General features: G+C 66.1%; 212 protein-coding genes and 2 pseudogenes (2 of these 214 cut by a window edge). 105 read left to right on the top strand and 109 right to left on the bottom strand.

The genetic code is table 11. The features are described 5' to 3' along the window. Window positions 1–338: the 5' portion of an alpha/beta fold hydrolase gene (locus FOB72_RS22680; protein ID WP_150374944.1), read on the bottom strand. The gene continues 721 nt to the left of window position 1, outside the view; only the first 338 of its 1,059 coding nucleotides appear in the window; the start codon lies at window positions 336–338; its stop codon lies beyond the left edge, outside the window. Window positions 339–618: 280 nt separating this feature from the next. Here FOB72_RS22680 and FOB72_RS32275 point away from each other — a divergent pair, with 280 nt between their 5' ends. From FOB72_RS32275 to FOB72_RS22670, 3 genes are all read left to right on the top strand, one after another. Continuing rightward, entirely contained in the window at window positions 619–762 is a 144-nt protein-coding gene (locus FOB72_RS32275; RefSeq protein WP_191002384.1) for a hypothetical protein, read from the top strand. A 97-nt stretch (window positions 763–859) separates the two neighbouring features. After that, entirely contained in the window at window positions 860–1,459 is a 600-nt protein-coding gene (locus tag FOB72_RS22675; protein ID WP_150374943.1) for a sigma-70 family RNA polymerase sigma factor, read from the top strand. A gap of 10 nt (window positions 1,460–1,469) precedes the next feature. Beyond that, window positions 1,470–1,712, top strand: coding sequence for a zf-HC2 domain-containing protein (locus tag FOB72_RS22670; RefSeq protein ID WP_150374942.1), 243 nt, complete (start codon window positions 1,470–1,472; stop codon window positions 1,710–1,712). Window positions 1,713–1,729: 17 nt separating this feature from the next. On the opposite strand, the gene FOB72_RS22665 is transcribed toward FOB72_RS22670, so the two are convergent. Genes FOB72_RS22665 through FOB72_RS22650 form a run of 4 tightly spaced genes read right to left on the bottom strand, consistent with a single transcriptional unit; the run spans window position 1,730 to window position 4,246 of the window. Beyond that, window positions 1,730–2,218, bottom strand: coding sequence for a DoxX family protein (locus FOB72_RS22665; protein WP_223851756.1), 489 nt, complete (start codon window positions 2,216–2,218; stop codon window positions 1,730–1,732). 12 nt (window positions 2,219–2,230) lie between these two features. After that, window positions 2,231–3,022: a DNA-binding domain-containing protein gene (locus FOB72_RS22660; protein WP_191002383.1), complete on the bottom strand. Its 792-nt coding sequence runs from the start codon at window positions 3,020–3,022 to the stop codon at window positions 2,231–2,233. After that, entirely contained in the window at window positions 3,009–3,962 is a 954-nt protein-coding gene (locus FOB72_RS22655) for a DUF692 domain-containing protein (RefSeq protein ID WP_150374940.1), read from the bottom strand. The genes FOB72_RS22660 and FOB72_RS22655 overlap by 14 nt, the downstream gene beginning before the upstream one ends. A gap of 26 nt (window positions 3,963–3,988) precedes the next feature. Beyond that, window positions 3,989–4,246, bottom strand: coding sequence for a DUF2282 domain-containing protein (locus tag FOB72_RS22650; protein WP_150374939.1), 258 nt, complete (start codon window positions 4,244–4,246; stop codon window positions 3,989–3,991). Between the two features lie 359 nt (window positions 4,247–4,605). On the opposite strand from FOB72_RS22650, the gene FOB72_RS22645 reads away from it, so the two are divergent. From FOB72_RS22645 to FOB72_RS22620, 6 genes are all read left to right on the top strand, one after another. After that, window positions 4,606–4,971, top strand: a complete 366-nt coding sequence (locus FOB72_RS22645) for a glyoxalase superfamily protein (protein ID WP_150374938.1) — start codon at window positions 4,606–4,608, stop codon at window positions 4,969–4,971. Window positions 4,972–5,292: 321 nt separating this feature from the next. Next, window positions 5,293–6,615, top strand: a complete 1,323-nt coding sequence (locus FOB72_RS22640) for an MFS transporter (protein WP_223851755.1) — start codon at window positions 5,293–5,295, stop codon at window positions 6,613–6,615. Between the two features lie 95 nt (window positions 6,616–6,710). Continuing rightward, window positions 6,711–7,103, top strand: a complete 393-nt coding sequence (locus tag FOB72_RS22635) for a RidA family protein (RefSeq protein ID WP_150374937.1) — start codon at window positions 6,711–6,713, stop codon at window positions 7,101–7,103. 3 nt (window positions 7,104–7,106) lie between these two features. Beyond that, a complete protein-coding gene (locus FOB72_RS22630) occupies window positions 7,107–7,598 on the top strand; it encodes an MOSC domain-containing protein (RefSeq protein WP_150374936.1) in 492 nt (163 codons plus the stop codon). Between the two features lie 27 nt (window positions 7,599–7,625). Next, window positions 7,626–8,576, top strand: coding sequence for a PDR/VanB family oxidoreductase (locus FOB72_RS22625; RefSeq protein WP_150374935.1), 951 nt, complete (start codon window positions 7,626–7,628; stop codon window positions 8,574–8,576). A gap of 94 nt (window positions 8,577–8,670) precedes the next feature. Continuing rightward, window positions 8,671–9,417, top strand: coding sequence for a helix-turn-helix domain-containing protein (locus FOB72_RS22620; RefSeq protein ID WP_150374934.1), 747 nt, complete (start codon window positions 8,671–8,673; stop codon window positions 9,415–9,417). A gap of 12 nt (window positions 9,418–9,429) precedes the next feature. Here FOB72_RS22620 and FOB72_RS22615 read toward each other — a convergent pair whose 3' ends face one another. The 8 genes from FOB72_RS22615 to FOB72_RS22580 all read right to left on the bottom strand — a co-directional run bounded on the left by FOB72_RS22615 (window position 9,430) and on the right by FOB72_RS22580 (window position 19,375). Then, window positions 9,430–11,484 (bottom strand): pyridoxamine 5'-phosphate oxidase family protein, encoded by a 2,055-nt coding sequence (locus FOB72_RS22615; protein WP_317889559.1) that lies wholly within the window; start codon window positions 11,482–11,484, stop codon window positions 9,430–9,432. Between the two features lie 32 nt (window positions 11,485–11,516). Next, window positions 11,517–12,128: a glutathione S-transferase family protein gene (locus tag FOB72_RS22610; protein WP_150374932.1), complete on the bottom strand. Its 612-nt coding sequence runs from the start codon at window positions 12,126–12,128 to the stop codon at window positions 11,517–11,519. 123 nt (window positions 12,129–12,251) lie between these two features. After that, window positions 12,252–13,151 (bottom strand): LysR family transcriptional regulator, encoded by a 900-nt coding sequence (locus FOB72_RS22605; protein WP_150374931.1) that lies wholly within the window; start codon window positions 13,149–13,151, stop codon window positions 12,252–12,254. Between the two features lie 57 nt (window positions 13,152–13,208). After that, window positions 13,209–14,861 (bottom strand): dipeptide ABC transporter ATP-binding protein, encoded by a 1,653-nt coding sequence (locus FOB72_RS22600; RefSeq protein WP_150374930.1) that lies wholly within the window; start codon window positions 14,859–14,861, stop codon window positions 13,209–13,211. Next, window positions 14,858–15,670: an ABC transporter permease gene (locus FOB72_RS22595; RefSeq protein ID WP_150374929.1), complete on the bottom strand. Its 813-nt coding sequence runs from the start codon at window positions 15,668–15,670 to the stop codon at window positions 14,858–14,860. Before FOB72_RS22595 ends, FOB72_RS22600 begins: the two co-directional genes overlap by 4 nt. After that, entirely contained in the window at window positions 15,667–16,623 is a 957-nt protein-coding gene (locus FOB72_RS22590; protein ID WP_150374928.1) for an ABC transporter permease, read from the bottom strand. The genes FOB72_RS22595 and FOB72_RS22590 overlap by 4 nt, the downstream gene beginning before the upstream one ends. Window positions 16,624–16,637: 14 nt before the next feature. Beyond that, complete coding sequence (locus FOB72_RS22585) at window positions 16,638–18,200, bottom strand: ABC transporter substrate-binding protein (RefSeq protein WP_150374927.1); 1,563 nt, start codon at window positions 18,198–18,200, stop codon at window positions 16,638–16,640. A gap of 20 nt (window positions 18,201–18,220) precedes the next feature. Next, window positions 18,221–19,375 carry a C45 family autoproteolytic acyltransferase/hydolase gene (locus FOB72_RS22580; RefSeq protein ID WP_150374926.1) on the bottom strand — a complete coding sequence of 385 codons (1,155 nt, stop codon included), beginning with the start codon at window positions 19,373–19,375 and terminating at the stop codon, window positions 18,221–18,223. A gap of 87 nt (window positions 19,376–19,462) precedes the next feature. Here FOB72_RS22580 and FOB72_RS22575 point away from each other — a divergent pair, with 87 nt between their 5' ends. Next, a complete protein-coding gene (locus FOB72_RS22575; protein ID WP_150374925.1) occupies window positions 19,463–20,419 on the top strand; it encodes a GntR family transcriptional regulator in 957 nt (318 codons plus the stop codon). Here the strand turns inward: FOB72_RS22575 and FOB72_RS22570 are convergent. Then, entirely contained in the window at window positions 20,404–20,829 is a 426-nt protein-coding gene (locus FOB72_RS22570; protein ID WP_150377336.1) for an Lrp/AsnC family transcriptional regulator, read from the bottom strand. The genes FOB72_RS22575 and FOB72_RS22570 overlap by 16 nt on opposite strands. Before the next feature lie 93 nt (window positions 20,830–20,922). On the opposite strand from FOB72_RS22570, the gene FOB72_RS22565 reads away from it, so the two are divergent. Beyond that, window positions 20,923–22,041 (top strand): succinylglutamate desuccinylase/aspartoacylase family protein, encoded by a 1,119-nt coding sequence (locus tag FOB72_RS22565; protein WP_150374924.1) that lies wholly within the window; start codon window positions 20,923–20,925, stop codon window positions 22,039–22,041. Between the two features lie 15 nt (window positions 22,042–22,056). Here the strand turns inward: FOB72_RS22565 and FOB72_RS22560 are convergent, their stop codons facing one another. The 4 genes from FOB72_RS22560 to FOB72_RS22545 all read right to left on the bottom strand — a co-directional run bounded on the left by FOB72_RS22560 (window position 22,057) and on the right by FOB72_RS22545 (window position 25,383). Then, complete coding sequence (locus FOB72_RS22560; protein ID WP_223851754.1) at window positions 22,057–22,878, bottom strand: c-type cytochrome; 822 nt, start codon at window positions 22,876–22,878, stop codon at window positions 22,057–22,059. Window positions 22,879–22,888: 10 nt separating this feature from the next. Next, window positions 22,889–23,680 (bottom strand): SDR family NAD(P)-dependent oxidoreductase, encoded by a 792-nt coding sequence (locus FOB72_RS22555; protein WP_150374922.1) that lies wholly within the window; start codon window positions 23,678–23,680, stop codon window positions 22,889–22,891. A gap of 121 nt (window positions 23,681–23,801) precedes the next feature. After that, window positions 23,802–23,924: an oxalate:formate antiporter gene (locus FOB72_RS22550; protein ID WP_150374921.1), complete on the bottom strand. Its 123-nt coding sequence runs from the start codon at window positions 23,922–23,924 to the stop codon at window positions 23,802–23,804. Window positions 23,925–23,955: 31 nt separating this feature from the next. Continuing rightward, window positions 23,956–25,383 carry an OFA family MFS transporter gene (locus tag FOB72_RS22545; protein WP_150374920.1) on the bottom strand — a complete coding sequence of 476 codons (1,428 nt, stop codon included), beginning with the start codon at window positions 25,381–25,383 and terminating at the stop codon, window positions 23,956–23,958. Between the two features lie 622 nt (window positions 25,384–26,005). Here FOB72_RS22545 and FOB72_RS22540 point away from each other — a divergent pair. Beyond that, on the top strand, window positions 26,006–26,467 hold the full coding sequence (locus FOB72_RS22540; RefSeq protein ID WP_150374919.1) for an Lrp/AsnC family transcriptional regulator: 462 nt from the start codon (window positions 26,006–26,008) through the stop codon (window positions 26,465–26,467). A gap of 127 nt (window positions 26,468–26,594) precedes the next feature. Here FOB72_RS22540 and FOB72_RS22535 read toward each other — a convergent pair whose 3' ends face one another. Beyond that, entirely contained in the window at window positions 26,595–27,383 is a 789-nt protein-coding gene (locus tag FOB72_RS22535) for an alpha/beta fold hydrolase (protein ID WP_150374918.1), read from the bottom strand. A gap of 137 nt (window positions 27,384–27,520) precedes the next feature. On the opposite strand from FOB72_RS22535, the gene FOB72_RS22530 reads away from it, so the two are divergent. The 3 genes from FOB72_RS22530 (at window position 27,521) to FOB72_RS22520 (ending at window position 32,392) form a co-directional block, all read left to right on the top strand. Then, the gene (locus tag FOB72_RS22530) at window positions 27,521–28,015 is read left to right on the top strand and encodes a MarR family winged helix-turn-helix transcriptional regulator (protein ID WP_150374917.1); all 495 of its coding nucleotides are present in this window, start codon (window positions 27,521–27,523) and stop codon (window positions 28,013–28,015) included. 106 nt (window positions 28,016–28,121) lie between these two features. Beyond that, window positions 28,122–30,002: a PhoX family protein gene (locus FOB72_RS22525; RefSeq protein WP_150374916.1), complete on the top strand. Its 1,881-nt coding sequence runs from the start codon at window positions 28,122–28,124 to the stop codon at window positions 30,000–30,002. Window positions 30,003–30,391: 389 nt separating this feature from the next. Next, window positions 30,392–32,392: a PhoX family protein gene (locus tag FOB72_RS22520; RefSeq protein ID WP_150374915.1), complete on the top strand. Its 2,001-nt coding sequence runs from the start codon at window positions 30,392–30,394 to the stop codon at window positions 32,390–32,392. 66 nt (window positions 32,393–32,458) lie between these two features. Here FOB72_RS22520 and FOB72_RS22515 read toward each other — a convergent pair whose 3' ends face one another. Continuing rightward, window positions 32,459–33,301: an oxidoreductase gene (locus FOB72_RS22515; RefSeq protein ID WP_150374914.1), complete on the bottom strand. Its 843-nt coding sequence runs from the start codon at window positions 33,299–33,301 to the stop codon at window positions 32,459–32,461. 94 nt (window positions 33,302–33,395) lie between these two features. Between FOB72_RS22515 and FOB72_RS22510 the strand changes: the two genes are divergently transcribed. From FOB72_RS22510 to FOB72_RS22495, 4 genes are all read left to right on the top strand, one after another. Then, window positions 33,396–34,346: an AraC family transcriptional regulator gene (locus tag FOB72_RS22510; RefSeq protein ID WP_150374913.1), complete on the top strand. Its 951-nt coding sequence runs from the start codon at window positions 33,396–33,398 to the stop codon at window positions 34,344–34,346. Between the two features lie 147 nt (window positions 34,347–34,493). After that, on the top strand, window positions 34,494–39,428 hold the full coding sequence (locus FOB72_RS22505) for a tetratricopeptide repeat protein (protein WP_150374912.1): 4,935 nt from the start codon (window positions 34,494–34,496) through the stop codon (window positions 39,426–39,428). Window positions 39,429–39,659: 231 nt separating this feature from the next. Next, complete coding sequence (locus FOB72_RS22500) at window positions 39,660–40,826, top strand: hypothetical protein (RefSeq protein WP_150374911.1); 1,167 nt, start codon at window positions 39,660–39,662, stop codon at window positions 40,824–40,826. A 122-nt stretch (window positions 40,827–40,948) separates the two neighbouring features. Continuing rightward, window positions 40,949–41,806, top strand: a complete 858-nt coding sequence (locus FOB72_RS22495) for a c-type cytochrome (protein ID WP_150374910.1) — start codon at window positions 40,949–40,951, stop codon at window positions 41,804–41,806. A 1-nt stretch (window position 41,807) separates the two neighbouring features. Here FOB72_RS22495 and FOB72_RS22490 read toward each other — a convergent pair whose 3' ends face one another. The 6 genes from FOB72_RS22490 to FOB72_RS22465 all read right to left on the bottom strand — a co-directional run bounded on the left by FOB72_RS22490 (window position 41,808) and on the right by FOB72_RS22465 (window position 46,787). Continuing rightward, complete coding sequence (locus FOB72_RS22490; RefSeq protein ID WP_150374909.1) at window positions 41,808–42,950, bottom strand: 3-deoxy-7-phosphoheptulonate synthase; 1,143 nt, start codon at window positions 42,948–42,950, stop codon at window positions 41,808–41,810. Between the two features lie 26 nt (window positions 42,951–42,976). Further along, window positions 42,977–43,465 (bottom strand): hypothetical protein, encoded by a 489-nt coding sequence (locus FOB72_RS22485; RefSeq protein WP_150374908.1) that lies wholly within the window; start codon window positions 43,463–43,465, stop codon window positions 42,977–42,979. Between the two features lie 91 nt (window positions 43,466–43,556). After that, the gene (locus tag FOB72_RS22480; protein ID WP_223851753.1) at window positions 43,557–45,071 is read right to left on the bottom strand and encodes an MFS transporter; all 1,515 of its coding nucleotides are present in this window, start codon (window positions 45,069–45,071) and stop codon (window positions 43,557–43,559) included. A gap of 18 nt (window positions 45,072–45,089) precedes the next feature. Beyond that, window positions 45,090–45,653 (bottom strand): J domain-containing protein, encoded by a 564-nt coding sequence (locus FOB72_RS22475; RefSeq protein WP_150374907.1) that lies wholly within the window; start codon window positions 45,651–45,653, stop codon window positions 45,090–45,092. Window positions 45,654–45,735: 82 nt separating this feature from the next. Continuing rightward, the gene (locus FOB72_RS22470; RefSeq protein WP_223851752.1) at window positions 45,736–46,179 is read right to left on the bottom strand and encodes a hypothetical protein; all 444 of its coding nucleotides are present in this window, start codon (window positions 46,177–46,179) and stop codon (window positions 45,736–45,738) included. Next, window positions 46,176–46,787, bottom strand: a complete 612-nt coding sequence (locus tag FOB72_RS22465) for a TetR/AcrR family transcriptional regulator (RefSeq protein WP_150374906.1) — start codon at window positions 46,785–46,787, stop codon at window positions 46,176–46,178. Before FOB72_RS22465 ends, FOB72_RS22470 begins: the two co-directional genes overlap by 4 nt. A gap of 99 nt (window positions 46,788–46,886) precedes the next feature. Here FOB72_RS22465 and FOB72_RS22460 point away from each other — a divergent pair, with 99 nt between their 5' ends. Both FOB72_RS22460 and FOB72_RS22455 read left to right on the top strand, forming a co-directional pair. After that, window positions 46,887–47,627 carry an SDR family NAD(P)-dependent oxidoreductase gene (locus FOB72_RS22460; protein WP_150374905.1) on the top strand — a complete coding sequence of 247 codons (741 nt, stop codon included), beginning with the start codon at window positions 46,887–46,889 and terminating at the stop codon, window positions 47,625–47,627. Next, window positions 47,624–48,814 carry an MFS transporter gene (locus FOB72_RS22455; RefSeq protein WP_150374904.1) on the top strand — a complete coding sequence of 397 codons (1,191 nt, stop codon included), beginning with the start codon at window positions 47,624–47,626 and terminating at the stop codon, window positions 48,812–48,814. The genes FOB72_RS22460 and FOB72_RS22455 overlap by 4 nt, the downstream gene beginning before the upstream one ends. 23 nt (window positions 48,815–48,837) lie before the next feature. On the opposite strand, the gene FOB72_RS22450 is transcribed toward FOB72_RS22455, so the two are convergent. The 8 genes from FOB72_RS22450 to FOB72_RS22415 form a co-directional block, all read right to left on the bottom strand. Then, a complete protein-coding gene (locus FOB72_RS22450; RefSeq protein WP_150374903.1) occupies window positions 48,838–49,611 on the bottom strand; it encodes a hypothetical protein in 774 nt (257 codons plus the stop codon). A gap of 130 nt (window positions 49,612–49,741) precedes the next feature. Beyond that, on the bottom strand, window positions 49,742–50,428 hold the full coding sequence (locus FOB72_RS22445) for a glutathione S-transferase family protein (RefSeq protein WP_150374902.1): 687 nt from the start codon (window positions 50,426–50,428) through the stop codon (window positions 49,742–49,744). A 1-nt stretch (window position 50,429) separates the two neighbouring features. Beyond that, a complete protein-coding gene (locus FOB72_RS22440; protein ID WP_150374901.1) occupies window positions 50,430–51,395 on the bottom strand; it encodes a Bug family tripartite tricarboxylate transporter substrate binding protein in 966 nt (321 codons plus the stop codon). Between the two features lie 34 nt (window positions 51,396–51,429). Continuing rightward, on the bottom strand, window positions 51,430–52,383 hold the full coding sequence (locus FOB72_RS22435; RefSeq protein ID WP_150374900.1) for an SMP-30/gluconolactonase/LRE family protein: 954 nt from the start codon (window positions 52,381–52,383) through the stop codon (window positions 51,430–51,432). Window positions 52,384–52,399: 16 nt separating this feature from the next. Beyond that, window positions 52,400–53,227 (bottom strand): amidohydrolase family protein, encoded by an 828-nt coding sequence (locus FOB72_RS22430; protein WP_150374899.1) that lies wholly within the window; start codon window positions 53,225–53,227, stop codon window positions 52,400–52,402. Window positions 53,228–53,259: 32 nt separating this feature from the next. Next, window positions 53,260–54,267 (bottom strand): Bug family tripartite tricarboxylate transporter substrate binding protein, encoded by a 1,008-nt coding sequence (locus FOB72_RS22425; protein WP_223851751.1) that lies wholly within the window; start codon window positions 54,265–54,267, stop codon window positions 53,260–53,262. Window positions 54,268–54,319: 52 nt separating this feature from the next. Beyond that, entirely contained in the window at window positions 54,320–55,135 is an 816-nt protein-coding gene (locus tag FOB72_RS22420; protein ID WP_150374898.1) for an SDR family NAD(P)-dependent oxidoreductase, read from the bottom strand. A 24-nt stretch (window positions 55,136–55,159) separates the two neighbouring features. Then, the gene (locus FOB72_RS22415) at window positions 55,160–55,723 is read right to left on the bottom strand and encodes a carboxymuconolactone decarboxylase family protein (protein ID WP_150374897.1); all 564 of its coding nucleotides are present in this window, start codon (window positions 55,721–55,723) and stop codon (window positions 55,160–55,162) included. Window positions 55,724–55,871: 148 nt separating this feature from the next. Here FOB72_RS22415 and FOB72_RS22410 point away from each other — a divergent pair, with 148 nt between their 5' ends. Then, complete coding sequence (locus tag FOB72_RS22410) at window positions 55,872–56,756, top strand: LysR family transcriptional regulator (RefSeq protein ID WP_150374896.1); 885 nt, start codon at window positions 55,872–55,874, stop codon at window positions 56,754–56,756. A gap of 34 nt (window positions 56,757–56,790) precedes the next feature. On the opposite strand, the gene FOB72_RS22405 is transcribed toward FOB72_RS22410, so the two are convergent. From FOB72_RS22405 to FOB72_RS22380, 6 genes are read right to left on the bottom strand one after another with little or no spacing between them, the layout of a single operon-like run. Beyond that, window positions 56,791–57,774: a tripartite tricarboxylate transporter substrate binding protein gene (locus FOB72_RS22405; RefSeq protein WP_150374895.1), complete on the bottom strand. Its 984-nt coding sequence runs from the start codon at window positions 57,772–57,774 to the stop codon at window positions 56,791–56,793. Between the two features lie 30 nt (window positions 57,775–57,804). Then, window positions 57,805–58,956, bottom strand: a complete 1,152-nt coding sequence (locus tag FOB72_RS22400) for a mandelate racemase/muconate lactonizing enzyme family protein (RefSeq protein WP_150374894.1) — start codon at window positions 58,954–58,956, stop codon at window positions 57,805–57,807. 44 nt (window positions 58,957–59,000) lie between these two features. After that, window positions 59,001–60,077, bottom strand: a complete 1,077-nt coding sequence (locus FOB72_RS22395; RefSeq protein WP_150374893.1) for a tartrate dehydrogenase — start codon at window positions 60,075–60,077, stop codon at window positions 59,001–59,003. 14 nt (window positions 60,078–60,091) lie between these two features. Beyond that, window positions 60,092–60,973, bottom strand: coding sequence for an NAD(P)-dependent oxidoreductase (locus tag FOB72_RS22390; RefSeq protein ID WP_263364832.1), 882 nt, complete (start codon window positions 60,971–60,973; stop codon window positions 60,092–60,094). Between the two features lie 29 nt (window positions 60,974–61,002). Further along, window positions 61,003–62,463: an NAD-dependent succinate-semialdehyde dehydrogenase gene (locus FOB72_RS22385; protein WP_150374891.1), complete on the bottom strand. Its 1,461-nt coding sequence runs from the start codon at window positions 62,461–62,463 to the stop codon at window positions 61,003–61,005. Between the two features lie 43 nt (window positions 62,464–62,506). After that, window positions 62,507–63,436: a 2-hydroxyacid dehydrogenase gene (locus FOB72_RS22380; RefSeq protein ID WP_223851750.1), complete on the bottom strand. Its 930-nt coding sequence runs from the start codon at window positions 63,434–63,436 to the stop codon at window positions 62,507–62,509. A 183-nt stretch (window positions 63,437–63,619) separates the two neighbouring features. On the opposite strand from FOB72_RS22380, the gene FOB72_RS22375 reads away from it, so the two are divergent. Next, the gene (locus FOB72_RS22375) at window positions 63,620–64,423 is read left to right on the top strand and encodes a FadR/GntR family transcriptional regulator (RefSeq protein WP_150374889.1); all 804 of its coding nucleotides are present in this window, start codon (window positions 63,620–63,622) and stop codon (window positions 64,421–64,423) included. A 12-nt stretch (window positions 64,424–64,435) separates the two neighbouring features. Here FOB72_RS22375 and FOB72_RS22370 read toward each other — a convergent pair whose 3' ends face one another. Together FOB72_RS22370 and FOB72_RS22365 are read right to left on the bottom strand one after the other, a co-directional pair. Beyond that, a complete protein-coding gene (locus tag FOB72_RS22370) occupies window positions 64,436–65,407 on the bottom strand; it encodes a LysR substrate-binding domain-containing protein (protein WP_150374888.1) in 972 nt (323 codons plus the stop codon). Window positions 65,408–65,476: 69 nt separating this feature from the next. Then, window positions 65,477–67,324 (bottom strand): CocE/NonD family hydrolase, encoded by a 1,848-nt coding sequence (locus FOB72_RS22365; RefSeq protein ID WP_150374887.1) that lies wholly within the window; start codon window positions 67,322–67,324, stop codon window positions 65,477–65,479. 261 nt (window positions 67,325–67,585) lie between these two features. On the opposite strand from FOB72_RS22365, the gene FOB72_RS22360 reads away from it, so the two are divergent. After that, complete coding sequence (locus tag FOB72_RS22360) at window positions 67,586–68,596, top strand: Bug family tripartite tricarboxylate transporter substrate binding protein (protein ID WP_223851749.1); 1,011 nt, start codon at window positions 67,586–67,588, stop codon at window positions 68,594–68,596. A 2-nt stretch (window positions 68,597–68,598) separates the two neighbouring features. Here FOB72_RS22360 and FOB72_RS22355 read toward each other — a convergent pair whose 3' ends face one another. From FOB72_RS22355 to FOB72_RS22345, 3 genes are all read right to left on the bottom strand, one after another. Further along, a complete protein-coding gene (locus FOB72_RS22355; protein ID WP_150374886.1) occupies window positions 68,599–68,787 on the bottom strand; it encodes a hypothetical protein in 189 nt (62 codons plus the stop codon). A gap of 28 nt (window positions 68,788–68,815) precedes the next feature. After that, on the bottom strand, window positions 68,816–69,871 hold the full coding sequence (locus FOB72_RS22350; protein WP_150374885.1) for a PDR/VanB family oxidoreductase: 1,056 nt from the start codon (window positions 69,869–69,871) through the stop codon (window positions 68,816–68,818). Between the two features lie 80 nt (window positions 69,872–69,951). Beyond that, on the bottom strand, window positions 69,952–71,502 hold the full coding sequence (locus FOB72_RS22345) for a Rieske 2Fe-2S domain-containing protein (RefSeq protein WP_150374884.1): 1,551 nt from the start codon (window positions 71,500–71,502) through the stop codon (window positions 69,952–69,954). A gap of 178 nt (window positions 71,503–71,680) precedes the next feature. Between FOB72_RS22345 and FOB72_RS22340 the strand changes: the two genes are divergently transcribed. Next, window positions 71,681–72,364, top strand: a complete 684-nt coding sequence (locus FOB72_RS22340) for a GntR family transcriptional regulator (RefSeq protein ID WP_150374883.1) — start codon at window positions 71,681–71,683, stop codon at window positions 72,362–72,364. Between the two features lie 11 nt (window positions 72,365–72,375). On the opposite strand, the gene FOB72_RS22335 is transcribed toward FOB72_RS22340, so the two are convergent. Both FOB72_RS22335 and FOB72_RS22330 read right to left on the bottom strand, forming a co-directional pair. Next, complete coding sequence (locus FOB72_RS22335) at window positions 72,376–73,695, bottom strand: MFS transporter (RefSeq protein WP_150374882.1); 1,320 nt, start codon at window positions 73,693–73,695, stop codon at window positions 72,376–72,378. A gap of 54 nt (window positions 73,696–73,749) precedes the next feature. Beyond that, window positions 73,750–74,592 carry a class II aldolase/adducin family protein gene (locus FOB72_RS22330; RefSeq protein ID WP_150374881.1) on the bottom strand — a complete coding sequence of 281 codons (843 nt, stop codon included), beginning with the start codon at window positions 74,590–74,592 and terminating at the stop codon, window positions 73,750–73,752. Window positions 74,593–74,730: 138 nt separating this feature from the next. On the opposite strand from FOB72_RS22330, the gene FOB72_RS22325 reads away from it, so the two are divergent. Together FOB72_RS22325 and FOB72_RS22320 are read left to right on the top strand one after the other, a co-directional pair. Next, window positions 74,731–75,621, top strand: a complete 891-nt coding sequence (locus FOB72_RS22325; protein ID WP_150374880.1) for a LysR substrate-binding domain-containing protein — start codon at window positions 74,731–74,733, stop codon at window positions 75,619–75,621. 207 nt (window positions 75,622–75,828) lie between these two features. Continuing rightward, complete coding sequence (locus FOB72_RS22320; protein ID WP_150374879.1) at window positions 75,829–76,353, top strand: metal-dependent hydrolase; 525 nt, start codon at window positions 75,829–75,831, stop codon at window positions 76,351–76,353. Between the two features lie 17 nt (window positions 76,354–76,370). Here the strand turns inward: FOB72_RS22320 and FOB72_RS22315 are convergent, their stop codons facing one another. After that, on the bottom strand, window positions 76,371–77,255 hold the full coding sequence (locus FOB72_RS22315; protein WP_150374878.1) for a LysR family transcriptional regulator: 885 nt from the start codon (window positions 77,253–77,255) through the stop codon (window positions 76,371–76,373). Window positions 77,256–77,377: 122 nt separating this feature from the next. On the opposite strand from FOB72_RS22315, the gene argC reads away from it, so the two are divergent. Then, a complete protein-coding gene (gene argC, locus FOB72_RS22310; RefSeq protein ID WP_150374877.1) occupies window positions 77,378–78,307 on the top strand; it encodes an N-acetyl-gamma-glutamyl-phosphate reductase in 930 nt (309 codons plus the stop codon). A gap of 20 nt (window positions 78,308–78,327) precedes the next feature. On the opposite strand, the gene FOB72_RS22305 is transcribed toward argC, so the two are convergent. Beyond that, a complete protein-coding gene (locus FOB72_RS22305) occupies window positions 78,328–78,657 on the bottom strand; it encodes a hypothetical protein (protein WP_150374876.1) in 330 nt (109 codons plus the stop codon). A gap of 220 nt (window positions 78,658–78,877) precedes the next feature. On the opposite strand from FOB72_RS22305, the gene FOB72_RS22300 reads away from it, so the two are divergent. The 4 genes from FOB72_RS22300 to FOB72_RS32895 all read left to right on the top strand — a co-directional run bounded on the left by FOB72_RS22300 (window position 78,878) and on the right by FOB72_RS32895 (window position 86,363). Then, on the top strand, window positions 78,878–81,799 hold the full coding sequence (locus tag FOB72_RS22300) for an autotransporter outer membrane beta-barrel domain-containing protein (RefSeq protein ID WP_191002381.1): 2,922 nt from the start codon (window positions 78,878–78,880) through the stop codon (window positions 81,797–81,799). A 211-nt stretch (window positions 81,800–82,010) separates the two neighbouring features. After that, a complete protein-coding gene (locus FOB72_RS22295; RefSeq protein ID WP_150377331.1) occupies window positions 82,011–82,943 on the top strand; it encodes an alpha/beta fold hydrolase in 933 nt (310 codons plus the stop codon). 108 nt (window positions 82,944–83,051) lie between these two features. Next, a complete protein-coding gene (locus FOB72_RS22290; protein WP_150374874.1) occupies window positions 83,052–84,551 on the top strand; it encodes a lytic transglycosylase F in 1,500 nt (499 codons plus the stop codon). A 159-nt stretch (window positions 84,552–84,710) separates the two neighbouring features. Further along, window positions 84,711–86,363 (top strand): methyl-accepting chemotaxis protein, encoded by a 1,653-nt coding sequence (locus tag FOB72_RS32895; RefSeq protein WP_150374873.1) that lies wholly within the window; start codon window positions 84,711–84,713, stop codon window positions 86,361–86,363. On the opposite strand, the gene FOB72_RS22280 is transcribed toward FOB72_RS32895, so the two are convergent. The 3 genes from FOB72_RS22280 to FOB72_RS22270 all read right to left on the bottom strand — a co-directional run bounded on the left by FOB72_RS22280 (window position 86,343) and on the right by FOB72_RS22270 (window position 88,916). Next, a complete protein-coding gene (locus tag FOB72_RS22280) occupies window positions 86,343–87,119 on the bottom strand; it encodes an amidohydrolase family protein (RefSeq protein WP_191002380.1) in 777 nt (258 codons plus the stop codon). The genes FOB72_RS32895 and FOB72_RS22280 overlap by 21 nt on opposite strands. Before the next feature lie 107 nt (window positions 87,120–87,226). After that, entirely contained in the window at window positions 87,227–88,186 is a 960-nt protein-coding gene (locus tag FOB72_RS22275) for a Bug family tripartite tricarboxylate transporter substrate binding protein (RefSeq protein ID WP_223851748.1), read from the bottom strand. 88 nt (window positions 88,187–88,274) lie between these two features. Beyond that, window positions 88,275–88,916 carry a 4-carboxy-4-hydroxy-2-oxoadipate aldolase/oxaloacetate decarboxylase gene (locus FOB72_RS22270; RefSeq protein ID WP_150374871.1) on the bottom strand — a complete coding sequence of 214 codons (642 nt, stop codon included), beginning with the start codon at window positions 88,914–88,916 and terminating at the stop codon, window positions 88,275–88,277. Window positions 88,917–89,214: 298 nt separating this feature from the next. Here FOB72_RS22270 and FOB72_RS22265 point away from each other — a divergent pair, with 298 nt between their 5' ends. From FOB72_RS22265 to FOB72_RS22210, 12 genes are all read left to right on the top strand, one after another. Then, a complete protein-coding gene (locus FOB72_RS22265) occupies window positions 89,215–89,898 on the top strand; it encodes a GntR family transcriptional regulator (protein WP_150377329.1) in 684 nt (227 codons plus the stop codon). 139 nt (window positions 89,899–90,037) lie between these two features. Then, window positions 90,038–90,898: an NAD(P)-dependent oxidoreductase gene (locus tag FOB72_RS22260; RefSeq protein WP_150374870.1), complete on the top strand. Its 861-nt coding sequence runs from the start codon at window positions 90,038–90,040 to the stop codon at window positions 90,896–90,898. Between the two features lie 44 nt (window positions 90,899–90,942). Then, entirely contained in the window at window positions 90,943–91,920 is a 978-nt protein-coding gene (locus FOB72_RS22255) for a Bug family tripartite tricarboxylate transporter substrate binding protein (RefSeq protein WP_150374869.1), read from the top strand. Window positions 91,921–92,120: 200 nt separating this feature from the next. Beyond that, window positions 92,121–92,738, top strand: a complete 618-nt coding sequence (locus FOB72_RS22250) for a glutathione S-transferase family protein (protein ID WP_150374868.1) — start codon at window positions 92,121–92,123, stop codon at window positions 92,736–92,738. A gap of 25 nt (window positions 92,739–92,763) precedes the next feature. Further along, the gene (locus tag FOB72_RS22245) at window positions 92,764–94,866 is read left to right on the top strand and encodes a pyridoxamine 5'-phosphate oxidase family protein (RefSeq protein WP_223851747.1); all 2,103 of its coding nucleotides are present in this window, start codon (window positions 92,764–92,766) and stop codon (window positions 94,864–94,866) included. A 32-nt stretch (window positions 94,867–94,898) separates the two neighbouring features. Continuing rightward, window positions 94,899–95,846: a LysR substrate-binding domain-containing protein gene (locus FOB72_RS22240; protein WP_223851746.1), complete on the top strand. Its 948-nt coding sequence runs from the start codon at window positions 94,899–94,901 to the stop codon at window positions 95,844–95,846. 254 nt (window positions 95,847–96,100) lie between these two features. Beyond that, the gene (locus FOB72_RS22235) at window positions 96,101–96,889 is read left to right on the top strand and encodes a helix-turn-helix domain-containing protein (protein ID WP_223851745.1); all 789 of its coding nucleotides are present in this window, start codon (window positions 96,101–96,103) and stop codon (window positions 96,887–96,889) included. Window positions 96,890–97,043: 154 nt separating this feature from the next. Beyond that, window positions 97,044–98,339 (top strand): 3-isopropylmalate dehydratase large subunit, encoded by a 1,296-nt coding sequence (locus FOB72_RS22230; protein ID WP_191002379.1) that lies wholly within the window; start codon window positions 97,044–97,046, stop codon window positions 98,337–98,339. Continuing rightward, window positions 98,332–98,868 carry a hypothetical protein gene (locus tag FOB72_RS22225; RefSeq protein ID WP_150374866.1) on the top strand — a complete coding sequence of 179 codons (537 nt, stop codon included), beginning with the start codon at window positions 98,332–98,334 and terminating at the stop codon, window positions 98,866–98,868. The genes FOB72_RS22230 and FOB72_RS22225 overlap by 8 nt, the downstream gene beginning before the upstream one ends. An 86-nt stretch (window positions 98,869–98,954) precedes the next feature. Continuing rightward, window positions 98,955–99,914, top strand: coding sequence for a tripartite tricarboxylate transporter substrate-binding protein (locus tag FOB72_RS22220; protein WP_150374865.1), 960 nt, complete (start codon window positions 98,955–98,957; stop codon window positions 99,912–99,914). A gap of 58 nt (window positions 99,915–99,972) precedes the next feature. Beyond that, on the top strand, window positions 99,973–100,956 hold the full coding sequence (locus FOB72_RS22215) for an alpha/beta hydrolase (protein WP_223851744.1): 984 nt from the start codon (window positions 99,973–99,975) through the stop codon (window positions 100,954–100,956). A gap of 1 nt (window position 100,957) precedes the next feature. Then, complete coding sequence (locus tag FOB72_RS22210) at window positions 100,958–101,845, top strand: fumarylacetoacetate hydrolase family protein (protein WP_150374864.1); 888 nt, start codon at window positions 100,958–100,960, stop codon at window positions 101,843–101,845. On the opposite strand, the gene FOB72_RS22205 is transcribed toward FOB72_RS22210, so the two are convergent. Together FOB72_RS22205 and FOB72_RS22200 are read right to left on the bottom strand one after the other, a co-directional pair. Next, window positions 101,842–102,774 (bottom strand): LysR family transcriptional regulator, encoded by a 933-nt coding sequence (locus FOB72_RS22205; protein ID WP_191002378.1) that lies wholly within the window; start codon window positions 102,772–102,774, stop codon window positions 101,842–101,844. The two genes, FOB72_RS22210 and FOB72_RS22205, sit on opposite strands and share 4 nt — an antisense overlap. 10 nt (window positions 102,775–102,784) lie before the next feature. After that, on the bottom strand, window positions 102,785–103,915 hold the full coding sequence (locus tag FOB72_RS22200; protein WP_150374862.1) for an FAD-dependent monooxygenase: 1,131 nt from the start codon (window positions 103,913–103,915) through the stop codon (window positions 102,785–102,787). 179 nt (window positions 103,916–104,094) lie between these two features. Between FOB72_RS22200 and FOB72_RS22195 the strand changes: the two genes are divergently transcribed. The 12 genes from FOB72_RS22195 (at window position 104,095) to FOB72_RS22130 (ending at window position 119,223) form a co-directional block, all read left to right on the top strand. Then, complete coding sequence (locus FOB72_RS22195) at window positions 104,095–104,718, top strand: DUF6988 family protein (protein ID WP_150374861.1); 624 nt, start codon at window positions 104,095–104,097, stop codon at window positions 104,716–104,718. Window positions 104,719–104,819: 101 nt separating this feature from the next. Further along, entirely contained in the window at window positions 104,820–105,284 is a 465-nt protein-coding gene (locus tag FOB72_RS22190) for a hypothetical protein (protein WP_191002377.1), read from the top strand. Between the two features lie 81 nt (window positions 105,285–105,365). Next, on the top strand, window positions 105,366–105,890 hold the full coding sequence (locus tag FOB72_RS22185) for a DUF4381 domain-containing protein (protein WP_150374860.1): 525 nt from the start codon (window positions 105,366–105,368) through the stop codon (window positions 105,888–105,890). Beyond that, the gene (locus tag FOB72_RS22180; RefSeq protein WP_150374859.1) at window positions 105,887–106,900 is read left to right on the top strand and encodes a vWA domain-containing protein; all 1,014 of its coding nucleotides are present in this window, start codon (window positions 105,887–105,889) and stop codon (window positions 106,898–106,900) included. Before FOB72_RS22185 ends, FOB72_RS22180 begins: the two co-directional genes overlap by 4 nt. A 232-nt stretch (window positions 106,901–107,132) precedes the next feature. Continuing rightward, window positions 107,133–108,716 carry a vWA domain-containing protein gene (locus FOB72_RS22175; RefSeq protein ID WP_150374858.1) on the top strand — a complete coding sequence of 528 codons (1,584 nt, stop codon included), beginning with the start codon at window positions 107,133–107,135 and terminating at the stop codon, window positions 108,714–108,716. Next, on the top strand, window positions 108,713–109,819 hold the full coding sequence (locus FOB72_RS22170) for a BatD family protein (RefSeq protein WP_150374857.1): 1,107 nt from the start codon (window positions 108,713–108,715) through the stop codon (window positions 109,817–109,819). The genes FOB72_RS22175 and FOB72_RS22170 overlap by 4 nt, the downstream gene beginning before the upstream one ends. A 106-nt stretch (window positions 109,820–109,925) precedes the next feature. Beyond that, window positions 109,926–111,146 (top strand): formylglycine-generating enzyme family protein, encoded by a 1,221-nt coding sequence (locus FOB72_RS22165; RefSeq protein ID WP_150374856.1) that lies wholly within the window; start codon window positions 109,926–109,928, stop codon window positions 111,144–111,146. Next, window positions 111,143–112,243 carry an HAD family hydrolase gene (locus tag FOB72_RS22160; protein ID WP_411859871.1) on the top strand — a complete coding sequence of 367 codons (1,101 nt, stop codon included), beginning with the start codon at window positions 111,143–111,145 and terminating at the stop codon, window positions 112,241–112,243. The genes FOB72_RS22165 and FOB72_RS22160 overlap by 4 nt, the downstream gene beginning before the upstream one ends. Window positions 112,244–112,263: 20 nt before the next feature. Further along, on the top strand, window positions 112,264–114,087 hold the full coding sequence (locus FOB72_RS22155) for an arylsulfatase (protein ID WP_411859870.1): 1,824 nt from the start codon (window positions 112,264–112,266) through the stop codon (window positions 114,085–114,087). A 3-nt stretch (window positions 114,088–114,090) separates the two neighbouring features. Continuing rightward, window positions 114,091–117,210: a fused MFS/spermidine synthase gene (locus tag FOB72_RS22140; protein ID WP_411859869.1), complete on the top strand. Its 3,120-nt coding sequence runs from the start codon at window positions 114,091–114,093 to the stop codon at window positions 117,208–117,210. Continuing rightward, window positions 117,207–118,193, top strand: a complete 987-nt coding sequence (locus FOB72_RS22135) for an AAA family ATPase (RefSeq protein ID WP_150374855.1) — start codon at window positions 117,207–117,209, stop codon at window positions 118,191–118,193. The genes FOB72_RS22140 and FOB72_RS22135 overlap by 4 nt, the downstream gene beginning before the upstream one ends. A 7-nt stretch (window positions 118,194–118,200) precedes the next feature. Continuing rightward, window positions 118,201–119,223 (top strand): DUF58 domain-containing protein, encoded by a 1,023-nt coding sequence (locus tag FOB72_RS22130; RefSeq protein WP_150374854.1) that lies wholly within the window; start codon window positions 118,201–118,203, stop codon window positions 119,221–119,223. A gap of 2 nt (window positions 119,224–119,225) precedes the next feature. Here FOB72_RS22130 and FOB72_RS22125 read toward each other — a convergent pair whose 3' ends face one another. Beyond that, on the bottom strand, window positions 119,226–120,179 hold the full coding sequence (locus FOB72_RS22125) for a transporter (protein WP_150374853.1): 954 nt from the start codon (window positions 120,177–120,179) through the stop codon (window positions 119,226–119,228). A 237-nt stretch (window positions 120,180–120,416) separates the two neighbouring features. Between FOB72_RS22125 and FOB72_RS22120 the strand changes: the two genes are divergently transcribed. Genes FOB72_RS22120 through FOB72_RS22100 form a run of 5 tightly spaced genes read left to right on the top strand, consistent with a single transcriptional unit; the run spans window position 120,417 to window position 125,052 of the window. After that, window positions 120,417–121,664 (top strand): ABC transporter substrate-binding protein, encoded by a 1,248-nt coding sequence (locus FOB72_RS22120; protein WP_150374852.1) that lies wholly within the window; start codon window positions 120,417–120,419, stop codon window positions 121,662–121,664. A 25-nt stretch (window positions 121,665–121,689) separates the two neighbouring features. Further along, window positions 121,690–122,571, top strand: a complete 882-nt coding sequence (locus tag FOB72_RS22115; protein ID WP_150374851.1) for a branched-chain amino acid ABC transporter permease — start codon at window positions 121,690–121,692, stop codon at window positions 122,569–122,571. A gap of 2 nt (window positions 122,572–122,573) precedes the next feature. Beyond that, the gene (locus tag FOB72_RS22110) at window positions 122,574–123,578 is read left to right on the top strand and encodes a branched-chain amino acid ABC transporter permease (protein WP_150374850.1); all 1,005 of its coding nucleotides are present in this window, start codon (window positions 122,574–122,576) and stop codon (window positions 123,576–123,578) included. Further along, window positions 123,575–124,327 carry an ABC transporter ATP-binding protein gene (locus tag FOB72_RS22105; protein ID WP_150374849.1) on the top strand — a complete coding sequence of 251 codons (753 nt, stop codon included), beginning with the start codon at window positions 123,575–123,577 and terminating at the stop codon, window positions 124,325–124,327. Before FOB72_RS22110 ends, FOB72_RS22105 begins: the two co-directional genes overlap by 4 nt. Then, window positions 124,327–125,052 (top strand): ABC transporter ATP-binding protein, encoded by a 726-nt coding sequence (locus FOB72_RS22100; protein WP_150374848.1) that lies wholly within the window; start codon window positions 124,327–124,329, stop codon window positions 125,050–125,052. The genes FOB72_RS22105 and FOB72_RS22100 overlap by 1 nt, the downstream gene beginning before the upstream one ends. A gap of 18 nt (window positions 125,053–125,070) precedes the next feature. Here FOB72_RS22100 and FOB72_RS22095 read toward each other — a convergent pair whose 3' ends face one another. From FOB72_RS22095 to FOB72_RS22080, 4 genes are read right to left on the bottom strand one after another with little or no spacing between them, the layout of a single operon-like run. Continuing rightward, a complete protein-coding gene (locus FOB72_RS22095) occupies window positions 125,071–127,464 on the bottom strand; it encodes a xanthine dehydrogenase family protein molybdopterin-binding subunit (protein WP_150374847.1) in 2,394 nt (797 codons plus the stop codon). Continuing rightward, on the bottom strand, window positions 127,461–127,976 hold the full coding sequence (locus tag FOB72_RS22090; RefSeq protein WP_150374846.1) for a (2Fe-2S)-binding protein: 516 nt from the start codon (window positions 127,974–127,976) through the stop codon (window positions 127,461–127,463). Before FOB72_RS22090 ends, FOB72_RS22095 begins: the two co-directional genes overlap by 4 nt. Continuing rightward, entirely contained in the window at window positions 127,973–128,866 is an 894-nt protein-coding gene (locus FOB72_RS22085; RefSeq protein ID WP_150374845.1) for an FAD binding domain-containing protein, read from the bottom strand. The genes FOB72_RS22090 and FOB72_RS22085 overlap by 4 nt, the downstream gene beginning before the upstream one ends. Window positions 128,867–128,881: 15 nt before the next feature. Beyond that, window positions 128,882–129,529 carry a CoxG family protein gene (locus FOB72_RS22080; RefSeq protein ID WP_150374844.1) on the bottom strand — a complete coding sequence of 216 codons (648 nt, stop codon included), beginning with the start codon at window positions 129,527–129,529 and terminating at the stop codon, window positions 128,882–128,884. Between the two features lie 181 nt (window positions 129,530–129,710). Here FOB72_RS22080 and FOB72_RS22075 point away from each other — a divergent pair, with 181 nt between their 5' ends. Then, window positions 129,711–130,346, top strand: coding sequence for a TetR/AcrR family transcriptional regulator (locus FOB72_RS22075; protein ID WP_150374843.1), 636 nt, complete (start codon window positions 129,711–129,713; stop codon window positions 130,344–130,346). A 149-nt stretch (window positions 130,347–130,495) separates the two neighbouring features. Beyond that, on the top strand, window positions 130,496–130,783 hold the full coding sequence (locus FOB72_RS22070; protein WP_150374842.1) for a hypothetical protein: 288 nt from the start codon (window positions 130,496–130,498) through the stop codon (window positions 130,781–130,783). Window positions 130,784–130,816: 33 nt separating this feature from the next. Here the strand turns inward: FOB72_RS22070 and FOB72_RS22065 are convergent, their stop codons facing one another. Next, window positions 130,817–131,269: a YaiI/YqxD family protein gene (locus FOB72_RS22065; protein ID WP_150374841.1), complete on the bottom strand. Its 453-nt coding sequence runs from the start codon at window positions 131,267–131,269 to the stop codon at window positions 130,817–130,819. Window positions 131,270–131,391: 122 nt separating this feature from the next. Here FOB72_RS22065 and FOB72_RS22060 point away from each other — a divergent pair, with 122 nt between their 5' ends. Together FOB72_RS22060 and FOB72_RS22055 are read left to right on the top strand one after the other, a co-directional pair. After that, window positions 131,392–131,652, top strand: coding sequence for a GTP cyclohydrolase (locus FOB72_RS22060; protein ID WP_150374840.1), 261 nt, complete (start codon window positions 131,392–131,394; stop codon window positions 131,650–131,652). An 11-nt stretch (window positions 131,653–131,663) separates the two neighbouring features. Continuing rightward, window positions 131,664–131,924 (top strand): hypothetical protein, encoded by a 261-nt coding sequence (locus FOB72_RS22055; protein WP_223851853.1) that lies wholly within the window; start codon window positions 131,664–131,666, stop codon window positions 131,922–131,924. A gap of 16 nt (window positions 131,925–131,940) precedes the next feature. Here the strand turns inward: FOB72_RS22055 and FOB72_RS22050 are convergent, their stop codons facing one another. After that, the gene (locus tag FOB72_RS22050; protein ID WP_223851743.1) at window positions 131,941–132,054 is read right to left on the bottom strand and encodes a limonene-1,2-epoxide hydrolase family protein; all 114 of its coding nucleotides are present in this window, start codon (window positions 132,052–132,054) and stop codon (window positions 131,941–131,943) included. A 114-nt stretch (window positions 132,055–132,168) separates the two neighbouring features. Further along, on the bottom strand, window positions 132,169–132,390 hold the full coding sequence (locus FOB72_RS22045) for a DUF3820 family protein (protein WP_150374838.1): 222 nt from the start codon (window positions 132,388–132,390) through the stop codon (window positions 132,169–132,171). 174 nt (window positions 132,391–132,564) lie between these two features. Between FOB72_RS22045 and FOB72_RS32270 the strand changes: the two genes are divergently transcribed. The 3 genes from FOB72_RS32270 to FOB72_RS22035 all read left to right on the top strand — a co-directional run bounded on the left by FOB72_RS32270 (window position 132,565) and on the right by FOB72_RS22035 (window position 135,171). Beyond that, a complete protein-coding gene (locus FOB72_RS32270) occupies window positions 132,565–132,732 on the top strand; it encodes a hypothetical protein (RefSeq protein ID WP_191002376.1) in 168 nt (55 codons plus the stop codon). 117 nt (window positions 132,733–132,849) lie between these two features. After that, window positions 132,850–133,524, top strand: a complete 675-nt coding sequence (locus tag FOB72_RS22040; RefSeq protein ID WP_150374837.1) for an alpha/beta hydrolase — start codon at window positions 132,850–132,852, stop codon at window positions 133,522–133,524. A gap of 15 nt (window positions 133,525–133,539) precedes the next feature. After that, window positions 133,540–135,171 (top strand): ATP-binding protein, encoded by a 1,632-nt coding sequence (locus FOB72_RS22035; RefSeq protein ID WP_150374836.1) that lies wholly within the window; start codon window positions 133,540–133,542, stop codon window positions 135,169–135,171. Here FOB72_RS22035 and FOB72_RS22030 read toward each other — a convergent pair. After that, the gene (locus FOB72_RS22030) at window positions 135,160–136,110 is read right to left on the bottom strand and encodes a histone deacetylase family protein (protein WP_150374835.1); all 951 of its coding nucleotides are present in this window, start codon (window positions 136,108–136,110) and stop codon (window positions 135,160–135,162) included. The two genes, FOB72_RS22035 and FOB72_RS22030, sit on opposite strands and share 12 nt — an antisense overlap. Before the next feature lie 152 nt (window positions 136,111–136,262). Between FOB72_RS22030 and FOB72_RS22025 the strand changes: the two genes are divergently transcribed. Both FOB72_RS22025 and FOB72_RS22020 read left to right on the top strand, forming a co-directional pair. Then, the gene (locus tag FOB72_RS22025; protein ID WP_150374834.1) at window positions 136,263–137,075 is read left to right on the top strand and encodes a hypothetical protein; all 813 of its coding nucleotides are present in this window, start codon (window positions 136,263–136,265) and stop codon (window positions 137,073–137,075) included. A 154-nt stretch (window positions 137,076–137,229) separates the two neighbouring features. Beyond that, window positions 137,230–138,042, top strand: coding sequence for a class I SAM-dependent methyltransferase (locus tag FOB72_RS22020; protein ID WP_150374833.1), 813 nt, complete (start codon window positions 137,230–137,232; stop codon window positions 138,040–138,042). 118 nt (window positions 138,043–138,160) lie between these two features. Here FOB72_RS22020 and FOB72_RS22015 read toward each other — a convergent pair. From FOB72_RS22015 to FOB72_RS22005, 3 genes and pseudogenes are all read right to left on the bottom strand, one after another. Further along, window positions 138,161–138,733: pseudogene (locus FOB72_RS22015) on the bottom strand (PIN domain-containing protein). A gap of 2 nt (window positions 138,734–138,735) precedes the next feature. Next, window positions 138,736–139,197 carry a helix-turn-helix domain-containing protein gene (locus FOB72_RS22010; protein WP_150374832.1) on the bottom strand — a complete coding sequence of 154 codons (462 nt, stop codon included), beginning with the start codon at window positions 139,195–139,197 and terminating at the stop codon, window positions 138,736–138,738. Between the two features lie 117 nt (window positions 139,198–139,314). Next, the gene (locus tag FOB72_RS22005) at window positions 139,315–139,968 is read right to left on the bottom strand and encodes a helix-turn-helix domain-containing protein (RefSeq protein WP_150374831.1); all 654 of its coding nucleotides are present in this window, start codon (window positions 139,966–139,968) and stop codon (window positions 139,315–139,317) included. A gap of 80 nt (window positions 139,969–140,048) precedes the next feature. Between FOB72_RS22005 and FOB72_RS22000 the strand changes: the two genes are divergently transcribed. Then, window positions 140,049–141,374 carry an FAD-dependent oxidoreductase gene (locus tag FOB72_RS22000; RefSeq protein ID WP_191002375.1) on the top strand — a complete coding sequence of 442 codons (1,326 nt, stop codon included), beginning with the start codon at window positions 140,049–140,051 and terminating at the stop codon, window positions 141,372–141,374. 34 nt (window positions 141,375–141,408) lie between these two features. Here the strand turns inward: FOB72_RS22000 and FOB72_RS21995 are convergent, their stop codons facing one another. After that, window positions 141,409–142,194, bottom strand: coding sequence for a class I SAM-dependent methyltransferase (locus tag FOB72_RS21995; protein WP_150374829.1), 786 nt, complete (start codon window positions 142,192–142,194; stop codon window positions 141,409–141,411). 78 nt (window positions 142,195–142,272) lie between these two features. Further along, window positions 142,273–144,588 carry an FdhF/YdeP family oxidoreductase gene (locus tag FOB72_RS21990; protein WP_150374828.1) on the bottom strand — a complete coding sequence of 772 codons (2,316 nt, stop codon included), beginning with the start codon at window positions 144,586–144,588 and terminating at the stop codon, window positions 142,273–142,275. 252 nt (window positions 144,589–144,840) lie between these two features. Here FOB72_RS21990 and FOB72_RS21985 point away from each other — a divergent pair, with 252 nt between their 5' ends. Next, complete coding sequence (locus tag FOB72_RS21985) at window positions 144,841–146,010, top strand: zinc-dependent alcohol dehydrogenase (protein ID WP_150374827.1); 1,170 nt, start codon at window positions 144,841–144,843, stop codon at window positions 146,008–146,010. A 31-nt stretch (window positions 146,011–146,041) separates the two neighbouring features. Here FOB72_RS21985 and FOB72_RS21980 read toward each other — a convergent pair whose 3' ends face one another. Genes FOB72_RS21980 through FOB72_RS21960 form a run of 5 tightly spaced genes read right to left on the bottom strand, consistent with a single transcriptional unit; the run spans window position 146,042 to window position 151,493 of the window. Further along, complete coding sequence (locus tag FOB72_RS21980) at window positions 146,042–146,794, bottom strand: aspartate/glutamate racemase family protein (protein ID WP_150374826.1); 753 nt, start codon at window positions 146,792–146,794, stop codon at window positions 146,042–146,044. 3 nt (window positions 146,795–146,797) lie between these two features. Continuing rightward, complete coding sequence (hydA, locus tag FOB72_RS21975) at window positions 146,798–148,216, bottom strand: dihydropyrimidinase (RefSeq protein WP_150374825.1); 1,419 nt, start codon at window positions 148,214–148,216, stop codon at window positions 146,798–146,800. An 18-nt stretch (window positions 148,217–148,234) separates the two neighbouring features. After that, window positions 148,235–148,963, bottom strand: a complete 729-nt coding sequence (locus FOB72_RS21970; protein ID WP_150374824.1) for an aspartate/glutamate racemase family protein — start codon at window positions 148,961–148,963, stop codon at window positions 148,235–148,237. 29 nt (window positions 148,964–148,992) lie between these two features. Then, window positions 148,993–150,177, bottom strand: a complete 1,185-nt coding sequence (locus FOB72_RS21965; RefSeq protein ID WP_150374823.1) for a serine hydrolase domain-containing protein — start codon at window positions 150,175–150,177, stop codon at window positions 148,993–148,995. 17 nt (window positions 150,178–150,194) lie between these two features. Then, window positions 150,195–151,493 (bottom strand): MFS transporter, encoded by a 1,299-nt coding sequence (locus tag FOB72_RS21960; protein ID WP_150374822.1) that lies wholly within the window; start codon window positions 151,491–151,493, stop codon window positions 150,195–150,197. A gap of 255 nt (window positions 151,494–151,748) precedes the next feature. On the opposite strand from FOB72_RS21960, the gene FOB72_RS21955 reads away from it, so the two are divergent. Beyond that, entirely contained in the window at window positions 151,749–152,414 is a 666-nt protein-coding gene (locus FOB72_RS21955; RefSeq protein ID WP_223851742.1) for a GntR family transcriptional regulator, read from the top strand. Window positions 152,415–152,419: 5 nt separating this feature from the next. On the opposite strand, the gene FOB72_RS21950 is transcribed toward FOB72_RS21955, so the two are convergent. The 4 genes from FOB72_RS21950 to FOB72_RS21935 all read right to left on the bottom strand — a co-directional run bounded on the left by FOB72_RS21950 (window position 152,420) and on the right by FOB72_RS21935 (window position 158,590). After that, window positions 152,420–153,715 (bottom strand): MFS transporter, encoded by a 1,296-nt coding sequence (locus FOB72_RS21950; protein WP_223851852.1) that lies wholly within the window; start codon window positions 153,713–153,715, stop codon window positions 152,420–152,422. Between the two features lie 271 nt (window positions 153,716–153,986). Beyond that, complete coding sequence (locus tag FOB72_RS21945) at window positions 153,987–156,914, bottom strand: c-type cytochrome (RefSeq protein ID WP_150374819.1); 2,928 nt, start codon at window positions 156,912–156,914, stop codon at window positions 153,987–153,989. Next, a complete protein-coding gene (locus FOB72_RS21940) occupies window positions 156,911–157,420 on the bottom strand; it encodes a (2Fe-2S)-binding protein (RefSeq protein ID WP_150374818.1) in 510 nt (169 codons plus the stop codon). Before FOB72_RS21940 ends, FOB72_RS21945 begins: the two co-directional genes overlap by 4 nt. Window positions 157,421–157,429: 9 nt before the next feature. Continuing rightward, window positions 157,430–158,590, bottom strand: coding sequence for an FAD-dependent monooxygenase (locus tag FOB72_RS21935; protein WP_150374817.1), 1,161 nt, complete (start codon window positions 158,588–158,590; stop codon window positions 157,430–157,432). A gap of 328 nt (window positions 158,591–158,918) precedes the next feature. Between FOB72_RS21935 and FOB72_RS21930 the strand changes: the two genes are divergently transcribed. The 4 genes from FOB72_RS21930 to FOB72_RS21915 are packed head-to-tail and all read left to right on the top strand — an operon-like array spanning window position 158,919 to window position 162,271. After that, a complete protein-coding gene (locus FOB72_RS21930) occupies window positions 158,919–159,671 on the top strand; it encodes an Asp/Glu racemase (RefSeq protein WP_150374816.1) in 753 nt (250 codons plus the stop codon). Window positions 159,672–159,685: 14 nt separating this feature from the next. Then, complete coding sequence (locus FOB72_RS21925) at window positions 159,686–160,513, top strand: alpha/beta fold hydrolase (RefSeq protein WP_150374815.1); 828 nt, start codon at window positions 159,686–159,688, stop codon at window positions 160,511–160,513. 23 nt (window positions 160,514–160,536) lie between these two features. Further along, on the top strand, window positions 160,537–161,616 hold the full coding sequence (locus tag FOB72_RS21920) for a 2,5-dihydroxypyridine 5,6-dioxygenase (RefSeq protein WP_150374814.1): 1,080 nt from the start codon (window positions 160,537–160,539) through the stop codon (window positions 161,614–161,616). Next, complete coding sequence (locus FOB72_RS21915) at window positions 161,609–162,271, top strand: N-carbamoylsarcosine amidohydrolase (protein ID WP_150374813.1); 663 nt, start codon at window positions 161,609–161,611, stop codon at window positions 162,269–162,271. The genes FOB72_RS21920 and FOB72_RS21915 overlap by 8 nt, the downstream gene beginning before the upstream one ends. 1 nt (window position 162,272) lies before the next feature. Here FOB72_RS21915 and FOB72_RS21910 read toward each other — a convergent pair whose 3' ends face one another. Continuing rightward, window positions 162,273–163,028, bottom strand: coding sequence for a TetR/AcrR family transcriptional regulator (locus FOB72_RS21910; protein ID WP_150374812.1), 756 nt, complete (start codon window positions 163,026–163,028; stop codon window positions 162,273–162,275). Between the two features lie 59 nt (window positions 163,029–163,087). On the opposite strand from FOB72_RS21910, the gene FOB72_RS21905 reads away from it, so the two are divergent. Continuing rightward, window positions 163,088–165,274, top strand: a complete 2,187-nt coding sequence (locus FOB72_RS21905) for a xanthine dehydrogenase family protein molybdopterin-binding subunit (protein WP_150374811.1) — start codon at window positions 163,088–163,090, stop codon at window positions 165,272–165,274. A 51-nt stretch (window positions 165,275–165,325) separates the two neighbouring features. Here the strand turns inward: FOB72_RS21905 and FOB72_RS21900 are convergent, their stop codons facing one another. The 3 genes from FOB72_RS21900 to phnN all read right to left on the bottom strand — a co-directional run bounded on the left by FOB72_RS21900 (window position 165,326) and on the right by phnN (window position 169,503). After that, window positions 165,326–166,441 carry a porin gene (locus tag FOB72_RS21900; protein ID WP_150374810.1) on the bottom strand — a complete coding sequence of 372 codons (1,116 nt, stop codon included), beginning with the start codon at window positions 166,439–166,441 and terminating at the stop codon, window positions 165,326–165,328. Window positions 166,442–166,637: 196 nt separating this feature from the next. Continuing rightward, entirely contained in the window at window positions 166,638–167,630 is a 993-nt protein-coding gene (locus FOB72_RS21895; protein ID WP_150374809.1) for a tripartite tricarboxylate transporter substrate binding protein, read from the bottom strand. 43 nt (window positions 167,631–167,673) lie between these two features. After that, a complete protein-coding gene (phnN, locus tag FOB72_RS21890) occupies window positions 167,674–169,503 on the bottom strand; it encodes a phosphonate metabolism protein/1,5-bisphosphokinase (PRPP-forming) PhnN (RefSeq protein WP_150374808.1) in 1,830 nt (609 codons plus the stop codon). Between the two features lie 302 nt (window positions 169,504–169,805). Between phnN and FOB72_RS21885 the strand changes: the two genes are divergently transcribed. Next, window positions 169,806–170,351, top strand: a complete 546-nt coding sequence (locus FOB72_RS21885; protein ID WP_150374807.1) for a MarR family winged helix-turn-helix transcriptional regulator — start codon at window positions 169,806–169,808, stop codon at window positions 170,349–170,351. A gap of 131 nt (window positions 170,352–170,482) precedes the next feature. Here FOB72_RS21885 and nadC read toward each other — a convergent pair whose 3' ends face one another. The 6 genes from nadC to FOB72_RS21855 form a co-directional block, all read right to left on the bottom strand. Further along, the gene (gene nadC / locus FOB72_RS21880) at window positions 170,483–171,316 is read right to left on the bottom strand and encodes a carboxylating nicotinate-nucleotide diphosphorylase (protein ID WP_150374806.1); all 834 of its coding nucleotides are present in this window, start codon (window positions 171,314–171,316) and stop codon (window positions 170,483–170,485) included. Window positions 171,317–171,509: 193 nt separating this feature from the next. Further along, window positions 171,510–172,016 (bottom strand): MarR family winged helix-turn-helix transcriptional regulator, encoded by a 507-nt coding sequence (locus FOB72_RS21875; RefSeq protein ID WP_150374805.1) that lies wholly within the window; start codon window positions 172,014–172,016, stop codon window positions 171,510–171,512. A gap of 59 nt (window positions 172,017–172,075) precedes the next feature. After that, complete coding sequence (locus tag FOB72_RS21870; RefSeq protein WP_150374804.1) at window positions 172,076–172,870, bottom strand: enoyl-CoA hydratase/isomerase family protein; 795 nt, start codon at window positions 172,868–172,870, stop codon at window positions 172,076–172,078. A gap of 13 nt (window positions 172,871–172,883) precedes the next feature. Then, window positions 172,884–174,119 (bottom strand): CaiB/BaiF CoA transferase family protein, encoded by a 1,236-nt coding sequence (locus tag FOB72_RS21865; protein WP_150374803.1) that lies wholly within the window; start codon window positions 174,117–174,119, stop codon window positions 172,884–172,886. A gap of 58 nt (window positions 174,120–174,177) precedes the next feature. Beyond that, window positions 174,178–175,161, bottom strand: a complete 984-nt coding sequence (locus FOB72_RS21860) for a Bug family tripartite tricarboxylate transporter substrate binding protein (protein WP_150374802.1) — start codon at window positions 175,159–175,161, stop codon at window positions 174,178–174,180. A 57-nt stretch (window positions 175,162–175,218) separates the two neighbouring features. Next, a complete protein-coding gene (locus tag FOB72_RS21855) occupies window positions 175,219–176,160 on the bottom strand; it encodes a LysR family transcriptional regulator (RefSeq protein WP_150374801.1) in 942 nt (313 codons plus the stop codon). Between the two features lie 170 nt (window positions 176,161–176,330). Here FOB72_RS21855 and FOB72_RS21850 point away from each other — a divergent pair, with 170 nt between their 5' ends. Continuing rightward, entirely contained in the window at window positions 176,331–177,533 is a 1,203-nt protein-coding gene (locus FOB72_RS21850; protein ID WP_150374800.1) for an MFS transporter, read from the top strand. A gap of 8 nt (window positions 177,534–177,541) precedes the next feature. Here the strand turns inward: FOB72_RS21850 and FOB72_RS21845 are convergent, their stop codons facing one another. Continuing rightward, window positions 177,542–179,212, bottom strand: a complete 1,671-nt coding sequence (locus FOB72_RS21845) for an ABC-F family ATP-binding cassette domain-containing protein (RefSeq protein ID WP_150374799.1) — start codon at window positions 179,210–179,212, stop codon at window positions 177,542–177,544. Window positions 179,213–179,358: 146 nt separating this feature from the next. On the opposite strand from FOB72_RS21845, the gene FOB72_RS21840 reads away from it, so the two are divergent. Continuing rightward, window positions 179,359–181,089 (top strand): M30 family zinc metallopeptidase, encoded by a 1,731-nt coding sequence (locus tag FOB72_RS21840; protein WP_150374798.1) that lies wholly within the window; start codon window positions 179,359–179,361, stop codon window positions 181,087–181,089. Window positions 181,090–181,136: 47 nt separating this feature from the next. Further along, window positions 181,137–181,442, top strand: coding sequence for a hypothetical protein (locus tag FOB72_RS21835; RefSeq protein WP_223851741.1), 306 nt, complete (start codon window positions 181,137–181,139; stop codon window positions 181,440–181,442). Between the two features lie 36 nt (window positions 181,443–181,478). Here the strand turns inward: FOB72_RS21835 and FOB72_RS21830 are convergent, their stop codons facing one another. Together FOB72_RS21830 and FOB72_RS21825 are read right to left on the bottom strand one after the other, a co-directional pair. Continuing rightward, on the bottom strand, window positions 181,479–181,853 hold the full coding sequence (locus FOB72_RS21830; RefSeq protein ID WP_150374797.1) for a cupredoxin domain-containing protein: 375 nt from the start codon (window positions 181,851–181,853) through the stop codon (window positions 181,479–181,481). Beyond that, on the bottom strand, window positions 181,850–182,749 hold the full coding sequence (locus tag FOB72_RS21825) for a metallophosphoesterase family protein (RefSeq protein ID WP_150374796.1): 900 nt from the start codon (window positions 182,747–182,749) through the stop codon (window positions 181,850–181,852). The genes FOB72_RS21830 and FOB72_RS21825 overlap by 4 nt, the downstream gene beginning before the upstream one ends. Window positions 182,750–182,955: 206 nt before the next feature. Here FOB72_RS21825 and FOB72_RS21820 point away from each other — a divergent pair, with 206 nt between their 5' ends. From FOB72_RS21820 to FOB72_RS21810, 3 genes are all read left to right on the top strand, one after another. Then, window positions 182,956–183,537 (top strand): RNA polymerase sigma factor, encoded by a 582-nt coding sequence (locus FOB72_RS21820; RefSeq protein WP_150374795.1) that lies wholly within the window; start codon window positions 182,956–182,958, stop codon window positions 183,535–183,537. Further along, window positions 183,534–184,406 carry an anti-sigma factor family protein gene (locus tag FOB72_RS21815; protein WP_150374794.1) on the top strand — a complete coding sequence of 291 codons (873 nt, stop codon included), beginning with the start codon at window positions 183,534–183,536 and terminating at the stop codon, window positions 184,404–184,406. The genes FOB72_RS21820 and FOB72_RS21815 overlap by 4 nt, the downstream gene beginning before the upstream one ends. A 68-nt stretch (window positions 184,407–184,474) precedes the next feature. After that, window positions 184,475–185,353, top strand: coding sequence for a DUF817 domain-containing protein (locus tag FOB72_RS21810; RefSeq protein WP_150377318.1), 879 nt, complete (start codon window positions 184,475–184,477; stop codon window positions 185,351–185,353). Here FOB72_RS21810 and glmS read toward each other — a convergent pair. Beyond that, window positions 185,336–187,165, bottom strand: coding sequence for a glutamine--fructose-6-phosphate transaminase (isomerizing) (glmS, locus tag FOB72_RS21805; RefSeq protein WP_150374793.1), 1,830 nt, complete (start codon window positions 187,163–187,165; stop codon window positions 185,336–185,338). The two genes, FOB72_RS21810 and glmS, sit on opposite strands and share 18 nt — an antisense overlap. Window positions 187,166–187,329: 164 nt before the next feature. On the opposite strand from glmS, the gene FOB72_RS21800 reads away from it, so the two are divergent. Then, the gene (locus FOB72_RS21800) at window positions 187,330–187,794 is read left to right on the top strand and encodes an Lrp/AsnC family transcriptional regulator (protein WP_150374792.1); all 465 of its coding nucleotides are present in this window, start codon (window positions 187,330–187,332) and stop codon (window positions 187,792–187,794) included. Window positions 187,795–187,820: 26 nt separating this feature from the next. On the opposite strand, the gene FOB72_RS21795 is transcribed toward FOB72_RS21800, so the two are convergent. The 5 genes from FOB72_RS21795 to FOB72_RS21775 all read right to left on the bottom strand — a co-directional run bounded on the left by FOB72_RS21795 (window position 187,821) and on the right by FOB72_RS21775 (window position 193,226). Then, window positions 187,821–188,585, bottom strand: coding sequence for a hypothetical protein (locus FOB72_RS21795; RefSeq protein ID WP_150374791.1), 765 nt, complete (start codon window positions 188,583–188,585; stop codon window positions 187,821–187,823). 22 nt (window positions 188,586–188,607) lie between these two features. Further along, on the bottom strand, window positions 188,608–190,128 hold the full coding sequence (locus tag FOB72_RS21790; RefSeq protein ID WP_150374790.1) for a DUF1254 domain-containing protein: 1,521 nt from the start codon (window positions 190,126–190,128) through the stop codon (window positions 188,608–188,610). Beyond that, window positions 190,125–191,645 (bottom strand): DUF1254 domain-containing protein, encoded by a 1,521-nt coding sequence (locus FOB72_RS21785; protein ID WP_150374789.1) that lies wholly within the window; start codon window positions 191,643–191,645, stop codon window positions 190,125–190,127. Before FOB72_RS21785 ends, FOB72_RS21790 begins: the two co-directional genes overlap by 4 nt. Before the next feature lie 164 nt (window positions 191,646–191,809). Further along, the gene (locus FOB72_RS21780; protein WP_150374788.1) at window positions 191,810–192,106 is read right to left on the bottom strand and encodes a hypothetical protein; all 297 of its coding nucleotides are present in this window, start codon (window positions 192,104–192,106) and stop codon (window positions 191,810–191,812) included. 205 nt (window positions 192,107–192,311) lie between these two features. Then, window positions 192,312–193,226, bottom strand: a complete 915-nt coding sequence (locus tag FOB72_RS21775; RefSeq protein ID WP_150374787.1) for a manganese catalase family protein — start codon at window positions 193,224–193,226, stop codon at window positions 192,312–192,314. Between the two features lie 300 nt (window positions 193,227–193,526). On the opposite strand from FOB72_RS21775, the gene FOB72_RS21770 reads away from it, so the two are divergent. Continuing rightward, window positions 193,527–193,751 (top strand): hypothetical protein, encoded by a 225-nt coding sequence (locus FOB72_RS21770; RefSeq protein WP_150374786.1) that lies wholly within the window; start codon window positions 193,527–193,529, stop codon window positions 193,749–193,751. A 100-nt stretch (window positions 193,752–193,851) separates the two neighbouring features. On the opposite strand, the gene FOB72_RS21765 is transcribed toward FOB72_RS21770, so the two are convergent. The 3 genes from FOB72_RS21765 to FOB72_RS21755 all read right to left on the bottom strand — a co-directional run bounded on the left by FOB72_RS21765 (window position 193,852) and on the right by FOB72_RS21755 (window position 197,125). After that, window positions 193,852–194,937, bottom strand: a complete 1,086-nt coding sequence (locus tag FOB72_RS21765) for a porin (RefSeq protein ID WP_223851851.1) — start codon at window positions 194,935–194,937, stop codon at window positions 193,852–193,854. Between the two features lie 236 nt (window positions 194,938–195,173). Next, entirely contained in the window at window positions 195,174–196,106 is a 933-nt protein-coding gene (locus FOB72_RS21760) for an MBL fold metallo-hydrolase (RefSeq protein ID WP_150374784.1), read from the bottom strand. 143 nt (window positions 196,107–196,249) lie between these two features. Further along, entirely contained in the window at window positions 196,250–197,125 is an 876-nt protein-coding gene (locus FOB72_RS21755) for a LysR family transcriptional regulator (RefSeq protein WP_150374783.1), read from the bottom strand. Window positions 197,126–197,226: 101 nt separating this feature from the next. Here FOB72_RS21755 and FOB72_RS21750 point away from each other — a divergent pair, with 101 nt between their 5' ends. From FOB72_RS21750 to FOB72_RS21705, 10 genes are all read left to right on the top strand, one after another. Beyond that, window positions 197,227–198,105 carry an HpcH/HpaI aldolase/citrate lyase family protein gene (locus tag FOB72_RS21750; RefSeq protein ID WP_150374782.1) on the top strand — a complete coding sequence of 293 codons (879 nt, stop codon included), beginning with the start codon at window positions 197,227–197,229 and terminating at the stop codon, window positions 198,103–198,105. Window positions 198,106–198,162: 57 nt separating this feature from the next. Beyond that, entirely contained in the window at window positions 198,163–199,170 is a 1,008-nt protein-coding gene (locus tag FOB72_RS21745) for a tripartite tricarboxylate transporter substrate binding protein (protein WP_150374781.1), read from the top strand. A gap of 38 nt (window positions 199,171–199,208) precedes the next feature. Then, the gene (locus tag FOB72_RS21740) at window positions 199,209–200,405 is read left to right on the top strand and encodes a CaiB/BaiF CoA transferase family protein (protein WP_150374780.1); all 1,197 of its coding nucleotides are present in this window, start codon (window positions 199,209–199,211) and stop codon (window positions 200,403–200,405) included. Further along, entirely contained in the window at window positions 200,398–201,285 is an 888-nt protein-coding gene (locus FOB72_RS21735) for an amidohydrolase family protein (RefSeq protein WP_150374779.1), read from the top strand. The genes FOB72_RS21740 and FOB72_RS21735 overlap by 8 nt, the downstream gene beginning before the upstream one ends. Before the next feature lie 56 nt (window positions 201,286–201,341). Next, entirely contained in the window at window positions 201,342–202,310 is a 969-nt protein-coding gene (locus tag FOB72_RS21730) for a tripartite tricarboxylate transporter substrate binding protein (protein WP_150374778.1), read from the top strand. Between the two features lie 94 nt (window positions 202,311–202,404). Next, window positions 202,405–203,889, top strand: a complete 1,485-nt coding sequence (locus FOB72_RS21725) for an HD domain-containing phosphohydrolase (protein ID WP_150374777.1) — start codon at window positions 202,405–202,407, stop codon at window positions 203,887–203,889. Window positions 203,890–203,891: 2 nt separating this feature from the next. Beyond that, the gene (locus tag FOB72_RS21720; RefSeq protein ID WP_150374776.1) at window positions 203,892–205,319 is read left to right on the top strand and encodes a pyridoxal phosphate-dependent decarboxylase family protein; all 1,428 of its coding nucleotides are present in this window, start codon (window positions 203,892–203,894) and stop codon (window positions 205,317–205,319) included. A 110-nt stretch (window positions 205,320–205,429) separates the two neighbouring features. Continuing rightward, window positions 205,430–206,068, top strand: a complete 639-nt coding sequence (locus FOB72_RS21715; protein ID WP_150374775.1) for a hypothetical protein — start codon at window positions 205,430–205,432, stop codon at window positions 206,066–206,068. A 76-nt stretch (window positions 206,069–206,144) separates the two neighbouring features. Further along, window positions 206,145–206,858, top strand: coding sequence for a cytochrome b/b6 domain-containing protein (locus tag FOB72_RS21710; RefSeq protein WP_150374774.1), 714 nt, complete (start codon window positions 206,145–206,147; stop codon window positions 206,856–206,858). Further along, the gene (locus FOB72_RS21705) at window positions 206,855–207,631 is read left to right on the top strand and encodes a molybdopterin-binding protein (protein ID WP_150374773.1); all 777 of its coding nucleotides are present in this window, start codon (window positions 206,855–206,857) and stop codon (window positions 207,629–207,631) included. Before FOB72_RS21710 ends, FOB72_RS21705 begins: the two co-directional genes overlap by 4 nt. A 28-nt stretch (window positions 207,632–207,659) precedes the next feature. On the opposite strand, the gene FOB72_RS21700 is transcribed toward FOB72_RS21705, so the two are convergent. Beyond that, complete coding sequence (locus FOB72_RS21700) at window positions 207,660–208,508, bottom strand: NAD(P)-dependent oxidoreductase (protein ID WP_150377317.1); 849 nt, start codon at window positions 208,506–208,508, stop codon at window positions 207,660–207,662. Between the two features lie 85 nt (window positions 208,509–208,593). On the opposite strand from FOB72_RS21700, the gene FOB72_RS21695 reads away from it, so the two are divergent. After that, window positions 208,594–209,190: a TetR/AcrR family transcriptional regulator gene (locus FOB72_RS21695; protein ID WP_150374772.1), complete on the top strand. Its 597-nt coding sequence runs from the start codon at window positions 208,594–208,596 to the stop codon at window positions 209,188–209,190. Here the strand turns inward: FOB72_RS21695 and FOB72_RS21690 are convergent. Next, complete coding sequence (locus tag FOB72_RS21690; RefSeq protein ID WP_150374771.1) at window positions 209,171–210,073, bottom strand: NAD(P)H-binding protein; 903 nt, start codon at window positions 210,071–210,073, stop codon at window positions 209,171–209,173. The two genes, FOB72_RS21695 and FOB72_RS21690, sit on opposite strands and share 20 nt — an antisense overlap. Before the next feature lie 240 nt (window positions 210,074–210,313). Between FOB72_RS21690 and FOB72_RS21685 the strand changes: the two genes are divergently transcribed. Continuing rightward, the gene (locus tag FOB72_RS21685; RefSeq protein ID WP_150374770.1) at window positions 210,314–210,697 is read left to right on the top strand and encodes a YkvA family protein; all 384 of its coding nucleotides are present in this window, start codon (window positions 210,314–210,316) and stop codon (window positions 210,695–210,697) included. 93 nt (window positions 210,698–210,790) lie between these two features. Next, entirely contained in the window at window positions 210,791–212,422 is a 1,632-nt protein-coding gene (locus FOB72_RS21680; RefSeq protein ID WP_150374769.1) for a DUF2957 domain-containing protein, read from the top strand. A gap of 232 nt (window positions 212,423–212,654) precedes the next feature. On the opposite strand, the gene FOB72_RS21675 is transcribed toward FOB72_RS21680, so the two are convergent. After that, window positions 212,655–213,536 (bottom strand): LysR family transcriptional regulator, encoded by an 882-nt coding sequence (locus tag FOB72_RS21675; RefSeq protein ID WP_150374768.1) that lies wholly within the window; start codon window positions 213,534–213,536, stop codon window positions 212,655–212,657. 90 nt (window positions 213,537–213,626) lie between these two features. On the opposite strand from FOB72_RS21675, the gene FOB72_RS21670 reads away from it, so the two are divergent. The 4 genes from FOB72_RS21670 (at window position 213,627) to FOB72_RS21655 (ending at window position 217,481) form a co-directional block, all read left to right on the top strand. Next, window positions 213,627–214,391, top strand: coding sequence for a sulfite exporter TauE/SafE family protein (locus FOB72_RS21670; RefSeq protein ID WP_150374767.1), 765 nt, complete (start codon window positions 213,627–213,629; stop codon window positions 214,389–214,391). A 469-nt stretch (window positions 214,392–214,860) separates the two neighbouring features. Continuing rightward, a complete protein-coding gene (locus tag FOB72_RS21665) occupies window positions 214,861–215,733 on the top strand; it encodes a LysR family transcriptional regulator (RefSeq protein WP_150374766.1) in 873 nt (290 codons plus the stop codon). Between the two features lie 126 nt (window positions 215,734–215,859). Then, window positions 215,860–216,855: an NAD(P)H-quinone oxidoreductase gene (locus FOB72_RS21660; RefSeq protein ID WP_150374765.1), complete on the top strand. Its 996-nt coding sequence runs from the start codon at window positions 215,860–215,862 to the stop codon at window positions 216,853–216,855. An 80-nt stretch (window positions 216,856–216,935) separates the two neighbouring features. Next, window positions 216,936–217,481 (top strand): hypothetical protein, encoded by a 546-nt coding sequence (locus FOB72_RS21655; RefSeq protein WP_150374764.1) that lies wholly within the window; start codon window positions 216,936–216,938, stop codon window positions 217,479–217,481. Window positions 217,482–217,485: 4 nt separating this feature from the next. On the opposite strand, the pseudogene FOB72_RS21650 reads toward FOB72_RS21655, so the two are convergent. The 5 genes and pseudogenes from FOB72_RS21650 to catA all read right to left on the bottom strand — a co-directional run. Beyond that, window positions 217,486–218,262 (bottom strand): annotated as a pseudogene (locus tag FOB72_RS21650) (1,6-dihydroxycyclohexa-2,4-diene-1-carboxylate dehydrogenase); the annotation flags it as partial. Window positions 218,263–218,330: 68 nt separating this feature from the next. Further along, complete coding sequence (gene benC / locus FOB72_RS21645; RefSeq protein WP_150374763.1) at window positions 218,331–219,350, bottom strand: benzoate 1,2-dioxygenase electron transfer component BenC; 1,020 nt, start codon at window positions 219,348–219,350, stop codon at window positions 218,331–218,333. Window positions 219,351–219,370: 20 nt separating this feature from the next. Continuing rightward, complete coding sequence (gene benB / locus FOB72_RS21640) at window positions 219,371–219,868, bottom strand: benzoate 1,2-dioxygenase small subunit (protein ID WP_150374762.1); 498 nt, start codon at window positions 219,866–219,868, stop codon at window positions 219,371–219,373. Continuing rightward, on the bottom strand, window positions 219,865–221,253 hold the full coding sequence (gene benA / locus FOB72_RS21635) for a benzoate 1,2-dioxygenase large subunit (protein WP_150374761.1): 1,389 nt from the start codon (window positions 221,251–221,253) through the stop codon (window positions 219,865–219,867). The genes benB and benA overlap by 4 nt, the downstream gene beginning before the upstream one ends. A gap of 47 nt (window positions 221,254–221,300) precedes the next feature. Further along, window positions 221,301–222,224, bottom strand: coding sequence for a catechol 1,2-dioxygenase (gene catA / locus FOB72_RS21630; protein WP_150374760.1), 924 nt, complete (start codon window positions 222,222–222,224; stop codon window positions 221,301–221,303). A 172-nt stretch (window positions 222,225–222,396) separates the two neighbouring features. Between catA and FOB72_RS21625 the strand changes: the two genes are divergently transcribed. Continuing rightward, entirely contained in the window at window positions 222,397–223,314 is a 918-nt protein-coding gene (locus FOB72_RS21625; protein WP_150374759.1) for a LysR family transcriptional regulator, read from the top strand. Window positions 223,315–223,323: 9 nt separating this feature from the next. Here FOB72_RS21625 and FOB72_RS21620 read toward each other — a convergent pair whose 3' ends face one another. Further along, window positions 223,324–224,724: an FAD-binding oxidoreductase gene (locus FOB72_RS21620; protein WP_191002374.1), complete on the bottom strand. Its 1,401-nt coding sequence runs from the start codon at window positions 224,722–224,724 to the stop codon at window positions 223,324–223,326. Between the two features lie 123 nt (window positions 224,725–224,847). Then, window positions 224,848–225,681, bottom strand: the 3' portion of a protein-coding gene (locus FOB72_RS21615; RefSeq protein WP_150374757.1) for a LysR family transcriptional regulator. It continues 48 nt past the right edge of the window; the window shows 834 of its 882 coding nt (coding positions 49–882); its start codon lies off the right edge, out of view; it ends in the stop codon at window positions 224,848–224,850.

Genomic DNA, 225,681 nt, shown 5'->3' with positions numbered 1-225,681 from the left:
CGCAGGAACGGCATGATCACGCGATACCCGCGCGCGGCCAGCAGCGGGGCGACGTCGGCAAAGCTGTAGATGTCGTACGGCCAGCCATGCAGCAGCAGCGCCACCGGACCGTCGGCCGGACCGGCTTCGGCATAGCCGACGTTGAGGGCACCCGCCTGGATCTGCTTGATCGGCCCCAGCGACGTATGCGTGCCCGGCGTGGTCGGCGCCACGGGCGCGGCCTTCGGGAGCGCGCTCTGCGCCTGGGCGGCCTGCATCAGGCCAAACTGCGCGGCCGCCAGCGACAGCGCCGCGGTACCCAGAAAGCCTCGGCGAGGCAGGTCGATCTTGTCCGTCATGTTTTTCTCCAGTTGTGCCTGATGGGGTGTGCCGCAGTGGGCGATCGCATGAAACTGAACTGGAGTCTGGCGGCCGATCGCAAGCGGCATGTGTCAAATCCCGGCCGATTTGTATCGCCGTGTATTAGCCGATTCGCCACACATATGACGATACACACGCCCCCCGAACTCCGTACGGGAGGCGGGCGCGCGGGCTTTGGCCTGAAAGTTGCTTGAAAGAAATCACGCCGCGCGGGGGGCCGCCCGGCGCACCAACTTTGCGCTTTCACTGGGGTCAGCCATGAAGCCACATATCCAGCATTCCGCCCGCAACTATCGCGGGCCATGTCATGAGCACGGCGTTCGCTACAAGGCAGCGCTGCTGACGGTCGTCTGTGCGACCGGCGTCCTGTACGCCGCGTTGTCGTGGTGGACGGCCGTGTAGCCTAGCGCCGACAGCGAGTGGCACCGCGCGATCGCTAACGGGTATCATGGCGATCGTCGCGGCATGGGTGGATCGTGCCGAATCAGAAGAAGAGCAAATGGCACCGTCTATCGCGGGTATCGACCCCAACGAACTCGAGTCTGTCCGGCCGTACCTGCTGCGTTTTGCGCGGCTGCAGCTGCGTGACGACACGCTGGCAGAGGACACGGTGTCGGAGACCATCCTCGCCGCGCTCGAGCATCCCGAGCGGTTCGCCGGCCAGTCCGCGCTGCGGACATACCTGGTCGGCATTCTCAAGCACAAGATCGTGGACCTGCTGCGCAGCGGCAAGCGCGAGGTGCGCATTGCGCTGGCGTCCGGCGAGGACGGCGAGTCCCAGTCCGAAGACGATGCGTTCGATGCGTTGTTCTCGCGCAATGGCCACTACCAGCATCCGCCGTCGGACTGGGGCGATCCGGACCGGACGTTCGAGCGGCGCGAGTTTTTCGAGATCCTGCAGGTCTGCGTGGACAAGCTGCCCGCCAAGGCCGGCCGCATTTTCATGATGCGGGAGTGGCTGGAACTCGAAACCGAAGAAATCTGTCAGGATTTGAAGATCAGCGCGACCAACGCATGGGTGATGCTGTATCGCGCCCGCATGCGTCTGCGTGAATGCCTCGAACTGAACTGGTTCGGGGAGCGCGGCGCGTCACGCTGACAGGACTCACATGCCAGATTCGCCGGACTTTCCGCACGGCCCCCGCAAACGCCTGCTCCCGAAATGCGAGGAGGTGCACTTCCTGACCATGAAGGGGATGGACCAGCCGCTCTCGTGGGTGGAGCGTGCCCGCGTGCGCATGCATCTGGCCATCTGCGATGCCTGCACGAACTTCAACGGGCAGATGCGGCTGATGCGCAGGGCCATGCGCAAGCTCGGCCAGCAGGAGCCGGCCGAGCGCGACGGCGATTGAAGGCCGCCGTCCGGGACTCAGCGCCGGCGGCGCAGCGCGTCGAGGCTCAGGCGCCCGCCACCGGCCGTCAGCGGCACCAGCAGGAGCATGCCCCAGTAGAGGTGGCTCTGGATCGCCGCGGGACATTCGAACGTCCACAACTCCGGATACGAGATCACCGCCATCAGGTTCACCGCGAAGAGGCCCAGCGCGGCCGGACGCGAGAACAATCCCACGAATAGCAGCAGCGGAAACGCGAGTTCGCCGAACGTCCCGAACACCGCCGCGACATCGGGCGGCAGCAGCGGCACGTGGTACTCGTCGTGGAAGAGGGCGAGCGTCGAGCCCCAGTCCATGAGCTTGAGCTTGCCCGAGGCAAAGAACTGCCAGCCGACGTACACGCGAATGCCAAGCAGCAGCAGGGACAGTCCCCAGTCGCCGAGCCATTGCTCCACATACTGGCGGGTGCGCTGCAGGGTGCCGGCCTGCGAACCGTCGTTCGGGGAGGGTTGGGTCATCGTGTTCATGTCTGGATCCTTTCAGGACGCGCGGCGCAGCATGCCGGCATGAAGCCAGCGCGAAAGTGCTGCCGCGGGATGGAATTGACGGTCGAGGCTGGCGGCACGCTGCAATAGCGCGCCGAGCGGCATGGGGCTGTCGACGTGGGTCGATATCAGCGAGGCCAGTGCAACCGCCTCTGCCGCGGAAGCGGGCAGCACGTTCACGCGCCAGTCCGGGCGCACGACGATGCCCGCGCTTGCGACGTGCGGGTCTTCGGGCAATGCGGGGCCGTCGGGCTGATGGGCGCGCCAGATCGAGACCGCATCCCATGGCGAGGTGAACGGCCGCGTGCATGACGTGAGTGCAACGGGCATGGCCGCGACGGTGTCCGGCGACAGCGACGCGATGTCGTCGACGGTCAGCGGCGTTTCGTCCGGCGCGTAATACGCGGCGTGGCACTGCCATTCGAGCCGCGCGACGTCCGGTATGTACGGATATGGCGCGACGGGATCGAACGTTCGCAGGAAGTCGCCGAACGCGCCGCCATAGCGATGCAGATCCGGATCCTGCGACGGATGGGCTTGCCGGTACACGTCGCTCAGCGCTTCGAAGAACTCGTCGCCGAGCAGCGCGCGTACGACCGGGTACGCATTGCCGAGCACGGACAGCGCGGTGGCCTGCTGGTTGCCGCGGTAGTAGCGCATCCGGCTGCGTACCGCATCCGCGTCGCCATCGAAGATCGCGAGGCAGGCGGACGCGGTTTCCGTGTCGAGCCGGGGCGCGACGATCGCCTGCGCGAACATCTGCTGCAAGGCGTCAGGCGATGGCATGGCCAGTCTCCTTTGCGATGCGCGGGCCGACAGCATGGGGACGCATCGCATGCCAGGCGTGATCGATCGCACGGCGCCGCTCTTCCAGCAGGACGTCGAGCGGCGGCACGTCGGTGTCCCATTCGATGAGCGTCGGAATGGCCACGCCTTCGCCGCAGCAGAGCTTGCGCAGGGCGGCTTCGTACAGCGCCCAGACCGGTTCCGCCACGGGCGCGCCATGGTGGTCGATGAGCACGCGTCCGGTAGCGTCGTCGCCGGCGGCAAGATGCCCCGCCACATGGATCTCGCCGATCGTGCCGGCGGGCAGTTCCGCAAGATCGTCGAGCGCGCATTGGGCGTCCTCCGCGTGATTGAACTGATTCACGTAGAGGTTGTTGATATCGAGCAGGATGCCGCAGCCCGTACGCCGCGCCAGCGCTGCCAGAAATTCGGTTTCGCGCATCTGGTCGTCGCGATAACGCAGGAACGTGGAGACGTTCTCGACGAGAATCCGCCGCCGCAGCCGCGACTGCATGCGGTCCACGCGGTCGGCCATCAGCGCGAGCGCGTCTTCCGTCAGCGGCAATGGCAGCAGGTCGTTGAACTGATGTCGTGCGACACGGTTCCAGCACAGGTGCTCGGAAACGAGCGCCGGTTCCACGCGCTCGACGAGCGCGGCAATGCGTTCCAGATGCGGCGTGAAGTGATCGTCGCCGGCGGAGCCGAGCCCCAGTCCCACGCCATGGAGGCTCAGCGGATAGTCGGACCGCAGGGTTTCCAGGACGCGGATGTCCCGTCCGCCCGCGCCAAGATAGTTCTCGGTATGTACCTCGAACCAGTCGACGCGATCGGCATCGTGGCGCCGGGCCAGCACTTCGGCATAGAGCGAAGTGCGCAGCCCGATACCGAAGCCAAGATCGCCGGGCGCGGCGGGAAGGTGCGATAGGACGCGCGAGGTCATGATGAGGCTCCGCCAGGCGACGCGTCTTACTTGGCGGCGCTCAGCTTGCCACCCATCTGTGCGCAGGTGCCCTTGGCGACGAACTTCCAGTCCTTGGGGTCCTTGTCGGCCTTCGACTGGCCCGCGCACGAGTGGCTGCCCGAGCTGCTCGCGCAGTCGTTCTGCCCGGCCATGGCGACGCCGTAGCACTTTTCCTTGTCGGCATTGGCGTCGGCGGCATGCGCGACACCCGCCGAGAACAGACCGACGAGGGCGGCGGCAACGAGTGCGGATTGCTTGTTCATGGTGAAGACTCCTTGGTGTGTGTCATTGCCGCGCGGCAACACGAATGGAAGTCCGTCGCGGCGACCGTCGGCGACGATCTGGACGGTAGTCGGAGCCTTCTATGCTTTCCTTACACGCGTCGCGAATATTTTTTTCGCGGTTGCACGATGCGCGCTCGGATCCGCGTGGCGGCGTAGACGAGTACGCCCGAGATGGGCGATGAAAGGGAAGTGTAAGGCGAGCGCAAGCGCGACGATAGCACCCCCCCGCTGCAGCATGTCTCCCATCGAAGTGGGGTGTTGCATGGCTCGGACGTTTGTCCGTGGCCTCCTTGTCTCGGTACTATCGGGCTCTTGCCAAACCTTTCCCTTGTGATGCCATGCAACTGTCCGCCGCGGTGCCGATCCTCCGGATCTTCTCGGTCGAGAAGGCCAGGGAGTTCTACCTCGATTTCCTCGGCTTCACGCTCGACTGGGAGCACCGGTTCGAGCCGGAGCTGCCCATCTATATGCAGGTGCGCCGCTCGGGTTTGACGCTGCACCTGAGCGAACACTACGGCGACGCCACGCCGGGCTCGACGGTGTTCGTGCCGATGGAAGACATCGACGCATTCCATCGGGAGCTGATCGCAAAACAGTACGGCTACGCGCGCCCCGGCATCGAGTCGCTGGGCTGGGGCCGGCAGATGCAGATCGCCGATCCGTTCGGAAACCGGCTGCGGTTCTGCGAGTTGTCCGGGGATTGAGGGCCCGCGTCCGGGGTTCGCTGACCTGGCGGACGCAAGACTGCCGACCGGACGCTACGGGAGTTTCCCAATAGGGAAAACTCTCGTCGAAGGCAGGACCGGGGTTCCGGCACCGCGATCGTGGTGCCAGCCCGCACTTCTCTAGTGCTCTCCGCACTCAAATTGCGCTTTTTCTCCGCTGTTTCCCGCGTTTTCAAGTGACGCGCCATAGGTCCGCGGGGCCTCATGTTCCCGGTTTCCCATATAGAACGTCGGGTGGCACAGGTTGTGCATATGGGAAACATCGGGAAACTTTTTGGGAAACCCTAGGGGAGTGCCACCGTGACCTATCCAGCAGCCATGTCGACGCCGGTCCAGCCGGCCGCTACCGACGAATCCAACCTCACCCGCGTGCTGTTCGCCAGTTCCGTCGGGACCATCATCGAATGGTATGACTTCCTGATCTACGGCACCGCGGCCGCGCTGATCTTCAACAAGCTGTTCTTTCCCGCCGCCGATCCGATGCTGGGCACGCTGGCGGCGCTCGGCAGCGCGGCCGTCGGCTTCCTCGCGCGTCCGTTCGGCGGCGCGGTGTTCGGGTTCATGGGCGACCGGCTCGGCCGCAAGTCGATGCTGCTGATGTCGCTGCTGCTGATGGGCGTCGGCACGTTTGCCATCGGCCTGCTGCCGACGTACCAGCAGATCGGCGTCTGGGCCCCCGTGCTGCTCGTGCTGCTGCGCATCGTGCAGGGCATCGGGCTCGGCGGCGAGTGGGGCGGGGCCGCATTGATGGTGCTCGAGCACTCGCCGAAGCACCGGCGCGGGTTGTACGGCAGCCTCGTGCAGGTCGGCTTTCCGCTTGGCCTGATTCTCTCCACCGCCGTGTTCTGGGCCGTGTCCTCGCTGCCCGAGGAAGCGCTGATGAGCTGGGGCTGGCGCGTGCCGTTCCTGCTGAGCATCGTGCTGGTGGGCCTCGGCAGCTTCGTGCGCATGCGCATCACGGAATCGCCGGTGTTCGAGGAAATGAAGGCGAAGAACGAGCTTGCGGCCAATCCGCTCAAGGAAGTCTTCACGCGCCACCGCAAGTCGTTCCTCGTGGCCATCGGCCTCAAGCTGTGCGAGGTGTCGTGGGTCTACCTGCTGACCGTATTCCTGGTTGTCTATGCCACGACGCACCTCGGCTTGCCCAAGAAGATGCTGCTCAACGCGATCTTTATCGCGGCCGTGATCGAGGTGTTCATCATGCCGCTGTTCGGGCTGCTGGCGGACCGCATCGGACGCCGTCCGCTGTTCTTCATCGGCACGGCCTTCACGATCCTGTTTGCCTACCCGATGTTCTGGATGGTCGATACCCGCGATCCGACGCTGATCGTCGCGGCAATCTCGATGGGCCTGATTCTTGGCCAGGGGATGATGTTCAGTATCGAGGCAACGTACTTCCCCGAGCTGTTCGGCGCGCGGGCACGTTACACCGGCGCTTCGTTCGGCTTTCAGGTGGCGGCAGCGATCGGGGGCGGCCTCACGCCGATCTTCGCGACCGTGCTCGTGGAGAAGCTCGGCGGTACCGCGGGGGTCTCGATGCTGCTGATCGGGGTGGCGATCGTCACGCTGGTCGCGGCCCTGTTTGCCCGGGAGACGCGCAACGATTCGATCCGCGAGGCGTGACATCGCCTGCAGGCTGCGCTAGACTAAAGTTTCCCATGGGGAAACCATGGGGAAACCACCGACATTCCGACAGTCATCGACAACCGATCTTCATCATGCCGCAACCCACCCCCCTCAAGACGGAGCGCGCACCCGCGGCCGTCGGCCCTTACGCGCAAGGCGTCCGTCTGGGCGACCTCGTGTTCTGCTCGGGCCAGTTGCCCATCGACCCGGCCACGGGCGAGATTCCCGCCGACGTCGAGGGACAGACGCGCCAGTCGCTGGCCAACGTGGCCGCCGTGCTCGAGGCCGGCGGCGCGAGCCTGGCAAGCGTGGTCAAGACCACCGTGTTCCTGAAGGACATGAACCAGTTCGCGCTGATGAACGCCGTGTATCAGTCGTTCTTCGGCACCAGCGTGCCCGCGCGCTCGACGATCGAAGTCGCGCGCCTGCCGCGCGACGTGCTCGTGGAGATCGAGGCGATCGCGGGCGTGCAGACCGGGGAGTAAGCCATGATCCAGTGGACCGGTGGGCGTCTGCACCACATCCATATCGCGCCGTCGGCGTCGTACGAGATGGAAGAACTCGACCGCGCCGAACTGATTGCCGGCAAGGGCATCGTCGGCGACCGCTATTTCCTCGGCACGGGCACGTATTCGCCCAAGCCCGACGTACGCGAGGTTACGCTGTTCGCGGCCGAAGTGCTCGACGCGCTGGCGCGCAACGACCCGCCGCTGCAACAGGGGCCCATCCACCTCAAGCCCGAGGAACATCGCCGCAACCTGACGGTGTCCGGCGTGCCGCTCGACTACCTCGTCGGCAAGCGTTTTCGCGTCGGCAACGTGGTGCTCAAGGGCGGGCGGCTCAATTTCCCGTGCAAGTACCTCGAGGAGTTGCTCGGCATGCCGCTCTATCTGCCGCTCTACAACCGCTCGGGCCTCAACTGTTCGATTGTCGAGGGCGGATGGATCGAGAAGGGCGACCCGATCGAGCCGCTGGAATAAAACCGCTGATCTAACGTTTCCTGTCTCATGTCCGCACGCATCATCATGAAGCTCGTCGTCGATGAGGTCATCGACGACACCGCCGACGTCCGCGTCGTCACGTTCCGCCATCCGCGCCGGCCCACGCTGCCCGACGCCGAGCCCGGCGCGCACGTGGACGTGCATATCCCGGGCGGCAAGATCCGCCAGTACTCGCTGTGCAACGATCCGGCCGAGCCGGGCCGCTACCGCATCGCGGTCAAGCGCGAGGCCGACGGCCGCGGGGGTTCGCGCTGGCTGCACGAGCATCTGGCGCCGGGCATGGAGATTCCGGTCACGGTGCCGCGCAACAACTTCGGGCTGTCGCGCGACGCCGCGCGCCATGTCCTTATCGCGGGCGGCATCGGCATTACGCCGTTCGTCTCGATGGCGCGGCACCTCTCCGCGGCGCACGGGGACTTTACGCTCCACTATTGCGCGCGCACGGCCGCCGAGGCGCCGCTGCATGCCGAGCTGGCGCGGATCTGCACGCCCGAACAGCTGCGGACATGGTTCAGCCGCGACCCGGAGGGCCAGCGTTTCGACGCGGCGATGCTGGCCACGCCCGTGCCGGGCACGCATATCTACTGCTGCGGTCCGGCGAGCCTCGTCGATGCGGTGCGCGAAGCGACGGCGGCATGGCCCGCGGAGCAGGTGCACTTCGAAGTCTTTGCGCCCACGCTCGACGAAAACTTCAAGCCGGAGCCGTTCGATATCCGCCTGGCGTCCACTGGCGAGACGATTCGCGTGCCGGCCGACACCTCGGCGCTGGCCGTGCTGCGGGAGCGGGGGTTCCCGCTGGCATCGTCGTGCGAGATGGGCGTGTGCGGATCGTGCGTCTGCGATTACACCGACGGCGTGGTCATCCATCGGGATTCCTTTCTCGACGCGTCGAAGCGTCAGGAGAAGCTCGCGCTGTGCGTGTCGCGCGCGCGTGTGGGGGTGACGCTCGATCTCTGATGCGAGGCCGCCGGTCGTCCGCCCCCTCGATTTTTGGCAGGCGGCGCACAAGGCGGTAAACTTGCGCGCAGATCAGGCAACTCGTATCGCACGCATGAAACCGAGCCGCATCTCAGGGAGCAAGAGAAAACCGTCGCAGGCGGAGCCGACCCCGGTCGCCGCCAACGAGCCGCCGGCCGCGGACGTGGCCGTGGGATCGTCGCAGGGAACGGCCCTGGACGCGGCGCCGGACGCGGCCGCCGGCTCCGCGCATGGCGCGCTGGGGCAGCGGCTGCGCCGCCATCGGCTCGATGCGCGCATGACGCTGGCCGAGGTGGCCGAGCGCTCGGGCTTCGGCAAGGCGTATCTGTCGCGGATCGAGAACGGCAAGAAGGTGCCTCCGATCGCCACGCTCGCGCGCATTGCCGCGGTGCTCGGCGTGGAACCGGGCGCGCTGCTGGCGGAGAGCGCGGGACCGGGCAACGCGGCGCCCGCGTGGCGCGGCGTCAGCGTCGTCAAGCGTGATGATCGCCGGCCCACGGTGCTGGGCGGCACGGCGTTCGGCTACAACTATCTGTCCGTCAGCAATGCCGCGCATGGCCAGGCCCTGCAGGCGTTCCTGTTCAGCTTTCCCGAAGAGATCGACAAGTACGTGTTCTTCGAGCACGACGGCGAGGAACTGATCCACGTGCTCGAGGGCAAGCTCGAGTGGCAGATCGGCATGGACAAGTACGTGCTCGAGCCTGGCGATACCATCCACTTCGACTCCCGCATCCCGCATCGCGGCCGCAGCCTCTCCGGTTCCACCAAGGCGCTGATGGTCATGTACGCGCCGACCACCGACAAGGAAACGCTGGCCTAGGGTTGCCGCGGGTTACAGCGCCAGGTGAATCGGCTGGCTGCCCGCGGCGGGCATTGCGCAGCAGATCAGCGCTTCGCCTTCCGGCACCGGGAACGACGGCGGCTGGGCATAGGTGACCTCGCCCTGCACCACGCGCGTGCGGCAGCTGCCGCAACTGCCGCCGCGGCAGCTGAACGCCGGTGACAGCCCGCGTTCCTCGGCGAGTTCGAGCAGCGAGCCGTCGCCGGGACTCCAGCGGGCCTCTTTGGCCGAATCGGTGAACATCACCGGCACCGTGGTCGTCGCCACCGGTGCAAGCACGGGCGCGTCGTCGCGTACGACCGAAGAGGTGCCGAATGCCTCGGCGTGGATGCGGTCGTTCGGTACGTTGAGCGCGCGCAGACCGTCGTACAGCGACTGCATGAACGGCGCCGGTCCGCACAGATAGAAATCGAAATCGTCGAAGGGCAGATGCGCGCGCAGCACGTCGATCGTGATGCGACCGGACTCGTCGTAATCCTTGCCGATGGTAGCGCCGGCCGGATCGCTGAGCAGGCGCACGACCTCCACCGCGCCGTTGCCGCGCAACGCCAGCGCATCGAGTTCCGCGCTGAACGCGCGCTCGGTCAGCGAACGCGCCGAATGGAAGAACCATGTCGGCCGCATGCGCTGCTTGCGCGTGCCTTCGTAGATCAGGTGGCGCAGCATCGCCAGCATCGGCGTGACCCCGATGCCCGCCGCCAGCAGCACGGCCGGCCGGCGCACGAACGGATCGATCGTGAAGGCGCCGGCGGGCGCGCGCGTCTCGATGATGTCGCCCACCTTCACATGGTCGTGCAGGTAGCCCGATACCTGGCCGTCGCGCTTGACGCTGATGCGGTAGCCGGTATCGGACGGTGCCACGGACAACGTGTAGGTCCGCAGGACCGGCGCATCGTGGCCCGGCAGCGTCAGGCGGATCGGCAGATGCTGGCCGGCATGATGCGCGATGATGCCGGCGTCGTCGGCCGGTGCCAGATGGAACGACCGCACCACGCTGCTTTCGTCGACGATCCGCGTGACGCGGAACGGCCGCCACTGGTCGGCCACGCTGGCGGCACGCAGGCGGTCGGCCGCTTCGTTCCAGTTGCCCGTCAGCAGCGAGCTCGGGGCGGCGCCATCGGTCTTCGTGATCCAGCGCAGCGGCAGCGCGCCGTCGCGCCGCACGATCTGCTCGGGAATAAAGCGCCAGAGGCGTTCGGAGCCCTGGAATGCGGCAATCTCGGGCGAATCGACGATGACCTCGGCGCGCCCATGCATCTGCAGCAGTTCGCCCGTGGAGAAGTCGGCAAACGTCACGCCGGCCATGGGGTTGACCATGAAGTTGCCCAGCGTGTTGAAGAACAGGTTGCCCGCGAAGTCGGGAATCGTCATGCCGCCATCGGCGTCCAGGCGGACGAAGCCGGCCTTGCCGCCGCGGTGCGACACATCGACCTGGCGCGGTTCGCCGGGCACGTCGGCATACGACGCCACGAAGAATGCGCTGGCGGCCCCAATCAGCGCCCGCGCACGATCGTCGAGCGCATCGAGCCATTGCGGAACCGGACCGGTCAAGGCGGCGCCCGCAGCATCGCCCACCGTCGCGTCCACCGGCGTCAGCGTGCGTTCGTGGATATAGCGCGGGCAGTTGCCAAAGCTGTGTCCCACATCGATATGCGCGACACCGGGGGCATCGTGGCGCAGCACGCCGTTCATGCGATTGCGGCGGCGCGTGGCCAGGTCGATGCCGAGCAGGCCGATCGCATCGCCATCCTCGAAGCCCGCGTCGGCAGGATCGGCCGCATCGCGGACGATGGCGATATCGAGCACACGCGGGTCCGGCGAATGCAGGAAACCCGGCTGCCCCGTGCGCAACGTGGCCCAGACGCGGCCATCCGGCGCCACGGCGCCCAGCACGACAAACGGCAATTGCTCGAAGAACTCCCGATGCTGGTCGGGCATGTAGTCGCGCACCACGCGACGGCCGAGCTCGTCCATTCTGGCGGCAACGCCTACCCGCGTCTGCATCGCGAGTTCACCGGCATGCCATGGCGCACGGGTCGTGGACATGATCTTTACCTCCTGCATCGGGGATGGGTTTGTCAGGCGGCGAGGCCGACGGGCGTCTTCTGGAACTCGACGAAGCCGGGCAGGGCTTCCACGCGTTGCAGCCACTGGCGCACGTTGGCGTAGTCCTTCAGATCGACGAAGCCTTCCGGGGCGCGCGCCGTGTAGCTGTACAGCGCGACGTCCGCGATGGTCGGATGATCGGCGGCGAACCACTCGCGGCCGGCCAGCGCGTCGTCCATGCGCTTGAGTACGACGTGGGCGCGGGTGATGACCTGCTTGCTGTCCAGTGGCGCGGCAAACACGGTGATAAGGCGGGCGGCGGCGGGGCCGAAGGCGATATCGCCGGCGGCGACCGATAGCCAGCGTTGCACGGCCGCCGATTCGGCGGGCGTTTCCGGCAGCCAGTCGGTCTTGCCGAACTTCTTGCTCAGGTAGATCAGGATCGCATTCGAGTCCGGTACCACCGTGTCGCCGTCCACCAGCACGGGCACCTGGCCAAACGGGTTGATCGCCAGGAACTCGGGCTTCTTGTGGGCGCCGGTGCCCAGATCGACATTGATCAGCTCGAACGGGGTGCCGATCAGCGACAGGAACAGGCGGGCACGGTGGGAGTGGCCGGAGAGCGGGTGGTAGTAGAGCTTCATGGTGTGTCCTCGGTTGTTGGTTTCGCACGTAATGTCGTGCTGGAAACCATCATAGGACCACTCGAAGTGCGGAAAAACAGGCGAATCGCGAAGGTATTCTTCTTGAAACAAGAAGAATCGAGGCTAGTTCAGCGATTTGTCGGCCCGAAGCCGCTCGATGGCCAGATCGAGGAACGCGCGGACCTTCTGCATGGCGTGCCGGCCCTCGCGGTGGATCACATGGATGGGCTGCGGGGTCGTCTCGAACTCCGCGAGCACGACGCGTAATGTGCCGGACCATAACTCGGCCGCCACCTGATAAGACAGCGCCCGCGCGATACCGAGGCCGCTCACCGCCGCGCGGATGGCGGAATCGTTCGTCGTGGTGGTCAGCCGCGGCTGAAACCGCAGCGGGTAGGGCGCGTCATCGACCACGAAGCGCCATTCGGGCGTCAGCGCGACGGCCGTGGTGTGGATCAGGCTGTGCTGCAAGAGCTCGTCGGGCGTGCGCGGTGTGCCGTGCTGCTCGAGGTAGGACGGCGCCGCGCACAGGACCCGGCGGACCCGCCCGACCTGCACCGCCTGCAGCGAGGAACTCGACAGCTCGCCGATGCGGACGGCCACATCGACGCCCTCATCGACGAAGTTGACGTTGCGGTCGAGCAGCAGCGTGCTGACATCGACTTCGGGATAGCGCTGGAGATACTCGACGACGATGGGCATGACATGCCGCGCGCCGAACAGCGTCGACGCCGTCACGACCAGATGGCCGCGTGGCGTGCCATGGGTGCCGGCCGCGCCGAGTTCGGCCTCCTCGATCTCGCCGAGGATGCGGCGGCAGTTCTCGAAATAGGCCGAGCCGGTCTCGGTCGGCCGCACGAGCCGCGTGGTCCGCGTAAGCAGCCGCACGCCGAGGTGCGCCTCGAGCTCGGTCACGACGCGGCTGACCACCGACAGCGAGACGTCGAGCTTGCGCGCGGCCGCGGTGAACCCGCCCGACTCGACGACCGCGACGAACGTCTTCATGGCCTGCAGTCGATCCACGCGTGCTCCCCAGGATGGTTGATGGCACGGAGTATATCGACTGCGCGCGCGGAGACGCTAGGCCGCCGCCTCCATCTTCATCGTCAGCGGGGTGCGCTGGCCCGGTGCCACGTAGGCCGCCTCCAGCAGCGCGCGCGTGTACGCGTGCTGCGGCCGATCGAGGATGTCATCGACGCTGCCTTCCTCGACGATGCGCCCCTGGTGCATGACCACGATGCGATCGGCGACCTCGGAGACGGCCGCGAGGTTGTGCGATACGAAGAAGCAGGCAAAGCCATGCGTGCGCTGCAATTCGCGGAACAGCGTCAGCACTTGCTTCTGGATCGTCATGTCGAGCGCGGACACGGGCTCGTCGGCCACGACCAGCGCGGGATTGCGGATGAGCGCGCGCGCAATCGCCACGCGCTGGCGCTGCCCGCCCGACAACGCATGCGGAAAGCGCTCGGCGAGTCCATCGAGCCCCACCTCGGCGAGCATGCGATCGACACGCAGCCGGCGCTCGCCCGCGGTCATGGGCCCGGCATGGTCGAGCGGCTCCGCCACGATCTCGCCGATGCGCTGGCGCGGGTCGAGCGAGGAGTAGGGATCCTGGAACACCATCTGGCACGCCAGGCGGAACTCGCGCTGCGCCTGGCGGCCGCCGCTGCCCACGGGCTGGCCGCGGAACTGCAGCGTGCCGCCCGCCAGCGGCAGCAGGCCGATCATCGCGCGGCCCAGTGTGGTCTTGCCCGAGCCGGAACCGCCCACCACCGCCACGACTTCACCGGCGCGGATGGCCAGCGATACGCGATCGACGGCCAGCTTGTCCGTGCCGCGCGAGAACATGCGGTGCGCGCCAGGATAGGCCACCGAGACATCGCGCGCCTCGATCACGGGCGGTGCGTCGGCCACGGCCGGTCGCCCGACCGCGCGCCGCGGCAGCGCGTCGATGAGGCTGCGCGTATAGGCCGTGTTCGGCTCGCACAGGACGGTGCGCGCGCTGCCGTACTCCACCTGGTCGCCGCGGCGCAGCACGAGCACGGAGTCCGCGTAGTGCGCGACCAGTTGCAGGTCGTGCGTGACCAGCAGCACGGCGGTGCCGCTGTTGCGCGTGAGGTCCGCCATGATTTCCATGACCTCCCGCTGGCTCAGCGCGTCGAGCGCGGTGGTCGGCTCGTCGGCAATCAGCAGGCGCGGCTTGAGCAGCATGACCGAGGCCAGCATGATGCGCTGGCGCATGCCGCCCGAGAACGCATGGGGGAACGAGGCCATGCAGGTCTCGGGATCGGCGATCTGCACGCGGCGCAGCATCTCGATGGCGCGCTCGCGCGCGACTTTGGGAGCCAGCTTTTCGTGCAGCAGCAGTCCTTCGCACAACTGCGCGCCCACGGTCATGGCCGGGTTCAGCGAGACCATCGGTTCCTGAAAGACCATGCCCGCCACCTGTCCGCGCAGGCCGCGCATCGCGCGGTCGGACAGCACGGCCACGTCCTTGCCGTCGAGGGTGATGGTGCCGCCGGTCTGCTTCACCTGCGCCGGCAGCAGCCGCATGATGGCGCGGCCGGCCATGGTCTTGCCGCTGCCCGACTCCCCGACCAGCGCGAGCACTTCGCCGGGCGCCATCTCGAACGAGATGCCCTTGAGAATCGCGGTGCCGCCGTTGCTGTGGAGGGTCAGGTTGCGCACCGACAGCAGCGGCGCGGGGGTGGGGGCATTGTTGGCGATCGTCATGCCTGCTCCATGCGGGGGTCGAGCCAGTCGCGCAGTGCGTCGCCCAGCAGATTGATGCCCAGCAGCGTGAGGGCGATGCACAGGCCAGGCGCGATGCCGAGCCATGCTGCGGATTCGATATAGGGACGGCCCGACGAGAGCATGTTGCCCCACGTCGGCGCGGGCGGTGGGACACCGAGCCCGAGGAAGCTCAGCGCGCTTTCCGCAAGGACCACCCAGCCGAACATCGACGTGCCCAGCACCATCAGCGGCGCGGCGCAGTTCGGCAGGATATGGCGCAGCATCGTCGTGAGTTCGCTATTGCCGATGACGCGGGAGGCCTCGACGAATTCCTTCTCGCGCAGCGACAGCACGGTGCCGCGGACCAGGCGCACGACCGTCGGCGTATAGGCGAGCCCCAGCGCCAGCACGATGCCGTACTTGTTGGCACCCGTGATGACCATGATGCCGAGCGCGAGCAGGATGCCCGGAAACGCCAGCAGCGCATCGTTGACGACCATCATCACGCGATCGGTGCGGCCGCGGAAGTAGCCGGCGACGAGGCCGAACAGCGTGCCGAGCAGCAGCGCGAGCACCACGGTCAGCGCCGCGACGAGCAGGCTTGCGCCCGCGCCGGCAATCAGGCGAGAAAGAATGTCGCGGCCGAACTCGTCGGTGCCGAGCCAGTGCAGGTCCGTGGGTGGCTTGAGCCGCATGCGCAGGTTGAGCTTGAGCGGATCGAACGGCGTCCACACCATCGACAGCAGCGCCATCGTGACCACGGTACCGACCAGGGTGCCGCCGATGGCCGCATTGAGACGAAGTTTCATGACGTTGCCACTCGCGGGTCGAAGAGGGGATAGAACAGGTCGACCACAAGGTTGACCACGACGTAGATGACCGCGGTGAACAGCAGGCAGCCCTGCACCACGGGATAGTCGCGCGCGAAGATCGCATCGACGAGTAGCCGGCCGAGGCCCGGCAGCGTGAACACGGTTTCCAGCACCGCGATGCCGCCCAGCAGGTTGCCGAGCACGAGGCCGATCATCGTCCATGTGGGCGCGAACGCATTGGGCAGCACGTGGCGCAGCAGCACGCGGCGTTCGGACAGGCCCTTGGCGCGCGCGTGGGTCACGTACTCGAGGCGCAGGGTCTCGATGGCGCTGGCCCGCGCCATGCGCGTCAGCACGCCCATCTCGATCAGCGTCAGCGTGACGATCGGCAGCAGCAGGTAGCTCAGTGCCGCGCGCCAGTCCTCGCTGAATGCCACGTAGCCGACCACGGGCACCCAGCCGAGCTTCAGGCCGACCAGCAACAGCAACAGCAACCCCAGCCAGAAGCTCGGGATCGACAGGAAGAACGTGGCGCCCGCGACGATCACGGTATCGGTGAGCGAGTTCTGCTTCCACGCCGCGAACAGTCCGGCGGGCACCGCGATCGCGGCGGCGGCCGCCACGGCGACGAGCACGATGGTCGCGCTGACCTGGAACCGCTCGATCAGCAGCGGCAGCACCGCTTCATTGGTGGTGATGGAGTGGCCGAGGTCGCCACGGACCATATGCGAGAGCCAGACGCCGAACTGCACGACGATCGGCTGGTCGAGGCCCAGTTGCGAACGCAGGTCGGCCAGCTGCTCCGCCGTGCCGCTGTCGCCGAGGATCAGCTGCGCGGGGTCGCCCGGAATCAGGCGCATGAGCACGAACACGAGCAGCGCCACCAGCAGCAGCGTCGGCAGTGTCCACAGCGCGCGCCGCAGCAGATAAAGAAGGAACGAGGATGACACGGGGTGGGCTCCGGTTACTTGTTGCTGGCGAACGCGACGCGCCACGCGCGCGGCTGTCCCAGCGGCCAGCCGTGGAAGTTGCTCACATAGTTGCGGGCCGCGCTCGTACGCGTTTCCGAGTAGACGAAGATGGCCGGCACGTCTTCCCGCATGCGGGCCTCGAGCGCGTCGAATGCGGCCTGACGCCGCGCGGGATCGCTCTCGTTCATGCTCTCGTTGAGCAGGCGGATCGCCTCGGGGTTCTCCCACACCTTGCGTGGCTGCTTGTCCTTCGGCCCGACGATCATCTCGTACGACAGCGACGGATCCAGACGGGCCGAGTAGCTGAAGGCCATGGCCTGATAGTCGCCGCGCGTGTAGCGGTCCAGCAGCGTGGCCCAGTCGAGCACTTCCACGTCCACGCGCAGGCCCGCTTCCGCCGCCATGGCCTGCGTCAGCACCGCGATATCGAACAGCGCGTTGTAGCGCTTGGTCGTCAGGATCTTGATGGTCTGGCCACGGTAGCCGGCATCGTTCAGCAGCTTGCGCGCCGCGGCGATATCGCGGCCCGGCATCACGGCCTGCGGCTTCCCGTAGAACGGGCTCGGCCGCGGAATCACGGACCGGCTCGCCTTCGAGTTGCCGCCCGTCACCGCATCGACGAGCTCGGGCACGTCGAGCGTCAGCGCGATCGCACGGCGGATGCGCGCATCCTTGAGCACGGGGTCGCGCGTCTGGAACAGCAGGCCGGCCTGGCTCATCGTCGGCGTGCTGTCCAGCAGGATGTCCTTGCGCTCGCGGTAGTCGGGCAGGTCGTTGTCCTCGACGTCGGGAATCACATCGATATTGCCTGACAGCAGCGCGGCCTTGGCCGCCGACGGATCGGGCACGACCATGAAGCGGACCCTGGCGATCTCGGGCGTCTTGTTGCCCGTGTTGCCGTCGCGCTTGCCCGGCAGCGGCTGGTAGTACGGGTTGCGCTGGAGCTCCAGATACTGGCCGCGCTTCCAGTCCGCGAGCTTGTAGGGGCCCGACCCGACGAGCTCGCGCCACTTGCCGTCATGGCCGATGGAACTGCGGTGATAGATGCCGGTGCCGCCGCAGTCGGGCCGCGCCAGCGTCTTCAGGAACAGCGCCGACGGCTTGTCGAGCGTATAGACCACTGTTAGCGGATCCTTCGCCGCCACGTTGACCACCTTCGCGTAGCCGCGGCCATCGAACTCCGAGAGGCAGCGCCAGTTGTTCGCGGGGGTCATGTAACGGTGCCATGCAAAGACGACGTCGTCCGAGGTGATCGGCGCGCCGTTCTGGAATTTGAGGCCCGGACGCAACGTGAACGTGTACGTGAGTCCGTCCGCGGACACATCGACCTTCTGCGCGAGCAGGGGGCCGACCGAGGTGTCTTCGCGGAACGCGACGAGGCCCTCGACCAGATGGGCCACCACGGCGTCGGTATTGACGTCGCGGTTGATGCCCGGGTCGGTCGAGCGGATATCGGCATTGAGCCGCACGCGCAGCGTGTCCTGTGCCGGCTGCGCGAACGCAGTCAGCGTGAACAGGCCCGCAGCGGCCAATATCAACTTCGTCGCGTGTGCCATGCTGTCTCCTCCCGCGACCGTCATCGACCGGTGGCTTGCTGAATGTCCATCTCCAGATGGAACCTGGTGAAACTCGGGTACAGCGCGGGCAGCATCGACACCTCCATGGAACCCAGCTCCGGCTCCATCACGATCATCGCAACGGTGGCGGAGAGGTTGTTGCTGGTATTGGGACGCGGCGGACGGCAGACCGACCACGGCGTCTCGAAATCGTCGAACAATGCGTTCTTGATCGTATCGACGGTGATCTTGCCGATATGCGGCGTCACGAGCTGGCGCACACGTTCGTCACGATAGAGCGAATCGGGCATCTTCTGGATGCCGAGGTCGCGCAGCTTGGTCAGCGCGACGGGACTGAGCCAGTGGTTCGCATGCACGACGACGCCACGCTCGGGCTGGACCTGGAAGGTTTCGTCGGGCGCGCACTCGAAGTTGATGGCCACGCCCCCGGCGTGCGCCACCATGATGTTGTTCGCCGCGGACTTGGCCGTTACGTACACGGCCTGCATGGCGAGCGCGAGGCGCTTCTGCTCCAGCACCTTGCGGCGGATCAGTGCCAGCGGTACCGCGAGTGTGCGATAGTCGCGTTCGCATTCGAGGTAGTTCGCGGTGATGGAGATGCCCGCCGCGTTCATGCCGGAGCGCGCGAGCGCGCCGGCTTCGGTGAACGTCAGGTAGTCGGGCCCGTCTTCGCGATGCACCTTCAGCACGACCGACGACTCGGCGCACTCGGCCTTCCAGTCCCAGTTCTGGGCATGGATCACGCGGCCGTGCGCGGTGGCTTCCGGCAGGGCGATCACGCCCGTGCAGCCGTCCGGATCGATCGGCACCGGCTGCTTGTTGCGCATGCGGTCGGCCAGCTTCAGGACTTCCGTGCGGGCGTTCAGCATGACCACGGCGGCGTATTCCACGCCGGCACCCTCGGCGATGCCGTGCATCTCGTCGATATAGCTCGCGTCGAATGCGGCGATGGTCGGCTCGAACGTGGCCACGATCTTCTGGAGCTCCGGCCAGCCGAGCTTGTTGTTCTCCAGTTGGCGGGAGTAATGTTCAATGCCACGCTTGATGCGCGTTGCGGCTTGCTCGCCATATTGGCGGCCACGCTCGCGCGGCGGCCCGCTGACTTCGATCAGCGGGCATTCGGGAGCGGGTGCGACTTGTCGGTTTTCGGTCATGGTCGGAGGGTACGGCGGGAGAGGTCAGGAGTCGCGTTATGGTTGTGTGTAGGATTCAAAGTGTATTTTGGTAACACAAAAAAATCAATGGAATATCCGAACAGCGTTCCAAACGAAACGCCCGCGGAGGGTTCTGGCCGCACGCGCCTGGCATTGCAGGACCGCATCGCACAATGGATCCGCGACGAGTCGCTGGAGGCCGGGGATCGTCTGAACGAACAGAAACTGGCGGAGTCGCTGGGGGTCTCGCGCACGCCGATCCGTGCGGCGCTGGACCAGCTGGAGGCGCAGGGCTTTGTCGAACGGCGCCGCAACAAGGGCGTGGCGCTGCTGGCGCCGCCGCCGGTGGCGGAGGCGGAGACGCCCGTGCCGGCGGACGAGGACGAGCTGCTCGCGCGCATCGCGCATGACCGCCAGCGCAAGTCGCTGCCGGACGAGGTCTCCGAGCGCGACCTGATGGAGCGCTACAACGAGACGCGCGTGACCATCAAGCAGGCGCTGGTGCGGCTCGCGGACCTCGGTATCGTCGAGCGGCGGCTCGGCTACCGGTGGAAGTTCCAGGACGCGGTCTGGTACAGCGAGGCGCGGCTGGAGAGTTACCGGTTCCGGCTCGTGATCGAGCCTGCGGCGATCCTGGAGCCGTCGTTCGTGCTGCCGCCGGACTGGGCCGCGCGTATGCGCATCCAGCATTCGGCGTTCCTCACGCAGCCGTGGACGGAGGCGTCACCGATCGCGTTCTTCGAGACCAACGCGGCGTTCCATGAAGGGCTGGCCATTGCCTCGGGCAACCGGTTCTATGTGGATGCGATCCGGCGCCTGAACCGCATCCGCCGGCTATCGAACTACGACTGGAAGCACGGCAGCGGGCGTGTGGAGATCAGTTGCCACGAGCATCTGGGCATTCTGGCGGCGCTCGAGTCCGGCAATCGAGAGGGGGCGGCCGAGCTGATGCGCAAGCATCTGGAAGTGGCGAGCAAGCTCAAGGCGTCGCCCGCGGCGCAGCCGCAGTCCGCGCAGGCGGCGTCCGTTCAGGACGCCTTGTAACTCGTCAGGTGGATGCTGGTCTCCGTGGCGCTGATGCCACGGATCAGCCGCACGCGCTCGAGCACGGACGCCAGCCCGTCGAGCGACGGCGCCCGGACTTCCGCCAGCAGGTCCCATCGCCCATTGGTGTCGTGCAGCGCCGAGACGCCGGGCTCCCCCAGCAGGCGCGCGATGACCTCGCGCGCCTGGTTTCCTTCCACGGCAATGCTCATCCACGCGGCAATCGCGTCGCGCTGGGCTTCCGGCCGGACCTGCACCGTATAACCGACGATGATGCCCGCCTTTTCCAGCCGGGCGATACGGTTGGCGATCGTGGTGCGCGCCACGCCGAGCCGATGGGCAAGCAGGGCGGCACTGGCCCGCGCATTGGCCCGGAGCAGGCCCAGCAGCTGGTGGTCGAAGTCGTCCATGACTGGAAAGGCGGTTGTCGGCATGAAGGCGCGGTGATACGATGCTTAAAGTATTTTGTGAATACAATAAGCAATACGATACCCAAATCCGCGATGAAACGCCAGACCCATCCCCTCTTGTCGCCGTCGCCCGGCGTGTCCCTCGAACTCGTGAGCCACCACTTTGGCGAGCCGGGGGGCGGCCGCAAGGTCTATCTGCAGGCCGGCCTGCATGCGGACGAGATTCCCGCAATGCTCACGGCGACGGTGCTCAAGGAGAAATTCGCGGCGCTCGAGCAGGCGGGGCGCGTGCGCGGAGAGGTCGTGCTCGTCTCGGCCGCGAATCCGATCGGGCTCGCGCAGGGCGTCCTCGGCAACTTTATCGGCCGCTTCGAGGTGACGAGCGGCAAGAATTTCAATCGCGACTTTCCGATGGTAGCCACCGAGGTCAGCGCCGCGATTGCCGAGCAGCTGACGCAGAATGGCCAGGAAAACCTGCGCATCGTGCGCGCCGCGTGGCGCGAGGCGCTGCTCGCGCGCAAGCCGGTATCGGCGTTCGCGTCGCTGCAGCAGACGCTGATGCTGCTCGCGCATGACGCCGACTATGTGCTGGATCTGCATTGCTCGCGCGAGGCGGGCATGCACGTCTACACCGGCGATGCGATCTGGCGCGAAGTGGAACCGCTGGCGCGCTATCTGGGCGCGACCGCGAGCCTGCTTGCGCTGGACTCGGGCGCGTACTCGTTCGACGAGGCGCACAGCTACACGTGGTATCAGATCCAGCAGGCGTTCGGGGAGCGTTATCCGATTCCGCATGGCAGCGTGGCGGTGACCGTGGAACACCGCGGCCAGCGGGACGTGACGGACGCGCTGGCGCGGCAGGATGCCGATGCGCTGATCGCATATCTGACGTATGTCGGCATCATCGACGGCGAGGCGCCGCCGCTGCCGCCACTGCTGCAGCCGGCCACGCCGCTGGCGGGCAGCGAACAGCTGGTGGCGCCGGTGGCGGGCATCCTCGTGTATCGCACCGCGGTGGGTTCGACGGTCCGGCCCGGGCAGGCGCTGTTCGATATCGTCGACCCGGTCGATGGCACGCGTACGACCATGGAGAGCCACACGGGAGGCGTGTTCTACATGGGGCGCGAGGTGCGCTTTGTGAAGCCGGGCGACCAGATCGGGCGTGTCTCGGGCTCGCGTGCCTACCGGACGGGCAAGCTGCTGAGCCCCTGAGACGCTAATCCCGGGTTACTTGCGCCGCTGCGCCATATAAGACAGATAGGCAATCGCGGCATCGAGGTCCGCGTCGCTCAGGTTCGACGGCGGAAAGCTCGGCATCTGCATACCCGGCCATGCACGAATCGCGCGCGGATTGCGGATGAACTCGCGCAGTACGCCCGGCTGGAAATACTCGGTCGGGCTGCGCGGCACATTGAGGTCGGGGCCCAGCGTGGCGTCCCCCGCGCCGTTGAGCTTGTGGCACACCATGCATTGCGTGGCCACGACAGACTGTCCGACCCGGATGACCGAGTCGGCCGGCACTTCGCTGCCGACCGCGATCTGCGGCCACTTGCCCGCGCGCGCGGACACCGTGCGGATCGACCCGATCTGGAACGGCCACTGTTCGCTCTTGACGCCCGAAGCCTCGGGATGCAGCCACACCAGATAGAACGGCCCGGTCGCCTTGCCATCGGTTGCGCGCGGCCACGGCTTGTCCGGCGGTTCGATGGCGAGCCACGGCTCGGCGCCCTTGCCGCGCCTGTTGGCGGAGACCCCGGCCACCAGCGCATGGGGCAGGTTGGTCACGTATCCATCGGTCGCGGCAATCTGCAGGTCTTCCTCTTTGCCAAGCCTGTCGATACCGGGCAACGCGCGCAGCGGCACCGCGCGATAGGTCATCGTGCGGTGGTACGACACATCGCCGGGCACCGTGATGGTCTTCGCGTCCTGGCGTGCAAGCAGTTGCTGCGTGGTCAGCGTGACCGCATTGATCTTCAGTTCCGCGGCGCTGGCGACACCGACGAAAGTCAGTGCGGCCAGCGCAAGCGCGGGCAGGCGTACGTATTTCAAGTTGAACCGCTCACAAGAGATCCACGACACCGCCATCGACGCGCAGCGATGCGCCCGTCGTGGCCGACGCCTGCGGCGAACTCGCATACACGACCATGTTCGCCACCTCGTCCACATTCGCGGCACGCTGGATCAGCGACGTGCTGCGGTGCTCCATCACGAAGTCGCGCCCGGCTTCCTCGAGGCTCTTGCCGGTGCGGGCGATATCGTCCTTGAGCATCGCCGCCACGCCTTCGGTCAGCGTCGGCCCCGGCAGCACCGAGTTGACCGTCACGCCGGTACCCGCCAGACGCTTGGCCAGCCCGCGCGCGATGGCAATCTGGGCGGTCTTGGTAAAACCGTAGTGGACCATGTCCACGGGAATATTGAAACCGGACTCCGACGCGATAAAGACGATGCGGCCCCACTTGCGTGCGGCCATGCCCTGCGCGTACGCGCGCGACAGCCGCACACCGCTCATCACGTTCACCTGGAAGAAGCGTTCCCAGTCGCTGTCCGGAATGTCGAAGAAGTCTTTCAACTCGAAGATCCCGAGATTGTTGATCAGCACATCGACGTCGGGGTGCGCGGCCACGATCTTCTCGCATTGCGCCGGCTCCGACAAATCGCCGACAAAGCCGACCACCTGCGCGCCGGGCACGGCCGCGGCGATGGTCTGGTGTGCCTTTTCCACGCCGGCCGCGCTGCGGCCGTTGATGATGACGCGCGCGCCAGCGGCCGCAAGGCCCTTGGCGGAGGCAAGGCCGATGCCCGCGGTGGAACCCGTGACGAGGGCCGTCTTGCCGGAGAGATCGATTTTCATGCGAACTCCATAAAGTGGGTCATTCGAGCAACGGATGATCGCACAGTGCGGAATTCAACGTCCGTGCAAAAACAAAACAGCCGGCGCGAGGCCGGCTGTTCGTCAAAGACGGGGAAGCGTGTTACTGGAACAGCTTCGTCGCTTGCAGGATCGTGTTGTACACGCCCCAGCACAGCGGGATCGTGACATACAGCCAGAACGCCGCCAGCAGGCCCTTGTTGGTTTCGACAGTCTTGTTTTCCATGTCGATTCGCTCCTGATAGGGTGGTTGCGGATTAGTGGGCAGGACCGGCGGCGCCGCCCATGCGTGCCACGTCCGCGTCGCTCATGTGGTGCTTTTCGTTGACGCGCGACACCAGCAGGTTGCACAGGAAGCCGACCACCAGCACGCCGGCCATGATGTGCACGGTCATCGTGTACGCCTGCGCGGCGGCCACGCCTTGCGACACCTGGTACTCGCGCACGTAGTTCACGATCACCGGGCCGGCGATACCGGCGGCGGCCCAGGCGGTCAGCAGACGGCCGTGGATGCCACCGACGTAGGCGGTGCCGAACATGTCGGCCAGATAGGCCGGGATGGTCGCGAAGCCGCCGCCGTACATCGACATGATCACGCAGTAGGCCAGCACGAACAGCACGATGTTGCCCGAGGCGCCCAGCTCGGGCACCAGCCAGTACAGGATCGCGCCCAGCACGAAGAACACGAAGTACGTGTTCTTGCGGCCCAGGAAGTCCGACGACGAGGCCCAGACGAAACGGCCGCCCATGTTGAACAGCGACAGCAGGCCGACGAAGCCGGCGGCGGAAGCCGCATTCACGGTGCTCTTGAAGCTTTCCTGAATCATCAGCGAAGCCTGGCCCAGAATGCCGATACCGGCGGTCACATTCAGGAACAGCACGAGCCACAGCAGATAGAACTGGGGCGTCTTGAGGGCCTGATCGATATGCACGTGGTTCTTCGAGACCATCTTGCTGGTGGTCTGCGGCGGGGTCCAGCCTTCCGGCTTCCAGCCGGGGGGCGGAACGCGGATGGCCAGCGAGCCGATGGTCATCGAGATGAAGTACGCCACGCCCAGTACCAGGAAGGTCTGCGCCACGCCGACCGAAGTCGCGCTCTTGAAGTAGTTCATCAGCGCCACGGACAACGGTGCGGCGATCATCGCGCCGCCGCCGAAGCCCATGATGGCCATGCCGGTCGCCATGCCGCGGCGGTCCGGGAACCAGCGGATGAGCGTCGACACCGGCGACACGTAGCCGAGGCCCAGGCCGATACCGCCGAGGACCCCGTAGCCAAGGTACAGCAGCCAGATCTGGTGCAGGTACACGCCCAGCGAGGAGACCAGGAAGCCGCTGCCGAAGCAGCATGCCGCCGTGAACATGGTCATGCGCGGACCGACGCGCTCGAGCCATTTGCCGGCGAATGCGGCCGAAATACCGAGGAAGAAAATCGCGAGGGAGAAAATCCAGCCCAGCGTGGTCAGCTTCCAGTCATCGGGCGCTGCCTCGGTAATGCCGATGGCCTTGGACAGCGGGCCATTGAACACCGAAAACGCATAGGCCTGACCAATGCACAGGTGCACGGCGAGGGCGGCAGGCGGCACCATCCACCGGGAAAAACCCGGTTTGGCGTAAGTCGCCTCTTTTGAAAAAAACGGTGCGTGGCCGTAAGCCACGCTGCCGCCATCATTCATGACACTGCTCATGACGTAAATCTCCAGACAGGGATCCGGGACAGCACGACCAAGGACCTGGCGTGTCCGGCCGGGTAGTCTGAGGCACCCTTGCCGGATTGACCCCGTCACGCCGTGGCCGCACTGCCCAACGATGCCGCACTGGCAGCCGCGCGCGAGCGCGCCTGCCGATGCGGCGTTTTGCTACAGGAACGGGTAGGGCTATGGACGGTTGCGACGCGCGAAAACAGGCGAGGCGGGGCAGGGCACGTGGGCCGCGATGCGGATGGTGTCGGTGTCTGCGGTCATGGCGGGGGCGCGTTGACCTGTTTTGCTGGTTTTCATTGTCTTCCCGTGACGGGCGTGGTGGATATATGCTTTGTTTTGCATATATCTGCCGGAAAAATATTTTGGTCGAACCTTAGCGCTAGGCATTGACGACTTCAATAGGAAAAGAATGACATATTCCCGTTTCAACTCAATGTCCGCGGTTCATCACGGATAAACCGCAATTAAATGGTCCCCAGTCGTCTGCTTTCCGCAACAGACCGGTGCCAAACGTATTGGAAAGAAGTGGGGACCATTGATTTATGGCATGGCCTCAGGCGACCGATGCGCTACCCTTTCGGCAAAACATACGGGGGGTAATGCCAAGATGGACCTTGACCGCATCGATCGGGAGATCCTGCAGGCCGTGCAGGCGGACGGCCGTATCACCAACGCGAGTCTGGCGGACTCGGTGGGTCTCAGTGAAACGCCATGCGCGCGCCGGCTCCGGCGCCTGGAAGCCGACGGTTTCATCGAAGGCTATCGCGCCACGCTCTCGCGGAAGGCGCTCGACCTCGGCCTGATGGCCTTTACGCAGATCCGCTTCGGGGTGCACGACCGCGAGCTGTCGGATCGCTTCGAGCGCGAGGTGCAGGCCATTCCGCGCATCGTCGCCTGCCATAACGTCACGGGTACCGCCGACTACGTGCTGACCGTGGTCGCACGCGATCTGGACGACTATGGCGTGTTCGTACGCGATGTCATCCGGACGCTGCCCGGGGTGACATCGGTGGAGTCGATTCTGAGTCTGCGCGAGGTGAAGCGCCATAGCGGGTTGCCGCTCCTCTAACGGCGGGGTTTCTTGGAGGATTCCTCCAACTGAAACCGGAAGCGCGCAGAATTTTACCGGAAATCACGGGGCAGCCGGTACCAGTTGCTGGTACCGGCTGCTGGTGCCGATTGCTGGTGCCGGCGACTTATTTGGCGGCCGCGAGGATCGCGTCGGCCACGGCCTTCGGCTGCGAGACCATCGGCACGTGGCTCGCGTTGACCTTGACCACGGTGGCGTGGATCTTCTGCGCGTCATCGGCCTGCTGCTGCGGCGGAATCATCTGGTCCTTCTGCGCCAGCACGAACCACGACGGCTTGTTCTTCCACGCGGCGCTGTCGCCGATCTTCTCGCCGAACACCTTCGACTGCACGGGGCCCTGCGTCGCGGCCATCAGCTTGACCTCGGCGGACGACACGTCGGGCGCGAAGTACGTCTTGAAGTCGGCGTCGGTCAACGTCAGGAAGCCGCCGCTGTCGGCCACGAGGTTCTTCAGGCCCGGTGCCGGCGCGTAGGACTTGGAGGCGTCGGCCACCGACTGGCCCGCTTCCGGCGCGAACGCGGCCACGTACACGAGCGACTTCACCTTCGGATTGTTGCCGGCTTCGGTAATCACCACGCCGCCCCACGAGTGGCCCACCAGCACGACGTCACCCTTCTGCGCATCGATCACGCGATTGGTTGCGGCCACGTCGTCGGCCAGCGAGGTCAGCGGGTTCTGGACGGCCACGACCTTGTAGCCGCGCTGCTGCAGCGTCGGGATGACCTTGTTCCAGCTGGAGCCATCGGCAAACGCGCCGTGCACGAGCACGATGGTCTTGCCGTTGGCCGGCTCCGCGGCTTCCGCCGGGCGGGCGGCCAGCGAGAACGCGGTGGCTGCGACGGCGCCCGCGAGGGCGATGGTGGTGGTGCGATAGAAGCGGGCGACACGGTCCATGATTGCGAATCCTTTTTGACGGGTTGGAGAAAGGAACTGACGGACGAAGATTAGTGCACTAACAATTAGCGCGTCAATAGTTATTGCGCAAAATATTTGTGTGCACTATGCTTTGGGAACATTCCCGCATTCCGCCCATGACCCCCGACAAGCCCCGCTCTAACCCCGCCAACAAGCCCGCCAACAACCCCGCCTCCAAGGCCGCGCCCAGGCTGCGCCCCGTCGATCAGCGCCTCTGCTTCCTGATCTACTCGACCTCGCTGGCGATGACGCAGACCTATAAGCCGCTACTCGAGGAAACCGGCCTCACGTACCCGCAGTACCTCGCCATGGTGGTGCTCTGGGAGCAGGACGGTATCGCCGTGAAAGACCTTGCCGCGCGCCTGGGGCAGGACTCGGGCTCGATGACGCCGCTGCTCAAGCGCCTCGAGTCCGCGGGGCTCGTCACGCGCCAGCGCACGCCCGGCGACGAACGCAGCCTGTCGCTGCGCCTGACCCCGGCGGGGCAGGCCATGCGCGAGAAGGCGCGCAAGGTCGATGCCGCATTCGAACGCGCCTGCGATCTGACCGATGCGCAGGTTGGCGAATTGCTCGAGGGCATGGAGATCTTGCGCAGCCATCTGCAGCGTTGAATCCGCAGATGACTGGTATTGCAGTCATGCTGTAACGAAACCGACATGTGATGTCCCTAGTATCGGGGCCGGTAAATCGCACCGACCCCACAAGGAGAAGACATTCATGTCGTACATCACGGACAAGCTTCGCGCCCCGCGCCGCGAAGCGCAAGGCGTTGTCACGGTCCCGGGCCAGAGCCTCGAGGAAATCGTTGCCGCCAATCCCGAACGCCGCAAGGTGCTGCGCGGCAGCCTCGGACTTTCGCTGCTGACCGCATTCGGCAGCGGCGGGTTGCTCGCCGCATGCGGTGGCGATGACGATCCCGCGCCCGCACCGAGCCCCGCACCGGCCCCCGTGCCCGCGCCGGGCCCGGCGCCCGTGCAGCCGCTCGACTACAGCGTCAACTTCCAGCCGCTTGCGTCCAAGCTCACGCCGAACACCGTGCAGGTGCCTGACACGTACTCGGTGGAAGTCCTGTTCTCGGCCGGCGATCCGGTGACGGCAGGTGCCGCGGGCTACAAGGGCGCGTTCCAGACCTCGATGGAAACCGAGCAGCAGGCCGGCGGCAATCACGACGGCATGCACTACTTCACGCTGCCTGGCGTCGATCCGCAGAAGGGTGGCCTGCTCGTGATGAACCACGAGGCGATGGACAACCTGATCCTGTTCCCGGGCGGCACCTACAACGCGGCCACCGCCACGCCGGAGCAGAAGCGCATTGCGCTGTCGTCGGTGGGCGTGTCGGTCATCGAGATCGAACTCGTGGCCGGCAAATGGCAGGTCAAGCGCAACTCGCTCTACAACAAGCGCTACTCGGGCAACACGATCTATCGCGTGTCCGGTCCCGCGGCGAGCGTGGTGGGCGCGACGGTCGTCGGCACGCTCAACAACTGCTCGAGCGGTCATACGCCGTGGGGCACGTACCTGACGTGCGAGGAAACCACGGACAACTACCTCGACCCGACGCAGCCCGACAACGGCTACGGCTGGGTGGTCGAGATCGATCCGCAGCAGGAACTGCCGGGCGTGCCCGTCAAGCGCACGGCAATGGGCCGCTTCGACCACGAGAACACCGCGTTCATGACCGATGCGTCGAACCGCGTGGCGTTCTACATGGGCGACGACGGCACGCCGGGCTGCATCTACAAGTTCATTCCGAGCGCCGCGTTCGATGCGACCAACCGCCTGAACAACGCGAACCTGCTCGACACCGGCAAGCTCTACGTGGCGCGCTTCAATGCCAACGGCACGGGCAACTGGATCGAGCTCACGCAGGGCATGAACGGCCTGGTGGCGGGCGCGGTCGACCCGGGCAACACCACGCAGGGTCCGCAGACGCCGGCCAACATCGATTTCAACACGCAGGCCGACGTGCTGATCAACACCAAGGCGGCGGCGCGCGTTGCGGGCGGCACGCTGATGGATCGCCCGGAATGGATCACGGTGGGCATCGACCGCACGATCTACTGCACGCTGACCAACAACGGCGGCCGCCAGGTGACCGATGCCGCGAACCCGCGCGTCAACAACTCGCATGGCCATATCGTGCGCTGGCACGAGCAGGGCGATTCGCCGCTGGCCACGACATTCACGTGGGAGTTGCTGCTGCTCGCGGGCGATCCGTCGATTGCGGCCGCGAACCTCAAGGGCGATATGAAGGGCGCGACGTTCTCCAGCCCCGATGGCATTCGCGTGGATCCGAAGGGCCGCCTGTGGGTGCAGACCGATGCGGGTACGGGCACGAGCGTGACGAACATCTTCGGCGCCAACTCGATGCACTACATCGATCAGGCCACGCGCGAGGTCAAGCGCTTTCTGGTCGGTCCGGTCGGTTGCGAGATCACGGGCATCGCCTACACGCCGGACCTCACGACGTTCTTCATCAACATCCAGCACCCGACGGGAACGGGCCAGCCGAATGGCAACTGGCCGGATCCGGTGCTGCCGTCGCGCTCCTCGACCGTGGTCATCCGCCACAAGCAAGGCAAGCCGATCGGGGCCTGAGTCTCGTCCATATGGGCGATATTGAGGTGATGCGTTGTCATGACACGATGTCATGGGACCGTCATTAATACGCCGTAATATTTGGGCCTGGCAAGAACCTCTGCCAACCCGCCGAGCGCCCCAGGCAAGGGCTGGCGGACGACATGTGGGTGTCGCCCGTCTCGGCAAGTTCACCACCGCGGCCCATGCGTCGCGGTTTTTTTTTTGCGTGTCTCGAATGTGTGGGGAGCGGGGCGCCAGCGTTCGGATGTCTTGAAATCCACTCAGGTTCAACGTCCTGTCACAAAAGCTTCTTAGCATCCGCGTCGGCCTGATGGATGTTTTGGTCGTCCACACTTCCCCGCGACGCGGTGCAACGCTGCGTGCGTACAACATACGAGAAAGAAAGCATGTCCGATAAGCCAGATGCTTCCCGCCGCAAGGCACTCAAGGTCCTCGCCGGCGCGCCGATGCTGCCGCTCGGTTTCGTTTCCACCTCGCTGCTGGCCGGTTGCGGCGGTGACGGCGACGATGCGGCGACCGCGCCCACCACGCCCAACAACCCGACGAATCCGGTAACGCCGGCGTTCGACAAGGCCGAGTTCACCGCGATGCCCGCGCCGACGCTGGCGAACCCGGCCTCGATGGCCACCACGACGGTGGGGTCGAGCCTCAAGGTGTCCTTCACCGACGGTTCGAGCCAGACCTTCAAGCTCGCCTACCAGCCGTTCTTCGTCACGGGCGACATGGTGCCCAACGGCAATGGCGGCCAGATCCTGTCGGGCGGCTACTTCGACATCAACAACCAGCCGATCATCGACGCATCGGTGGCCGGCAAGGAACGCCAGTTCTTCTCGGACTCTCCGGACGGCACGTCGCTGCTCAAGATCGACGGCGCGAAGGTTGCCGGCGTGACGGGCAACACCGTGTTCGCGGTGGTGCAGTTCGAATACACGACGCGTGACCAGGCCCTGGTCAGCACGTACGGCTGCCTGCCGTCGCCGATCGCCGTGCTTACGCTCGACCAGAACCCGACCACCGGCAAGCTGACGCTCGTGAAGTACCACAACGTGGATACGTCGAGCGCCAACGGCCTGTGGATCACGTGCGGCGCGAGCCTGTCGCCGTGGAACACGCACCTGTCGAGCGAAGAGTACGAGCCGGACGCGTTCACGACCGTTGCCGCCAACCTCACGCAGTACGCCGCGTTCGCCAAGAACCTGTACGGCAACGCGTCGATTCCGCTGAACCCGTACCTGTACGGGCATCTGCCGGAAGTCACGGTAAACCCGGACGGTACGGGCTCCATCAAGAAGCACTACTGCCTGGGCCGTATCTCGCACGAGCTCGTGCAGGTGATGCCAGACCAGCGCACGGTGCTGATGGGCGACGACGCGACCAACTCCGGCATGTTCATGTTCGTGGCCGACAAGGAGAAGGATCTCTCCGCCGGTACGCTTTACGTGGCCAAGGTCGTTTCGGGCTTCTCGATCGACCCGGCCGCCACGCCGGCGCCGCTGAAGTGGATCAAGCTGGGTCACGCGACCAGCGCGGAAGTGGAGGCGATGGCCAAGTCGCACCGCCCGACCGACATCATGGACGTCAAGTGGGCCGACCCCGGCGACACCAGCTACACCAAGATCTTCTCGGGTGGCGTGGCGCAGTGGGTCAAGATCGTCCCGGGCAAGGAGCGCGTGGCCGCGTTCCTGGAGACGCACCGTTATGCGTACCTGGCCGGTGGCAGCATGGGCTTCACCAAGATGGAAGGCACCACGGTCAACATCCGGGACAAGATCGCTTACTCGGCGCTGCAGAACATCGTCGATTCGATGGTGATCAACAATGCCAAGGGCTGGAACGCGCAGAGCAATATCGGCGTGCCCGCTGCATTGAACGCCGGTGGCGTGATGCAGCACAAGCTGGCTGGCGGCCAGGTCGACACGAGCGGCGCGGCCATCAACAGCGAATGGGTGCCGATGCAGACCAGCGCGCTGATCGTCGGCAAGGATATCGCCGCCGATGCACTGGGCAATACGGCCGATCCGGAAACCATCGGCAATCCCGACAACCTCAAGTTCTCGGAGAAGCTGCGCACGCTGTTCATCGGCGAAGACAGCGGCCAGCACGTCAACAACTTCCTGTGGGCGTACAACGTCGACACGAAGAAGCTGTCGCGCCTGCTCTCCACGCCGGCCGGCGCGGAAGCCACGGGCCTGCACGCTGTTGACGAGATCAACGGCTGGACCTACATCATGAGCAACTTCCAGCACGCCGGTGACTGGAGCGGCCTGCATGCCAAGGTGCAAGCCACGCTGGACCCGCTGATCCGCGCGAACTACAAGGATCGCTTCGGTGCCGCCGTGGGTTACCTGACGGCCGATGCCACGAGCGTGAAGACGACCAAGGTCTGATCCTGGGTCGGCTACGCTCGCCGATGTGACGGAAGCCGCGACCGCGAGGTCGCGGCTTTTTTATTGTCAGCCGTCGGTCGATGCGGACACAGCCTCCCACGCGCGGATCTCCTCGTCGAGCGCCGATTGTGCCTTGCGCACGAGGGCCAGGGCATCGCTGCCGAGCAGCAGATGCGCGGGCGGGCGGTCCGACGCGATGACCGCGAGCATGGCGCGCGCGGCCTTCTTCGGGTCGCCGAGCTGCTTGCCGCTCTTTTCCTCGCGCGCCTTGCGCACGGGATCGAAAATGGCATCGTAATCGGGCAGCGAACGCGGCGCGCGGACCATCGAACGTCCGGCCCAGTCGGTGCGGAACGAGCCCGGGGCCACGGCCGTCACGTGGATGCCCAGCGCCTGCACCTCCTTGCCGAGCGCGCCAGAGATGCCTTCGAGCGCGAACTTGCTGCCGCAGTAGTAGGTGATGCCGGGCAGCGTGATATGGCCGCCCATCGACGTGATGTTGAGGATATGTCCGCGCCGGCGTTGCCGCATGAATGGCAGCACGGCCTTCATCATGGCTACCGCGCCGAACACATTTACGTCGAACTGTCTGCGCATGTCGGACAGCGGCGACTCCTCCATGATGCCTTCATGCCCGTAGCCGGCGTTGTTGACGAGCACGTCGATCGGGCCGACGCTGGCCTCGATCTCCGCCACGACGCCGTCGATGGCGTCGAAGTCCGTGACGTCGAGCACGCGGGCGAAGGCTTTGCCGCGGGTGCCGGCGCCCTGTGCTTCGAAGTCCTGCCGGGCCGGCTCGCTGCGCACCGTGCCCACGACCGTATGCCCATCGGCCAGCGCCTCTTTCGCGAGTGCGAGACCGAACCCGCTACTGACGCCCGTGATCAACAGAATCTTGCTGGAAGCCATCGACGTTTCTCCTGTGCATTGGGGATGGAGTGCATGGTAGTCTAGTGATCGAGGCCGAATAAGCCAAATTCCGCTAACGTTCTTGCATAAAACTATGAGTGTGCCGGATCGCTCTCCCGAGATACGCCAACGTACGGTTGCGCTGCTGCGCGGGCTGGCGCCCGACGAGGGCTATAACCTGACGGCGCTGCCGAGCGTCCGCATCCTGCGCTCGAACCGCGCGTTGTCGCGCACGCCGGTGCTCTACGATCCGGGCATCGTGATCGTGTGCCAGGGCCGCAAGCGGGGATACTTCGGCGGCCAGCTGTATCTCTACGATCAGGACCACTATCTCGCCGTCTCGGTGCCCGTGCCGTTCAGCATGGAAACCGACGCCACGCCGCAGCGGCCGCTGCTGGCGCTGTACCTGCATCTGGATTTCGCAATGGCCGCCGAACTGGCGACGCAGATCGACCGCGAAGGCGCGACCGCGCGCGATCAATCGCCGCAGAGCATGATGTCGACGCCGATGGACGGCGCGATGCAGGCGTCGGTGCTGCGCTTCCTCGAAGCGATGGCCGATCCGCTGGAGGCGGCGATACTGGGTCCGGGCCTCCTGCGCGAACTCTATTTCCGCGTGCTGACGGGCGCGCAGGGCGGCGCGATGCGGCAGGCGCTGGCGATGAAAGGCCAGTTCGGCCGCATCGGCAAATCGTTGCGGCGCATCCACGCCGACTACGCGCAACAGCTGGACGTGTCGCAGCTGGCGGAGGAGGCGGGCATGAGCGTCCCGAGCTTCCATAGCCACTTCAAGACCATCACGCAGGTCTCGCCGATGCAGTACGTCAAGTCCACGCGGCTGCATCAGGCGCGACTGCTGATGGTCAGGCAGGACCTGACCGCGGAGGCCGCGAGCGTCGCGGTGGGCTACACGAGCCCATCCCAATTCAGCCGGGAGTTCAAGCGGCTATTCGGCCTGACGCCGGCCGCCGAAGCGAAGCGCATGCGCGAGGGGTTTGCGGTACCGGAGGCGTTCGAGGACGCGATGTACGTGTCGTCGCATTGACGGGGCCATCATTTAGAGGGGTATTGCGCGAATCCAACCATTTTCGTGGCGGCTTACGGTAGATTCAGGGCCAACATAAAAAGAATACCGAGGGGCCTGGGTCATGTTGGGGGTTAGGCTGCGGCCTTCGGTCGATACCTGCGCCGCATGACACAAGCTGCCCCGCTCGACCTTTACGATCATATTCTTCACCTTGCCGACCATGGCAACAGCTTCGACGCGTTACCGCTGCTCGAAGGGCTGAAGGACAATCCGACTCCTTCGGCATGCGTGCTCGCCGCGCGCGTTTTGCGTCATTGTGGCGGCCGGCGACGGGGCGATGCGTTGATCGAGCTCCTGTGGCGGCGGCATCCGTCCGATCCCGACGCGATGGTGGCGTATCTGCGTACGATCACCGATCGCTACGGCCACTATCGCGGCTGGGAATGGAGCGAGCGCAATGCGCTGCCCGACCATGCCACTGCGCCGCAGCGCGCCGAATGGCTCGCCCATCGGGCCAATCTGGCGGCGTTGCAGCGCGACTGGGCGCGCGCGGGCGCGTTGATCGAAGAGGCGCACCGGCTCTGGCCAGATTCTCCGTGGATCCATGTGGAGCACGCGTCCGTGCTGGAGCGCGAGGATCGCTATGCCGAGGCCATCGGCATGGCCGAGCGCGGATGCGCGCTGAACCCGAACTTCCGCTCCGCCATCCAGTCCGCCGCGCACCTTTACACGCTGACCGGCCGCGACAGGGAAGCGCTGCGTTTGCTCGATGACGCATCGGCGCGCATGCAAAGCTCGGACGTCGAAGCGCAACGCTATCTTGTCGCGACCGAACTCGAAGACCACGAGGCAGCGCTCGCCGCGTTGCACCGAAGCAGGGCCTTCGCACCGCGGGCGGTGCGCGCTCACCGGGCGTGGTTCGATGCCAACGAAGCCGATACGCTGCTGCGGCTGGGCCGGTACGAGGAGGCGGCGTCCGTCAGCCGGCGACTCGCCGATCAGCCGTTCCATGCCCGTCTGATCGAGAAGCTCGACGCCGTTGCCGCCGGGGGCGAGGCGCCGCGCCGGGTGCAATTGCACGTGGGCTTTGTCCGCCAGCACCATCAGACCTGTGCGCCCGCGACATTGAGTGCCATCGCGGGCTACTGGGGGCGGAGTGCCGAACACGTCGAGATTGCCGAAGAGATCTGCTACGACGGTACCCCCGCGCCCAGCGAACGCGCCTGGGCCGAGCGTCATGGCTTCGTGACGCGCGAGTTCACCGTCAACTGGGAGGTCGCCACGCGGCTGATCGACGCGGGCATCCCGTTCACGCTCACCACCCAGTTCGTGAGTTCGGGACACCTCCAGGCCGTGATCGGCTACGACGCCTTGCGTGGCACGCTGCTGATCCGCGATCCGTTCCAGCGCGTGTTCGGCGAGTTCGATCCGGAGCCGCTGTTCGAGCAGAACCGGTTCAGCGGCCCGCGCGGCATGGTACTGATTCCACAGGAGGCCGTGTATCGCCTCGATGGCATCGTGTTGCCCGATGCGGAGAGCTGGGACAGCTATTACGCGACGATGCGCGCGCTGGAGGTCCATGATCGCGAGACGGCGGCGTCGGTGACAGAGGCCCAGAACGCGCGGGCGCCCGACCATTGGCTGACCGACTGGTGCTATCGCGGCCTCGCGCATTACGACGGCAGCACCGACGCGTTGCTTGCGCGGACCGATGCCCTTATTGCCCGCTTCGGCGAAGTGCCGTCGCTCGTGTTCTACAAGTCGCGGCTGCTCGAATCGCTCGGCGAGGGAATGGCCGCCATGCGGCTGATCGAGTCCGGCGTCGCCAGGCAGCCATGGAATGCCGAACTATTGACGCGTCTGGCGCAATTGCAGACGTCGGATGCGCGCCTGCTGCCGCAGGCGGAGCGGAATGTCCGGCGTGCGCTGCGTGTGCAGCCCTCCGACGCGGAAGCGTGGCGAACGCGCGCCACGACGCTTTGGGTCGCGGGCGACAAGCATGCCGCGCTCGCTCACTATCGCGCGGCGGCGTGCCTTGGCGAGTTCAACGAAGATCATGCCGTGGCCTACTTCCAGGCCTGCGTCGGTCTGGGCCGCGCCAGCGATGGTTTCGAGTTTCTCGCACAACGGGTGGAACGCCTTGGCGCGCGATCGTCGGCACCCGCCATCAACTACTTCAATCAGCTCGACAGCCTCGAGCGCGGGCCGGAAGGATTCGCCGTGCTGGAACGCGCGATGGCGCGACGGCCCGACGACGCGTTGCTGCGGCATGCCTATGCCGAGCGATTGCTGACCTATGGCGAGGTCGAGCGCGCGCGTACGTTGCTGGCCGAGGCCGGCGGGTACGCGAGCCAGATCAGCCGGCTGCGTGTGGTGGCGCGGCTGGCGCGGCATGACAACCGGCTCGACGAGGCATGGGATGCCATCTCGCTTGCCTGCGAGCAGGATCCGCTAAATATCGGCTTGCGGCATATCGCCGTCGATATCCTCGGCGCGCGTTCCGGCGAAGCCGAAGTGCTTCGGTATCTGCGTGCATTGTGCGAGCGTCATCCCGCATCGGTCGGCCTGCACGAATTGTTGCTGCAGCGCCTGCCGGCGGACGTCCTGCTGGAGCGTCACGATGTGCTGCGGCACATGCTGTCGCTGCATCCCGGTCATGCGATGTTCCAGCGGGAACTCACGTTGAATCTGGCGGCCCAGCAGCGCATGGAAGATGCCACGAGCGCCGCGCGGCTCGCGCGCGAGCTGGCGCCCAATCATTCGCGCTCGTATGCCTTGCTGGGGTACCTGCATCAGTTGCAGGGCGACATGGAACAGGCGCACGCACAGTACCGCGAAGCGCTGCGCCGCTCGGTGGACGACATCGGTGCGCTTGTCGATTTCGTTCGGACGCAGCCCGGGCTCGAGGGCCGGCGCGAGGCCTTGCGTTTCGCGGGCGACCAGCTGCGCGAACAGGCTACGCAGGGCATGACCGTCCTGACGTATCAGGAACTCGGCACGCGCGTCTTCACCGACGAGGCGCTGACCGGCGAGCTCGAGACATTCCGCGAATGGCGGCCCGACCTCTGGACCACGTGGGTCGCGCTTGCCTTGCAGCACGCCGACAAGCAGCGATTCGACGATGCGGCCGCGATCCTCGACGCGGCGATCGAGCGCTTTCCGCTCACGCCGCGAGTCCATTACGAGAAGGCGCGTGTCGATGCCAACCGGCGTCGCTTCGATGGCGCCATGGCGGGCCTTCGGCGTACCCTGCAGATCGCCCCCGCGTGGGACTGGCCGATTCGGCTGTTCGTCGAGATTGCCCTGCGAGAGAACGGCGATCCGGATGCCGCGCTGGTGCTGCTCGATGCGCCGCAGTCGCGTAGCGACGAGAGTGCCGAATGTCAGGTGCTGCGCGCACGCGTACTGTGGAAAATGGCGCGGCAGGACGAGGCGCTCGACAGGCTCGAAGCAATGCTGCAGCGCTGGCCCGGTCATGCGCAGGCCTGGACGATGCTTGCGGATTGGTCGGCCGAGCGTGGTCAGACCGATCGGGCCTTGCATGTGGCACAGGCGCTGGCCGCGGCGCGGCCGGACAATATCGACGTGTGGCTTCGCGTGGCGGGGTACACGAGCACGCCGGAAGCTGCGCTGGCCGCGCTCGAGCGCGCGGATGCCCTCGATCCGCGCAATCAGCAAGCCTATGTCTGCCGCATCGACGCGCTGATCCGCTTCGGGCGGCTGGATGACGCGCTCGCGGCGATCGATAGCAGTCCCTGGGGCGCCTATACGCCGCTGGCCGTACGCCGGCGTCGCCCCGACGTGCTGTGGCGGCAGGGCAACCGGGAGGGCGCGGTCACGGAACTGCGCGCCTTGCTGGAGAAGGAGCCCAACGACGTGCTGCTATGGCAGGACCTTGCCGACGCGTCGCTCAAGCTCGACCGGATTGATCAGAGCGGCGCGGCGGGTCGCGAGATGGTCCGGATCAACCCGGGCTATGCCGTCGGTTACGGCTACGTCGGCAATGCCGCGCGCAGGCAGTCGCAGTGGCAGGCGGCCATCGATGCCTATCGCACGGCTTTCGAGATCGATCCCGAGTATGAGTTCGCGGCATTCGGACTTGCCGATCTGTTGCTCGACAGCGCGGAGTGGGACGACGCGTGGCGGGTCGTCGCGACGCTGCGCACACGCTATCCGGGGCCGTCGTCCGCGTATCGCGAGGTTCGCCTGGCCATGCTCGCGGAAGAGCCGAGCCGGGTGCCGGTGCCGCTGAACGAGCTCGTCCGCGCGCCCGAGGCGCAGGCGGGATTGTTCGAGGACATCGCCAAGCGGATGACCCAGGGGATCTGGCAGCAGTTGTTGCGCGACGCACTGATCGATGGGTGCAAGGCCGGAGAGGCGTCGATTGCCGCTTGCCGGCATTGGCTCGGCATGGAGTACGACATTCCGCATGCCGCGCTGATCGAGCGGCTGGCGCCGTACCTGGAGGCCGACCGCAAGAATCATCTGAAGATCGCCGTCGTGGAAGCCGCCGGCGCCGCAAAGCAGCTGCGGCACGTCACCACGCTGATGAGTCAGTACGACACCGCGCTGCGTGGCGATGCGCAATGCTGGGGGGCGGTGTCCTTTGCCCTGATCAATGGCGAGCGCCATGCCGCGATGATCGGCTGGATGCACGACTGGATGCGCGACGATGCACCGTACTGGGCGCTCGACAACCTTGCCATCGCCTTGCGTTATCAGGGCGACCTTCGGCTCGCGCACGACGTGGCGGCCCGGTCGCATCGGCTGGAGCCAAGGGGCGGCAGCGCGGGCGTCTGGCTCGCCGCCGACGCCGCGCGGGACAACGATATCGAAGCATTGGGCCAGTGGCTCGACAAGCTCGGTCAGGTGGACGTGCACGGGTGGCTGCGGCCGCTGGTCGAGCTGCTGACCGCGTTTCACAAGTCGGCGTCCGTCGGCAAGGCCACGTTGTTCGTCCTGCAACTGCGCCGAACCGCGAAGGTTCGCGAATCCCACCAGCTATTGGGGGCGCTGGCAAAGGACCTTCGGCGCTGCTGGATCATGCGCGGCGGTTCCGTGGGACGGCGTTTCTGGCGATTGCTGACGCTGCCGTCGTGACGGTTTGCAACGTTAACAGGGGGCGATGTCATGGGCGCGAGTGCCTGGGTTGGTGGCATGCGGCTGTTGAATGCGGTGGTATTCGGGGTTGCGGTCTTTTCTTCCATCTGGGTCCCCACGTTGTGGGGCGGTGATCTGCTCACACGGTCGAGCGCGGCGATTGCCGCCTGTGCCTTTCTATTGCCGCCGTTTCTGACGAGCGAGGCGCTTGGGCGATGGGGGACGCTTCGCATGGTGCGAACGGCGAAGGTCACCAATATCGTGCTTTCGGCGTTCTGCGGCCTCGTGCTCGGGTATGTCGCCCTGAGGGGGATGCCTGCCGCACAGGCGAGCCTGCCCGTGATGTTGCTCGTCATCGCGGCACTGAATATCCGCGTGCTTTCGCGGCATGTCTCCGAAGCGGGAAAGGTGGGCCCGCCACCGCCGCCCGACTCGCGCTATGCGATGCCGATGCCCGCGTTCGCGGTGGCGCTGTCTTCCGAGGACCCGGCAGTGGCGGCCGAACCGGCGCTCTCCAGGTCTTACCTCATGCGCCATTGGCGCGGCGATTTTTCATTACCCGTTTCGTATTGGGTCAATGGCGCGCTGGCCTGGGTGGCATGGGCCATCGTGCTGGAAGCGTTCGGTTGGGTCTACTATTCGATCGACTCGCTTCGGCTGTATTCGATGCTCTATGTCGTGATCTTCTGCGCGGTGCCCGTGTGGTCCATGTGGCTATACATGGGCGTCTGGCGCGCGGCGGACAGGCACGATGGCCGCGGTGGCGCACCGCTCTGGAGCAGCCTTGCGCGCTTCACGGTGATCGTCTGCGCCACGATGACGGCGATCCAGGCAGCCCGCCACGCCGGGTGGCTGCAGGAGTATGCCGCGATCGCCGTGGGCAACGATCCCATCGGCAAGATCTACGTCAGGCCGACCGACGATGGCGAAGCGATCGTCGTCACTGGCACCCTGCGCGAGGGCGCGGCGCAGCGCGTACTCAGGATGGTGGACCAGTCCCCGGACGCCAGGACACTGATCCTGAACTCGACGGGTGGCAGGCTCGGCGAAGCCAGAATGCTCGCAGACGGGATCCGCCGTCGCGCGCTGGATACCTACGTGTCGAAAGAATGCAGCAGCGCCTGCACCTACGTCCTGATGGCGGGACGCAAACGCATGGCCGGACCGAAGGCAAAGATCGGCTTCCATCGCGCGACCTCGTTCAACGGCAACGGAGTGGAGGAAGATCCCGCCGCGGTGGCATCGATGCTCAGGTATTACCGCGCGGCCGGGTTGCCGGAGGATTTCATTGCCCGGGTAGGCAAGACGCCGGCGACCACGTTCTGGTATCCGAGTCGGGACGAATTGATCGGAGCAGGGGTGCTATCGCGGCCGAAGGCGGGAGCGGACGAAGGGTAGAAGCTCCCGATCGGTCGATCGACCGATGTTCGCAATGGCAACATCCGTTCATTACCTGCCGCAGACAAACGGCATAGCCGCTATCGTGCGGCCCATCGTTGACGAATGGGCGGGGTCTTCCAATGCAGGCACGACGCGTATTGCTGCTCCTTTTTCTGATTGCACGATGCGGCTTTGCGTCCGCCGATGACGGCACGCGTCTCGCGCGGGGCAAGTATCTGATGGAGAGCGTCGTGGCCTGCGCGAATTGTCATGCCACGCGCGATCCGCGGGACGAGGGGAAGTTTTCGCGGAGTCTTGCCGGTGGGCGCGTGATCGACGAGCCGCCGTTTCGGGCGGTGGCGCCCAATATCACCCCGGACCTCGAGACGGGCATCGGCAAGTGGACCGACGAGCAGATCGGCAAGGCGATTCGCGAAGGGGTTCGGCCCGATGGGACGATCATTGGCCCGCCCATGCCGATTGGCTTCTATCGCAACCTGTCGGATGACGACCTCGCGGCGATCGTCGCGTATCTGCGCGCGCAGCCGCCGGTGAAGCACGCGGTCGAGAAATCGACCTATCGCATTCCGCTCCCGCCGAACTACGGCGAACCCGTCGGACACGTCCGTGCGCCATCGCCGAAGGAGACGATCCGCTATGGCAAATATCTGGCCGATATCGGGCACTGCATGGAGTGCCATACGCCGCGCGGCAAGGACGGGCAACTCGTGAACCGATATGTCGGCGCGGGCGGCCAGGTGTTCAATGGCGCCTGGGGCATGAGCGTCTCGCGCAATCTCACGCCGGATGCATCCGGCCTCAAAGGATGGACGGACGCGCAGATTGCCGCCGCCATTCGTGGCACCGATCGCCATGGCGGCCATTACAAGCCGCCGATGGCGTACACCTGGTACGAGAACATCAGCAGCGCCGATATGCGCGCGTTGATTGCGTATCTGCGCTCGCTGGAACCGCAGCCGTTCGCGGGAGAGCGCTGATCTATCGGTTCGCCTTCAGCTGCCGGCGTGCCGCCACGGCGCCGCTCAGCACCTCGAGCACCGCCGCCGAGTCGTCCCATCCGATACAGGCGTCGGTAATGCTTTGCCCGTAGGTGAGCCCGCGCGGATCGTGCTGGCCCGGCGTGAACTTCTGCGCGCCGGCAAGCAGATGGCTTTCGACCATGATGCCGAAAATGGAGTCACTGCCGCCGCCCACCTGCCGCGCCACGTCCTTCGCGACGTCGATCTGCCGCTGGTGCTGCTTGCTGCTGTTGGCATGGCTGCAATCGACCATCAGCGTATGGCCGAGCCCCGCGGCCTCCAGTTCCCTGCAGGCGTTCGCCACGGAATCCGCATCGTAGTTCGGTGCCTTGCCGCCGCGCAGGATCACATGGCAATCGGGATTGCCCTTGGTATGCACGGTGGCGACCTGGCCGTTCTTGTGCACGCCCAGGAAATGGTGAGGACGCGACGCGGCCTGAATGGCGTCGATGGCGATCTTGATATTGCCGTCCGTGCCGTTCTTGAACCCGATGGGCGCGGAAATACCCGATGCCAGTTCGCGGTGGATCTGGCTCTCGGTGGTCCGCGCGCCAATCGCTCCCCACGAGATCAGGTCGCCGATGTACTGCGGCGAAATCACGTCGAGGAACTCGCCGGCAGCCGGCAGACCGAGGCGATTGATATCGAGCAGCAGGCTGCGGGCAATACGCAGGCCCTCGTCGATCCGATAGCTTTCGTCCAGATACGGATCGTTGATCAGTCCCTTCCAGCCCGTGGTGGTGCGCGGCTTCTCGAAATACACGCGCATCACGATCTCGAGCGAGTCGGCATACTGCTCGCGCAGCGCCAGCAGCCGCCGCGCATACTCGAGCGCCGCGGCCGGATCGTGGATGGAGCAGGGACCCATGATCACCAGCAGCCGATCGTCCTCGCCGTGGAGGATGCGCGCGATGCGCTGACGCGTCTGCGTGACCAGCGATTCCACGGGCGTGCCGCGAATCGGAAAGAAGCGGATCAGATGTTCAGGCGGCGGCAGTGGAATGATGTCTTCCACGTGCGCGTCGTCTGTCACGCTGGTGCGGTCCGATGGGACCTTGCGATCCTCGTCGATTGGGGCTTGCGAATGTTGTGGGTGGTTCATGGGAGACTCTTGATCTTGTTGACGTGTCATCCGGACGATTGTTCGATCTCGTCCAGCCCACGTCGCAACGCTTCCAGCTTCGCCTTGAAGTCCGGATTCTTGCGCCATTTCTTCGCGTGCGCGAGCAGGTCATCGACGGTCGTCTGCTTCATCGCTTCGATTTCCCGCGCCATGGCGAGGAATTCCCTGACGGCCTGCCCGTCTTTGCCGTCCCGGAAGTCGGCCTCGTGTTTCTGCACGTAAGGGACCAGCACATCCATCAGGCGCCCGAGCTGGCGCCCGTAACTATACCTTCCCGTGATCCGCCGCTCCGCCTGCGGGTCGGAAGAGCCCGCGTAGTTGATGTTGAACAGGCCCACTTGCCCGACCGCCTCGCCCCATGCGCGAATCCATTGCGTCACATCGCCGCTCCACGGTGCCCGCTCGCCGGCCAGCGTCGGCGACGCCCATGCCAGCCACAATGCCCACGGGTCGGGCGGTGAAGAAACCTTGCCGATGTCAGAGGATGCGGGCATCGCGGGCGCTCCTTTCGCAGGTCGGGTGTGGGCAACCCTGCAAGCGTAGAAGACGCGATGGGATGCCGCAAGCCTGCCCGTCACACGCGATTCAGCCACCACGCCGGAGGGTCGCCAGCGCGGCGCCCGCCCCCGCGAACGCGCACAGCGCGCAAACGAGCGATACCGCGCGCAGGCCCGCGGCAATCGCGTGGGCGTCCATCGCGGCATCCGCCGTGGCATGCGTGGCCAGCGCGGCCTGACCCGACCAGACGAAGACGATGCCCAGCACCGCGACGGCCAGCAGGCCCGCCACCCGCGCCACCGCGTTGTTGATGCCGGCGGCGACGCCCGCGTGGTCGGTGGACACCGATCCCATGACCGTCGCCGTCAGCGGCGCAACGGTGATCGTCGTGCCGAGGCCGAGCACCGCGAGCGCGGGAAAGAACCCGACCCAGTAGCTGTCGCGGACGAACGGAAACGCCAGCATCGCAAAGCCGAGTCCGGCCACGAACGGGCCGGCGGTCAGCAGCAGCCGGGCGCCGAAACGCGTCGTCAGCCCACCCGTGTAGCGCGAAAGCAGACCGATGATGATGGGCACGGGCAATAGCGCCATGCCGGCCTCGGTCGCGGTATAGGCGTCCGCGCGTATCAGCGTGTAGGGCAGGAAGAACAGGATGCCGCCCAGGCCGAAGTAGAGCAGCAAGGTGACGAGGTTTGCCCCGGTGAAGTCCCGTGAACGGAAGACCTCGAGCGGCATCATGGGCTGCGCGCTCCTGGCTTCGATCCGGACGAAGGCGATCAGCACCAGCACGCCCACGCCGAGCATGCCGAGCACGAGCGGATGCGCGAAGCCGCGCTCGGCGGCCTCGGTCAGCCCGTATGCGAGTGCGGCCAGCCCGACGGTTGCCGTGGCCGCGCCGGGCCAGTCCAGCCGCTGTTGCGCGCCGGGCTTGTGACTGTTCGGCACGGAGGCCATTGCCAGCGCGATGGTCGCCAGCGCGAGCGGCAGGTTGAGGAAGAAGATGGCGCGCCATGACGAGACATCGACGAGCCAGCCGCCCGCGACGGGTCCCACGGCCGAGGTAATCGCCCCGACGGCCGACCATGTGCCGATGGCGCGTCCGCGCGCTTCGCCCTCGAATACCGCGCCGATGATCGCGAGGCTGCTCGGCACGAAGAAGGCCGCGCCAATGCCTTGCACCGCGCGCGCGACGATCAGCGACATCGCATTCGGGGCCAGGCCGCAGGCAATCGATGCCACCGTGAAGACCGTGACGCCCGCCACGAACACCGTGCGCCGGCCGAGCTTGTCGCCCATCGCGCCGCCCACGAGCGCAAGCGCGCCGAGAAAGAGCAGATACGCGTTGACGATCCACTGCATCTCCGCAACGCTGGCGCCGAGTTCGCGTTGCATGGCGGGCAGCGCGACATTGACGACGGACCCGTCGATGAATGCCATGCTCGAGCCGAGAATCGTCGCGGCAAGTGCCATGCGCTTGCGCTGGCATGCGCGATCGACGGTATTGGGCTGCGTGCGGATGACGAGCCCATCGCAGGGGCTCGCCTGGGCGGGGATGACCGGCGGGGCGTGGTGGGTGCTATCGGGACAATGCGGGGTGGGCAAGCTTGCTCCCGTGCGGGTCTAGCGAAACCGGAACAACCCGTGCCAGAACGTTTCGAACGCGCTGGGCGGCGCTTCCGCGCGCGTATCGTCGGGTTCCGGCTGGGCCGCCGCATCCGGCGCCACCTCCGCCTTGCGCGACTGATGCAGTGCCCAGACGCTATCGGCAATGCGCCCGGCCAGCTCGGTCTCGCAGTCGCGGCCGAGCAGCACGCCGAACAGCACGTCGCGCCCATGGCCATCCTCGGCAAAGCGCATGGCGATAGCCACCATCTTCTCGTAATGTTCCTGCGCGACCCGCCGGGCCGCTTCCTGCGCTTCGGCTTCCCGTGCCGCCTCGGCGGCGTGTTCCGCTTCCCACCGGCGCATCTCGCGTTCGAAGACGTCGTCGTAGACCTGACGCTGCTCGGCGTCGGACAGGATGGAATAGGCGTCGCGCACCTGCTGGAAGACCGCATGCGCTTCGTCTTCGCGCCCCGGATTGCGGTCCGGGTGCCATTTCATGGCCGCGCGGCGATAGGCACGCTTGATCTCGTCGAGGGTGGCATCTGGCTGCACGCCAAGCGTCGTATAGAGCGTGGTCATGGAAGCAGGGCGATACGTTCGTTGGCAACGGTTGCAAGCCTAGCACGCGCACCGGTACGCACGCTTCTTGCCCGCCATGGGATCAGTCCCTGCAATAGCCTTCGCCGGTGCGGACCGTCAGGCAGTCCTTCTTGTCCGCAAGCCACTTCATGCCCGTTTCGGCCCCATTGGTGGCGCGAATGTCCTCCTTGACGCCATCGCGCTCGAACTCGATACCGCCGCCGATCGCCTTGCCCTCGAACTTGCGCGGGCCGTCGAGGTTCTGCACGGTGACGTCGTATTTGCCATGACCGCCCTCCAGCAACAGGAACGTGCCCTCCGGGCCCGTCCATTTGCCGAGCCATTTGTCGGCTGCGGGGGCGCTGGCGGCGGGCGGGGCGGTGTCCGAACCGCGGTCGGAGCATCCGGAGAGCGCCACGGTGGCAGCGGCCAGCGTGGCAACCAAAGCTGCGAAGGTCAGGAAGGGTGTCTTCATCTGGTCGGGGTGGGGGATATTGGCGGTTGATGATGTGCGTAGGCGCATCATGCCCGATGTCCGGTCAGCGCCGCCCATCCCGCGAGCGCGGCCTTCGCCGTTTTCAGGAGCGAGGTCCGGCTCGCGCCGTCGCGCGCCTGAATGGACATGCCCTGCTGCACGGTCATCAGGAACGTGGCGAGGGCATCCACGTCGGTGGATGACCCGATCTCGCCAGTCTCGACACCCTTCGCGATCTTGCGGACGAGCAGCTTCTTGCATTCCTGCCGTCTGGCGACGAGCGCCGCGCGGACCGACGTACTCTTGTCGTCCGCATGTACCGCCGACAGCACGACGAGGCAACCGGTCGGCTTGTCCTTGCGGGTGAAGGCCCGGGCGCTTTCCATGAGGAAGTCCTCCGCGGCGCCGTAGGCAGTGTCCGCAGCCTCGACCTGGTTCCAGATGGAAGCGCCGTCCGTTTCGACGTACAGCGCCACGGCATCGCGAAACAGCTGTTCCTTCGAGCCGAATGCCGCGTACAGGCTTGGCGACGCAATGCCCATCGCGGCGGTCAGATCGTTCATCGAGGCGCCTTCGAAGCCGCGCTCCCAGAACACATTCATCGCGCGGGCAAGCGCCACGTCCCGGTCGAAGCTCCGGGGTCGTCCACGTTCGGCCATGATTGACTCCATTTGTGTATCGGTCATTATAAAAATATCTTGACCATCTGCCAAGGCTCGGCTAATTTTGTGTCGTTCATTACAGAAAAGGAGCAAGGTATGACGTCACTACAGGGCAAGCGCGCATTCATCACCGGTGGCAGCCGGGGTATCGGCGCCGCCATCGTTCGCCGTTTTGCCGAGGAGGGCGCATCGGTCGCCATCGGGTACGAACGGTCGGCCGGCAAGGCCGAAGCGCTGGCCGAACAGATCCAGGCAGCGGGTGGCCGTGCCGTCGTCATCCAGATGGATGCGGCGGACCCCGCGTCGGTCAGGCGTGCGGTGGATCGCGCGGCCGCGGCGTGGGGCGGTCTCGACATCCTGGTCAATAACGCCGGCATCATCCGCGCGGGCAATATCGAGGACATGACGCTCGAGGACATCGACGCCACGCTCGCGGTGAACGTTCGCGCCGTGATCGTCGCCTCGCAGGCGGCCATTCCCCATATGCGGGACGGCGGCCGCATCATCTCCACGGGCAGCAACCTCGCCGAACGCGTGCCCACCGGCGGCGTCAGCCTGTACTCGGCAAGCAAGGCCGCGCTGATCGCGTGGACCAAAGGACTGGCGCGCGATCTGGGCCCGCGTGGCATTACCGTGAACGTCGTGCATCCGGGCTCCACCGACACCGACATGAACCCCGCGGACAGCGAACGCGCCGACGGACAGCGCGAGCGCATGGCTATCAAGCGCTATGGCAATGCCGACGACGTCGCGGCGCTGTATGCGTTCGTTGCCAGCCCGGCCGCACGCTCGATCAACGGTACCGGCCTCACCGTCGACGGCGGAGCGAACGCATGACGCCCGCCGGCAACCGCCCCGACGCCGCATTGCAGCGTGTGCTGTGGCTGCTGGCACCGGCCATTGCGCTGGTGGTGGGCAGCGAGTTCATCGTGGTGGGCCTGCTGCATCGCATGGCGGCCGATCTCGATCTGCCCCTCGCCACGGCGGGACAGTTGACTGCGCTGTTTGCATTGGCTGCGGCGGTTGCCGGCCCGTTTGTCACGCTCGGGGCGGGCCGGTATGCGCCCCGGCGCGTATTGATCGCCGGACTGGTGCTGTTCGCCATCGGCAATGCCGTGCTGGCGGCGACGTCGAGCTTCGCGCTGATGCTGCTGGCACGGATCGCGCAGGGCGCGGTCTTGCCCGCGTTCATCAGCGTCGGCGCGGCGGAAGTCGCGCGGCTTGCGCCGCCGTCCGCGCGCGGACGTGCGCTTGCGCGCGCCAATCTCGGTTTCGTGCTCGGCGTGCTGATCGCATTGCCCGCCGGTATCGCATTGGCCGAGGGCATGAACTGGCGGCTGCCGTTTATCGTGCTCGCCGTCGCGCCTGTGCTGATGGCGATGGCCATTGCGGTGTGGTTCCCACGCGCGGATGCGCATGTGGCACCGCCCGCCGCGAATCAGCTCGGGTTGCTACGCAGTGGCGGCTTTATCGGGCATCTGCTGGCGTCGGTCGCGCTGTTCGCCGCCATGTTCGCTGCCTACACCTACCTCGGCGTCTGGCTCGAGAGCGTGCTGGGCCTGCGGGGCGAAGGTCTCGCGCTGGCACTGCTTGCGTTCGGCGCGATCGGGCTCGGCGGCAATGCGCTGGCCGGGCGCTTTGCCGACCGTACGCCGCTGCTTGCCACCGCGGTGGTCGTGATCGCGCTGGCAGTCTCCGTCAACGCTGCGAGCTGGACGCACGGGTTGCTGGCCGCGGCGATCCCGCTCGCGATCTGGAGCCTGACCCATACGGCGGGCGTCACGCTGAGCCAGGTGCGGGTGACGCTCGCGGGCGCGGAAGCCCCCGCGTTTGCGATGACGCTCAACGTGTCGGCCGCCAACCTCGGCATCGCGCTCGGCGCCTCCGCGGGAGGCTGGGCGATCGATCGATGGAGCCTATCCGCGCTCGGCGTGGTGCCGGGGGGGCTGGCGGTGCTGGTGCTGGGCATCCTGTACTGGCTCGATGCGGCCCGCGGTGCCGGCGTGCGCGCGCGGGCGCGGTAGCCGTCCCCACCCCGCGGTCGGGGTCAAGGCCCCGAGTCCGCCCGGCCGATGACCTTGCTCTTCGAGCCCTCGAGCGGATCCTCCGCCGTGAGCACCGCGCCGCGCGGCCAGACCACGACGTCGTCGTAGGCATAGAGGCGGCAGTTCGTGAAGCCCATTTCCCGGCAGCGATCCATGGCCTTGTCGATGGACGTGGCGCTGTTGGACCAGAGCGCATAATGGCCCCCGTCGGCGAGCACGAACGCCTTCGGTGCCTTGCGTTCGAGGTACGTGGCATAGCCTTTCTGGGCACGCCGGTACGGCACCGCATCGACATTCTCCGCGGCGGCGTAGCCGGTGGGCGCGGGCAGGGAGGTCTCCACATGCGCGAGCCCCCCTCTGCCCGCCGTCGGCGTGCTGACGATGGAGCTCGTGCCCATGCGCACCAGAATCACGTTCGGATAGTCGTAGGCCGCGCCCGACGTGGTATCGACCACCACGCCAATGGCGCCGCCGACGAGCACGTTGCCGAACGCCATGGCCTTCGTGGTGGACTTCACCGTGGCCAGGCCAGGTTCCTGCCCGTCCTTGTCGCATCGCACGTTGAGGTCGCCATAGGCGCGATGGATGGTGATGGTGCCCGGCGTGGTCACGTAGTACGTGCCCTTGCTATTGGTCAGCTTGCACTTGGCGCCCGAGTGCGGCTGGTCGTTGTCGCGCGTCTCGACCGATACCACCTGATTGGTCCCGCCGACGATGGATGCGCAGCCCGCAAAAAGGCCGCTCGACAACAGCAGAGCAACAAGAATGACCCGCATGATTTCCCTGAAAGTATTGTTTTTAATGGCTACTTTTTTGGGAATTACGGCATAGATTTTTTAGGCTGGATACCCTCCGAAACGCGTAATGTCTTGCGGATCGGACGGGCATCCACGACCTGAATGTCTGCTACCCCCCCGCCGGCAGGGTCGCCCGCATCGAGGCCCGCCGATCGAAGGTGCCGAACCAGTCCGCCAGTGCCGGCACGTTGTCGCGCCACGCGAGGTCGGGAAAGCGGAAATCGAGGTAGCCGACCGCGCAGGCGATGGCGATCTGGCCGATGCAGAGCGGGGCGCCGGCGAGCGTGCCTGCTTCCCGGTCGAGGGTGACCAGCGTGGCGTCGTACTTGGCGCGCCACGCGGCGAGCGTGGGCGCGTGTTGCTGTTCGGCGGGGCGCAGCCGTTCGTTACGCCACAGCACGAGCAGATCGGTCAGCCCATGGCCGAGCGCGTGCCAGCGCATCGACTGCATCCGCGCGCGATGGGATTGTGGAAAGAGCCTCGGCGCCGGCGCGATGCCGTCCAGGTACTGGCAGATCAACGTCGTATCCGAGAGCACGAAACCGTCGTCGGTAATCAGCGTCGGAATCTTGTTGAGCGGGTTGATGCGCATAAGCTGCGCATGGCAGCCCGTCATGCCTACCACGGTGTCGATGCACGTGATGCGTTCCGCCAGCCCGAGCTCGTGCGCGGCAACCATGACGCGCCGGACGAACGGGGAGCGGGGCGACCAGCAGAGGCGAAGTTCGCCAGCGCGTGCGCTGGTGCTGGACGCCACGGTAAAGGCGTCGTCGGTGGGGGCGATCACGGTCGTCATCTCATTCTCCACGGATGTTCTGGGACTTGATGAGCTTCGTCCATCGCGCGGTGTCCGCCTTGATGATGGCCGTGAACTCCGCGGGGGTGCCCGGGGCGGGCTCCAGCCCGAGCTGGTCGAGGTTCTTGCGCACCGCCGGCGCGGCCAGCGTGCGGCGCAGCGCCTCGTTGACCTTCTTCACGACGTCTGGCCCGGTGCCTGCGGGTGCCATCAGCCCATACCAGTTGCTGGCCTCGACGTTGGCGATGCCCTGTTCGGCCAGCGTCGGCACGTCGGGCAGGAACGGCAGGCGTTTGGGCGCCGCGACGCCGATCGGCCGCAGGCGTTTCGACGTGATGTAGGTCATGAGCCCGGACGTATCGCCGAAGAACGCATCCACCTGCCCGCCGAGCGTGTCGGTAATGGCGGGCGCCGCACCCTTGTACGCGACGTGCAGGAAGTTCACGTGCGTGGAGATCTTGAACAGCTCGATCGCCATATGCGGCATGCTGCCGATACCCGTGGACGCAAGGCTAGGCGGCTTGCCCGCGGATTGCGCGCGCTTGACGAACGCGGCTGCGCTGGCGACGTTGTCGTCCGGCTTGACCACGAGCACCTCGGGCGTATTGACCACGAGCGAGATCGGCGTGAGGTCCTTCTGCGGATCGTAAGGCAGGCTCGGATACAGCGCGGGATTGATCACGATCGCGCCGGCACTGGTCAGGAACAGCACGGACCCATCCGTGGCCGCGCGCGCCACGGCATTGATCGCAATGGCACCGTTCGCGCCCGGCCGGTTCTCCACGACGACCGTTTGCTTGAGTTCCGCTTCGAGCTGACGCGACAGCGTGCGGGCAAGCGTGTCGGCGGGACCGCCGGCGGGAAAGGCTACGACGAGCCGGGTGATGGGCGCCGCGATGGCGGCAGGCATCAGTAAAACGAGGGCGAGCGCGGCCAACACGCCGCGAAGCGTGGTTCGGGTTTGCATGACGAGGTCTCCTTGAAGGGTGCGGTCGTGACGGTCAGCCGCCCGCGGCACCTTGTGCGTTCACGTACAGCGAATAGATGGAAGTGCAGGAAGCCATCAGCAGCCGGTTACGATGCCGGCCGCCAAAGCAGAGGTTCGCGCATCGTTCGGGCAACGAGATATGGCCGATGGCCTCGCCCTCGGGCGAGAACACGCGCACGCCATCGAGCTCCGGCGTGCCCATGCCCCAGCCGCACCAGAGGTTGCCATCGACATCCACGCGGAAGCCATCCGGCGTGCCGGGTCCCGCGTCGATCAGCACCCGGCTGTTGTCGAGCGCACCGTCCGCGGTAACGGCGAACGCGCGGATCCGCCGCGGACGCGCGCGGGACTCGATCACGTACAGCGTGCGCTCGTCGGGCGAGAACGCCAGCCCATTGGGGCCACTGATATCGTCGGCGACCACCGTGGCCTGGCCCGTCGTCGGGTCGAGCCGGTAGACGCGCTCCGGCAGTTCCTGCTCGGCCTGTTCGCCCTGGTAGTACCCGGCAATGCCGAACGGCGGATCGGTAAACCAGATCGAGCCATCGGACTTCACGACGATATCGTTAGGCGAGTTCAGGCGCCTGCCCTCGAAGCGGTCCATCAGCACGGTGATGCTGCCGTCGTACTCCGTGCGCGTGATGCGCCGGCCGCCGTGCTCGCAACTGACCAGCCGTCCCTGCCGGTCGCGCGTATTGCCGTTGGCATGGCCCGACGGCGACCGAAAGACGCTGACGATGCCGGTCTCCTCCTCCCACTTGAGGATGCGGTTGTTCGGGATGTCGCTCCACAGCAGATAGCGGCCATCGCCGAACCAGACGGGCCCTTCGGCCCATCGTGAACCGGACGCGATGCGCTCGACGGCGGCGAGTCCCAGCCGGTATTTCTCGAACGCGGGGGTGAGCGCCTGCACGGCCGGATCCGGATAGCGGACCGCGGGCATTGGAAGGGTGGGAATCGTGGTCATGGTCAATTCCTGTGGGCTAGGCGTAGAGCCGCGACGGGTTATGGCGCAACACGGCGTCCGCTCCTGCCTCGTTGGCAAACACGTCCGCGCAGACGCGGCGAATCCAGGCGAGCAACCCGGCTTCGTCCGGCACGGGGTAGGCGATGTTCGGATGCGGCCAGTCCGTGCCCCAGATGGCACGCTCGGGCGCCGCGGCCAGTTGCCGTCTCGCGATGGGAAGTGCCGCCTCGTAGGGCGCCGCGCCGCCGGTGATCCGATCCGCGCCCGACAGCTTGATCCAGACGTTGGGCATCGCGAGGCAGCGTTCCAGCGCGGCAAACGCGGGATAGTCCACGCCCCTGGACGCCTCGACGCGCGCCATATGGTCGATGACGAGCGGCACGCCCTGCGGCAAGAGGACGTCGAGCGCCTCGACCACGTCGCCGACCTCGCCATGCACGAGCGCATGCCACCCGTATGGCCGAATCCGTTCGAGCTGCGCCACCATGCGGCCCGCGTCGGGCTTGCCCCCCAGATGCGACATCAGCCCGAGCCGGATGCCGCGAATACCGCGCGCATGCATCCGCCGCAGATGGTCCTCGTCCACGTCGGGCGAGATCAGCGCCACGCCGCGATAGGCACCCTCGGTGGTATCGAGCGCGGTCAGCACCGCGTCGTGGTCCTCGCCATAGCAGGCGCCCTGCACGAGGACGCCGTGCGTAATCCCGAGCGAGCGATGCAGCGCGCGCAGCGCGGCGAACGGTGCCTCCGGCGGGCGATAGACCGCGTCCGGCGGCAATGGATGGTCGGCGTAGGGGCCGAAGATATGGGTGTGGCAATCCCAGATGTCGTTGCGTGTCTGCATCCTGGTTCTCGATGAAGGTGGTAAGCGCCGGTCTAGTCCGAGCGCGCGCCGGTGTCCCTGACCACCTGCGTCCAGCGCGCGTACTCGGTGTTGATCAACTGCCCATACGCGGCAGCCGTGCCGCCCGTGGGCTCGGCACCCTGCGCGTGCAGCGCCGCGATCGCGTCCGGATCCTGCAGCACCGCCGCAATCTCGCGGTTCAGGCGGCTGACCACGTCAGGCGGCGTATGCGCGGGTGCCACGATGCCCTGCCATGTGCCGGAGTCGAAGCCGGGCACGATGGTCTCGGCCAGCGTCGGCGTATCGGGCAACACCGACACGCGCTGCCGTGTGGTCGCGGCAATGGCGCGCAGGCGACCATCCCTGATGAACGGCAGCGCGGCGTTCAGGCTGCCCGACATCATGAAGTCCAGCCGGCCCGACAACAGGTCCGGGAGCGCGGCCGCATTGCCCTTGTACGGCACGTGATTGAACGTCGTGTGCGTCTTCGCCGCGAACAGCACGCTCGTCAGATGGTCGATGGTCCCGTTGCCCGACGACCCGAAGTTGAGCTTGCCCGGATTCGCCTTGAGTTCGCGCAGAAAATCCTCGGGCGTCCTGATCGGACTCGCCGCATTGACGACCACCACCAGCGGCACCGTCGCCACGTACGCCACCGGCGTGAAAATCCGCGTCGGGTCGAGCTTCGGATTGCGGAACAGCGCGGGCGAGATCGCGATCGACGAGCTGTTGTAGAGCAGCGTATAGCCATCGGCCGCCGATCTGGCGACCTGCTCCGAGGCGATATTGCCGCCCGCGCCGGGGCGATTGTCCACCACCACCTGCTGGCTCAGCCGCTCGCCGAGCTTGCGTGCCACGACACGCGCGATGATGTCGGTCGGGCCCCCGGGCGAGAAGGCCACGACCATTCGTACCGGCTTGTCGGGGTAGTCCGCGGCTTGCGCCGTGGCCAGCCCGCCCGATATCGCGAGCGCGACCGACGCGGCAAGCACGTGCGTGACGGCTCGCATCGCCGCGCGCGCGGGTTTGACGAAAGGCATGATGGCGTTGTCTCCGTTATTGGTATCGATGACGCCGTTGGGTGGAGCCTGTCTAGTCGCAGCGCACGCTCATCCCGCCATCGACGACGAGTTCGGCGCCCGTGACAAAGCGCGCTTCATCGGACGCCAGAAACAATGCGGCATTGGCGGTATCTCGTCCATCGCCCATAAAGCCGAGCGGGATGCGCGCCTGCCGCTGGGCCAGCAGCGCTTCGACATCGCCGCCCGCGCGCTGGCCGGCAAGGCGTGCTTCCACCATCGGCGTATGCATCTGGCCGGGAATGACGGTGTTCACGCGCACTTTCTTCTTCGCATACTCCACGGCCACGACGCGGGAGAACTGGATGACCGCGGCCTTCGCGGACGCATAGCCTACCTGCGCGGCGCCGGTCCATCGGGTGCCCGACGTGGACGCCGTATTGACGATCGCGCCGCCACCCTGTGCCTCCATCAGCGGCAGCACGTACTTGCAGGTCAGGAATACGCTCTTGAGGTTGAAGTCGATCTGCCTGTCCCAGGCCTCTTCGTCGAGATCCACGGGTCCGCCGCGCGCGGAGCCGCCGACGTTGTTCACGAGAATATCCACACGCCCGAAGCGCGCGACGCAGGCATCGACCATGGCTTTCACTTCGGCGGCCTGCGTCACGTCGCAGGTGTGGGCCTCGATCTCGGCGCCGGCGATCGCGCGGACACGGGCGATCGTCTCGTCCATCGCCGACAGGTTCTTGTCCGCGGCAAACACTTTCGCGCCTTCTTCGGCAAAGCGCACGGCGACCGCGCGTCCATTCCCCCAGCCGGGGCCGACGCAGCCCGCGCCGGTTACGAGTACGACCTTGCCGGCGAGCCGGCCTGCTTGTTGTTGCGACATTTCGGGGTGTTCCTGAGAGTGGGATCAGCGTGCGGGGGTGGTGTCGAACGCGAGCGGCTCGCCGTCGGGCGGCATCACCTCGAACGCGTTCACGGTCATGGAAATCAGCGTGTAGTAGCCGGCAAGGCCAACGAGATCGATGACGGCATCGTTGCCGAGCACGGCGATCGCGCGGTCGTAAAGCGGCGCGGGAATGCGATGCGCTTCGTTGAGGCTGCGCACCACGGCGTAGACCGTGGCTTCATCCTCGCGCGAGAATGCCGGCTCGGCACCGGTGCGCAGGGCTTCCACGACGGCCTCATCGACGCCAGCCTTCAGCGCGATGGGCTTGTGCGCCCACCATTCGAACTCGGCACGCCAGAACTGGCCCATCACCAGAATGGCCAGCTCGGACAGGCGCTGCGGCAGCGACGAGTCGTAACGGCAGTATTGCCCCAGCGCCTGCGCTGTCGCGGCGAGGCCGGGCCGATGCAGCCAGACGGCCAGCGGCCCGCGCACCTGGCCGCGCGGGCCGGCCACGATGGCGGCGTGGACCGCGCGCTGGTCGTCGTTCATCTCCGCTGGCTGGAGCGGGGGAATGCGGGTCATGTCGTCTCCGTGTCCTGTATGCGTTTTTAGGTGGAACACGAGCATTCTGCTGACAGTCCGCGCTATCGTCCAATATGTTTTCCGGAGCACAGTCATTCCGAAATAGAATAACTGCTCTGTTCAATCCCGCTGCCCACGAAGGCTCGCCATGGAAATCCGAGATCTCCGAATGTTTCTCACGCTCGCCGAGGAGTTGCACTTCGGCCGCGCGGCCGAGCGTCTGCGTATTTCCCAGCCGCCACTGACCAAGCATATCCAGCAGCTGGAGGCCGAACTCGGCGTCATGCTGTTCGACCGCAACAAGCGCAGCGTGCGCCTGACGCCGTCGGGCCATGCGCTCGTGCAGGAGGCGCGGCGCATCATCGGGCAGGCCGATATGGCGCGCGAGGTCGTGCGGCGCGCCGAGGAAGGGCAGACGGGGACGCTGCGCATCGGCTTCGTCGCGGCGCTGCTCTATGTCGGCATGGAAAAGCTCATCGCGCGGCTCGAACGGAATCTGGCGGGTGTGGAGACGGTCTGGGAAGAGATGGGGTCGTCGGAGCAGATCGAGGCGCTACGCCATGACCGCATCGACCTCGGGCTCGGCCAGATCTCGCCTGGAGCGAGCGGGGCGGTCGAGATGCGGATTCACCCGATCGCGCGCACGCCGCTGGTGGCGGCGCTACCGGCGCAGCATCCGCTTGCACAGCGCAAGCGCATCGATCCGGCCGACCTGGCCGGCGAGCCGTTTATCGTGATTCCGCGCGAAAGCGCGCCCGCGTATTTCGATCTGATCGTCGCGACCTGCCTGCGCGCGGGGTTCAGTCCCAATGTGCGGCACTACGCGCGGCATTTGCTGTCGGTTGCCAGCCTCGTGGCATTGGGCCGCGGGGTATCGCTGGTGCCGCGTACGCCGGAACGCGCCCAGTTGCCCGGTGTCGTGCTCAAGCCGCTGGCGGGGGAACCCGCGCAGGCGGAGTACTCGGTGGTATGGCACCCGTCGAACCGGTCGCCGGTGGTGGAGCGGGCGCTGGGCGCGCTGGGCGTGATGTGAGGTCGTGCGCGGGCACGACCTCGCTGTCGTGGGCTTACTCGAGCCGCACGTTGGCGTCCCGCACCACGGTCCCCCATTTCTCGATCTCGCTGTCGACCAGCGACGCGAACTTCGCCGGCGAGCTGCCGACCACCTCCACGCCTTGCTCGCGGAAACGCTTGACCACATCGGCCTCGGCCAGCGACTTCGTGATCTCCGCATTGAGCCGCTGCACGATGTCCTTCGGCGTGCCGGCCGGCGCCTGGATGCCGAACCAGACATTGACCTCGTAGCCCGGTACGCCGGCCTCGGCGACGGTCGGCACGTCCGGCAGCAGCGACGACCGCTGCTGGCCCGTCACCGCGATGGGCCTGAACTTGCCCGCGCGGATCTGGTTGATCACGTTGGGCAGGTTGTCGAACAGCACGTCGATCTCGCCGCCCAGCATCGCCACGACCGCCGGGCCGCTGCCCTTGTAGGGAATATGCGTGAGCTTCGTACCCGTCATCTTCTCGAACAGCTCCATCGACAGATGGTTGGACGAGCCGGAGCCCGTCGAACCGTAGTTGAGCTTGCCCGGCTGCTTCTTCGCGAACTCGACGATGTCCTTGACCGTGGCGAGGTTGAGGTCGTTGCGCGCGACCAGTACGTTCTGCGTGCTGGCGGCCCACACCACGGGCGTGAAGTCCTTCGTCGCGTTATAGGGCAGCCTGGCGCCGTACAGCGCCGGCAATGCCGCAAAGGGGAGCGGCGTGATCAGCAGCGTGTAGCCATCGGGCGGCGACTTGGCGACGAGCGAGTTGCCGATCAGCGTATTGCCGCCGGGCCGGTTGTCCACGACGACCGACTGCTTCCATTTGGCGGTCAGCTTCTCGCCCACGGTGCGCGCGAGCGTATCGTTGAAGCCGCCCGGCGTGTAGGGTACGACGATGCGGATGGGCTTGTCAGGGTAGGGCTCGGCGGCGGACGCCGCACGCCATGCGGCGGCCCCGGCGAGCGACGACAGTACCCATTTGCATGCGGTTCTTCTGTCAGGCATGTTTTGTCTCCTTCACCTACGATGATTTTTTTATTGGAACTTCACGACATATCCCGGTCCATCGATCAGCGGATACTGCTTGAACAGTTCCTCATCGACTTCGACGCCGAGGCCTGGCGCTTCCGGCGGCACGACGCAGCCGTCGCGCCCGATCTCGAACGTCTTGCCGAACATGTCGCGGAACGGATTGAAGTGCGATACGCAGGCCTCGAAGTAACCGGCGTTCTCGGTCGCGGCGAGGAAATGCAGCGTGGCCGCGTGGTTGAGGCCCGTGGCCGAGCTATGCGCGTGGATCGGAATCCGGAACGCCGATGCCATCGCGGCGATGCGCATGCCTTCGGTAATGCCGCCGGTCTTCGACAGATCGGGCTGCCACACCTGCACCGCGCGGGCCTCCAGCATCTGCGCGAACTCGAAGCGCATAAAGTGGTTTTCGCCCGCGGCAATCGGCACGACCGGCGTGATGCGCGCGGCCTCGCGATACGACGCGAAGTCGTTGCAGGCAAACGGTTCCTCGAGCCATCCGGCCTGGATGTCCGCCAGCACGGGCAGCACACGGCGAACGTCGGCGATCGTGTAGGCCGTGTTCGCGTCGGTCAGGATATCGATATCGTCACCGACCACCTTGCGGACATGGCGCACGCGTTCGATATCGGCCTTGACCGTATCGCCGATGCGCAGCTTCACCGCCTTGTAGCCCTGCTCGATATACGACTGGGCCTCTTCCGCCAGCGAAGCGGCCGGCTGGTAGCCCAGCGCGATACCGCCCGCGTAGGCGGGAATCCGGCGGCGCGATCCGCCGAGCAGCTGGTACAGCGGCATCCTGGCCGCCTTGCCGCGGATATCCCAGAGGGCCATGTCGATGCCCGAGTGCGCCAGCGCGGCACCGGCACCGAGTCCGTGGCTCGAGAACTGCATGCGATGCACGCGTTGCCACGTGCCCACGACGTCCGTGGCATCCATGCCCACGAGCAGCGGCTGCAGCGTGTTGTGGATCAGGCTGACGATGGCGCCGGGGCTGCGGCCCGGATGCGACTCCCCATAACCGACGATGCCTTCGTCGGTCTCCACGCGAATGACGATGGCATCGCGCTTGAGCGTGCTGCCGACGCCCATGGTGACCGTTTTGCCTTCGGGCAGACGGAAGGACAGCGGAATGGCGGTGATGCGGGTGATCTTCATCGGTTGTCTCCTGCGTTCTGTTCTGTTCTGTTCTGTCGGGCGAGTCAGGCGAGCACAGCGCGCGCGATCGCGGCACCCATGTCCTGCGTGGTGGCCTTGCCGCCAAGGTCGGGCGTATGCACGCGGTCGGGGTGCACGAGCACCGCTTCGATGGCCTGCATCACGGCGGCGGCGGCTTCCGGCTGCCCGAGGTGGTCGAGCATCATCGCCGCGGACCAGATCTGGCCGATGGGATTGGCAATGCCTTGTCCGGCGATATCGGGCGCCGAGCCGTGGACGGGCTCGAACATCGACGGATACTTGCGCTCGGGGTTGATATTGGCGCCCGGCGCCACCGCGATGGTGCCGGTCACGCCCGGTCCCAGATCGGAAAGGATGTCGCCGAACAGGTTCGACCCCACCACCACATCGAACCGCTCGGGCGACATCGCGAACCGCGCGGCCAGGATATCGATGTGGTACTGGTCCGTGCGGACCTCCGGATACTCGGCGCCGATGGCCGCGAAGCGCTCGTCCCAGAACGGCATCGAATGGAAGATGCCGTTCGACTTCGTGGCCGAGGTGACGTGGTTGCGCCCCAGCTTGCGCGAGAGCTCGAACGCATAGCGCATGATGCGATCGGTTCCGCGACGCGTGAAAATGGCCTCCTGCGTGACGAACTCGTGCTCGGTGCCCGCGAACATGCGTCCGCCCACCTGCGAGTATTCGCCCTCCGTGTTCTCGCGCACGATCCAGAAGTCGATATCGCCGGGCTTCTTGTTCGCGAGCGGGCAGGGCACGCCGGGCAGCAGCCGGACCGGCCGCAGGTTCACGTACTGGTCGAACTCGCGGCGGATGGGAATCAGCAGATTCCACAGCGACACGTGGTCGGGCACGCCGGGAAAGCCGACCGCGCCAAGGAAGATCGCGTCCGAGTCGCGCAGGCGCTCGATGCCGTCCGCCGGCATCATGCTGCCCTGCGCGTGGTAGCGCGCGCAACTCCAGTCGTATGTCGTGAACGACAGCTGGAAACCGAACTTTTCGCTGACGGCCTTCAGGACGCGGAGGCCTTCGGGTACGACTTCGTTGCCGATGCCGTCGCCGGGAATCACGGCAATCTTGTAGTGCTGGTTGGTGGTCATGATGGGCGTGCGGGTTATTGAGCGGAACCGGGTTGCGCGAGCAGGGCGACGAGTTCCGGCACGGTGCCCGTCGCGCGCTGGACGTAAGCCCCGGAATAGGTTTCGCGAATGGCCGTGGACGTGGTGTGGCTGGCGCCGATCTCGCGCGCCATCGTGTCGTAGTACGTCATGTCCTTGAGCGCATTGGCAATCGTGAAGCGGAAGCCCGAGCCGTCGCCATGCTCGATAAAGGGACGCAGCCGCTCCAGAATCACGCCCGCGCCGCCGCCCTTGGCCAGCACGTCGATCAGCACCTCGGGATTGACGTCCGCGCGCGCCGCGCAGGCGGCCGCCTCCGCGAGCACCGCGGAGAAACCTAGGGATACGAAGTTGTGCAGCAGCTTCAGCCGATGGCCCGATCCCACGGGGCCGGCGAACGTAATGTTCTCGGCAAAGCTCTGCAGCAAGGGCAGGCATTCGCGATAGAGCGCGGGGTCGCCGCCGACGATCAGGTTCAGCCGGCCCTCCGCCGCTTCCTTGGGGGTACGCGTCATCGGCGCATCGAGGAACTTGCCGCCTGCCTTGTGCACGGCCGCGGCGATGCGCTCGGTGGAGGAAGGGATGGCCGTGGAGCAGTCGATCACGACCGTGCCGGGCCGCAGCGCGCTCAGCAGTGCGTTCTGGCTGAACAGCACGTCCTCCACTTCGGGCGTGCCCGTGACGCACAGGATCACGATGTCCGCCTGCGCCGCGAGTTCGGGAATCGTCGCGACCTGACGCGCGCCCGCGGTCAGCAGCGCGTCCAGCGGCTGGTTGCCCGGATGCGCGAGAACGACCAGTGGATGGCCATGCTTCACCACGTTCGTCGCAATGCCATGGCCCATCATGCCGATGCCGATCATGCCTACGGTCTTCATATGGATGTCTCCTGTCGTGGGATGCATGCTTACCGGGGCGCCAGTCCGCCGGCGCAGATGTACTTGACTTCGATATAGTCCTCGATGCCGTATTTCGAGCCTTCGCGTCCGATCCCCGATTCCTTGACGCCGCCGAACGGCGCGACCTCTGTCGAGATCAGCCCTTCGTTCAGGCCGACGATGCCGCATTCGAGCGCTTCCGCCACGCGCCACGAGCGGGCGTAGTCGGTGGTGTAGAAGTACGCGGCGAGGCCGAACGGCGTGTCGTTGGCCATCGCGACGCCTTCCGCCTCGGTCTTGAAGTGGATCAGCGGCGCGACCGGGCCGAACGTCTCCTCGTTCATGAGCTTCGCCTTCGGCGAGACGTCGGTCAGGATCGTCGGCGTAAAGAAACGGCCGCCGAGCGCATGGGGCTTGCCGCCCGTGAACACCTGCGCGCCGAGCGCCACCGCGTCGACGATATGCTCGCGGACCTTCTCGACCGCCGCGTCGTCGATCAGCGGGCCGAGGTCGACGCCCGGGGACATGCCGTCGCCGACCTTCTGCGCTTCCACGGCCACGCGAAGCTTTTCGGCGAACGCGTCGTAGACGCCGTCCTGCACGAAGATCCGGTTCGCGCAGACGCAGGTCTGGCCGGCGTTGCGGAACTTGGAGGCCATGACGCCCGCGACCGCGGCATCGAGGTCGGCATCGTCGAAGATCAGGAACGGCGCGTTGCCGCCCAGTTCCATCGACACCTTCTTGACCGTGCCCGCGCATTGTTCGAGCAGCGTCTTGCCGACTTCCGTGGAACCCGTGAACGACAGCTTGCGGACCACGGGGCTTTTCGTCAGCACGTTGCCCACGACGGACGCGGAGCCCGTCACGACATTGAGCACGCCATCGGGAATGCCCGCTTCCCTGGCAAGCTCGGCCAGTGCCAGCGCCGAGAACGGCGTGGCCGAGGCGGGCTTGATCACGATCGTGCAGCCGGCGGCGAGGGCGGCCCCGGCCTTGCGCGTGATCATCGCGTTGGGGAAATTCCATGGCGTGATGGCCGCGACCACGCCGACCGGCTGCTTGATCACGACGATCCGGCGGTCCGACGACGGGGCGGGAATCACGTCGCCATAGATGCGGCGTGCCTCTTCCGAAAACCACTCGAGGAACCCCGACCCGTAGGCGATCTCGCCGCGCGATTCCTTCAGGGGCTTGCCCTGCTCGAGCGTGAGGATGGTGGCGAGGTCTTCCTGATTCGCCATGCAGAGGTCATACCAGCGGCGCAGCAGCTTGCTGCGCTCGCGCGCGCTCGTGGCGCGCCACGCGGGCAGCGCCTGCTCGGCGGCGGCGATGGCGGACTCGACGTCGGCCGCGGTCATACGGGGCACGGAACCGATGGACTTGCCGGTGGCCGGGTTGGTGACGGGCACGACCTCGCCATCGGAGGCATCGACCCATTGACCGTTGACGTGGCACTGCTGGCGAAACAGGGAGGTGTTCTGAATCTGCATGAAAGCGACTCCGATCGTCGATTGTTGTAGGCGGGGGGAAAGTTCAGGAAATCAGGTTGGCGGGGCGCTCGCCACGGCGTAATGCGGCAAGGCCATCGATCAGCAGCCAGCCCATGGCATTGCGTGTTTCCTCGGTGGCGCTGCCGATATGCGGGCTGAGAAACACGTTGTCGAGTTCGCGATAGCGCGCGTCGATATGGGGTTCGTTCGCAAACACATCGAGCCCGGCCGCAAAGACGTGACCGGACGTCAGCGCGTCGATCAATGCGTCGTCATCGACGATGTCGCCGCGCGAGATATTCGCGACCACGGCACCGCGCGGCAGCGCGGCAAGATGCGCGGCGTCCAGCGCGCCCTTGAGTTGCGGGGAGCCCGGCGCCGCGACCATCAGCATGTCGCTGTGCCGGCAAAGGGCCTCCAGCGTGGGTTGGAAGGTCGCGCCGTCTTCCATGTCGGGCGAGAGGCGGGACCGGTTGTGATAGTGGATCTGCATGCCGAACGCGCGCGCCCGCGCGGCAATGGCCCGGCCGATGCGGCCCATGCCGAAGATGCCGAGCCGCTTGCCGACCAGGCCCTTGCCGAGCAGTTGCGTGGGCGCCCAGCCGGGCCACTGCGCGCTACGCACCATGCGGTCCGCTTCGAAGCCGCGCCTGGCCGCGTTGAGCAACAGCATCATCGCGATCTCCGCGCAGGCATCGCTGAGGACATCGGGGGTGTGGAGGACGTCGATGCCGAGCTCGCGCGCCGTGGCGAGGTCGATATGGTCGTGGCCGACCGAGAGCGTGGCCACGGTCTTCAGCGCCGGCGACAGCTGCCGCAGCAGTTGGCCATCGACGCGTTCGGTCGCCGTCACGAAGAGGACGCTTGCGCCTCGGGCCCGCTCGGCAATGGTTGCGGGGGGCAGCAGCGCATCGCTCTCGTTGAGCGCCACGTCGAAGCGCGCCTGCAGGGCGGCCTCGACCTCCGGCGGCATGCGCCGGCAGACATAGGCCCTTTCCAGCTGACCGGCTTGACTCCCAGTGTGACTTTCTGACCGCATCGAAACCTCTCATCGAACGAGAATGTAAGTTGTATTACAAATTCATCGTATCAATGTGTCAAGCAAATTTATTGGCGGTGCTATGATCGCGTCCATACGGAAACAGGGACACAGCGCATGGAGCAGCGATTACAGGGCGGCAACGAACCGACCCTCGCGGATCGGGTCACGGAGTTGTTATCGGGGCAGATCCGGAAAGGGGTCTATCCGGTCAACGCGCGCCTGCCGACGGAAAAATTCATGACCGAGCAGTTCGGCGTGAGCCGGACCGTGATCCGTGAGGCGATCTCGCGCCTGAAGTCGGAAGGGCTGGTGGAGAGCCGGCAGGGCAGCGGCACGGTCGTGCTCGATCCGACGAGCGCGGAGGTATTCCGCCTGGGCAGCCGATCGGGCCGCGACAATGCCGACCCCGCGCTGGGCGTGGTCCGCATTCTCGAGTTACGGCGTGGCATCGAAGCCGAGATGGCGGCGCTGGCGGCCGTGCGGCGCAGCGATGCGCAGATGACGGAGATTCGTGAAGCGCTGCAGGCGATCGATCGCGCCGTGGATGCCGGCGGCGACGGCGTCGAGGAAGACCTGGCTTTCCATATCGCGGTGTCCCGCGCGACGGGCAATCCGCACTACACCGAACTGCTGGGCATGCTGACGCGATCGCTGCGCGATGCCATCCGCCTGACCCGCGGCAACGAATCGCGCCGCAGCGACCTGACCGCGCAGGTCAGGCGCGAACACGCCGATATCTGCGCGGCCATCGAAGCCCAGGACGCCCCGCGCGCGCGGGAAGCGGCGTTCCTCCATATGCGCAACACGGAGGAACGCATCTCCACGGCGGAGCGCGACTTCTGGACCGGCGACAGCCGCACGGCGGCGCAACGGCTGGCGGGGGCGGATCTGGCGACCGTGCTGCGGCGGGGCAGCTAGCCGCCAGCCGGATTATCGATCTTGCGGAAGCAGTTCCGCATCGCTGGCGGCGAGCAGCGCGAGGTTGCTGAGCGGATGCACGCCCCGCCATGCCTGCGAGTCGATCGACGCCACGATCAGGCGCAGCATCGCGGCTTCGATCGTCCGGCATGCAAGACTGAGTCGCGCGGAACCCGCCACGCACAGGAAGACACGGCGCGATAGCGAGGAATCGGAGATGGGCAGGCATGCGTAGGCGCCGGCCGGTTCGTTGGCCAGCGCGCTCCATGGCAGGATCGTCCAGCCCATGCCGGCGCCGACGGCCGACAGCAGTACCGATACCGCGCTCGTTTCCGCCACGAGCGTGAGCTCGAGCCCCGCCGCGATAAAGGCGCGGTCCGTGAGGACCCGCACGGAATTCGGAAAGCTTGGCAACAACAGCGGCAGTTCCGCGACCTCCGCCAGCGTCAGCGGCGCCTCGCCGGACGAGGGGCCGGGGCCGACCGCCATGAGGTCCTCGTCGAGCAGCGGCAGCAGATGCATGTTGGGCCGCTGCTGGGAGTCCATCGAGATGCAGATATCGAGCTTCTGCGTCGCCACCAGTTCGGCGAGATCCGCGCTGCTGCCTTCGACGATCTCGACGGTCACGTCGGGGACGTTGTCGGCGACGTACCTGAGCAACGGCACGGCGAGGACGCGCGACGTGCTGGTCGGCAGGCCGACGCGCACATGCCCGGACGGCACATCGCGTCCGTGACGCACGGCCGCATGCGCCTCTTCCATTTGCCGAAGGACCATCTTGGCATGCCGGTAGAGAATCTTGCCGGTCTCGGTCGGGCGCGCGCCGAAGGGACCCCGCACCAGTAACCTGGCATCGAGTTCGGCTTCGAGATTCGCCACATGCTGACTCAGCGACGGCTGCGCGATATGCAGCGCATCCGCGGCGGCGGTAATGCTTTCGAGTTCGACGATGCGGGAAAAATAACGGAGCTGGCGGAAATCCATGATGAGCGCGGCAGGGGACGGATGCCCGACACTAGCACCTCCCGTGCCGGCCGGGCATCGCTGTATGCCCTAGCGGCCGTCCGCGGCGTTCGAAACGGGGACCTCGATATAGCATCCGCCGTTCCCGCCCAGCCCGAACGTCAGCACCGGTGGCCGGCCATGCGGCACCTGCGGGAAGTGCCCGCGATCGCCACCGGCCAGCGATACGCGGAGCCTGCTGCCGGCCGCGAGCGTCCACGCAACGGGCAGCAAAGCGAAGTCGAGGGTCACCGGTTCGCCAGGGACCAGCCGCTCGGCATCCGCGCGCCGGTGCGCCCGGTAGGGCCACGTGGTCCGGTATTCAGGCGGGCAGGGCTCCGTCTGCCGATGCGACGCGCGGAGCAGCCCTTCCGTGATGTAGCGCACCGTGCCGTCCGCTTCCACTTCTGAGAGATAGACATAGACCGCGGCATCCGGCTGCGACGATGCGACGTTCAGATGCGCGATCACATGGCCCGCGATGGCCATCGGCGTGGCGACGGGCGCCGAATCGAAATGCGGCAGCCGCGCTTCGTGCTCGGCCCAGTCCGCGTAGTAGTCCTCGATATTCGCGGCGCCAAGACGCTCGTAGCGCGTTTTCCGGCCCGTCGTCCAGTCGAAGCTGACGCGGAACGTGCGTTGGCTTGCCGCCGATGGGGGGTGCGGTGACAGCGTGTCTCCAGCGCCCAGATACCAGCGTTCGTTGCCGGGCACGGGCGGCCACGCATCGGCCGCATGCCACAGGTTGTCGTGAATGCTGTGATAGTGAATGCGCGATTCGCTATCGAGGCCGGTATCCATCCCCAGCAGATGTTCGTCGAAGAAACGCAGGACCTCGCCCAGCAACGGGAAATCCGAGGCAGGCTTCTCGCGCCACGGCGATACGTTCGTGCGCGCGCCGTGGTCCCACGGACCCAGCAGCAAGCGGTTGTCGTCGTGGGGCAGCGAGAGGAAGCGCGTGATCGCGCCATTGGCGTAGCCGCCGCCGTCGTACCAGCCCGAAATCGAATAGACGGCGACATCGGGTTGGATGCCGTCCAGATAGCGGTATGGACTGCAGCTGCCGGAGTCCAGCGACGGGTCATGGAACGCCGCGCCGTCGCGATAGGCGAACTCCGGCGCAAGGTCCGCGAGCGTGAAATTGTTGCGGTGCTCGGCGATGGCGGCCGCCAGCAGCGCGCCGTCCGCATCCTCGTCCACGCGCTCCGGACCATGGAAGCGCGCGTCGTTGAAGTACGGAAACTTCGCGACCAGCTCGCGGCGGTCCTGATCGAGCGCGAGCATCAGTTCGTCATAGGCTTCCACCCAGACCTTGGACAGGTTGCCGCCGATATAGAGCTGCTCGCTGTAGATGTCGGAGACCGAGAACAGCGGTGCGATGGCTTTCACGGCGGGGTGGCCGGTGCTGGCCAGGAAGCAGGCCGCGGCGCCGAGGTAAGAGATGCCGGTCGAGCCGATCTTTCCATTCGACCACGTCTGGTTCGCGATCCATTCCGCGACCTCGCGGTAGTCGTCGCGCTCGGAGGGCGAGCGCAATGTATCGCGCGTGCCGAAGCTGGCGCCCGTGCCGCGCACGTCCACGACGACCACGGCATAGCCCTTGGGCACGAAGGCATCGCGGTACTTCGCGGCATTGGGGCTGGCTTCGGCACCGGTGCCCGACAGCCGGAAGCGGCGATAGTAGGGCGTGAAGATGACGACGGTCGGAAAGCTTTCAGGCGCGGACGTGCCGGGCAGGGGCGCGGGCAAATAGATGTCCGCGGCAAGGCGGCATCCGTCGCGCATGGGCAGGTAACGGGAGACGGGCTGCGGCGGGACCGCGAACGCCGAGGGGCGGTTTGCCAGGTAGGCCGAGGGGGCCGTCTTCCAGGCGTGACCCCGGGTATCGTGATCGGACATGAGAGATCGTAGTGGGCGTCAGTAACGCTGCCTATGGTACGAAGGCCGCCATCCGGGGCGGAAAGACGAAATTCCGATTCGAACATAGGCCGATCCTATGGCGCCGCGATTGGGCATGCTGCATTGCAATAGTGCCCGCGCGCCCCAACGGTGGGCGTGGAGTTGAGCGTGTACCCGGGGCATAGCTATGTCCTATGTTGGCATCGATAATCCATATTGGTTTCCGGGCGCGGACGTCCATACCATCGCGATGAGAATTTCGTGATTGACCTAGCTTCGATGGGAGAGAACTCGATGTATCGACGCCGCTTTATCGCTTTGGCACTTGCCGCCACCGCCCTGCTGTGCCACGGTCCCGCCAGCGCGCAGGATGCCTATCCTTCCCGGCCGATCCGCCTGATCGTTCCGCAGTCGGCCGGATCCGGTAGCGATGTGGTGGCGCGCCTGCTCAGCGAAAAGCTGTCCCAGGACCTCGGCCAGTCCATCGTCGTCGATAACCGTCCCGGCGCGAACGGCATCGTCGCGATGAGCACGGTGGCGAAGTCCACGCCGGATGGCTATACGCTGCTGCTGACGGGCGTATCGCAGATCAGCTTCAACCCGCACCTGTACGCGTCGCTGCCGTACAACCCGCAGAAGGACTACACGTTCATCTCGCCCGTCGTCGATACGCCGTTCGTGCTGATCGCCAGCAAGGCCAGCGGCATCACGTCCATGCAAGGCTTTATCGAGAAGGCCAGGCAGAAGAGCGGCGGACTGCCGTTCAGCAGCGCGGGCGTCGGCAATAGCACGCACCTCGCCATGGAAATCATCGCGGACAAGCTCGGCCTCAAGCTGACGCACGTGGCCTACAAAGGCTCGGGTCCGGCGCTGACGGGTGTCGTGGCGGGAGAAGTGGATGCGATGGCCAGCGTGCTGGGCACCGCGCTGCCGCAGATCGCGGCGGGCACGGTCGTACCGCTGGCCGTCATCGGCCAGACGCGCGTGAAGGAACTGCCCAACGTGCCGACGCTCAAGGAAGCCGGCATCGACGTGCCGGTCATGCCGAGCTGGTGGGCGCTCGTCGGTCCGGCGGGCATGGATGCCAAGACTGTGGGCAAGCTGAATGCCACGCTGCAGGCCGCGCTGGCCGATCCCCAGATCAAGGCGCGCCTCGCGGCGCTCTATCTCTACCCCGTCGTCGGCACACCCGACGCCATGAAGCAGCGCGCGATCCAGGACTCGAACGTTTGGGGCGACTTCATCAAGAAGCGCGGCATCCAGAGTTCCTGATCTCAGCGATGGCCCCGCATCGCGTCGCCGAGTGTCAGCAGCCGCGTGCAGGGCACGTCGTGCCGCGCGACCAGGCCCGCGATGCGGGATTGCATCGCCGCATCCGCGCGCTGGGACAGGTTCGACAGGCGTGGTATCGCAACCGATGCGATGGCCAGCAGCAGGAAGATGGAAACGAGAGGACGGATCACGCATGGCATTTCCGGTCTCCCGTTCGTCCTACAGGTCCAGCACGAGCGTCCCGCCGCATCCCCTCGACACGCAGGGCGTCATGAAGCTTTCCCGCTCGCCCTCGTCGAGGATGAAGTCCTGATGGTCGATCTCCCCGCCGAGATGCCGGACCTTGCAGGTACCGCACAGTCCCGAACTGCACGACGTCTCGAGCGGCGTGCCCGCTTCCTGTAGCGCCTCGGCGAGGTTCTGGCCGGGCGTGACGGTCAGGGTCCGCCCGGAGCGGACGAGTTCGACGCGGTAACCTTGCGTGGATGCCTCGCCGTCGGGCGAAGGTGCCTTGACCGGTGCCTTGAAGTGTTCGCAATGCACGAGCGCCTGAGGCCAGTGCGCGGTGGCGTCCGCGCAGGCCTGCATGAAGCCGGCCGGGCCGCAGTAGTAGATATGCGTGTCGGGTTCCGAATGCTTGAGCAGCTTCGCGATATTGAGCCCGTTCTTCGGATTGCCGCCGTCGAAGTGGCAATGGATCTGCCCGATGCGCGCGATATGCCGGAGCTCAGCTTCGAAGGCCGCGTATTGCGGTCCCTTGGCGCAGTAGTGCAGTGCATAGGCAATCCACTTTGCCTCGAGGCTGTGCACCATGGCCTTGAGCGGCGTGACGCCGATACCGCCGGCGAGCAGGATGATCTTCTTCGCGTCGTCGGCCAGCGGAAAATGGTTGCGGGGCACGCTGACCCGGACGCGATGGGGCACGCGCAGTGCCTCGTGCATGCCCCGCGATCCGCCGCGCCCGGCTTCGTCGCGCAGCACGGCCACGACATAGCGGTGACGTTCTTCTGGGCTGTTGCATAGCGAATACTGGCGCACGACGCCGGGTGCGATATGCACGTCGATATGCGCGCCCGCGGTAAAAGCCGGCAACTCGTGGCCCTCCGGGTCCACGAACTCGTAGGAGTTGATGCCGGTGGCTTCCATGCGGACCTGCCGCAGGACCAGTTCGAGGTGGGTTGGCGCGCTGTCCGTCGGTGCGCTGTCCTGTGCGCTGTCCGATGCGCTACCTGGTGCAATCCGCGCGGCAATATGCTCGGCAATGGGGGCGTTCATGTTGGGGTCTCCAGGGCGACGGCCGGGCGATACGGTGTCGCCCGGCATTCTCGTTTCGATTTCGTCTCGATCGTCAAGAATCAGGACTTCAGGCTCTGCTCGAGTTCGTCGAACCTCGCCTTGACGAACGCCGCGCGTGCCTCGCCCTTGAGGCCATCGGCCTCGGTGATGATGGCCACCGCCTTGCGCGCGAGCATGCGGCGGTTCGCGACTTCCTGCTCCATCGTCTCCGCCAGCGGCAGTTCGAAGACGTTACCCGCGCAGTAGCTGTTCGGTGATCCCCCAACGTCGCGCAGCCATTGCGCAAAGCCCTGCGCGGCGGCCGCGGCATTGGACCCGCGCACGGCCTCGCGCAGCATCTTGCGGAACGCATAGAGGCCGGCATCGAACTTCGTCGGGTTCTCGAGCGCGTGCACGGCGATCGGCCGCTGGCTGATGATGGCTTCGTAGTCGCCGGGCGCGTACTGGGCGTCCTTGTAGTTGGCGCGTGCGCGGTGATCGGCCGGAATCGGCGGCATATCCCCGAGCTTGTACTGGCCGAACCGTTCGGGGCGGCGCATCGCGACCTGGCCATCGAGGAAGTCGATGGACTCGTAGCCGACCAGCTCCTTGTTGCCCACGCCACGCGTATCGATGCCGGGGCCCATCACACGCCAGCCGATCATCTTGCTGTTCTCGTCATCGACGGGCACGGTCCAGCGAATGATGTGGAAGCGGCTGAACAGCTTCTTCTTCGAACCGTCCTCAGACGTGTACGCGTGCAGGCTCAGGTTCGGCAGGACCTGATGCTGGATGCGCAGGAACATCTTGTCCTTGTCGACGCGCCGCGCACCCGCGCAGGCCAGGCCGCGGCCCTGATGGACGGGAATGAACTGCATGTCGGGCGCTACTTCCATCGACGCCGCGCCGACTTCGTCGAACGTGGTGCTCTGGAAATGACCGCCGACGACATTCTTCGCCGCATGCAACGCCGTGGGGTGGAAGTTGTCGGCCGCGTTGTCCTGCACCTGTAGCCAGTTGCAATGCTGGAAGTTGCTGTACGGTACGAGCTCGTCGCCGGGCAGCACGGTGAAGTCCTGCTCCCACTCGGGGAACGGCGGCTCTTCTTCGGGCGGGCCCATGTACGCAAACACAAGGCCGTTACGCTCGATGGCCTTGTACGCGCCCTGGCGGATCGAGCACGCGTACTTGTCCGCTTCCTTTTCCTCGCCAGCGGGGAAGGGCACGTGCAGGCAGGCGCCATCCACGTCGAACACCATCCCGTGATAGCAGCACTTAATGCCGCGCTCCTGAATGGCCCCGTACTCGAGCGAGGCGCCGCGATGGACGCAGTGCGCGTGCAGCACGCCGACGCGGCCGCTGCCGTCGCGGAAAGCGACCAGTTCCTCGCCGAGGATCTTGAGAAAGCGCGGCGTATCGGTCAGCTCCATCGACATACAGACCGGATGCCAGAAGCGGCGCATGTACTCACCCGTCGGGGTGCCGGGGCCCGTCTCGGTCAGTTCGGGATCGTGGCCGGGCACGCGGCTCGTGTAGTAGCCGCCGTAGGGAACGAGCTTCTTGGCCACCGTGGTGGAGGGGGTGCCGCCGGTGCTGGTCCCGGCGTCATGCTTGTCGAAAGGCGTTGCCATGTTGGTCTCCTGTGGGTTCCTTGCTAATGAATACTGAACTCTGTATCCAAAGTTTAGGGGTGCGGTACGGCGATGTAAGTACGGGTTTACGCGTGAGTTGTCTCCGTCAGGCAGGGCATTGCTTTGACCGGGCCGCTCGCCCACAATGCTTTGAATACAGAGTGCAAAGGCAGTCACCATGGCAACCACCTTCCAGAAAATCCAGTCCCGGCCCGACTACGTGGACGAGGTCTACAAGCGGCTTCTCGACGCGATCAGCGACGGTACGCTTGCCCCCGGCACGCGCCTGACGCAGGAGGAAATTGCCGACCAGATGCAGGTCTCGCGCTCGCCCGTCATCCAGGCACTCCGCATCCTCAAGAAGGACGGTTTCGTGCAGGACGCGCCGGGCCGCGGGGTTCTCGTCACGCCGCTCGACGTCGTGGCCGTGGGGCATCTCTACGAGATTCGCGGCTCCCTCGACGCCCTTGCCGCGCGACTGGCCGCCCAGCGCCATTTCAAGGTCGATCCGAAGATCATCGCGAATGGGCGGCGCGCGGCGCGGGGCAAGGACGTCAAGGCGATGATGGATGCGGACATGGAATTTCATAACGCGATCTATCGTGCGGCGGGCAATCCGTTTCTGGAGCAGAGCGCCCAGAACTACTGGATGCATCTGCGCCGGGTCATGGGGGCCGTCCTGCAATCGTCGGCGCAGCAGCGGCAGACGATCTGGGACGAGCATGAAGCGATTGCGAAGGCCATCGGGGCGGGCGATGCGGTGCGTGCGGTCGAACTCACCGACGTGCATACGACCCAGGCGCGCGAGAATCTGGCACGCCGTCTGGACGAGTACATCGGCGATACCCGCCGGACGGCATGATGTTCGCCCGCCTATGAACGCGTGCGCTTGCCGATGTTCACGAGGCTTGCCGGCACCGCGAACACCAGCGCGCCGCCAATCACGAGGCTGGCCGCGAGCACCAGCACGCCATTGCCCGTGGTACCCGTCGAGGTCTGCACCCAGCCGATGAGGTACGGGCTGATGACGCCCGAGATGCTGCCCACCGAGTTGGCTAGCGCAATGCCGGCCGCCGCGGCGGCGCCCCCGAGGATGGCGGGCGGCAGCGTCCAGAACTGCGAGATCGTCGTCATGATGCCCATCGTGCCGATGGTCAGCGCAAGCATGGCAATCGCCGTGTTGTTCGCATAGGCCACGCTCACGCACAATCCCATCGCACCGACCACGCCGGGTACGGCCAGATGCCAGCGCCGTTCGCCCCGGCTGTCCGAACTCTGGCCCACCAGAATCATGGAGAGCGTGGCGGCCGCGTAGGGAATGGCCGAGAGCAGGCCGATGTCGAGCGTGTTGGAGACGCCGCTGGCCTTGACGATCGTCGGCAGCCAGAAGCTCACGCCATAGAGCCCCATCGTGAAGAAGAAGTAGATGACGCTGAGCAGGAGGATGCGCGGATTGGTCAGGCCGTCGCGCACCGAGTGGAGCGCGTGGCCCTTGTTTTCCACGGCGAGGTTGCTCTCGATCATCGCGCGCTGGTCGGCGCTGAGCCATTTGGCGTCGGCGACCCGGTCGTCGAGATAGAAGTAGGCCACGATGCCGACCAGCACGGTGGGAATGCCTTCAAGCAGGAACAGCCATTGCCATCCCGCCCAGCCGTGCGAACCGTGCATTGAACTCATGATCCAGCCGGATAGCGGGCCGCCCACGACGCCCGACATCGGAATGCCGGTCAGGAACAGCGCGGTGACCTTGCTGCGCCGGCTCGCCGGAAACCAGTAGGTCAGGTACAGCAGGATGGCCGGAATGAAGCCGGCTTCGGCCACGCCGAGCAGAAAGCGCATGACGTAGAAGCTCGTGGGCGTGGTGACGAACATCATGGCCGCGGAGATCAGCCCCCACGTGACCATGATGCGCGCGATCCAGCGGCGGGCGCCGACGCGCAGCAGGATCAGGTTGCTCGGTACCTCGAACAGCAGGTAGCCCACGAAGAAGATGCCTGCCCCCAGGCCGTAGACCGCATCGCTGAGGCCGAGGTCCTGCATCATCTGCAGCTTGGCATACCCGACGTTGATGCGGTCCAGATACGCGCACATGTAGCAGAGAAACAGGAATGGCAACAGCCTCCACATGACCTTCGAATAGGTTTCCGATTCGGTGGCGACGAAGGGCGTCACCACGCTCGCTGGTGTTTGCATGGGGTGTCTCCTAGGGGCTTTATTTATGGGTGTGGGCGATGCAATGCTGGCAGCTCAGTCCAGCATGTCGGGCTGCGTGCGGCGCAGGTGTTCCCAGATCGGCTGGAAGTGCAGCCAGCCGATGTAGTCGCTACCTACGTGCTCGCGGCTGTAGCGCGCGCGTTCGGGCGTGACGAGGTGCGGCTTGATGCCGGTGGCCTCGATCATCAGTTGCTGCTTGCAGCAGCGTTCCAGCGCGATGAACCAGAACGCGGCCGCTTCGATGCTGTGGCGGCTGGCGGTCAGCAGGCCGTGGTTCTGGTGGATGGCGGCTTTCACGTCCTTGAAGGCGTTGGCCACCTTGTGCCCGCCTTTCACCTCGACGGCCACCTTGCCCGCTTCCTCGCCGATGACCACATGGTCCTCGAAGAACGCGCAGGCATCCTGGGTGATCGGTTCGATGGCCTTGCCGAGCGAGGCGAATGCGGTGCCGTACTCCGTATGCGCATGGCACATGGCGACGATGTCCCGATGCATCTCGTGCACCGCGGCATGCAGCACGAACCCCGCGCGATTGATCGCGTAGTCGCCCTCGACGACGCGGCCCTCATGATCGGCGCAGATCAGACTGGAGACGGTCACCTGTGCAAAATGGACGGCCATCGGATTGGTCCAGTAGAGTTCCGGATGCTCGGGGTCGCGCACGGTCAGGTGTCCCGCGAAGCCGTAGTCGAGCCGCTCGATCGCAAAGGCGCGGCATGCGGCGACCAGACGCTCCTTGCGATGCCGCCGTTCCTCGGCGGGCGTGGCGAACTTCGGCACGGACGGGTAGATCAGGCCTTTCTGTTCGGGCTGATAGATGGACGTGCGCTCGTCGCTGTTGAAGACTTGCGGGGCGCGTTCGAGTACTGCTGCCATATCGACTCCTCGGTGGGGAATGTTTTCGAGAACGGTTGGGACGTCCTCATGGTCGGCGGCGGGCAGTGCGTTGACAAACGATGGGTGTTCATGAAAGCATGAACCCCATTCATGCATGAGGGCATAGGTGGCGCCGCGATGAGACGAGTACCGAACTTCGTTCTGCTTCGCGCATTCGAGGCCGCCGCGCGGCTCGAGAGCTTTACGCTCGCCGGCAAGGAGCTGCATCTCACGCAGTCCGCCATCAGTCATCAGGTCCGCGAACTCGAGGAGTATTTCGGGCGGAGGCTGTTCGACCGCCGCACGCGGCGCGTGGAACTGACGCCCGAGGGCAAGCGGCTGCAGGAGAGTCTGTCGCGTGTGTTCGACGTGATCGAAGCCGCCTGCAACGAGGTTGCGCTCGCACCGCAGTCGCAGGTGCTCGCGGTCTATTGCGCGCCCAGTTTCGCGGTCAAATGGCTCGGTCCGCGATTACCGCGCTTTATGCAGACGCACGGCGACATCACCATCCGTCTGTCATCGGGCGCCGAAGCGATCGACCTCACGCAGGCGCGCGAAGTCGATGTGGCCATCACCTATGGCTCGGCGCATACGCGCGCGGGTCTCGTCGTGCGGGCGCTCGGCGAGGAGCGCATCGTCCCGCTGTGCGCGCCCACGCTGCTTGACCCGAAGACGCCGCTGCGTGCGCAGCTGGAGGTGCTGCCGCTGATCGACTCCCAGCTCAGCCGTGTGAGCTGGCCCGACTGGTTCGGCACCAACGGCATGACCTGCCCCACGCGCCCGCGCGCGTCGTTCGACCGGGGCGCGCTGGCCATCTCCGCCGCGGTCGATGGCATGGGCATCGCGCTGGAGAGCACCCGCCTTGCCGAACGCGAACTCGCGCGCGGCGACCTCGTCGCGGTGGGGGAGGATGAATTCACGCATATCGCGCGCGAGACCCATTTCCTGTCCTATCGCCAGAACGAGGCGCATCTGGCGAAGGTGAAGACGTTCATCGAATGGCTGACGGAGAACCTCGGTCTTTTATAAGCGTTTTCCGTTGGTTTGCATCCGCCGGCGATCCTCATCCGTATACCGGTTGCTCCACGTTGCGAAGCGCCACGATTGAGGTCAACCCGCGTAAGCCTGGGTCGCGATTCGCGATTCGCGCTTTCGCGCTTTCGCTATGGCAATTGCAGGCCACATCTGCCACCATGGCGCCCCTTCCACGACGTAGCGGACAAGCGCGGTTCCATCATGGCCTCGAGCAAAGCACACCATGCCACCGGTTGGGCGGCGGCCGTCATCTATGCGGCGGTCGTCGCGAAGCATGGCGGGGCCGGCTGGCACTGGGCGAATATGGCCGGGTTCGTGGCGGCGTTGTTCGGCAGTACCGCGCCTGACTGGATGGAGGTCGCCTGGTGGTCGCGGTCGCGGCGGCTGTGGATCACGCATCGGACGCTCACGCACTGGGGCGTGGGATGGATCGCGCTGCTGGTCGGCGCCTATCACGCGCTGGGCACGCATGCGCTGGCCGCGCCGTTGTTCGGGTTTGCCTGCGGCGGCCTCATGCATCTGCTCGCCGACTGGCCGAACCCGCTCGGGGTGCCGTGGATTGCCGGGCGGCATTCGCTGAACTGGTGGAACAGCGGGCGCTGCGATCTGTTTATCGTGGCGGCGTCATGGCTCGTCGCGGCGGCGGTGTCGGCCGATCTGTGGATGAACGGCAGGCTCAGCGTCGAGCTTCTGCATCATCTGCGCATGCTCTCCTTGTTCCGATAAACGCTGTTCCGCTACCGCTAGGCCAGACGCAGATCCCATAACACATCGAGCACATGCTGCGTCGCGCGTTCCACGTATCCCGCGCGATGGGCGACGCCGAGTCGCCGCCACAATGCCGGCCGCAGCGGCCGCATGACCACGCGCTTGTCGGGCAACGGCGTCGTGGCCTCGTGCGGCAATAGCGCGGCGCCATAGCCCGCCGCCACCAGGCTCTTGATCGCATCGTTGTAGTTGAGCTGGATGCGCGGCGAAGGATGATGACCGGCCGCCGCGAACCATTCCGCCGTCAGCCGCGAGAGACGCGTCGTCGCATCGTTGAGGATCAGCGGCTGGCCGGCAAGCCATGCGGGCGTGACGCGGGCTGGCGACGACCAGTGCGCGGGCACGAAGGCCATGACGGGGTCGCGTCGCCATGGCTTGATCACGAGCCCGGCCACGGGCGGCTGGGGCAGGGCGATCAGCCCGACATCCAGCGTGCCATCGGCCAGTCGGGACAGCGCCTCCTGCGACGTCAGGATCGCGATCTGGATATCGATGGCGGGATGGTGCTTGCGCAGGACTTCCAGCGCCTGCGGCAGCAGATGCGCGATCACGCCTGTGGAGGCCCCGAGCCGGACGCGCCCCTCCAGCCCCTGCACTTGCCGCTGGATATCGTCGAGCGTCTGCTCGGCATCGGCCAGCAGCCGGCGCGCGCGCTCCACGAGCACCTCGCCGATGGCCGACGGCCTGACCTGTCCGCGCTTGCGCGACAGCAGTGGCGCGCCGATGCGGGCCTCCAGTTCGGTGATGTGGAGGCTGACCGTCGGCGGCGCCAGATGCAATGCGCGCGCCGCCTCGGCGAACGAGCCGCGATCGGCAATGGCCACCAGTGTGCGCAGGCGGTCCAGACTGATCTCCCGCATGTCGTGTCTCCAGATTCAGGAAAGCTGAACGATAGGATCATGAAATTCAACTTTTCCTATTGTAGCGACAGGCGGAACATAGGGGCTCGTTTTCTCCCCCACTTTCACCGGAGCTTTCACGCATGCGCTCTCCCATTGTCTTTATCGACGGCGACCAGGGCACCACCGGGTTGCAGATCCACGAACGGCTGCGCGACCGCACCGACCTGACGCTATCCACGCTGCCGGCGGAGGCGCGCAAGGACCCGTATCGTCGCGCGGAGGCCATCAACGCCTGCGACATCGCCATCCTGTGCCTGCCCGATGCGGCCGCGCGAGAGTCCGTTGCCATGATCGAGAATCCCGCGGTGCGGGTCATCGATGCGAGCTCGGCCCATCGGACGCATCCGGAATGGACATACGGCTTTCCCGAGATGACGCGCGGTCAGGCCGAGCGCATCGCCACCGCGAAGCGCGTGACGAATCCCGGCTGTTACCCGACCGGGGCGATCGCGCTGTTGCGTCCGCTGATGGAAGCGGGGCTGATCCCCGACCATCATCCGATCAGCATCCACGCGGTGTCGGGCTACTCGGGGAGCGGCCGCGCGGGCGTGGAGCAGTACGAGGGGCCCGATGCCGGCAACGCGCCGGCCTATCACGTGTATGGGCTTGGGCTTGCCCACAAGCACACGCCGGAGATCCAGCAACTGGCTGGCCTGTCGCATCGGCCGATCTTCCTGCCGTCGATTGGCGCATATCGCCAGGGCATCGTGCTGACCGTGCCGCTCGACCTGCGCCTGCTGGCGCCGGGCACGGATGGCGCCACGCTGCGCGCCTGCCTGGCGCGGCATTACGAAGGCGCGGCGCACGTCAGCGTGGCGCCGCTGCAGGAGGCGGGCGCGGCGACGCTCGATCCGCAGGTGCTGAACGGGACGAACGATCTGCGGCTCAGCGTGTTTGCCAACGACAAGCACGGCCAGGCGGTACTGGCCGCGGTGTTCGACAACCTTGGCAAGGGCGCCTCAGGCGCGGCGGTGCAGAACCTCGACCTGATGCTCGCGCGGCAGGCTTGAGGCGCGGGGGCGGAAGGCGGTCAGTCCGCCTTCCCGTGAAGGCGCGTCTTCAGCGTCTGCTCGATAAACGCGTGCTTCTCGGCTGGCGCCGGACAGGCCTGCGGCAGCTGGCGCTCCTTCGCGTCCGCCCTTGTCGACAGATACAGATGCTCGCAATCGCACCGCAGCGTTGCGAGTACGGTTTTCGTTCTGACGTTGCGCACCCGCGCAACCCAGCATCGGTCCGCGCACCCGCATGAGCGGTACTCGAGCGCTTCGCCCTGCCTGTCCCACGGCAGCGCGTAGGGGGCGGTACCGCCCGCCGCAAAGGCAGGGGTAGCCATGCCGGTGAGCGCGACAAGCGCGGCCATGCGGAGTCTGGAAGCGGTCATCAATGAGAGGTAACCACGCTGACAACACCGTTATCGTTTTTGTAGCGTAAGCCACACATTTCCGGTTTTGAAGCACTTACATAAGATCACATTGTGATCTAACATCACCCCGCTTTACCGTTGTTTTAAAAAAAATACATTCAAATTTGCGGGGTAGTCAATGAAGTCCAATTTTTGTCGTGGAATGCGGCGTGCCAGCGTGCGCGCGCCGAAAGCGTCCTCCATTACGGTGGCGGTGGCGCTGTGGTTTCCGCTCGGTGCGTCGGCGGCCGAGTACCTTGTCAGCAGCGATGCCGAGCTGCGCGCGGCACTCGCGAGTGCCAATATCGACGGCGATGCAACGGCTACCATTCGGCTAGCCGCAAGCTTCACCATTACCAGTGCCGCGTCATCGACGTTTCCGTCGCCAACCAAGCCGATCATCTTCGATACGCAAGGCTTTGTGCTGACCCGAAATGGCTCGACCGCCGGGTTCACGGGGGCCGGCGGGCCCAGGACGTTCTATGGGACATACGTGGGAGTGACAGGCGCCGCCCCAGGCGTCGGCCTCACGCTGGCGAACGGCACGATCGTCAGTAACGGCTCGGTAACGGGCGGTACCCAGACCACCAGCGGCGGCGCTGCCGGTGCCGGCATTACCATGGCCGGTTCCATCACGCTCACCAACAACGGCGCCGTCAAAGGCGGAGGCGCCACTGCCGGTACCGCGGGCACGGGTATCACCGTCGCCAGCGGTGGGAGCGTCGTCAATGCCGCATCGGGCACGATCGTCGGCGGCGATGGCAATGGCGGCACCGCGGGCAACGGCGTCGCGTTCTCCAACGCGCTGGTCGCGGGCTCGCTCGCGAACGCGGGCACGATTCGTGGCGGCGACGACACGAGCGGCGGTTCGGGCGGCGGGAATGGTGTGCGTTTCGCGAATAGCGGCACCTTTACCGTCGGGAACACAGGACTCGTGGAGGGCGGCCGAGGCGCGGCGGCGATATTCGTGCCGTCCGCCTCGAACGTCGCGCTTGGCATCGTGAATGCCGGGACGATCCGCGCCGGCGAGGGTGCGGTCAATGCGATCCAGTTCAGTGGCACGGCCAGCGGCCGCGCCACGCTCGAACTGCAAGCCGGCTCCCACATCGTCGGCAACGTCGTGGCCAGCCAGATCGGCGTGAACGATGCGTTCCGCCTGGGCGGCGCGGCCAATGGCGTGTTCGACGTCTCGGCCATCGGCGATACCGCGCAGTACCGCTACTTCGACACGTTCGTGAAAACCGGCGCGAGCACATGGGCGCTGACCGGCACGGGCACCGTGACCGCGCCGTGGACCGTGGAGCAGGGCACGCTGCAGATCGGCAACGGCGGCACGAGCGGCAGCCTGGCCGGCAACGTTGCCGTGAACGCGGACGCCACGCTCGCGTTCAATCGCTCGGACCGCTACACCTACGCCGGCATCGTGTCGGGCGCGGGCGGCCTTGCGCAGAACGGCACGGGCACGACCGTGCTGACCGGCGCCAGCACGTACACGGGCCCGACTGCGGTCAACCTCGGCACGCTGGCCATCGACGGTTCGATCGCCAGCGCGGTGACGGTCGCCGCCGCCGGCACGCTGGCCGGCGCCGGCACGATCACCGGCAATGTCGCCAACGCGGGCATGGTGTCCGGCACGGGCACGATCGCGGGTACGCTCACGAACGCCGGCACCGTCGCGCCGGGCAACGGCTCGGGTGTCCTGACCGTTGCCGGCAACTATGTCGGCAACGGCGGGACGGTGCGCGTCAACACGGTGCTCGGCAACGACAGCTCGGCGACGGGCCGGCTGGTCGTGAAGGGCGATACGTCGGGCAGCAGCACCGTGCGCGTGACCAATGTCGGCGGGGCGGGCGCGCCGACCGTCGAAGGCATCAAGATCATCGACGTGCAGGGCGCGTCGAACGGCACGTTCGCGCTGGCGGGCGACTACACGTTCCAGGGCCAGCAGGCCGTGGTCGCGGGTCCGTATGCCTATCGGCTCGTGAAGCATGGCGTGTCCACCTCGACCGATGGCGGCTGGTACCTGCGCTCGTCGATCGTCGATACGCCCGCGGCCAGCTCGGAGATGGCGGCCGCCGCGGCCGCAGCCGCGCCGCTGCTCGCGCCGACCGTCCCCGTGTACGAGGCCTATGCAAGCGTCCTGCAACGCTTTAACGAACCCGGCACGCTGCAGCAGCGCGTGGGCAACCGCTCGTGGTCGCCGAATGCCGCGGTGCCCGCGGAGCAGGAGGCCGGCAAGCCGCTGATCGGCCGTGGCGTCTGGGCGCGCGCGGAAGGTTCGAACGTGCACGTCGATCCGTCCACGAGCACCACGAGCGCGAGCTACAACACGCGTATGTGGAAGTTCGAGGCCGGCGTCGATGCGCCGGTGTATTTGGGGGATGCCGCCGGGGCCGCCGGCACGCTGGTGGTGGGGCCGACGTTCCACTATGGCGTAGCCAACGCCAACGTGTCGTCGATGTTCGGGCAGGGCGCGATCGATGCCACCGGCTATGGCTTCGGCGCCAATGCCACGTGGTATGGCACCAATGGTTCGTATATGGATGCCCGCGCGACGGTGAGCTGGTACGACACCGACCTGCGGTCGTCGACGCTTGGCACCAGGCTGGCCAACAACAATCGTGGCAACGGCGTGGCCGCCAGCCTCGAGGCCGGCCATCGGCTGCCGCTCGGCGGCAGCTGGTCCGTCACGCCGCAGGCGCAGCTGGCCTGGTCGCAGGTACGCTTCGACGCGTTCACGGATCAGTACGGCGCCACGGTGTCGCGCGACAACGGCAACAGCCTCGTGTCGCGCCTCGGCGTGTCGCTCGACCACGAGACCACATGGACGGGCGGCAATGGCAAGACCCGGCGTTCGCATGTGTACGGCATCACGAACCTGTACTACGACTTCCTGAACGGCACGTCCGCGCATGTCGCGAACCTGAGCGTGGTCAGCAAGGAGCAGGCATTGTGGGCGGGCCTGGGCATCGGCGCATCGATGAACTGGGACGACGACCGCTACACGGTCTACGGCGAACTCGTCGCGCGCACGAGCCTGCAGGACTTCGGCGACAGCAATGCGGTGAGCGCCAGGCTCGGGGTTCGCTACAGGTGGTAAGGCGGGGTTGACAGGGGATTGGTGCGCTTCTGGCAACGGTTTGTCGATCCGCGCGGCGCTACCGACAGGAGCCACCTCCCTTTTACGATTCGTTCAGCGCCGTTCAACCTTGGTGCCATCCTCACCCGGAGCATGCAAATTGAAGCCTGAACTCATCACCCCGTCGCACGATGCGAACCGTCGGAATCTGATCAAGGGCAGCGCCGCCGCGATGATCGCGGCGGTCGTGCCTGCCGCCTCGATGGCAGCCGAACGCGGCAGCTTTGCGCCGCCCGCGGGCGTGGCCTTCGTCGGGGCTGGCGCCAAGCGCACCGCGAGCACCATCACGACCGCCGATGGCGTCGATCTCTACTACAAGGACTGGGGCCCGAAGAACGGTCCCGTCGTCACGCTGAGCCATGGCTGGCCGCTGTGTTCGGACAGCTGGGAAAGCCAGGCGTACTTCCTCGCCGCGAACGGCTTCCGCGTCATCGCGCATGACCGGCGCGGCCACGGCCGCTCCAGCCAGCCGTGGGACGGCAACGACATGGACCACTACGCCGACGATCTGGCGACGGTCATCAACACGCTCGACCTGAAGCACGTCACCGCGGTCGGCTTCTCGACCGGCGGCGGCGAAGTGGCGCGCTATATCGGCCGCCACGGCACCTCGCGCGTGGCGCGCATCGGCCTGATCTCCGCGGTGCCCCCGCTGATGGTCAAGACGCCCGCCAACCCCGGCGGCGTGCCGATCGAAGTCTTCGACAAGATCCGCGCGGGCATGATCGCCGATCGCTCCCAGCTGTTCCGCGACATTGCCAGCGGCCCGTTCTACGGGTTCAACCGCCCGGGTGCGAAGGTGTCGCAGGGCCTGATCGAATCGTGGTGGATGCAGGGCATGATGGGTGGATTGCAGAACACCTACGAATCGGTCCGTGCCTTCTCGGAAACCGACTTCACCGCGGACCTGAAGAAGTTCGACAGGCCGACGCTGATTGTCCACGGCGACGACGACCAGATGGTCCCGCTGGACGTCGGCGGCCGCGCCTCGAAGAAACTGGTGCCGAACGCGACCCTGAAGATCTACAAAGGCGCTCCGCACGGTTTGGCGGAAACGCACAAGGACCAGCTGAATCAGGATCTGCTGGCATTCCTGCGGAGTTGAGGGCTGCGGGGGATGCCCGCCGGGCCCGCGTGCAAAATGTACAAACGGGCCCCGGGAAATCAACTACAACACAGTCAGGCTAGCCAGTCTTGAAAGCAGGGGGGCGACATGCACGCCATTCGTTGCGCTTCATTGGTCACGAGCTTGATTGTGGCAGTGGCTGGCCTTTGCGGCGAGCTCACCGTGGCGCGCGCCGCAGCGCAGCAAGACAAGCCCCCGGCCGCGCAGCGGCCGCAATCGCCCGCACGCCAGCTCAGCCTGACCAACAAGCCATGGCAGGGCGATTTCGACGCGATGATGGAACGTCGCGTCATTCGCGTGCTGGTCCCCTATAGCCGAACCCTGTACTTCAATGACAAGGGCCGGGAGCGCGGTGTCACGGCGGACAATGTCCGCGACTTCGAGCGCTATATCAACAAGGCTTATGCCAGCCGGCTCGACAAGCGGCCGATCACCGTCTTCATCATTCCCGTCACGCGTGAGCGTCTGCTGCCGGACCTGAGCGCGGGGCTGGGCGACATTGCGGCAGGCAATCTGACCGTGACCGACGCACGCGCGAAGCAGGCCGACTTCGTCGTCGCGAAAGATAGCAAACCGGTTCAGGAACTCGTGATCACGGGGCCGAAATCGCCGGTGCTCAACGCACTCGACGACCTCGCGGGCAAGACCGTGCACGTGCGCCCGAGCAGCAGTTACCATGAAAGCCTGACGGCGTTGAACGATCGGTTCCGGCAGGCCGGCAAACCGCCGATTCGGCTGGTGGCGCTGCCGGAGGCGCTGGAAGACGAAGACGCCCTGGAAATGCTGAACGCGGGCACGTTGCAGATACTGGTCGTCGATGACTGGAAGGCACGCACGTGGGCGCAGATTCTGCCAAACATCAAGGTGCACGAGAATCTGGCGGTCAGGGAGTCGGGCTATATCGGCTGGGCATTCCGCAAGAACAGCCCGCAGCTCAATGCCGTGCTCACGGACTTCTACGTCAACTACATCAAGAAACAGGGGATTGCCGCGTACAGGCTCAAGCAGTACATGAAGGTCATCAAGCAGATCTCCAACAACACGAACGCAGCGGAGATCAAGCGCTTCGGAGATACCGTCGCGCTCTTCGAGAAGTACGGCAAGCAGTATGACTTCGATCCTCTGATGCTGGCGGCACAGGGCTTCCAGGAATCGCAGCTGAATCAGAACGCGCGCAGTCACGTCGGCGCCATCGGCATCATGCAGATCATGCCCGCCACCGGCAAAGAGCTGAACGTGGGCAGTATCACGATCACCGAGTCGAATATCCACGCCGGCGCCAAGTATCTCGATCGGCTCATGACGCGTTACTTCCCGGACGCCCACTTCTCGGGGACCAACCGGTCGCTCTTTGCTTTCGCCAGCTACAACGCGGGACCCGCGAAGATCTCGAAGATGCGCGCCGAAGCGAAGGAGCGCGGGCTGGACCCGGACCGGTGGTTCAACAACGTGGAGATCGTCGTTGCCGAGAACATCGGTATCGAAACGACGACGTATGTGCGAAACATCTTCAAATACTATGCGGCCTACCGCCTCATAGCGGACGCCCAGGCCGCCCGGGCGGGCGCGATGGAAAGCGTCAAGTGAGGGGGCACGAGGAGAGGGACGCCACAACCCGGCAGCGTACGGCATGTGCACTGCGTCAATTGATCGGTGCAAACAACTATTGACCCGCCTATATCCGAGAAGGTCTAGTCTCAGAAACTCCCTGTCCATTCCGAGCGGAGACTCTCTGAGGAGTATTTGATGAAATTGGCGGACACACGGGTCGGTACGCGGTTGGTGGCAGGGTTCTTCTTTGTACTCGTACTGCTGGCGATCATCGTCGGCATTGCGTGGTGGCGCCTGCATGCAAGCTCCGGGGACATCTCCACGATGATGAACGACGTGCTCGTGAAGGAGCGCCTGGCATCCGAATGGGCCGCCAGCACCAATGTGAATGGCGCTCGAACCATGATTCTCGTGGAGACTACGGATTCGGAGCGGCAGAAACAGATTCAGGCGCAGATCAAGGAAACCAGCAGCAGGATCAGCGAGATCCAGAAGCGGCTCGAGTCCCTCGCGCAAGAGACCGAGGAGCACGACTTCTTCGCCATGATCGCGGAGAAGCGTAGTGCGTATATCGCCGCGCGGGACCGCGTATTCAAGGAAAAGGCCGTCAACGAAGCGAGTGCCCGCAATCTGATGCGCACGAGCCTGGAACCGGCATTGAGCGCATACGTGGCCGCCATCGGGAAAATGACCGCCCATCACTCCGCGCGTAGTGCAAGCATGAGTGAAGACATCCTTCGCCTGTCGCGCGCATCGCAGCAGCAAGTGCTGATCCTCGGCGGCCTGGCGGTGCTCCTGGGGCTGGGCATGGCGTTTGTTATCTCGCGCAGCATCAGGAAGCAGTTGGGCGGCGAGCCGGCCTATGCGGTCGAGGTTGCGCACCGCATCGCGGCCGGCGACCTGACCAGCACCATCCGCGCTGCAGGCGGGTCGGCGGAAGACAGCCTGCTGAATGCGATGGAAATCATGCAGGGGAGCCTGGCGCGGATCGTGAGCGATGTGCGTAACGGCACCGACACCATTGCCACGGCATCGAGTCAGATCGCCGCGGGCAATCTCGAGCTTTCGTCGCGTACCGAGGAGCAGGCTGCTTCGCTGGAAGAGACGACGGCGTCGATCGAGGAGCTGACCAGCACGATTCGCCAGAACGCCGAGAACGCCAGGCAGGCTAACGCGTTGGCGGTAACGGTCTCCGACGTCGCGATGAAGGGCGGGGCCGTAGTGTCGCAGGTCGTGGAAACGATGGGATCGATCAATGCGTCCTCCAGGAAAATCGTGGACATCATCGGCGTCATCGAGGGTATCGCGTTCCAGACCAACATCCTGGCCCTGAACGCGGCGGTGGAAGCCGCGCGGGCCGGCGAGCAAGGGCGGGGATTTGCCGTCGTGGCGGGCGAGGTGCGAGGGCTTGCCCAGCGATCGGCAGCCGCGGCGAAGGAGATCAAGACCTTGATCGACGACTCCGTGGCGGAGGTCGATCACGGCAATCGGTTGGTCGGGGAGGCGGGGGTCACGATGGACGAGATTGTCTCGGGCGTCAGGCGCGTAACGGACCTCATGGGCGAGATCACGACAGCCACGCGTGAGCAGTTCGCGGGGATCGAGCAGGTGAACCACGCGATCGTGCAGATCGACGAGGTCACCCAGCAGAACGCCGCACTGGTGGAGCAGGCATCCGCGGCGACGCAGTCGATGCAGGAGCAGGCGCGCACGCTGGCCGAAGCGGTCAGGGTATTCAAGCTCGAAGCGGGCGCGACGCAGGGTGCCGATGCGGATGCCAATACAGGTCCCGATACTCGCGGCCGGGCGTCTTCTCCGGGATGGGCGCTACGTGTCGAAGCGGTATAGCAGGGCAGGGTTCGTCGCGAGGATGCTGTCCCGCACCGGCTGCGGGAACCAGCGCGAGAGCAGGTTCACGAGTGCGGCATCGTCGGGCTTGGCCGACTCCGTGGCATGCGGCCAGTCGGTACCCCATACGAGCCGCGACGAGAAGCGGTCGGCGAGGCTCGCGACGAAATCGTCGAGCCGATGCAGGTCGGGGCTGCCGTGGGGCACCGCCATGTAGGCACCGGATAGCTTGAGCCACCCGTGGCCGCTGGCGAGCAGCTTGTTGACGGCCCGGGCCATCAGTGGCGCTAGCGACGGTTCGGTGCAGGCGCGGGCGAAATGATCGACGACGATGTCGACACCAAGCCCCAGCAGGGGATCGACTTCCTGCAGGAAGTCATCCGGCAGCATGTGGACCTGCAGATGCCAGCCAAGACGGCGAAGCCGTGCGGCCAGGGGCTTCGCCATCGTGATGTCGGTCGCGCCCTTCTGAACGAGATTGAGGCGTGCGCCGACCACGCCGGCGGCGGCGAGCTGTTCCAGTTCGCGGTCGGAAGTGTCCGGCGTGACCACCGCCACGCCGCGCGCCGACGGACCGAAATACTGCAATGCCGCGAGCGTGGCCCGGTGGTCGGTACCATACGACGACGGCTGGACGATCACATTGCGGCGCGTGCCAAGACGCGTGCGAAGTCGTTCGTATTGCGCTGGCGTCGCGCCACCATGCGTCAGCACCGCGTTCCGCGCAAAGGGGAGCGCTGGGTCGAAGATATGCATGTGGCAGTCACAGGCGTTGTCGGGCATGACGAACGCCGGTGCGTCAGTACCTGCCGAGTGAGGAACGCTGTCCGTCATTGCGTGACGCCTCCTGGTTCGTAGGCGGCTTAGCGCCTGGCTGCCGCCGTGGTGTTCCAGAACCGGTAGGTGCGTTCCAGTTCGGATCTGGCGTCAGGAATCGACGAAGACTCCACCAGATCCAGCGACATGTCGCTGACCTGCTTTCGTACGTCCGGGTCGGCAAGCGTCTTGCGCAAGGCGACGTTGAACTTGTCCGCGATCGCCGCGGGCAGGTTCTTCGGCGCGAAGAACGCGTTGAAGCTGTTGAGGTTCAGGCCCGGCACGCCGGCTTCGGCGAAGGTCGGGACCTCGGGTAGCAGTTGAGAACGGTTGTCGCCCGTGACCGCGAGCAGGCGCACCTTCTTCGCGCGCGCCATGGTGACCGCTTCCGGAGAGCCGGTCACGCCAGAGGCGAGTTGGCCTCCGATGAGTTGCGGCATCATCAGCGCGGACCCGTTGAAAGGAATGGCTTCGATCGCAACGCCTGCCTTTTTGCCGACGCTGCTGCCGATGAGATCCGGCATTCCGCCCATCAGCGGCACACCGTAGTTGCGCTTGCCTGGGTCGTCCTTCGCGAGCGCCATGAACTGCTGAAGCGTCGTGGCGGGGCTGGTGGCCGGCACGGAGAGCACCCACTGGAAGCGGGCGACGGTACCGAGGGCCGTGAAGTCCCGCAGGGCGTCATACCCGGCCGTCGGTGTGATCAACGGGACGATCACGACGGAGTGGTCGAGGGCAAGCAGGTACACGGAGCCGTCGGCCGGTGCGTTCTTGACGTAAGCGGTGCCAATCTGGCCGCTCGCGCCCGGGCGGTTTTCCACGACCACCGTGTGGCCCAGCTCCCTGGCGAGGCCGGGCGCGAGCAGGCGAGCGAGCGCGTCAGTGGCGCCGCCCGCCGCGAATGGTACGACGATGCGGACAGGGCCGTTGTATTCCGCGGCGTACGCGGCAGTCGATACGGTCGTGCTCAGGGCAAGCGCTACCAGCATGCGCATCAGGATGTGCATGAATGTCTCCGTGATGGTTGGGAAAGGCGCCTCTGTGAGCGCTCGATGGATGCAAGAGGGCGCGCCCGCCGCGGGGCGCGTGGCAACGTCAACGGAGGCCGAAGCGCTCCAGGGTTTCACCGAGCTTGAGCAGTTCGACCATCGTCTTGCCTTCCTTCAGTGCAACGCGCATGGCTTCTTCTTTTTCCTCGCGCGCGATGCTCTTGTCGATGACGCTCTCGACCTCATCGGGAGAGACCACCACCAAACCGTCACGGTCGCCCACGATGATGTCGCCGGCATGGATCTGGGTGCCGCCGAAGTGCAACGGTACGTTGACCTTGCCAGGCTGGTTCTTGCCGGTGCCCTTGATGGACAGCCCACGGCAGAACACGGGGAAACCCATCTCGATGATGGCGTTGCCATCGCGGACCGAGCCGTTCACGACAAGACCCGCAAGGCCAAGTTCGAGCGCGGCGAGGGTCAGAATGTCGCCCCAGGGACCTGCTTCGAGAAAGCCCTTGGCGTCGACGACGAGCACGTCACCGGGCTTCGTCTTGGTCAGGGCGTAGTGAATCATCAGGTTATCGCCGGGGCGGATATCCACGGTGACCGCCGGGCCGGCCATGCGGCGTGTCGGGTCCAGGGGCTTGAGCCCCGAATCGAGCGCGCCTTTCTGGCCCTGCGCTTCGTGGATGGTGGCGGTGCCCAATGCCTTGAGGCGGTCGATCTGTTGCGCGCTGGTGGACATGTCGTCTCCGTTCAAAGTGAATGCTGTGTGCTGGCGATGTGCGCATAGTACAAAATAAAAACAATCTGGTTCAAGGATAAGTTGTCTCGATGCGGGTAAACGTGGAAAAAGGCGCGGGTGAATGCGGTGGTAGCATCGGCTCGACGCGGTTTGTGTACATAAAAAGTACAGCATCGCCGTGCGCGCCACTTGCCGCGCAGCGCAGCGCGCCGCATTTGGTAGCATTGCGGCGCGGGCCGCTCGATGCGGTCCTGTGGGGAGTGACCCCGAGACTCGCGTCAGGAAAATCAGAAACGTGATGAAAAAAGGCAGCGAACAGACCTACGAAGTGCTGAAGAAGCGAATCGTGGCGGGGCACTACACGGCGGGCACGCAGCTCAAGGAGGAGCACATCGCCGAGGACATCGGCGTAAGCCGCACGCCAGTGCGCGCCGCCCTCAAGCGACTGATCGACGACGGCCTTGCCGTGCAGGAGGCCGGGCGCGGTGTGTTCGTCGCCGGGTTCACGCGCTGGGATATCGAGGACATGTTCCGTCTGCGCATTCGCCTCGAACCCTTTGCCGCACGGCTGGCGGCGGAGCGGGCCGATGCGTCCGCCGTCGCGCGCCTGAAGCAATGCAATCAGGAGATGGCCGGCGCGATCGAAGGGGCGCGCGATTCCGAGCGCGGCATCGAGGCGGTGCAGGCCGCGAACAGTCGATTCCACCGTTTGATTCTCGATGCCGCGGGGTCCCAGCGGCTGAAGACGATCCTCGAGACCATGATCGATATGCCGATCATCACACGCTCGTTCTTCCTCTACGAATACGACGACCTGCTACGCAGTCTGCAGCACCACCGCGATATCGCCATGGCGGTCGAGCTGCATGATGGCGACCTGGCCGAGCAGCTCATGTCCGTTCATCTGCTGGTGTCGAACCAGCGGTTCATGAGCCGGCGGCTGGACAGCTTCGAGTCCCGTACGGATGGCATACAAAAATAGAACAATTCGGGGTCTGCCACGCACGCCGCCCCGTGTGACGAGCGCGAAATCTTCCACGTTTACCCTGCAAATCTAGAATTGCCGTTGTTCTGACTGTATTTTTTTTGTACTCTTTGGCTTCATTAGCAAGGAGGCAGTCTTGAACATTGCAATCATCGGCCTGGGCGAAGTCGGCCGCTGCTACGTCAGCGCGCTCGCCACGATTCCGGGCACCACCTTCCAGTTCTGCGACACCCATTTGTCGCAGGCAGGCCGTGAGCTCGCCACGCGCTTCGACCTCGTTGTTCACGATCAGATTGGTCCCTGGCTTGCCGATGCGGACTGGGTGCTGTCGTGCGTGTTCGGCGCCGTGGCGCTCGATGTGGCAGGGGAGTGCTTCGGGCAGATGAAGCTCGGGGCGCGTTATGCCGATCTGACGACGGCCAGCCCCGCGGACAAGCGCGTGGCGGCCGTGCGCGCGAAGGCCCAGGGCATCGGTTATGCGGACGTCGCAGTCATGGGCGCGATCTCGCTGGCGTTGTCGAAGACGCCGCTGCTGTGCGCAGGCGATGCCGCGGACGACTTTGCGTCACTGATTCAGCGTTCGGGCGGCAATGCGCGCGTCGTCGAGGGCGGTGCTGCAGGCGATGCCATCTCGTTGAAGGTCCTGCGCAGCGTGTTCACCAAGGGGATGGAGGCGCTTGCGGTGGAACTGCTGATGGCGGCGGAGAAGCAGGGCGTGCGCGCAAAGCTGTATGGCGTGCTGAAGGACATCGACGACAGTCCGCTCGAAGATTTCATCAACATGCTCGTGCGCACACACACGATTCATGCGCGACGCCGTACGCACGAAGTGGTGGAAGCACAGAAGGAATTGCGCGGGGCGGGACTGACATCCCTCGTGCTGCCCGGCGTGGAGGCTCGCTTCGCCAGCACCGCCGCGTCGATCGAAGCCAGCCCGGTGGGAGAGAACCCGTCGCTTGAAGACGCGCTTCAATGGCTCCTCCGGCACGCTGCATAACGACAAAAAAGCATCACCACGATAAAGAATCTCGGAGACGGAACATGCGTACCCTCTATCTCGCCGCAACGGCAGCGATCCTTGCCACGACGTTCGCGGTGCCTCCCGCCCATGCCGCAGACAAGTACCCGAACAAGCCCGTGCGGATGCTGGTGGGCTTTCCGCCCGGCGGTTCAGCGGATATCAACGCCCGCATCGTCGCACAGGGACTGGCCTCTCAGCTTTCCGGATCGATCGTCCCCGACAACAAGCCCGGCGCCGGAGGCAATATCGCGGCCACGGAGGCCAAGCGCGCGGCGCCCGATGGTTACACGATCTTCTACAGTACCTCGGCCATCGTGCTCGCGCCGTCGCTGTACCAGAACGTCCAGTTCGACGCATTCACGGATTTCGTGCCGATCAGCCTGACCGCCAACATCCCGCTGGTCCTCGTTACGACGCCGAACCTGCCCGTGAACAACGTCAAGGAGCTCGTCGCCAACGCGAAAGCCAATCCCGGAAAATTGAACTACGCATCGTCCGGTGCGGGAGCCTTGCTCCATCTCGGCGGTGCGCTCTTCGCCAAGGAGATGGGCATCCAGGCAACGCACGTCGCCTACAAGGGCAGCGCGCCCGCCATTACGGACCTGATTGCAGGCGCGACGCAGTTCATGTTCCTGCCGCTCAACGAGGCCACGCCGCATATCAAGGCCGGCAAGCTGAAGGCGCTGGCGATCACGAGCAACAAGCGCACGCCTATCCTTCCGGACGTGCCCACCATCAAGGAAGCGACTGGCCTGGACGCTCTGGTGATGGGCGCATGGCAGGGCATTCTCGTACCGAAGGGCACGCCCGATGCCATCGTCGCGCAGCTCCGCGATGCCACCGCTCATGCGTTGCAGGACAAGTCGGTGCGTGCCAAGCTGCAGGACCAAGGCTCCGAAATCCTGGGCGGGACGCCGCAGCAATACACTGACTACATGAAGAGCGAATCGATCCGATGGGCTCGGGTGATCAAAGAATCCGGCGCGAAGATCGAATAACGTGGCAGCGCGCACTGCGTGGTGCCTAAGCCGGTGGCGGGATAAAGGGCATCCGCAGGGCAGGGGGGAGAGATCGTCTTCCGCACATCCCGATGGAGTTCGTGCGAAGTTGCAATACCGGGCGTGGCCGCGCGCAATAGTCTTGTGCTCGCGCCACGCACGCCGTGCGGCGCGCTCAACCCTCTCGGAGATCGCCTGCCATGAAGCTCTACTACCATCACCTGTCCGGCCATTCGCACCGCGTGCGCCTTCTCCTGTCGCTGCTGGGTGCGGCGTACGAGCCCATCGAAGTCGACCTCGCGGCCGGCGCGCACAAGTCCCCCGAATACCTGAGGCTGAACCGCTTCGGGCAGGTGCCGGTTCTCGTCGATGGCAGCGACGTCATCGCGGATTCGAATGCGATTCTCGTCTATCTTGCCAAGAAGCTCGGCAAGACGGACTGGCTGCCGGAGGCGCCGTTGCAGGCTGCCGCCGTGCATCGCTGGCTGTCCATTGCGGCAGGCGAAATCGCCTACGGTCCCGCCGCCGCGCGGCTGATCACCGTATTCGGTGCGCGCTATAACGCCGACGAAGTCATCGCGCGCTCGCACGCGATTCTCAAGCTGATCGAGGCGGAACTGGAAGGCAACACCTTTCTCGCGCTCGGCCATCCGACGATTGCCGACGTGGCGCTATATGGCTACATCGCGCGCGCGCCGGAAGGCAACGTCGATCTGTCTGCCTATCGAAACGTGAATGGCTGGCTGCAGCGGATCGAATCGCTGCCGGGATTCATCGCGTTCGACCGGACGCCCGTGGGGCTCACCGCCAACCAGTGAAGACAGAAGCCGACGGAGGCCTACGATGGCAATGGACAACGGTAGCGAGCCGGCTTCGCCCTGGCATGCGGGTGAGCTTTCGATGCAGCGCCAGCTCGGCGTCGCAGAACGGATGCGCGATGTCGGACGCCGCGTGATTCGCGACTATATGCCGGACCAGCACCGCGAGTTCTTCGCGGGACTGCCGTTTCTGGTGGTGGGCGCCGTGGATGCCGACGGTCTTCCCTGGGCCACCGTGATCGCCGGTCAGGCAGGTTTCATTCAGTCGCCGACGAGCACGTCGCTGCGCGTCGATGTCGTCACCGATCCGCGCGATCCCGCCAGCGTGGGGCTGGCTGACGGTGCCAGCATCGGCTTGCTCGGCGTGGAGTTCCATACGCGCCGCCGCAACCGCATGAACGGCGCGGTGGCCAACCGGACCGACACGGGATTCGACGTGACGGTGGCCCAGAGCTTTGGCAACTGCCCCCAGTACATCCAGCTGCGAGCGCCGGCGTTTGCGCGGGATCCGTCGACGCCATCGCCGGCGCCAGCGGAGCGGATGGCCGCGCTTGGCCCGCGCGAACGCTCGCTGATCGGCGCGGCGGATATGATGTTCGTCGCGTCGTACACAGATGGCGAGCATGGCGGCGAGCATGGCGGCCCGCGACAGGTGGATGTATCGAGCCGGGGCGGCAAGGCCGGCTTCGTGCGCGTGGACGAGAACGGCAGGCTCACCGTGCCGGATTTCGCGGGCAACCTGTTCTTCGCCACGCTCGGGAACTTCCTCGTCAACCCGCGCGCGGGCGTCACCTTTGTCGATTTCGAGACGGGCGACATGCTCCAGTTGAGCGGCACCGCTTCGGTCTCGCTCGACGACCCCGAGATCGGCGCCTTCCAGGGTGCCGAGCGGCTATGGCATTTCACGCCGCAGCACATCGTGTACCGGCCCGATGCCCTGCCGGTGCGCTGGACGTTCCTGGAGAACGGATGGTCGCCGAACTCTTTGATGACCGGGAGCTGGGACCAGGCCGCCGAGCGCCTGAAAGCCGCGGCGCTGGCCAACGCATGGCGGCCGTTTCGCGTCGTGGACATCGTGGACGAATCCTCCACGATCCGCTCGTTCCACCTCGAGCCAGATGATGCCGCCGGCATGATCCCGCACGCGGCGGGACAGCATCTGCCCATCCGCGTCACGCCGCCCGCCTGCGGCAAGCCCGTCATCCGCACCTACACGATCTCCGTGGCGCCGTCGGACGGCCGGTACCGGATCAGCGTAAAGCGGGAGGGCGTCGTCTCGACCTATCTCCACGACGCGCTGCGCGTGGGCAGCGTGATCGAGGCTCGCGCGCCTGCGGGACAATTCGTCGTCGATGCGGCCGAGCGCCGGCCGGCCGTATTTCTCGCCGCTGGCGTCGGCGTCACGCCGCTGCTCGCCATGCTGCGGCACGTGGTGTACGAAGGACTACGCAAGCGCAGGGTCCGCGAGGCGTGGATGTTCCACGCCGCGCGGTCGCTCGGCGAGCGCGCGTTCACCGAGGAACTGCGTGGCCTTGTCGATGCGTCCGGAGGCAAGGTGCGATGCGTGCGTGTGCTGTCGGAGGTGGAAGACGCCGTGGAAGGCAAGGACTACGACATCGCCGGGCGCATCGATGTTGCGGTGCTGCGCCGTACGCTGCCGTTCGACGACTACGACTTCTATTTGTGCGGCCCCCCTGGTTTCATGCAGGCCACCTACGATGGATTGCGCGATCTCAATGTGGCCGACGCACGGATCCATGCCGAAGCATTTGGGCCGTCCGGCCTGACCCGGCGACCGGACGCCAGCGCTGGCCCGATTGCCGCGGGACCGGTCAGAAGCGCCGCGCAAACGTCCACGCCGGTCGCGTTCGTCCGCTCCGGCAAGGAGGCACGCTGGAGCCCCGGCGGCGGCTCCCTGCTGGATCTCGCGGAGTCGCGCGGGCTCAGTCCCGAATTCAGTTGCCGTGGGGGCACCTGCGGCACCTGCCGTACGAAAATCGTCGAAGGCGCCGTGGCCTATGCGGTCGCCCCTGGCTATCGCACGGAGGAGGACGAAGCGCTCATCTGCTGCGCCGTGCCCGCCGACCCGTCTTCCGGCGGCGGCGCACGCCTGCTGCTCGATCTCTGAACGATAGCGGCAGTCTGCGCTGAGGTAAGCTAATGCCCACGCCATCACAGCGGGAACTGAGGAACATGGGCATTCGCGAGATCGAGATCTTCCGTGCGGTCATGACGTCGGGCAGCATGAGCAAGGCGGCAGTGTTGCTGGGCGTTTCCCAGCCTGCCGTGAGCCAGGCAATCCGCAAGCTCGAGACCGCTGCCGCCGTCAGCCTGTTCGCGCGGACGCGCGGGCGGCTCGAACCCACCTCCGCCGCCAGCGCGCTCATGAGCGACGTGGATCGGTTCTTCGCCGGATATGAATACATCGAACATCGCATACGCAGCCTGCGCTCGTACGGGCTCGGACGCCTGACCGTCGCCATCAATCCGGCGTTCGGGCTCGGCTTCATCTCGCGCGCGATCGCCGCCTTCGAAGCCGAAAAGCGCGGGGTGCAGATATCGCTCCAGGTGATGAACACGCATGAGGTCCACGAGACGGTGTCGGCCGGCAAGGTCGAGTTCGGCCTGATGGCGGCCGGCCTGTCCATGGCGGGGCTCGAACACTCACCATTCGCGCACTTGCGCGCGGTAGTCGTGATGCGCGACGGCCATCCGCTCGCGCGCCGGCGCACGGTGACACCCCGAGACCTGGAACGGCAACCGTTCATCGCGCTCAATTCGGCGGACCCGACGCGCATCTCGCTGGAGAACCAGTTCGGCGAGAGCGGCGTCTTTCTCAAGCCGTTGGTCGAGACACCCAATTCGCACACGGTTTGCGAACTCGCACTGGCCGGTGTGGGCGTCGGCGTATCCCATCCGCTCGTTGCCGCCGACTACATGCAGAGAGGACTGACCATCCGGCCGCTCTCCGTCGACGTGGTGCTGAATAGCGTCATCGCCTTTCGCGCGGGAGCGCCGCTGTCCGAACACGCCAAGGGCGTCATTCGCCAGATGCGCGTGCAACTCGCGCAGGAGTCTTCCGCGCTTGCCGCGAAGATGGCCGCCTGAGGTTGCCTGAGGTTGCCACGTCCTATAAGCGCAGCTTATCGACCACCCCGTCGGGCGATATTGCGTTGCGGCGAAGCGCTTACGAAAATGGTTGGGCGCATCACCTATAAGCCCTGCCTATGGACGCCGATATCCCACCTTTGCCCATTACCGACGCCGAAGCCGAGTGGCGGGGGAATACGCGTGTGTTGCCCGGGTCGGGCGTATTTTCCTGCGCATGGGGGCGGTGGAGCGACCGTCGCCGCGAACCGCGCATGCTTACATCGCCGGTATTGGAGCGCTACTACACCATCGAGGTCTTGTTATCCGACACGATGGTGGACTGCTATATGGGAGGGAGCGGCGCCTTCACGCGCGGCGGGCATTTCGGCGCCGCGCAGGTGACGCCGCCGGGCGAGCGGTTACGGTGCCGCGTCGAGCGACCGATGGAGTCGGTGATTCTGTATGTCCCCACCGCCATGATGCGTGACACGCTGCATCGCTGCGGGCAGGACGTACCGGATGGCTTCGCGCTCGAAGACCCTTGTTTTCGCGCGGATCCGATCCTGGGGCGCTTCGTCGGCGCGCTGGCCGAAGCGGCGAGCCTGCAGGATCCCTCGACCGCGCTGTTCATCGACCATGCATGCCGGACCGTCGTGGCGTATCTTGTCCGCGCGCAACTGCAATCGACGCGCACGCCAGACAGGTCCCTGGGGTTGCAGGCATGGCGCCTGCGCAAGGCCCTCGACTTTATCAGCGCCAACGCCACCGAGGCGATTTCGCTGCAGGCCATGGCGGACCACGTGGGGCTCAGCCGGATGCACTTCGCCGCGCAATTCCTGTTGGCGACGGGCATGACGCCCCATACCTACCTGACGGAAGCCCGGCTCGAAATTGCAAAGCGGCTGCTATCGGAAGGCCAGCTCGCGCTGGCGGCCATCGCGGTCGATACCGGCTTCCACTCGCAAGCGCATTTCACCAACGTGTTCCGCAAGGCCACGGGCACGACGCCGGGCCGATGGCGGGCGCGAGCGATGGATGCGGCCTTCGGCAGGACTCGCTGACGCGCGCCGTGCCCGGCGATCGCGCGTATAAAGAATCGTAATGTCGCCATGACATCCCCATAATTTACTAATCGCTGCGCGAACCCTAGAGTCGTGTCATACCAACGACATGCATGGGAAGGCGCCAATGGGGTACACAGCGATAGAGAAGATCATGGGCCGCGTAAGCCGCGATCCCATGCACCGCGACGGCGTCGAGGCCGACGCCTTGTTGTTTCCGGATCCTGACATGGTCATGATCCATGACGGACTGCTGCGTGAAGCGAAGCAGACGCTGGACGCCATCGGTATCGACCGGATTCATGCCCCCGAGAAGACCATGGTTGTCAGCGACCATGACGTCCTCTACGGCAGCGCGCGGGCTGCCGAGCGCGGGGCGTACAACCGCAAGGCGGTCAAGCGCTGGAAGATTCAGAACTTCTACGATGCCGGCCGAGGCGGGCACGGCCATATCTTCCCGATGGAAGAGGGGCTCGTTCTGCCAGGCATGTTCTACTTCGACAACGACACCCACGCGACGAATGCCGGCGCGGTCGGCGCGGTGGGCCTGCGTGTCGGTAACGAGATCGCGCGGGTACTTGCCACGGGGACGACCTGGATCACGGTGCCGCGCAGTGTCCGCCTGGAACTGCGGGGGCGCCTGTCGCCGGGCGTGTACGCACGCGATGTCGGCTTCTATCTCGCTCGCGAGATCAAGGCCGGGCGGATTCCGTTCGATCTCGACTACCGTGTGCTCGAGCTGGCCGGCGATCTCGATCAGTTTGGCCTCGGTGCGCGCGTCGCGCTCTGCAGCACACCGACCGAGATGCGCGCCGCGGGCGTCTTCGTGCCGCCCTCCGACGAGATCCTGCGCTACTGCGGGACGCACGCAAAGCGGCCATTCGAGCCGGTCTTTCCCGACGCGGACGCCCGGTACGAGGCGCAGGCGGCCATCGACCTCTCGAAGGTGGGTCCGCAGGTCGTGCCGCCCGGAGACGTGACGAACGCCGCCGATGTCGCGGCCTCGGTGGGCACGCCCGTGGACCACGCCTTTATCGGCTCGTGTGGATCCGGTATGTACGACGACATGATCATCGCCGCCAGCATACTCAAGGGCCGCAAGCTGGCCGACGGCGTGCGCCTGTTCGTCGTGCCGGGTTCGGAACGTTCGACCACGCGCCTCGTCGCGGACGGGCTCATGCAGGTGTTCCTCGATGCTGGCGCGATCGTGTTGCCCGCGGGATGCGGTCCCTGCAACGACGCCGTGGTAGGTCCGCTCGCCTCGGGAGAGGTCTCGATTTCCACCGCGACCAACAGCAACAAGGGCCGCTTCGGGCCGCGAGATGCCAGCCTCTATCTCGGCAGTCCGGCAACGGTCGCGGCGTCGGCACTGGCCGGACGAATCTCGGACCCACGCACCGCCACCGCGGATGCCGCCTTGCTCGAGCGACTGGAGACCAGCTATGTCTAAGTTCGAATGGGTACTGCGTGGCCGTTGCCACAAGTTTGGCGACGATGTGCCGCACGCTGGCGGCATCGTCCCCGCGCACTTCGTTACCGCGCGCGAAACCGATCCCGAAGTCCTGAAACCGCACCTGTTCGAAGAGATCCGCAGCGGATTCTCCACGCGATGCCGTCCCGGCGATATCGTGGTGGCGGGCAAACGCTTCGGCATGGGGCCGAAAGTGCCCGGCTACATCGCGATGCGTGCACTGGGGCTCGGACTGGTATGCGAATCCATGCCCGTGCAAGCCTATCGCGCGGCACTGGGAGAAGGTCTTCCGGTGCTCGCACCCAATCCGGGCATCCTCGATCTCTGTGAGGATGGGGACCTGCTGGAAGTCGATTTCGCCACGGGCCTGTTCGTCAATCAGACGCGCGGTACGAGCTTCGGCCTCGCACCGATGCCGGCAATCCTGCGCGATCTCGTCGCGCGGGGCGGCACCGCGGGTTGGCTCTCCCACTGGTGGCAACACGAGGGCGATCCGGCTTCTGCCTGACGCGCCGCACGTGTCGCGTCCCCATCTATCTTTCACGTCTTCCGGGAGTCCCCGTGTCGCTTACTGCAAGACCTCGCCATTGGCTGATGGCCGCCGCCGCGGCCCTCGTCGCCACCTGTGCCTCCGCGCAGGATCCCGCGCCGGCTTACCCCGCGCCGGGCCAGACCATTCGCGTCATCGTCCCGGCCTCGGCCGGCGGTACCACCGATATCCTCGCGCGTGTCCTGGCGCGGCACCTCCAGGAAGCATGGAAGGTGCCGGTGATCGTCGAGAACAAGGCCGGTGCGGGCGGTATCGTCGGGGCCTCCGCATTGCTGGCCGCGAAGCCCGACGGCCAGACCGTCATGATGGTGCCCAGCGCCTTCGGCGTGCATGCCGCGCTGGACCGGGCGCTGGCGTACGACCCCCTGCGGGACATCGCCGGCGTCGGGCTGATCGGCCGCTCTCCGGCTTTCCTCGTGGTATCGCCCCAACAGAAGCTGGCCAATGTCGCGCAGCTGATCGCGCGTGCGAAGGCAGCGCCCCAGGGCGTGAACTACGGCTCCGCGGGCGTGGGCAGCACGGCGCATCTGCATGGCGCGATGCTCGCCCGCGTCGGCGGATTCTCGGCGACGCACGTGCCGTACCGCGGTACCCCCGAGGCCATCAACGACGTGATTGGCGGCAGGCTTCTCTATGCCTTCGCGCCGGCACCGAATGTCATCAGCCTCGCCAAGGCCGGCCAGATCGCGATTCTCGGCAGCAGTTCGCCGGAAGGCGCGAGGTTTATCCCGGGTACGCCGACGCTGCCGCAGGCGAGCACGCCGGGTTACGACGGCGCCGACTGGTTTGGGACCGTGGTGTCGTCAAAGGTCCCGAAGGCGGTCCGCGAGAAGTTCGGCAAGGAACTGGCGCGCATCCTCGAGCTTCCCGACGTGCGGGAGGTATTCGCGGGCGTGGGTGCCGAAGCCGTGTCGAGCACGCCCGATCAGATGGACGCCATGCTCAAGAGCTACGTCGGCAACGTCCGCAAGCTGGCCGGCGAGATGCACATCACGCTGGAGTGATGCGGTCCCACCGGGCATTGACATTCATTCGAACCCATATCTTCAAGGAGGAAGGCCTATGAACACGATGGCAAATCAACCCGCCGCAACGGCTTCGCATCGAAAGCCGGATGTGCAGTGGACAGGTGGGGAGGAGCATTGGACCACCCGCGACGGCGGCGTCGATCTCTTCATGTGGCGCAAGCCGCCGACGGGCAACCAGAAGGCGGCGGGCACGATCCTGTTCGTGCATGGATCGTCCATGGCCGGACAGCCCACTTTCGACCTGCATGTGCCGGGGCGACCCGACTCGTCGGTCATGGACTGGTTCGCGGCGCAGGGTTTCGACACGTGGTGCGTCGATAGCGAAGGCTATGGCCGATCCAGCAAGCATCGCGACATCAACTTCGACATCGCGAATGGCGCGGCCGACCTGGCCGCGGCCACGACGTTCATCACCGCGCATACGGGGGCGGAGCGATTCCTGGTCTATGGCATTTCGTCCGGTGCGCTGAAGGCGGCGCTGTTCGCGCAGCAGCATCCCGAGCGCGTCGAGCGGCTCGCACTGGATGCGTTCGTGTGGACCGGAGAGGGCAGTCCCACGCTCGAGGCGCGGCGCAAGCGGCTCGACGAGTGGCTGAGCAAGAATCGGCGCCCCATCGACAATGCGTTCGTGCACAGCATTTTCAATCGCGATCACCCAGGCACCGCGGACGATGCGACCGTCAACGCGTTCGCCGATGCCATCCTGACGCTGGACGACTCGGTGCCCACGGGAACCTACGTGGACATGTGTTCGAAGCTGCCGATCGTGGATCCCGCAAAGATGCCGATGCCGACCATCGTGATGCGCGGCGAATACGACGGCATCGCGAGCGAGGAGGATCTCCTCGAATTCTTCCAGCTCCTGCCCAATCGCGACAAACAGTTCGCGGTCATGGCGGGCATTGCCCACGCCAGCTTCCAGCAGAAGAACTACAAGATGGTCTATCACATCCTCCGTTCGTTCTTCACGCAACCGGCGCCGGTCTATCGAACGACTCACTCAACCTCTGGGAAGTAATATGCGTATCGGTGTAATCCTCAAAGATGGCGCCCGTCGTGTCGGCGTCGTGTCCGGCGATGGAAAGTCCATTCGCCCGTTCATGCTCGCCGCCGATCAGGCCCGGCGTGGCGCGCTGGCCGTGATCGAGTATTCGATTGCGAACGGTGGCGAACTCCCTCCGCTCGAACCACACAGTTTCGATCTGCGTGAGGCGAAGCTGGAGGCACCGTTGCCGGTTCCGCGCCGCAACCTCTGGTGCGTGGGACGCAACTATCGCGCCCATGCCAGGGAGCTGGAGACGACGGTGTTCAAGGACAACGCGCCGGACCCGGCGGCGTGGCCCATCTTCTTCACCAAGGCGCCGGAGACGGTCATCGGGCCGAACGATACGGTGAAGTTGCCCGGCCCATTGTCGGCGCAGATCGACTATGAGGCCGAACTGACGATCGTGATCGGCAAGGGCGGCAAGAACATCTCGCGTGAAGAGGCCATGGGCCACGTCTATGGCTACACGATCGTCAACGACGTGACGGCGCGCGATGTGCAGATGCGCCATCAGCAGTGGGACCTCGGCAAGTCGTTCGACACGTTCTGTCCGATGGGCCCGTGGATCGTGACCGCCGACGAGCTCGATGGCACGAACACGCGCGTGCGCTGCTGGGTCACCACGGCGTCGGGCGAGCGCGAACTGCGTCAGGACGCCGTGACCACGGATCTGATCTTCGACATCCCCACGCTGATCGAGACCTGCTCGCGAGGCATCACGCTGTATCCCGGCGACGTCATTGCCACGGGCTCTCCGGCCGGGGTGGGCATGGGGATGACGCCGCCGCGCTACCTCCAGGAAGGGGACAGTGTGCGGATCGAGGTAGATGGCCTGGGCGTGATCGAAAACCGGTTCGCCTAGACCGAACGGCGCGAGATGGGCGTCCTGGCGGCGGACATCTCGCGTGTGGCGGCCTTGCCGAACAGGTCCACGAAGGCCCTTGCCGGTTCGGTTAGCGGCGAACCGCGGCGTTTGAGCACCTGAAGGGAGCGCGTGATCTGCGGACCGATCAATGTCCGCACGACCGCGTTCATCGACAGCGCGAGTCCCTGGACGGTGGAGGAGACGATGGCGACCCCAAGTCCTTCACCGGCCAGGACGACGGAAGTCATGTGATTGCCTGTCTCGAAGGCAGGCTGCAACGGCTCCTGCATGCTCGCGAACGCATCCTCCGCGAGCATCCGGGCGACACTGCCAGGCGTATTGACGATGATGGGCAGACCGACGAGATCGGACCAGCGAACGCGCGGAAGCTGCGACAACGGATGATCGGGGGTGTGGGCGACGCAGAGCTGGTCACGGCCGAGCGGGAGGCTTTCCAGTTCCCCGTTGTCGGCGGGTTGGAACGTCATCGCAAAGTCGGCGCCTCGCGTGTAGACGTGGTGAACCAGTTCGTCGCCGACGCACTCGCGAAAGCTGACGTTCACCGTGGGGTGAGACGCCTGGAACTGTGACAGCACTCCCGGAAGCACCGTCGACGCAAGGAGGGGTGGCAGCGCGACGGTGATCCGACGGACCGCTTGCTCGGCAAGCTGCTGGCTGTTGTTCAGGATCGTCTGGGCGTCCTGCAGCATTCGCTCCGCGATGGGAAGGAGGCCTCTTCCGGAGGCTGTGAGCGTGACGCCGCGCGCGTTCCGTTCGAACAGCTGGACCGAAAGCCGGGTCTCGAGCTTGCGTATCAGAATGCTGAGGCCGGCCTGGCTCAGATGCATTTGATCGGCCGCGCGCGAGAAGCCGCCGAGCCGTGCCACGCGCGCGAACGCATCCAGCTGGTGAAGGTTGAGGTGCATGGGTCGGGCCTCAGCGCGCAAAGGTAGCCGCATAGCGGCGAAATTCGCCGGACAACGTCATGGAATGGTTCACGAGCCCTCGTATGTAGGGCAGACGTGCCTGCTCGTACTGCTTCAGCAGCACGTCCATGGGCATCGAGGGCGCGACCCCCGCCAGCAATCCGGCAAGGTATGCCGCATCTTCGACGCCCGTGGCGTAACCGCTTCCGGTCATGGGAGAGAGCACGTGCGCGGCATCGCCGATGATCGCCAATGGCCCCGATGCCAGCCGGTCGGGACGGTACTCGGCGATCGGTGCGCCGCGCATGGTGCCGGCCGCGCGCACCCCCGCGGTCACGGCGTCGACCCACGGGTCGGGCCAGACCCGCGGAGCGAGCCGGGCGAGTTCGTCTCTGACATCGTCACCGATGGCGTCGGCGCCGAGCGTTCCGACCACATACCCGTCTTCGGTCAGACAATGCGTGCGCCGGAGGAGCGCTTCCCGGCCGGCATCGAACCAGGCGAATGTCACCTGCCGTTGGCCAGGATCGAGCGATCCGTCACGTCCGGGAAGCACCGCGGCGACGAGGCGGTACCCTTGCGAGAATTCGATCCATAGGCCGCCATTGGAAGGCCAGTCCACCGGCGATGGCAGCATCTTCTCTTCGATCAGTCCTCGCCAGACGATATAGCCCGCGTAACGCGCATGCGGCAGCTCGGGCGCGATCGCACGGCGGACCGTGCTGCGGTAGCCATCGGCACCGATGACCGCATCGGCGGACAAGGTGGAGCCGTCGGCGAGCACTACCGTTGCCTTGTCATGCCCGGACTCGACCGTGCTAACGGTCATGTTTTCCATCAGCGTAATGCCCGGGGCCTCGCCGGCACGATCGCGAAGCCAATCGTACAAGGCTGGCCAGGCCGTCAGATGCCGGTCACGATAGGCGCGCACAACGGGCAGTTGCGGCGCCGAACGCGGATCGCAGCCGACGGCTGCCGCAATGGATGCGAGGTTCACGCTCAGATTGTCGCCACCATGCACTCTTCGCTCGGCGCGCTCCAGCACGCGAACGGGTACGCCATGCTTTGCGCAGGCGAGGGCGAATGTCAGCCCCGCGAGGGAAGCGCCGACGACGATGATGTCTCGATGGGAAGATGCCATGCTCCGCGCCATTGCCGGCCAGTCTTTGATTGGATGATCTGTCGATTGACGCAAAACTATGCGAGAGTTGGCGGGCGGTCAAGCGATTTATATAATGATCTACACAGAAATGAGGGCGCCGATGAACGTGACCGTCGATAGGGGATAGAATGCGGGCCTCTCTCAACGAGGCCCGACTCATGTCCATGGAAATCCTGTCGCGCGCGGCGGCCCTGCATGGCGCCGCCGTGGCGAGCATGAAGGATGCCGTTCCCACCGACCATCCGCGCACCATTGCCGCGTATCAGTGCGCGCTGATGTCCGTCGAGCATGCGACGGGCGCCGTGGCGCTGCTCACGATCGGCATGCCGAACGCGGCGCTGGCGCTGTTCCGGCCGCAGTTCGAGAGCCTGATGCGCTGTGTCTGGCTGCTGGAGGCCGCGGACGAGCGGTGGGTGCGCCAGTATCACGCCACCGGGGATGCCGCCGGGAACACCGACCAGGAGGCGCCCGGCCTGACCGTCATGATCGATGCGCTGCTTGCGCTCGACGACCCGCGCAGCAAGGACATCGTCGATCACCTCGGCGAGTACCGGTCGCGGGCATTGCGCGCCGCGAACGGGCTCACGCGCGGCGGCATACGCCCGATGTCGCGATCCGGCAACGCGGCCGCGGACGCGGAGGTCGAGGATATCGTGCGCTGTGCCAATGGCCTCGTCTGCCATGCCGCGCAGATGGCCGCGCTGATCTCGACCGATCCGCAGGCGAGCCTTCCCGCCGTGCAGGCGTTGCGTGCCGAATTCCGGGACTGTCTGCCCGGTTGACCGCCCGCCCGCGCATGCGTCCTATGGTATGGTTGTCGTTTCGAGGACTTGCACCGGTGATGCCTATGCGTCACCGATAAGTGGGCGGGGAGTGATCCAGCGTGAGTGATCCGAAGCAAGATTCGGCGAAGCAAAAAGCGCGAGGCACGCTGCAGGCGGAAAAGGTTGCGACCAGCCGGGCGTTGCGGCTGAGCGTGCCGCAGGAAGCGCGGCCCGCGCCCGTCAACCGGAAAGACTGGCTGCGCCAGCGGAAAGAGCAGTTGCAGGCGGCCAGGCTGGCCGCGCGGCAGCGGCGCGATCTGCTCAAGGCGGAGATCCTGTCCGTGGCGCAGGATATCGCGCGCGAAGAGCGCGCGGCGGCCCGGCTCGAAGCCGAACGCCAGAAAGCCGAACAGAAGTCCGATCAGACCCATGCGCGCGAGGACGCCCGCGCGGCCGCCAAGTTCGAGCGCGGCCAGTCGGCACGCAAGACATCCACGACATCCACGCAGTCCGGGCGCAAGACCCTGTCCAACGAGAAGCGCAAGCTCGTCTCGTTCGCGGATTTCGTGCGCCTGCGCCGCTGAGCCGCGGCCGCCGCCCAAAGCATTCAACTCGCCTCCCAAAACTCTTAATTCGCTTTCCGCGCGGGGCGCGCTACGCTGCCCATGACAACCGTTGCGGTTGCCAATGGGAGTCATGCGTTGCCCGATCTGGCCGATATCGTCATGCCGTCACCGCCTTCCTGGTTTCCGGGGACGGTGGGGTGGCTCGTGCTGGCCGTCGTCGTATTCGCGCTGGCCTCCTGGCTGGCGTGGCGCGGATGGCGGCACTGGCGCGCGAACCGGTATCGGCGTGAAGCGCTCGCGGAACTGGCGCGGTTGCGGGCCGACCTGCACGAGGAAGGGGCGGCTCGCGCGCGCGCGTTGATGGCGCTGTCGGTATTGCTCAAGCGCTGCGCGCTGGCCGCATGGCCGCGCGTCGAGGTGGCGGGTCTGGCCGGCGAGGCATGGCATGCGTTTTTGCGCGCGCATGCGGGCAAGGCCGCCGATGCGATGGCGCCATTGCAGGCGCTGATCGACGCCGAGTACCGTGACGCATCGGTGCTTGCGGCGTGGCCGGCCGCGCGCGCCGATGAGGTGGCGATGGCCTGCCGGCGATGGATTGCCGGGCATCGGGTGCCGTCCGCATGATCGCGCTCGCTTATCCGTGGATGCTTGTTGCACTGGTGCTGCCGTTGCTCGTGTGGTGGCTGCTGCCGCCGTATCGGGAATCGAGCGCGTCAGTGCGGCTGCCTTATTTTGGGGAGGTAGCCAGTGCGGCGGGATTGCAGCCCGCGACGGGCGCGCATGTGCCGCATCGCAATGTCGCGCAGCGCGTGCTGGCGCCGGTGGCGTGGGGGCTGATCGTGGTGGCGCTGGCGCGGCCGCAGTATCTGGAGCCGCCGGTCTACAAGACCGAACCCGTGCGCGATCTGCTGCTGGCGCTGGATCTGTCGCAGTCGATGGATACGCGCGACTTCCGGAACCCGGCCGGGGCGATGGAAGCGCGCGTGCAGGCCGTGCGGGAGGTGGTGGGCGAGTTCGTGTCGCATCGGCCGGGGGATCGCATCGGGCTGATCGTGTTTGGGGATGCGCCGTATCCGCTGGCGCCGTTCACGCTCGACCATGCGCTCGCGCGCACGCTGATTGGGGACATGGTGCCGGGCATGGCGGGCGCGAGCACGTCGATGGGCGATGCGATCGGGCTTGGCATCAAGATGTTCGAGCACAGTCATGCCACGGAGAAGGTGCTGATTCTGCTGACGGACGGCAACGATACCGCGAGCAGGATGCCGCCTCTGCAGGCGGCCGAGATTGCGAGGGCGCGGGGTGTCGTCGTGCACACCGTGGGCATCGGCGACCCGGCGGCGACGGGCGAGCAGAAGGTCGATCTGGAGACGCTGCAGCGCATTGCCGCGGCAACCGGGGGCCGATATTTCTTCGGCGCCGACCAGAATGCGCTGGCGGCGATCTATGGCACGCTCGATCGCGTGACGCCGCACAAGGTGCGAACGCTGAGCTGGCGGCCCCGACGTGAGCTGTTCATGTGGCCGCTTGGGGCGGCGGTGTTGTTGCTGGTGGCGTATCAGCTGTCGATGGCCAGCTACGCGCGCTGGATCGCCCGCACGTCAGCGCCTGCCGCGGGCAAGGGGGCGGTATGACCGAGGCGCCCATCGCGCTCGCACCAGCCCGCCGCCCGCGACCGCGCCGGCTGCCGGCCGCCTACGCCACGCGCTGGCTGTCGGCGGCCCACGCCGTGCGCCGGACCGCGCGCCGGCTAGCGCAAGCCGACCTCTCGCGAGCCCAGTTCTCGCGGCTGCGCTGGCCGTCGGCCGACAACGTCGCGCGCTGGATCGCCCGCACGTCAGCGCCTGCCGCGGGCAAGGGGGCGGTATGACCGACGCCATCGGTGCCCTCGCGCAGTTTCACTTTCTGCGGCCCTCGTGGCTCCTGCTCGCGCTCGTCGCAGCATGGCTCCCCTGGGCCGTGCGTCGGCACGGCGACGTGCGTCGCCGCTGGCGCGGCACCATCGCCCCGCATCTGCTCGACGCGCTCGTCGTCGGCGAGCGCGGGCGGCTTGCCGTGCGCCCCGTGCATCTGGTCACGCTGCTGCTCGCGATCGCCGCCATCGCCCTGGCGGGGCCGACATGGCAGCGCGAACGGCCGCCGTTTCTTGCCGACAAGGCCCCGCTCGCCATCGCGGTCGACCTCGCCCCCACGATGAACGCCATCGACGTCACGCCCACGCGGCTCGAGCGCGCCAAGCTCAAGATCCGCGCGCTGCTCGCCCATCGCGACGGTGGCCGCACCGCGCTGTACGCCTACGCCGGTTCCACACACCTCGTGTTGCCCCTGACCGACGACGCCGCGCTGCTGCAAACCTTTGCCGACGCGTTGCAGACACGCATCATGCCCGTGCCGGGCAAGCACACCGCCCAGGCCGTGCGGATGATCGCGACAGCCATGGCACGCGAGCCGATACCGGGCACCATCCTGCTGCTGACCGATGGCCTCGAACCCGGCGCGGCCGACGCGCTGCGCCAGCGCGACAAACGCACACAGGTCGTGGCACTGGTCATCGGCACCCAGGACGGCGGTCCGCTGAAAGAGGGCGACGGCACCGCGCCCGGTCTCGACCCGGCAACGTTGCGTGCCCTGCGCGACGCCGATATTCCCGTGACGACGATCACACCCGACAGCGACGACGACGTGGCATGGGTCCAGCGCCATATCCAGTCGCATATGGCACAGACCAGTGCCGAAGACACGCTGCGCTGGCACGACGCGGGATGGCCCCTGACGGTACCGATCGCGTTGCTCGCATTGCTATGGTTCCGCAAGGGCTGGACCATCCGCTGGATCGCCGGCGCGCTGCTGACCGTCGCCATCAGTGCCCCGCACGATCCGCTGCTTGCGCAAGCGGACACCGCCATACGGCCGTGGCGCTTCGCGGACCTGTGGCTCACGCACGACCAGCAGGGGCGCCGCGCATTCGAACAGGGCGATTTCACGCGGGCGGCCACGCTGTTCGAAGATCCGATGTGGCGTGGCGTCGCCTACTATCGCGCCGGAAAATTCGCCGAAGCCGCGCGCGCGTTCGAGAGGGTGTCCACCCCCGAAGCGCAGTTCGATCTCGGCAATGCCCTCGCGCAGCAGCAGAAATATCGCGAAGCCATGGCGCGATACCGGTATGCCCTGCAGCAGCGTCCGGGCTGGCCGCCGGCGCAGCAGAACCTCGCGCGGATGGAGGCCCTGCTGAAGCAGCAGGAGCAGAAGCAACAGGGCGAGGAAGAACCGCCGGACCTGAAGCCGGACAAGATCGAGATCGATCGCGGCAAGCCCCCGCCGCCGCCGGGCGGCGACAAGATGCAGCAGGGCCTCGTCCAGCAAAACGCGGACATGTGGATGCGCGCGATCCAGACGTCGCCCACCGAACTGCTTGCACGCAAGTTCGCCCTGCAGCAGGGCAAGCCATGACGCGGCGCTGGCTGGCGGGGCTCGCATGGGCATGCCTGACCGTCGCGGCCCATGCGGCGGACGACGCGAAGGTGGACGCGAAGGTGGATGCAAAGGTCGAGGTGAAGATCGTCGGCAGCCAGCCGGCCGTGGTCGGTCAGTCGCTGCAGGTGGAGGTCACCATCCTCGCGCCGAACTTCTTTCTGTCCGCGCCCACATTTCCCACGCTGCGCGTCCCCGGCGCCGTCATCACGATGCCCGACGAGCGCGCCATCAATTCGACCGAGATGATCGACGGCACCAGCTACGCCGGCATCCGCAAGACCTACGTGCTGACGCCGCAGACGCCCGGCGATATCGCGCTGACATCCCCGGACATCGCCTTTACCTTCGCGGGCGAAGACGGCAAGCCGCGCAATGCGCGCGTGACATTGCCGCCGACGACGTTGCATGTCGGCGGCCAGCGGGCCGCGGCCGCGCAGACGAGGCCCAATGCCGCGACGCTGCCCGCGGTGCCCATCGAGATCGCACAGCAGTTCGATCACGCCATCGACGGCAAGGCGGGGCATCTCAAGGCCGGTGACGCACTGGTGCGCACGATCACGATCTTCGCCCCCGGCACACCCGCGATGATGATCGCGCCGCCGACGATGGACCCCGTGCGCGGCGCAAAGCAGTACCGTGCCGATCCGCAACTCGCCGATGGCGCCACGCGCGCGGGCACGACAGGCGGCCGTCGCATCGAGACGGTGACCTATGTGTTCGAGGCCAGCGGCAAATACCGGCTGCCGGCCGTGTCTGTGGCGTGGTACGACGCGGCAAGCGGCAAGGCGATGCAATCGTCTGCCCCGGCGGTAACGATCGACGTCGGCCGCGCGGGCCCCGGCGTGGGGCCGAGCCCTCCGGGGGCAACGCTCGCGCGGCTGTCGCGCTGGATCGACCGGCTGGACCCGCGCGTAATGGCCGGCGCGGCGGCCGTCGTGGCGTGCCTGGGCGTGTTTGCCTACGCATATGTCCGCTGGCGCCGGCGCGACCCCGCACGCTGGCATGCCATGCGCCGCCAGATTGCCGCCTATCGCGCCGCATCCCGCGCGCGCGGACGCCTGCCGCCGCTCAATCCCTAGCGCGCACAAATTCATTCAGATCAGCTACGGAAAGATTGCATTCCGTTCGGGGCGGGTCGCTGCACATACTGGGTGGGATTGCCCGCGTATGGAGCAAGGAGTGCCAATGGGAGAACGACAACCCGGCCGAACGGCGGCCATCGCGCCCGCAGCGTGGGGACGCCGCATCGTGGGGCCCGCGCTTGTGCTCGGCATGGCGGCGGCCGGCGCGGGCGCGGCGTGGTGGTTCGACGCCGTGCCGCACGCCTCGGCAGGGGCCGCATCCACACGTGCCATCGCGCCCGGCGATGGTGTAACCGGTCCGCGCGGCATGGTGCACGTACCCGGAGGCGACTTCCTGATGGGCAGCGACCACAAGATGAGCCAGGCCAACGAGCGCCCCGCGCACAAGGTGCATGTCGATGGCTTCTGGATGGACCAGCACCACGTCACCAATGCCGAATTTCGCAGGTTCGTGGCAGCCACGCAGTACGTGACCACAGCGGAGCGCGTACCCGACTGGGAAACGATGAAAGTGCAGCTGCCACCGGGTACGCCGCGTCCGCCCGACAGCGCGATGGTGGCGGGCGCCCTCGTCTTCGTCGGCACGAACGGCCCCGTGCCGCTGCGCGAGTCCTCGCGCTGGTGGCGCTTCGTTCCCGGCGCCGACTGGCGGCACCCGGCGGGCCCGGGCAGCTCCATCGAGGGCAAGGACGATCATCCCGTGGTGCAGGTCTCGTACGAGGACGCGCAGGCCTACGCCAGGTGGGTCGGCAAGCGACTGCCGACCGAGGCCGAATGGGAGTTCGCGGCGCGCGGCGGGCTCGAGCAGGCGACCTATAGCTGGGGCGACCGCTTCGCCCCCGACGGCCGGCAGATGGCCAACGTCTGGCAGGGCCAGCAGGCACAGCCATTTCCGGTGGTCAGCGCCAAGGCCGGCGGCGCGCTAGGGACCAGTGCGGCGGGCACGTTTCCCGCGAATGGCTACGGGCTCTTCGACATGACCGGCAATGCGTGGCAATGGGTGGCCGACTGGTACCGCGCGGACCAGTTCCGGCGCGAGGCCGTCGCCGGCAATATGCCCCGCAATCCCGCCGGTCCGGCCGATGCGTGGGATCCGAGCGAACCCGGCGTGCCGCTGAACGCGCCGAAGCGCGTGACGCGCGGCGGGTCGTTCCTCTGCAACGAGGACTTCTGCCTCAGCTACCGGCCCAGCGCCCGCCGCGGCACCGATCCGTACACGAGCATGTCGCATCTCGGCTTTCGGCTGGTGATGGACGAGCGCCGATGGGCAGAGATGCGCGCGCAGTCCGCGCTGGCCATGCAGGCCACGAGGCCAGTGCCATGAGCGGCGCGCGCGTGGCGCGACGCGTGACCCTCCCCGCGCGGCACCTTCGCCGGCTCGGCAATCTGCTGGCGGGCGTGACGTTCGTGGCGATGCTGCTTGCCGCATTGAGCGGATGCGCGATCCCGCCCGATGGCGGCGCGGCCGGCGCGTCGCCGTCGGCCAGCGCCACCTCCGCGGCCAGTGCGCTGCCATCGTGGCGCGACGACACCGCACGGCAGTCCATCGTCCGCTTCGTCGACGCCGTGACGAAGCCCGGCACCGCCGACTACGTGGCGCCCGCGGACCGCATTGCCGTGTTCGACAACGACGGCACGCTGTGGAGCGAGCAGCCGCTGTACTTCCAGTTCTATTTCCTGTTCGATCAGGTCCGCGCGGCCGCGCCACGGCATCCCGAATGGCGCAACGATCCCGCGTTCGTCGCGCTGATGGCCAACGATATGCCGGCGCTGATGCGGCAGCAGGAGGCGCTGCTGAAGCTGGTCTCCATTGCCAATAGCGGCATGACGGTGGACGAGTACGACGCGACGATCCGTGCATGGCTCGCGCAGGCGCGCCATCCCAGGTTCGGGCGGCCCTATACGGACCTCGTCTACCAGCCGCAGCTGGAACTGCTCGACTATCTGCGCGCCAACGGCTTCAGGACGTACATCGTCTCCGGCGGCACGCGCGAGTTCATGCGGCCCTGGTCGGAGCGCGTCTATGGCATTCCGCCGGAGCAGGTCATCGGCTCCACGCAGGCGGTCAAGTACGAGGTCCGCGACGGACAGCCGGCGCTGGTACGCGGACCCACGTTCGAGTTCATCGACGACGGTCCGGGAAAGCCCGTCGGCATCTATCACCAGATTGGCAAGCGGCCGATCGTTGCGGTCGGCAACTCCGACGGCGACCTGCAGATGTTGCAGTACACGATGGCCGGTGCCGGCGCGCGCCTGGCCGTGCTCGTGCATCACGACGATGCCGAGCGGGAGTTCGCGTATGACCGCCAATCGAGCGTCGGCAAGCTGGACAAGGCGCTGGACGAAGCCACGGCACGTGGCTGGACGGTCATCAGCATGAAGCGGGACTGGGCACGTATCTATCCGTTTGCACAACCGTGAAAACTCGACGGGAGTCTTCGATGATCTCAACTTCGTTCCCTCAATCCGCGCGGGCGGGTGCCGCGGCGCTTTGCATCGCGATGCTTGCATTGAGCGGCGCATTGGGTGGCTGCAAGAAGGCCGATGACAACAAGGCGGAGCAGGCCGCTCCGGCACCGGCGGCGCCGCCGCCTGTTGCGACCGCCCCCACGCCGCCCGCCGCCCCGACATCGGAGGCGACCCCGGCACCGGTCGCGCCGCCACCGGCCGGCGCTTCGCCCGTGGCCGCCGCGCCTGCAAGCGCCCCGGCTGGCCGGGGTGGCAAGCCCAATATCCTCGTGATCTTCGGGGACGACGTGGGGATCGGCAATATCAGCGCCTTCAGCCATGGCGTGGTGGGCTACAGAACGCCGAACATCGACCGCATCGCGCGCGAAGGGATGATGATGACGGACTACTACGCCGAGAACAGCTGCACGGCGGGGCGTTCGACGTTCATTACCGGGCAGACGGTGTTCCGCACCGGCATGTCGAAGGTGGGCTTGCCCGGCGCGCCCGTCGGGCTGCAGGACCGCGATGTCACGATCGCGCAGGCGCTGAAACCGCTCGGCTATGTCACCGCGCAGTTCGGCAAGAACCACCTCGGCGATCAGGACCGGTTCCTGCCCACGAAGCATGGCTTCGACGAGTTCTTCGGCAACCTCTATCACCTGAATGCCGAGGAAGAGCCCGAGCGGCCGTACTGGCCGAAGGACAATCCCGACTTCCTCAAGTTCTATAACCCGCGCGGCGTGCTGCACAGCACGGCGGACGGCAAGATCGAGGACACGGGGCCGCTGAATCGCAAGCGCATGGAGACGATCGACGACGAGACCACGGGCGCGGCCGCGCAGTATATCCAGAAGCAGGCGCAGGCAAAGCAGCCGTTCTTCGTGTGGATGAACTTCACGCGCATGCATTTGTTCACGCACGTCAGGCAGGAATATCGCGGCAAGGCGGGGCTGGGCATGGGGCACGAATATGCCGATGGCATGTGGGAGATGGACCAGAACGTCGGCAAGCTGCTGAAGGTGCTCGATGACACCGGCATCGCGAACGATACGATCGTGATCTTTACCACCGACAACGGGCCGAACTTCTTCACCTGGCCCGATGCCGCGAACACGCCGTTCCGCAGCGAGAAGGACTCCAACTGGGAGGGCGCGTTCCGTGTGCCGGCCATGATCCGGTGGCCCGGCAGGATCCAGCCCGGGTCGATGACCAATGGGCTCATGTCGGGGCTCGACTGGTTCCCCACGTTACTTGCGGCGGCGGGCGATGGCGATGTCAAGGACCGGTTGCTGAAAGGCGCGAGCCTCGGTGGCAAGAGCTTCAAGGTCCATCTGGACGGATACAACCAGTTGCCGTTGCTCACGGGCCAGACGACGAAGAGCGCGCGGGACGAGTTCTACTATTTCAACGACGACGCGGAGCTGGTGGCCATGCGCTACGACGTGCTCACGCAGGGCGCGACCACGCCCACGGCGTGGAAGGTCGTGTTCTGCGAGCAGCGGGAGCGGGGGTCGATGATGGTCTGGAAGGAGCCGTTCACGTGCCTGCGCGCGCCGAAGTACTTCAATCTGCGGATGGATCCGTACGAGCGCGCGGACACGGGGCCGACGAACCGGTATCACGATCTCGAGACCGAGAATCCCTACCTGTTCATCGAGGGCAACCGCCGCGCGATCAATTTCCTGCAGACCTTCGTCGACTATCCGCCGAGCCAGATTCCGGCGAGCTTCACGATCGACCAGGCCAGCGAGAAGATCAAGCGGCAGGTCGCGGATCAGATGGCCAAGGGCCAGCAACCACAGCAGAAGAAGTAGGCCGTGGCCGCGGCGGATCGCAACCTCGGCCGGCTGGCTGCCGCGTCGTTCCCCGCAGTGGCGGCGGTGGCGGGAGTGGAGGCGCGCGGGGCCGGCCTGTGGCTGGCCTCGGGATTGCTCGCGCTGTCCGGCGCGGGCGGGCTCGTCTATCAGGTGCTGTGGGTCAAGCAGCTGTCGCTCGTGGTCGGCGTGGAGATGGAGGCCGTGGCGATCGGCGTGAGCGCGTTTTTCGCCGGGCTGGCGCTCGGCGGGTGGGCTGGCGGGCGGATGGCCGACCGCCTGACCGATCCGGCGGGCAATCGCGGTGCCGGCGGCGCGGTATCGCCGTGGCGGCTTTACGCGATGCTGGAATGCGCGATTGCAGTGCTTGGCGTCGGGGCGACGCTCGGCCTCGCGCACGCGGCGGAGCCATTCGCCTGGGCCGAGGCACGGGTGGGGGCCATTGCATGGCTGCTGCCCGTTCTGCTGGTCGGCATACCGGCGACGGCCATGGGGGCGACGCTACCTGTGTTGATGCGCGCGCTGCGGTCATCGCAGGGCGAGATCGGCACGCACGGGGGCAGGCTCTACGCGGCCAACACGGCGGGCGCGATCGCTGGCACACTGCTCGCCGCGTTCGCATGGATCCCGCTGCTCGGCGTAACGGGCAGCGCCTGCGCGGCGGCGGTGCTGAACGGGCTTGCGGCAGCGGGGGCGTTTGCCTATGGCAGACGTGCAGGTGCGGATGCAGATGCGGATGCCGTTGGCGATGCCGATGCCGATGCCGGTGCCGATGCCGATACACGGGCCAATACGCGGGCCGATACCCGGGCCGATACCCGGGCCGATACCCGGGCCGATACCCGGGCCGATACCCGGGCCGATACCCGGGCCGATACACGGGCCGATACCCGGGCCGATACCCGGGCCAATACGCGGGCCGATACGCGGGCCAATACGCGGGCCGATATGCGGGCCGATACGTGGGCCGATACGCGGGCCGATACCCGGGCCGATATGCGGGCCGATACGCGGGCCGATACACGGGCCGATACACGCCCCGATGCGCGGGCCGATACACGCCCCGATGCGCGGGCCGATATGCGGGCCGATGCGCGGGCCGATGCGCGGGCCGATACGCGGGCCGATACACGGGCTGATGCGCGGGCTGATGCGCGGGCCGATGCCCGGGCCGATACGTGGGCTGATACACGGGCCGATACCGGGGCCGATACGCGGGCCGATACGCGGGCCGATGCGGGGGGCGATGGGTGGGCCCGTGCGCGCGTCGCGGCGCGGCGGCGCGCGCTGGCGCTCGTGCTCTACGCCCTGGCCGGCGGCATCGCCCTCGGCTACGAAGTCCTCTGGTCCCAGGCCATCGTGCAATTCCTCAGCACCCGCGCCTTCGCCTTCGCCGTCATGCTCGCCACCTATCTCGCCGGCCTCGCCATCGGCAGCGCCCTCGTCGCGCGCCGTGTCGACCGGACGCGGGACCCATGGGCAGCCTTCGCGCTGCTGATCGCCGGCGCGGGCCTCGCCGCGCTCATCGAATTCGCATGGCTCGGCGCATGGCTGCCCGCCGCGCAATCCCTCATGCAGCAGCGCATGCTGAGCGCAACCGGCAGCCTGCTCGCCGCAAGCTCCGCCAGCTTTGCCACCGCAGCGCTATGCGTGGTATTCCTCCCCACCTTGCTGCTCGGCGCGGCATTCCCATACGTACTGCGCCTCACCGTGGCGGCGCCCCGCCTCGGCACGGGCGTAGGCACCGTCATCGCGCTCAACACCCTCGGCGGCATCGCCGGCTCGTCGCTCGTCGGATTCGTCCTGCTGCCATGGCTCGGCGTCATCCGATCGCTCGGCGTACTGGCCCTCGCGAGCACCCTGATCGCCCTCGTGGCCATTCTCGGCTCGAGAAACGAGACCACCCGCACGCGCACCACGCGCCTCGCGGTGCCGATACTCGCGCTCGCGGCCCTGACCATCGCCATCACCACCCCAACCGACCGCCTGGCAACGCTGCTCGCCCACACGCGCGGCGGCGCGCTCGTGTTCTACGAAGAGAGCCGCGGCGCCACCGTCGGCGTCATCGAGCAGGGCCGCAGCCAGCCATTCCGGCGGCTATACATCCAGGGCGTCTCCAACTCCGGCGACACCATGGCCTCGCTGCGCTATATGCGCCTGCAGGCCCTGCTGCCACTGATCGTCCAGCAACGCGAGCCAAAGTCCGCGCTGGTCATCGGACTCGGCACCGGCATCACCGCCGGCGCACTGCTGCAGTATCCGGGCCTCGATCATCGCGTGGCAGCCGAGTTGCTGCCCGCCGTCGTCCGCGCGGTACCGAGCTTCCGTGGCAACTACAACGCAGGCGCGGACCCACGCCTCGAGATCCGCCTGCGCGACGGCCGGCGCGAGCTCCGCCAAAGCGCGCAACACTATGACCTGATCACGCTCGAACCGCCGCCCCCGTCCGCCAGCGGCGTGGTCAACCTGTACTCGCGCGAGTTCTATCGCCTTGCGGCCGCACGGCTCGAAACCGGTGGCGTCGTCGCGCAGTGGCTGCCGCTGCCGACGCAGAACCGCGACGACACGCGCGCGCTGATCCGCAGTTTCCTCGACGTATTTCCGCACGCCACACTCTGGACCACCGAACTCCACGAGATGCTGCTGATCGGCTCCCTGCAACCGATGCCGCTCGACGCCACCGGCATCGCCGCACGCTTTGCGCAACCCGCGGTTGCCGCCGCGCTGCGCGAAGTCGGCGTGGCTTCGCCGGCCGCCTTGCTCGCCACGTACGTGATGGATCGCACGGCCCTCGACTGGTTCGCCGGAGACGCCGCCGCCGTGACCGACGATCGCCCGCGCATCGAGTACACGGGCTGGGTGCGGCGGCAGGAGTTTCCCGCCACGCTGCGCGAGCTGCTCGACCTGCAATCGGATCCGCCGCTCACCGGCGGCGACGACGCGCTCCATCGCGCGATCCAGCAGGAACGCCGCACGCTGCATACGTTCTACGCGGCAGGCCTCGACGCCTACCGCGGCGACCGCGAGCAATGGCTGCGCGATATCACGGCCGTCATGCGCGCGGACCCCGATAACCGCTATTACCGCTGGTTCACGGGTGGGCGCTCCGGAGGCGAGCGATGACCACGAACGCTTCGGCACGCGACGACATCCTCGCCCTGCAGGCACGCATGGGGGCATCGATCGTCGGGCAGTCGCGCATGATCGAACGGCTGCTGCTGGGGTTGCTGGCCGACGGCCATCTGCTCGTGGAAGGACTGCCCGGGCTCGCCAAGACGCGCGCGATCAAGAGCCTGGCAACGCATCTCGATGCGCGGCTCTCGCGTATCCAGTTCACGCCGGATCTGCTCCCGGCCGATATCACGGGCTCGGACGTCTATCTCTCGGAAGGCGGCAGAGGCGAATTTCGCTTTCAGCCTGGCCCGATCTTCGCCAATCTGATTCTCGCCGACGAGGTCAACCGCGCGCCCGCAAAGGTGCAGGCCGCACTGCTGGAGGCGATGGAGGAACGTCAGGTCACCGTGGGCGGGCATACCCACAAGCTGGAACCGCTGTTCCTCGTCATGGCCACGCAGAACCCCATCGAACAGGAGGGCACCTACGCCTTGCCCGAGGCGCAGATGGATCGCTTTCTCATGCACGTGAGCGTCGGCTACCCGGATGCCGGTGCCGAGGCCGATATCATCCGGCTCGCGCGCGCGGAAGAGGCCGCCGCCAGATCCGGGGGGCAGGGGGAAGCCAACAGGCTGTCCCCGGCCGCGGTGTTCGCGGCACGCGAGGCGATACGGGACATCACCGTGAGTGCGCCCGTGGAGCGCTATATCGTCACGCTGGTGCAGGCCACGCGCGACGCGGGGCGCTTCGACGACGACCTCAGGCGCTGGATCCAGGTCGGCGTGAGCCCACGCGGATCGATCGGTCTCGACAAGGTGGCGCGTGCCATCGCATGGTTGCGCGCGCGCGATCACGTCACACCGGAAGACGTGCAGGCCGTGGTGCACGATGTCTTCCGTCATCGGCTGATCCTGTCGTACGAGGCGCATGCCAGCGGCGTGACGGCCGATGCGGCGATCGACCGGCTGCTGCAACGCGTGGCGGTTGCCTGAGCGCGCGATGCCCCGCGACACCGCCGCCCGTGCCCGAAGCCCGAAGACGGCGGCACCGGCCGTGTCAGGGTCACAAGCGGCGTCACAAGCGGCGTCACAAGCGGCGTCACAAGCGGGCGTCAATGTCGATGTGCCCGCGCTGGCCGCGCTCGAAGCCCATGTGCGCGACTTCCATTTCGGCACGCGGCAGCCCGTGCACAGCCTGCTGTCCGGCCGGCATGCGTCGCGCGTGCATGGGCGCGGCCTCGCCTTCGAGGAGCTACGGCTCTACGTCCCCGGCGACGACGTGCGCACGATGGACTGGCGCGTGACCGCGCGCACGGGCAAGCCGCATGTCCGCGTCTATGCGGAGGAGAAGGAGCGTCCGGTGCTGCTGGTCGTGGACCAGCGCATGAACATGTTCTTCGGCAGCCGCCGCGCGATGAAGTCGGTGAGTGCGGCCGAAGTGGCCGCGCTGGCCGCATGGCGCGTCCTGTCCGATGGAGACCGCGTGGGCGGCGTGGTGTTCGGCGACGTGGGACAGTCCGCGCAGCCGCCACAGCGCAGCCGCCATGGCGTGTTGCATCTGCTGGGAGAGATCGTGCGCTTCAACCGGGCGTTGCGCGCCGACGCCCCCGCGCAACGCAGCGCGCTCCGGCTCAACGCGGCGCTGGAGGCCACGCTGCGCATGGCGCATCACGATCATCTGGTCATCGTGATCAGCGACTTCGACGGCAGCGACAGCCATACGCGCCATCTGATGCTGGCGCTGCGCAGCCGCAACGATCTGCTGTCCGTGCTCGTCTACGATCCGTTCCTGCTGGAATTGCCCGATTCGGGCCATCTGGTGGTCACCAACGGCGAGCTGCAGGTGGAGCTCGGATTCGGCAGCGAAGCGCTGCGGCGCAATATCCGCCAGTTCGCGGACGATCACAGCGTCGCGCTCATGGACTGGCACAAGGCCATCGACGTGCCGCTGCTGCCCGTGTCCGCGGCCGAACCCACCGATACGCAGCTGCGCCGGCTGCTTGGCCGCGCCCGGGGCGCCTGAGGTCAGAATACGAGCGTCGCGGTGCCCATGAACGTCCGGGTACTGTCGATGCGGTTCTTGCTGGAAACGGTAGGCACCCAGCGAATGCCCAGCGACAGCATGCTTCTGGCGCCGACCTTCGTGTCGTAGGTCACGATCGGGCCCACGGCCCAGTCGCGCCCGACGAAGCCGTTCAGCCGGTCGGCGGTCGGGCCGCTGTCGTTGCCCAGCTGCTGGGTGGTGCCCACGATGATGCCGCCCGAGAAGCCCTTGCCGAAATGCTTGAGCAGCATGGTGTCGAGCGTGAACAGCGGGGCGTTGCGATAGTCGGTCGCGCTGTTGCGCGTGTAGAACTGCACGCCCGCCACGGCGTCGAATTCCAGTCCATACGCCGCGAAGATCTTCGTGTAGGCCACCTGTGGGACGAAGGTCCAGTTGTTGAGGCTCGGGTTGGCCAGCGCGTTCACGTCGTACTGGCCCGTCGGCGCCCAGATATTGAGGCTGACCGAGACGTGCTCGGTCTTCGAGAAGTGGTATCCGGCGATGATCGGCGCAAAGGTGATATCGAACAGGTTCGATGCGCGGTCCGACCGCGCGCCCTGTAACCGTCCCGCCGCGAAGCTGGCGTTGACCTCGGTCCAGAGGTAGGGCAGCGTAAAGCTCGATGCGAAGTTCCACGCGCCGGGGCCCGTATCCCACACCTTCATGAACGTCGCCAGCGTGAACGCGATCTCCGCGTTGATGCCGGCCGACGTCTCGCCCACGATCGGCACGGCCCGGCCGCTGCCGATCGAGCCATTCAGGTACACCTGCGCGACGTTCACCGCCATGATCGGCTCCGGCGACACGATGCCCGCATTGGGCACGACGCCGGTGCCCGTGACCGGCCGGCCCAGCGCGCCCTCGACGGCATGGCTCGCGGCGGGCACAAGCAAGGCCGCGCCCGACAGTCCCGCGGCAAGTATCGATCGCCTCATCTCGGCTCCTTCCGGTGTGTGGTGCCACCCTTGGGATTCTGGCTTGGCAGCGCCGCGGAAATCCACCGTTGCGACCTGTAGTTTTTGATGGGGCGAGTTAAGACAAGTCGGAGACCGAGGTCTCCAAAACCCGCATTGACATATGCAAGGACCCACATATATATTGGGTCAAAGATATTTACCAACGGTTAAATAAAGGGGCCGTGGGTAACAAATACAACGATCCGAGGAGACAACATGGGCGATTCCACGTTCGGGGGCGGACGTCGTGCCGTTCTCAAGACCCTTGCCGCCGGTGGCGTGCTGGCGCTGGGGGAGTTTCCGCTGCTGGCGCGAGCCCAGGGCGCCGACAATATCCGCGTGGGTTTCCCGGTGCCGCTGACCGGGGCCTTCGCCGCCGAGGCGCAGGCCGTGGTCCGGGGCGCGGAAGTGGCGATCAAGGAGTTCAACGATGGGGGAGGACTAGGCGGCCGCAAGGCGGAATTGCTCGTGCGGGACGACAAGCTCAACCCGCAGGAGGCCGCGACCCGGACGATCGAGCTCATCGACAAGGATCGCGCCCACTTTATCGTCGGCTCGGTTTCGGCCGCCGTGCAGCTTTCGGTGAACAACATCACGAAACAGCGCAAGGTCATCTACAACTCGATCAGCCAGTCCGATGCGATCAACGAAGCCAAGGACTGGAGCCGCTACACGTTCCACGAATGCCTCAACCCCCATATGACGGCGGGCGCGGTAGCCAGGTATGTCATTCCGCGGCTGGGCAAGCGTGTGGTGTTCCTGACCGCCGACTATGCCTATGGCCACGAGATGGTGCGCGGCTTCCAGACGGCGGGCAAGCCGCTGGGCATGGAGGTGCTCGCCGATATCCGGCACCCGCTCGGCACCACCGACTTCTCCAGCTATTTTCCGCGCATCCTGGCCCTCAAGCCGGACCTGCTCATCGTCTGCAACTTCGGCCGCGACCAGCAGATCGCGTTCCGGCAGGCCAACGACTTCGGCGTGAAGAAGCAGATGCGCATGGCGGCGCCGCTGCTGATGCACAACGGGCGCTTCGTCGATGGCCACAAATCGTACGAGGGCATCGTCGGCGCCACCGGGTACTACTGGGGGCTCGAATCCAGCCTGCCGTCGGCAAAGCGCTTCAACGACGCCTTCAAGGCAATGCACAAGGGCATGTATCCGACCGACTATGCCGGTCTGGGCTATGCGGGCGTGCGCAACGTGCTGGCCGCCGCGAAGAATGCCGGCACCACCGATACGGAGAAGGTGGTCGAGGCGCTGCGCGCGATCCGGGGCGATATCTACAAGGGCATGGAGTTCTACCGCGCGTGCGACCAGCAGGCCGTGCAGTCGGTGCTGATCGTCGAGTCGAAGGACAAGGCCGCCGCCGCGAACGATCAGGACATCTTCAAGGTGCTGCTGGTCGATAACCTCGACGAGAGCCGGCTCCGCACCTGCTCGGAACTGGGTTTCCAGGCCTGATTCGCCGCCGCCCGATGGAGTCCGGATGGAACTGTCCTTCAACCTCATTGCGCAGCAGCTCGTCACGGGACTGGCGCTCGGCTCGATCTATGTGCTGATCGGCGTCGGGCTCTCGCTAGTGTTCGGGCTGCTGACCGTCGTCAACTTCGCGCACGGCGCGTTCTTCATGGTCGGCGCCTACGTCGGGCTGCTGGTCTACGCCAGGACGGGCAGCTTCTGGCTCTGCATGCTGGTGGTGCCGCTGGCGACGGCCGCGCTGGGCATGCTCGCGGAGCGGTTCCTCATCCGGCCGCTCTATGGGCGCGGCATCGATTACCCGCTGCTGCTGACGTTCGGCCTGGCCTACGTGCTGATGGACCTCGTGCGCATGGGGTTCGGCGTGCAGGGGGAGCAGCTGGAGACGCCCGAGCTGCTGCAGGGCGCCGTCGATATCGGCATCGGCATGTTCCCGCTATACCGGTTGTTCCTGATCGGCGTGACCGCGCTGGTGCTGCTGGCGCTGTGGCTGCTGCTCGAGAGGACTCGGTTCGGGCTCATCGTGCGGGCGGGCGCGCGCGACGCGCTGGTCCTGCGCACGCTCGGCATCAATATGTCCACCGTATGGCTGGCGATCTTCGGGGCCGGCACGGCCATCGCGGGTCTGGCGGGACTGCTGGCCGCGCCGATGCGCGGCGCGTCGCCGGAAATGGGCGTGCCCGTGCTGGTGGAGGCATTCGTCATCACGGTCGTGGGCGGAATGGGATCGCTCGGCGGCGCCGTGGTGGCGGGCCTGATCGTGGGCGTGGTCGTCAGTTTCACGACGCTGTTCCAGCCCGAGTTCGCCGATTTCTCGATGTTCGCGCTCATGGCGATCATGCTGATCGTCAGGCCGAATGGCCTGTTCGGCCGGAAAGGATTGATGGTCTGACGATGGAAAAGATCACCTCGCAGTTTCCGGCCAAGGCAGGTGCGCCGCCGTCCGGTTCCATCGGACGGGTGCTGGTCCAGCGGATCGCGCGCGCCCCGGTCGTCTCGGCGCTGATCGTGCTGGCCGTGCTGCCCCTCGTGTTTCCGTTCTACTCGCTGGCCACGAACATCATTATCTTCGGGCTCTTTGCCGCCGGATACAACTTGACGTTCGGCTACACGGGCAAGCTCTCGTTCGGCCATGCCGCATTCTTCGGCAGCGGGTCCTACGGCTGCGGCATCCTCATTGCGCAGTACGGCGTCGCATGGCCGCTGGCCATCGCCTTCGGCATCCTGCTGGCCGGCGCGTTCGCGCTGGTCATCGGCCTGCTGGCCAGCCGCACGCGCGGCATCTACTTCGCCATGGTGACGCTGGCCCTCGCGCAATGCGTGTACTTCCTGTTCTTCCATGCGTCGTCGCTGACCGGCGGCGACAACGGTCTGCGCGGCGTGAACGTGGAGAAGCTCCGGCTTGGCTTCACCGAACTGAGTCTGCTCGATCCGCTGAACAAGTACTACTTCACGCTCGCCTTCGTCGCGGTAGGGCTCGCGCTGCTGGCAAGGCTGCTGCAGTCGCCGTTCGGCGCCATCCTCGAGGCGCTGCGCGAGAACGAGCATCGCGCCCGGGCCTGCGGCATCGACGTCGAGCGCGTGCGGCTGCTGTCGCTGCTGATCTCCGGCCTGATCTGCGGACTGGCGGGGGCGCTGAATGCCATCAACCTGTCCACGGTGTCGATAGACAGCCTGTCGTATCACACGTCGGGCCAGGTCATGATGATCACGCTGCTGGGCGGCATGGGGACGTTCTTCGGGCCGTTCGTCGGTTCCGGCGTGTTCCTCGGCATCGAGCATATCGTCACGAGCTTCACGGAACGCTGGCAGCTGATCGTCGGCATTGTCTTCATCGTTCTGGTGCTCTTCTTCCCAAAGGGTATCTGGGGCACGGTGCTGGGATGGGTCAAGCGATGAGCGCCACGGCAATCCTCCAGACGCGCGGCGTCACCAAGCGCTTCGGCAACTTCGTCGCCAACGACGACATCACGGTCAGCCTCGAACCGGGCCGCCTGACCGCGATCATCGGACCGAACGGGGCGGGGAAGTCGACGTTCTTCAACATGATCTCGGGCGGACTGGCGCCGACGTCCGGAGAGATCGTCTTCAACGGCAAGAGCCTGATCGGGCTGCGCTCGCACGAGTTCGCGAAGGTCGGCATCTCCAAGTCGTTCCAGATCACCAACCTGTTTCCGGCACTATCCGTGCTGGAGAACGTGCGTGTCGCGGTGCAATGCCAGGACCGTACGTACGACCTGTGGACGCCGCGCAGCCGCCATACCGAATGGGTCGCGAAGGCGGAGGCGCTGCTGGAGCTCGTCGGCCTGCAGGACAAGCGCCATGCGGCGGCCGATAGCCTCGCGCATGGCGAGCAGCGCAGCCTCGAGATCGCGGTGGCGCTTGCGAGCGATCCGCGCCTGTTACTGCTCGACGAGCCGACCGCCGGCATGAGCCCGGAAGAGACGCGCGCGATCATGGACCTGATCCTGAAGCTGCTCGAGTCCCGCACGATCGGCCTCGTGGAACACAAGATGAAACTCGTCATGGGCGTCAGCGACAGCATCATCGTGCTGCATCAGGGCAGCCTGCTCGTACAGGGGCGGCCCGACGACATTCGGGCCAACGAGGACGTCCGGCGCGTCTATCTGGGCAAGGGGAATCACTGATGGCGACCGAGCCGCTGCTTACCGTCAAGAACCTCCATGCGTGGTATGGCCGCAGCCATATCCTGCAAGGCGTCGATTTCCACGTGATGCCCGGCGAAGTCGTCGCGCTGATCGGCCGCAATGGCGCGGGCAAGACCACGTCGATGCGGAGCGTGATGGGCCTGATGCCGCGCATCGAGGGTTCGATCGTCTTCAACGGCACGGAATTGCGAGACGAGCCCGCTTATCGCCGCTTCCATCATGGACTTGCCTATGTCTTCGAGGAACGGCGGATCGTGCCGGGCCTGACCGTCCTGGAGAACATCGAGCTCGGCGTGCTGGCCGCGCGCGGGAGCCGGGCGGTGCGGCCGCAGGATGCCGTCGAGGAGATCGCGGAGACGTTTCCGCGGCTCAAGGAGCGCCTGAAGCAGGAAGCGACGACGATGTCCGGTGGCGAGCAGCAGATGCTTGCCATCGCGCGCGCCATGGCGGCGCGGCCCGCGATGATCATGCTCGACGAACCGAGCGAGGGCATCATGCCGAAGCTGGTCGATGAGATGTTCGAGTACTTCGAGGAGCTGAAGCGCAAGGGCACCACGATCCTGCTCGTCGAGCAGAGCGTGGAGCATGCGCTGGGTATCGCCGATCGCGCCTACATCATGGATCAGGGCGAAATCGTCCATGCGTCCTCGGCGCGGGCGCTGCGCGAGGACGAGGCCATGCAGCAGCGTTACTGCTCGGTCTGAGCATCCCGCCCCGTTTGATCAGATCGCGCCGAGCGCGCGCAGGATCTTCTCCGGCGTGATCGGCTGCGACGTCACGCGCGCCCGGAACGGCAGCAACGCGTCGTTGATCGCATTCATCACGGCAGCCGGCGCGCCGGCCGTGCCGGCCTCGCCAGCGCCCTTGGCGCCCAGCTGCGACGTCCTGGTCGGCGTCTCGACGTGCGCCAGCACGATATCGGGCATTTCCGCGGCCATCGGCACGAGGTAGTCGGCCATGGAGCCATTGCACAGCGACCCATCCGCGTCATACTGGCACTCCTCGAACAGCGCGCCACCAATGCCCTGCACGATGGCGCCGCGCATCTGCTCGTCCACGAGCAGCGGGTTGAGCACGCGTCCGCAGTCCTCGACGGCCCAGTGCCCGAGCAGCCGGACGAACCCGGTTTCGACATCGACCTCCACGTACGAGGCCTGTACGCCGTTGGTGAACGCGAATGGATAGCCCGTCTGCGCATACGACCGCGTGGCCACAAGTTCCGGAAGTGGCCCGTGCGGCAGCGTATCGGGACGGAAATAGTAGATGCGGCAGGCCTCGGCCACATCGATCACGGGCGCGCGATCCTGCCGGTGAACGATCACGCCGTCGCTGATATCGAGATCGTGCGCGGGACAATCGCGGATGATGGCCGCGAGCGCCAGCAGGTTCTGCCGCAGCGCGAGTCCGGCCTGCAGCACGGCCTCGCCCCCGATGCCGGCGCCACGCGACGCCCACGTGCCGCCGCCATAAGGCGTCACGTCGGTATCGCCCGTGACCACCCTGACGCGCGTCATGGGCACGCCGACGGCGTCCGCGGCAATCTGCGCGAAGACCGTTTCGGTGCCTTGCCCCTGTTCGCCGACGCCGACGAGGCAGGTGACGTTGCCACTGGCATCCAGCCGCAGCGTGGCGGTGTCCTGCGCCGAAATGCGCGCGCCACCCACGCCATAGAACGCCGCGCCCGGATTGGTCAGCTCGATCAGTACCGCGATGCCGATGCCGCGATAGATGCCCTGTTCGCGCAGGGCGGCCTGTTCCCTGCGCAGGGCGGGGTAGTCCATCAGCGTTTCGATGCGCGCCAGGCACTGGTCGTGCGACAGCCCCTCCAGCTTGATGCCCGACGCACCGCTGCGCGGAAAGCTGTCGTCGTGCATCACGTTGCGCCGGCGCATCTCGAGTGGATCGATGCCTAGCTGCTGCGCCGCGCGCTCGACGATGGCCTCGGTTACCGCGCAGGCGATCGGATGGCCCACCCCGCGATACTGGCTCGTGGGTGTCTTGTGCTGGAACAGCACGTCGAGCGTCGCGCGATAGTGCCGATGCGTATAGGGACCGCCGATCAGGTTGATGACCTGATTGCCCTCGATCGCGCTCGTACGCGGATACACCGAGTAGGGGCCGATGCCGGTCATGTCGCGCACATCGAAGCCGAGGATCTCGCCATCGCGATTGACGGCCATGCGCGCGTGCACGCGATGCTCGCGCGCATGCACGTCGGTGACGAACGACTCGAGCCGGTCCGCCACGAACTTGACGGGGCGGCGCAGCAGGATCGACAGCGCGACCGTCGCGAAATCGTCGGGGTAGGAGTGGACCTTGATGCCGAACGAGCCGCCGACGTCCTTGCAGATGACGCGCACCGCGCTCTCGGGCAGCCCGAAGTGGCGCGCGTACAGGTCCTGCATCATATGCGGGGCCTGATGGCCGTGATAGACGGTAAGCCGGCCGTCGGCGGGACTATAGTCCGCCAGCACGGCGCGCGTTTCCATCGTGACGCCCGTATGGCGGCCGAACGCATAGCTTTCCTCGATCACCAGATCTGCCGAGGCAAAGACGTCATCGACGCCGCCGGTATCGATCTCTCGATGGAAGCAGATGTTGTCGCCCAGCGCGGGATGGATCGGCGGCCCGGAAAGGCTGGCCTCCATGCTGGTAGTGGCCGGCAGTTTCTCCCATTCGACGTGGACCTTCTGAAGAGCGTCCTCGGCCTGCTGGCGCGTCTCCGCTACGATCGCGAGCACGGCTTCGCCCTGCCAGAAGGTTTCGTCGATGGCCAGCGGGTATTGCGGCGCGGATTTCATACCCGTCAGATGAGCGAGCGTGGCGACCCACGGTTTGCAGATGGCCGCGATCTGCACGCCGTCGATGATGGCTACGACACCCGGCATCGCGCGCGCCGCGTCGGCGTCCACGTGGACGATCCGCGCGTGGGCCATGGGGCTGCGCAGGTAGACGACGTGGGCCATGCGGGGCAGCACGACATCGTCGGTATAGACGCCGCGCCCTTCCAGATGGCGTCTGGCGTTCGGGCGCGCGACAGGGGCGCCGATATAGCGCTGCCGGATATCAACGCCGTCGGCGACAGCATCGCGTTCGTTGCGGGAAAAGTCGTTCATGCCGGCGCCACCATGGAAGTCGCACTATCCCCGGCGGCGTGTCGCCGCTGGTGCAAAACGTCGCAGATCGCATCGACGATCGACTGATACCCCGTGCATCGGCAATAGTTGCCGGACATATACTCGCGCACCTCGTCGCGCGTGGCATCGGGCTTTTCTTCGAGCAGCGCGGCGGCGGTCAGCAGCATGCCGGTCGTGCAGAAGCCGCACTGCAGCGCATTGCGCGCGTGGAACGCCTGCTGCAGCTCGCGGATGTCGCCGCGATCGCTGATGAAGTCGATCGTTTCCACTTCATGTCCGTGCGCCTGCGCGGCCAGCACGAGGCAGCCGCGTACGATCTCGCCGTCGAGGCGCACCGTGCAGGCGCCGCAGACGCCGTGCTCGCAGCCGACGCGCGCGGCGCGCACGCCGAGGTCGTCGCGCAGAAAATCGACCAGATGCATGCGTGCCTCGACGTGCCGCTCCTGCTCCTGCCCGTTGACGCAAACATTGATGCGGACCGGTTCGCTCATGGGGTGCTCCGTGTGGATGCGTGCCCGAGCAGGCGATGCGCCAGGCGGCGCATCAGCACGGACGCGAGATGCAGCTTGGCTTCGGGGGAGTGATAGAGATCGGCGACGGGCTTCAGCTCCTGTGCCAGCGCCTGCCGCGCGGCATCGAGCGCCCCATTGTCGAGCGCCCCATTGTCGAGCGGGCTGCCTTCGAGCGCGGCTTCCGCGCCGCGCGCGCGCATCGGGATATTGCCCGTGCCCAGGAAAACCAGCCGCATATCGTGCAGACGGTCATCCTCGACATGCGCGCTCGCGGCCAGCCCGACGATCGCGTAGTCGCCGTGGCGGCGCGTGAGTTCATCGAAGACATGCCGTCGCGGCTGCGCCGGCGTCGGGAACTCGCATGCGGTGATGATCTCGCCGGGGGCGAGGGCGGTCGTATAGAGATCGACAAAGAAGTCGGCCGCCGCAATCCTGCGTTCGCCTTGCGGGCCGATCACGACGATGCGGGCGTCGAGCGCGACCGCGCACGTGGGCCACTCCGCGGCGGGATCGGCAAAGGCGATGGACCCGCCGAGCGTGCCGCGATTGCGGATGGCGCGGTGCGCGACATGGGGCGCGGCCTGCGCGAGCAACGGCATATGGCGGCGGACCACCGGCGAGTCTTCGATCTCGCCATGGCGGGTCAGGGCGCCGATGCGGACGTAGCCGTTCTGCAGCGAGATACCGCTCAGTCCCGGGAGGTCGTTGATATCGACGAGCAGGCGCGGCTCGGAAAGCCGCATATTGAGCGTGGCCAGCAGCGTCTGGCCGCCGGCGAGAATCCTGGCGTCGTCGCCGTGCTGCGCGAGCAGCGACAGGACTTCGGGGACGGAGGACGCCCGGACGAAATCGAAGGGAGGCGCTTTCACGGTCGTTTGGGACGGTCAGGTCCGCCAGTGCATGATCGCGAACGTGAACGCGGCGCCGAACAGGAACCAGAACGCGCGTTGCAGTTCGCCGTAGAGGGCACCGGACCTGGCACCGGACCTGGCGCCGGGATTGGCGCCGGACTTGGCGCGCCCGGTGGAGACGACGCTGGAGCTCGCTGCGGGGGAGGGAGCGAACGTGGCGCTCCCGTTCGCCGCGGCGCCGTCATCGCGCAGCGCGATATCGAACGCCGTGAAAAACTCGTCGGCCATCTTCTTCGCCGACGAATCGATGAGCCGCCCGCCGATCTGCCCAAGCTTGCCGCCGACCGATGCCTCCACCGCGTAGCGAAGGCTCGTGTGCGCGCCGCTGTCGGTCAGCTCGACCGTGGAGCTTCCCTTGGCAAAGCCCGCCGCGCCGCCCGCGCCTTCGAACGTCAGCCGGCAGCGGCTGGGCGCGTCGATATCGGACATCAGGATCCTGCCGCCAAACCGCGCGCGCACCGGGCCGATCTTCAACTGCACGCGCGCCTGCGTCTCCGTATCGGAGATCTGGCTGACTTCCTCGCAGCCGGGAATGCAGCGCGAAAGAATCGTCGGATCGTTGAGCGCCGCCCATACCCGCTGGCGTGGCGCATGAATGATCTGTTCTCCGGCAAGCTCCATCCTGAGTCCTTGTCTCCGTACCGCTCGTTATTTTTTTCAGTATTTACCCACTGGTCAATAAAGTCAAGTTGGCGAAAATACCGGCATTGCACCGCATGGATCGCGCGGGCGGCAGGGCGCGCCAAGCAGTTATCATGACGGCCTATCCGCCATTCCCGTGCCCAAGGCCCAGCGACACCCGATGACCACCGACGACGAGAAGAAAGTGCGGCGCCGACTCAAGCCAGAGGAACGCGAACTCCAGATCCTGCAAGGCGCGGTAAAGTTTTTCTCGGAACGCGGACTGGAAGGTCAGACGCGCGATCTCGCCAAGGAAATCGGCGTCACGCATCCGCTGCTGTATCACTACTTCCCGACCAAGCAGGCGCTGATCGAGCGCGTCTACGAGATGGTCTACCTTGGCCGCTGGAACGCGGAGTGGGAGGCGCGCTTCGACGACAAGGGGCCGGGACTGCAGGAGAAACTCACGCAGTTCTACCTCGACTACGCGAAGGCGATCCTCACACCGGAGTGGGTACGCATCCTCGTGTTCTCGGGGCTCAGCGACGGCTATATCCCCGAGAAATACCTCGCGCTGCTGAAAGAGAAGCTGTTTCCGCGCATCGTGCGCGAGACGCGACGCCATCTGGGCCTGTCGCTGCGGGCCCGGCCCACCGAGCGCGAGAACGAGCTGATCTGGGGCATGCACGGGGGCATCTTCTATCTCGGTATCCGCTGCTGGGTCTATCGGCAGCCAGGACCCGAAGACTGGCAGCAGGTGATTCGCGATCGCGTGCGCGCCTATGTGGTGGCCGCCGAGGACCTGTTTGGCGAGTAGGGCAAGCCACCATCGTTTGCGCCTTATCGTGCACACGACAAAGCGCGGCGATTACCGCGGCGGTTACAGTTCGTCCGTGGAAAATAAACCTCAGTGCGGCAACAGAACAGGCGTACAGTGGACGAGGTTCTATAAAAGTGGGGGAATACATGGATAACTATCCAGCAACGCGCGCCAATGGCTTCGACATCTATCCGCTGGTGTACAAGTTCGACGCGCCCGCACGGGAATGGAACGAGCGCAAGCCTGACCGCACGTATAGCGCGTCGGTCGTGATCTGCCGCGAAGGCGAAACGCCGTCGGGCGCGAACGGTCGCGTGTTCAAGCTGCCGGAGCAGAACTGGGAAAGTCTTGGCGTGGCCAAGCGCGCGGCGGTGCAGCGCGGTCTCGATATCATCGGCGGGCTGGTGCCCGGCGAATCGATGTCAGGGGTTTGAGCGCGTGATCGAGCGGCCTGGTTATCGCGCCGCTTATCGTCTTGCCTGTTGAGCGAGAAACCGGTCCAGTTGGCCGGCGAACGCCTTGCCGTCCTGAGGCGAAAACGGGGGCGGGCCGCCAGTATCGATGCCCGAAGCCCGGAGCTGGTCCATGACATCGCGCATGGTCAGTCGCTCCTGAATGTTCTCGCGGCTGAACCACACGCCGCGCGGGTCGAGCACCTGCGCACCTTTCTCCAGCGCCGCCGCGGCCAGTGGAATATCGGCGGTGATCACGAGATCTCCGGTCTCCGCCATCTCGACGATGCGCTTGTCGGCCTCATCGAAACCGGACGGCACCTGCAGCGCCTTGATGAATCGCGACGGCGGCGTGCGCAGGTACTGATTTGCCACGAGCGTGAGATTCACTTCGGCCCGCTGCGCGGCACGGTACAACATGTCCTTGACGACGACCGGGCAGGCGTCTGCGTCGACCAAAATCTGCATTGCGTGGGCTTTCAGGGTACGTGAGCCGCAACACTACCATGCGCGCACGTGCAGGCCGTCGTGAAAGTAAATCGGACACCTTGAGGTATAGGGCGTATGCTCGATGGCGAAAGGAGGCCAACATGTCTCAAAACAATGCCATCTACAAGGGCTTCCGGGTATCGGCAAGGGTGTCTCAGGCACCCGACGCGGGTGCCTCGGTGCAACCACGGTTCCTCGCAACCGTGACAATCACGCAAGTGAGCGAGGGCATGGGTTCCCGCCGGCAGTTGCCCGGCATGATCCAGCATACGGCCAGCGCCCCGCACGCGGCCATCGCACTGGCGCTGTCGTCGGCGCGAGAGGCGATCGACGGCATGTCCACCTTCGTCAAGGCGAAGTAGTCTTGCCGATCATGGGCTGGTTCTGCCGAGACTATCGGGGCATGTATATCCATGCGATGGCATTCGAATTGCCGGATGCCGGCATCGGCGACAGTGCGCCGGGACCGAAGTGGAACTACCGGATGGCCATCTGCTTCTCGGCGCATCGGGACGACCGCCTCTTTGGCGAAACCCTCGACGACGAAGAGGATTACTTCACCAGAGAGGCCGCGGAGCAAGCCGCCCTGTTTTACGGCCGCTCGGCCATCGACATTCTTCACGGATTGCGCTGACGCGCACGCTTGCCGTTCAACCCGCCGCCAGCACCTGCGCGAGCTGCCGCTCGAAGTCGGCAGGGTCGAAGTAGTCGCGCCACACGGTAATCTTTCCGCCTTCGACGGTCACGGTGCCCATGACAGGCAACGAGATCTCCTTGCCGTTTTCGTGTTGGAGCAAAGCTTAGCGGGTGGATCAGGGCTTGATTAGCCAGGCTGGGCTTGGTGGATTTTCAATGAATCGTTGTAAGTAAATGGCTGCTTATCGGCGCTGCCGTAACGGCGCCAGCAGATGCCCGAGCCCGTTGTGATCGAGTTCGTGCATGAGCGCGAGCAGGCGGCCGATTTCTCCCGGCGGGAAGCCTTCCCGCGCAAACCAGTTCAGATAGTTGCCCGGCAGATCGGCGATCGGCGTTCCCTTGTACTTGCCGAACGGCATTTCACGGGAGACGAGCAGGAGCAGGGTATCGCTGTCGGGAAGCATGCGAATGGCGGATGTCAGGGGGCAGCCGATATGGCGGGACGCCCGATTCTACTTCGCCTGGCATCGGGTACCGCTTGTAAGACTCCGGTAAGCCTTGGGACTTAATGTGCGGCCATGGACCCAAAATCGCCCCCAGCCTCGTCCGTCGCTCAAGAATTGCCACTCCGGGCACGTGTGGCCGTCCTCGAAGCCGTGATGAAGGTCGCCGATCCCAGCGTCATCGCGCAACGCCTTGCCACCGTCCTCGAAGAAGCCATGCGAGACGTGGACGACTCCACGCCCCTCGAGCTTCGCCTGAAACTGGAAGACATGCGCATGGCGCTCCTGCAGGCCGGTACCTGAGCGCCAGTCCATCGTCGGCAATGTGTGCCGTGTCGATGTCGACCGCTTCGCGCTGACATCTGCACAACATTGGTGATATATTACATATCACACTTCCGACGATGCATCGTTTCCGCCATGTTAGATCCCTCTCTGCTGGGCCGGATAACCTACACGCATGCCGAACCGACACAGGCCCCGCTACCGCCGGGCCGCCACCGGCTTGGCATTGCCAATGAACGCGATGCCGTCCTGTACGTGCCGGCGGCACTCGGCGAGGGACCGGTGCCGCTGCTGGTCATGTTCCATGGCGCCGGCGGCTTTCCGGAGAAGGTGCTGCCGTTTATCGAGCCGCACGCCGACGCGCACGGCTTTCTGGTGCTGGCCCCGCATTCGACCTTTCCCACCTGGGACATCGTCATCGGCGGCAACGGGCCCGACCTCGAGCGGCTGCGGCAGGCGCTGGCCGCCGTCTCTGCCCGCTATCGCATTCGGCAGGATCGGCTGGCCTTCGCCGGCTTCTCCGATGGCGCGAGCTACGCGCTTTCCATCGGCATCACCAATGGCGATATCGCCAGCCACGTGATCGCGTTCTCGGGCGGGTTCATGTCTATATTCATGCAGGAAGGCGCGCCAAAAGTCTTTATCGCGCACGGCCTGGCCGACGAGCAGTTGCCCATTCAGACCAGCGGGCGCACCCATGCCACCAAGCTGAAGGCTGCCGGCTACGACGTCGAGTATGTCGAATTCAACGGCCCGCATGCGATCCAGCCACCGATCGTCTCCGAGGCCATCCGCTTCTTCCTGGCGTAGCACGGAGTGCAACCCATGAATTTCGAGATTCCGCAGTCCCTGATCCACCCGCTGCTCGCGCTGATCGAAGCCGAGTCTCCGCTGGCCCGGCAGCTCAGGGAACACGGCCTCTGCCATGGCAGCATGTCGGTATCGGCGCGCCTGTTCGACGCGCAGTCGCTGAACTCGCTCTATGCGCTGAGCAAATCGCAGAACGAGCGCGCGCTGCTCTTTCAGATGCTGGCGCTGGACAACGTCCATAACGCGCCGCAGGCACGCACCATCCCCGGCCTGGAGATGCTGTCGGCCGGACTCGTCGCCTACCTGTCGCGCGATGTCATCGATGGCTGGCTGTATCAGCGCAGCCGCGATGGCGTGCTGCTGCCGTGGCTGGTCCAGCGCGTGCGGCACGTGGAGCCCGAGCAGGGCATGCCCTATGTCGCCATCGACCTGCTGGCGAACACGATGCTGTCCGCCAATTCGGAACTGACGGACCCCGCGCGGCGCAGGGCGGGCATGACGACGTCGATCATCGTCACGCGCGACGAGATCATCGACCGCACCATTCCGCAGCTTCTCGCCGATTTCGGCTTCTTCAAGGAGTGCGCGGAGTTTCGGCAGGAATACGAACGGCATGCCCAGCGCTTTGTGCGTTACCAGCGCAGCTTCGGCGCGCAGTACATCGCCACGGGGGCTGCGTTCACCGTCGAGGGCAAAGGCACCGCGGTGCTCGCGCGCCTGGGCGACGGCGTCGCGGCGCGCTGCATCAACGACGAGGAACGTCTCGAGCGCCGTTTCGAAGTGACACACGACGCCGAGTTCTGGCGCCGGTCCGGCGTGGCCACGGGCTTCGACAAGATGCCGCTCCATGGCTATGTGCACATGTTCCATCTGGAGTGGCACCGGAACATCTGGGTGCATGTGCAACACCTGACCGAATACCGGTATCGGCCCGAGATGCGCGACAAGCTGGTGCTGCCGGACCAGCACCGCGACCTCATCGACATCCTGACGTCGCACATGGACGTGCTGGTGCAGGATTTCGTGCCGGGCAAATCGGGCGGCACGACGATCCTCTGCCAGGGTGCGCCCGGCCTGGGCAAGACGCTGACCGCGGAGGTCTACGCGGAAGTCGTCGGCAAGCCGCTCTACCGCGTGCATTCCGGACAGCTGGGAACCACCGCCGCCTCGGTCGGCGCAAGCCTGATGGAGATCCTGCGCCGGGCCATGCGCTGGAACGCGGTGCTGTTGCTCGACGAGGCCGACGTCTACATTCGCCGCCGCGGCAACGACCTCGAGCACAACGCGATCGTCGCGGAGTTCCTGCGCACGCTGGAGTATTTCAGCGGGCTGCTGTTCATGACGACCAACCGGACCGGCGACGTCGATGACGCCATCCTGTCGCGGTGCATCGCCACCATCCAGTACGAGACACCGGGCAGGGAGGATGCGGCGCGGCTGTGGCGCCTGCAGGCCGAGCAGTACGGCGCGGCGCTGGGGGACGAACTCGTGGACGTATTGACCGCCACCTACCCGAAAGCGAGCGGACGCGATATCAAGGAACTGATGAAACTCGCCACCCGCTATGGCAAGGCGAAGCAGATGGCGTTGTCCGAAGACGTGTTCAGGCTGTGCGCGCAGTTTCGCGCGATCGACTCAATGGGATGATGCCTCCGCCTGCATCAGGGCGCCGACATGCGCCACGGTGCTCGTGGCCAATGCATCGAGGCTGTAGCCGCCCTCCAGAATCGACACGATGCGGCCGTCGCAGGTGTCGTCGGCAATCCGCATCAGTTCGCGAGTGATCCACGCGAAGTCGTCGTCCTCGAGGTTCATGCCCGCGAGGGGATCCATGCGGTGCGCATCGAAGCCCGCGGAGACAATGAGCAGATCGGGCGCGAAGGCGCTGAGCGCGGGAAGCAGCAGCGTGGAGATCGCGGCACGGAACTGCGCCGAGTCGCAGCCACGCGGCAAGGGAACATTGACGATATTGTGGTCCACGCCGGTCTCGGAGCGCGCACCCGTACCGGGATAGAACGGCGACTGGTGACTGGACGCGTAGAACAGTTCAGGGCGGTTGTAGAAGGCCGCCTGCGTGCCATTGCCGTGATGCACGTCGAAATCGACCACGGCCACGCGCGCGAGCCTGCGCACCTCGTAAGCGTAGGCGGCCGCGATGGCCGCCTGATTGAAAATGCAGAAGCCCATCGCCTTGGCCGGTTCGGCGTGATGACCGCACGGCCGCGTCGCGCAGAACACGTTGCGCGCCTGCCCGTCCATGACCGCATCGACCCCCGCACAGGCCGCTCCGACGCAGCGCATGACGGCCTCCCACGAGCCCGGCGACATCAGCGTATCGCCGGCATCCAGCGGCACATAGCCCCGCGCCGGCGCGCTTTGCGCGATATCGTCGATATAGTCCGCGTCGTGGATCAACTGCAACTGCTCGACGGTGCCCATCGGCGCATCGCGCCATTCCAGCGCGGCGAATTCCGGTGTCTGCAACGCGCCCACGACGGCTTTCAGCCGTTCGGGGGATTCCGGGTGATGGGGGCCGGGCTGATGCGCGAGACAGGCGGCATGGGTATAGACGATCGTCGTGGTCATGGTCAGCTGCGCGCGGGTTTGCACCGGCGCCCCCCGTTGGTGGTTCGACTAGGTATGTAATATATCAGCAGTTTTGCGCTTGTTGGGGGTTCGTTGCGCGACGATTTTTGCCGTTAAGTCGCATCGGATGAGGAAATTGAACAGAGAAATTCATGAAACGCGCGCATTGTCTGATTGCCCTATGTTTCGCGGTCGCACTCCCTGCCATGCCGGAGCCTGCCCAGGCCCACATCGCGATTGACGATATCAAGCGGTTGGAGAAATCCGGCCAGTATCTGGAGGCGGCAAAACTGTGGTCGTCGCTGGCAATCGATAGCGAGGCCCTTGCCAGCGGCGCGGAGTTCGCGGCAAGCCATTGGGTTGATGCAGCGAATAACTTCGAGAAGGCGGGCGAAACCGACGCGCAGCGTCTGGCGGTGGAGCGAGCCTACGCAAAACTGCCAGGTATCGACGCGTCGCAGCGTTACCGGATACAGGCCGCTCTGGCCGGGTTCTATGTCTCTCGCAATCCGGACAAGGCGCGAGAACTGTCGCGTGCATTGCTCGACGACGGGCGCAGCCTGGGCTTCGATGCCTGGGGATACGGTCTGGCATGCCTCACGACAGCAGTGGCCATAGAGAACACGCAGGACAAGGCGCTGACGACCGCGCTCTACGTGCGGGGATTCGACTCGGCAGCGGCGGATCTCGATAGCCGTATGGGCTGGTTGAGCGCTGCCTATGAACAGGGTATCCGCTTCGCCCAGACGTCGCAGAATGCTTCACTGGAAGCGCTCATTCGGCACCGGCTGGAAGCAAATCGCGCGGCGTGGGCGAGCGCAGCAGGAACGCCGGCAGGAGATGACGGCTACGTATTGCGGGCGGCGCGCGCATATCGGGCGAGGGCGATTGTCTACCGAGAGAACAATGCACCGGACCTGGCCACATTCGCGGCGTCGCAGGCCGACTCGCTGACTTCTCGCTGATCGCCGGCGACCGCCGCTTCCACGATGGTCGTTTCGTTTCCCGTCAGCCGTGCCGGAACACGATTCCCACGATGCCGTGCGCAGACGACCTTGACGCTCCCGGTACGCACGACCACCATGGTGCAACGGCAAGACGGCTGATTAGGGGGGCGGTATGACTGAGCGCGACACGGTCTTTTCGGGGTCGATCCCGAAGTTCTACGACACGCTGCTGGTCCCGCTGATCTTCGAGGCCTATGCCGCCGATCTGGCCGAGCTGGTCGCGGCTTCCTCGCCCGGTTCGGTGCTCGAGACGGCGGCCGGTAGTGGCGTGGTCACGCGGGCGCTTGCGCCGAAGCTCGACGCTGGCGCGCGCTATATGGTCACCGATCTCAATGCGCCGATGCTCAACTACGCCGCGACACGGCAGGGTGCGGATAGCCGTATCGAATGGCGGCAGGCGGATGCGCTCCACCTGCCGTTCGACGATGGCACGTTCGATGCCGTCTGCTGCCAGTTCGGCGCCATGTTCTTTCCCGACCGGTGCGCCGGCTACACCGAAGCGCGTCGCGTGCTGAAGCCTCGCGGGCGCTTTATCTTCAACGTGTGGGACCGCATCGAGGAGAACGTCTTTGCCGACGTCGTCACCCAAGCCGTCGCCACGGTGTTTCCCCATGATCCGCCAGCATTCCTCGCCCGCACGCCACACGGCTATCACGATATCGCGCGGATCCGGGACGAGCTGCACCGTGCAGGGTTCCGCGATATCGAGATCCAGGCGCACGAGAAGATGAGCCACGCAGACTCGGCCCGCGACGTCGCCACGGCCTATTGCCTTGGCACGCCCCTGCGCAACGATATCGAGGCGCGCGATGCGGGCTTGCTCGACCTTGCGATCGACCGGGCGACGAAGGCGATTGCCGATCGGTATGGTGAAGGGCCGGTGGCAGGGAAGATTCAGGCGCTGGTGATCGTGGCTGGTGGATAGTGACTGTAGGCGGCACCGGTTTGTCGCTCACGACATAACGCAAGACTATCGCGTCGGCTGCCCGTTTCCAGTAGCAGCCAACGCAATCAGGAACGTGCCGCGCCGACCTAGGCTGTTTTCAGAGTGCCAGACTGAAATCGGAAAGCGTTGCAACGGTGTTCGTGAGGCCTTGCTGGAGAAGCGTGGCAAGGTAGTCGTCCCGACTCTTCGGTGGGTTCTTCAGCGATGCGCGATGTTCCGCAACGGCTGCCAGGACCTTGCCCATGTGCAGGTCCCACAAGTCCATGATGAAGTCGTCAGGATGCAGCGCTTCCATGTTGAACTTCGCGAGCGCGGCCTTGGGAAAGTCCTTCAGGTTGAAGGTAACGATCGCCCCGGCGCCGGCATGGATGGCAGCAGCCACAACGTGCCGATCGTCCGGATCGGGCAACGTGATCGATTCAATGTAGTGCTCGTAGCCGACGACGAGCGAATCTCAAACCTTGTCGTTCATCAGGTCGCGCGTGCGTTGCAACTTGTCCACGCCCAGGTCAGGACGCCGCGCGATGACGTTGCGTGTCCACTCGTCATGAATCCGATCGGTCCACTTGGCACGATACAGATCCGTCAGAGCGAGCCGCATGAGCAGATCGCGAAGCGGGGCGGGAAACAGGACGCACGCATCGTAGATGACGGCAAAGTTAGACGCCATGCTCAATATCCCATGTCGAGGTCTTGCGCCTGCGCCGCGAGTTCATCGAGCGCCTTGCGTCGCTCGCCGTCGATCCGTTCCTTGTATGCCACCACGTCCTTATAGAGGACGCGTCGATGCGTGTTGACCTTGCGAAACGGAATCTCGTTCTTCTCGAGCAATTGCACGAGGTATGGGCGCGAGACGTTCAAGAGATCCGCCGCCTCCTGTGTTGTGAGTTCCGCGTGAATGGGAATGATCGACACGGCGTTGCCATTTCCAATCTCTGCGAGCACATCGACCAGAAGCTTCAGTGCCGTGGTGGGCAGGGTGACCTGCTGCACCTCGCCGCGGGCGTTTCTGAAGTCGAACTGTTGCGTCTCTGCCTTGCTGTCCAGAACGACGGCCAGATTGCGCGATGACTCGCGCGCGATAGCGCTCTCGGCTGCCGACGGCAGCGATGCATGAGAAAGGGTATGCGGCATCGTGGGGCTCCAATGCTTACGATATGGACCCCAACATGGTAATTCGAAATAAACGAAATCGCAATAACCGAAACGACGTCGCCGTAAAGGGATGGGGCGGGCGTCGCGGCGCGATAGTCAGACATCGCCTGCGGCGTGTTCCTCTTTGGCCAGCATCATGTGCTGGCTTTCTGTCGTGATGACCCCGATGACCCGGGCCAGCTGTCTGCTCACCGTGATATACGCATGTCCAATCCGGCTGTCGAAGTAGAGGGAGTCCCCGCGTCCGAGATGAACCTTGTCGCCGTGCTCGAAGTGCACTTCGATTTCGCCGGACAGCACGTACACGAACTCCACGCCGGCGTGCTTTGCAAAGTCTTTGGGCCCATTCACCGACCGTGCGTGAATGGTGCCAAGTACCGGATTGATGGGCTTGCCGGTGGCGGCCGTCGCCAGGAACTCGTAGGTGAACGACTGCCCGCGGTAGCGGACGCCTTCGCCGGCGCGGGTCACGACCGGACCCTCATGGTTGGCGGGCAAGGCGTAGTCGTCGGAGAACAGCGTTCCGATGTCGAGCTGCAATGCCTGCGCCAATGCGGCAACGTTCTCGTAGCCGAGCGCGAGCTGGCCGCGTTCGGCGCGGGAGATGGTCGTGATGGACACGTTGGCGCGTTCTGCCACCTGCACCAGTGTCCATCCAAGCTGCTTGCGGGCGGTGCGCAGGCGCTTGCCTAGCGTGGCCGGATCCAGGAGATCTGCCGCTGCTCCCCGGCGCGTGGCCTTCCTGTTCATGATCGCCGTTCCAGAAATTTGCGTAAACGCAAAAAATACATATACTTTCCACCCAGCGCAAGCCATGAATGGATGGACCGATGCATATCGTCGTTGTGGGAGCCGGCATCGCCGGTGTCGTCACCGCCCTGACCCTCGCCCGTGAGGGCGCCACCGTGGACATCGTCGATGCCGCGCCGACGGCAGCCGCCGGTGCGAGCTTCGCGAACGCCGGGCTCGTGTCCCCGGGCCACTGCTTCAGCTGGGCCGAGCCCGGCGTCGCCGGCGCCGCGCTGAAATCCCTCCTGGGCCTCGGAGAGGGCATCAGCATCTGCCCGCCATGGACGCCGTCCATGCTGCGCTGGGCGACGCTTTTCGTACGCGAAGGCACGCGCGACCGCTGGATGGCCAACTCGCAGGCAGCACTGGACCTGGCCACGTACTCCCGCAATCTGCTGTTCGGCGAAGGCGTCGTGCCATGCGAGGCCTATGGTGGGCGACAGGCCGGCATCCTCTACCTATATGGCGAGAACGACCAGCCCGGCCCCTATGACGAGGCACTGCTGAAGTCTGCCGGAGAACCCTTCGAGCGTCTGGACCGCGCCCAGTTACTCGCCTGCGAACCGCTGCTGGCCGACGCTTCGGTGAAGTTCGCACGAGGCGTGTTTTGTCCGAACGACGGTACCGGTGACGCCGCGCGCTACGCGGCGGCGGCCCTCGAGCAGGCGGTCCGTCTCGGGGTCAGGGTCCATTTTGGAGAGCGGGTGCGCGGGTTTGCCGTCAAGGGCGCCGCCGTCACCGGTGTGGAGACGGACCGGGGCCAATACCAGGCGGATGCGGTCGTGGTAGCGGCGGGACTGGCCTCGCGCCGGCTTCTGGCGTCGCTGGATTACGCGCTCCCCATCTTTCCCGTCACCGGCTACTCGATCTCGTATCACGGCGCCCGATCGTCGCGCCCGCGCGTGGGCGCCGTGTCGATACCTCACAAGGTCGCGTGGGCGTCCTTTGGTGAGGAGACCGTGCGGTTCACCGGCTTCGCCGACATCGGCGTTCCGGGGCCCGGCAAGGTGGAGGCACGGTTTCAGGCGCTGGAAGCCTTTGCACACGGGGTGTACCCCGAGATTCGGGATGCCACCGCGCATAGATGGGTGGGACAGCGGCCGATGACGCCCGACAACCTGCCGTTCCTGGGCGCGTCGCGGCACGCGAACCTCTGGCTCAACTGCGGTCACGGTGCGATGGGCTGGACGATGGCGTGCGGATCCGCGCGCGTCGTGAGTGACCTTGTTCTGGGGCGGGACGCGGCCATCGATCTGGCGCCTTACCGCTGGGACCGCTATGGTCGTCTCGGGCGGCGCGCAACGGCGACGAACGGCTCCCGGTCGCGGATGCCGCAGCCTATTCGGGCTCGATCCCGGCAGCCTTGATCACACGTCCCCACTTCTCGGACTCGGCGGACGATCACGGTTTTCGGCCATGCAGGATGAACGCGCGCGTGGGCAGGCGGATAATGCCGTGGTCGTCCGCATAGCCCTGGAACGCCTGCTCGAGAGACGCGCGCAGGGTCGCCGCTTCGTCAGCATCGAGTGCGGCGTAGCCGGGGAAGCTTCTGAACATCGGGTCGCATTCGTTCACCACGTCGGCGGAAGAGAACGGATGCCATTCCGCCGTTGCTACGTGAACCTCGACACTCGCGACGCCTGCCTCCGTCACGCTGGCGGCCAATGCATCCTCCGTGAACAGCGGAAACAGGTCTGACGGCCACAACGTCTTCTGTGGAAATTCGCGATGGAATATGCGTCGCAGGACATGCGCGGGTGAACAGTCGCCACCGTGTGTCCACATGGCAAGCGCGATCTGGCCGCCACGACGGGTGACGCGCGCCATTTCGGCAATCCCCTGCCGCCAGTGCGCAAAGGCCAGAACGCCGAACATGGATATCGCGATATCGAACTGCGCATCGGTCATCGTCAGCGCCCGGCAGTCTTCCGCCTGCGCATGACAGCCGGCGAACGATCGCAACCGCTCCGCGGCGCGTTGGACCATCGCGGGATGGATATCGGTCGCCGTCACGACGGCGCCTCGTTCCGCGGCGGCGACGGCGAGCCCACCGGTGCCGGCGGCAATATCGATGACGGACCGACCGGCAATCGGTCCCAGTCCTTCGAGGACCTGCAGCGCAAACGGCTGGGTCGTTCTCTCGCCCATACGTTCATAGAGGGCGATGTGGGGGGCAGTGGCGCGCATGGAAATCCGGAGCCGAAAGGCTTGGAATATATCGCCTGCATGCGCGCATCGGGATCGGTCGATCAGCCGATCGGCCGATCATTCGATGGGTGGATCCGCATACGCCGGGTTGGCTTCCACTATCCTGACGGGAATCGATTTCACAGCGGGGACATGGCTTTCCCTTGCGTGATGCCATAGCGGAACAAGCGGATTGCATTCGGGGAAATAACCGGCAACGCATCCCGCCGGTAGATCGAACGCCACGACCTCCAGTCCATTCACGCGCCGCTCGACGCCATCGTCCGCGACCGCTTCCAGGCAAACATGCTGGCCAGCCGCGAGGCCGAGGCGATCGATATCCATCGGGTTCATGAGGACGACCATGCGCGTCCCCTTGATGCCGCGAAAGCGGTCATCGAGCGAATAGATCGTCGTATTGAACTGGTCATCGCTGCGCAGGGTGAACAGCCGAAGCGTCGTCGCATCCATCGCCTGCATGTCGGGATCTTCGCAGAGGGATTCCGGCGCAAGGAACTCGGCCTTTCCGCTTTTTGTTTTCCACTGCCGATCGCGCGCCGGAAGTGGCCGGTGAAACCCGCCCGGCGTCCACATGCGCGCATTGAAGTCATGAAAGATGTCGGGATAGGTCTCCGCGATGGCATCGCGGATCAGCGCGTAGTCGTTCTCCCAATCGGTCCATGGCACCGCCGTGTCCTCGCCGAGCGTCGCGCGCGCGATGCCCGCAACGATCTGCTGTTCGGAGCGCAGGTCGGGGCCCGCGGGCGTGGCGCTGCCGCGGGAGCCATGCATGCAGCCCGTGCTGTCTTCGATGGAAACGGCTTGCGGCCCATGAGGCCGAACGTCGCTTTCGATGCGGCTGAGGCAGGGCAGGATATAAGACACGGCACCGTGCACGAGGTGGCTGCGATTGAGTTTGGTGGTAATCCCGACCGTCAGGCGAAGCTTTCGCCAGGCGGGTTCGAACGCGTACCGGTCGGGTACCGAGCGCACGAGATTGCCGCCGAGCTGCATGACGGCGCGGATGTCTCCATCCATGATGCCGCGGCACATGCCGACAGTGTCCAATCCCTTTTCCCTTGGTGGCTCGAATGCGTATTGGGCGGCGAGCTTGTCGAGGGGCGCGAGTTCCGGCTTTTCGGTAATGCCGACGGTTCGCTGCCCCTGGACATTCGAATGGCCACGCACAGGCGACGGCCCGGCACCGGGTTTGCCGATATTGCCGCGCAAGAGCAGGAGGTTCGTCACCATGCGCACGTTCTCCACACCGGTCCGATGCTGGGTCAACCCCATGCCGAAATGCGCGATGACCGCGTTGGCGCGGGCATATGCGGCCGCGGCGCCCTCGAGCGCGGCGCGCGCGAGGCCGCTTTCCCGCTCGATCTCCGCCCAATCGGTACGCCGGACGAACTGCGCAAACGCCTGAAAGCCCACGGTATGCCGATCGATGAAGTCCCGATCCAGCAGACTGCCGCGTCCTTCGCCCACGCTGAGGGTGTCCGCCTCCAGCAGTGCCTTGCAGAGGCCGGTGATCGCGGCGAGATCGCCGCCTGCCTTCACCTGATGGTATTGCGTACTGATCTGCGTGGCGCCCGGCGTCAGCATCTCGCCCGGAGACTGCGGGTTGACGAAACTCACGAGGCCGGGCTCACGGATCGGATTGAACGTGATGATCGGCACGCCGCGGCGGCGCGCATCCTGAAGCTGATGAAGCATCCGCGGGCTGTTGGTGCCGACGTTCTGCCCAAAGAAGAACATCAGGTCGGTCTTCTCGAAGTCGTCGAGCGTGATGGTTCCCACGCCGACGCCGATCGCCGCCGTCAGCGCGACCGACGTACTTTCGTGGCACATGTTCGAGCTGTCCGGCAGGTTGTTCGTACCGTACATCCGTGCGAACAGCTGGTACATGTAAGCCGTCTCCAGCGACGCGCGGCCGGACGTATAGAGCGCGGCGGCGGCCGGCGCGATGGCGCGAAGTTCGCGTCCGATTTCCTCGAACGCGGCGTCCCAGTCGACCGGTTCGTACCGGTCGGTCTCCGCGTTCCATCGCATCGGTGACGTGACGCGGCCGGCTTCCTCGAGCTCGTGGTCATGCCATGTTTCGAGTTCCGTGACCGTATGCGACGCGAAGAAGTCCGGATCGACGCGTTTGTCCGTCAGGTCCCACGCCGTTGCCTTCGCGCCGTTCTCGCAGAACTCGAACGTATGCGGATCTTTCGGCTTTGCCCATGAACAGCTGACGCACATATGTCCGTCGGGTTTGTTCTGGCGCATGAGAATGCGGCTGCCTTGCAGCGTCGCATGCTCGCGCACGAGGACTTCGGCAACGGCCCTCAGCGAGCCCCAGCCCCCCGAAGCATGCTTGTACTCTTTGAGCTTGTTGCCGTTCGGCATGGCGATCGTCTCCGCAGGTTGGCAATCCCGGACAAGAGCAACCTTCGTTCCACGCTTCCAGCGTGCGCGTTCTTTGCGGGAGCGCCCGGCAAGATGTAAATCTGGCCGATAGCCCACGCCTTTATTGCGCGCTTTGGCGAGCGAATGCGGGGGCGATGTCGCCTATAGCATTCGTTTTCCGTCGGGCATGATCGATGCTCCACGAATGGGACGCCTGCGATCACCCCTACGATCGGACGACCGGAGATACAAATGAAAGCGCTCTGCTGGCACGGAAAACACGACATTCGCTGCGACAACGTTCCCGACCCCAAGATCGAGCATCCGCGAGACGCGATCATCAGAACGACCAGTTGCGCGATCTGCGGTTCGGATCTGCATCTCTATGACGGCTTTGTGCCGGGCATGGAGAAGGGTGACGTGATGGGTCACGAATTCATGGGCGAAGTGGTCGAGGTGGGCTCGGAGAACAAGCGTTTGCGGGTGGGAGACCGCGTGGTCGTGCCGTTCACGATCATCTGTGGGGAGTGCGATCAATGCCGGCGTGGCAACTTCTCGGTATGTGAGCGCACCAACCGCAACAAGGCAACCGGCGACAAGGTGTTCGGCCACAGTACCGCCGGGCTGTTCGGCTACACGCATCTGACCGGCGGCTATGCGGGCGGGCAGGCGGAGTATGTGCGCGTGCCGTATGCGGACGTCGCCCCCGTCAAGATTCCAGATGGCGTCAGCGACGAGTCGGTACTGTTCCTTGGCGATATCCTGCCCACCGGCTGGCAGGCGGCCGCGCAGTGCGATATCCAGCCGGACGACGTGGTGGCGATCTGGGGCGCGGGCCCCGTGGGTCAGTTCGCGATTCTCAGCGCGAAGCTGATGGGCGCGCAACGGGTCATCGCGATCGATCGCGTGCCGGAGCGGCTGGCCATGGCCGAGTCGCTGGGGGCAACGCCGCTCAATTTCGATACCGTGAATATCGTCGAGGCGTTGAACGAGCAGACTGGCGGCAAGGGCCCGGACAAGTGCATCGATGCGGTGGGTCTCGAAGCCCATGCGACGGCATCGCTGGACTCGGTCTACGACCGCGTGAAGCAGGCGGTCATGCTCGAGTCCGATCGCCCGCACGTGTTACGCGAAATGATCTACTGCTGCCGTCCCGCGGGCATCCTGTCGATTCCGGGCGTCTACGGTGGCTTCGTCGACAAGATTCCGATGGGTGCGCTGATGAACAAGGGCCTGACCGTTCGCACGGGGCAGACGCACGTCAACCGCTGGACCGACGATCTGCTTCAACGCATCCTGTCGGGCGAGATCGATCCGACGTTCGTCATCACGCACCGCATCGGCATCGAGCAGGGGCCGGAGATGTACAAGACGTTCCGGGAGAAGCACGACGGCTGCATCAAGGCGGTCATCAAGTTCTGACCCTGGCCGATGGCGACGGGCGTCGTGTGCGCTATGGCCGATGCTCAGGTCCAAGCAGTCGTGCCACCGCCGGATGCAAGCCCGTATTCGCCTTCTGCGGCGGCGCGGAGAAACTGCCTTCGCGGGCCGTGCCGGGCCGTAGCGCCACCAGCGACTCGCAGTGACGCACCGCGCTGCTGACCCCGTCCACCACCGGCACCGGAATCTTCCCCTGTAACGAACGCGCCAGCCCCGCCAGCGGGGCGCCTGCCACGATGATGACGTCGGCGCCGTCTTCGCGTACGGCCTGCAGGCTCAGCGCTTCCAGGCGTGCGGCGTGGTCTTGCTGCACGCTGCCGATGTCGCGCAGCGGTGTCTGCAGCGATCGAATGCTCGCCAGCCGCGATGCGAGTCCGTTGGCCGCCACGCATTCGCGGTACCACGACTGGATGCGGTGGGAGATGGCGATGATCGAGAAGCGTTGCCCCAGCAGGCAGGCGCTCGCCAGCGCGGCTTCGGTCATGCCCACGACGGGGACGTCGAACAGTTCCTTGAGCCCGGCCAGACCCGGGTCGCCGAAGGCGGCCACGATCAGGCCGTCGAATGTGCCCGCGTGTTCGGCGGCGGCGCAGGCCGTGGCGTAGCCGCCGACCAGCGCTTCGAAGCGCGTCTCGATATAGGCCACGCCGAAGCTGGCGGTAGCCATCGTGATGCGGGTATCGGGCGACGCCGTCCGCTGCGCTTCCGCGTGGATCAGGTCGGTCACCGACGTGCTGATATTCGGATTGACGATCAGAAGGTTCATGGTTCAGATTTCCGGCTGTCCGGCCTCGAGGAATTTGCCGCGACCGGCGGACGGTTCCAGATATTCGCCATTGCGCACGATCATCTCCCCGCGCGAGAACGTGGTCATCGGCCAGCCGGTGACCTCGATCCCCTCGTACGGCGTATAGTCCACCGCGTGATGGAGGTTCTCGTTGGCGATGCGCACCTTGCGCGCGGGATCCCACAGCACGATGTCCGCATCGGCGCCGATGGCGATCGTGCCCTTGCGCGGGTACAGCCCATAGAGCTTCGCGGGCCGGTACGCGGTCAGTTCCACGAACTGGTGCAGCGACAGCTTGCCGCGCCGCACGCCATCGAACAGCAACGGCAGGCGCGTCTCGATGCCCGGCACACCGTTGGGAATATGGTCGAACGACTGCGCGGTGCCGCCGAGTTTCTTCCCCTGCGGATCGTCGTAGCGGAAAGGTGCATGGTCCGACGAGAACACGCTGAACACGCCATTGGCCAGCGCACGCCAGACCGCGGCCTGGTTCTCCGGGTCTCGCGGCGGCGGGCTGCAGACACACTTGGCCCCTTCATAGCCATCGTCGCCCGGCAGCCCCATGTCCTCCGCCGTCAGATACAGGTATTGCGGGCAGGTCTCCGCGAGGATCTTCAGCCCGCGGCCCTGCGCCCAGCGGATCTGCTCGATGGCCTCCTTGCCCGACACATGCACGATCAGGATCGGCACATCGACCAGTTCGGCGAACGAGATCGCGCGATGCGTGGCCTCGCGTTCGACCACGGCGGGCCGGGCTAGCCCGTGAAAGCGCGGCGCGATGCGGCCCTCGCCGACCAGCTTGTCGGTGAGCCACGAGATACAGTCCGCGTTCTCGGCATGCACCATGACCAGCGCGCCGTTCTGGCGCGCCACGTCCAGCACTTCCAGCATCTCGCGGTCCGACAGCTTGAGGTCGTCGTAGGTCATGTAGACCTTGAACGAGCTATAGCCCTGCCGGATCAGCGACGGCAGTTCATCCTGCAGCACGGTGGGGGTGGGATCGGCAACGATCAGGTGAAACGCGTAATCGATGACCGCGCGGCCGTCGGCGCGGCGATGGTAGTCGGCCACCGCGGCCTTGAGCGAGTGGCCTTTCTCCTGCGCGGCAAACGGGATCACGGTGGTCGTGCCGCCGCACACGGCCGCGCGCGTGCCCGTGAAAAAGTCGTCGGCCATGCGCAGGCCGTCGGGCATCGGCTGGTCCAGATGGCAATGGCCATCGACGCCGCCGGGCAGCGCGAGCAGCCCCGTGGCATCGACGTCCTGCCGCGCGGCGGGCAGCCCATGGCCCAGCGCCACGATCTTGCCGCCGCGCACGCCAATGTCGCAGCGGAAGCGGTCCGATGCGGTGACCACGTCGGCATTGCGGATCACGAGGTCGAGGTTGTTGTCTGCGGACATGGTCATCCCTCCAGCGCGTTACACGACTTCGCGGAACAGGCGGCCCCAGCCCTGCAGCGCGCGCGTATCCACGCCGGCCAGCCGCAGCGAACTCCATACGACCGTGGAGATCGTGTCGTACAGCGGCACGCCCGTCTCGGCCTCGAGCGCCTCGGCCAGATGCGCCGCGTGCAGGTTGGTGCAGAAGGTGGTGATGGCCTGTACGTTCTCTCGGGCCAGCGCGCGCACCATGTCGCGGATGGTGTCTTCCCGCACCTCGGCAAAGCTGTAGTTCACATGGAGGCCGAGGTGCCGCTCCGCCGAGCAGTCGAAGCCGCTGCGCGCGTAGTTGGCGACGATGCGTTGCTGCACGTCATCGAGGTAAGGCGTGGCCAGGCCGAATCGGCGCGCGCCCGTCTTCTCGAGAATCTCGTTCAGCGCCAGCACCGACGTGGTCGCCGGAATCCCCGTGGCTTCGGTAATCTGCTTGCACAGCGCGCGGTCCCGCTCGAAGCCGAGCCAGCCCGACGATGTGCCGTTCCACGCGATGACATCCACGCGGGCATCGGCCAGCAACTGGGCGGCCGTCAGGATCTTCTCGAGGTCGAACTGTCCCAGTGCCTGGTCACGCAACGAAATCTCGGTGACGGTAAAGCGCGAGAAATGCACGCTGACATTGGGCAGGCTGCTGACCATTGCGCTGGTAATCGGCTCCAGCGCGGTATTGGAAGAGGGCGTCAGCATGCCGAGGCGAATCTGCTTGCTCATGTTTGGGATCTCAGGAGTGATATGGTTTTTTATCGTTCGGGCTTGTCGTTGAAGGCGAGCTGGGTGCCGGGTACACCCTGCGTATTGCGCGCGAGCTCGAGTTCCTTCTTTAATGCCGCCTGCCGTGCCGCATCGGGCTTGACGGTGCCGTGACTGCCCGCCTGCAGCGCGGGCAGCACGTAGTCGTTGACCATCTGGCGATACAAGTCCAGATATCTGGCGTCGCGCAGGCCGCCCTGCGTGGACATGATGCTGTTCATCACGATCACGGCGTTCTGCTTCGGCAGTACGGTGATGAACTGGCCCTTGTAACCCATCGCGCTGAACTCGCGTTCGCTCTGCACGATGTTGTTGACCCAGCAGTAGTAGCCATAGTCCCGTGCGGGGCCGGACGGCGTGGTCATCTGCGCGACCCACGCGGCCGGCACGATCTGCTGGCCGTTCCAGCGGCCCTGGTTCAGCATCAGCAGGCCCAGCCGCGCCATATCGATCGAACGCAGCCGCAGGCCCCATCCGCCAGACACGGCGCCCTTGCCGTCGGCCCCGTCCCAGCGGTAGTGGGACATGCCGAGCGGTTCGAACAGGCGCCTGGCCGCATACTGCTGCTCCGGCATGCCGGTCACCTGGCTGATCGTCGCACCCACGAGCACGGGGTTCACGTCGATATAGTCGAACTCGGTGCCCGGCGCGGTGCGCACGCTCGCGGAGGCCGCCACCTTGAGGCGATCGGGCACACCGTAATAGAGCGTGTCGGTACCTTCGACGAGCTTGTACGACAGCCCGCTGGCCATCGACATCAGGTGCCTCAGCTGAATCTGCTGCTTGTCCGCCAGCGACGGCGCGAGGTCGGGGCGGGCCGCCGCCAGCCGCGTGGCCGGCGCATCGGTCGCGCTGAGCCTGCCGTCGCCGACCAGCGTGCCGACCAGCAGCGCGCTGATGAACTTGGTGACGGAGTACAACTCGTGGTTGTAGTCGCGGCCCAGTCCGTCGCTGTAGCGCTCGAAGACGAGCTTGCCGTCCTTGATGACGAGCAGGCTGCGGACGTCGAGCTTGTCGCGGCGGATCCATTCGGACAGCGCGACCAGTTTCGCGGAGTCCACGCCGACGGCTTCCGGCTGCGCGGTGGGAATGCCAGCCGCAGCCGGTGCGGCCTGTGCCAGCGGGGTGCCCAGTGCAAACAGCGCGGCCGTGGCGATGATCGTCAACGATTTCATGATGGTGTCCTCCGCGCTCAGACCGGCAGCTTCGTCTCGTAGTCGATGGCCGTGGACGACAGCAGCAGACCCACGCCCGCGGCGGCAAAGAACATCAGCGCCAGGAAGTAGGAGCCCGTGAACTGCACGATCATGCCCACGATGATCGGCACGCTGATGCCGCCGATATTGCCGCCTAGGTTCATCACGCCGCCCAGAAAGCCGATCTTGTTGCGCGTGCCGAGGATCGACGGAATGCACCAGAACAGGCCGCACCAGCGCAGGAAGAACAGCGTGGAAGAGAGCAGGGCCACCACCACGACGGGGTTGGTCACGTAGGCCACCGAGAAGATCGAGACCGTGGCCACCACGGCGGCGATGCCGAACAGGGTGCGCATCACGACGTTGGGACGGCCGCCGGCCTCCTTCCACTTGTCGGCGATCCAGCCGCCGATGAGTTCACCGACGAAGCCGCAGAAGAAGATGATGAAGCTCGCGCCGCCCATGGCCTTGATATCGAATCCGTGCACCTTGTTCAGGTAGTTCGGCATCCAGGTCAGCAGGCCGTAGAACACGGTGTTGAAGCACATCCAGCCGATGGCCATGCACCAGACCGAGCGGTACTTGAAGAAGTCGAGCGAACGGCCCGACAGGTTGGACGGCTCGGCGCGATGCTCGCTGGCTTGCGCCTCCTCGATATAGCGCGCTTCCAGTTCGTTCACGCCGGCGTGTTCGCGCGGCGAGTTGCGGATATAGCGCCACGCGACGATGCCGGCGATGACCGTGCCCACGCCCGCCACGACGAACGCCAGGCGCCACGAGCCGAGCGCGGAGATCAGCCACGTGATGATGATGGCGCCGAGTGCCGCGCCCAGCGGCGCGCCGCCATCGAGCAGCGTGGCACCGCGGCCGCGCTCGTTCTGCGTCATCCAGATGGCATTGAGCTTGCCGCCGGCCGGATAGATCGGCGCTTCCGCGGCACCGAGGCCCAGACGCGTGAGCAGCAGCGTGGTGGCCGTGGTGCAGACCGCGGCCAGCGCCTGGAATGCGCCCCAGAACACGGTCGCGCAGGCAATCACGATGCGCGGCTTGTACTTGTCGGCGAGCATGCCGCCGGGCACCTGCATCAAGGCATAGGTCCAGAAGAACGAGCTGAGGATCAGCCCCTGCATGGTGGGGCTCAGGTCGAATTCCTTGGCAATCAGCGGCATGGCGACCGACAACGAGGCGCGGTCGATGTAGTTGATGGCGATGAGGAATAGCATCATCAGGAAGATCTTCCATCGGACGCTGCTGCGCGTGGCCGTCATCGTGGCGGCCTGGCTGGTGGATGGCATTGCGGGTCTCCTAGCTCCTTGGGTGCTGCGTTGTCGAGGCATGTCGGTGGGGGGTGTCGCGCAACTGGAAGCGAGTATAGGATACGTAATCTGTAATTACAACGACGAGAAGTGATTGATTTATATAGGTATTGTATTGGAGTAGTGTAAACACCAAGTTGGTTATGTTAGTCTCCCATCTGGTGCAGATTCCCCTATCTGGTGACGTCAGTGACACAAGTCCTCCCCAAAACCGCCCGCCTCCGCACACTGGGCATGTCCGCCGAAATCGCGGCGCGCATGCGCACGATGATTCAGGAAGGCGAACTCCCGCCGGGTGTGCGCATCGACGAGAAAGCGTTCTGCGAGGCGTTCGACGTTTCCAAGACGCCGTTGCGTGAAGCGCTCAAGATCCTGGTCTCGGAAGGGCTGGTGCTGCATCGCCAGTACATCGGCTATCGCGTGGCACCGCTCGACCTCGATGAACTGCGCGCAACGTTCGAAACGCTACACGGGCTGGAGGCGCACGCGGGCGAACTGATCTCCGGGCGGATGAGCGATGCCGCGCTCGCGAAGATCGAGCGCCGCCATCAGGCGATGGTCGACGCGCACGCGGCCGGCAAGCGCACCGACTACTTCCGGATCAATCAGGAGATTCATCAGCTCATCGTGGACAGCGCGGCGAACGCGGTGCTGTCGGGCATCTATGCGACGCTGATGAGCAAGGTGCACCGCGCACGCGGCGCGGCCAATGCGGACATGCTGCGCTGGCAGGAATCGCACGCGGAACACGAGGCGATCATGGAAGCCCTGCGGGAGCAGGGCCGGCCCCGGCTGGCGAAGATCCTGCGCGAGCATTCGGAGAACACCGCGCGCGAGGTGCTGAAGGTGGTGGAGGCATCGCTGGCGGAACCGGCCGCGCGGGCCTCGGCGGGGCGTTAATACCCTCAGTCCAGCGCGCGATCCTTCGACTCCACGTTCACCGCCCCGATCGCAAACGCCCCCACCAGCAGCATCGTGGAGATCATCGCCAGTGCCAGCGTGAAGTGCGTGGCCATGACCGGTGCGATGATCGCCGGTGCGAACAGGCCGCCGAAGCGGGCCACCGCGCCGGCCGTGCCCATGCCTGTTGCGCGCAGGTCGGTCGGATAGACCTCGGGGGTGAACGCGTAGAGCGCGCCCCATGTGCCCAGCAAAGAGAAGCTCATCAGCAGCGTGGAGCCGATGACCACCGCGGGCGAGGTGCCCAGGCTGTAGAGCATGCAGCCGGCCGCGCTGAGGACGAGGAAGCCGATCAGCGTGGGTTTGCGGCCCCAGCGTTCCACGCCGTAGGCGGAGAGTGCGAACCCCGGCAGCTGCACGATAGCCAGCAGCACGAGGAATACCTGTCCGCGCATGAACGCGAACCCTTCGGCGCTGAGCTTGATCGGCAGGTACACGAACACGCCGTAGTAGGCGATGGAGATCAGCGCCCAGGCGACCAGCAGCGCGAGGCTGCGGCGGCGGAAGCTGCCGGAGAACAGCGCGAACACGGACTTGGGTTCGGCGCGCTCCGATTGCAGCGGGGGAATCTCGTGCTTGCTGCCGTTGACCCTTGCCACGCGCTCGAGCACCTTGCGCGCTTCGTCCGATCGTCCGCTGCGGTTCAGGAACATCGGCGACTCGGGAATATAGAAGCGAAGCACGACGCCGATCAGCGCGGGGACGCCCGTCACGAGGAAGATCACGCGCCATGCCTGATCGCCGTAGGACAGCGCGGCGAGCGCCAGCAGCGCGAGGCAGATGGTGCCGATGGCCCAGAACGATTCCAGCAGCACCAGCCAGCGGCCGCGGCGGTCGCTCGGCAGGAACTCGGCCATCATCGTGTAATCCACGGGCAGCGTGCCGCCCACGCCGACGCCCGTCAGGAAGCGCAGCACCAGCAGCCATGTGAACTCGGGAACGAAGGCCGAGGCGACGCCACACAGCGCGTCGATGACGACGGCCATCATGAGCACGGGACGGCGGCCGATGCGGTCCGCCAGGCGGCCGAACACGAAGGCGCCGATCAGCATGCCGACGAAGAAGAACGTGCCCGTCTGCAACGCCTGCGGCACGGTGATGCCGAACGTCTTGGCGATCGAGGGGGCACTGAAGCCGATCGACAGGACCTGCATGGCATCGGCCAGCCATACGAGCCCGAAAATCACGAACAGCCGGTATTGAAACTTGCCGACGCCGGCCGCGCGAATGCCGGTCTCCAGCGACACGCTGCCGGACGCCGATGGACGAGAGGCCGACGATTGCGCGCCATCGCGCGCGTCGGTGGTGGCGGAGCCCGAGTGGGATAGACCCGGGGGCAGGGCAGCCGCGCTGTCTTGATACGGGGAGTGCATCTTCGCTCCTTATCCTGTGTTCGCCTTCGTTTGTATACCCGAGATATCACCGAACTGGGCGGCCTTTTTTTCGGTGCAAGGTCCGCGCCAGCTGGCGTGCGATCGACTTTTATCTATCGATTCTGAATGATGCTGCGTGTCAGTGCGAGGGCTGGCTGCGGATGCGCGCGACGGCGTCTTCCACGCCGGTCCAGGCGGGCGCGTCGGGCGCGAATCGCGCGCGCAGGTAATGCACCAGTCCACTCACTTGTTCGTCGTCCAGGCTGTCGGCAAAGCCGGGCATATAGCCGATGCCGGCATGCGGCGGGGCGGAGATGCCATGCATCACGGCCTGAATCACATTGTCGGGGCGCGCGCTGTGCAGATTCGTGTTCAGCGCCAGCGAGGGTTTGACGCCGAACTGCGGCACGCCGGTATTGCCCTGATGGCACACCGCGCAGGCGGCCTGATAGAGGCGGCCCATGCTGCCGGAAAGCTTCAGCGCCTGCGCATCGGCGCGCGCTTCGATGGCGCGCACCTGTTCAGCGGGCGGTGGCGCGGCGTCGGCAATGGCGGGGGCGCTGAACGATGCCACATAGTGCGCAATGGCCCGCACGTCGCTCTCCGGGAGTTCGCGCAGGCTCTCCACCACGGGCGCCATCGGCCCCGCGGCGGCGCCGTGCCGCGCCGCGTACCCGGTCCGCAGGTACTGGAACAGATCGTCTTCGGTCCACGGCACGGGCGACGTCGACAGCGCAGTCAGGGCTGGCGCTTCCCATCCCTCGGCCATGCCGCCGGTCAGGTAGGCCTTGCCGCCTTTCTCGCCGCCGAGCGCATTGCGCGGCGAATGGCAGGCGCTGCAATGCCCGAGCCCTTCGGCGAGATAGGCGCCACGATTCCAGAGGGCGGAGCGCTCGGCCACGGGCTCGAACGGTGCGTTGCGGTGGAAGATCGCGTTCCAGCCGGCCAGCGAAGGGCGCATATTGAACGGGAACGCGAGCTTCGTTTCCGGCGGGCGCGATACCACGGGCTCGGCCGACATCAGATAGGCGTAGAGCGCCTGCATATCGGCATCGCTGACCTTGGCGAACGCCGTGTATGGGAAAGCGGGGTACAGGTGGCGGCCGTCGCGATGGATGCCTTCGCGCATGGCGCGCTCGAATGCCGCGAACGACCAGTTGCCGATGCCGGTCTCGACATCGGGCGTGATATTGGTGCTGTACACCGTGCCGAAGGGCGTGTCGAGGGCAAGGCCGCCGGCATTGCGCGTGCCGCCGGGGGCGGTGTGGCAGACCGCGCAGTCGCCCGCGGCGGCAACCAGGCGGCCCCGTTCGATGGTCGCGGCCGAATAGAAGCCGGGTACTGGCGGCGCTACCGGTGCGATGGGGGCGCGCCACGGCATGATCGTGACGAATAATCCCGCCAGCGCGGTGACGGGCGCGAGTGCGGCCAGCAGCCAGCGGCGCTTGCGTGAGGCGCCTCGGGCGAGACCGTCATCGATACCCTCGGCAGCGAGCCCGCGCCGAATCTCGCCGGCGCTGAACGGTGGCTCGCGCAGGCGAATGCCCGTGGCATCGTGAATCGCGTTGGCCACGGCGGCGGCCGCGGGCAGCGTGGCCGAGGCGCCGCCCGCGAGCGCGCCTACGATATTGACCTGCGTCTGGGGGGCCACCGCACGCGTCGGCGCATGCGTGGCGAGGGCCATCGCGTCGCGCGCTTCGGAGGCGGGATTCCATCCCCAGTCGTCGTGGCTCGCGCCGCCCCGTGTCAGCTGCCGCGTGGCGGCGGTAATGTCGTCCCGCAGCGCGGTGGGCCGGGCAGGCGCCGGCGCGGCATGGTCCTCGCGCTCGTGCCCGACCGTCACACGCGTCACGCTGATATCGCCGGTACGGGCATCCACCTCGACATCGGCCACCCATGCCGACCACGTTTGCGTGGGCCGGCCATTGTCGATATCGATCGCGCGCGCATAGGCAAAGCCGCGTCCGCGCCGGATGCCGTCGCCGGCCCGCCGATGTCCCTGCAACGGTCCCCGCCAGCCGGACTGGGCCGCCACGCGCTCGATCAGCTGGGTGCCGGTGCTGTCGTCGAGCCACTGGAGCCGCAGCGCCACCGGGTCCATCCGCGATCGCACGGCCAGTGCGTCGAGCTCGGACTCGTGCGCGAACACATGGCCGCGGGCCGCGACGCCCGCGGGTACGTCGAGGGGCAATGCCGCCGAAACCGCGAGATGGTCGGTCGCGTAGGGCGGCACCAGCGTGCCATCGATCTGCGCGTCATCGATCCGCGCGCCATCGATCCGCGCGTCATCGGCGAACGGCACCGTGGTGCCCGTCTGCAGCAGGGCGATCGGAAGATTGGCATCCGGCGTGGCGGATGCGGTAATACGGTAGGCCGATGCCGGATCGATCGCGCTGCGCACGGCAAGCGTCAGCCTGGGGGAGAAAGCGTCGGGGTCGGCGCGGAAGGTCACGCGCACCGGCCGGCCGGCGGCATGCGCGAGCAGGGCCGCGTCGGCCGCAGCCTGGCGCGCGCAGAAATCGTCATGTCCGGCGGGCGGATCGGGATCGCAGACGATCGATACCTGTGCCGCGGTCACGCCCAGCAGCGCCGCCACTTCCAGTCGCAGGGCGCTTGTCTGTGCTGTCGCCAGCCAGACGGTCATGGTCCCGTCGTGCCAGTGCGCGGTGGCGGTGCCGCTTGCATCGGCACGCGGGGCGATCAGCGGCCACCGGTACACGGCCTCGCCGTCCGGCGCCAACGCAGCGTCGGCGTCGCCATGCATCGCGACCTGCCGCACACGCGTGACAGCGGGTGCTGGCTCGGCGAGCGCCCACCTGGGACGCAGCGCGCGGGCTGCCGCCGCGGCATGTTCCGGCGACGTCGCCACCACGGCAAGGAAATCGCCGCGCACGATCACGTCGATCGTACTTTCGACGTTCCCTTCGAGGCTGCCTTCCCACCGACGCGCTGCGTCGGCGTCGTAGCCGAGCAGGCGACCCAGTCCGCCGGCCGGCCGGACGACGTGGCCGAACAGCGTCGCCGCCGGCACGGGCACATGCAAGGCGTCCTGCGTGCGGGCGTTCATCGGAGCGCCTCGCGTTCGCTTGCCGCGGCATCCTGCTGCTGGAGTTCGGCCGCGCGCTGCACCGCGCGCAGAATCTCGACATGAGTCCCGCACCGGCACAGGTTGAAGCGCAGCGCCTCGCGAATCTCGCCCTCGGTCGGCGCGGGGTTCACGGCCAGCAACGCCTTGGTGCTCATGATCATGCCGTTGAGGCAGTAGCCGCACTGCGCGGCCTGCTCCTCGATAAAGGCCCGCTGCACCGGATCGGGCGCGGCGCTGGTGCCCAATCCTTCAAGCGTGGTCACGGCCCGCCCTTCGGCCGCGCTTGCCGGCACGATGCACGAGCGTGCCGCCACCCCGTCGATCAGCACCGTGCACGCCCCGCACTGACCGAGCCCGCAGCCGTACTTCGGGCCATTGCAGGCCAGATCGTTGCGCAGGATGTAGAGCAATGGCGTGCGCGGATCCACACAGACATCGTGCGATTGCCGGTTGACGCGCAACAGAAGGGGGCGGGGCGCGGTCATAAACGCGGTTCAGGCAGCCGCGGGCACGGCACGCGTGGCGGGATCGCGCAGCGGCACCGAGAACACGTCGTAGCCAAAGCACCAGTCGGGGTTCTCGTTCGTCCGCAGCCAGGTGTTGTCATGCGATACCTTCTGCACGCGGCCCGCGCGTTCGGCGCGATTCGCCTCGTAGAGCGAGAACGTGTAAGCGTGATCCTTGAGGCCCGCCTCGACGAAGCAGCGCGTCAGCATCGCCGCGTCCTCGATGGCCATCGCGGCGCCCTGCGCCATATGCGGCTTCATCGGATGGCATGCATCGCCCAGCAGCACCAGCCGGCCACGGCTCCACAGCGGCAGCGGATCGCGTTCCAGCAGCGGCCACTTGGTGACCTCGACCGTGCCCTCGATCAGCGACTGCACGCCCTGGTGCCACCCGTCGAAGGCGGCGCGCATTTCCTCGATGCTGCTCGGCACCCAGCTCTTGCTCATGTCCCATTCCGGCTCGGGCACGCCCGTCACGTAATAGATCTCGTCGAGCTTGCTGGTGTCGAAGTACACCATCATGTGTCGGTCGTCCGACCACCATTTGGTGCAGCGGTCGTGGGTATAGCCCTTGACGCGCGAGATCGGGAACACCGCGCGGTGCGCCACGTAGCCCGTGTACTTCGGCGGCTCCGCGCCCAGCAGATGCTCGCGGATGCGGGAGTTCACGCCGTCCGCGCCGATCACGATATCGGCGTCTTCGACGGTGCCGTCGGTAAAGGTCAGCTTGACCACGTCGCCGAGGTCTTCCACGCGATCGAGCTTCTTGTTGAACACGAGGCGGCTCGGTTCCACCGCTTCGGTCATCAGCGCGTGAAAGTCGCCGCGGTGCACGGTCAGGTAGCTCGCGCCGTAGTGGGAGAGCGCGTAGTCGCCAAGCGGAATCTGCGCAACGACCTCCGCGGTCTTCCAGTCGCGGCTGTACCAGTAGTCGGGATGGCAACCCATTGCGTTCATGGCGTCTTCGATGCCGATGCGGCGCAGGATCTTCATCACGTTCGGCCCGACGTGGATGCCGGCACCCAGGCGCGAGAAGCCGGGGGCCTGCTCGTACAGCTTCACATTGAATCCCTCGCGCTGGAGCAGGGCGGCTGCCGCCGTCCCGCCCAGGCCCGCACCGATCACCGCAATTCGCGTATTCCGTTGCACGACGTCTCTCCTGAGTTGGTCTGTCACTGTGAAATCGAGTGTACACACCATACTTTTTCAAGTAAAGCCGACTTTCGATGATCTAGTGAAAACCCTGATTTCCATGTGGCGTGTTTAATTCGATGCCGCAAATTGGCGCAATAATGCGTCAAAGCGGGGATTCATTCATTCAGAATGCACTGAACGAGTGCTTTCCGTGGCCTTGAAAAGTGTGTTGTAAAAATAAGGTGTGTACACTAGAATTTTCGGAAGGGCGCCGTCCAGTGCGCCATGCGTCCCGTGCAGCGAGGCGGGTGGGTAGACAAGACAAAGTTCAACGGAGTCACAAGTGCAGAAAGTTTTCCGCATCGGGCAGATCGTGCCGAGTTCCAACACCACCATGGAAACCGAGATCCCGGCCATGTTGGCCGCCCGCCAGCTCGTGCGTCCGGAGCGCTTCACGTTCCATTCGAGCCGCATGCGCATGAAGACGGTCAAGAAAGAGGAACTCGCGGCGATGGACGGCGAGTCCGACCGCTGCGCGCTGGAACTCAGCGATGCCCGCGTGGACGTGCTGGGCTATGCCTGCCTGGTGGCCATCATGTCGATGGGGCGTGGCTACCATCGCACCTCGGAAACCCGCCTGAAGTCGCGTACGGCGGAGAACGGCGGTACCGCGCCGGTCGTGACGAGCGCCGGCGCGCTGGTCAATGCGCTCAAGGTGATCGGTGCGAAGCGCATCGCGCTGGTGGCGCCGTACATGAAGCCGCTGACCGAGCTCGTGGTCGATTACATCCAGCACGAAGGCTTCGAGGTCGTCGAGTGGCGCGCGCTCGAGATTCCGGACAACCTGGAAGTCGGCCGGCACGATCCGTCGCGCCTGCCCGCCATCGTGGCGTCGATGAACACGAAGGACGTGGATGCCGTGGTGCTGTCGGCGTGCGTCCAGATGCCGTCGCTGCCCGTGGTGGAGAAAGTCGAGGCGATGACGGGCAAGCCCGTGATCACCGCGGCCATCGCCACCACGTACGCGCTGCTGAAGGAACTGGACCTCGAAGCGGTGGTGCCGGGTGGCGGCACGCTGCTGTCGGGCGCCTATTGAACAGGAGAGCCAGCATGAGTACGTTTCTCTATGGCGCCAATGTGCAGGCCAACGGCATTCGCCAGCATTACCTGCGGTACGGCGGCACCGAGGGCGCGCGCGCCGGGCGCGACGCGGTCATTCTGATTCCGGGCATCACGAGCCCCGCCATCACGTGGGGCTTCGTGGGCGAGCGCCTCGGTGCGCATTTCGATACCTACGTGCTCGACGTGCGCGGCCGCGGATTGTCGTCGGCCGGCGATACGCTCGACTACAGCCTCGATGCGCAGGCCGCGGACGTGATCGCGCTGGCGCAGGCACTGGGCCTGAAGCGCTATCAGATCGTCGGCCATTCGATGGGCGGCCGCATCGGCGTGCGCGCGGCACGCTCGCAGCCCGCCGGCCTGACGCGGCTGGTGATGATCGACCCGCCCGTGTCGGGCCCGGGCCGGCGCGCCTATCCCGCGCAACTGCCGTGGTATGTCGACTCGATTCGCCTTGCCGTGCAGGGCACGGACGCCGAAGGCATGCGCCCGTTCTGCCCGACGTGGACCGAGGAACAACGCCGCCTGCGCGCCGAGTGGCTGCATACCTGCGACGAGCGCGCGGTGCTGCAGAGCTTCGACGGGTTTCATACCGACGATATCCACGCCGATCTGCCGCGCGTGAATGTCCCGACGCTGCTGATCACGGCGGCGCGCGGCGACGTCGTGCTGCCGGCCGATGTCGAGGAAATGAAGGCGCTGCGCCCGGGGCTGCTGGAGACGCGCGTGCCCGATGCCGGCCATATGATCCCGTGGGACAACGAAGCGGGCTTCTATGCGGCGTTCGGCGATTTTCTCGGCGCCACGCTGGTGGGCTGAAACTCAACTGCAAGGAGCCAAGCATGGCTGTCAGTGACTACGACCTGATCTGCGCGTGGAAGCAGGTCCTTACGCTGTCGAAACTGGAATCGGGGCAGACCGTGACGGTGCTCACCGGTGCGGACACGCATCCGCAGACGCTGCGCACCGCGCTGCTGGCGGCGCAGTCGATGGGCGCCATCGTCAACCGGCTCGACCTGCCGCCCGTCAACGGCGAAAAGGCGCTGAGCCGCGATGCGCTGGCCTATCTCGGCACCACGCCGCTGACGGGCAACCCCGCGGCCATCGCCGCGCTCAAGGCCAGCGATCTGGTGCTGGACCTGATGACACTGCTGTTCTCGCCCGAGCAGCACGAGATTCTGTCCACCGGCACCAAGATCCTGCTGGCCGTCGAACCGCCCGAAGTACTGGCCCGGCTCGTGCCGACGGAGGCCGACCGCACCCGCGTGAAGGCCGCCACCGCGCGGCTGTCCCGCGCCCGGACCATGCATATCACGTCCGACGCGGGTACCGATCTCCATTGCGCGCTCGGCGAGTTCCCGGCCATCAGCGAGTATGGGTTTGTCGATGAGCCCGGCCGCTGGGACCACTGGCCGAGCGGCTTCGTGCTGACCTGGCCGAACGAGGGCGGCACCAACGGGCACCTCGTGCTCGATCGCGGCGATATCCTGCTGCCGATGAAGTCGTACGTGCAGGAGCCCATCCACGTGACCGTGAAGAACGGCTACGTCACCGCCATCGAAGGCGGGCTCGATGCCGAGCTGCTCGCCGAATACATGGCGTCGTTCAACGATCCGGAGTCGTATGCGATGTCGCATGTCGGATGGGGGCTGCAGCCGCGCGCGCACTGGTCGACGCTGGCGATGTACGACCGCGAGGCCACCATCGGCATGGATGCGCGCGCATTCGAGGGCAACTTCCTGTGCTCGTTCGGCCCGAACAACGAGGCAGGCGGCACCCGCACCACGGCGTGCCATATCGATATGCCGCTGCGGCGCTGCACGGTCAGCCTGGATGGCGAGCCCGTGGTTGCCGCCGGCAAGGTGCTGGACGACACAGTGGACGGCGTCGCACACACGAATCAGGAGCCCGCACATGCATGAAGACGTCCAGACCTATCGCCGCCAGGGCTTTGGCACGGCGATGGACCTCAAGGCCCCTTACGGCCTGCTGATCATCGATTTCGTCAACGGCTTCGCCGATCCGGCCGTGTTCGGCGGCGGCAATATTCCGGAAGCCATCGCCAACACGCAGCCGCTGCTGGCCACGGCGCGGCGCATGGGTTGGCCCGTCGCCCACAGCCGCATCGTCTTTGCCGACGACGATGCGGACCACAACATCTTCACGCTGAAGGTGCCGGGCATGCTGACGCTGAAGGAGGATGGTCCGGCGAGCCAGATCGTGCCGCAACTGGCGCCGGCCGCCGGCGAGCTCGTGGTGCGCAAGACGGTGCCGTCGGCGTTCTTCGGGACGTCGCTCGCGGCCTGGCTCGCGCAGCGCGGCGTGCAGACGCTGGTCGTGGCCGGCTGCGTAACCAGCGGTTGCGTGCGTGCCAGCGTGGTGGATGCCATGTCCTACGGTTTCCGTCCGCTCGTGCTGTCCGATTGTGTGGGCGACCGTGCCATCGGCCCGCACGACGCCAACCTGTTCGACATGGCACAGAAGTACGCGATGGTGATGGCGCGCGACGAGGCCCTTGCCAGGATCGGTGCGAGCGGCGGTGCGAGCGGTGGCGCCACCGGGGCGCTGGCGGCCTAGCTCACGGCTGCGCGCGGCGGGGGCGGCCCGGCGGCCGCCGCACCGCCGGCGGCGCCTCGAAAGGCTGCACGTCGGCGCGGTGGCACACGGCATTGAGCACGGTGCGCTGAATCACGTCGCGCCAGTGGGCGACGGCCTCGGCGCCCATGATGGGCTCGCCGAGGAACGCGCTCAGCGTGTGGTGGTTGGAGTTGTAGAAGTAGCCGAGCGAGGCGATGATCAGGTAGACGTCGCGCGCCGTGAGTCCGGGCTGGAACGTACCCGCCGCCATGCCGCGCGTGAGGATGCCATCGAGGACGGACAGCGCGTAGCCCGAGATCTCGCTCAGGCGTTCGGACTTGCGGGCATGCCGGGCGCGGTTCAGGTTCTCGCTGTTGAGAATGGCCACGAACTCGGGATGCTCGAGATAGTATTGCCAGACGAAGTCCACGAGCTGCGTCAGGGCCCGCACTGGATTGTCCGGATCCAGTTCGAGCTTCTGTTCGGCTTCGTTGAGCTGGAGGTAGATGGTCTCCAGTACTTCGATAAACAGCTTCTCCTTGCTGCCGAAGTAGTAATAGATCATGCGGTCGTAGGTGTTCGCGAGCGTCGAGATCGCTTCGATGCGTCCGCCGTCGTAACCGCGTTGGGCGAAGACCTTGATCGCGGCCTTGAGGATCTTGGCGCGCGTGTCCTGTGCCTGCCGGGCACGGGTACCGGGTCGCGCCGGGGGGCGGGCCGGGGGTAGGACTGAAGCCTGCTTGATGTCTTTGGGCATTCGAGCCGTGGTCGGAAGTTTGCAACAGAGTATAGCCGGGCAATCCATCAGGATGAGCGATGTCACAGACCCCACGCGCACTGCGTGAAGCGTTGTTTCGAGAGACGGGCGTATTGCTGGTGACGCGTCCCGCGGCGGCCGCGCCGCGTCCTTCGCCGGGCCAGCCGGGCGCGGCCTCCGGCTTCGTTTCCGATCTGCCCGACATCTTCGTGGCGCTGCGCGCGTCGGGCGAGATCCTCGCGTTCAACGGCCATGTGGACCTCGGCACCGGCATCCGGACTTCGCTTGCGCAGATCGTGGCGGAAGAGCTCGAGGTCGAGCCCGAGGCCGTGAAGATGGTGCTCGGCCATACCGAGGCCACACCGAACCAGGGGCCGACGATCGCCAGCGCTTCGATCCAGATCTCGGCGCTGCCGCTGCGGCGCGCCGCGGCGCAGGCGCGCGCATGGCTCGTGGACAAGGCGGCCGGCGGTCCCATCGACCTCGCGGCGCTGCTCGCCGGCGAACATGTCGAACTGCCGCTCGCCGACGACGTCAAGACCAGGCCCGTCGATCAATACCGCGTGGTGGGCCGCAGCGCGCCCCGCGTCGATATTCCGGCCAAGGCGACCGGCGAGCTGACCTTCGTGCACGACATGCGCGTGCCGGGGATGCTGCACGGCCGTGTCGTGCGTCCGCCGTATGCGGGCCGCGACTGTGGCGATTTCGTCGGCACGAGCCTGATCGGTGTGGACGAGACGTCGATTGCCGACGTGCCGGGCGTGGTCCGCATCCATGTGGAAGGCGACTTTATCGGCGTGGTGGCCGAGCGCGAGGAGCAGGCGATCGAGGCCGCGAGGCGGCTCAAGGTCCGCTGGAAACCCGTGCCGCCGCTGCCCGATCTCAATGCGCCGGAGGCCGCCTTGCGCGCGGCGCCCGGCAAGCGGCGCCAGCTCGCGCAGACCGGTGTCACGGCCACGGCCCTCGACGCCGCCGCGCATCGCATCGAACGCAGCTACGTCTGGCCTTATCAGATGCACGGCTCGATCGGGCCGTCGTGCGCGCTGGCGGACTGGACAGACGGCCGGCTGACGATCTGGTCGGGCACGCAGAATCCGCACGTGCTCCGTATCGATATGGCGCGGCTGACGGGCCTCGACGAAGGCAATATCGAGATCGTCCGCATGGAGGCGGCCGGCTGCTACGGGCGCAACTGCGCCGACGATGTGTGTGCCGACGCCGTGCTGCTGGCGCGCGCCGTCGGGCGGCCCGTGCGCGTGCAACTTTCGCGCGAGCAGGAGCATCTGTGGGAGCCCAAGGGCGCCGCGCAGCTGATGGACGTGCGCGGCAGCGCCGATGCCGATGGCGCCTTGACGGCCTACGAGTTTGTGTCGCGCTATCCGTCGAACGATGCGCCGGTGCTGGCGCTATTGCTCACGGGCCGCGTGCCGGCGGACCCGCGCATGCTGGAGATGGGCGATCGCACCGCGATGCCCGCCTACGCCTTCGAATCGCTGGATGTCGCGTGCGACGATACGCCCGCCATCGCGCGGGCCGCGTGGCTGCGGGGCGTCTCCGCGCTGCCCAATACCTTTGCGCACGAGTCGTTTATCGACGAGATGGCCGATCGATGCGGCGCCGATCCGCTGGCATTCCGCCTGCGGCATCTGCCCGATATCCGGGCGCGCGAACTGCTCGAAGCGCTGGCGCGGGCCGCCGGCTGGCGCGAGGGCGCGCGCGGGTCGCGCGGCAGGCCCGATGCCGACGGCCTGCTGCGCGGGCGCGGCGTGGCCTACGCGCGCTATATCCACAGCAAGTTTCCCGGTTTCGGCGCGGCATGGGCGGCGTGGATCGTCGATGTGGAGGTCCACCCGGACACCGGAGACGTGCGGGTGACGCGGTTGCACGTGGGGCAGGACACCGGGATGATGGTCAATCCGGACGGTGTAAGGCATCAAATCCACGGCAATGTGGTGCAGAGCCTGAGCCGCGTGCTGCGCGAGCAGGTCCGCTTCGATGCCAGCGGGGTGGCCAGCCGCGAGTGGGGCAGTTATCCGATCGCGACGTTTCCCGAACTGCCGCCCATTCATGTGCTGCTGATGCCGAGGCAGGAGGAAAGCCCGCTCGGCGCGGGCGAATCCGCGTCGCTGCCTGGTGCCCCGGCCATCGCCAACGCCTTGTTCGATGCGACCGGCGTCCGCTTTACCCAGGCGCCGTTCGTGCCCGAGGCCGTACGCAGCGCCTGCGCGTCCTTGCTGGCCGTCTGAGCCGGCGTTCTGCGTCCTGCCACCGGCTGCGGTGGCAGGTTCCCCTTTCTGTCAGAACTTGTGGCGGATGCCGACGAGCGCGCCCAGCTGGTTCGTGCCCGCCGGGCCGATCGCGGTCGCGGGGCCGTTGAGGCCGATGCGCGACGTATCGTCATTGCGGATATAGGCGACCTGCGCATAGACATCGGTACGCTTGGAGAACGCGTAGTCGAGCAACATCGACGCGCTCCATGCATCGCCGTTGCCATTGCGGCCATTGAGCAGGTAGCCGGCACCGCTCAGCGACAGCGCCGGAGTGATCTGGTAACCGGCGCCGATCCAGAACAGGTCCGCGCGCTTGGACGGCAGCGCGGCCGTGGCGCCGATATTGCCATTGAGCCAGCGGTAGCCCGCGAACAGCTTGGCGTTCGCGAACGTATAGGTACCGGCCACGGCGAGTCGCTGGTCCTTCTGCGCCGGGTTCTGTCCGGTCAGACCGCTGGTGCCCTGCTGCATGTCGTAGATCACCGTCACGCCGACCTTGCCCGCGTTGTACTCCAGGCCGCCGCTCATGGCGCGGTCGCTCTTCGGATTGCCAGGCACCTCGCTGCCGAACGCACCGCCGGCAAGCGAGGTGCCGCGCGCAAACGAGTACAGGCCGCTGACCGTGAGGCCGCCGAACTTGCCGACATACTTGGCGGCATTGTCGTAGCGCCCCGCCGTCATCGTATCCATCGTGAAGATAGAGTAGCGCGGCGACACGGCCATGGCGTCGTAGTTGATCAGGATGTCGTACAGGATATTGTTCTGCCGGCCCAGCGTGACGCGGCCGTATTGCGACGACAGCCCCGTAAAGGCCTGGCGCCCGAACATGCGGCCGCCTTGCGAAGCGGTGCCGCTGTCGATATCGAAGCCGCCTTCGAGCACGAAGAGCGCCTGCAGTCCGCCGCCGAGATCCTCCGTGCCGCGCATGCCCCAGCGCGAGCCGGACAGGTTACCGGAGGTCATGCGGGCGAGGCTGTGATTGTTGGCGTCGGCGTGCGTCAGGTACTCGATGCCGGCGTCGGCCACGCCGTAGAGCGTGATGGACGACTGCGCGTGCGCCGCGTGGGCCGCGCACAGCGTCATGGCTGCCAGCGTGATGTGTCGAAGAGCGGTACGTCGAAGGAAGGTACGGGATTGGCTCATGTTATGTGCGTTCTGGTGGTCGAAATCGTTGGCGCCGCCCCGAAAAAAGCGCGCAGGCCGGCAACGCCCGACGCAACGTCAGGACGCAGGGACGAACGCGCTCTCACGGGGGCTGGCTTGCGCCCGCGTAGCGGCGATACGGAAAAACGGGAAGTAGGGGATCTGCCTGCTGAAACCTGGGCGCGGCCCCGGTGCGTCAGTCGACGAACAGGTTGATCTTCGTCGCGAACTTCTGCCAGCGGTCGATATCGCTGCTCACCAGCTTCTGGAACTCTGCCGGTGTACTCGTGCCCGTGGCAAAGCCGAGCTGCGCGAGCGAGGCCTTGATCTCGGGTTTGGCGATCGTCTTGGCGATCTCCGCGTTGAGCTTCTGCACGACTTCTGGCGGCGTGTGCGCCGGCGCGAGGATGCCGAACCACTGATCGACGTCGTAACCGGGTACGCCGAGTTCGCTGACGGTCGGCACGTCGGGCAGGAACGGCGAACGGGCCTGCGAGGTCACGGCCAGCGCGCGCAGCTTGTTGCTCTTGAGGTAGGGCACGGTATTGGTCAGCGTATTCACGCTGACGTCGGCCTGGCCGCCGAGCACATCGGCGATGGCCGGAGCGCAGCCCTTGTACGGGACGTGGAGCATGTCCATCTTGGCGGAGATCTTCAGCAGCTCGCCGGCCAGGTGCTGGGGCGTGCCATTGCCGCACGACGCGTAGCTCGGCGGCGTGCCGCTCTTGCCCGCGGCCAGCAGTTCGTTGAACGTGCGGATCTTGGACGTGTACGGCACCGCGATGACGGAGGGCACCGAGGCGAACGAGATGACGGCGCTGAAGTCGGCCTTCGGATCGAACTGCATCTTCTTGAAGACGCTCGGGTTGATGGCGAAGCTGCTGTTGACGATCAGCAGCGTGTAACCGTCCGCGGGGCTTTTGGCCACGAATTCCGCGCCGATGTTGCCGCTGGCGCCGGGGCGGTTATCGACGACCACGGGCTGGCCCAGCGACTTGCTGATGTCGGTGCCGATCACGCGGGCGAGCGCGTCCGTGCCGCCACCTGCCGGAAAGGTGACGACCAGGCGGATGGGCTTTTGCGGAAAGTTGCTGGCAACGTTCGCCTGCGCGAGTCCCGGCAGGGTGGCAAGGGAGCCGGCGGCGAACAGCAGCGATGCCAGACCGCTGACGATGGATGGGGGTCTCATGGATATGCCTCGTCGGTTAGGGTGAAGGAAAGAAGAAGAACGCTCAATCGGGATCGATACGGACTGCCTGGTTGCTCTGGTCGCCACCCGGGCCATGCGCCTCCGCCACCGCGGCGTCGAGTGCCGCGGGCGACGCCGCGTGAATGCGGTAGAGCGCCTGGCCCTCGGCCACATGCGCGCCAATCGTGCACAGCAGGTCCACGCCTGCACCGAGATCGCGCGGCGCGCCCGCCGCGCGTGCCACGCCGGAGATACGCAGACCGTCGATCGCGGCGACGCGTCCAGACCGGCTGGCCGCGATCTCCGCGATGTGCACGCCGGGCATCACCGCCTCGGGCCTGCGGCCCTGGGCGCCCGCAATGCTGTCGAATGCCGTCCTCGCCTTGCCTTCATCCAGCAGGGCTTCCGCAATTCGCATGCCTTGCTCGGGCGAGCCCACGCGCGGGTCGAAAGCGAGGATCTGGGCGGCGAAGTAAAGGGCCTTGGCGCGCAGGTCGGCGGGGGCGGCCGGATCGTTGTCGAGCACCTGCATGACGTCGCGGACCTCCAGCGCCGGACCGATGCCGCGACCGATCGGGTGGCTGCCATCGGTGGCGATGGCGCGTACGTGCAGGCCCAGCCCCGCGCCGACGCGCTCGAACAGCGCGCCCAGCGCCTCCGCATCGGCGCGGTCGGCGAGCTTGGTCTGCGGCCCGTAGGGCAGGTCCACCATCACGTGCGTGGCGCCGGCCGTGTACTTCTTGGAGAGGATCGAGGCAACGGACCAGCGGCGCGAATCGAGCTTGCGCGGACGGGTGATGGCATTCATCACGTCGTCGATCACGGAATGGTTGAGGCGTCCGTTCCAGGCGATGCAGGCGCGCGCCTGCGCCACGCAGCGCTGCACGTCGGCCTGCGTGAGGTCCACGCGGGCCACGGTTTCCATCGCATCGGCGGTGCCGGCCGCGGACGTGATGGCGCGCGACGAGGTCTTCGGCATCGCGAGGCCATAGGCCGCGACGATGGGCACGACGATCAGCGTGATGCGGCTGCCGGGGACACCGCCCATCGAATGCTTGTCCACCACGAGCGGCTCGTCCCAGGCGATGCGCGGCGTGAAGGCCGTGCGCGCGCGGGCCAGCGCCACCACTTCGTCGTCGTCGAGGCTGCCGGTGGCGGCGATCAGGAACGCCGTCAGTTCCGCTTCGGTGTAGCGCCCGGCAATGGCGTCGCGCAGCACGGCCACGTAAGCGGCTTCGTCGAGCGCCTCGCCGCGCAGTTTCGCCATCAGGTTGACGCGGCTCGACGGGGCCTCGGGGGCCGCCGGCGCGCACGCACCGGCACGCACTGCCTCGACAAAGCGCTGGACACCGGCCTCGAGCGTGCTTTCGTTGGACACCGTGAGGCACCGCACGCCTTCCGGAATCGACGCCGCCTGCCGCGATACGCGCTTCGAGATCTGTTCGCCGGACTCGCGGCCGCGCGAGGCAATGCGCTGGGCCAGCACTTCCTGCGGCGCGGTGACCAGCACGACGGCAAAGTGGGGCAGACGCGCGGCCAGCTCCGCCACCACGCCGCGCGAGCCATTGGCGATGACGTGCGTGCCCGACGCAAGCGTTTCGATCAGCGCGGCGGGCAGCCCGTAGCGCAGCTCGTGCGCGTTCCACGTGACGAGGAACTCGCCGGCCTCCTGGCGACGCGTGAACTCCATATCGGAAACGCCTTCATGATCCTCGCCGGGAGAGCCGCTCGGACGCGTGATGACGCGTTGGGCGAACCGATAGCCGTCCGTGAGAATCGCGCGTGCACCGTCGATCAGGGAGTCCTTGCCTGCGCCACTGGGGCCGACGACAAGGAAGAATGTGCCAGTCTTGTTCATATTTAACTTAGACATCGAAGTTTGTAGGCTTATGCTAGCACCCGCCGATAGCGTGTCAAGTTAAGTTCGATGTCTAAGTTTATGCAAAGGACGGGCCAGCTCCCGGAAATCGAGTGTGTACGCGGGATTCGGGGTTTTCTCAGGGAAAACGCTAGCGGAGACCATGCGCGCTAGCGGTGCGGGATGCATGGACAACGCGCATGACGCACTGATGTAGTGATCGCTACATCGAGTGCGGAATGGCGCTGGACGCGGGTCCGTGGCCAGACGCGCTATCATGTGCGCCGTTCTGTTCCTTTACGCCTCCTGTCATCGCCATGGCCACGAAAAAGCCAGATAGCCCCGCAGTACCCGTCCCGCTGGACGACGCCAGTGAAGAACGCCTTGCGCACCTGGTGAAGGACGCAGCCCGCGCGTATATCCGCGCGCTGCAGCTGCGGCTGGCCAATCATTCGGTGTCGTACGGCCACTGGACCATCCTGCGCATTCTCTGGCGCCACGATGGCCTCTCGCAGCGCGACCTGAGCGAGCGGGCGGGCGTGACGGAGCCCACCACGTTCTCGGCGGTCAAGGCGCTGGAGGCGCTGGGCTACGTGGAGCGCATGCATCTGCCCGGCAACAAGAAGAAGGTGCACGTGTTCCTGAGCAAGACGGGGCGCGCGCTGCGCAAGAAGCTGGAGCCGCTGGCGACCGAGGTCAATACGCTCAGTGTGGAGGGCGTCAGCGAGGAGGACGTGCTGACGACGCGCCGGGTGCTGATCTCCATCACGCAGAAGCTGGTCGCCGACGAGATGGCGCTGGCGGAACGCGGGCGCCGCGTGCCGTCCACGCAGGAAGTGGGGCGGCTGCTGTCGGATCTTTGACGTATCGCCGGCGCGCCACGGGCGCACCACGGCGCACCACGGCGCACCACGGCAAAAAGCCCTCGACGGCGAACCGGCGAGGGCGAAGCCTTCTCGGGTAGAAGGCGCTACAACTGGGAACCGCGCGCGAATCAGGCTTCGTCGAGGCCGATATCCACGGCCGGGGCCGACTGCGTGATCTTGCTCGTGGAGATATAGTCCACACCGGTTTCCGCGATCGGACGAATCGTTTCCAGGCGGATACCGCCCGAGGCTTCGACCTTGGTGCGGCCGTTCACGATCTGTACCGCTTCCTTCATGTCGGGCACGGACATGTTGTCCAGCATGATCACGTCCACGCCGGCCGCCAGGGCTTCATGCACCTGCTCCAGACGGTCGCACTCCACCTCCAGCTTCGTCAGCACCGGCAGCTTGCGGCGCACGCGCTCCACCGCGGCGGCAATGCTGCCGCAGACCGCGATGTGGTTGTCCTTGATCATCACGCCATTGTCGAGGCTCAGCCGGTGGTTCAGGCCGCCACCGCAGGTCACCGCATGCTTTTCCAGCGCGCGCAGGCCCGGCGTGGTCTTGCGGCTGTCGATCAGGCGCGCCTTGGTATGGGCAATGGCCTCGGCATACTTCGCCGTGTGGTTGGCGATGCCGCACAGCCGCTGCATGATATTGAGGGCGGTCCGTTCGGCCGTCAGCACGCTACGCGCATTGCCGCTGACGTTCAGCAGGATGGCACCCTTTTCCACCTTGTCGCCATCGGCAACGCGCACGTCGATGGACAGCGACGGATCGTAGCGCGCGAAGATGCGGGCGGCCACGTCGATACCGGCGATGAGCATCGGCTCGCGGGCGTTCATGCAGAACGTGCCGGTTTCGCCCGGCTCGATCATCGTCTGGACCGTCAGGTCGCAGATGCCGATGTCTTCGGTCAGCCAAAGGTCGATCAGCTTGTCGGTGGTGTAGATGTCATACATTTGTCAGCTCCAGAGTCGGTGGATTTGGCACTTCCAAAAATCGTTAGAGATCGAAGTCCATGGCGTAATACTATCGCGTGGACAGGCGATGTCAACAATTATTCGATCTCTAAGATTATCGGAGCGTGACGGGTCCCCGGCGGGAGGCGTGGAACCGACAAATGGGGGCGGGGGGAAAGGGACGGGGAGCGCGTCAGGCGGTGCCGTCGGCGTCGGCGACGGGTTCGGGCGACGCGTCCTCGAGGTCGCTCAGCTTGCGCAGCAGATACAGCAGCGCGACGCGCTCGGCGGGGTTCAGGCCGCCCATGGTGCGCTCGCTGATGTCCTGCGCGAAGGGGACGACCTCACCGATCAGTGTTTGCCCGGCGGGCGACAGCAGCACCACGACCTTGCGGCGGTCGCGCGCGTCGTGCGAGACGACGATCAGGTCCCGCGACTTCAGGCGTTCGATGATGCCGCGCACCGTTGCCTGATCGATGGCCGTGGCGCGGGCGATGGCGCTCAGGGAGCAGGGCCCCTGCGCCTGGATCGCGCAGAGCACCACGAACTGGCCGGCGGTCAGCTGCGAATCGGGAATCGTCTGCTGGAAAATCGAGACATGCCGCTGGTACGCGCGGCGCAGCAGGTGGCCGACCTGCTCGGTAAAGTCGTAGTCGCTGTCCTCGCTGCTGCGTGACTCGTGGCTGGTCTGGGTATTCACTATGAGCGTGCAATGGCCTCGGTAGACTGGGAAGTATAGCGGCCATTACCGATCCGGCTCTAGCGCCCCTTCCACGCCGGCGGGCGGCGGTTCACGAAGGCATCGACGCCTTCCCGGAAATCTTCGCTGGCGTAGCACGTACGCACGAGATCGTCGGTGTCGGCCACGGCCTCGACGGTCTGGCGGCGCAGGGCTTCCTTCACGACGCTCTGGGTGACGGGCGCCAGCGCGCCGAGCTGGTCGCAGAGCGCGGCGAGCTGCGCGTCGATCTCCTCGGGCGCATGGATGCCATGCAGGAAGCCGCATGCCAGCGCGGTGTCGGCGTCCAGAATCTGCGCGAGCAGCAGCATGCGCCGGACGGGCTGCAAGCCCCACGCGGCGCGCAGTTTGGCGAGGTTCTCGGCGGAGAGCGTATTGCCGAGTGTCTTGGCGATCGGCACGCCGAAGCGGGCTTTCGGGGTAGCCAGGCGGAAGTCGCAGGCGGTGGCAATGGCCAGTCCGCCGCCGACGGCCCAGCCATCGACGACGGCCACGGTCGGCATGGGCAGCCGTTCGATCAGGCCGATGCCTTCGTCGATACCGGCCTCGTAGGCAATGCCGTCGTCGCCGCCCGTGAATTGCTGGAACTGCGCGATATCGCTGCCCGCGACGAAGGCTTCTCCGCCGGCGCCGCGCAACACCACCACGCGGGGGCGGTCGGCCGTGTCGGCGGCCAGCGATTTGCAATGCGCGCCCAGCTGGTCGTACATCGCCCACGTCATCGCGTTGCGAGCCGCCGGGCGGTCGAACGTGATGAAGGCGATTGGGCCCTGTCTGGAGAGCGTGACCTGTCCTTGTGCCGAGGGTTCTGTCATTGGCCGTTTTCCGTTATCCGCCAAACGCGCCGGCATCGGCCAGCGACGCCTGCTCGTCCTTCGACAGCCCGAGCTCGTCCAGTACCTCTGCCGTATGCTCGCCCAGCAGCGGTGGGTGGCGGCGCACCTGCTGCGGGGTGCCGCCCATTTTGACGGCAAAGCCGATATTGGGCACCTTGCCCTCGATCGGGTGATCGATCTCGATGCGCATCTGGCGGTGCCGCCCGTGCTCGCTGTCGAAAGCCTGAGGATACGTCAGGATCGGCCCGGCCGGGATCCCCGCTTCCAGCAGGCGTTCGATCCAGCTGTCGCAGCTGTCCGCGGCAAAGCTCTCCTCGAGGGCCGGAATCAGTTCGTTGCGGTTGGCGAGGCGTAACGCCACGGTGCCGAAGCGCTCGTCCGCGAGCAGATCGGGCCGTTCGAGCGTGTTGCAGAGCAACTGCCAGAGCTTCTGGTTCGTCGCGCCCATCACGAAGTAGCCGTCGGCGGCCTTCACGGCCTGATACGGCGCGCTCATGCGATTGGACGTGCCGAGCGGCTCCGGCTCGCGGCCTGTGCCCCAGTACTCCGAGGTGTCCCAGATGGAGAACGCGAGCGCGGAGTCGAACAGCGAGGCATCCACGTACTGGCCCTTGCCGGTGGCCTTCGCGCCGATATAGGCGGAGAGCATGCCGTACACCGCGAACAGCGCGCAGCCGATGTCGGCCACGGGCACGCCGGCCTTGACCGGCGCGCCGCCGGGGTAACCGGTCACGCTCATCACGCCCGACATGGCCTGCGCCATCAGGTCGAATCCGGGCCGCGTGGCCCACGGTCCCGACTGCCCGAAACCCGAGATGCTGCAATAGACGAGCCTGGGATTGATCTCGCGCAGCGTGTCGTAGTCGATGCCAAGGCGCTTCATGACACCGGGCCGATAGTTCTCGACGAGGATGTCCGCGGTTTTCGCGAGCCGCAGAAAGACCTCGCGCGCCGATTCGGTCTTGAGGTCCAGCGTCATGCTTCGCTTGTTGCGATTCATGTTCAGAAAGCCCATGCTGTCCGGGCCCTTCATCTTGAATCCCATCGCGCCGCGCGTCTGGTCGCCGCCTTTCGGCGGTTCGATCTTGATCACGTCGGCGCCGAGGTCGGCCAGCAGCATGCAGGCATAGGGGCCGGCCATGACCTGGGTCACATCCAGCACCCGGACGCCTGCCAGAGGCAATGGGGTGGCACTGCGCTGTGCCTGATCGTTGCGCGCATCGGTCATCGTCGTATCCTGCTAGGGGTTTCTGTTCGGTGTCGCGCTGGGCGTCAGAAGGGTGGCCTCAGCTCTCCGCCTTGACGTTGGCGTCCTTCACGACCTTCGCCCATTTGGTGGACTCCGATGCGATGAATTCGCCGAACTGCTGGCTGGAGCCACCGTAGTCCTCGGCGCCAAAGCTCTTGAGCCGCTCGACGACGTCGGGCATGGCCAGCGCGCGATTGACGTCGGCGTTCATGCGCTGGACAAGCGCGGGAGACATGCCCTTGGGGCCGACCAGGCCATACCAGGACGCGGCGTCGAGGCCGGGGAAGCCGGACTCGGCCAGGGTGGGCACGTTCGGATAGGCGGCGGCGCGTTTCAGGCGGGTTTGCGCGATGGCAACCACCTTGTCCTGCTGGATAAACGGCGTGGCGGCGGTCATCGTATCGAACGCGTAGTCGATCTGACCGCCCAGCAGATCGGCTACCAGCGGGCCCGATCCCTTGTAGGGCACGTGCACGACGTCGATCTTGGCCTGCATGCGGAACAGCTCGAGCGCCAGATGCTGCGAGGAACCGATGCCCGAAGAGCCGAAAGAGATCTTGCCGGGTTTCTGGCGGCAGAGCGCCACCACTTCGGCCACGGTACGGATCTTCTGTTCGGCGCGGCACGTCAGCATATTGGGCGTGACGCCGACCATCGCGATGGGGGAGAAATCCGTGCGCGGGTTGTACTTGAGGTCCAGCATCGCCGGGGCGATGGCATGGCTGTTGACGTGCGCCATCAGCAGGGTCGTGCCATCGGGGGGCTGCTTGGCGACGTAGCCGGCCGCGATCGATCCGGAAGCGCCGGGCTTGTTCTCGACCACCACGCTGGTGTTCCACATCTGCGTGAGCTTGTTGCCCAGCACGCGGGCCAGCACATCGGTGCCGCCCCCGGGAGCGAAGCCGACGAGGATGCGGACGGGACCCGCCATGTCGGCCGCCCTGACGAGGCCGGGTAGCGTTAACCCGGTCAATCCCGTCAGCCCGGCCGCCGCGCCGAGCATGAACTGTCTGCGTTGCATCATTGTCTCCGTGGTACTTGTTATGGAGACCATGATGTGCAAAGCGCCCCGGGAACGCTATCGCTGTTTGGGGAAGTCTGGTTTCGCCTTTTGCGCAAGCACCCGCAATACCGCATGGGCGGCGGAAGACAGTTCGCCGTGGGGCCGGTGGCACAGGACGAACCGCCGCTCCGCCCAGGGCTCGTCGATGGGTATGCGGACGAACCGGGATCCGGCCGCAACCTTCTTCGCGATGGCTTCCGGCATGACGCCGGCGCCGAGGTTCTCGGCGACGAGCGCGGCGATGCTGTCGAACCCCTGCACCCGCATGCGCATGCGCATCGTCCTGCCCGCTTCGGCGGCCAGGCGCTCCAGCAGGATGGAAATGGCCGAGCTCGCGCTGAGCACGATCAGGTCGCAGTCGAGGACGTCCTCGAGCGATACCCGCTTGCGGCGGGCCAGCGCGTGCTGGCTGGCGACGACCAGCGCGAGGCGGTCGGACCGATAGGGCGCGGTGGGCAGATCGACGACGCCGAGGTTGCCGTCGTAGATGCCCAGGTCGGCCATGCCGCGGCGCAGCGATTGCTGGACCTCCTCGCTGTTCATCTCCTGCAGGTCGATGCGAATGCCCGGACACTCTGCCGCGCAGCGCTGGATGTCCGATGGCAGGAACTGGATGACGGCCGACTTGGGCGCGGCGATGCGCACGACGCCGAGCACGCCGCCGATATACGAGGCGGCATCGTCCTGCATGCGCTGCACGGTATGGCTGATGCCGCGCGCATGCGCGAGCAGCGCGCCGCCCGCTTCGGTCACGGCCATGCCATGCGGGAGCCGTTCGAACAACGACACGCCCAACTGCGATTCGAGCTCGAGGATGCGGCGGGACGCGGCCGCGGGCGCCAGATGCAGCCGCTCCGCCCCACGGGTAATGCTGCCCATGTCCGCCACGGCGATAAACAGTTGAACGGTGGTCAGATCGAAATGCAGTCGCGAGGCGCGCGCTTGGCTGGATGACATCGCAATTGAGGCGTGCCCGAGGCAGGGGTGCCGTCCAAGTCTGGTAAGAACCGGATTCTACCGCGCGGGTGAAAGCGAGTTGAAGTACAGTACCTGCGGCAGCCGGCTGACGTCGATAGCAACGATATGCGTGCAAGGCCGACGGCACCGGGGTTCTGAACAGGAAGCCGATGCGAATCTACGTTCTGCTGTCCGCGTTAACCGTGATTCTCTACGTCGATCGCACGGCGCTGTCGCTGACGGCGGTCGCGGTGAGCGAGGAGTTCGGTCTGTCCCCCGTGGCGATGGGATACCTGCTGTCGTCGTTCAGCTGGCTGTACTTCATGGCGCTGATTCCCGCCGGCCATCTGGTCGGGCGGTTCGGCGCCTATCGGGTGGGCGGCCTCGGTATCGGGCTGCTTTCCGCGGCCAGTGCCTCCATTGCGTTCTCGTGGAGTTTTCTGTCGCTGCTGGCATGCCGTCTGGCCGCCGGCCTTTGCGCCGCGGTTACCTATCCGACGGGCGCGCGCACGATTCGGGATCATGTGCCCCGAAACAAATGGGGGCTGGCGACCGGCATCCTGCACAGTGGCAGCCTGATTGGGCCGGCCATCGGTGCGGTGACCTTGTCGGGCATGATCTCGACGTGGGGATGGCGTGTCGTCTTTATCGTGGCGGGGGCCATCGGTGCGGTGTGGCTGGGCTTCTGGGTTGCATGGAACCGGCACGGCGGACGTCCCGCACGTCCCGCGCAGGTGGACGCCGCGCAGCCTGTGGGATCGGGCTCGGCCGGGCTGCGCGGCATCGCCGGCAGCGCTCCCATGCGGGCGAGCGCGTTCGCACACGGCTGCGCCGGGTTTTCCACGCATCTGTTTCTGGCATGGTTGCCGAGCTACCTGCAAAAGGAGCAGTCGCTGCCGGTCACGACGACCGGACTGCTGCTGGGTGCGACGTATCTTGGCGCCGCGCTGCTGGTCGTCGCGGTGCTGCGGCTGAGCGATGCGTTCATGCCGGCCAACCTTGCATCGGGGACGCGCAAGTTCTGGGTGGCCGCGTGCCTGTTCGGCTCCGCGCTGGTCGCGGCGGTGCCGTACCTGAACCACCTCGTGGCGATCGTGCCGGTCATCACGCTGTCGCTCGCCGCCTGCGCGTCGGCGGTGTCGCTCAACCTCGCGCTCGCCAATGACCTGACCCGCGATGCGCGCGATGTGGGAAGCGCCGTCGGCTTTATCAGCACCGTGGGCAATATCTTCGGCCTGGTTGCGCCCATCGTCACGGGCTATATCGTGGCCGAGACGGGTAGCTTCAATCTGGCATTCACGCTGTCCGGCGCGTTGCTGGCGGCGGGGGCGGTGCCATTGCTGTGCGTCCGCTCGCCCGCCCCCGCCGCATAACGAACGGCTTATTGCGGCTTGCCCTGCATCTCCTCGCGCATGCGTCGCGCCTCGTTGCGCAGGAACTGCTGATAGTCCTCCAGATCGCCGTCGAAAGGATGGACGCCACCCTTGGTGACCAGCCAGAACTCGTCGCAGACGGCGCGCAGCAGCGCGCGGTCGTGGCTGACCAGCATCACGGTGCCTTCGAACTCGTTGAGCGCGATGCCCAGCGCTTCGCGCGTGGCCAGGTCCAGATGGTTGGTCGGCTCGTCGAGCAGCAGCAGGTTGGGGCGTTGCCACACGATCATGCACAGCACGAGCCGTGCCTTTTCGCCGCCGCTCATCGTGCTGACGGCCTGATGCACCATGTCGCCGCTGAAATTGAACGTGCCGAGGAAGGTGCGCAGCGATTGTTCGGTGCCGCTCTGGCCTGGCGCGCGCATATGGGGCGGCGTGTCCTTCGCCAGGCGGATCATGTGTTCCATCGGCGTGTCGTGCGGACGCAGCACGTCCAGTTCCTGCTGCGCGAAGTAGCCGATATTCAGGCCCTTGCCCTCGCTGATCTCGCCGGCAATCGGGGCCAGGGCGTGTGCCACGGTCTTCACGAGCGTGGATTTGCCTTGCCCGTTGGCGCCAAGAATGCCGATACGCTGGCCGGCCATCACCGAACGGTTGATGCCGCGCACGATGACCGTGGGCGTGGCGCCTGCCGGCGCGTCGTCGGGCACCGGGTAGCCGAAGCTCGCATCGAGCATCGAGAGCAGCGGATTCGGGACGTTGAGCGGCTCCTTGAATTCGAAGGAGAACTCCGCGTCGGCCAGCACCGGGGCGATCTTTTCCATGCGCTCGAGCGCCTTGACGCGGCTCTGTGCCTGCTTGGCCTTCGACGCCTTGGCCTTGAAGCGGTCGATGAACTTCTGCAGATGGGCGATCTTGTCCGCCTGCCTGGCCATCGCGGCCTGCTGCAGCTCCAGCTGCTCCGCGCGCATCTCCTCGAACCGGCTGTAGTTGCCGCCGTAGCGCACGAGCTTCGCGTTATCGACGTGCACGGTGACCTGCGTCACCGCATCGAGGAACTCGCGGTCGTGGCTGATGACGACCAGCGTGCCCGCATAACGCTTGAGCCATGCTTCGAGCCAGACCAGCGCATCGAGGTCCAGGTGGTTCGTCGGTTCGTCGAGCAGCAGCAGGTCGGACGGGCACATCAGCGCGCGGGCCAACTGTAGCCGCATGCGCCAGCCGCCCGAGAAGCTGTTGACGGGCTGGCTCAGCTGCGCGGCGCCGAAACCGAGACCCAGGATCAGCGCCTGGGCACGGGCGGGCGCGTCGTGCGCGCCGGCGTCGTGCAGGGCCATATAGGCCTCGGCCATGCGCATGCCGTCCTCGCTGGCCTCGGCGGCCGCAACCTCGGCCTGCGCGGCCAGCAGCACGGTGTCCCCCTCGACCACGAAGTCGGTCGCGCTTTGCTCGGTCTCCGCCATGTCCTGCGCGACCTGACCCATCCGCCACGCGGCCGGAATCGAGAATTCGCCGCTGTCTTCGTGCAGCGTGCCGTTCAGAAGGCCGAAAAAGGACGACTTTCCCGCGCCATTGCGGCCAACAAGACCGATTTTCTCGCCGGGATTGAAGGTGACGGACGCGCGATCGAGCACGACATTGACGCCACGGCGCAGCGTGACATTGCGGACGGTAATCATAGGGGACCACTTCGGAGGGGACCCGCATGATAGCCCAATGGCCGGGCGCCCCCCGATGGCGGGGTGATTCGACCTCGTATTTCTGCCGATAAGGGGAATGCCGCGTATTGACGGATCGCGGCATCCAACACAATAAGGAGAAATACATGCGCAACGTGCGCACTTTGTCTTTCCCGGGGTCTCTGGCCGTGGCCTTGCTGACATCTGCCGTGCTTGCCGCCTGCGGAGGCGGTGGGGACGATGCCCCCGCGGCGCAATCCACGACCGCCACCACGGGCACCCAAACACCGGGTACCCCCGGCACCCCCGGCACCCCCGGAACGCCGGCCACGCCCGCCGACCCGGTCGCCAAGCCGACCAGCGTCGTATCGCCGGCCTGCTCGGGCTGTGCCGCCGTGGACGCCAACACTTACGCCGGTAGCGGAATCGGCGTGTGGCAGAACATCAATGCGACCGCCTCCGCCGTGGACATGCCGATCAGCATCTCCGGGCTCGGCGGCCAGGACGTGACGCTGGTCTTCACGAACCAGACGGGCACGGCGCAGACGATGCCGACCATCCCGCTGACGGCCTCGTACCTGCCGACGATCGCCGCGAGCGCGATCCAGCTCGATGACGGCAAGAGCGCGATCACGCGCCGCATCTCGGACTTCAACCGCGACGGCTGGGCGGCACTTGCCGGTCCCCGCAAGGCGGGGATCAACGGTTCGTCGTTCGGCACGGTCCCCCAGCGCGCGGCCTATACGGTTGGCGATACGCGAAACTTCTTCCACGAGGACAACAGCGTGCGCGCCACGACGCTGGTGCGCACGGATACCGCTTCCGATGGCACGGTCGTGAATTTCTGGGTGGAAAGCGCCGAGAGCGACCCGACCAAGGTCAGCGCCGCCACCGTCAATGCGCTGTATGCGGGGTTCGTCCCGACGGGCAAGATCTACGACATGCTCAAGCAGACCGGTGGGCCGGTCTGGGGGCCGCACCCCTATACCGACCTCATCAGCGGCGCGGTCGCGCAGCCGATCGACATCGTCATCCTGAACTTCGACAACAATGGCCGGCCGTTTGGCGTAGTCGGATACTTCTACGCGCGCAATGCGCTGACGACGGCGGGCAGTGCGTTCAGCAACCAGTCGGTGTCGCTGTATCTGGATGCGGAGACGCTTTACCTTGGCGGTTCGTCGGGCCTGCAGTCGATGCTCCTCACGATGGCGCACGAAGGCATGCATATGCAGAACTTCTACCGTCGCGCCGTGGTGCAGGGACCCGCCAATGCCTTCGATACCTGGCTGGAAGAAGGCACCGCGATGATGATGGAAGACTTCGCGAGCCAGTCGATCGACCCGACCTACAACGCCATCCGGGATGTCCGGTTCCCCAACTACGTCGGCTACAAGGCCGGGTCGTATAACTGCAGCCTGACCACGTGGGACCCGTTTGGGCCGGCTTGCGACAGCTATTCGGTGTCCGGCTCGCTGGGCGGCTTCCTCGACCGGCAGCTCGGCCTTGCGTTCTACAAGCACCTGCTGACGAACGTGAGCAGCACCGACTCGCTGACCGTGCTGGATTCGTCGATTCGGGCGACTGTCCCGACGTCGAGCCTCGGCGAGCAGCTGCGCCGCTTCGGCGCGACGTCGGCCTCGCTGATGAAGGCGCCCAGCCCGACCGGTTACGGCTTCCCGGCGCGCGCGGACGGTGGCTTCACGCTGCCGGTAATCGACCCGCAGGCGTTGCTGGCCACCCGCACGCTGACGCAATCGGTACCCGCGACGTTGCAGCCGTACGCCAGCCTGCCGGTCGTGCGCAGGGCCGTGTCCGGTACCTACAGTGAAACGGTGAAGGTCCCCGCGGGCTCGACGCTATCGGTCGTCATTCAGTAAGCTAGGGGGGGCGGCGGTTGCCGCCCTTTCTTCCGATGGACAAGACAATGCAAACCAAGATCCTGCCTTTGCTGATGGCCCTCGGCCTGACCGCGTGCGCCGCGGCCGCGGATTCCGGAGAGAGAACGCTGGTCGGCGAGATTCATATCAAGGGCAACGAACCGTTCCCGACCGTGATGATGCACACGACATCGAAGGAGAGTTGGGAGCTGATCGGCATGCCGTTGGCGGAGGCGAGGTCGCTGGCGGGGCGCGAGACGAGGGTGAAGGGAACCGTGGTCCGGGCGCCGGGCCCGGATGTGTGGCTGCCCTCCCTGCGCGTGACGGAGACGTCGAAGCCCGCGCAGCCGTAGGGCCTTCGCTTGAACTCGCTCAGGCTTTGACCTTGCTCAGGCTTTGACCTCAATCACACCGGACATGCTCTCATGCCCGGACCCGCAGAACAGGTCGCACAGGAATGTATAGGTCCCCGCCTTCGCGGGCGTGACCGCGAGCCGTACGGTCTGCCCCGGCGGCATATCGGCGCGCACGCCGAGGTCCGGCGCGCTGAAGCCCATGATCACGTCCTCGGCGATCAACTCCAGCACCACAGGCTCTCCTGCCTTCAGCACGATCTTGTCCGGCGTGAACACGAAGCGCCGCGCGCGAACGGGAATCACGCGGGGCGCGGCGGCGTCGCCGAGCCTGGCGATCAACGGCGTGGCGAGCAGTGCCGCCGACCATGCAAGCACCGTGCGGCGCCGGGTGTGTACGCGCGTCGTCATGACTGGCCTCCCGAGGTATCGCTCACGGGACGTTCGGCCAGCCGGTAGCCGGCCGGCTGCCGCATCGCTGTCACCTCGCGCCATCCCAGTCCGCGGTACGGTTGTGCCGCATCCCAGGGCAGCGGCTCGCGGCGGGGCTGGGAGCCCGGTGGCGGCAGCGGAAACATCAGCGACCGCGCCGCATGATGCTCGATATGCCCGGTAAGGTGGTGATGCTCCTGATGGATATGGCCGTAGAACACGGTCACGTTCTGGTAAGGCATCAGCAACTCGACCACGCGATCGCCATCGCGCGTGGCCCAGTCCCATTGCGGATAGAGGTTGAACAGCGGCCGGTGCGTGAACACCACGATGCGCGCATCGCGCGGCTGCTTCGACAGATCGTCCGCCAGCCATTGCCGTTGTGCGTCGCCGACCTGCCCCGTGGGATCGGACACGTTGTCGAGCACGATCGCGTGCAGCCCCTTGTGATCGAACGTGTAATGCGTGAGCCCGAACAGCTCGCGATAGGCCTCGCCGTTGTCGAGACTTGCGTCGTGCTCGCCCGGCATCAGATGGATCTGGCCGGCCTTGAGCGGAGCGATGGCCGCCTGGAACTCACGCATGCGCTTGCGCCGTTCGGCCGGATCGTCGGTGGAGTGGGTGAGGTCGCCCGTAAACATGATGAAGTCCGGCTCGCGCGGCAGCGCGTTGACGGCCGCCACCGCGCGGGGCAGCGTGCCGCGCGCGTCGGGGTTTGCCGCGCCCTGGAATCCCCAGTGGGAATCGGACAACTGCACGAAGAAGAAGTCGTCGTCGCGCGCGGCGGCCCAGCCGGGCAGGCCGGAGGCGAAGACGGCGCCGGCACCGGCGCCGGCCAGGCGCAGAAAGGCGCGCCGGTTGCAGGGGAGGGTCATGGTGGCTCCTTGCTGGATGATCCTGCCAGTCTTACCGTCGCCCACAGCGGAATATTCCCGGCAAGCGGCCGCGAAAAAAAATTCACCGCAAACCGCCGATCGCGGGAATAAACTCGGGGTGCCGTCGGTATAGCGAGGAATACCCAACATGATTCGATCGCCGACAGACCCCACCTTCGCCGCCACCCGGCATCACGAGGCCTGATGTGGACGCCAGCGAGCGCCGCCGCTTCGATGCGCTGGTGCTGCCGCACCTCGACGCCGCGCACAATCTCGCGCGGTGGCTGTGCGGTGGCGCGAGCGATGCCGACGACGTCGTGCAGGAGGCGTTCCTGCGCGCGTTCCGCCTGTTCGCGAGTTTTCGGGGCGAGCGGCCGCGCCCATGGCTGCTCGCGATCGTGCGCAATACATGGTTCACGATGTACCAGCAACGCAGATCCGCCGCCGAAACCGGCTATGACGACAATGCCGCCGACGCCGAGCTGCCGGCATGGCACGGCATGCCGGCCGATCCCGAGCAGGTGCTGCTGCGCGAGGAGGACGTGCGGCTCGTGCATGCGGCGCTCGAGCGGCTGCCCGTGGCGTTTCGCGAAGTGATCGTGCTGCGCGAGCTCGAGGACCTGCACTATCGCGATATCGCGCGCATCGTCGATATTCCGGCCGGTACCGTGATGTCGCGGCTGGCGCGGGGACGGCGCATGCTTGCCGCGGAGATCGTGCTCTTGCGCGAGGGGCAGGGTGCGGGTGCCTGGGTCGGCGATGTGCGCGAGCGGGGAGGGCGGCCATGAACTGCAACGAAGCCCGTCAACTGCTGCAGGCCTGCGCGGACGGCGAGATCGGCGCGGCCGACAGCGTTCGGCTGGAGCGGCATCTCGAGGATTGCGGCGACTGCGTGACAGCGTTGCGGGAATTGCGGGCGCTGCGGAGGACCGTACGACAGGGGGCGGGATACTACCGTGCATCGCCCGCGTTGCGCGCGCGTGTGCTGGCGGCGCTGCCAGTTGCCGATACCGATGCCGATGCCGGGTGGGACGACCTGGCGCCCGGTATCGCCTTTCCGTCCGGTGGATCGGCTGTGGGACCGAATATGGAGGCAACCGTGGGGCCGGCCGATGCTCCGGCCTTGAAGGCGGGCTGGCGTCGCTGGTTCACATGGTCGCCGGCTCTCAACGCGGCCATGGCGGCCGTGACGGCGGCCGCCGTGGGGCTGGCCATCGCCGGCTACGCGCTGCGCGAATCCCCGACCGACCTTACCGCGGACGCGATCGTTGCCAGCCACGTCCGCGCGCTGCTGTCGACGCGCGAGATCGACGTCGCGTCCACCGATCGCCATACCGTCAAGCCATGGTTCAACGGCCGCATCGACTATGCGCCCGAGGTCCGGGACCTTGCCGCGGAGGGATTTCCGCTGGTGGGCGGACGCCTCGACTACGTGGACGGCCACCGCGTCGCGGTGCTTGTCTATCGCCGCAACCAGCATCCGCTGGAGGTCTACGTCCTGCCGGAGAAGGACCGCGGCGATAGCGCCGGACGCGTGGTGCAGGGCTACGAGATGGAAAGCTGGAGCGCGCGCGGCATGCGCTACTGGGCCGTGACCGACGCGTCGGGCGGAGAGTTGCGCGCGTTCGTCGCCGCATGGCAGCGCGCGGCGGATTGACCGCGCTCGCTGGAGGGCCACTGCCACCGATGGCAAAATGCCGCATCGATAACGCAAGCGGCATGACAATGACAACAAACGGCGGATCGTTGCGGGCGACCCTGAGCGCGACGTACCACGGCTGGAGGGACATCTCCGGAGCATGGGCCGCAAGGCGCGGGGCGTGGGCCACGGTCCTGCACGAGTTCGTGGTGTTCGGCATCAAGCAGGCGTGGGCCTGCCTGTTCGGCGGCCTGATGGTAGCGCTGCTCATCGGCACGCATCTCTGGTACCCGGCCGGCGCGGCGCTGACGCGCTACGACTTTCTCGTCGTGGCGGCCGTGGCGATCCAGATCGCCATGCTGTGGCTGCGGCTGGAGACCTGGGACGAAGCGAAGGTGATCATGCTGTTCCACGTGGCCGGCACCGTCATGGAGATCTTCAAGACATCGGTCGGCTCATGGATCTATCCGGAGGCGTCGGTGCTGCGCGTCGGCAACGTGCCGCTGTTCACGGGGTTCATGTACGCGGCGGTGGGCAGCTATATCGCGCGTGTCTGGCGCGAGTTCGATTTCCGCTTTACCCGCCATCCGCCGCTGCGCGTCACGGGCGCGCTGTCGCTCGCCATCTACGCAAACTTCTTCCTGCACCACTACTGGTGGGACGCCCGCTACGTCCTGATGGCGCTCGTGGCCGTGGCCTTCGGCCGCTGCTGGGTCTACTTCCGCATCGACCGCGTGCACCGCCGCATGCCCATGCTGCTCGGCTTCACGCTGGTGGCGCTGTTCATCTGGCTCGCCGAAAACATCGGCACCGTGACGCGCACGTGGCTGTATCCCAACCAGCTCGACGGCTGGCATCTGGTCGGCATCGGCAAGCTCGGGTCGTGGTTCATGCTGATGATCATGAGCTATGTGATGGTGACACTGGTCAGCCGGCCGCGGCCCGCGCTACTCCACGGTCACTGACTTCGCGAGGTTGCGTGGCTTGTCGATGTCCGTGCCGCGCGCGAGCGCGGTGTGGTACGACAGCAGTTGCATGGGAATGGTATGCAGGATCGGGGAAAGCATGCCGTAATGCTCGGTCAGCCGGATGATTTCGAGCCCGGGGCTGGGCTGCAATGCGCAGTCGATGTCCGCGAAGACATACAGCTTGCCGCTGCGGGCATTGACTTCATACATGTTCGATTTCAGCTTCTCCAGCAGGCTGTCGTTGGGCGCCACGGCCACGACGGGCATCTGGTCGCTGACGAGCGCGAGCGGGCCGTGCTTGAGTTCGCCCGCGGCGTAGCCCTCGGCGTGGATGTAGGAGATCTCCTTCATCTTCAGCGCGCCTTCCAGTGCGATGGGATAGTGCATGCCGCGCCCGAGGAACAGCATGTTCTCCTTGCGGGCAAACTGTTCCGCCCAGCCGATGATATTGGGCTCCAGCGCCAGGACGCGCGTCAGTGCATCCGGCAGGTGCCGGAGCGCGCGCAGGTGTTCCTGCTCTTCCGCGTCCGTCAGGCGTCCGCGCATCTGCGCCAGCGTGAGCGCAAGAAGGTAGAGCGCCACCAGTTGCGTGGTAAAGGCCTTGGTCGACGCGACGCCGATTTCGATGCCCGCGCGCGTGATGAAGTGCATGGCGCATTCGCGCACCAGCGCGCTCGTCGCGACATTGCAGATGGCCAGCGTACGGTGCATGCCGCGTTCGCGCGCCGCATGCACGGCACCGAGCACGTCGGCGGTCTCCCCGCTCTGCGACACCGCGACGACCAGCATCCGGGGATTGCTGAACGGCTCTCGGTAGCGGTACTCGCTGGCGATCTCCACGCGCACGGGCAGGTTGGCCAGTTGCTCGATCCAGTAGCTCGCCGTCAGCGCCGCGTGGTAGCTGCCGCCGCAGGCCAGCAGCAGCACGGCATCGATATTGTCGAGCTGCCGGTAGGCACCGTCGCCGAACAGTTCGGGCATGATCGCCGTGATATCGCGCAGCGTATCGGCCACGGCGCGCGGCTGCTCGAAAATCTCCTTCTGCATGTAGTGCTGGTAGAGGCCGAGATCGGCCGCCGCGCTATGCGCCGCGACGGTATGCACGTCGCGTTCCACGCGCTGGCCGTGCGCATCGACGATCCAGTAGCGATGCATTTGCACGTCCGCGACATCGCCGTCCGCGAGATAGACGATCTGCGTGGTGGCATTGGCCACCGCAATCGCATCGGAGGCGAGGAAGTTCTCGCCGTCGCCCACGCCCACGACCAGCGGCATGCCACGGCGCGCGCCGACCATCCGATGAGGTTCGTCGCGGCATAGCACGGCAATGGCATAGCTGCCATGCAGGCGCGCCACGGTTTCGCGCACGGCCTCGAACAGGTCACCGTTGTAGAGGTGGTCGATCAGATGGGCGATGACCTCGCTGTCGGTCTGGCTGGCGAACACATAGCCGTGGCCTTCGAGCTCGGTGCGCAGGGCCTCGTGATTCTCGATGATCCCGTTGTGGGACACCGCAACGCGAGGCGCGTCGTCGTTCGGGGAGAAGTGTGGATGCGCATTGGCCGTGACGGGCATCCCGTGCGTGGCCCAGCGCGTGTGGGCGATGCCCGTATGGCCATCGACGCCGCGATCCGCGATATCGCCCCGCAATGCCGCGACGCGATCGACGCTGCGCGATCTGACGAGCCTGCCCTCCTGTATCGCGGCCACCCCGCACGAGTCATACCCGCGGTATTCCAGCCGTCTCAGTCCATCCACGAGATCCAGCACGATGTTGCGATGCGATACCGCACCCACGATTCCGCACATACCGTCAGCTCCATTCAGAAGTTCGTTGTTTCGCTTGAGTGGCCACGGGACCGATGGTAGGGGCGGTGTGATGAAATTTTCTTTCAAAAAACGGTGATTTATGGTTTATTGCGACGATTCAACCTCCGTGTGAAATTTTCTTTCACTGATTTGTTATCTCACCGATGGCCGACGACCTCGACGACCTCGACCTGCGCATCCTCCGCGTGCTGCAGGAGGATGCCTCCCTGTCCAATGTGGAGCTGGCGCAGCGCGTGTTCGCGTCCGCGCCGACGACAATGCGGCGATTACGCCGGCTCCGGGAGGCCGGGGTGATCGTGCGCGAAGTCGCGATGCTGGATCAGGGCAAGCTCGGCCGATCGGTGACGGCCATCATCGAGGTTTCGCTCGACCGTCAGGCGGCCGAAGACTGCGACGCGTTCGAAGCGCATATCTGCGCGGAGCCGACGGTGACCCAGTGCTATCGGGTTTCACCGGGGCCAGACTTCGTCGTCATCGCGGAGCTGGCGGACATGAGCGCCTACGATGCCTTTGCCCGCCGCCTTTTCAGCGGCACGCACAACGTTCGCAATGTGCGGACGTTCTTCTCGACCAAGCGTGGCAAGTTCGCGGTGAATGCACCGGTCTGACGTCGGGCTGCGCCGAGAATGACGGCTCAGCGGCCCAGCGATGCGGCGAGGCTTTCGAGGTTCTGTGGGATGACGCGGATCAGGCCGCCGCGGGGACTGTCGATATCGGCAATGAGTGCCAGCGACAGCGACACCGTCAGCGGGAGCACGAGCAGCAGGAACGCCCTGGACGTCTCCGCGCGCGCGCCATAGCCCTGCATCAGCGTGCTGAAGAATGCGATGACGATCATCAGGCACCATGCCGCCACCGGAATGCGGTTCAGCCACGCGGCTTCGGCGTAGCCCTGGGAATTTATCACGTCGTTCATGCCGCTCACGACAAGGGCGGTGATGGGGGTCGGCTTGTCGCGCGCGATGCCTCGCACGGTCTTCCACATCTCGTCCTCGATCTGCGCGGTGGCCGCCGCGATCCCGTGCAGCTGTTCGCGGTCGCGTGTCCGGTAATACTGGAGGCGCTGGTCCAGATACCGGACGAGGAGCGTCTTGATCTGTCCGGCCTCCGGCCCCTCGACCAGATCCGCGCGCAGGTATTCCGTGCCGATGGCGTTGGCTTCTTCTTCCTCGAGGTTCTTGCGCTGGTCGTATCGGCCCACCGCCATCGACAGCGTGAAGCCGATCAGCAATGCGAGCAGCGTGAGCGTTGCGCCCTGCACGATATTGAAGTCATCGCGGTTCTCCTTGCCGACCGGGCGCATGCGGCGCAGCACCTGCGCGCCAATGGCCGTGGCTGCCGCCAGCAGGATGAGCAGCAGGACGAACAGGACGGCGGGATGGCGGATGATCTGTTCCATACGCGGATGCATTGGCGCCGGGTCAACGGCGCTTCTCGATGTCTCCCGGTTTCCACGTCTGGCTGAAGAACGCTTCCTCGGGCGAGTACAGCCTGAGGATCACGAAGTAGCCTTTGCCCGGCAGCGTGCGCAGCCAGTTCTTTTCCTTGCCGGCGGGCGCGTTCGGGCCGAAGTACAGATCGATCGAGCCATCCGCGTTCTGCATGGGCTTGTCCATCTGATTCAGCGACGGATGATCCTGTCCGTTGTCGAGGCCTGACGCCGTCGTGCCGTCGTAGACCGTTGCCGACCAGAAATTCTTTGCGGGAATATTGGGCGGCAGGCGCAGGCTGTACGATTGCCCGCCATCGAGGAAGTTGCCATCCTTGTCGCGAAACGTGACCGGGTATTTGGCGCCCGCGTTCACCAGATTCTTCACCATGCCCGGGCTGGCCGAATACGCACTGGTGTAGTAGCCCGAGCGCTGCTCCAGATTGGTGAACGTACGGCCGGACTGGAACGACGTGTCTTCACCGGCGAACACATTGACCCATTGCCGGTCCGGATAGTAGAGCCCGCCTGGCTCGCGCGTCACCATATCGGTGATCACGACCTTGCTCATCTTGAACCCGGTCTGTGCGGCGCGGTCGAGCATTGCGCGCAGCTCGGGCGTGGGGGAGAACGGCCGGCCCTTTTCGATCCCGATGGTATGGAGGAAGCCCCGCATGTCCATGTCCGCGGGATCGACGGTCTCGCTGTCGATAAAGCGGGACAGCATGTCGAAGTAGCTGGCATCGCGCGGAAACAGCAGGTTCGCGGGTTTGGCATTGCCGTCGGGGAACTGCATCGGTCTGGCCGAGGCCTTCTGGCCAAGCGGGTAGATGCGCGTAGCCGCGATCTGTGCATTGGCCTTCGACAGGTCTTTCGGATCGCTGAAGAACGTCCGCCAGAACAGGAACACGTTGTGGGTGCGCGAACGGTAAACGAACGCGCCTTTGGGCAGGCTCGCCTTCGGCGGCTCGCCCTTGTAGTCGGGCGGCAGCAGCACGTAGATGCCACCCTTGCCCTTGTCGGGCCCCGCAAGGCCGACATCACCGATCCATGCGCGGCCGTCGATGGTGGGACCGACGAGGGGGCGCTGGAAGAAGTCGTCGAGTATGCCTTGTACCCCCGGGGGCGCCTCGACCACGAGCGGGCCGTCCTGCTTCAGATCCAGATACCCCATGGCGTACACCACATCCGAGTTCGGCGTGGTCACCTGCGTCGACGCCCGGATGCGCTCCTTCCACGTCGGCAGGACGTTGTAGCCGCCGCCAAAGGTCTTCTCGGAGTTTTCCTTCATCGCCCAGATGTTGATGGCGGGGAGCGCCCAGAGATAGGCCTGCGTGGCCCGCTGGAAAACCAGTTCGTCGCGCAGCGTGCGGGTAGTGTCCGGCGTCGGATAGTCCTTGTCGAACGGGGCGTTGGCCAGCGCGTCGTAGCGCGAGCCTTGCGCATGGGTGAGGGCAGGGAGCGACAACGCCATGGCGGCGAGCGCGAGCGAGCAGACGTTCGTTCTGTTCATGCCATCCTCCGGATGGATGGCGGCTTCCAGGCGCCGTCGAGAATGGGCGTCTTGCCCCAGTAGGCGCGAATGTAGAGCGAGAACGATCCGCCGGGGGCGGGCAGCCAGTTCGACTCCCGCGCCGCGCCTGGGGACCGCGATCCCGCATACAGCGTCAGCGAACCATCGGCCTGACGCCTGAGGGTCGCGTTCTTCGTGCCGAGCGAATAACGCTTGAGTTCGTTCGGGTGGAACAGATGCTTGTCGTTGTAGAGCGTCAGCGACCAGAAGCCATTGACAGGGGGCTCCTGTCCGGCGGGAAAGACGACCTCGTAGCTGTTCGTTCCGTTGAGCGCCGCACCGGACGCATCGACGTCGGTATAGAAGTACTGCGTCTCATTGGGCCGGTTGTCGAACATGTTCGATTTGGCCGTGCCCGTACGATCGAAGTAGTCGAAGCCCGTCTGCGCGTTGTTGGTCGAGCGGTTCCATCCGTTGCCAGCGGGCAGGCCGTTGCGGCGCCATTCGAAGAACGGTCCGATTGCGTCGCGTTCGGTGCTGACGGCGACGGAGACGAGGTGCTTCCGGATGTCCTCGTCGCGGCCCGCAACTTCCATCAGCGACCGGAACTGCGCGTAGAGCGCTTCCTCCCCGGGCAGGGGCGGCACGGTGTCCAGCACCTGCCCGAACTGATCGAAAAACGTCTCGGGGATGACCCATCGGGTCTCGCCGCCGCCGGCGCCGGCCTCGGATTTGGGGCCCGGAATCTCGGGTGCCTTCGCCCAGTCGATGGTTTTCATGCGGCCATCGAATTGCTTGAGCGGATAGAAGATGATCTGGTTGAGCACCGGTTGAATGGCGCGGCGATCGTCGGGCGTGTCGTTCATGAACACGCGCGGAATGGCGTTGGCCAGCGATGTGGGGCAGCGAATGACCGACGCGATGCCCGACGGCTTGTTGCCCTTCCACTGGGGGCCCGCCAGCAGGTAGAAACCGGGCCGCGTCCGGTACGGCTTGCCGACCTGGCCGAACTGATTGGTGCGCGCGTCGTACAGCGCGTAGACCCAGAACCGGTCGCCGAAGTCGGGCACCTGAGCGACCACCGGCTCTTCATCCAGCTGGAAGAACCCCAGTCCGTAGACCACGTCCTGGTTCGGACAGGTCACGAACGTTTCCGCCGGGTCGATGTAGTCGTGCAGCATGCCGACCTGCCCGCGGGGCGCGGCGGGTAGCACGCCATTGAGCAGGCCCGGATGCGGGGCCTGCGTGATGCGCGCGAAGCGATTCAGCATGTTCACCATCGGCCAGCCCCATATGTAGGCCATGCGCGCGATGACCTCCGCGTAGCCTTCGTGCATCGGCAAGCCCGGCGGCGGCCTGGTCTCTGCCGCCGCGGGATTTGCTGGCGGACTGGCGCCAGCCGACGCCCGGCTTTTCGAATCGGCGGCGGCCGCCGGCAATGCCATCGCCAGCGGAATGGCCCCGCCCAGCGCGGTGAACAGCCTGCGTGTAATGTCTACGTCGATCGGACTCGGCATGGAAACCCTCGGCAGGAACGGAGGCAGACCGGGGTGGTTGCATGACGAGGCGCCCCAGCCAGCACCTAATACTGGACCGCGGCACGCGCGACGAGAAGTCAAAGATTTCGCGCCGGATGTAAAAGCTTTTACCGTCTCTGCGAACGTCGCGAGACGGGCCGGCATCACGTATCGGGCAGGTCTTTCTGCCCATTGCCGCCATTGTCGTCACCGGGAGCGGGGCGCGTCGCGAGAACGATCTCCCTGGCGGTCGCCATGTCGCCGGTATCCAGCCGGACGGCGTTCGTGGCAAGTAGTTTCCGAATGCGCCACATCGGGATGATCTCGATTGGACCCGATGCATTCGCGGGGGAAAGTTCGCAATAGACGGGGGAACGATTCAGGACCGATCGAACGATGCGAAGCTGCGCGCCACTGTTCAGGAGATGAACGAGGCGTCTTTGCGGTACAGACAATGACATGCACAAAAATCGACAAAGCGGAGCAAATTAGAGGATCTTGCCTAATGTGGTCTTTTTGCGAAGGATCGCTTCGTTGGTGTCTCGAACATACCGTTCTAAAGGGGGGCTCGACTGAGCAACCCTTTACCAGTCGTGGCGCTCACGGCATTGCATCATGCCGTGAGATGTCGGGGGCCGTGCCAGCGCCCGGCCCCGCAGCGCGGCATCAGCGCTTGTTGCGTGCGGGGGGATCCGCTTCGCCCGTACCGTCGAGGTCGTCGCCGGCTTTGCCGAGATCGGCGCCGGTGACCGGGTCGCTATTCACGTCCGACTCGCCGCGCATGGCAAAGGCTTCCAGCGTGGATTGCTGATCGGCGGGCAGTTCCACGGTCGCGAGGCCGTCGCCGCCATCGACCGCAGGCGGCGGATTCTCGACAAAGACGAACGTACTGTCCGCGTTCCAGGGACCACGCATCGCTTCGCCTTGCGACATCTTGAAGTAGACGCTTGCAAAGCGCGGATCGCCGGGCGTCTTGCCCGGAGGGAAGTTGGGCGTGATGGAGTACAGCGCTTTCTCGAACGACTTCTGATGCGAGATTTCCCGGGTCATCAGGAACCCGAGCGCTTCCTGCACGTCCGCATCGTCCGTGACATTCATCAGGCGCTCGTAAATGATCTTTGCCCTGGCCTCCGCGGCGATGTTCGAGCGCAGGTCCGCGGTGGGTTCGCCGATGCTGTCGATGTAGGCGGCGGTCCATGGCACGCCCGCCGAGTTGATGAGCGCGGGGCCGCCGCCGTAAAGCAACTGCGTGACGTGGCTATCGTTGCCCGCGCCCTGCAGCGATCGATACAGCTCGGCTTCCTGTTGCACGCCTTCCGCGAGGTCACCCTTGGCCCCACGATTCAGCATGGCGATCAGCGAGCCGATGACTTCCAGATGGCTCAGCTCTTCCGTGGCGATGTCGAACAGCATGTCCTTGCGGCCCGGGTCCTCCTCGGCGAGCGCCTGGGTGAAGTAGCGGCACGCGGCGGCGAGCTCGCCCTGCGGGCCGCCAAACTGCTCGAGCAGCAGATTGGCGAGGCCGGGATCCGGCCGCGCCACGCGGACGGTGTATTGCAGGCGCTTGTTGTGAACGAACATATCGAATCTCCTTTTGGCGGTGAGTGTGCCGAGACCCGATGCGCAACGAGTATGCCCAGTACCCGCGACGAACGTTTCCTGCACGCGCGCGTCGCCCTATCCGCGAGGGATTCGCGCGATGTGCACGGTGTTTGCAGGCGGATCGAATTCCATGGCGACGCCGTGTAATGCGTGCATCGGCGGTCGGCCTGATCTACATGATGGCGCCGTGAGCGTGGCGCAGGCGGATGCATGGGCATGACCCTTGCGTCCACACCCCGCAGGCAACATTCGCATCCGGCATTCACACAGGAGTTCGACATGAAGCATCAGGAGACGAGCATCAATCATCCCGCGCGCAAGCCGACGACGTCGGAGCGTGGCCAGAATCCTTCCGCCGACGCCGATACCGCGTCGTCAGCGGGCGAACCAAAGCGCGACGCAGACCGCAAGCCCACACCGAACGAGATCATGAACGAGCAGGCCTCGCCGCCTGACGAGCAGGGCAATCGCGATCAATCCGACAAGCCGCACGTGAGTGGCTGAGCCATGGCGTGCAAGTCCGGTTGTATCTCTTACCGCTGCGTGTCAGGGCGTCAGGATGAAAGCCGTCGTATTGCATTGCAGCGCAGGCGCGGTCGGTGTGTCAGAACCGGTGGCGCACTCCCATGACCACGCCGCTCTGCCCTTTGCCCGTGACGACATGGGCGGACTTGCCGCGTACGGAGCCATAGCCATTCATGCCCAGCCGGGACGCGCCCCGGTTGAGCGCGTAACCAATGTTCAGGTAGACATCGGTTCGCCTGGAGAATGCATAATCGGCCGATGCCACGAACATGAGGGCGTCGGCGTTCCTGGCCCGGGTGTCTGTGTCCCGGGCGTCTGTGTAATAAGCGGCGCCGGCCAGCGTCAGCGCCGGCTTCAGGGCGTAGCGCACCCCGGCCCAGTACAGGTTCGAACGATGGGTGGGCAGGCTTCCCGTGTTGCCGCCGTACCAGCGATAGCCGGCAAAGATCGTGGTGGGACCCATGGCATAGCTGGCGCCGATCAGCGCGCGGCGGTCCCTGCGGTCCGCGCTTGCGGCGGATGCCCCCTGAAACTCGTCGTAGGCCGCGCCTGCCGACAGCGCGCCCGCGCCATAGGCGAGCGCCGCGCCCCAGTTCCGGTCCACCTTGTGGTTGCCCGGCAGCTCGCCGCCGCCAGTGCGGCCGAGGCTATACAGCGCGGAAGCGGTCAGGCTACCGAGGGTGCCACTGTATTTCACCGCGTTGTCCGCGCGGCCCGCGAGGATGACGTCGTTCCTGACGAGCCCATAGCGCGGTGAAAAGCCCATCGGGTCGAAGCGCCGCGCGGTGTCGAACATCGGCGTCGTCTGGCGGCCGAGCGTCACGCCGCCGTACCGGTTTGCCAGGCCCACGTAGGCGCTGCGATCGAACAGGCGCGTCCGGTTGCCCTGCGCGCCGGTATCCACGAGCATGCCGCTCTCGAGATGGAAGACCGCACGCAGGCTGTTGCCGAGATCTTCGGTGCCGCGAATGCCCCAGCGGGACGTGGCCATGTTGCCCGACGTCATGCGGATCTGACTGGCGCCGCCCGAGGCAGTGGGCACGTTGTTGAGATACTCGATGCCGGCGTCGGCCACGCCATACAAGGTGACGCTGGATTTGGCGTGTGCCATTGCCATGCCAGCGCACAGCGAGGCAGCCGCGGTGGCACACACGCTGGCACACACGCGGGCACACACGCGGGCACACACGTTGGTACACACGTTGACAGCATGACGGAAAGTCGTATTCATGTCGCTCCTCCGGGGAACAGTTTGTTGAATGGAGGCGCGAGATAAATATATCGTTTACTTCGTCATGGTTTATGACATTGCCAATGTTTAAGTAAAATATGGCTTCCTATTTTATCCGGGAAACTTCATAAATAAATCTAAGACATTTCCCGGAAAAAATTGGCGATGAATCAATAATCCCACTGCACCGGCACGAACCGGTAGGTGTTGCCGGTCTTGGCCACATGACCGATCGACGGGAACGCGACGTGCGCGGCGGCCAGCAGGGAGCCCGTTGCGGCGGCCTCCTCGAACAGCGCGATGCGGACATCCACGGCGCCCTCGGGATCGTGCTCGAAGCCGTTCTGCCAGTCGGGGTTGTCGTAGTTGACTTCGAAGATCGCATCGCCGGCAAAGGTCAGCTTTTCGCCCTGCGACGCCACGTCCACCACACAGTGTCCCGGCGTATGTCCGCCCGTGACGCGCGCCGATACCCCCGGCGCGACCTGGACGGTCCGGTCGAACTGCACGATATGTTCGCCGTAGAGTTCCACGAACTTTGCCGCGGCCTTGCGCAGGGCGGGCGGCACCGCCTCGGGCATCACGGTCTTGCTGAAGTCGGGATGCTTCCAGAATTCCACTTCGGCGGCCGCCACGTGAATGCGCACGTCGGGACGCAGCCTGGCCTTGACGCCATCGACGTTCAGGCCGCCGACGTGATCCATATGCATATGGGTAATCACGATATCGGTAATCGCATGCAGGTCGATGCCGGCGGTCTCCAGCCGCATCACCGATTGCCCGGCGCGCGAGAAGTACTCGAACCCGTCACCCACGCCCGAGTCGACGAGGATCAGCTTGTCGCCGCTGCGCACGAGCGCGATATTCAGCGCCCAGTCGAACATGTCGCGCTGGAGAAAGCGGCCGTCGAACCATGCATTGCGATCCGCCTCGCTCACGTTGGTGGACATCGTGGACGTCGGCAGCGGCAGAACGCCGTCGCTGATCAGCACGACATCGACATCGCCGATACGCACGCCGTAGCGAGACGACACGAGTTCGCCAGAGCCCTCCTTGCCAATGGGGGTGATAACCGGCTGCACGTTGCGGGTGGTTGCGCTCATTTTCAGAATCCTGTCGATCGAGTGGGGAAGGGCACTGGACGGCTCGCTTTGGCGGCCAGCCGTGTGACGGATTCTAGTAACGGGACGCGCGCACCAGTAGGGTCCTGGAGGCCTTCAGTATGTTGTCACCGGGGCAACAATGGCTAGGTCCGCGCCGCCACGCGCGCGTGCGCGAGGAACGACTTGATCAGGCTCGCGCACGGCGACGTGCGGCGCCACAACACGCCGAACCGCCGCGGTTCGGAGGGAATCGGCAAGGCCAGCTTGGCCACCTGCAGCCGAGCCGTCAGCGGCGATGCGATATCCGGAATCAGCGATACGCCAAGCCCGCGATCGACCATCATCGCGATGGCCAGCAGCGAGCTCAGCTCGAAGCGTTCCAGCGCGGGCGTGATGCCGTTCTTGCGCAGATAGTCGTCGGCCTGCTTGCCGCCGCCCAGCGTCCGGTCATAGCGGATGAGCGGCCGTGTGCGCAGCAGTTCGTGCGGATCAGTCTGCCGGTCGCGCGCCCGGGCCAGGACCACGAGCGGTTCCTGCCGCAGCAATTCCCACGCAAACGTCTTGGGCAACGCAAACGGCGGGTGCAGGCAGACCGCCGCATCGAGTTCCAGCTGCTTGACGGCCTCGAACAGTTCGCCCGACGTGGCCGAACGGATATGGACCGAGACATCCGGATGCGCGTTGGTGAAGCGCGCGAGCGCATCGGGCAACAGGCTGTGCAGCGCCGTATTGATCGTGCCGATACGCAGTTCGTGCATCTCTTCGGCCTGATTGACCCAGCTGCGCAACTCGTCCACCTGGCTCAGCAGCAGCACGCTGCGTTCCGCGAGCCGGCGTCCGGACTCGGTCGGCGCCACCGTGCGGCCGGCCCGGCCCAGCAGCGTTGTACCCAGTTGCCGCTCCAAAACCTGAATCTGCTGGGAGATGGCCGCGGGCGTGACATTGAGGCGGCGGGCCGCCTCCGCCAGCGTGCCGGTTTCCACGACGAGCGCGAAGGCGCGAAGGTAGGCGGTTTCCATAGAGTTTCTATGGTGTGAAGGTAGAAAAGTATAGTTTATCTTGTTGATCGCCTTGGGCAAACTCCTGAGTCATCAAACATCCACAGAGAGGGAGTGTCGGTATGAGGAGCAAACTGTTCGTCCCGGGGTCGCGGCCCGAGTTCTTCCCCAAGGCATTCGCCAGCGAAGCCGACGCGCTGTCCTTCGACCTCGAAGACGCGGTGGCGGAAGACCGCAAAGGCGAGGCGCGCAAGCTGTTGGCGGAGATGCTGCGTTCCGACATGGCGCGGACCTCCGGCAAGACGCTGATCGTCCGCGTCAACGGCCTCACGACGCCGCACTTCGAAGCCGATATCGCCGCGGTGGTCCTCCCCGGACTGGATGTGGTCAATCTGCCCAAGCCGGAAAGCCCCGAAGACGTGCGCCGCGCCGCGGACGCGGTCGAAAAGGCCGAGCGCGCCAACGGGTTTACCAGTAAGGACGAGAAAGTCCGGCTGCTGCTGAACGTCGAGTCGCCGGCCGCGCTGCGCCGCGCCGCCGAACTGGCCACCGCGCATCCCCGCGTGGCGGGCCTGCAACTGGGCCTCGGCGATCTGTTCGAGCCCAACGGCATCCACCGGCGCAATGTCGCCGCGATCCACGCCGCCATGTTCGCGGTACGCATGGCCGCCGCGGAAGCCAATGTCTACGCATACGACACCGTCTTCGCCAATATCCGCGATGCCGACGGGTTCCGCGCGGAAGCGGAGATGTCTCGCCAGCTCGGCTTTATCGGCAAGAGCTGCATCCACCCGACGCAGATCGCGCTGGCCAATGACGTCTACCGTCCGTCCGACGAGGAAATCGCCCATGCGCTGCGCGTCGTCGAAGCCGCGGCGCGCGCGGAAGCCGAGGGCATCGGCGCCTACGTCGTCGATGGCAAGATGATCGATCCCCCATTCGTGCACCGCGCGCAGGCGATCGTCGAGATCGGCAGGCGAATGGGACTGATTCCCGCCTGATACTGCCGACTGTCATCGCGCAGCACAACCATTAAAACGATATCCGGAGACAACACCATGACGACCTCACCGTCGTGCCGCAAGCTCGCATCCATCGCCTCCATTGCGTCCATCGCATGGATCGCCACGGCCGCCACGCTGGCCGTGCCCGCACTGGCCGCTGACGGCCCCTATCCCTCGAAGCCCATCACGATCATCGTGCCGTACCCGCCGGGCGGGTCGAACGATATCTTCGCGCGCATCGTGGCCAAGGAGATCGGCGAGGACCTGAAGCAGCCGGTGATCATCGACAACCGCCCCGGCGCGAGCGGCAACACGGGAACATCGATGGCCGCGAAGGCCGCCCCCGATGGCTACACGCTCGTGGCCGTATCGTCGAGCATGACGACCAACGCCGCGGTGCAGACGAAGCTGACCTACGACGCGGTCAAGAGCTTCGCGCCGGTGGCGATGGTGGCGCAGGGACCGTTTATCGTGGCCGTCAGCAACCAGCTGCCCGCGAAGACCCCGCAGGAACTGATCGAGCTGATCCGGAAGAACCCCGGCAAGTACAACTACGCATCGTCGGGCCCCGGCAGCGTCAACGAATTCGGCACCGAGCTGCTCAAGGCCAAGGCCGGCAAGCTCCAGATCCAGCACGTGCCGTACAAGGGCATGGGTCCCGCCATTACCGATCTGATCGGCAATCAGACGCAATTGCTGATCTCGAGCGGTCCGTCGCTGCTGCCGATGGTGCGCGCGGGCAAGGTCCGCGCCGTGGGCATCACGAGCGCGAAGCCGAGCCCCATCGCGCCCGATCTCGCGCCGATGGCAACCGCGGTGCCCGGTTACGAGTTCGAACTCTGGTGGGGCTTCCTCGCGCCCGCCGGCACGCCCGCCCCCATCGTGGCGCAGCTGAACGCTGCCGTGAACCGCGCGCTGGACAAGCCCGCGATCCGGAATGCGATTCTCAAGGAAGGCGCCGAGGCGAAGCCCGTGACGCCGCACCAGTTCGCCGAGACGATCGCGGCCGATGTCGCCCGCTGGAAGGCGCTGGCGAAGGAACAGAACATCGTCGCCGATTGAAGCACGACGATCGACGACCACCGATTCAGGAGCATTGCATGGATACCGACGCCAAGACCGGCGAACACGTTTTTGGCGCGCCCCGTACCGGGCGCCCCGGCCCGCTGAGCGGCGTGAAGGTGCTGGACCTGAGCGCCTATATCGCCGGCCCGTACGGCTGCTCGCTGCTGGCCGATCAGGGTGCCACCGTCATCAAGGTGGAACCGCCCGCTGGCGACAATCTGCGCAAGTATCCGTCGACGCTGGAAACGGAAAGCCGCGCGTTCCTGGGCGTCAATCGCAGCAAGTTCGGGGTCATGCTCGACCTGAAGCAGCCCGCGGATCTCGAACGCCTGCGCGCGCTGGCAAACGAGGCGGACGTGCTCGTGCACAACTTCCGCCCCAGCGTGCCGGGACGGCTGGGCATCGCCTACGAACAGCTGAGCGAGTCCAATCCGCGCCTGATCTACTGCGCGGTGAGCGGCTATGGCGAGACCGGTCCGCTCAAGGACAAGGCCGGTTACGACCAGGTGCTGCAGACGATGACGGGCATGTGCACGCTGCAGGGCAGGAAGGAAGGGCCGCCCGAGATCCTGTACGGTTCCATCGTCGACTACTACGCGGCCTCGCTGGTCTCCGGCGCGGTCGCCTCCGCGCTCTACGAGCGCGAGAAGAGCGGGCAGGGGCAATACGTGGGCGTCTCGCTGCTGCGCTCGGCCCTGACGATGCAGTCCGCCCGCATGATCTGGGCCGATTCGGAGCCGCGCGACGTCGGGCGCGACATGCGTTCGGGCGGGATCACGGGCATCCACCCGACGCGCGAAGGGTTTATCTATATCTCCGCGAACACCCCGCATTTCTGGCAGGCGCTGTGCGAGAAGACGGGACTGGCCCATCTGCTGAAGACCGACCGCTACGATTCCGTGCGCAAGCGCGCGCAGCACCATGACGAGATCGTGCCGGCGCTGCACGCGGCATTGCGCGAGCGCTCCGCCATGGAGTGGGAGGCCATCTTCGGCGAGGAAGTCCCTTGCTCGGCGGCGCGCAGCGTGGAGGACATGTTCGACTTTCCGCAGGTGACGGCCGAAGACATGATCGCGACGTTCGAACATCCCGTGGTCGGCCGCTATCGTGGCTTTACGCGGCCGGTCAAGTTCGGCCGCACGCCGGGCCCCGATCCGTTTGCCGCGCCCACGCTCGATCAGCATGGCGACCTCGTGCGCGAGGCCGCGGACAGGACGCGCCGCGATGCCTGAGTCTCGCGGCACACCCGTGCTGCAGGTGCCCAGCAGCGGGGCGCAGACACTGCCGGGCAGCACGACGCCGGCCAATGCTTGCGACGCGCACCTGCATATCTACGATTCGCGCTTCCAGGCGGTTGCGCCGACGGTCGAGCAGGCCACGACCGAGGACTACCGGCGTGTGCAGGCGCTGCTCTGCACGCGTCGCGCGGTCATCGTGCAGCCGAGGACGTACGGCACCGACAACAGCGCCACGCTCGATGCGATCGCGCGCCTCGGCGCGGCCAGCACGCGCGGGATCGCGGTGCTGCATCCCGATGTCACGGACGACGCGCTGGAACGACTGCACGCCGGTGGCATTCGCGGCGTGCGATTCTCGCTGTACACGCAGGCCAACGCCGCGGTGGGCTTCGACATGGTGGAGACGCTTGCCCATCGCATCGCCGGACTGGGCTGGCACCTCCAGTTGCACTGGACCGCGGACCAGTTCGCCGCGCATCGCGATCTGCTGCTGCGGCTGCCCACGCCGATCGTGTTCGACCATCTGGCGCGCCTGCCATTGCCGGGCGGCACCGACCATCCGGCGTTCGCGCTGGTATCGGAACTGCTCGCGCGCGGCAACGGCTGGCTCAAGCTGTCCGGCGCCTATCTCGATTCGATAGTGGGCGAGGCCGGGCGTTATGCCGATATCGCCCCCATCGCGAAGGCATGGGTGCGCACGGCACCGGAGCGCCTCGTCTGGGGCAGCGACTGGCCGCATTTCACCGAGCCCGACCGCAAGCCGGACGATGCCCTGTTGTTCGATCTGCTGACGGATTGGGCCGGCGACGACACCGTGCGGCACCGCATTCTGGTGGACAACCCCGCGCGGCTATACGGATTCGGCAGCGAGTAGGCGGGCGGCAACGCGGCGGCAAGACAGAACATCAAGGATTCACGGAGACAAGCAATATGAAGACGTACCTGCAACGCCTTGGCAATGCCATGGCGATCCTCGCGGCCATGACGCCGGCCTTTGCCATCGCCGCGTTTCCGGACAAGCCCATCCGGATGGTGGTGCCGTACTCGGCCGGCGGCGGCGCCGACAATACCGCGCGCATCGTCGCGCAAAAGATGGGCGAGCTGCTCAACACGACCATCGTCATCGACAACCGGCCCGGCGCGGGCGGCGTGATCGGTGCCGATAACGTTGCCAAGGCCACGGCCGATGGCTACACGGTGCTGTACGACGCATCGGCATTCGCGGTCAACGCCGCGCTGCGCAAGCTGCCGTTCGATCCCGCGCGCGATTTCATTCCGGTGTCGCTGGTGGCCACCGCGCCGCAGATCCTCGTGGTCGCCACGAACGCGCCGTACAAGACCGTTGCCGATCTGGTTGCCGCGGCGAAGAAAGCGCCCGGCAAGCTGACATTCGCATCGGCCGGCGCGGGCACGGGCTCGCATCTCGCGGCGGAGATGTTCGACGATCAGGCAAAGATCGAGCTGCTGCACGTGCCCTACAAGGGCGGCGCGCCCGCGCTGACCGATGTCATGGGCGGGCAGGTGGCCACGTACTTCGGTAACTCGGCTTCCACGCTGCAGTACGTGACGGGCGGCAAGCTGCGCGCGCTTGCGGTGACGTCGAAGCATCGCGTCGCCGCGTTGCCCAATACGCCGACCATGGCGGAGAGCGGCATGCCCAATTACGAGGTGCTCGAATGGAATGCAGTGTTCCTGCCGAAAGGCACGCCGCCGGACCGCGTGCAGGCCATCGCCAATGCCGTGCAGCAGGCCGTGGCGGATCCTGCCGTGAAGGCGAAGCTGCAGCAGGCGGGCCTCGATCCGGTCGGCAACAGCCCGCAGGCGTTCAAGACGTTCCTGCAGACCGAATCGGCCCGCTGGCACGAGCTGGTCAAGGCGCGCAATATCCGCGTGGAGTGACGCCGTAAGGGGGCAGGGAATCGGTTGAATGACCGATGCCCGTCTCCGGCGCCGACGCGCTATAGTCGTGACTGTTTCAGACCCCCGAGTCACGATGAAAGACAAGATTTACCGCGGGCGCCATCAGCTTCGCGTCTTCGATGTCGTGAAAGCGCTCGCCTTCGTCGGCGACTTGAGCATGGGCCAGCCGACGAACCATTCGGTGCGTACGGCATGGCTTGCCATGCGTCTGGCGCAGGTTGCGGGGCTGGACCCGGCCGTGCAGGCCGCCGTCCGCGAGGCGGCGCTGCTGCGCTGGTCGGGCTGTACCGCCAATGCGGGTGGCTTTGCCGATCTGTTCGGAGATGACATCGCGGTACGCGTGGCGATGCTCGAAGGGCGTCCGGAAGGCATTCGCCCCGTGGCCGAAGTCGCGAACCTCGGCGTCGTGCTGCGGCCGCTCGCCGAGATCCATTGCGAAGTGTCGGCCGAAGTCAGCCGCATGCTGTCGCTGTCTTCCACTACCGAAACGACGCTGCGCCATATCCTCGAATCGTGGGATGGCACCGGGCAACCCGCGCATCTGGCGGGCGACGCGGTGCCGGTCACCGTGTCGGTGGTCTCGCTGGCCGGCGATATCGAGGTCCTGACCCGTATCGACGGCATCGAGGACGCGCTCGGCAAGATCGAGGCGCGCGGCGACCGCAGGTATCCTGCCACGCTCGCGTCGATCGCGGCCCGGCATGCGGCCGACTGGCTCGCGGAACTCGAAGGCAGTGCGCCCGAAACGCTCGACATGGCGCTGACCACGCCGCAGATGGAACGCATGACGCCGGCGGAGCTGATCGCCGATGTCATCGATCTGAAGCTGCCCTGGATGACGGGCTTCTCGCGCGCGGTCGCGGGCACCGCCGCACAGGCCATGACGCGCCTTGCCGCAAGCAAGGCCACGCAGGAGCGTGTGTATCTTGCCGGATTGATTCATGGGCTAGGGCGCGCCTCGGTCCCCATCCAGATTTGGAACATGACCGCGCATCTTTCCAGCAGCGCCTGGGAAAAGGTGCGGCTCGTTCCCTACTGGACGTCCCGGGCCGGGCCATGGGCGGGTCCGCTCGGCGCCGCCGCCACGCTTGCCTCATTTGCCTATGAACGGCTCGATGGCTCCGGCTATTTCCGCGGGGCGCGGGATCAGGCGTTGTCGCCCGAAGCCCGCGTGCTGGCCGCGTCGGTGGCCTGGGTCGCGATGCGTTCCCCGCGTCCATGGCGCGCGGCGATGCCGGCCGAGGCCGCGGCCCGGCAACTGCGCGAGGAGGCCGACGCGGGCCGGCTGTGTGGCGAGGCTGTCGATGCGCTGGTCTCCGGTGGCAGCGGCATCGTGCGTCCGGTGGTGGATCGCACGGAGCCCGGGTTCCGGTTGTCGCCGCGCGAGTCCGACGTCTTGCGCGCGATCTCGCGCGGTGCCACCAACAAGGAAGCCGCGCGTGAGCTGAACCTGAGCCCGAGCACCGTCGCGACGCACATCGAAAGCGTGTTCCGCAAGCTCGGTTGCACGACGCGGGCCGCGGCGACACTCAAGGCCTCCGCCATCGGATTGCTCTGACCATGCACGACACCCCGCGCCGCGCCGAACCGCACGCCGAACCGCACGCCGAACCGCACGCCGAACCGCGGGCCGATTCGCACGCCGTTTTACAGAATGCCTCCGAACGGGCGACGGCCTACCTCGACGGCCTTCGGAACCGCCCGGTCGTGCCGGCGCCCGAGGCCGAACTGCGACTCGAAGCGCTGGTCCATCCGCTGCCGCAACAAGGCGTCGAGGCGGCGGAAGTCCTGCGGCGGCTCGATACGATCGGCTCGCCGGCGACGGTGGCCACATCGGGCGGGCGATATTTCGGTCTGGTGATCGGCGGCGCGCTGCCGGCAACGGTCGCGGCCAGCTGGCTGGCCACGGCATGGGATCAGAACGCATGCTTCCGCTGGACCTCGCCGATCGCGGCGACGCTGGAAGATGTCTCGCTGCAATGGATGCGCGATCTCCTGCGCATGCCGCAAGATGTCGCCGGCGGCTTCGTGAGCGGCGCCTCGATGGCCAGCTTTACCGCGCTGGCCGCCGCGCGGCATGCGCTGCTGGCGCGGCAGGGCTGGGATGTCGAGGCCCGGGGCCTGTATGGCGCGCCGGAACTTCGCGTGATCGTCGGTGACGAGGTCCATGTCACGGTGCTCAAGGCGCTGTCGTTGCTGGGCCTCGGACGAGACCGCGTCATTCGCGTGCCGACCGACGGGCGCGGACGACTGCGCGCCGAACTGCTGCCCGCGCTCGATGACCGCACGATCGTCTGCATTCAGGCCGGCAACGTCAACACCGGGGATTTCGATCCTGCGGCCGAGGTATGCCGGCTGGCCCGCGAGGCCGGTGCGTGGGTGCATGTCGATGGCGCGTTCGGTCTCTGGGCGCTCGCGCATCGCGGCTTCGACGCCCTGACCCAAGGCTTTACCGAGGCGGACTCGTGGGCGACCGATGCACACAAATGGCTCAACGTTCCTTACGACAGCGGCCTCGTGTTCGTGCGCAACGCTGGCGATCTGCGGGCAGCCATGTCGGCAACGGCCGCGTATCTGGCGGAGGGGGACGACGCGGCGCGCCATCCGTCGCACTACACGCCCGAATCTTCCAGAAGAGCACGGGGTGTCGAGGTATGGGCGGCATTGCTGCACCTCGGCCGCGAGGGTGTCGCGGACCTTGTTGCGCGGTCATGTGGCTTTGCGCGCCTGTTCGCCGAAAGCTTGTCGAAAGCCGGTTACGACATTCTCAACGAGGTCGTGCTCAATCAGGTGCTCGTCTCGTTCGGCTCCGCGGAAAAAACGCGCGCCGTCATCGATGCCTTGCAGGCCGAGGGCGTTTGCTGGTGCGGTGGCACGGTATGGCAGGGGCGCACGGCCATGCGCATCAGCGTGGCGAACTGGGCCACGACAGAAGCCGATGTCGCGCTGAGTGTGGAGGCGATGCTGCGCGCCGCCAGGCGTGAATGATTTTTTTATCTTTACTACCTACCAACTAGTTGGATGGAGCATGCGGTCGAAGGTCACGGCGCAGCCTTCGACGGCCCTTTCAGACGATGCGCCACGCCAAGGAATAGAACATGACAGTCTCTCGACTGAACAGGACGTTTACCAGCGCCATCACCGGCACCCTGACGGGCCTGCTGCTTGCCGTGGGCGCCATGGGCGCCGCGCATGCCGCGGACCAGACCGTTCGCGTGCGGGGTACCGTGACCGCGCTGTCCGGCAACGAGCTCCAGGTGAAATCGCGGGAAGGGCAGCCGGTCACGATCAAGCTCGCGGACGGCTGGGCGGTATCGGCCGTGCAGCGCGCGAGCACCGGCGATATCAAGCCCGGCGACTTCGTCGGTATTGCCTCGCTGCCCAAGGCCGAGGGCGGCGATGGCGCGCTGGAAGTGCTGATCTTTCCGCCCGCGATGAAAGGGCGCGGCGAGGGCAGCTATGGCTGGGACCTGAAGCCCAACAGCTCGATGACCAACGCTACCGTTGGCGATGCGGTGAAGTCCGTGAATGGCAGCGTGGTGACCGTCAACTATCACGGGCAGGAGAAGAAGATCTCGATTCCCAATGGCACGCCTGTGGTCACGCTGGCACCCGCCACGCATGACGACGTGAAGCCGGGCACGGTCGTGTTCATCCCCACGCAGAAGGATGCATCGGGCGCGTTGTCCGCGAGCCAGCTGATCGTCGGCAAGAACGGCGTCGTGCCGCCGATGTAATCCGTTCGGGCGTCCTGCTCACGCCGGCTGGTACAGGGTGCCAGCCGGCCACCCTTGGCCTTTTGAGGCATCCCGCATGAACAGCAATCATCGATTCGTCGCACGGCACTCCGTGATCGTGCGCATCACCCACTGGGCAAACGTGCTTTGCCTCGCCATCCTGCTGATGAGCGGCCTCCAGATCTTCAATGCGCACCCGCGGCTCTACTGGGGCAAGTTCGGTGCGGACGCGGACCATGCGTTGATTGCCGCGTCCGCCTTTCCGGGGTGGCTCACGATTCCTTCGTACCACGACCTCGGCGCCGGCAGGAACTGGCATTTCCTGTTTGCGTGGCTGCTGGTCTTCAACGGACTCGTCTACCTGCTGCACGGACTGTGGCGCGGCCATATCCGTCGCGATCTGCTGCCGGACGCCGATCAGCTGAAGCCGCGGCATCTCTGGCACGAGGTGCGGGATCACGCGCGCCTTCGCTTTCCGAAGGGTGAGGAGGCGCGGCGCTACAACGCGCTGCAGAAGATGACGTACCTCGTCGTCGCGCTGGTGCTCATTCCGCTGATGGTCCTGACCGGACTGACGATGTCGCCGGGCCTCGACGCGGCGTTCCCGTTCCTGCCCGACCTGTTCGGCGGCCGGCCCTCGGCCCGCACGCTGCATTTCCTTACGGCGTCGTCGCTCGTGCTGTTCGTGGTCGTGCATGTGCTGATGGTTGTGCTCTCGGGTTTCTGGAACAACATGCGATCGATGCTGACCGGGCGCTATGCCATCGAACGCGCGAAGGACGATCAATGACAGTCGACCTCAAACGCCGCCGCATGCTGGCGGGCCTGATCGCGACCGCCGGGTCCGGCATCCTTGCCGGGTGCGATCGCATGACGCAGAGCGAATCGTTCGGGGCGGTGCTGCGCAATACCGAGAAACTGACCGAGGCCAGCCAGCGGCTGCTGCTGTCCGGGCAGAAGCTCGCCCCCGAGTACCGTCTCGCGGACCTGTCGCCCGTCTTTCGCGCCAATGGCACGCAGGCGCCCGATTCCGACGAATACCTCCGCCTGAGCGAGAACGGGTTTGCCGACTGGCGGCTCAAGGTGGAAGGGCTGGTCCAGCAGCCGCTGAGCCTGACGCTCGCGGACCTGAAGCGGCTGCCGTCTCGCACGCAGATCACGCGGCACGACTGCGTGGAAGGCTGGAGCGCGATCGGCCAGTGGCAGGGCGTGGCGCTCGGCCGCGTCCTCGACCTCGCGCGGCTGAAACCGGGCGCGCGCTACGTGGTGTTCCATTGCGCCGACGAACTGGAAGCCTCGCTCGACGGCAGCGGGCGCTACTACGAAAGCATCGACCTGCTCGACGCCTACCATCCGCAAACGATCCTCGCCTATGCGATGAACGGCAAGAACCTGCCCGTCGCCCACGGCGCGCCGCTGCGCCTGCGCGTGGAGCGCCAGCTCGGCTACAAGCAGGCCAAGTACCTGATGCGCATCGAGGTCGTGTCGTCGTTCGATGCGCTATGGGGCGGACGCGGCGGCTACTGGGAAGACCGCGGGTACGAGTGGTACGCGGGGATTTGACGGCGACATCCGTGACGTCAGCGGGACATCAGCGGGTCCCGATCGTCAAGTCCGCCATGGCCGACCAGTCTCGGGACCCCATGCCGGCCGCCACGGTTTCCGCCATGCGGTCGTGGACGGCGGCCAGCATCGGTAGCGTGCGACCCGTGTCTGCCGCGGCTTCCGAGGCCAGGCGCAGGTCTTTGAGGCCAAGGGAAGCCTTGAAGCCCGGGTCGTAGTGGTTGCCCGCGATATTGGCCGAGTACACCTGATACGAACGGCTGCCGAACAGCGTGTTCAGGATCAGGTCGAAGAACTGCGCGCGGGGCAGGCCGTTCGATTCCGTCAGCACGACCGCCTCGGCCATCGCTTCGATGGCCATCGCGATCATCATGTTGCAGGCCACCTTGGCCGCGTTAGCAGTGGGCGGTTCGGCGCCCATGTCCCATACGCGCTTGCTGATCGCATCGAATAGCGGGCGGACCTTCTCCATGGCTTGCGGCGCGCCGGCGGCCAGCACGTTGAGTTCGCCGGCCGCGGCCACGTCGGGGCGGCCCAGTACCGGGGCGGAGATATAGGCCACGCCGTTCGCCGCGTGTTGCGCGACGAGCTCGCGCGCAAAGCTCACCGAGATCGTGGCCATGACGATATGGACGACGCCGGGCCGGGCGCGGCTCAGCACGGCGGAGTCCAGCAGCACGGAGCGGATGACGTCGTCGTCGGACAGCATGGTCAGCACCGCATCGCCCTGAAACGCTTCTTCGGGCGACGCGACCATCGTCACGCCGTCGATCGATCCCCCCGACCGGTTCCACGCCTTGACGCGATGGCCGGCTCGCACGAGATTGCGTGCCATGGCCTGGCCCATCGCGCCGAGGCCGATCATTCCGATTTCCATGTTGCGTGCTTCCATGGCGGTGTCCTTGAATTAATGTAGCGATCACTATATATTTCGTTGCATACGGTCGCAAGAGATTTCTATAGTGAGCACTAAACTATTAACCGAGAAGCCGGCCCGCGGTCGTCCCCGCAGCTTCGATCCGGATGCGGCATTGGCCGAAGGGCAGCGCCTGTTCCATGCCGCAGGCTACGACGCCGTGGGGTTGAGCGCACTGACGGAGGCGCTCGGCATCAAGCCGCCGAGCTTCTACACGGCCTTTGGCAGCAAGGCCACGTTCTTCGAGCGCGTGCTCGAACGCTATGCGCGCACGGAGCTCGTGCTGGCCGATGTCCTGCGTCCCGGCCGAGAGCCCGCCGAAGCGATCGCCGACCTGCTCGAGCGCGCGGCACGGCGCTACTCGCGGGACCCGGGCCGCCGCGGCTGTCTGGTGCTCGAATCGGCACGCGGCAACGACGACAGCGAAAGCGCCACGCTGGCGAGGCGAGTCGCGGAAGCCAGGCGCGCGCAGGTGCGGCGCTATATCGCGACGACACATTCAAAGCAGGCCGGTGCCGTCACCGATTATGTGGCGCTCGTGATGTCGGGGTTGTCGGCAGGCGCACGCGAGGGCATGGGCGAGGCCAGGCTTGTCGCGGTCGCGCGTGCGGCTGCCGAGACCGTCAGGTTGATGCTGCGTTGAGCAACGTGTCGCGATGCGCGATCAGAAACGCCTCCACGGACGTTGCGCGCTCGCCTGTCAGCTGCAGGTAATCGTCGCTCGCGGGCGCCATCGCGCCCTGCGCCACGCACGTGTCGATATAAGCCAGCAGCGCCGCCATGGGAGGCGGCATGCCGCTTGCGGATAACCGGCTTGCGGCTTCCTCCTTTGTCACCGGGACGAACCGGATCCGGGTCCCCAGTACCGCGTTGGCAATGGCGACTACGTCCTCGCCGCTCAGCGCGTCCGGACCCGTGATGTCCACGCGCCGATGGTGCGTCATGTCCTGCCCCACGTCTGAACGCAGCGCGGCGGCCGCCGCCATGGCGCAGTTCCCGCGCGTCACGTATGCGACACGCCCCTGGCCCGCAGCCGAGATCCACTCGCCCGTGGCAATCGCTCGTTGCAGCGACATCAACAGCATGTCCATGTAGAACGCGTTGCGCAACACGACGTGACGGAGGCCGCTTTCGCGCAGCATCGCTTCGGTCGCCGCGTGATCGCTGGCGATGGGGCCGAGCGGGGACGTGTCGGCGTTCAATAGCGACGTGTAGACCAGACGCTCGACGCCAGCCTCGCCCGCCGCCGAAATCGCGTGACGGTGCTGCGCCACGCGGCGCGGTCCGCAGTGTTCGGCGCCGGTGCTGACGAGCAGCAACCGGTCGGCGCCCTCGAATGCGTGGGTCGTCGATGCTGGCTGGTCGAAGTCCGCGTACCGGACATCGACGCCATGCGAGGCCAGATGTCGATGCCGTTCGGGCGCACGCGTGGTGCCGACGAGAGAGGGATGTCCGAGCAAGGACGCCATGACAAGCTGGGCGAGCTGGCCCGAGATACCGCTGACGAGAAGGGTAGGTGAGTGCATGACGCAAATCTTCCATAAGCACCGCGGCGTTCATCGCGAACGCGGGTGCAGTCGGTCAGCCGGACCGAAGCCCGGCACCCAGGGCAATCGCCTGAAGCACCCCGACATCAGGGCGCACGCGACTCAGCAGTGGAAGACAATGATTTGCGTCATGCGGGCATTCTAGCCGAGCCGGATTCCCTGTCTACAATGACGCGTCTCTCCACGCCGGCTCTTCACCCAATCTCACCACCCGGATCCATGCCGCTGACCGACGATCTCCGCCAATGGGCGCGACGCATCAAGCGCGACGGCGTGACGCTATATTTCGCCTGCCGGCATCCGGACACGCCGTTCCTGACGAAGGCCCTGTGCATGGTCGTGGTGGCCTACGCGCTGAGCCCGATCGACCTCGTCCCCGACTTCATTCCGGTGCTCGGCTATCTCGACGATGTGTTGCTGCTGCCGGGACTCATCTGGCTGGCCATCCGCCTGATCCCCGCGGAGGTGCTCGCCGCTTCCCGCTTGCAGGCGGAAGCATGGCTCGATGCACAACGCGCCAGACCGACGAGCTATTGGGGCATTGCACTGGTCGTGGGCATGTGGATCGCACTCGCCATTGGCGCGTGGATGCTGCTGCGGTAGACCACGGCAATGCTATAGTCGCGCAAGACTCGCCAGACAAATCATCAGAGCGAGCCGCGGATTGTTCGATTTGGGGTACCGGGGAAATCAAAAATGAAAAAAACGGGATGGACACATCCGGGTCTTGCCACGTCCACGCGTGGCATCTTGCTGGCACTGCCGCTGCTGGCCGCCTTGAGCGGTTGCGGAAGCGACGATCCGCCGGCACAGGCGGCGCCGGTGGCCACGACACCGCCGCCCGCCACGAATCCCGTGCCGCCGGTCACTGATCCCGTCACGCCGGAGACACCGGTTACACCGTTGTGCGCCGCATCGCTCGACTACGGCACCACGTTCACCGGTGCCTCCTCCGGCGGCGAATACATCAAGATCGGCTTCGATACGACGACGCGGCGGTATCGCATGACGTTCGTCGCGTCCGCGGTGCCGACGGCTGCCGGACAAGTCAACCAGACACGCACGGGCCTGACGATCGAAGGCAGCTTCACGCATCCGACGACATTGCCGACCGCCGAACAGAACCGCTGTGCATTCGTGCTGCAGGACGGCCAGACCGCCGACGCCAGCTATGCGGTCACGATCAATCCGGCCAACCCGCCGATGCTGTTCGCGGGCTTCGACGCGGTGACCGGCGGTACGCCCGGCGCGACGATCCAGTACGACGGCGTGGCATTGCTCGGTAACCTCGGCGCGGTGCCGGGACGCACGTTCGACAGCTTCCCGTTCATCGGGTTTGCCCAGACGGAAACGGACCTGTCGCAGGTAGCGGGCCGTTACCACGAGGTCGGCATGTATATGTCGCCAACGGGCACGAGCTACCAGACCGCGCGCCCGCAGGGCTGGGGGCCCGAACCCGCGAACTGGACCGAAACGCTCAATGCGGACGGTAGCTGCACGGCGGAGGGCACCGGGTACTCGTGCAGCACGACGGGTACGCCGTGGACGCGCCGCCAGAATGCGGACCTGACGCAGGACAACGTGTTCATCAGCCGCTCGAGGTCGTCCGGGTCGCCCTACGCGTCGGTCGGCATCGCGCAGCCGATCGTCCTGCTGTCGCCGACGCAGGCACACGGCATCATGATCGTCGGCAAGGTCGGCACCCAGCGCATTCCGGTGATCGTCCGCATCGGCTACTCGTTCATTCCCGCCCAGGCTAGCGACCTCCTCAACACGATCGCCGACGCCCAGGTCGGGCTGTCGCTGCTCGCGCCCGCCACGGCGTTGCAGCCGAACGCATTCGATGGAACATTCGTTGGCGTCACGTCCGCGGCCCTCTGTGGAAAGGTGACCTACGACGGTTCGAGCGGCGCGCCGGCGGTATCGACCGGCGTATTCGACGCCACCGTCGATCATCCCGACCTCCCCGGCACCTACAACGGCACCTACTTCCTTCCCGATATGGGCAACTGCGTGGAAGGGACGGGCACGCGCGCACCCGCGGCCACGTACGTGGCCAGCCTGTTCAGCGGCACGGGCGGCACGCAGGCCGGCGCGGCCACGACCGCCACGACGCCGTCGTTCACGCTCGACTATGCGCAGCCCACGCCGGGCAAGGTCAACCTCGGCGCCCTGCAGGCCTTCAACGCCGCGGACCCGTCCGGCGATGTCGCGCTGTTCCAGGCCGGCGACGCGGGCGTGCTGGTCAGGAACGGGCCGATTTACGCGTTGATCATGAACGCGAACACGTACCATCCGTTCGTGCAGTTCGGCATGGCGCTGCCCTGATACCGCCAATATCGCGCTGCCCGGCGACTTTTCCGACGACGGCCAGCCCGTGCATATGCGCGGCCTCAAGAAGGTGCTCGATCAATACAGCGAGCGCTATGGCATCCAGTTCTTCGCGGCGCCCGGCAACCATGACCCGAACCGCCCAGTCGCCCGAAGTTCTGATGGAATGTGCCTGGAAGCGGTGACGAATCACCGACGGTGACGCGCACATCGCACGATCCGCAAGCCCTCAGACGGTCGGTGCCATCAGCTCTCGCGCCAGTAGCACGGCATGCGGCGATAGTTTCGAGAAGTCCCGCGCGCAAAGAATCAGGCGGCGTGCGCCCCAGGATTCCGATAACGGAAGAATGGCCACGTCGCGGGTGACCGACCGCGCGAGGGCTTCGGAGAGGAGCGACACGCCGATGCCCGCTTCCACGTGCATGGCTACATCGTGCACCGTGCGAAGCTGCACGCGGAAGTTGAATTGCCCCCCGAGGCGCGACGCGCGTTCGCCCAGATAGGTCTCGAGCGCGCTATCGGCCATGCCGACGATAGGCTGATCGAGCACGTCGGCAAACGCCACGCTGTCCAGCGACGCCATCGGGTGGGCGCGGCTCGTCATTACCACCAGCTGGTCACGCGCGACCACATGCGTCTGCAGCGCGCCGAGGTCGGCCGTATCGGCCACGATACCCAGGTCGCCGCGCCGATCGGCCAGCGCGCGCACGATATCGACACTCGTGCGTTCCTCGATATCGACCGAAAGATCGGGGTTCTCCGTCAGGAAGCGGCATAACCGCGGCGGCAGGAATACGCCGAGCGCCGCAGTGTTCGCCAGCAGGCGGATACGACCTTTGAGCCCGGTGGCAAACGTGCGCAACTCCCCGCGCATCTGCTCGACCCGGCCCAGTATCTCGCGCGCATGCCGGACGAGCGCATCGCCCGCGGCCGTCGTACTGACGCCGCGCCGGTTGCGATCGAGCAGCGGCGTGCCCAGTGCCGCCTCCATGCCCGCAATGCGCTCGCTGGCCGATGCGAGGGCCAGATGCATGGCCCGCGCGCCCCGCGTGATGCTTCCAGTCTCCACGACCGTCAGGAACAGCCGCATATCGGTCAGATCGAAGCGCATCGGTCATGTCATGTGGTTTCGGAATGTCCGAAGGCTAGCATGGGAATTGCCAGATTGTGAAACGGTGGCTACCTGACTAGCATGCGTCCCATGGAACCGATTTTCTTGGTATTTGCGGCGGGAATGCTGGGTGGCGCGATGAATGCGCTGGCCGGTGGCGGCTCGTTCGTGACGCTGCCCGCGCTGATCGCGGCGGGCGTCCCCCCGGTTCAGGCGAATGCTTCGAGCACCGTCGCGCTTTATCCGGGCGGCCTCGCCAGCGCGTGGGCCTATCGCGACGGACTGGGTCCGGTGGGATCGGTCTCCCTGCGCGCCTTGCTGGTCGTCACGCTGTGCGGGGGCATGCTGGGCGCGTTGCTGCTGCTGCATACCTCGTCGGTCGCCTTCACGTTCGTGCTGCCCTGGCTGCTGCTGGTCGCCTCGGTCGCGCTCGCGTTCGGCCGGAAGATCGGCGAAGCGCTGCGGGCCCGTGTGCGCATCCATCGGCATGCCGTGCTGTCCATCCAGTTCGCGCTTGGCATCTATGGCGGCTATTTCGGCGGGGCTGTGGGGATCATGATGATGGCGATGTGGGGCCTGCTGGAGAGCCGCGAGATCAAGCATCTGAACGCGCCGCGCACGCTGCTCGTCAGCGCGGCCAACACGGTGGCGGTGGCCGCGTTTATCGCGGCGCAGGCGGTGCAGTGGCCCGAGACGCTGTCCATGCTGGTCGGCGCGGCCATCGGCGGCTATGGCGGCGCGCGTCTCGGCAGGCGCGCGCCGGCCGCAGCGGTGCGCGTCGTCACGCTGATCGCCACGAGCCTGATCACGCTGATGTTCTTCATCAAGGTCTACGGACCGCGACTGTCTCACTGACGATGATGGAGGTTGCCATGCTCGACGCGCTGCTGGACACGCTGGGGCTGCTGGCCGTGCTGGCCAGCATCGCCGCGCACCTGTCGTTCGCGCTCGATCTTTCCTGATCGCAAATTCCGACAGGTCGCCCGGTTTCACGTGGCTGCCGCTCGCGCGCACGTGGATCCTGGGCCTGCGTGCGGATACGAAAAGGCAGGCAGCGCATGGCGCCGAGACGCCGCACGCATGTGCCGGATCATGCCAAGGTGTGATGTCGCTAGGCGATTCGCCCGATGTGCGCTGCGCCAATGTGCAAGGGATTTTCCGGCGGCGAGCCGATACCATGCATCTCAATGTCAAACAGCCCGCATGCGTATGCCGATGTCCATCCTCCATGCATTCATCGAAGCCAGTCGCCGCTATCTGGACCTGACCCCCGTCACGGCCGAGGCTGTACCATTGGCGGAAACTTCAACGTCATGGGTCGGCAGTGAACTGGGACGACACTCGAATCTTTCTGGCGCTCCAGCGCGAGGGAACGCTGCGTAGCGCGGCGCGCGTGGCCGGCGTGGATCAGGCCACCGTGGGGCGCCGCCTCGCGGCGCTCGAACACGCGCTGGGCGCCACGCTGTTTCTGCGCACCTCGGAAGGCTACGTGCTGACGCCGGCTGGCGAGAACGTGCTGCGCTCGGCGGAGAAGATGGAGAAGTCGGCCAACGAACTCGTCAGGCAGGCACAGGGCGCCGATACCCGGCTCGCCGGCGAGGTCAAGGTCACGACGACCGATACGCTGGCGCTCGAGTTCGTGATCCCGGCCATCTCGCGCCTGCATGCGGAACATCCGAACGTGGAGGTGCGGCTCAACACCTCGACCCAGATGCTGAACCTCGCGCGCCGCGAGGCCGATATCGCCATCCGCAACCGCAAGCCCGACAACCCCGACCTGATCGCACGCCGTCTCGCGCGCTGGCCGGTCGGGCTCTACGCCTCGCCCGCCTATCTGGCCGAACGCGGCGAGCCCACGCCCGGCGACGGGTTTGCGGGGCACGACCTCGTCGTGTTCCAGTCGCATCCGACGGCAAGCCTCCAGCAAACGCTGGTGGGACTGCCGACCGAGCACGGACGCCTCGCGGCGGCCGTCAACTCGAGCCTGATGCTGCGCGCGCTGATCCGCATGGGCCGCGCGATCGGCGAGGTGCCCGTGCCGCTGGCCGAGCGCGACGGGCTCGTGCGCATCTGGCCCGGACGCGAGCGGAACCCCCACTACGAGGTCTGGCTGGTCACCCACCAGGACCTGCGGCACACCGCCCGCATTCGCGCCATGATCGACAAGATCACCGAAGCCTTCGACGCCCGATTGTAAGCGGCGGATGGCATTGCCAGATACCTGCACTTTTCCTGTGCAGTGATGCATTTTTGCATCATGGTTTTCAGGCGGTGCGGCACTACCATTCGGGGCATGTCATTCACGTTTGCCATGCCACCCGCAATGAAAGCCGTTCTCTTCCCCTCGTTCGGCGATGCCGATGTGCTGCAACTGGGCGATGCGCCCGTACCGGAACTGCGCCCGAGCGACCTGCTCGTGCGCGTCCACGCGGCGGGCGTCAACCGCGCCGACCTGACCCACCGCAAGGGTGGCTACGGCCGCGCGGACTTCGGCGACTCGGCCCTCATGGGCCTGGAGATCGCCGGCGAGGTCATCGCGGTCGGTGCCGAGGCGCAGGGCTACCGCGTGGGAGACCGCGTGATGGGCGTGGTCGGCGGCGGTGCCTATGCGGAAATCGCGCGCATCGACTGGCGCATGGCCATGCCCATTCCGGCCGGCCTCGACTATGTCCACGCAGCGGCCATTCCCGAGGTCTTCGTGACCGCCCATGAAGCGCTGCTCCATCTCGGCCGCCTGACGCGGGGCGGCGCCGTACTCGTGCATGCGGGTGCGAGCGGTGTCGGCTCCGCCGCCATCCAGCTGGCCCGCGCAACGGGCGCGACGGTGTTTGCGACCGCGGATGCGGCCAAGCACGACCGCGTCGTGCAGTTCGGTGCCGATCATGTCATCGACTATCGCAACGAGGATTTCGCGGCGGTCATCGCGGAGAAGACCGGCAAGCGCGGCGTGGACGCCGTCATCGACTTTATCGGCGCGCCGTACTTCGCGAAGAACATCGCGTCGCTGGCCCATGGCGGCCGCCTCGTTCAGGTTGGACTGCTCGGGGGCGGCGGGGAGGTCGGCATCAGGCTGGAAGACATCCTCTACCGCCATCTGCAGATCATCGGCACGGTCATGAAGTCCCGCACACAGGCCGAGAAGCACGCGATGACGCAACGCTTCCGTGAACACTGGCTCATCCGGTTCGATACGGATGCGGGCCTGCTGCCGATCGTCGACAGCACGTTTCCGCTATCGCGCGCGGCGGACGCGCATCGCCGCATGGAATCGTCCGCCAACGTCGGCAAGATCATTCTTACGATCGGCGGCGAAGACTAAGTCGCCTGGATGTCCACGAAGGTACGCGAGATACCGATGCAGGAGACTAGATCACGTTCTCTCACTCACTGGAGCATGCCATGACCACCGTACGCAAAGACCTCATCCTCTCGCAAAGCGCATTCAGCCACATCATCGACGTGGATGTGAAGCAAGTCGATATCGCGCAATGGCTGTTCGCGCTGCCCGATGCCGAGTATCAGCGCTGCGCGCCTCCCGACCACATCGCGGCCGGCGCAACGTGGACCGACGATGGCCGGCGCATGTCGATCAACGTCGAGATGATCGGCACGGGTCTCGTGGTGCAGCACTACGTGGGCGAAGTCACGGACCCGCAGTACTGCAAGATGGTCTCGATCTCGGACGTCTTCACGCCGCATGGCCGCACGAAGGTGCAGGTCATCTGGGAACTGAGCGCCAAGGGCCTGCCCGACGGCAGGACCGAGTACACGAACGCCGTGACGTCGCACCCGACGGACGACTTCCTCGCGTTCGTCGAGAAGAATGGCCTCACGTTCGAGCAGGCCGCGCGCGACCGCCAGGCGGCATCGGGCGACCATAATCGCCGCGAGACGCCGCTGTTCGCGGAGAGCATCGCGCGGGCCGCGCGCAAGAAGGCTGCTTGATCCGCTAGCCCAGATCGCCGCCGCCGACGGGCACGACCGTCCCGGTCATATAGGACGCCTCGTCGGAGGCAAGGAACAGGATCACGCCGACCTGCTCCGCGATCGACCCATAGCGATGCATCAGGCTCGTGGCCTTCGTCTGCGCGACGATCGCCTCGTACCATCCGGCTTCCTGCGCGCTCTGGCGTTGTTCGTTACGCGGAATCCGGCGGGGCGGCGCCTCGGTGCCGCCCGTCGCGACCGCATTCACGCGAATGCCGTCCTCCGCATGCTCGAACGCAAGGCTCGCCGTCAGCGCATTGACGCCGCCCTTGGCCGCGGCATACGGTACGCGATGAATGCTGCGCGTGGCAATCGAGGACACGTTGACGATTACGCCGGAACGCCGTGCCACCATGCCGGGCAGGACCGCGCGGCAGCCCCATAGCGTCGGGAACAGCGAACGCCGGATCTCGGCCTCGATTTCGTCTTCGGCGTAATGCTCGTAGGGCTTGGCCCAGATCGTTCCCCCGACGTTGTTGACGAGGATATGGACCGCGCCGAATGCCTCCTGCGCGGCCGCCACCATGCGCTGTGCGCCGGCAAACGTCTCGAGGTCCGCGTGGACGGAGATGGCCATGCCGCCCGCCGATGCAATCTCGGCGGTCACCTCGTCCACGAGCGTGGACCGGTCCACCAGTACCACGGTCGCCCCCTCGGTCGCCGCGCGACGGGCCACGCCGCGGCCGATCCCCTGTGCCGCGCCCGTGACGATCATCGTCCGGCCCGCGAATCTGCCCGCGAGTCGGCCCGCACGTTGGCCCGCACGTTGACCCGCGAGTCGGCCCGTATCAGGAAGCGTATTCGCCATCATGCCTCCGCGCTCGCCGAGAACTTCTCGTAGTAGAAATTGGCCGGCGTGATCCCCGAATCCTGCAACCACGCGCGTACTGCCTCCACCATCGCGACCGGGCCGCACAGGTAGATATCGACGTCGCCATCGTTGAGCCACTCGGGCTCGATATGCGCGGTCACATAGCCCTTGCGCGCGTGGCCGCTGCCCGCATCGGCCACGCAGGTGCGATAGCTGAAGCCGCCGACGGCCTGCGCCGCGGCATCGAGGCGATCGGTCGCGACGAGGTCGATGTCGTGCGTCACGCCGTAGACCATGCGCACCGGATGCTCGCTTCCTTGCGCGGACAGGACGCCGAGCATCGAGAGAAATGGCGCGATGCCCGTGCCGCCCGCGAGGAACAGCACCGGTCGCGTGGCGGGGCGCAGATAGAAGCTGCCATAGGGCCCCGAGAACGTCATGCGCTGTCCCGGCTGCGCCTGCGCGGACAGGTAGCCGCTCATCCGCCCCTGCGGCACGTTGCGTACCACGAATGCCGCGCGCGAGGCCCCGGGCGCGGAACTGAACGAGTAGGCGCGCGTCAGCCCGCTGCCCGGAATCTCCACGTTGACATACTGGCCCGGCAGAAAGCTCAGCGCGGAAGGGTCGTCGAGGTCGATCGCGAAGCCGATCGTCGAGTCCGAGAGCGCCGCCACATCGGCAATCGCGCCTTCGTATCGGGACACGCCGGTCTTGCATGCAATGGACGATGCGGGCACACGAATCACGCAATCGGAGCGCGGCCGCGTCTGGCACGACAGCACGTAGCCCTGCGCGGCCTCCTCGGCTGTGAGCGCGTCCTCGATATAGCTCGACTCGGGCAGGTCGTAGCGGCCGGACTCGCAGAGCCCGCGACAGGTCCCGCACGCGCCGTCGCGGCAGTCGAGCGGGATATTGATCTTCTGGCGATATGCGGCATCGGCCAGCGTTTCGTTCTCGGCGCAGGAGATAAAGCGCGTCACGCCATCTTCGAACTGCAGAGCAATGGTATGTGCCATGGCTGTCCCCATCGTTGGTATCAGATGTGATAGATATCGATGACCTGGTGGATGTAGTCGTTCTTGAGTACGACGTACTTGTCCAGGATGCGCGGGGTCTCTCCCGAGAAATCGATCACGTAGCGCGACATGCCGAAGTAGCTGAAGTTGGTCTGGTAGCGGTGCGCCAGCGTGTGCCAGTTGAAGCGCACCGTGGCGGTCTGGCCATCGATCTTCTCGATCTCGATATTGCTGAGGTTGTGGCTCGTGCGCGTATCGGGAATCGTCGCGCTCGAGCGCTCGGTCTTGATGCGGAACACGCGGTCCTCGAGACCCTGCCGGTTCGGATAAAAGATCAGCGAGATCTCGCGCTCGGGATCGGCCACGAGCTGCCCGTCATCGTCCCAGCAGGGCATCCAGAAGCGTGCTTCGGGGTGGTAGCAGGTCAGCCAGTCGTCCCATTGCTCGTCGTCGAGCAGGCGCGATTCGCGGTAGAGGAACGCCGATACGTCGTGGATCTGGATGGCGGCGGCGCTCATGCTGCGTCTCCCACCGCCCGTTTCATCGTCTCGAGCCAGTAGCGATGCTGGATCGTATAGAGGCCTTCGTCCTCCGTCCGCAGTCCGCTCATCACGGGATGGAGCCCGATCTGCTTCGCGGCGTCGTCGGCGCCCTCGATCCAGTGCGTGGCCCCGCGGCACATATCGTTCCACGGCAGCGCCTGTCCTGCATAACCCTGCTGGCAGGCGCGAAACTCCTCCAGATCGTCCGGGGTCGCCATGCCGCTGACGTTGAAGAAGTCCTCGTACTGGCGAATGCGGCGCGCGCGCGCCTCGTCGGACTCGCCCTTCGGCGCAATGCAGTAGATGGTCACCTCGGTGCGATCGACGGACAGCGGACGCAGCAGCCGGATCTGCGAGCCGAACTGGTCCATGAGGTAGACGTTGGGATACAGGCAGAGATTGCGCGAGTTCTGGATCATCCAGTCCGCGGTCGCGGCACCGCAGCGTTCGGCGAACTCGTCGCGTCGCGCGAAGTTGGGACGATCCTCGGGATTCGCCCAGCGCGACCACAGCAGCATATGGCCATGGTCGAACGCATAGAAGCCGCCGCCTTGCTTGCCCCAGTTGCCGGCGTCCATCGCGCGGATCTTGTCCTCGCGCTCGTTCTGCTGCTTGCGCTGGCTGGTGGTGGCCGCATAGTTCCAGTGCACGGCGGACACGTGATAGCCGTCGGCGCCGTTCTCGGCCTGCAGCTTCCAGTTGCCCGCGAACGTATACGTGGACGAACCGCGCAGCACTTCGAGGCCATCGGCGGACTGATCGACGATCATGTCGATGATGCGCGCGGCATCGCCGAGGAACTGCTCGATCGGCAGCACGTCTGCATTGAGGCTGCCGAACAGGAAGCCGCGATAGTTGGCAAACTTCGCCACCTTCTTGAGGTCGTGCGAACCTTCCTTGTTGAAGCATTCGGGATAGCCGGCCTGGTCGGGGTCCTTCACCTTCAGCAGCTTGCCGCTGTTGTTGAAGGTCCAGCCGTGGAACGGGCACGTATAGGTGGCCTTGTTGCCGCGCTTGTGCCGGCACAGCATCGCGCCGCGATGGCTGCACGCATTGATGAATGCGTTGAGCTCGCCCTGGCGGTTGCGTGCGATCACGATCGGCTGGCGGCCGATATGCGTGGTGTAGTAGTCGTTGTTGTTCGGAATCTGGCTCTCGTGCGCCAGATAGATCCAGTTGCCCTCGAAGATATGCTTCATCTCGAGTTCGAACAGCGCTTCGTCGGTGAAGGCCGCGCGATGCAGCCGATAGTCGCCGGTGGCCTTGTCCTCGACGAGGAAGCGATCGAGGCTCTCCACGCTGTGTGGCGGCGTTTGAGGACGAGCGGGGCCCGCCCCGGTATCCAGATGGATCGGGATCATGGTTGTCTCCTGCTGGGCGTACTTGCGAGGGTGCTTATGCGGGATGCTTATGCGGCGGCGCGAATGCGCTCGACTTCCGCGGCGGGCGCCTCGGCCGCATCGCGCAACAACCGGAAGTCGAAATCGATCGACGCGAACGGCTTGCTCAACTGAAGCCTGTCGAGCTGCGCGGGGTCGTCGATGCGCCGGATCGGCGGCACGAGTCCGTCGCGGCTGGCAAACGCGAAGTCGTCCCACAGGTGCGCGTCGCCATCGATATTGATCTGCGTCGTCAGCTTGCGATGGCCGGGCGCCGAGACGAAGAAGTGGATATGCGCGGGCCGCCGGCCATGGCGGCCCAGCAGGTCGAGCAGGCGCTGCGTGGTCCCTTGCGGCGGGCAGCCATAGCCCATCGGCATATTGCTGCGGAAGCCGTAGCGGCCCAGCGCATCCGTGACGATCGTGCGGCGCAGGTTGAACGCCGACTGCGTCTTGTCGAAGAACGAATAGTTGCCGAGCAGGTTCGCATGCCAGACCTCGACCTTCGCGCCAGGCAGCGGCTTGCCCGCGGTGTCGTACACGGTGCCCTGCATAAAGAGCACTTCGCCCTGCGCGGATTCGGTGCCGTCGTCGAGGCGCGCAAAGCCCGTGGACTGGGGCGCGCCCGCGACATACAACGGGCCTTCGATGGTGCGCGGGGTGGCACCCGTCAGGCCGGCGCGTGCCTCGGCTTCATCGGCGCGGATATCGAGAAAGCGTTCCAGGCCGAGGCCCGCGGCCAGCAGGCCGAGCTCCTGCGTCGCGCCGGCTTCGCTCAGATATTCGATGCCTTTCCAGACTTCGCTCGGGGTCAGGTCGAGGTCTTCGATGGCCTGGAACAGGTCCGTTGTCAGCCGCACCACGACCTGCTGGACGCGCGGGTTCGGGGTGCCCTGGGTGGCCGTGTCGACCAGAAATTGCCTGACCAGCGTCTGGATGTCAGCGTGCGTCATGTCTCGCTCCGATATGTCTCTCTAGTGGGTTCGAACGGTCGGTCACTTTATGCTTGCTGGGTATTAACCCTATCTCAAGCTTGCCGTGCGACGTGTTGGGGAGCATAGTTGACGCGTATTCGGCCCGTCCAAGACTGAATGAGTATCCGGGCGATACCAAAAAGGTATGAAGATGGAACTGAGACATTTGCGTTACTTCGTGGCCGTGGCAGAGGAACGCAACTTCACCCGCGCGGCGGAAAGGCTGCACATCGCCCAGCCGCCGTTATCGCGGCAGATCCAGCAACTGGAGGAATCGCTCGGCGTGCTGCTGTTCGAGCGCAACGCGCGGCCGCTGAAGCTGACGGACACGGGGCGCTACTTCTACACGCAGGCGATGCAGCTGCTCGCGCAGACCGCCGAACTCGAGGCGATGACGCGGCGGGTGGGCAATATCGAGCGCACGATGTCCATCGGTTTCGTCGGCTCCACGCTGTACGGCATGCTGCCGCGCATCATCCGGCGGTTTCGCACCGCGCATGCGGATATCGAACTCACGCTGCACGAGATGTCCACGATGGACCAGATCAAGGCGCTGAAGGAGGGCCGCATCGACGTCGGCTTCGGCCGCATACGTCACGACGACCCCGCTGTGCGACGTGTCGTACTGCGCGAGGAGCGCATGATCGTGGCGCTGCCGCAGGGGCATCCGTTGTCGTTGGGCCGTACGCAGCTGGCGCTGCACGATCTGCTCGACGACACGCTGATCATTTTCCCGAAGGCGCCGCGGCCGAGTTTCGCCGACCAGGTGCTGGCCGCTTTCCACGACCGCGCGTTACGGCCGCGGCGGATTCAGGAAACGCGCGAGCTGCAGATCGCGCTGGGACTCGTGGCGATGGGCGAGGGCATCGCCGTGGTGCCGAGCAGCGTCTATGGCCTGAAGCGCGACGACGTGACCTATGTGGAACTGGACGACCCCAAGCTCGTCTCGCCGATCATCATGAGCACGCGGGCGCTCGACGAATCGGAAGACCTGCGCGCGTTGCTCGATCTGATCTATCGCCTCTACGAGGAAATCGGCATGGAGTACCTGCCGCCCGCATCGGAATGACCCGCCTGGTCAGCCTGGCCGGATATTGGCGCACCGAAGGAACAGATTCGTGGGGTCGTACTGGCGCTTGAGCTGCTGCAGCCGGCCGTAGTGCGGGCCGAAGGCGTTGCAGATGGCGTCCGCGCTATCGTCGCCGAGAAAATTGACGAGTTGCGTGGCCGCCGAGTATGGGCGCAGCGCGTCGGCGAATGCAGCCGTCCATGCGGCATACGTCGCGTCGTCCTCGGCATCGGTCCATCTGGCCTCGATGCCGATGTTGTACGCCGCATGCCGATGCGGAAACGCCGTGGCATCGAGCGGCGTGCGGGCGATCGCACCGCCCAGGCACTGCACGAGCGTCATGCAGAACGGCGACGGGGCGCGTTCGGCGTGGCCGACGAGTTGCGCGATCGCGTCATCGGTCAGCTCGGGCATCAGCGCCGATTGAATGCGATTGCGGAATCCGTCCGGGCTGCCCGCATCGGCGATGCGCTGCATGACGTCGAACGGCATCGGGGCGATCGTGTCCACGAGCGGTGTCGCGAACGCGCGTATCGGCGCGACATCGCGCATCGCGTCTTCTGGGCTGCCGCAATGGCAGACCATCACGGCGACCGCCGGCACGCCGTCCGGCGTCGACATCAAGGCCGCGTACGCGGTCAGGGTGTCGGGTGCGGTTTGCATGAATGCGCGGTACTGGCGCAGCACGTGCGTCGCCTCGCTGCGCGGAAACAGCACGATGCCGCCGAGCACCCGATCCACGGGATGCGACTGGAACACCAATGTCGTCATCACCCCGAAGTTACCCGCGCCGCCGCGCACGCCCCAGAACAGATCGGGGTTGGCCTGCGCGTCGGCCACGATCGACGCCCCGTCCGCGGTCACGATCTCGCACGACATCAGGTTGTCGCATGCGAGGCCGTATCGGCGGCTCAGCCAGCCGATGCCGCCGCCCGACGTCAGGCCCGCGATGCCGACTCGCGAATGGGCACCCATCGGCACCGCGCGGCCGAATGCGCTCGTCACGGTGCTGAGATCGCCGACCCGTGCGCCCGCGCCGGCCACGACCATGCCGGTCTCGGGGTGCATGACCACACGGTTCATCGCCGACATGTCGATAACGAGTCCGCCGTCGCAGAGCGCCCATCCGGTCACGCCATGCCCGCCACCCTTGATGGCGAGCGGTATGCGATGCCGCCGGGCGAGTCGCACGGCGGCGGCTACGTCCTGCGTGTCCGCGCACCGCGCGATCAGTCCGGGATACCTGTCGATGCCGGCATTCCACAACCGGCGTGCCGCGTCATACTCTGCATCGGCGGGGCCGATAAGGTTTCCACGAAAGCCCGATTTGAAGGCCGTGACAATGTCGTCCGGCAACATTGCTTCCGTCATGCTGGCGCGGTCGCGCCATTTGAGCGATGGCTGGGTCATGCTGATTCCTGTAATCGATCTGCGAAGGATGCGATCCCGGTCGCAAGGGACGGGGACGTTGTCCATCGTGGTCGATCACGGACCAGGCGTCTTCCATAAATCCGCGCTAGTGCCGTTTCCGCACTAGCCGTGCAGCCGCTCCCGCACCCAGGCCAGCGTGCGCGCCAGATGCGGCGACGTATCGCCCGCGCGATAGCTCATGATCACGGGCGACAGAAAGCCCGGCGCTTCGATGGGTATGTATCGCACATCGTCGCGATGCAGCCGCTGCACCGACGCGGGCACGAGCGTCATGCCGAGGCCGGACGCCACGAGGCCCAGCGCGGTCTGGAGTTCGTTGGCTTCCTGCACCACGCGCGGCTGCAACCCCTGCGCGCGGAACAGCGACAGCACGTGGTCCGCGTAGCTCGGCCGTGGCCGGGCGGGGTAGAGGATCAGCGGCTGACGCGCCAGATCTTCCGCGGTGGGCGGCGCCTTGGGTGGCGTGGCGGCAATGGGGATGGCCGCAACCAGGGTCTCCGACATGACGACCTGCTGGACGATCGCGGCATCGTTGAATGGCAGTCTGCCGAATGCGAGGTCGATGCGCCCGGACTTGAGCGCCTCCACCTGCTGCACCGTGATCATCTCGGTCAGGCCGACCTCCACGTCGCCATCGTTCTCGCGGAGCTCGCGAATCAGTTCCGGCAGCACGCCGTAGAGCACCGACGGCACGAAGCCGATATTGAACCAGCGCTTCTCGTTGCGGCCGATGCGTCGCGTGCCTTCCAGCGTTTCCTCGAGCCGCTGGGTCAGTTGCAGCGACTGGTCGAGCAGGAAGCGGCCCGCCTCGGTCAGCCTGAGGCCGCGCGCGACGCGGTCGAACAGCGCCACGCCCACTTCTTCCTCGAACTGGCGGATCTGGCGCGATAGCGGCGGCTGCGCCATATGGAGCTTCTCTGCCGCGCGCGTCACGTT

It is taken from the genome of Cupriavidus pauculus (genome assembly GCF_008693385.1).
GTDB classification, from domain to species: Bacteria; Pseudomonadota; Gammaproteobacteria; order Burkholderiales; family Burkholderiaceae; genus Cupriavidus; species Cupriavidus pauculus_D.
Note: the sequence above shows the minus strand (reverse complement) of the source record. Positions and strands in the feature narration are given on the sequence as shown.

Bases quoted from the DNA above. Each gene is read 5' to 3' on its own strand.
- FOB72_RS32275 (WP_191002384.1), top strand. From the start codon at position 619: ATGAAGCCACATATCCAGCATTCCGCCCGCAACTATCGCGGGCCATGT.
- FOB72_RS22675 (WP_150374943.1), top strand. From the start codon at position 860: ATGGCACCGTCTATCGCGGGTATCGACCCCAACGAACTCGAGTCTGTC.
- FOB72_RS22670 (WP_150374942.1), top strand. From the start codon at position 1,470: ATGCCAGATTCGCCGGACTTTCCGCACGGCCCCCGCAAACGCCTGCTC.
- FOB72_RS22665 (WP_223851756.1), bottom strand. From the start codon at position 2,218: ATGAACACGATGACCCAACCCTCCCCGAACGACGGTTCGCAGGCCGGC.
- FOB72_RS22660 (WP_191002383.1), bottom strand. From the start codon at position 3,022: ATGCCATCGCCTGACGCCTTGCAGCAGATGTTCGCGCAGGCGATCGTC.
- FOB72_RS22655 (WP_150374940.1), bottom strand. From the start codon at position 3,962: ATGACCTCGCGCGTCCTATCGCACCTTCCCGCCGCGCCCGGCGATCTT.
- FOB72_RS22650 (WP_150374939.1), bottom strand. From the start codon at position 4,246: ATGAACAAGCAATCCGCACTCGTTGCCGCCGCCCTCGTCGGTCTGTTC.
- FOB72_RS22645 (WP_150374938.1), top strand. From the start codon at position 4,606: ATGCAACTGTCCGCCGCGGTGCCGATCCTCCGGATCTTCTCGGTCGAG.
- FOB72_RS22635 (WP_150374937.1), top strand. From the start codon at position 6,711: ATGCCGCAACCCACCCCCCTCAAGACGGAGCGCGCACCCGCGGCCGTC.
- FOB72_RS22630 (WP_150374936.1), top strand. From the start codon at position 7,107: ATGATCCAGTGGACCGGTGGGCGTCTGCACCACATCCATATCGCGCCG.
- FOB72_RS22625 (WP_150374935.1), top strand. From the start codon at position 7,626: ATGTCCGCACGCATCATCATGAAGCTCGTCGTCGATGAGGTCATCGAC.
- FOB72_RS22620 (WP_150374934.1), top strand. From the start codon at position 8,671: ATGAAACCGAGCCGCATCTCAGGGAGCAAGAGAAAACCGTCGCAGGCG.
- FOB72_RS22615 (WP_317889559.1), bottom strand. From the start codon at position 11,484: ATGTCCACGACCCGTGCGCCATGGCATGCCGGTGAACTCGCGATGCAG.
- FOB72_RS22610 (WP_150374932.1), bottom strand. From the start codon at position 12,128: ATGAAGCTCTACTACCACCCGCTCTCCGGCCACTCCCACCGTGCCCGC.
- FOB72_RS22600 (WP_150374930.1), bottom strand. From the start codon at position 14,861: ATGACGATCGCCAACAATGCCCCCACCCCCGCGCCGCTGCTGTCGGTG.
- FOB72_RS22595 (WP_150374929.1), bottom strand. From the start codon at position 15,670: ATGAAACTTCGTCTCAATGCGGCCATCGGCGGCACCCTGGTCGGTACC.
- FOB72_RS22585 (WP_150374927.1), bottom strand. From the start codon at position 18,200: ATGGCACACGCGACGAAGTTGATATTGGCCGCTGCGGGCCTGTTCACG.
- FOB72_RS22580 (WP_150374926.1), bottom strand. From the start codon at position 19,375: ATGACCGAAAACCGACAAGTCGCACCCGCTCCCGAATGCCCGCTGATC.
- FOB72_RS22575 (WP_150374925.1), top strand. From the start codon at position 19,463: ATGGAATATCCGAACAGCGTTCCAAACGAAACGCCCGCGGAGGGTTCT.
- FOB72_RS22570 (WP_150377336.1), bottom strand. From the start codon at position 20,829: ATGGACGACTTCGACCACCAGCTGCTGGGCCTGCTCCGGGCCAATGCG.
- FOB72_RS22565 (WP_150374924.1), top strand. From the start codon at position 20,923: ATGAAACGCCAGACCCATCCCCTCTTGTCGCCGTCGCCCGGCGTGTCC.
- FOB72_RS22555 (WP_150374922.1), bottom strand. From the start codon at position 23,680: ATGAAAATCGATCTCTCCGGCAAGACGGCCCTCGTCACGGGTTCCACC.
- FOB72_RS22550 (WP_150374921.1), bottom strand. From the start codon at position 23,924: ATGGAAAACAAGACTGTCGAAACCAACAAGGGCCTGCTGGCGGCGTTC.
- FOB72_RS22545 (WP_150374920.1), bottom strand. From the start codon at position 25,383: ATGAGCAGTGTCATGAATGATGGCGGCAGCGTGGCTTACGGCCACGCA.
- FOB72_RS22540 (WP_150374919.1), top strand. From the start codon at position 26,006: ATGGACCTTGACCGCATCGATCGGGAGATCCTGCAGGCCGTGCAGGCG.
- FOB72_RS22535 (WP_150374918.1), bottom strand. From the start codon at position 27,383: ATGGACCGTGTCGCCCGCTTCTATCGCACCACCACCATCGCCCTCGCG.
- FOB72_RS22530 (WP_150374917.1), top strand. From the start codon at position 27,521: ATGACCCCCGACAAGCCCCGCTCTAACCCCGCCAACAAGCCCGCCAAC.
- FOB72_RS22525 (WP_150374916.1), top strand. From the start codon at position 28,122: ATGTCGTACATCACGGACAAGCTTCGCGCCCCGCGCCGCGAAGCGCAA.
- FOB72_RS22520 (WP_150374915.1), top strand. From the start codon at position 30,392: ATGTCCGATAAGCCAGATGCTTCCCGCCGCAAGGCACTCAAGGTCCTC.
- FOB72_RS22515 (WP_150374914.1), bottom strand. From the start codon at position 33,301: ATGGCTTCCAGCAAGATTCTGTTGATCACGGGCGTCAGTAGCGGGTTC.
- FOB72_RS22510 (WP_150374913.1), top strand. From the start codon at position 33,396: ATGAGTGTGCCGGATCGCTCTCCCGAGATACGCCAACGTACGGTTGCG.
- FOB72_RS22505 (WP_150374912.1), top strand. From the start codon at position 34,494: ATGACACAAGCTGCCCCGCTCGACCTTTACGATCATATTCTTCACCTT.
- FOB72_RS22500 (WP_150374911.1), top strand. From the start codon at position 39,660: ATGGTGCGAACGGCGAAGGTCACCAATATCGTGCTTTCGGCGTTCTGC.
- FOB72_RS22495 (WP_150374910.1), top strand. From the start codon at position 40,949: ATGCAGGCACGACGCGTATTGCTGCTCCTTTTTCTGATTGCACGATGC.
- FOB72_RS22490 (WP_150374909.1), bottom strand. From the start codon at position 42,950: ATGAACCACCCACAACATTCGCAAGCCCCAATCGACGAGGATCGCAAG.
- FOB72_RS22485 (WP_150374908.1), bottom strand. From the start codon at position 43,465: ATGCCCGCATCCTCTGACATCGGCAAGGTTTCTTCACCGCCCGACCCG.
- FOB72_RS22475 (WP_150374907.1), bottom strand. From the start codon at position 45,653: ATGACCACGCTCTATACGACGCTTGGCGTGCAGCCAGATGCCACCCTC.
- FOB72_RS22470 (WP_223851752.1), bottom strand. From the start codon at position 46,179: ATGATGCGCCTACGCACATCATCAACCGCCAATATCCCCCACCCCGAC.
- FOB72_RS22465 (WP_150374906.1), bottom strand. From the start codon at position 46,787: ATGGCCGAACGTGGACGACCCCGGAGCTTCGACCGGGACGTGGCGCTT.
- FOB72_RS22460 (WP_150374905.1), top strand. From the start codon at position 46,887: ATGACGTCACTACAGGGCAAGCGCGCATTCATCACCGGTGGCAGCCGG.
- FOB72_RS22455 (WP_150374904.1), top strand. From the start codon at position 47,624: ATGACGCCCGCCGGCAACCGCCCCGACGCCGCATTGCAGCGTGTGCTG.
- FOB72_RS22450 (WP_150374903.1), bottom strand. From the start codon at position 49,611: ATGCGGGTCATTCTTGTTGCTCTGCTGTTGTCGAGCGGCCTTTTTGCG.
- FOB72_RS22445 (WP_150374902.1), bottom strand. From the start codon at position 50,428: ATGACGACCGTGATCGCCCCCACCGACGACGCCTTTACCGTGGCGTCC.
- FOB72_RS22440 (WP_150374901.1), bottom strand. From the start codon at position 51,395: ATGCAAACCCGAACCACGCTTCGCGGCGTGTTGGCCGCGCTCGCCCTC.
- FOB72_RS22435 (WP_150374900.1), bottom strand. From the start codon at position 52,383: ATGACCACGATTCCCACCCTTCCAATGCCCGCGGTCCGCTATCCGGAT.
- FOB72_RS22430 (WP_150374899.1), bottom strand. From the start codon at position 53,227: ATGCAGACACGCAACGACATCTGGGATTGCCACACCCATATCTTCGGC.
- FOB72_RS22425 (WP_223851751.1), bottom strand. From the start codon at position 54,267: ATGCCTTTCGTCAAACCCGCGCGCGCGGCGATGCGAGCCGTCACGCAC.
- FOB72_RS22420 (WP_150374898.1), bottom strand. From the start codon at position 55,135: ATGTCGCAACAACAAGCAGGCCGGCTCGCCGGCAAGGTCGTACTCGTA.
- FOB72_RS22415 (WP_150374897.1), bottom strand. From the start codon at position 55,723: ATGACCCGCATTCCCCCGCTCCAGCCAGCGGAGATGAACGACGACCAG.
- FOB72_RS22410 (WP_150374896.1), top strand. From the start codon at position 55,872: ATGGAAATCCGAGATCTCCGAATGTTTCTCACGCTCGCCGAGGAGTTG.
- FOB72_RS22405 (WP_150374895.1), bottom strand. From the start codon at position 57,774: ATGCCTGACAGAAGAACCGCATGCAAATGGGTACTGTCGTCGCTCGCC.
- FOB72_RS22400 (WP_150374894.1), bottom strand. From the start codon at position 58,956: ATGAAGATCACCCGCATCACCGCCATTCCGCTGTCCTTCCGTCTGCCC.
- FOB72_RS22395 (WP_150374893.1), bottom strand. From the start codon at position 60,077: ATGACCACCAACCAGCACTACAAGATTGCCGTGATTCCCGGCGACGGC.
- FOB72_RS22390 (WP_263364832.1), bottom strand. From the start codon at position 60,973: ATGAAGACCGTAGGCATGATCGGCATCGGCATGATGGGCCATGGCATT.
- FOB72_RS22385 (WP_150374891.1), bottom strand. From the start codon at position 62,463: ATGCAGATTCAGAACACCTCCCTGTTTCGCCAGCAGTGCCACGTCAAC.
- FOB72_RS22380 (WP_223851750.1), bottom strand. From the start codon at position 63,436: ATGCCGCCGGAGGTCGAGGCCGCCCTGCAGGCGCGCTTCGACGTGGCG.
- FOB72_RS22375 (WP_150374889.1), top strand. From the start codon at position 63,620: ATGGAGCAGCGATTACAGGGCGGCAACGAACCGACCCTCGCGGATCGG.
- FOB72_RS22370 (WP_150374888.1), bottom strand. From the start codon at position 65,407: ATGGATTTCCGCCAGCTCCGTTATTTTTCCCGCATCGTCGAACTCGAA.
- FOB72_RS22365 (WP_150374887.1), bottom strand. From the start codon at position 67,324: ATGTCCGATCACGATACCCGGGGTCACGCCTGGAAGACGGCCCCCTCG.
- FOB72_RS22350 (WP_150374885.1), bottom strand. From the start codon at position 69,871: ATGAACGCCCCCATTGCCGAGCATATTGCCGCGCGGATTGCACCAGGT.
- FOB72_RS22345 (WP_150374884.1), bottom strand. From the start codon at position 71,502: ATGGCAACGCCTTTCGACAAGCATGACGCCGGGACCAGCACCGGCGGC.
- FOB72_RS22340 (WP_150374883.1), top strand. From the start codon at position 71,681: ATGGCAACCACCTTCCAGAAAATCCAGTCCCGGCCCGACTACGTGGAC.
- FOB72_RS22335 (WP_150374882.1), bottom strand. From the start codon at position 73,695: ATGCAAACACCAGCGAGCGTGGTGACGCCCTTCGTCGCCACCGAATCG.
- FOB72_RS22330 (WP_150374881.1), bottom strand. From the start codon at position 74,592: ATGGCAGCAGTACTCGAACGCGCCCCGCAAGTCTTCAACAGCGACGAG.
- FOB72_RS22325 (WP_150374880.1), top strand. From the start codon at position 74,731: ATGAGACGAGTACCGAACTTCGTTCTGCTTCGCGCATTCGAGGCCGCC.
- FOB72_RS22320 (WP_150374879.1), top strand. From the start codon at position 75,829: ATGGCCTCGAGCAAAGCACACCATGCCACCGGTTGGGCGGCGGCCGTC.
- FOB72_RS22315 (WP_150374878.1), bottom strand. From the start codon at position 77,255: ATGCGGGAGATCAGTCTGGACCGCCTGCGCACACTGGTGGCCATTGCC.
- argC (WP_150374877.1), top strand. From the start codon at position 77,378: ATGCGCTCTCCCATTGTCTTTATCGACGGCGACCAGGGCACCACCGGG.
- FOB72_RS22305 (WP_150374876.1), bottom strand. From the start codon at position 78,657: ATGGCCGCGCTTGTCGCGCTCACCGGCATGGCTACCCCTGCCTTTGCG.
- FOB72_RS22295 (WP_150377331.1), top strand. From the start codon at position 82,011: ATGATCGCGGCGGTCGTGCCTGCCGCCTCGATGGCAGCCGAACGCGGC.
- FOB72_RS22290 (WP_150374874.1), top strand. From the start codon at position 83,052: ATGCACGCCATTCGTTGCGCTTCATTGGTCACGAGCTTGATTGTGGCA.
- FOB72_RS32895 (WP_150374873.1), top strand. From the start codon at position 84,711: ATGAAATTGGCGGACACACGGGTCGGTACGCGGTTGGTGGCAGGGTTC.
- FOB72_RS22280 (WP_191002380.1), bottom strand. From the start codon at position 87,119: ATGCATATCTTCGACCCAGCGCTCCCCTTTGCGCGGAACGCGGTGCTG.
- FOB72_RS22275 (WP_223851748.1), bottom strand. From the start codon at position 88,186: ATGCACATCCTGATGCGCATGCTGGTAGCGCTTGCCCTGAGCACGACC.
- FOB72_RS22270 (WP_150374871.1), bottom strand. From the start codon at position 88,916: ATGTCCACCAGCGCGCAACAGATCGACCGCCTCAAGGCATTGGGCACC.
- FOB72_RS22265 (WP_150377329.1), top strand. From the start codon at position 89,215: ATGAAAAAAGGCAGCGAACAGACCTACGAAGTGCTGAAGAAGCGAATC.
- FOB72_RS22255 (WP_150374869.1), top strand. From the start codon at position 90,943: ATGCGTACCCTCTATCTCGCCGCAACGGCAGCGATCCTTGCCACGACG.
- FOB72_RS22250 (WP_150374868.1), top strand. From the start codon at position 92,121: ATGAAGCTCTACTACCATCACCTGTCCGGCCATTCGCACCGCGTGCGC.
- FOB72_RS22245 (WP_223851747.1), top strand. From the start codon at position 92,764: ATGGCAATGGACAACGGTAGCGAGCCGGCTTCGCCCTGGCATGCGGGT.
- FOB72_RS22240 (WP_223851746.1), top strand. From the start codon at position 94,899: ATGCCCACGCCATCACAGCGGGAACTGAGGAACATGGGCATTCGCGAG.
- FOB72_RS22235 (WP_223851745.1), top strand. From the start codon at position 96,101: ATGCTTACATCGCCGGTATTGGAGCGCTACTACACCATCGAGGTCTTG.
- FOB72_RS22230 (WP_191002379.1), top strand. From the start codon at position 97,044: ATGGGCCGCGTAAGCCGCGATCCCATGCACCGCGACGGCGTCGAGGCC.
- FOB72_RS22225 (WP_150374866.1), top strand. From the start codon at position 98,332: ATGTCTAAGTTCGAATGGGTACTGCGTGGCCGTTGCCACAAGTTTGGC.
- FOB72_RS22220 (WP_150374865.1), top strand. From the start codon at position 98,955: ATGGCCGCCGCCGCGGCCCTCGTCGCCACCTGTGCCTCCGCGCAGGAT.
- FOB72_RS22215 (WP_223851744.1), top strand. From the start codon at position 99,973: ATGAACACGATGGCAAATCAACCCGCCGCAACGGCTTCGCATCGAAAG.
- FOB72_RS22210 (WP_150374864.1), top strand. From the start codon at position 100,958: ATGCGTATCGGTGTAATCCTCAAAGATGGCGCCCGTCGTGTCGGCGTC.
- FOB72_RS22205 (WP_191002378.1), bottom strand. From the start codon at position 102,774: ATGCACCTCAACCTTCACCAGCTGGATGCGTTCGCGCGCGTGGCACGG.
- FOB72_RS22200 (WP_150374862.1), bottom strand. From the start codon at position 103,915: ATGGCATCTTCCCATCGAGACATCATCGTCGTCGGCGCTTCCCTCGCG.
- FOB72_RS22195 (WP_150374861.1), top strand. From the start codon at position 104,095: ATGTCCATGGAAATCCTGTCGCGCGCGGCGGCCCTGCATGGCGCCGCC.
- FOB72_RS22185 (WP_150374860.1), top strand. From the start codon at position 105,366: ATGACAACCGTTGCGGTTGCCAATGGGAGTCATGCGTTGCCCGATCTG.
- FOB72_RS22180 (WP_150374859.1), top strand. From the start codon at position 105,887: ATGATCGCGCTCGCTTATCCGTGGATGCTTGTTGCACTGGTGCTGCCG.
- FOB72_RS22175 (WP_150374858.1), top strand. From the start codon at position 107,133: ATGACCGACGCCATCGGTGCCCTCGCGCAGTTTCACTTTCTGCGGCCC.
- FOB72_RS22170 (WP_150374857.1), top strand. From the start codon at position 108,713: ATGACGCGGCGCTGGCTGGCGGGGCTCGCATGGGCATGCCTGACCGTC.
- FOB72_RS22165 (WP_150374856.1), top strand. From the start codon at position 109,926: ATGGGAGAACGACAACCCGGCCGAACGGCGGCCATCGCGCCCGCAGCG.
- FOB72_RS22160 (WP_411859871.1), top strand. From the start codon at position 111,143: ATGAGCGGCGCGCGCGTGGCGCGACGCGTGACCCTCCCCGCGCGGCAC.
- FOB72_RS22155 (WP_411859870.1), top strand. From the start codon at position 112,264: ATGATCTCAACTTCGTTCCCTCAATCCGCGCGGGCGGGTGCCGCGGCG.
- FOB72_RS22135 (WP_150374855.1), top strand. From the start codon at position 117,207: ATGACCACGAACGCTTCGGCACGCGACGACATCCTCGCCCTGCAGGCA.
- FOB72_RS22130 (WP_150374854.1), top strand. From the start codon at position 118,201: ATGCCCCGCGACACCGCCGCCCGTGCCCGAAGCCCGAAGACGGCGGCA.
- FOB72_RS22125 (WP_150374853.1), bottom strand. From the start codon at position 120,179: ATGAGGCGATCGATACTTGCCGCGGGACTGTCGGGCGCGGCCTTGCTT.
- FOB72_RS22120 (WP_150374852.1), top strand. From the start codon at position 120,417: ATGGGCGATTCCACGTTCGGGGGCGGACGTCGTGCCGTTCTCAAGACC.
- FOB72_RS22115 (WP_150374851.1), top strand. From the start codon at position 121,690: ATGGAACTGTCCTTCAACCTCATTGCGCAGCAGCTCGTCACGGGACTG.
- FOB72_RS22110 (WP_150374850.1), top strand. From the start codon at position 122,574: ATGGAAAAGATCACCTCGCAGTTTCCGGCCAAGGCAGGTGCGCCGCCG.
- FOB72_RS22105 (WP_150374849.1), top strand. From the start codon at position 123,575: ATGAGCGCCACGGCAATCCTCCAGACGCGCGGCGTCACCAAGCGCTTC.
- FOB72_RS22100 (WP_150374848.1), top strand. From the start codon at position 124,327: ATGGCGACCGAGCCGCTGCTTACCGTCAAGAACCTCCATGCGTGGTAT.
- FOB72_RS22095 (WP_150374847.1), bottom strand. From the start codon at position 127,464: ATGAACGACTTTTCCCGCAACGAACGCGATGCTGTCGCCGACGGCGTT.
- FOB72_RS22090 (WP_150374846.1), bottom strand. From the start codon at position 127,976: ATGAGCGAACCGGTCCGCATCAATGTTTGCGTCAACGGGCAGGAGCAG.
- FOB72_RS22080 (WP_150374844.1), bottom strand. From the start codon at position 129,529: ATGGAGCTTGCCGGAGAACAGATCATTCATGCGCCACGCCAGCGGGTA.
- FOB72_RS22075 (WP_150374843.1), top strand. From the start codon at position 129,711: ATGACCACCGACGACGAGAAGAAAGTGCGGCGCCGACTCAAGCCAGAG.
- FOB72_RS22070 (WP_150374842.1), top strand. From the start codon at position 130,496: ATGGATAACTATCCAGCAACGCGCGCCAATGGCTTCGACATCTATCCG.
- FOB72_RS22065 (WP_150374841.1), bottom strand. From the start codon at position 131,269: ATGCAGATTTTGGTCGACGCAGACGCCTGCCCGGTCGTCGTCAAGGAC.
- FOB72_RS22060 (WP_150374840.1), top strand. From the start codon at position 131,392: ATGTCTCAAAACAATGCCATCTACAAGGGCTTCCGGGTATCGGCAAGG.
- FOB72_RS22055 (WP_223851853.1), top strand. From the start codon at position 131,664: ATGGGCTGGTTCTGCCGAGACTATCGGGGCATGTATATCCATGCGATG.
- FOB72_RS22045 (WP_150374838.1), bottom strand. From the start codon at position 132,390: ATGCTTCCCGACAGCGATACCCTGCTCCTGCTCGTCTCCCGTGAAATG.
- FOB72_RS22040 (WP_150374837.1), top strand. From the start codon at position 132,850: ATGTTAGATCCCTCTCTGCTGGGCCGGATAACCTACACGCATGCCGAA.
- FOB72_RS22035 (WP_150374836.1), top strand. From the start codon at position 133,540: ATGAATTTCGAGATTCCGCAGTCCCTGATCCACCCGCTGCTCGCGCTG.
- FOB72_RS22030 (WP_150374835.1), bottom strand. From the start codon at position 136,110: ATGACCACGACGATCGTCTATACCCATGCCGCCTGTCTCGCGCATCAG.
- FOB72_RS22025 (WP_150374834.1), top strand. From the start codon at position 136,263: ATGAAACGCGCGCATTGTCTGATTGCCCTATGTTTCGCGGTCGCACTC.
- FOB72_RS22020 (WP_150374833.1), top strand. From the start codon at position 137,230: ATGACTGAGCGCGACACGGTCTTTTCGGGGTCGATCCCGAAGTTCTAC.
- FOB72_RS22010 (WP_150374832.1), bottom strand. From the start codon at position 139,197: ATGCCGCATACCCTTTCTCATGCATCGCTGCCGTCGGCAGCCGAGAGC.
- FOB72_RS22005 (WP_150374831.1), bottom strand. From the start codon at position 139,968: ATGAACAGGAAGGCCACGCGCCGGGGAGCAGCGGCAGATCTCCTGGAT.
- FOB72_RS22000 (WP_191002375.1), top strand. From the start codon at position 140,049: ATGCATATCGTCGTTGTGGGAGCCGGCATCGCCGGTGTCGTCACCGCC.
- FOB72_RS21995 (WP_150374829.1), bottom strand. From the start codon at position 142,194: ATGCGCGCCACTGCCCCCCACATCGCCCTCTATGAACGTATGGGCGAG.
- FOB72_RS21990 (WP_150374828.1), bottom strand. From the start codon at position 144,588: ATGCCGAACGGCAACAAGCTCAAAGAGTACAAGCATGCTTCGGGGGGC.
- FOB72_RS21985 (WP_150374827.1), top strand. From the start codon at position 144,841: ATGAAAGCGCTCTGCTGGCACGGAAAACACGACATTCGCTGCGACAAC.
- FOB72_RS21980 (WP_150374826.1), bottom strand. From the start codon at position 146,794: ATGAACCTTCTGATCGTCAATCCGAATATCAGCACGTCGGTGACCGAC.
- hydA (WP_150374825.1), bottom strand. From the start codon at position 148,216: ATGTCCGCAGACAACAACCTCGACCTCGTGATCCGCAATGCCGACGTG.
- FOB72_RS21970 (WP_150374824.1), bottom strand. From the start codon at position 148,963: ATGAGCAAGCAGATTCGCCTCGGCATGCTGACGCCCTCTTCCAATACC.
- FOB72_RS21965 (WP_150374823.1), bottom strand. From the start codon at position 150,177: ATGAAATCGTTGACGATCATCGCCACGGCCGCGCTGTTTGCACTGGGC.
- FOB72_RS21960 (WP_150374822.1), bottom strand. From the start codon at position 151,493: ATGCCATCCACCAGCCAGGCCGCCACGATGACGGCCACGCGCAGCAGC.
- FOB72_RS21955 (WP_223851742.1), top strand. From the start codon at position 151,749: ATGTCCGCCGAAATCGCGGCGCGCATGCGCACGATGATTCAGGAAGGC.
- FOB72_RS21945 (WP_150374819.1), bottom strand. From the start codon at position 156,914: ATGAACGCCCGCACGCAGGACGCCTTGCATGTGCCCGTGCCGGCGGCG.
- FOB72_RS21940 (WP_150374818.1), bottom strand. From the start codon at position 157,420: ATGACCGCGCCCCGCCCCCTTCTGTTGCGCGTCAACCGGCAATCGCAC.
- FOB72_RS21925 (WP_150374815.1), top strand. From the start codon at position 159,686: ATGAGTACGTTTCTCTATGGCGCCAATGTGCAGGCCAACGGCATTCGC.
- FOB72_RS21920 (WP_150374814.1), top strand. From the start codon at position 160,537: ATGGCTGTCAGTGACTACGACCTGATCTGCGCGTGGAAGCAGGTCCTT.
- FOB72_RS21915 (WP_150374813.1), top strand. From the start codon at position 161,609: ATGCATGAAGACGTCCAGACCTATCGCCGCCAGGGCTTTGGCACGGCG.
- FOB72_RS21910 (WP_150374812.1), bottom strand. From the start codon at position 163,028: ATGCCCAAAGACATCAAGCAGGCTTCAGTCCTACCCCCGGCCCGCCCC.
- FOB72_RS21905 (WP_150374811.1), top strand. From the start codon at position 163,088: ATGTCACAGACCCCACGCGCACTGCGTGAAGCGTTGTTTCGAGAGACG.
- FOB72_RS21900 (WP_150374810.1), bottom strand. From the start codon at position 166,441: ATGAGCCAATCCCGTACCTTCCTTCGACGTACCGCTCTTCGACACATC.
- FOB72_RS21895 (WP_150374809.1), bottom strand. From the start codon at position 167,630: ATGAGACCCCCATCCATCGTCAGCGGTCTGGCATCGCTGCTGTTCGCC.
- phnN (WP_150374808.1), bottom strand. From the start codon at position 169,503: ATGTCTAAGTTAAATATGAACAAGACTGGCACATTCTTCCTTGTCGTC.
- FOB72_RS21885 (WP_150374807.1), top strand. From the start codon at position 169,806: ATGGCCACGAAAAAGCCAGATAGCCCCGCAGTACCCGTCCCGCTGGAC.
- nadC (WP_150374806.1), bottom strand. From the start codon at position 171,316: ATGTATGACATCTACACCACCGACAAGCTGATCGACCTTTGGCTGACC.
- FOB72_RS21870 (WP_150374804.1), bottom strand. From the start codon at position 172,870: ATGACAGAACCCTCGGCACAAGGACAGGTCACGCTCTCCAGACAGGGC.
- FOB72_RS21865 (WP_150374803.1), bottom strand. From the start codon at position 174,119: ATGACCGATGCGCGCAACGATCAGGCACAGCGCAGTGCCACCCCATTG.
- FOB72_RS21860 (WP_150374802.1), bottom strand. From the start codon at position 175,161: ATGCAACGCAGACAGTTCATGCTCGGCGCGGCGGCCGGGCTGACGGGA.
- FOB72_RS21855 (WP_150374801.1), bottom strand. From the start codon at position 176,160: ATGTCATCCAGCCAAGCGCGCGCCTCGCGACTGCATTTCGATCTGACC.
- FOB72_RS21850 (WP_150374800.1), top strand. From the start codon at position 176,331: ATGCGAATCTACGTTCTGCTGTCCGCGTTAACCGTGATTCTCTACGTC.
- FOB72_RS21845 (WP_150374799.1), bottom strand. From the start codon at position 179,212: ATGATTACCGTCCGCAATGTCACGCTGCGCCGTGGCGTCAATGTCGTG.
- FOB72_RS21840 (WP_150374798.1), top strand. From the start codon at position 179,359: ATGCGCAACGTGCGCACTTTGTCTTTCCCGGGGTCTCTGGCCGTGGCC.
- FOB72_RS21835 (WP_223851741.1), top strand. From the start codon at position 181,137: ATGCAAACCAAGATCCTGCCTTTGCTGATGGCCCTCGGCCTGACCGCG.
- FOB72_RS21830 (WP_150374797.1), bottom strand. From the start codon at position 181,853: ATGACGACGCGCGTACACACCCGGCGCCGCACGGTGCTTGCATGGTCG.
- FOB72_RS21825 (WP_150374796.1), bottom strand. From the start codon at position 182,749: ATGACCCTCCCCTGCAACCGGCGCGCCTTTCTGCGCCTGGCCGGCGCC.
- FOB72_RS21815 (WP_150374794.1), top strand. From the start codon at position 183,534: ATGAACTGCAACGAAGCCCGTCAACTGCTGCAGGCCTGCGCGGACGGC.
- FOB72_RS21810 (WP_150377318.1), top strand. From the start codon at position 184,475: ATGACAACAAACGGCGGATCGTTGCGGGCGACCCTGAGCGCGACGTAC.
- glmS (WP_150374793.1), bottom strand. From the start codon at position 187,165: ATGTGCGGAATCGTGGGTGCGGTATCGCATCGCAACATCGTGCTGGAT.
- FOB72_RS21800 (WP_150374792.1), top strand. From the start codon at position 187,330: ATGGCCGACGACCTCGACGACCTCGACCTGCGCATCCTCCGCGTGCTG.
- FOB72_RS21795 (WP_150374791.1), bottom strand. From the start codon at position 188,585: ATGGAACAGATCATCCGCCATCCCGCCGTCCTGTTCGTCCTGCTGCTC.
- FOB72_RS21790 (WP_150374790.1), bottom strand. From the start codon at position 190,128: ATGAACAGAACGAACGTCTGCTCGCTCGCGCTCGCCGCCATGGCGTTG.
- FOB72_RS21785 (WP_150374789.1), bottom strand. From the start codon at position 191,645: ATGCCGAGTCCGATCGACGTAGACATTACACGCAGGCTGTTCACCGCG.
- FOB72_RS21780 (WP_150374788.1), bottom strand. From the start codon at position 192,106: ATGTCATTGTCTGTACCGCAAAGACGCCTCGTTCATCTCCTGAACAGT.
- FOB72_RS21775 (WP_150374787.1), bottom strand. From the start codon at position 193,226: ATGTTCGTTCACAACAAGCGCCTGCAATACACCGTCCGCGTGGCGCGG.
- FOB72_RS21770 (WP_150374786.1), top strand. From the start codon at position 193,527: ATGAAGCATCAGGAGACGAGCATCAATCATCCCGCGCGCAAGCCGACG.
- FOB72_RS21760 (WP_150374784.1), bottom strand. From the start codon at position 196,106: ATGAGCGCAACCACCCGCAACGTGCAGCCGGTTATCACCCCCATTGGC.
- FOB72_RS21755 (WP_150374783.1), bottom strand. From the start codon at position 197,125: ATGGAAACCGCCTACCTTCGCGCCTTCGCGCTCGTCGTGGAAACCGGC.
- FOB72_RS21750 (WP_150374782.1), top strand. From the start codon at position 197,227: ATGAGGAGCAAACTGTTCGTCCCGGGGTCGCGGCCCGAGTTCTTCCCC.
- FOB72_RS21745 (WP_150374781.1), top strand. From the start codon at position 198,163: ATGACGACCTCACCGTCGTGCCGCAAGCTCGCATCCATCGCCTCCATT.
- FOB72_RS21740 (WP_150374780.1), top strand. From the start codon at position 199,209: ATGGATACCGACGCCAAGACCGGCGAACACGTTTTTGGCGCGCCCCGT.
- FOB72_RS21735 (WP_150374779.1), top strand. From the start codon at position 200,398: ATGCCTGAGTCTCGCGGCACACCCGTGCTGCAGGTGCCCAGCAGCGGG.
- FOB72_RS21730 (WP_150374778.1), top strand. From the start codon at position 201,342: ATGAAGACGTACCTGCAACGCCTTGGCAATGCCATGGCGATCCTCGCG.
- FOB72_RS21725 (WP_150374777.1), top strand. From the start codon at position 202,405: ATGAAAGACAAGATTTACCGCGGGCGCCATCAGCTTCGCGTCTTCGAT.
- FOB72_RS21720 (WP_150374776.1), top strand. From the start codon at position 203,892: ATGCACGACACCCCGCGCCGCGCCGAACCGCACGCCGAACCGCACGCC.
- FOB72_RS21715 (WP_150374775.1), top strand. From the start codon at position 205,430: ATGACAGTCTCTCGACTGAACAGGACGTTTACCAGCGCCATCACCGGC.
- FOB72_RS21710 (WP_150374774.1), top strand. From the start codon at position 206,145: ATGAACAGCAATCATCGATTCGTCGCACGGCACTCCGTGATCGTGCGC.
- FOB72_RS21705 (WP_150374773.1), top strand. From the start codon at position 206,855: ATGACAGTCGACCTCAAACGCCGCCGCATGCTGGCGGGCCTGATCGCG.
- FOB72_RS21700 (WP_150377317.1), bottom strand. From the start codon at position 208,508: ATGGAAATCGGAATGATCGGCCTCGGCGCGATGGGCCAGGCCATGGCA.
- FOB72_RS21690 (WP_150374771.1), bottom strand. From the start codon at position 210,073: ATGCACTCACCTACCCTTCTCGTCAGCGGTATCTCGGGCCAGCTCGCC.
- FOB72_RS21685 (WP_150374770.1), top strand. From the start codon at position 210,314: ATGCCGCTGACCGACGATCTCCGCCAATGGGCGCGACGCATCAAGCGC.
- FOB72_RS21680 (WP_150374769.1), top strand. From the start codon at position 210,791: ATGAAAAAAACGGGATGGACACATCCGGGTCTTGCCACGTCCACGCGT.
- FOB72_RS21675 (WP_150374768.1), bottom strand. From the start codon at position 213,536: ATGCGCTTCGATCTGACCGATATGCGGCTGTTCCTGACGGTCGTGGAG.
- FOB72_RS21670 (WP_150374767.1), top strand. From the start codon at position 213,627: ATGGAACCGATTTTCTTGGTATTTGCGGCGGGAATGCTGGGTGGCGCG.
- FOB72_RS21660 (WP_150374765.1), top strand. From the start codon at position 215,860: ATGAAAGCCGTTCTCTTCCCCTCGTTCGGCGATGCCGATGTGCTGCAA.
- FOB72_RS21655 (WP_150374764.1), top strand. From the start codon at position 216,936: ATGACCACCGTACGCAAAGACCTCATCCTCTCGCAAAGCGCATTCAGC.
- benC (WP_150374763.1), bottom strand. From the start codon at position 219,350: ATGGCACATACCATTGCTCTGCAGTTCGAAGATGGCGTGACGCGCTTT.
- benB (WP_150374762.1), bottom strand. From the start codon at position 219,868: ATGAGCGCCGCCGCCATCCAGATCCACGACGTATCGGCGTTCCTCTAC.
- benA (WP_150374761.1), bottom strand. From the start codon at position 221,253: ATGATCCCGATCCATCTGGATACCGGGGCGGGCCCCGCTCGTCCTCAA.
- catA (WP_150374760.1), bottom strand. From the start codon at position 222,224: ATGACGCACGCTGACATCCAGACGCTGGTCAGGCAATTTCTGGTCGAC.
- FOB72_RS21625 (WP_150374759.1), top strand. From the start codon at position 222,397: ATGGAACTGAGACATTTGCGTTACTTCGTGGCCGTGGCAGAGGAACGC.
- FOB72_RS21620 (WP_191002374.1), bottom strand. From the start codon at position 224,724: ATGACCCAGCCATCGCTCAAATGGCGCGACCGCGCCAGCATGACGGAA.